The sequence below is a fragment of the Myxococcus sp. CA040A genome, from assembly GCF_013336725.1.
In the GTDB taxonomy this organism is placed as follows: Bacteria; Myxococcota; Myxococcia; order Myxococcales; family Myxococcaceae; genus Myxococcus; species Myxococcus llanfairpwllgwyngyllgogerychwyrndrobwllllantysiliogogogochensis.
In genome coordinates this window covers 1-224,347 of record NZ_JABUMR010000011.1, presented here as the reverse complement: position 1 = coordinate 224,347, position 224,347 = coordinate 1, and the positions used below count along the sequence as shown (strand labels likewise).

At 69.3% G+C, this 224,347-nt stretch carries 163 protein-coding genes and 1 pseudogene; 72 read left to right on the top strand and 92 right to left on the bottom strand.

Features of this window, described 5'->3' with window-relative positions:
* Positions 1–227 precede the first annotated feature (227 nt).
* Complete coding sequence (locus HUA75_RS39395; protein ID WP_174463332.1) at positions 228–755, bottom strand: DinB family protein; 528 nt, start codon at positions 753–755, stop codon at positions 228–230.
* A 174-nt stretch (positions 756–929) separates the two neighbouring features.
* On the opposite strand from HUA75_RS39395, the gene HUA75_RS39390 reads away from it, so the two are divergent.
* Both HUA75_RS39390 and HUA75_RS39385 read left to right on the top strand, forming a co-directional pair.
* Positions 930–3,368, top strand: a complete 2,439-nt coding sequence (locus HUA75_RS39390; protein ID WP_174489392.1) for a helicase-related protein — start codon at positions 930–932, stop codon at positions 3,366–3,368.
* Positions 3,369–3,671: 303 nt separating this feature from the next.
* Positions 3,672–4,106 (top strand): hypothetical protein, encoded by a 435-nt coding sequence (locus tag HUA75_RS39385; RefSeq protein ID WP_141648631.1) that lies wholly within the window; start codon positions 3,672–3,674, stop codon positions 4,104–4,106.
* 61 nt (positions 4,107–4,167) lie between these two features.
* Here HUA75_RS39385 and HUA75_RS39380 read toward each other — a convergent pair whose 3' ends face one another.
* Positions 4,168–5,130, bottom strand: a complete 963-nt coding sequence (locus HUA75_RS39380) for a TIGR03885 family FMN-dependent LLM class oxidoreductase (protein WP_174489391.1) — start codon at positions 5,128–5,130, stop codon at positions 4,168–4,170.
* A gap of 133 nt (positions 5,131–5,263) precedes the next feature.
* Here HUA75_RS39380 and HUA75_RS39375 point away from each other — a divergent pair, with 133 nt between their 5' ends.
* Both HUA75_RS39375 and HUA75_RS39370 read left to right on the top strand, forming a co-directional pair.
* Positions 5,264–6,913: an alpha-amylase family protein gene (locus HUA75_RS39375; RefSeq protein ID WP_174489390.1), complete on the top strand. Its 1,650-nt coding sequence runs from the start codon at positions 5,264–5,266 to the stop codon at positions 6,911–6,913.
* A 51-nt stretch (positions 6,914–6,964) separates the two neighbouring features.
* On the top strand, positions 6,965–7,645 hold the full coding sequence (locus tag HUA75_RS39370; protein ID WP_174489389.1) for a lysoplasmalogenase: 681 nt from the start codon (positions 6,965–6,967) through the stop codon (positions 7,643–7,645).
* A gap of 39 nt (positions 7,646–7,684) precedes the next feature.
* On the opposite strand, the gene HUA75_RS39365 is transcribed toward HUA75_RS39370, so the two are convergent.
* The 3 genes from HUA75_RS39365 to HUA75_RS39355 all read right to left on the bottom strand — a co-directional run bounded on the left by HUA75_RS39365 (position 7,685) and on the right by HUA75_RS39355 (position 11,911).
* Complete coding sequence (locus tag HUA75_RS39365) at positions 7,685–9,253, bottom strand: leucyl aminopeptidase (protein WP_254628009.1); 1,569 nt, start codon at positions 9,251–9,253, stop codon at positions 7,685–7,687.
* A gap of 138 nt (positions 9,254–9,391) precedes the next feature.
* Positions 9,392–10,378 (bottom strand): glutaminase A, encoded by a 987-nt coding sequence (gene glsA, locus HUA75_RS39360; protein WP_174489388.1) that lies wholly within the window; start codon positions 10,376–10,378, stop codon positions 9,392–9,394.
* A gap of 129 nt (positions 10,379–10,507) precedes the next feature.
* Positions 10,508–11,911 (bottom strand): hypothetical protein, encoded by a 1,404-nt coding sequence (locus HUA75_RS39355; RefSeq protein WP_174489387.1) that lies wholly within the window; start codon positions 11,909–11,911, stop codon positions 10,508–10,510.
* 306 nt (positions 11,912–12,217) lie between these two features.
* Between HUA75_RS39355 and HUA75_RS39350 the strand changes: the two genes are divergently transcribed.
* Both HUA75_RS39350 and HUA75_RS39345 read left to right on the top strand, forming a co-directional pair.
* Positions 12,218–13,132: a hypothetical protein gene (locus HUA75_RS39350; RefSeq protein ID WP_174489386.1), complete on the top strand. Its 915-nt coding sequence runs from the start codon at positions 12,218–12,220 to the stop codon at positions 13,130–13,132.
* Between the two features lie 118 nt (positions 13,133–13,250).
* Entirely contained in the window at positions 13,251–14,324 is a 1,074-nt protein-coding gene (locus tag HUA75_RS39345) for a type IV pilus twitching motility protein PilT (RefSeq protein ID WP_141646455.1), read from the top strand.
* A 51-nt stretch (positions 14,325–14,375) separates the two neighbouring features.
* Here the strand turns inward: HUA75_RS39345 and HUA75_RS39340 are convergent, their stop codons facing one another.
* Both HUA75_RS39340 and HUA75_RS39335 read right to left on the bottom strand, forming a co-directional pair.
* Positions 14,376–14,963: a hypothetical protein gene (locus HUA75_RS39340; RefSeq protein WP_174489385.1), complete on the bottom strand. Its 588-nt coding sequence runs from the start codon at positions 14,961–14,963 to the stop codon at positions 14,376–14,378.
* Positions 14,964–15,073: 110 nt separating this feature from the next.
* Positions 15,074–16,690, bottom strand: coding sequence for an NADP-dependent glyceraldehyde-3-phosphate dehydrogenase (locus HUA75_RS39335; RefSeq protein WP_174489384.1), 1,617 nt, complete (start codon positions 16,688–16,690; stop codon positions 15,074–15,076).
* A 94-nt stretch (positions 16,691–16,784) separates the two neighbouring features.
* Here HUA75_RS39335 and HUA75_RS39330 point away from each other — a divergent pair, with 94 nt between their 5' ends.
* The 3 genes from HUA75_RS39330 to HUA75_RS39320 all read left to right on the top strand — a co-directional run bounded on the left by HUA75_RS39330 (position 16,785) and on the right by HUA75_RS39320 (position 20,185).
* Positions 16,785–16,976, top strand: a complete 192-nt coding sequence (locus HUA75_RS39330) for a hypothetical protein (RefSeq protein ID WP_174489383.1) — start codon at positions 16,785–16,787, stop codon at positions 16,974–16,976.
* A gap of 264 nt (positions 16,977–17,240) precedes the next feature.
* Positions 17,241–19,304, top strand: coding sequence for an ATP-binding protein (locus tag HUA75_RS39325; protein ID WP_246137564.1), 2,064 nt, complete (start codon positions 17,241–17,243; stop codon positions 19,302–19,304).
* Positions 19,301–20,185: a hypothetical protein gene (locus HUA75_RS39320; protein ID WP_217446487.1), complete on the top strand. Its 885-nt coding sequence runs from the start codon at positions 19,301–19,303 to the stop codon at positions 20,183–20,185. The genes HUA75_RS39325 and HUA75_RS39320 overlap by 4 nt, the downstream gene beginning before the upstream one ends.
* Before the next feature lie 70 nt (positions 20,186–20,255).
* On the opposite strand, the gene HUA75_RS39315 is transcribed toward HUA75_RS39320, so the two are convergent.
* Positions 20,256–22,130 carry an EGF domain-containing protein gene (locus tag HUA75_RS39315; RefSeq protein ID WP_174489382.1) on the bottom strand — a complete coding sequence of 625 codons (1,875 nt, stop codon included), beginning with the start codon at positions 22,128–22,130 and terminating at the stop codon, positions 20,256–20,258.
* A gap of 253 nt (positions 22,131–22,383) precedes the next feature.
* Positions 22,384–23,211: a PPK2 family polyphosphate kinase gene (locus HUA75_RS39310; RefSeq protein ID WP_141646447.1), complete on the bottom strand. Its 828-nt coding sequence runs from the start codon at positions 23,209–23,211 to the stop codon at positions 22,384–22,386.
* Between the two features lie 267 nt (positions 23,212–23,478).
* On the opposite strand from HUA75_RS39310, the gene HUA75_RS39305 reads away from it, so the two are divergent.
* The gene (locus tag HUA75_RS39305) at positions 23,479–24,066 is read left to right on the top strand and encodes a 2OG-Fe(II) oxygenase (RefSeq protein WP_141646446.1); all 588 of its coding nucleotides are present in this window, start codon (positions 23,479–23,481) and stop codon (positions 24,064–24,066) included.
* 88 nt (positions 24,067–24,154) lie between these two features.
* On the opposite strand, the gene HUA75_RS39300 is transcribed toward HUA75_RS39305, so the two are convergent.
* The gene (locus tag HUA75_RS39300; RefSeq protein ID WP_254628008.1) at positions 24,155–26,230 is read right to left on the bottom strand and encodes a DUF4215 domain-containing protein; all 2,076 of its coding nucleotides are present in this window, start codon (positions 26,228–26,230) and stop codon (positions 24,155–24,157) included.
* Between the two features lie 325 nt (positions 26,231–26,555).
* Between HUA75_RS39300 and HUA75_RS39295 the strand changes: the two genes are divergently transcribed.
* On the top strand, positions 26,556–28,004 hold the full coding sequence (locus tag HUA75_RS39295) for a chondroitinase-B domain-containing protein (protein WP_174489380.1): 1,449 nt from the start codon (positions 26,556–26,558) through the stop codon (positions 28,002–28,004).
* A gap of 54 nt (positions 28,005–28,058) precedes the next feature.
* Here the strand turns inward: HUA75_RS39295 and HUA75_RS39290 are convergent, their stop codons facing one another.
* The 4 genes from HUA75_RS39290 to HUA75_RS39275 all read right to left on the bottom strand — a co-directional run bounded on the left by HUA75_RS39290 (position 28,059) and on the right by HUA75_RS39275 (position 33,374).
* Positions 28,059–29,642: an SDR family NAD(P)-dependent oxidoreductase gene (locus tag HUA75_RS39290; protein WP_141646443.1), complete on the bottom strand. Its 1,584-nt coding sequence runs from the start codon at positions 29,640–29,642 to the stop codon at positions 28,059–28,061.
* A gap of 138 nt (positions 29,643–29,780) precedes the next feature.
* The gene (locus tag HUA75_RS39285) at positions 29,781–30,623 is read right to left on the bottom strand and encodes a GIN domain-containing protein (protein WP_174478748.1); all 843 of its coding nucleotides are present in this window, start codon (positions 30,621–30,623) and stop codon (positions 29,781–29,783) included.
* 72 nt (positions 30,624–30,695) lie between these two features.
* On the bottom strand, positions 30,696–32,072 hold the full coding sequence (locus tag HUA75_RS39280; RefSeq protein ID WP_174489379.1) for a hypothetical protein: 1,377 nt from the start codon (positions 32,070–32,072) through the stop codon (positions 30,696–30,698).
* A 66-nt stretch (positions 32,073–32,138) separates the two neighbouring features.
* A complete protein-coding gene (locus HUA75_RS39275) occupies positions 32,139–33,374 on the bottom strand; it encodes a GAF domain-containing sensor histidine kinase (protein ID WP_174489378.1) in 1,236 nt (411 codons plus the stop codon).
* A gap of 289 nt (positions 33,375–33,663) precedes the next feature.
* Between HUA75_RS39275 and HUA75_RS39270 the strand changes: the two genes are divergently transcribed.
* From HUA75_RS39270 to HUA75_RS39260, 3 genes are all read left to right on the top strand, one after another.
* A complete protein-coding gene (locus tag HUA75_RS39270; protein ID WP_174489377.1) occupies positions 33,664–35,451 on the top strand; it encodes a HEAT repeat domain-containing protein in 1,788 nt (595 codons plus the stop codon).
* A 42-nt stretch (positions 35,452–35,493) separates the two neighbouring features.
* On the top strand, positions 35,494–36,213 hold the full coding sequence (locus HUA75_RS39265) for a hypothetical protein (RefSeq protein ID WP_174459145.1): 720 nt from the start codon (positions 35,494–35,496) through the stop codon (positions 36,211–36,213).
* A gap of 110 nt (positions 36,214–36,323) precedes the next feature.
* Positions 36,324–37,691: a tail fiber domain-containing protein gene (locus HUA75_RS39260; protein ID WP_174465899.1), complete on the top strand. Its 1,368-nt coding sequence runs from the start codon at positions 36,324–36,326 to the stop codon at positions 37,689–37,691.
* Positions 37,692–37,741: 50 nt separating this feature from the next.
* On the opposite strand, the gene HUA75_RS39255 is transcribed toward HUA75_RS39260, so the two are convergent.
* From HUA75_RS39255 to HUA75_RS39165, 19 genes are all read right to left on the bottom strand, one after another.
* A complete protein-coding gene (locus tag HUA75_RS39255; protein WP_141646209.1) occupies positions 37,742–38,728 on the bottom strand; it encodes a DUF2278 family protein in 987 nt (328 codons plus the stop codon).
* 123 nt (positions 38,729–38,851) lie between these two features.
* A complete protein-coding gene (locus tag HUA75_RS39250; RefSeq protein ID WP_174489376.1) occupies positions 38,852–42,928 on the bottom strand; it encodes a DUF6519 domain-containing protein in 4,077 nt (1,358 codons plus the stop codon).
* Positions 42,929–42,937: 9 nt separating this feature from the next.
* A complete protein-coding gene (locus HUA75_RS39245; RefSeq protein ID WP_174489375.1) occupies positions 42,938–45,130 on the bottom strand; it encodes a hypothetical protein in 2,193 nt (730 codons plus the stop codon).
* A complete protein-coding gene (locus tag HUA75_RS48110) occupies positions 45,127–47,709 on the bottom strand; it encodes a putative baseplate assembly protein (RefSeq protein WP_174489374.1) in 2,583 nt (860 codons plus the stop codon). The genes HUA75_RS39245 and HUA75_RS48110 overlap by 4 nt, the downstream gene beginning before the upstream one ends.
* Positions 47,706–50,306, bottom strand: coding sequence for a putative baseplate assembly protein (locus HUA75_RS39235; protein WP_174489373.1), 2,601 nt, complete (start codon positions 50,304–50,306; stop codon positions 47,706–47,708). The genes HUA75_RS48110 and HUA75_RS39235 overlap by 4 nt, the downstream gene beginning before the upstream one ends.
* Before the next feature lies 1 nt (position 50,307).
* Positions 50,308–50,664: a GPW/gp25 family protein gene (locus HUA75_RS39230; protein ID WP_141646214.1), complete on the bottom strand. Its 357-nt coding sequence runs from the start codon at positions 50,662–50,664 to the stop codon at positions 50,308–50,310.
* A 3-nt stretch (positions 50,665–50,667) separates the two neighbouring features.
* The gene (locus HUA75_RS39225) at positions 50,668–50,997 is read right to left on the bottom strand and encodes a hypothetical protein (RefSeq protein WP_174489372.1); all 330 of its coding nucleotides are present in this window, start codon (positions 50,995–50,997) and stop codon (positions 50,668–50,670) included.
* A gap of 2 nt (positions 50,998–50,999) precedes the next feature.
* Positions 51,000–51,548 carry a phage baseplate assembly protein V gene (locus HUA75_RS39220; protein WP_141646216.1) on the bottom strand — a complete coding sequence of 183 codons (549 nt, stop codon included), beginning with the start codon at positions 51,546–51,548 and terminating at the stop codon, positions 51,000–51,002.
* Entirely contained in the window at positions 51,545–52,687 is a 1,143-nt protein-coding gene (locus HUA75_RS39215; RefSeq protein WP_141646217.1) for a hypothetical protein, read from the bottom strand. Before HUA75_RS39215 ends, HUA75_RS39220 begins: the two co-directional genes overlap by 4 nt.
* 7 nt (positions 52,688–52,694) lie before the next feature.
* Positions 52,695–52,985 carry a hypothetical protein gene (locus tag HUA75_RS39210; protein WP_141646218.1) on the bottom strand — a complete coding sequence of 97 codons (291 nt, stop codon included), beginning with the start codon at positions 52,983–52,985 and terminating at the stop codon, positions 52,695–52,697.
* A gap of 24 nt (positions 52,986–53,009) precedes the next feature.
* Positions 53,010–53,654, bottom strand: a complete 645-nt coding sequence (locus tag HUA75_RS39205) for a hypothetical protein (protein WP_141646219.1) — start codon at positions 53,652–53,654, stop codon at positions 53,010–53,012.
* A 4-nt stretch (positions 53,655–53,658) separates the two neighbouring features.
* Entirely contained in the window at positions 53,659–53,922 is a 264-nt protein-coding gene (locus HUA75_RS39200) for a hypothetical protein (protein WP_174459151.1), read from the bottom strand.
* Positions 53,919–55,913, bottom strand: a complete 1,995-nt coding sequence (locus HUA75_RS39195; protein ID WP_174489371.1) for an ATP-binding protein — start codon at positions 55,911–55,913, stop codon at positions 53,919–53,921. The genes HUA75_RS39200 and HUA75_RS39195 overlap by 4 nt, the downstream gene beginning before the upstream one ends.
* Positions 55,910–57,112 (bottom strand): DUF4255 domain-containing protein, encoded by a 1,203-nt coding sequence (locus HUA75_RS39190; RefSeq protein ID WP_174489370.1) that lies wholly within the window; start codon positions 57,110–57,112, stop codon positions 55,910–55,912. The genes HUA75_RS39195 and HUA75_RS39190 overlap by 4 nt, the downstream gene beginning before the upstream one ends.
* Positions 57,109–58,248, bottom strand: coding sequence for a hypothetical protein (locus HUA75_RS39185; protein ID WP_174489369.1), 1,140 nt, complete (start codon positions 58,246–58,248; stop codon positions 57,109–57,111). The genes HUA75_RS39190 and HUA75_RS39185 overlap by 4 nt, the downstream gene beginning before the upstream one ends.
* On the bottom strand, positions 58,245–58,976 hold the full coding sequence (locus tag HUA75_RS39180) for a phage baseplate protein (protein ID WP_174489368.1): 732 nt from the start codon (positions 58,974–58,976) through the stop codon (positions 58,245–58,247). Before HUA75_RS39180 ends, HUA75_RS39185 begins: the two co-directional genes overlap by 4 nt.
* A gap of 14 nt (positions 58,977–58,990) precedes the next feature.
* Positions 58,991–59,518 carry a phage tail protein gene (locus tag HUA75_RS39175; RefSeq protein WP_174459156.1) on the bottom strand — a complete coding sequence of 176 codons (528 nt, stop codon included), beginning with the start codon at positions 59,516–59,518 and terminating at the stop codon, positions 58,991–58,993.
* Positions 59,519–59,532: 14 nt separating this feature from the next.
* Entirely contained in the window at positions 59,533–61,059 is a 1,527-nt protein-coding gene (locus tag HUA75_RS39170) for a phage tail sheath C-terminal domain-containing protein (protein ID WP_174465891.1), read from the bottom strand.
* 673 nt (positions 61,060–61,732) lie between these two features.
* A complete protein-coding gene (locus tag HUA75_RS39165; protein WP_174489367.1) occupies positions 61,733–64,141 on the bottom strand; it encodes an ABC transporter permease in 2,409 nt (802 codons plus the stop codon).
* 352 nt (positions 64,142–64,493) lie between these two features.
* Between HUA75_RS39165 and HUA75_RS39160 the strand changes: the two genes are divergently transcribed.
* A complete protein-coding gene (locus HUA75_RS39160; RefSeq protein WP_174489366.1) occupies positions 64,494–66,029 on the top strand; it encodes an ELWxxDGT repeat protein in 1,536 nt (511 codons plus the stop codon).
* An 85-nt stretch (positions 66,030–66,114) separates the two neighbouring features.
* On the opposite strand, the gene HUA75_RS39155 is transcribed toward HUA75_RS39160, so the two are convergent.
* Entirely contained in the window at positions 66,115–67,134 is a 1,020-nt protein-coding gene (locus tag HUA75_RS39155) for a hypothetical protein (protein WP_174489365.1), read from the bottom strand.
* Positions 67,135–67,476: 342 nt separating this feature from the next.
* Positions 67,477–68,667: an SMI1/KNR4 family protein gene (locus HUA75_RS39150; RefSeq protein WP_174489364.1), complete on the bottom strand. Its 1,191-nt coding sequence runs from the start codon at positions 68,665–68,667 to the stop codon at positions 67,477–67,479.
* 288 nt (positions 68,668–68,955) lie between these two features.
* On the opposite strand from HUA75_RS39150, the gene HUA75_RS39145 reads away from it, so the two are divergent.
* The 11 genes from HUA75_RS39145 (at position 68,956) to HUA75_RS39095 (ending at position 81,358) form a co-directional block, all read left to right on the top strand.
* Complete coding sequence (locus HUA75_RS39145; protein WP_174489363.1) at positions 68,956–70,302, top strand: hypothetical protein; 1,347 nt, start codon at positions 68,956–68,958, stop codon at positions 70,300–70,302.
* A gap of 135 nt (positions 70,303–70,437) precedes the next feature.
* The gene (locus HUA75_RS39140) at positions 70,438–70,674 is read left to right on the top strand and encodes a hypothetical protein (RefSeq protein ID WP_141647061.1); all 237 of its coding nucleotides are present in this window, start codon (positions 70,438–70,440) and stop codon (positions 70,672–70,674) included.
* Between the two features lie 147 nt (positions 70,675–70,821).
* On the top strand, positions 70,822–72,141 hold the full coding sequence (locus tag HUA75_RS39135) for a leucine-rich repeat domain-containing protein (RefSeq protein ID WP_174489362.1): 1,320 nt from the start codon (positions 70,822–70,824) through the stop codon (positions 72,139–72,141).
* A gap of 591 nt (positions 72,142–72,732) precedes the next feature.
* Complete coding sequence (locus tag HUA75_RS39130) at positions 72,733–73,344, top strand: DUF6310 domain-containing protein (RefSeq protein ID WP_371746304.1); 612 nt, start codon at positions 72,733–72,735, stop codon at positions 73,342–73,344.
* Positions 73,341–74,096, top strand: coding sequence for a DUF5953 family protein (locus tag HUA75_RS39125; RefSeq protein WP_174489361.1), 756 nt, complete (start codon positions 73,341–73,343; stop codon positions 74,094–74,096). The genes HUA75_RS39130 and HUA75_RS39125 overlap by 4 nt, the downstream gene beginning before the upstream one ends.
* A gap of 303 nt (positions 74,097–74,399) precedes the next feature.
* Entirely contained in the window at positions 74,400–76,490 is a 2,091-nt protein-coding gene (locus HUA75_RS39120) for an FUSC family protein (protein ID WP_174489360.1), read from the top strand.
* A gap of 101 nt (positions 76,491–76,591) precedes the next feature.
* Positions 76,592–77,764 (top strand): hypothetical protein, encoded by a 1,173-nt coding sequence (locus tag HUA75_RS39115; protein ID WP_174489359.1) that lies wholly within the window; start codon positions 76,592–76,594, stop codon positions 77,762–77,764.
* Positions 77,765–77,995: 231 nt separating this feature from the next.
* Positions 77,996–78,298 carry a hypothetical protein gene (locus HUA75_RS39110; RefSeq protein WP_141647065.1) on the top strand — a complete coding sequence of 101 codons (303 nt, stop codon included), beginning with the start codon at positions 77,996–77,998 and terminating at the stop codon, positions 78,296–78,298.
* The gene (locus HUA75_RS39105) at positions 78,298–78,555 is read left to right on the top strand and encodes a hypothetical protein (RefSeq protein WP_141647066.1); all 258 of its coding nucleotides are present in this window, start codon (positions 78,298–78,300) and stop codon (positions 78,553–78,555) included. Before HUA75_RS39110 ends, HUA75_RS39105 begins: the two co-directional genes overlap by 1 nt.
* Complete coding sequence (locus HUA75_RS39100) at positions 78,552–80,099, top strand: PepSY-associated TM helix domain-containing protein (protein ID WP_174489358.1); 1,548 nt, start codon at positions 78,552–78,554, stop codon at positions 80,097–80,099. The genes HUA75_RS39105 and HUA75_RS39100 overlap by 4 nt, the downstream gene beginning before the upstream one ends.
* Positions 80,100–80,134: 35 nt before the next feature.
* On the top strand, positions 80,135–81,358 hold the full coding sequence (locus HUA75_RS39095) for an MxcI (protein WP_174489357.1): 1,224 nt from the start codon (positions 80,135–80,137) through the stop codon (positions 81,356–81,358).
* A gap of 60 nt (positions 81,359–81,418) precedes the next feature.
* Here HUA75_RS39095 and mxcH read toward each other — a convergent pair whose 3' ends face one another.
* From mxcH to HUA75_RS39075, 4 genes are all read right to left on the bottom strand, one after another.
* Positions 81,419–83,941, bottom strand: a complete 2,523-nt coding sequence (gene mxcH, locus HUA75_RS39090; protein WP_174489356.1) for a TonB-dependent siderophore myxochelin receptor MxcH — start codon at positions 83,939–83,941, stop codon at positions 81,419–81,421.
* A gap of 169 nt (positions 83,942–84,110) precedes the next feature.
* Complete coding sequence (locus HUA75_RS39085) at positions 84,111–84,956, bottom strand: fatty acid desaturase (protein ID WP_174489355.1); 846 nt, start codon at positions 84,954–84,956, stop codon at positions 84,111–84,113.
* Complete coding sequence (locus HUA75_RS39080) at positions 84,953–86,389, bottom strand: cytochrome P450 (RefSeq protein ID WP_174489354.1); 1,437 nt, start codon at positions 86,387–86,389, stop codon at positions 84,953–84,955. Before HUA75_RS39080 ends, HUA75_RS39085 begins: the two co-directional genes overlap by 4 nt.
* 20 nt (positions 86,390–86,409) lie before the next feature.
* Positions 86,410–88,437 (bottom strand): lipoxygenase family protein, encoded by a 2,028-nt coding sequence (locus HUA75_RS39075; protein WP_174489353.1) that lies wholly within the window; start codon positions 88,435–88,437, stop codon positions 86,410–86,412.
* A 214-nt stretch (positions 88,438–88,651) separates the two neighbouring features.
* Here HUA75_RS39075 and HUA75_RS39070 point away from each other — a divergent pair, with 214 nt between their 5' ends.
* The gene (locus HUA75_RS39070; RefSeq protein ID WP_254628007.1) at positions 88,652–90,721 is read left to right on the top strand and encodes a lipoxygenase family protein; all 2,070 of its coding nucleotides are present in this window, start codon (positions 88,652–88,654) and stop codon (positions 90,719–90,721) included.
* A 30-nt stretch (positions 90,722–90,751) separates the two neighbouring features.
* Here HUA75_RS39070 and HUA75_RS39065 read toward each other — a convergent pair whose 3' ends face one another.
* From HUA75_RS39065 to HUA75_RS39050, 4 genes are all read right to left on the bottom strand, one after another.
* Positions 90,752–91,510: a DUF5953 family protein gene (locus HUA75_RS39065; RefSeq protein ID WP_141644664.1), complete on the bottom strand. Its 759-nt coding sequence runs from the start codon at positions 91,508–91,510 to the stop codon at positions 90,752–90,754.
* Position 91,511: 1 nt separating this feature from the next.
* On the bottom strand, positions 91,512–91,832 hold the full coding sequence (locus tag HUA75_RS47260) for a DUF6310 domain-containing protein (RefSeq protein WP_371746303.1): 321 nt from the start codon (positions 91,830–91,832) through the stop codon (positions 91,512–91,514).
* 731 nt (positions 91,833–92,563) lie between these two features.
* Positions 92,564–94,534, bottom strand: coding sequence for a 2,3-oxidosqualene cyclase (locus HUA75_RS39055; protein WP_174489352.1), 1,971 nt, complete (start codon positions 94,532–94,534; stop codon positions 92,564–92,566).
* Positions 94,531–95,577: a squalene/phytoene synthase family protein gene (locus tag HUA75_RS39050; protein WP_174489351.1), complete on the bottom strand. Its 1,047-nt coding sequence runs from the start codon at positions 95,575–95,577 to the stop codon at positions 94,531–94,533. The genes HUA75_RS39055 and HUA75_RS39050 overlap by 4 nt, the downstream gene beginning before the upstream one ends.
* A 47-nt stretch (positions 95,578–95,624) precedes the next feature.
* Here HUA75_RS39050 and HUA75_RS39045 point away from each other — a divergent pair, with 47 nt between their 5' ends.
* The gene (locus HUA75_RS39045; protein ID WP_217446486.1) at positions 95,625–97,046 is read left to right on the top strand and encodes an NAD(P)/FAD-dependent oxidoreductase; all 1,422 of its coding nucleotides are present in this window, start codon (positions 95,625–95,627) and stop codon (positions 97,044–97,046) included.
* Here HUA75_RS39045 and HUA75_RS39040 read toward each other — a convergent pair.
* The 4 genes from HUA75_RS39040 to HUA75_RS39025 all read right to left on the bottom strand — a co-directional run bounded on the left by HUA75_RS39040 (position 96,989) and on the right by HUA75_RS39025 (position 102,564).
* The gene (locus HUA75_RS39040; RefSeq protein ID WP_174459265.1) at positions 96,989–98,188 is read right to left on the bottom strand and encodes a glycosyltransferase; all 1,200 of its coding nucleotides are present in this window, start codon (positions 98,186–98,188) and stop codon (positions 96,989–96,991) included. The genes HUA75_RS39045 and HUA75_RS39040 overlap by 58 nt on opposite strands.
* Positions 98,185–100,440, bottom strand: a complete 2,256-nt coding sequence (locus HUA75_RS39035; protein ID WP_174489349.1) for an MMPL family transporter — start codon at positions 100,438–100,440, stop codon at positions 98,185–98,187. The genes HUA75_RS39040 and HUA75_RS39035 overlap by 4 nt, the downstream gene beginning before the upstream one ends.
* The gene (locus HUA75_RS39030) at positions 100,437–101,780 is read right to left on the bottom strand and encodes a hydroxymethylglutaryl-CoA reductase, degradative (protein WP_141644670.1); all 1,344 of its coding nucleotides are present in this window, start codon (positions 101,778–101,780) and stop codon (positions 100,437–100,439) included. Before HUA75_RS39030 ends, HUA75_RS39035 begins: the two co-directional genes overlap by 4 nt.
* Positions 101,781–101,964: 184 nt before the next feature.
* Positions 101,965–102,564: a DUF998 domain-containing protein gene (locus tag HUA75_RS39025; RefSeq protein WP_174489348.1), complete on the bottom strand. Its 600-nt coding sequence runs from the start codon at positions 102,562–102,564 to the stop codon at positions 101,965–101,967.
* 109 nt (positions 102,565–102,673) lie between these two features.
* Between HUA75_RS39025 and HUA75_RS39020 the strand changes: the two genes are divergently transcribed.
* Entirely contained in the window at positions 102,674–103,057 is a 384-nt protein-coding gene (locus tag HUA75_RS39020; protein WP_174463286.1) for a VOC family protein, read from the top strand.
* Positions 103,058–103,082: 25 nt separating this feature from the next.
* Here HUA75_RS39020 and HUA75_RS39015 read toward each other — a convergent pair whose 3' ends face one another.
* Positions 103,083–104,510, bottom strand: coding sequence for a PLP-dependent aminotransferase family protein (locus HUA75_RS39015; protein WP_174459260.1), 1,428 nt, complete (start codon positions 104,508–104,510; stop codon positions 103,083–103,085).
* A 110-nt stretch (positions 104,511–104,620) separates the two neighbouring features.
* On the opposite strand from HUA75_RS39015, the gene HUA75_RS39010 reads away from it, so the two are divergent.
* Positions 104,621–105,082, top strand: coding sequence for a 2,4'-dihydroxyacetophenone dioxygenase family protein (locus HUA75_RS39010; protein ID WP_174463284.1), 462 nt, complete (start codon positions 104,621–104,623; stop codon positions 105,080–105,082).
* A gap of 5 nt (positions 105,083–105,087) precedes the next feature.
* Here HUA75_RS39010 and poxB read toward each other — a convergent pair whose 3' ends face one another.
* The 3 genes from poxB to HUA75_RS38995 form a co-directional block, all read right to left on the bottom strand.
* Entirely contained in the window at positions 105,088–106,815 is a 1,728-nt protein-coding gene (gene poxB, locus HUA75_RS39005; protein ID WP_174489347.1) for a ubiquinone-dependent pyruvate dehydrogenase, read from the bottom strand.
* A 111-nt stretch (positions 106,816–106,926) separates the two neighbouring features.
* Positions 106,927–107,961, bottom strand: coding sequence for a hypothetical protein (locus HUA75_RS39000; protein ID WP_174489346.1), 1,035 nt, complete (start codon positions 107,959–107,961; stop codon positions 106,927–106,929).
* 290 nt (positions 107,962–108,251) lie between these two features.
* Positions 108,252–108,608, bottom strand: a complete 357-nt coding sequence (locus HUA75_RS38995) for a YciI family protein (RefSeq protein ID WP_141644677.1) — start codon at positions 108,606–108,608, stop codon at positions 108,252–108,254.
* 265 nt (positions 108,609–108,873) lie between these two features.
* On the opposite strand from HUA75_RS38995, the gene HUA75_RS38990 reads away from it, so the two are divergent.
* The gene (locus HUA75_RS38990) at positions 108,874–110,208 is read left to right on the top strand and encodes a replication-associated recombination protein A (protein WP_141644678.1); all 1,335 of its coding nucleotides are present in this window, start codon (positions 108,874–108,876) and stop codon (positions 110,206–110,208) included.
* Positions 110,209–110,216: 8 nt separating this feature from the next.
* Here the strand turns inward: HUA75_RS38990 and HUA75_RS38985 are convergent, their stop codons facing one another.
* Positions 110,217–111,866: a HEAT repeat domain-containing protein gene (locus HUA75_RS38985; protein WP_174489345.1), complete on the bottom strand. Its 1,650-nt coding sequence runs from the start codon at positions 111,864–111,866 to the stop codon at positions 110,217–110,219.
* A 253-nt stretch (positions 111,867–112,119) separates the two neighbouring features.
* On the opposite strand from HUA75_RS38985, the gene HUA75_RS38980 reads away from it, so the two are divergent.
* From HUA75_RS38980 to HUA75_RS38970, 3 genes are all read left to right on the top strand, one after another.
* Positions 112,120–113,391: an RNA polymerase sigma factor gene (locus tag HUA75_RS38980; protein ID WP_141644680.1), complete on the top strand. Its 1,272-nt coding sequence runs from the start codon at positions 112,120–112,122 to the stop codon at positions 113,389–113,391.
* 257 nt (positions 113,392–113,648) lie between these two features.
* Entirely contained in the window at positions 113,649–113,921 is a 273-nt protein-coding gene (locus HUA75_RS38975) for a DUF2277 domain-containing protein (protein ID WP_174489344.1), read from the top strand.
* A gap of 96 nt (positions 113,922–114,017) precedes the next feature.
* A complete protein-coding gene (locus tag HUA75_RS38970) occupies positions 114,018–115,454 on the top strand; it encodes a glycoside hydrolase family 43 protein (protein ID WP_174489343.1) in 1,437 nt (478 codons plus the stop codon).
* Between the two features lie 49 nt (positions 115,455–115,503).
* Here the strand turns inward: HUA75_RS38970 and HUA75_RS38965 are convergent, their stop codons facing one another.
* The 5 genes from HUA75_RS38965 to HUA75_RS38945 all read right to left on the bottom strand — a co-directional run bounded on the left by HUA75_RS38965 (position 115,504) and on the right by HUA75_RS38945 (position 120,039).
* Complete coding sequence (locus tag HUA75_RS38965) at positions 115,504–116,391, bottom strand: hypothetical protein (RefSeq protein WP_174489342.1); 888 nt, start codon at positions 116,389–116,391, stop codon at positions 115,504–115,506.
* Positions 116,388–116,606: a hypothetical protein gene (locus HUA75_RS38960; protein ID WP_141644684.1), complete on the bottom strand. Its 219-nt coding sequence runs from the start codon at positions 116,604–116,606 to the stop codon at positions 116,388–116,390. The genes HUA75_RS38965 and HUA75_RS38960 overlap by 4 nt, the downstream gene beginning before the upstream one ends.
* A gap of 266 nt (positions 116,607–116,872) precedes the next feature.
* Complete coding sequence (locus HUA75_RS38955; RefSeq protein ID WP_141644685.1) at positions 116,873–117,487, bottom strand: PH domain-containing protein; 615 nt, start codon at positions 117,485–117,487, stop codon at positions 116,873–116,875.
* 85 nt (positions 117,488–117,572) lie between these two features.
* A complete protein-coding gene (locus HUA75_RS38950) occupies positions 117,573–119,105 on the bottom strand; it encodes an aldehyde dehydrogenase family protein (RefSeq protein WP_174489341.1) in 1,533 nt (510 codons plus the stop codon).
* 10 nt (positions 119,106–119,115) lie between these two features.
* On the bottom strand, positions 119,116–120,039 hold the full coding sequence (locus HUA75_RS38945; RefSeq protein WP_174489340.1) for a LysR substrate-binding domain-containing protein: 924 nt from the start codon (positions 120,037–120,039) through the stop codon (positions 119,116–119,118).
* Positions 120,040–120,167: 128 nt separating this feature from the next.
* Here HUA75_RS38945 and HUA75_RS38940 point away from each other — a divergent pair, with 128 nt between their 5' ends.
* On the top strand, positions 120,168–121,064 hold the full coding sequence (locus HUA75_RS38940) for a DMT family transporter (RefSeq protein ID WP_141644688.1): 897 nt from the start codon (positions 120,168–120,170) through the stop codon (positions 121,062–121,064).
* Positions 121,065–121,097: 33 nt separating this feature from the next.
* On the opposite strand, the gene HUA75_RS38935 is transcribed toward HUA75_RS38940, so the two are convergent.
* Complete coding sequence (locus tag HUA75_RS38935; protein WP_141644689.1) at positions 121,098–121,979, bottom strand: hypothetical protein; 882 nt, start codon at positions 121,977–121,979, stop codon at positions 121,098–121,100.
* A gap of 254 nt (positions 121,980–122,233) precedes the next feature.
* Between HUA75_RS38935 and HUA75_RS38930 the strand changes: the two genes are divergently transcribed.
* Positions 122,234–123,211 (top strand): bifunctional 2-polyprenyl-6-hydroxyphenol methylase/3-demethylubiquinol 3-O-methyltransferase UbiG, encoded by a 978-nt coding sequence (locus tag HUA75_RS38930; protein WP_174489339.1) that lies wholly within the window; start codon positions 122,234–122,236, stop codon positions 123,209–123,211.
* On the opposite strand, the gene HUA75_RS38925 is transcribed toward HUA75_RS38930, so the two are convergent.
* The gene (locus HUA75_RS38925; RefSeq protein ID WP_141645216.1) at positions 123,196–123,960 is read right to left on the bottom strand and encodes an RNase H family protein; all 765 of its coding nucleotides are present in this window, start codon (positions 123,958–123,960) and stop codon (positions 123,196–123,198) included. The genes HUA75_RS38930 and HUA75_RS38925 overlap by 16 nt on opposite strands.
* 202 nt (positions 123,961–124,162) lie before the next feature.
* Between HUA75_RS38925 and HUA75_RS38920 the strand changes: the two genes are divergently transcribed.
* The 5 genes from HUA75_RS38920 to HUA75_RS38900 all read left to right on the top strand — a co-directional run bounded on the left by HUA75_RS38920 (position 124,163) and on the right by HUA75_RS38900 (position 128,930).
* On the top strand, positions 124,163–124,774 hold the full coding sequence (locus tag HUA75_RS38920; protein ID WP_174489338.1) for a hypothetical protein: 612 nt from the start codon (positions 124,163–124,165) through the stop codon (positions 124,772–124,774).
* Between the two features lie 3 nt (positions 124,775–124,777).
* On the top strand, positions 124,778–125,281 hold the full coding sequence (locus HUA75_RS38915) for a hypothetical protein (protein WP_371746302.1): 504 nt from the start codon (positions 124,778–124,780) through the stop codon (positions 125,279–125,281).
* 99 nt (positions 125,282–125,380) lie between these two features.
* A complete protein-coding gene (locus HUA75_RS38910; RefSeq protein WP_141645218.1) occupies positions 125,381–126,691 on the top strand; it encodes a hypothetical protein in 1,311 nt (436 codons plus the stop codon).
* A gap of 94 nt (positions 126,692–126,785) precedes the next feature.
* A complete protein-coding gene (locus HUA75_RS38905) occupies positions 126,786–127,823 on the top strand; it encodes a hypothetical protein (protein WP_174489337.1) in 1,038 nt (345 codons plus the stop codon).
* An 87-nt stretch (positions 127,824–127,910) separates the two neighbouring features.
* Positions 127,911–128,930: a hypothetical protein gene (locus HUA75_RS38900; RefSeq protein ID WP_174489336.1), complete on the top strand. Its 1,020-nt coding sequence runs from the start codon at positions 127,911–127,913 to the stop codon at positions 128,928–128,930.
* Between the two features lie 18 nt (positions 128,931–128,948).
* Here the strand turns inward: HUA75_RS38900 and HUA75_RS38895 are convergent, their stop codons facing one another.
* Positions 128,949–130,340: a di-heme oxidoredictase family protein gene (locus HUA75_RS38895; protein WP_174489335.1), complete on the bottom strand. Its 1,392-nt coding sequence runs from the start codon at positions 130,338–130,340 to the stop codon at positions 128,949–128,951.
* A 95-nt stretch (positions 130,341–130,435) separates the two neighbouring features.
* Positions 130,436–131,263, bottom strand: coding sequence for a hypothetical protein (locus HUA75_RS38890; protein ID WP_141645222.1), 828 nt, complete (start codon positions 131,261–131,263; stop codon positions 130,436–130,438).
* Between the two features lie 662 nt (positions 131,264–131,925).
* Between HUA75_RS38890 and HUA75_RS38885 the strand changes: the two genes are divergently transcribed.
* On the top strand, positions 131,926–133,515 hold the full coding sequence (locus HUA75_RS38885; protein WP_217446485.1) for a cytochrome-c peroxidase: 1,590 nt from the start codon (positions 131,926–131,928) through the stop codon (positions 133,513–133,515).
* A gap of 210 nt (positions 133,516–133,725) precedes the next feature.
* Entirely contained in the window at positions 133,726–135,525 is a 1,800-nt protein-coding gene (locus tag HUA75_RS38880) for a hypothetical protein (RefSeq protein WP_174489333.1), read from the top strand.
* Between the two features lie 592 nt (positions 135,526–136,117).
* Here the strand turns inward: HUA75_RS38880 and HUA75_RS38875 are convergent.
* The 3 genes from HUA75_RS38875 to HUA75_RS38865 are packed head-to-tail and all read right to left on the bottom strand — an operon-like array spanning position 136,118 to position 142,206.
* Positions 136,118–138,307: an ABC transporter ATP-binding protein gene (locus tag HUA75_RS38875; RefSeq protein WP_141645225.1), complete on the bottom strand. Its 2,190-nt coding sequence runs from the start codon at positions 138,305–138,307 to the stop codon at positions 136,118–136,120.
* On the bottom strand, positions 138,304–141,003 hold the full coding sequence (locus HUA75_RS38870) for an ATP-binding cassette domain-containing protein (RefSeq protein ID WP_174489332.1): 2,700 nt from the start codon (positions 141,001–141,003) through the stop codon (positions 138,304–138,306). The genes HUA75_RS38875 and HUA75_RS38870 overlap by 4 nt, the downstream gene beginning before the upstream one ends.
* Before the next feature lie 3 nt (positions 141,004–141,006).
* Positions 141,007–142,206 carry an HlyD family secretion protein gene (locus tag HUA75_RS38865; RefSeq protein ID WP_217446484.1) on the bottom strand — a complete coding sequence of 400 codons (1,200 nt, stop codon included), beginning with the start codon at positions 142,204–142,206 and terminating at the stop codon, positions 141,007–141,009.
* A 2,001-nt stretch (positions 142,207–144,207) separates the two neighbouring features.
* On the opposite strand from HUA75_RS38865, the gene HUA75_RS38860 reads away from it, so the two are divergent.
* Positions 144,208–145,149 carry a hypothetical protein gene (locus HUA75_RS38860; RefSeq protein ID WP_174489330.1) on the top strand — a complete coding sequence of 314 codons (942 nt, stop codon included), beginning with the start codon at positions 144,208–144,210 and terminating at the stop codon, positions 145,147–145,149.
* Positions 145,150–145,167: 18 nt separating this feature from the next.
* Here HUA75_RS38860 and HUA75_RS38855 read toward each other — a convergent pair whose 3' ends face one another.
* From HUA75_RS38855 to HUA75_RS38840, 4 genes are all read right to left on the bottom strand, one after another.
* The gene (locus HUA75_RS38855; protein WP_254628005.1) at positions 145,168–146,913 is read right to left on the bottom strand and encodes a DUF6311 domain-containing protein; all 1,746 of its coding nucleotides are present in this window, start codon (positions 146,911–146,913) and stop codon (positions 145,168–145,170) included.
* A gap of 298 nt (positions 146,914–147,211) precedes the next feature.
* Positions 147,212–148,468: a M12 family metallopeptidase gene (locus HUA75_RS38850; RefSeq protein ID WP_141645229.1), complete on the bottom strand. Its 1,257-nt coding sequence runs from the start codon at positions 148,466–148,468 to the stop codon at positions 147,212–147,214.
* 173 nt (positions 148,469–148,641) lie between these two features.
* Positions 148,642–149,463 carry a mechanosensitive ion channel family protein gene (locus tag HUA75_RS38845; RefSeq protein ID WP_141645230.1) on the bottom strand — a complete coding sequence of 274 codons (822 nt, stop codon included), beginning with the start codon at positions 149,461–149,463 and terminating at the stop codon, positions 148,642–148,644.
* 221 nt (positions 149,464–149,684) lie between these two features.
* Entirely contained in the window at positions 149,685–150,557 is an 873-nt protein-coding gene (locus tag HUA75_RS38840) for a TIGR02266 family protein (RefSeq protein ID WP_174489329.1), read from the bottom strand.
* A gap of 113 nt (positions 150,558–150,670) precedes the next feature.
* Between HUA75_RS38840 and HUA75_RS38835 the strand changes: the two genes are divergently transcribed.
* On the top strand, positions 150,671–151,420 hold the full coding sequence (locus tag HUA75_RS38835) for a 1-acyl-sn-glycerol-3-phosphate acyltransferase (protein WP_174489328.1): 750 nt from the start codon (positions 150,671–150,673) through the stop codon (positions 151,418–151,420).
* A 39-nt stretch (positions 151,421–151,459) separates the two neighbouring features.
* Positions 151,460–153,133, top strand: coding sequence for an amidase (locus HUA75_RS38830; RefSeq protein ID WP_174489327.1), 1,674 nt, complete (start codon positions 151,460–151,462; stop codon positions 153,131–153,133).
* Positions 153,134–153,157: 24 nt separating this feature from the next.
* On the opposite strand, the gene HUA75_RS38825 is transcribed toward HUA75_RS38830, so the two are convergent.
* Complete coding sequence (locus HUA75_RS38825; protein ID WP_174489326.1) at positions 153,158–154,921, bottom strand: HEAT repeat domain-containing protein; 1,764 nt, start codon at positions 154,919–154,921, stop codon at positions 153,158–153,160.
* 116 nt (positions 154,922–155,037) lie between these two features.
* Between HUA75_RS38825 and HUA75_RS38820 the strand changes: the two genes are divergently transcribed.
* Together HUA75_RS38820 and HUA75_RS47620 are read left to right on the top strand one after the other, a co-directional pair.
* Entirely contained in the window at positions 155,038–158,337 is a 3,300-nt protein-coding gene (locus tag HUA75_RS38820) for a serine/threonine-protein kinase (RefSeq protein WP_174489325.1), read from the top strand.
* Between the two features lie 17 nt (positions 158,338–158,354).
* Positions 158,355–158,669 carry a hypothetical protein gene (locus HUA75_RS47620; RefSeq protein WP_141643806.1) on the top strand — a complete coding sequence of 105 codons (315 nt, stop codon included), beginning with the start codon at positions 158,355–158,357 and terminating at the stop codon, positions 158,667–158,669.
* An 84-nt stretch (positions 158,670–158,753) separates the two neighbouring features.
* Here HUA75_RS47620 and HUA75_RS38810 read toward each other — a convergent pair.
* Positions 158,754–158,966, bottom strand: a pseudogene (locus HUA75_RS38810) (integrase core domain-containing protein); the annotation flags it as partial.
* 272 nt (positions 158,967–159,238) lie between these two features.
* Here HUA75_RS38810 and HUA75_RS38805 point away from each other — a divergent pair.
* Positions 159,239–159,907 (top strand): hypothetical protein, encoded by a 669-nt coding sequence (locus tag HUA75_RS38805; protein WP_174489324.1) that lies wholly within the window; start codon positions 159,239–159,241, stop codon positions 159,905–159,907.
* A 108-nt stretch (positions 159,908–160,015) separates the two neighbouring features.
* Here the strand turns inward: HUA75_RS38805 and HUA75_RS38800 are convergent, their stop codons facing one another.
* On the bottom strand, positions 160,016–161,359 hold the full coding sequence (locus HUA75_RS38800; protein ID WP_174489323.1) for an ADYC domain-containing protein: 1,344 nt from the start codon (positions 161,357–161,359) through the stop codon (positions 160,016–160,018).
* Between the two features lie 236 nt (positions 161,360–161,595).
* Here HUA75_RS38800 and HUA75_RS38795 point away from each other — a divergent pair, with 236 nt between their 5' ends.
* Positions 161,596–162,918 (top strand): sigma 54-interacting transcriptional regulator, encoded by a 1,323-nt coding sequence (locus tag HUA75_RS38795; protein WP_254628004.1) that lies wholly within the window; start codon positions 161,596–161,598, stop codon positions 162,916–162,918.
* Positions 162,919–163,224: 306 nt separating this feature from the next.
* A complete protein-coding gene (locus HUA75_RS38790) occupies positions 163,225–164,676 on the top strand; it encodes a glycoside hydrolase family 6 protein (protein ID WP_174489321.1) in 1,452 nt (483 codons plus the stop codon).
* A 29-nt stretch (positions 164,677–164,705) separates the two neighbouring features.
* On the opposite strand, the gene HUA75_RS38785 is transcribed toward HUA75_RS38790, so the two are convergent.
* On the bottom strand, positions 164,706–165,164 hold the full coding sequence (locus tag HUA75_RS38785) for a YaiI/YqxD family protein (RefSeq protein WP_141643811.1): 459 nt from the start codon (positions 165,162–165,164) through the stop codon (positions 164,706–164,708).
* Between the two features lie 170 nt (positions 165,165–165,334).
* Here HUA75_RS38785 and HUA75_RS38780 point away from each other — a divergent pair, with 170 nt between their 5' ends.
* On the top strand, positions 165,335–166,993 hold the full coding sequence (locus tag HUA75_RS38780) for a M14 family metallopeptidase (RefSeq protein WP_174489320.1): 1,659 nt from the start codon (positions 165,335–165,337) through the stop codon (positions 166,991–166,993).
* Positions 166,994–167,018: 25 nt separating this feature from the next.
* Here HUA75_RS38780 and HUA75_RS38775 read toward each other — a convergent pair whose 3' ends face one another.
* A complete protein-coding gene (locus tag HUA75_RS38775) occupies positions 167,019–167,285 on the bottom strand; it encodes a hypothetical protein (protein ID WP_174489319.1) in 267 nt (88 codons plus the stop codon).
* A 76-nt stretch (positions 167,286–167,361) separates the two neighbouring features.
* On the opposite strand from HUA75_RS38775, the gene HUA75_RS38770 reads away from it, so the two are divergent.
* The 4 genes from HUA75_RS38770 (at position 167,362) to HUA75_RS38755 (ending at position 171,857) form a co-directional block, all read left to right on the top strand.
* A complete protein-coding gene (locus tag HUA75_RS38770; RefSeq protein ID WP_174489318.1) occupies positions 167,362–168,756 on the top strand; it encodes a HEAT repeat domain-containing protein in 1,395 nt (464 codons plus the stop codon).
* Positions 168,757–168,880: 124 nt separating this feature from the next.
* Positions 168,881–169,972: a sensor histidine kinase gene (locus HUA75_RS38765; RefSeq protein ID WP_371746297.1), complete on the top strand. Its 1,092-nt coding sequence runs from the start codon at positions 168,881–168,883 to the stop codon at positions 169,970–169,972.
* Complete coding sequence (locus tag HUA75_RS38760) at positions 169,969–170,781, top strand: LytTR family DNA-binding domain-containing protein (protein ID WP_141643816.1); 813 nt, start codon at positions 169,969–169,971, stop codon at positions 170,779–170,781. The genes HUA75_RS38765 and HUA75_RS38760 overlap by 4 nt, the downstream gene beginning before the upstream one ends.
* A gap of 146 nt (positions 170,782–170,927) precedes the next feature.
* Positions 170,928–171,857, top strand: coding sequence for a PD40 domain-containing protein (locus HUA75_RS38755; RefSeq protein WP_174478006.1), 930 nt, complete (start codon positions 170,928–170,930; stop codon positions 171,855–171,857).
* A gap of 76 nt (positions 171,858–171,933) precedes the next feature.
* Here the strand turns inward: HUA75_RS38755 and HUA75_RS38750 are convergent, their stop codons facing one another.
* A complete protein-coding gene (locus HUA75_RS38750; protein WP_174489316.1) occupies positions 171,934–173,940 on the bottom strand; it encodes a hypothetical protein in 2,007 nt (668 codons plus the stop codon).
* 150 nt (positions 173,941–174,090) lie between these two features.
* On the opposite strand from HUA75_RS38750, the gene HUA75_RS38745 reads away from it, so the two are divergent.
* The 6 genes from HUA75_RS38745 (at position 174,091) to HUA75_RS38720 (ending at position 180,664) form a co-directional block, all read left to right on the top strand.
* A complete protein-coding gene (locus HUA75_RS38745; protein ID WP_174461662.1) occupies positions 174,091–174,261 on the top strand; it encodes a hypothetical protein in 171 nt (56 codons plus the stop codon).
* Positions 174,262–174,488: 227 nt separating this feature from the next.
* Entirely contained in the window at positions 174,489–175,223 is a 735-nt protein-coding gene (locus tag HUA75_RS38740) for a hypothetical protein (protein ID WP_141643819.1), read from the top strand.
* A 127-nt stretch (positions 175,224–175,350) separates the two neighbouring features.
* Positions 175,351–175,938 carry a hypothetical protein gene (locus HUA75_RS38735; RefSeq protein WP_174489315.1) on the top strand — a complete coding sequence of 196 codons (588 nt, stop codon included), beginning with the start codon at positions 175,351–175,353 and terminating at the stop codon, positions 175,936–175,938.
* A complete protein-coding gene (locus tag HUA75_RS38730) occupies positions 175,935–177,248 on the top strand; it encodes a nitrilase-related carbon-nitrogen hydrolase (protein WP_174489314.1) in 1,314 nt (437 codons plus the stop codon). The genes HUA75_RS38735 and HUA75_RS38730 overlap by 4 nt, the downstream gene beginning before the upstream one ends.
* Positions 177,249–177,733: 485 nt before the next feature.
* Entirely contained in the window at positions 177,734–179,239 is a 1,506-nt protein-coding gene (locus HUA75_RS38725; RefSeq protein WP_217446483.1) for a hypothetical protein, read from the top strand.
* Between the two features lie 63 nt (positions 179,240–179,302).
* Complete coding sequence (locus HUA75_RS38720) at positions 179,303–180,664, top strand: TAXI family TRAP transporter solute-binding subunit (protein WP_141643823.1); 1,362 nt, start codon at positions 179,303–179,305, stop codon at positions 180,662–180,664.
* Here HUA75_RS38720 and HUA75_RS38715 read toward each other — a convergent pair.
* A complete protein-coding gene (locus HUA75_RS38715; protein WP_174489312.1) occupies positions 180,600–181,280 on the bottom strand; it encodes an RNA polymerase sigma factor in 681 nt (226 codons plus the stop codon). The two genes, HUA75_RS38720 and HUA75_RS38715, sit on opposite strands and share 65 nt — an antisense overlap.
* A 233-nt stretch (positions 181,281–181,513) precedes the next feature.
* Between HUA75_RS38715 and HUA75_RS38710 the strand changes: the two genes are divergently transcribed.
* Both HUA75_RS38710 and HUA75_RS38705 read left to right on the top strand, forming a co-directional pair.
* Positions 181,514–183,100 carry a sigma 54-interacting transcriptional regulator gene (locus HUA75_RS38710; protein WP_174489311.1) on the top strand — a complete coding sequence of 529 codons (1,587 nt, stop codon included), beginning with the start codon at positions 181,514–181,516 and terminating at the stop codon, positions 183,098–183,100.
* A gap of 89 nt (positions 183,101–183,189) precedes the next feature.
* Positions 183,190–183,723, top strand: a complete 534-nt coding sequence (locus HUA75_RS38705) for a hypothetical protein (RefSeq protein WP_174489310.1) — start codon at positions 183,190–183,192, stop codon at positions 183,721–183,723.
* A gap of 12 nt (positions 183,724–183,735) precedes the next feature.
* Here HUA75_RS38705 and HUA75_RS38700 read toward each other — a convergent pair whose 3' ends face one another.
* On the bottom strand, positions 183,736–187,353 hold the full coding sequence (locus tag HUA75_RS38700) for a serine/threonine-protein kinase (RefSeq protein ID WP_174489309.1): 3,618 nt from the start codon (positions 187,351–187,353) through the stop codon (positions 183,736–183,738).
* Between the two features lie 336 nt (positions 187,354–187,689).
* Between HUA75_RS38700 and rsgA the strand changes: the two genes are divergently transcribed.
* Entirely contained in the window at positions 187,690–188,781 is a 1,092-nt protein-coding gene (gene rsgA / locus HUA75_RS38695) for a ribosome small subunit-dependent GTPase A (protein ID WP_141643828.1), read from the top strand.
* 407 nt (positions 188,782–189,188) lie between these two features.
* Here the strand turns inward: rsgA and HUA75_RS38690 are convergent, their stop codons facing one another.
* Both HUA75_RS38690 and HUA75_RS38685 read right to left on the bottom strand, forming a co-directional pair.
* On the bottom strand, positions 189,189–189,719 hold the full coding sequence (locus HUA75_RS38690) for a hypothetical protein (RefSeq protein ID WP_141643829.1): 531 nt from the start codon (positions 189,717–189,719) through the stop codon (positions 189,189–189,191).
* 38 nt (positions 189,720–189,757) lie between these two features.
* Complete coding sequence (locus HUA75_RS38685) at positions 189,758–191,407, bottom strand: hypothetical protein (protein WP_174489308.1); 1,650 nt, start codon at positions 191,405–191,407, stop codon at positions 189,758–189,760.
* 294 nt (positions 191,408–191,701) lie between these two features.
* On the opposite strand from HUA75_RS38685, the gene HUA75_RS38680 reads away from it, so the two are divergent.
* Positions 191,702–194,212, top strand: a complete 2,511-nt coding sequence (locus HUA75_RS38680; protein ID WP_174489307.1) for a PAS domain S-box protein — start codon at positions 191,702–191,704, stop codon at positions 194,210–194,212.
* Here HUA75_RS38680 and thrA read toward each other — a convergent pair.
* The 6 genes from thrA to HUA75_RS38650 form a co-directional block, all read right to left on the bottom strand.
* Positions 194,134–196,587, bottom strand: coding sequence for a bifunctional aspartate kinase/homoserine dehydrogenase I (gene thrA, locus HUA75_RS38675; protein ID WP_174489306.1), 2,454 nt, complete (start codon positions 196,585–196,587; stop codon positions 194,134–194,136). The genes HUA75_RS38680 and thrA overlap by 79 nt on opposite strands.
* Positions 196,588–196,965: 378 nt before the next feature.
* Positions 196,966–198,537, bottom strand: a complete 1,572-nt coding sequence (locus HUA75_RS38670) for an adenylate/guanylate cyclase domain-containing protein (protein ID WP_174489305.1) — start codon at positions 198,535–198,537, stop codon at positions 196,966–196,968.
* Positions 198,538–198,615: 78 nt separating this feature from the next.
* Positions 198,616–199,641, bottom strand: a complete 1,026-nt coding sequence (locus HUA75_RS38665; RefSeq protein WP_141643834.1) for an inorganic phosphate transporter — start codon at positions 199,639–199,641, stop codon at positions 198,616–198,618.
* 1 nt (position 199,642) lies between these two features.
* A complete protein-coding gene (locus HUA75_RS38660; protein ID WP_141643835.1) occupies positions 199,643–200,269 on the bottom strand; it encodes a DUF47 domain-containing protein in 627 nt (208 codons plus the stop codon).
* Between the two features lie 236 nt (positions 200,270–200,505).
* On the bottom strand, positions 200,506–200,832 hold the full coding sequence (gene trxA / locus HUA75_RS38655; protein WP_141643836.1) for a thioredoxin: 327 nt from the start codon (positions 200,830–200,832) through the stop codon (positions 200,506–200,508).
* Positions 200,833–200,955: 123 nt separating this feature from the next.
* A complete protein-coding gene (locus HUA75_RS38650) occupies positions 200,956–201,858 on the bottom strand; it encodes a LysR family transcriptional regulator (RefSeq protein ID WP_174489304.1) in 903 nt (300 codons plus the stop codon).
* 133 nt (positions 201,859–201,991) lie between these two features.
* Between HUA75_RS38650 and dusA the strand changes: the two genes are divergently transcribed.
* Entirely contained in the window at positions 201,992–202,987 is a 996-nt protein-coding gene (dusA, locus tag HUA75_RS38645; RefSeq protein ID WP_174489303.1) for a tRNA dihydrouridine(20/20a) synthase DusA, read from the top strand.
* Between the two features lie 32 nt (positions 202,988–203,019).
* Here the strand turns inward: dusA and HUA75_RS38640 are convergent, their stop codons facing one another.
* From HUA75_RS38640 to HUA75_RS38605, 8 genes are all read right to left on the bottom strand, one after another.
* Positions 203,020–203,925: a Virginiamycin B lyase gene (locus tag HUA75_RS38640; protein WP_174489302.1), complete on the bottom strand. Its 906-nt coding sequence runs from the start codon at positions 203,923–203,925 to the stop codon at positions 203,020–203,022.
* A 165-nt stretch (positions 203,926–204,090) separates the two neighbouring features.
* Complete coding sequence (locus tag HUA75_RS38635) at positions 204,091–206,043, bottom strand: hypothetical protein (protein ID WP_174489301.1); 1,953 nt, start codon at positions 206,041–206,043, stop codon at positions 204,091–204,093.
* A 196-nt stretch (positions 206,044–206,239) separates the two neighbouring features.
* Positions 206,240–206,794 (bottom strand): CGNR zinc finger domain-containing protein, encoded by a 555-nt coding sequence (locus tag HUA75_RS38630; protein ID WP_174489300.1) that lies wholly within the window; start codon positions 206,792–206,794, stop codon positions 206,240–206,242.
* Between the two features lie 9 nt (positions 206,795–206,803).
* On the bottom strand, positions 206,804–207,733 hold the full coding sequence (locus HUA75_RS38625; protein WP_174489299.1) for an arginase family protein: 930 nt from the start codon (positions 207,731–207,733) through the stop codon (positions 206,804–206,806).
* Between the two features lie 286 nt (positions 207,734–208,019).
* Complete coding sequence (locus tag HUA75_RS38620) at positions 208,020–210,635, bottom strand: hypothetical protein (protein ID WP_174489298.1); 2,616 nt, start codon at positions 210,633–210,635, stop codon at positions 208,020–208,022.
* A 297-nt stretch (positions 210,636–210,932) separates the two neighbouring features.
* On the bottom strand, positions 210,933–212,414 hold the full coding sequence (locus HUA75_RS38615; RefSeq protein ID WP_174489297.1) for a sensor histidine kinase KdpD: 1,482 nt from the start codon (positions 212,412–212,414) through the stop codon (positions 210,933–210,935).
* Complete coding sequence (locus HUA75_RS38610; RefSeq protein ID WP_174489296.1) at positions 212,414–214,579, bottom strand: ATPase domain-containing protein; 2,166 nt, start codon at positions 214,577–214,579, stop codon at positions 212,414–212,416. The genes HUA75_RS38615 and HUA75_RS38610 overlap by 1 nt, the downstream gene beginning before the upstream one ends.
* Positions 214,576–215,025, bottom strand: coding sequence for a hypothetical protein (locus HUA75_RS38605; protein ID WP_174489295.1), 450 nt, complete (start codon positions 215,023–215,025; stop codon positions 214,576–214,578). The genes HUA75_RS38610 and HUA75_RS38605 overlap by 4 nt, the downstream gene beginning before the upstream one ends.
* Before the next feature lie 572 nt (positions 215,026–215,597).
* On the opposite strand from HUA75_RS38605, the gene HUA75_RS38600 reads away from it, so the two are divergent.
* The 5 genes from HUA75_RS38600 to HUA75_RS38580 all read left to right on the top strand — a co-directional run bounded on the left by HUA75_RS38600 (position 215,598) and on the right by HUA75_RS38580 (position 224,137).
* A complete protein-coding gene (locus tag HUA75_RS38600) occupies positions 215,598–215,897 on the top strand; it encodes a hypothetical protein (RefSeq protein ID WP_174489294.1) in 300 nt (99 codons plus the stop codon).
* Between the two features lie 89 nt (positions 215,898–215,986).
* Positions 215,987–220,087, top strand: a complete 4,101-nt coding sequence (locus HUA75_RS38595; protein ID WP_174489293.1) for an IPT/TIG domain-containing protein — start codon at positions 215,987–215,989, stop codon at positions 220,085–220,087.
* A gap of 29 nt (positions 220,088–220,116) precedes the next feature.
* Positions 220,117–220,803 carry a response regulator transcription factor gene (locus HUA75_RS38590; RefSeq protein ID WP_174465432.1) on the top strand — a complete coding sequence of 229 codons (687 nt, stop codon included), beginning with the start codon at positions 220,117–220,119 and terminating at the stop codon, positions 220,801–220,803.
* Positions 220,804–220,805: 2 nt separating this feature from the next.
* The gene (locus tag HUA75_RS38585; protein WP_217446488.1) at positions 220,806–222,203 is read left to right on the top strand and encodes a cell wall metabolism sensor histidine kinase WalK; all 1,398 of its coding nucleotides are present in this window, start codon (positions 220,806–220,808) and stop codon (positions 222,201–222,203) included.
* A gap of 305 nt (positions 222,204–222,508) precedes the next feature.
* Entirely contained in the window at positions 222,509–224,137 is a 1,629-nt protein-coding gene (locus HUA75_RS38580) for a hypothetical protein (protein ID WP_174478025.1), read from the top strand.
* Positions 224,138–224,347: the final 210 nt, after the last annotated feature.

Genomic DNA, 224,347 nt, shown 5'->3' with positions numbered 1-224,347 from the left:
AAGGCGGTGACGGAGTACGTGGAGCTCAAGGGCCGCTCGCACTACACCGTGGCGCAGCCGGGCTGGGAGGCCGTCGCGGACCTCGCCCTCAACTGGGCCACCGAGCACGCCACCGTCCGGAGCTGAGCATGGCGCGGCCCCCAGCGCCCCGGTCCTCGCCGAGCAGAGGGCCGGGACGCGCGAGCGGCCCGCCAGGAGGAAGGCAGCAATGACAGACGGTGGCCTGGCTAGGGCGCCTTGGAGACCGCCAGGACGAATCGTGCATAGCCGAGTTCCGCCGCGTTCTTCATCAATTCGAGCGAGGCCCAGGCCACGATGTCTCCGAAGGGCTTGCCCTGCAGCGGCCAGCGCGTGCGCTCCGTCGAGCGCAGGTCTTCATCGCCGAGTCGTTCGATGTGGGCCCGCCATTCTCCGTGCAGTCGATGGACCCACTCGCGCACGCCGTCGGCGGTGCCGGGCCAGTACACGGCCTCTTTGGTCAGGGTCGCATCCGCGAACGAGTGGTTGAGCACCATCGACCACCAGAAGCCCAGATGCCACGTCAACCAGGCGACGCTCGCGGGCCCCAAGTCATAGCCCTCGTGTTCGGGCCAGTCCGCGCGCCAGTGTCCGTCCGCGCCTTGTTGAACGTGAAGGCCCACCCGGCCCGGGCGGCGCAGGCACTCCTCCGTGGTCAATCCCTCGAGATGGTACTGGGTGAGCGCCCAGGCGATGTCGAGCTGCCCGAGGAGGGTGTCTCTGACGGGATGGGTCATGGACCCCACGCTAGAGGGCGCCCCCAGGCGCCGTCCATGGCGCGTGGCGCGCGTCAAGTCACCCACGTTCCGGGACGTCACGTGCCCCTGCTCGTGGAGCCGAGCGCCCAGCCATGCCCGCGAAGCCCGCGCGGCCTGCGGCGCAGGGCCCCTCCCGCGGTTAGACTGCCGCCAATGAACTCCAGTCCATCCAGCCGCTCGGCCATCGTCGTGGCGGAGCTGGGGCCGACGAACACTGGAAAGACCCACCGGGCCATCGAGCGCATGCTCGAGCACGACACGGGGATGATGGGGTTGCCACTTCGCCTGCTCGCCCGCGAGGTCTACGACCGGGTGACCGCCCGGGTGGGCGAGGGGCGGGTGGCCCTGATGACAGGGGAGGAGAAGCGGCTGCCTCCGCGCCCCGACTACTGGATTTGCACCGTCGAGGCGATGCCTCTGGACCGCACGGTCGACTTCCTCGCGGTGGACGAAATCCAGCTCGCCGCCCACCGTGAGCGCGGGCACGTCTTCACGGACCGTCTGCTGCATGCGCGAGGGCGCAAGGAGACCTGGTTCCTGGGCGCGGACACGATGCGGCCGATGCTCCAGTCGCTCATCCCCCACGCCTCGGTGAAGCGCGCCACGCGCCTGTCCCAGTTGCGCTACTCCGGGCGGCGCTCCCTGAAGAGCCTGCCTCCGCGCTCGGCCGTGGTCGCGTTCTCCGCGGACCGGGTGTACGAGCTGGCCGAGTCGCTTCGGCGCCTGCGCGGCGGGGTCGCCGTGGTGCTGGGGGCGCTGTCGCCCCGGACGCGCAATGCCCAGGTGGCGATGTATCAGTCCGGCGAGGTTCAGTACCTCGTGGCCACGGATGCCATCGGCATGGGGTTGAACCTGGACCTCAACCACGTGGCCTTCGCGGCGCTGTCCAAGTACGACGGCGCCGAGCAGCGAGACCTCTTCTCGGATGAGCTGGCGCAGATCGCCGGCCGCGCGGGCCGTCACCTCAACGACGGCAGCTTTGGCACCCTGAACACGCTGTCCGAGCTGTCCCCCCGGGTGGTCTCCTCCATCGAGTCACACCAGTTCCCCGCCGTGCGCAGCCTCATCTGGCGCAACGCCGAGCTGGACTTCGCGAGCCCGGAGGCGCTGCTGGACTCGTTGACCCGGGCACCCCGCCACAACGCCTTCATCCGGGTGGAGCGCGCGGATGACTTCGATGCGCTGAAGGACCTCTCCCAGGTCCCCGCCGTCCGGGACGTGGTGACGGACCGCGCGGGCGTCGAGCTCTTGTGGCAGGTCTGCCAGATTCCCGACTTCCGCAAGGGCCTCTTCGGCCAGCACGTCGGGCTGCTGCGGGAGACGTTCCTCCAACTCGCCGAGGGCGATGGGACGTTGGACGCGACGTGGCTCGGCAAGCAGGTGTCACCGCTCGACGACGTCTCGGGGGACCTCCACACGTTGATGGACCGGCTCGCCGCCATCCGCATCTGGACGTACATCAGTCATCGCTCGTCATGGTTGCATGACGCCGAGCAGTGGCAGGAGCGCACGCGCCACATCGAGGATGCGCTGGGGGATGCCCTGCATGAGCGACTCGTCGAGCGCTTCGTGCAGCGGGCCGCGCGCAGGAGCGCACGGCGCTTCGTGAGGGCCACGGCGCCTGTCGCCGGGAGCGGCTCCGACAGTCCCTTCGCCAAGCTGGGGCTCCTCCTGGGCGAGGTGGCGGGGGCGGACGGCCCGGCGCTGACGGAGGAGCAGTTCGTCCAGCGCGTCGTTGATGCGACGCATGAGGCCTTCGAGGTGGATGCGTTGGGAAGCATCTCGTTCGAGGGGCAGCCGCTGGCGCGACTGGTGCGCGGCACGGACCGGCGCTCGCCGCAGTTGGCCCTGGCGGAGCCGGAGGTCTGGACGGGGGGCGCGCGGCGGCGGCTCGAGCGGCGGCTGAACGCCCTGGCGAGGGACCTGGTCACCGAGGCGATGGGAGGTTTTCCCGCCGAGTCCCTCACTGGCGCGGGGCGCTCCGCGGTGACGCGGGGACTCTCCTACCGCCTGGCGGAAGGGGTGGGAGTGATTACCCAGGGCGAGGCCCGGGAGCAGTGGGGGCTGATGGACGGGGAGTCGCGAGAGCGCTTGAGGACGCTGGGCGTTCGCGAGGGGCGACGCTATTTCTACGTGGCCAACGCCCTGTCGCCTCCGGCGATGGAGCGGCGCTGCATGCTGACGGCGCTGTTTCTCCAGAAGCCCGCACCCAAGGGGGTGCCGAGTGAAGTTTCGCTCGAGGCGTCTGTGTTCGGCGCGAGGGAGGCGCGAGCCTTCGGGTACGAGGTGCTGGGCTCCGTGGCGTTGCGAATCGATGTCGTCGAGCGGCTCGCCGAGGCGCTGCGTCATCCGTCCGGCGCGCGGCAGGCGCAGACGCTCATGCAGGAGCTGAGGCTGGAGGCCGGCGCGCGCGCGGTGGTGCTCCGGGAATTGGGGGGGCCGTCGGGGAGCGCCGCGATGAAGCGCCGCCGCCGTCGCCGTCGAGGGAGCCAGAACTCCCCCGCAGTGAAACAGGCTGCGGGCTTGCATCCCTCCTCCCGGGAGAGCGGCACGGGTGCGCGGGGAGCCCCGGGCGGACCCAAGCCGGAGTGAGGGCTGGCGACGGGTGCTGTTCATTGAGGCTGTTGGATTGAATTGAGCTGGGATTGCGGGACCTGTCCTCGGACGAAGGTACGATGCCCGTGTTGAGTCGTGCGGGTGGCGCTTGGGGGATGGGTTGAATCATCGCAATCACTTCCCGCAAATGCATATCGCTCGCATAAGTCAGACAAGTTCACCCGCGAGCGAGGGAGTCCCATGTCCAGCCAGATCAGTCGTCGTGCGCAGTCAATCCCTTGCTTCCTTGTTCTCACATTCGGAGTCGTCCTCTTCGCCAGTCCAGCGAGCGCGCAGCTCGTGGCCCTGGAGTGCCCTGGCACCATCGCGGCGACGTACAATCCAGGCATCAAGCTCGAAGCCCAGGCCATCTCCGCGACGGCGATGGGAAGCTTCGGGCCCTGCGTCGGTGTGCCGCTGACCTTGCCCTCCGGTACCTTCACCGCCACTGGCGGCGGCACCTTGAGCTGTGTGACGGGAGATTCAACCTTCGATGCGGTCATCAACTGGAATGACAACTCCACGAGCAACGCGTCCGTCACCGCCACCATCGACGTACGCCCCGGGGGCGCGGTCGTCGTCTATACGGGGACGCTGAGCAGTGGGAAGTTCAGCGGCGCGACCATTGTCATCACCGTGGCCCTCCTCACGACGGACCTCGACAACTGTCTCACCGCGCAAGGCGTGACATTCACCAGTGGCGCGGGCACCATCACCTTCGCCAAGGTCCTGTGACGGCTCGCCCCGGCACGGGTCCAAGCCCGTGCCGGGGCGGCATGCGCCTGACGTGAGGGGCTCAGCGCAGCGCTGGCAGCACCCGCGCGGCGAAGGCGTCGATGAACGGCTCCTGCCAGCGATTGACGTTGTGCAGGTAGAGGTGACTGAACCCGAGCGCCACGTCCTGGGAGAGCCAGTCCACGTGGCGCTGGAGGCTGGAGGCCACTCGCACGTGGCCCTCCAAATCCCTGGGCTGCACCGTGCGCGCAAGCTCCTCGAACTGGGAGGGGCGGCGCAGGTCCGTGAGCACGGAGCTGGCGAAGATGTTCGGAGCCCACTGCTCCATGGCGCCCTGGAGCGCGGCCTGCTCGTCCTCGGCCCACGACAGCTGCACCTTGAGGAACATGGGCTTGCCCTCGCCGCCTCCGCGATGAAAGGCCTCCACCATCTTCCGCAGCTCCTCGGGAGGCTTGCTCACGGTGATGAGGCCATCCGCCCAGCTCCCCACCCACTCCGCCGTCTGGGGAGTGATGGCCGCGCCCACCAGCAGGGGCGCCTGGGCCGGGCGTGAGTAGAGCTTCGCCTCCTCCACCCGGACGAGTCCTCGGTGCGTCACCGTCTCTCCCCGGAAGAGGGCGCGCATCACGTCCACGCACTCGCGCAGCCGGGCGTTGCGCACATCCTTCGGCGGCCAGGGCTCCCCCGTCACGCCTTCGTTGACGAGCTGCCCGCTGCCCAGCGCCGCCCAGGCGCGTCCTGGGAACATCTCCGTGAGCGTCCCCAGTGCCTGCGCGATGATGGCGGGGTGGTAGCGCTGTCCCGGTGCGTTCACCACGCCCAGGCTCGTCAGCTTCGTGGTGGCCAGGGCCGCGCCCATCCAGCTCCAGGCGAAGCCGCTGTGTCCTTGTGCCTCGCTCCATGGGTGGAAGTGGTCGGAGTTGAGCGCCGCCGTGAAGCCCGCCGCGTTCGCGCGCTGTACCAGTCGAAGCAGTTCGCTGGGAGGAATCTGCTCGTGGGAGGCGTGGTAGCCGAGCGTGAGCATGCGCGCGCACGTTGGTGTCGCCTTCTTGGTTTCGCGAGTCCACCTGATGACCAAGTGTGCGCTGTCGCACGCATGTGTCACGTCGTGGCGGCGCCTCTGCCTCGGCATCCCCACCCTGCACGCAGGGAGACGGATGATTCAGGACCTCTGGTACAAGAACGCGGTCATCTACTGCCTGGACGTCGAGACGTTCATGGACGGAAACGGCGACGGCGTGGGCGACTTCATCGGCCTCCAGCGTCGCCTGGACTATCTGGCCGGCCTGGGTGTCACCTGTCTGTGGTTGATGCCCTTCCACCCGACGCCCAACCGCGACAACGGCTACGACATCACCGACCACTATGGCGTGGACCCCCGGCTGGGGACCCCCGGTGACTTCGTGGAGTTCACGCACCAGGCGAAGCAGCGCGGGATGCGCGTCATCATCGACCTGGTCGTCAACCACACCAGCGACAGGCACCCGTGGTTCCTGGACGCGTGCAAGGGCCGCGACAGCCGCTTCCATGACTTCTACGTGTGGTCCGACAAGAAGCCCCGCGACGCGCATGAGGGCATGGTCTTCCCCGGCTCGCAGAGCACCACCTGGACGCAGGTCCCCGCGGTGAAGCGCTGGTACTTCCACCGCTTCTTTCCCTTCCAGCCGGAGCTCAACGTCGCCAACCCCGCCGTGCGCGAGGAGCTGCTCAAGGTGATGGGCTTCTGGCTGGAGCTGGGCGTGTCCGGCTTCCGCGTGGACGCGGTTCCCTTCCTCGTGGAGCTCAAGGGGACGAAGGACCACGGGAACAAGGACCCGTACGCGCTGCTCAGCCGGATGAGGGAGTTCCTCTCGTGGCGCAGCGGGGATGCCATTCTCCTGGCGGAAGCCAATGTCACCATGGACGAGGTGATGAACTTCTACGGCAAGGAGGGAGACCGGATGCAGATGGTCTTCAACTTCGCCGCCAACCAGAACTTCTTCCTCTCGCTGGTGACGGAGGACGCGACGCCGCTGGTGGAGGCGCTGCGCTCCGCGCCCCGGCTGCCCCACCTGGCGCAGTGGGCGAACTTCCTGCGCAACCACGACGAGCTGGACCTGGGGCGGCTGCCAGCGGCGGCGCGCAAGCGCGTCTTCGCGGAGCTGGGCCCGGAGCCGAGGATGCAGTTGTATGGGCGGGGACTGCGCAGGCGGCTTGCCCCCATGCTCGCGGCGGACCGTCGCCGGCTGGAGCTGTCGTTCAGCCTGATGCTCTCGCTGCCGGGCACTCCGGTGCTCTGGTACGGAGACGAGCTGGGCATGGGCGAGGACCTGTCCCTGCACGAGCGGCAGAGCGTGCGAACGCCCATGCAGTGGTCCAACGAGCCCCATGGGGGCTTCACCCGGGCGCCGGAGCCCTTCCGCCCGGTGGTGGCCAGGGCGCCCTTTGGTTTCCCCCAGGTGAATGTCGAGCAACAGCGCAGGGACCCGTCCTCGCTGCTCAACTGGATGGAGCGCATGGTGCGCATGCGCAAGGAGTGCCCGGAGTTGGGCTGGGGCGCGTGGAAGCTCCTGCGTGTGAGGCCTCCGCACGTCCTCGCGCTGCGCTACGACTGGAAGGGCGAGACGCTGGTGATGCTGCACAACCTGTCTGGCAAGGCGTGCGAGGTGGGCTTCTCGCCCGGTGGGCCTCCGGCGCGGCTGGTGCATCTCCTGTCGGAGGCGCACTCCGCGCCGGGCAAGGCAGGGCGGCATCGGGTGACGCTGGAGGGGTACGGCTACCGGTGGTTCCGGATGGAGCCCCGCGCCATGCCCGCCGCCACGGCTTGAGCGCTCGCGGCGCGTACCTGCCTGGGACGGCGCCGCGCTAGGCTGCCACCCATGCTGACGGGTGGTGGGTCGAGGATTCTCGCGGGAGTCGGAGTCGTGGGCGCGGTGGGCTTCCTCCTCGCGATGGACACGGGGCGCCCCGAGGTCCGGCTGATGACGAAGGCGGTGCCCATGCTCTGCCTGCTCCTGTGGCAGTGGCCCCCTCGGGAGCGTTATGCCCGCTGGGTCTTCGCGGGCCTGGGGCTGTCGCTGCTCGGCGACGTGTTGCTGGACCTGGGGCCGGAGTTCTTCCTGCCCGGCCTGGGCGCCTTCCTGTTGGCCCACGTGAGCTACACCGCCGCGTACCTCACCGTGACGCGCGGGCTCCAGTGGGTGAGGGCGCTGCCCTTCCTGCTCCTGGCCGTGAGCGCCAGCGTGTTCCTGTGGCCCGGCCTGGGGGACATGGCGCTCCCCGTGACAGTCTATGTCGCCGTCATCTGCACGATGACTTGGCGCGCGGCGGCGATGCTGGGCACGCCCGGCCTGTCACGCCTGGAGCAGCGGGCCGCGTTCGCCGGAGCGCTGCTGTTCGCCGTCAGTGACGGACTGCTCGCCATCAGGCTCTTCGTGCAGCCCGTGCCCGGCGCTGGTTACGCCATCATGTTGCTGTACTGGGCCGCGCAGCTCAGCATCGCCGTCTCCGCTCGCGGGCCGCGCGCCCACCCCGCGAGCGCCGGGCACTCCCTGGCTTGAGGGGGCCCGCGCGGTGGCGGGCGCCCCTTGCCGCACCTGTCAGTGGCGGGTTTCCTTGGGCGCGCTGAACGAGCGCAGGAACTCGATGAGCAGCCGCGCGCCGTAGCCCGTTGCCCCCTTGGAGCGCCACGCCTTGTCGCTGTCGATTCGCGACGTCCCCGCCATGTCGATGTGCGCCCAGGGAATGCCGTCGACGAACTCCTCCAGGAACAGGCCCGCGGTGATTTGACCCGCGTTCACCCCGCCGATGTTCTTGAGGTCCGCGACCTCTGAATCGAGCTCGCCCCGCAGGCGCTTGTCGAGCGGGAACTGCCACACCGTCTCGTCGGACTTCTCGGCCGCCGCGCGCACCTGGTCGACGATGCCCTGATGGTTGCCCATGACCCCGGCGTTGTCGTTGCCCAGGGCCCGCTCACAGGCTCCGGTGAGCGTGGCGATGTCGAGGATGGCATCGGGGGCCGGCTTCTCCTCCGTCGCGAGGACCAGGCCGTCCATCATCACCAGCCGGCCCTCGGCGTCGGTGTTCAGGACCTCGATGGTCTTCCCGCCCCGGGCCGTCAGGACGTCGCCGAGCCGCATTGCCTTGCCTCCCGGCATGTTGTCCGTGCACATGAGATACCCGGTGACGGAGGCCTTGACGCCGAGCGCGGACAAGGTGGACATGGCGGCAAGGATGGCCGCCGCGCCGGACATGTCTGTCTTCATCGCGGCGTGGACCAGATCGTTGGGCTTCAGGCCGAGTCCGCCCGAGTCATACATGATGCCCTTGCCAATCAACGACACGCGGCCGAGGGGCTCGAGGGCCTTGCCTCGCTCGTCTTTCGGCCGGTACGAGAGCTTGATGAGGCGCGGAGGCTCCGCGCTCCCGGCATTCACCCCGAGCATGCCGCCGCAGCCCATCTTCGCGAGGGCCTTCTCGTCGAAGACCTCGATGTCCAGCCCCGACGCGGCCGCCACCACGCGGGCAATCTCCTCCACGCGGCGCGCGGTGAGGAGCGTGGCCGGCGCGTTGGCGAGGTCTCGGGCCAGCTCGGTGGCCCGGGCCGTGATTCGGCCACGCTCGACGCCGCGCTTCACCTCTTCGAGGGGCAGCGACGACGTCAGCAGCGTAAGGGCCTCCAGGGGCGGCTCCTGCTGGGACGTGCGCTTGAGCGGGCGATAGCGATAGCGCGCCAGGAGGACTCCCTCGACGACCGCCTGCGCGGCGACGTCGGGCGCGATGCCGCCGAGGTCCGGCAGCGTGAAGCCGAGGTGGACGTAATGGCCCGCCGCCCGTGCGAAGGTCGCCGCGGCATCGCGCAGGGACGCGAGGTCACTGTCTGCCTTTTCTCCGATGCCGACGACGACGAGCGCCGAACCCTCCGCGCGTGGAATGACGAGGGACTGGCCGACCTTGCCCGTAAAGCCAGCCGCCTTGAGCTGGGCCCGGTTGAGCCCCAGCTCACGGGGGACCTCCCCATCGACTCCGACAGGGATGCCCAGGACGCCCGCCTCTTTGGGCAGGGCCCGTGAGACCTGGAGCGTGGTGGCCTCGAGCTCATCCACGGAAGGCGCGGGATGGAAGTCAGACACTGCTTCCGCATGGTACGTTGGAAACGTCATCGTCATGGCTCTGTCCTCGGGCGCTGTGCCAGCGCGGCGCTGACTGTCGAACTCGCGAAAATGTAGTCACGCGATATCCGGCGCGGTCATGCCCGCTGTCGAAGACAAGCCCCTCGTCGACTGGCCGCCAGAGAGCGGCCTGCCTCAGGCGTCGGGGCTCGACCTGAACAGGCTCAAGCCGAGCCGCTGTGACAGGAAGCGCGCGGCGAGCTGCCCCTGGACGCTGTTGCCCGCGGCGTCGAGCCGTGGGGCGAACGTGCCCAACCCACCCTTGCCCGGCGCGACGGTGACGATTCCGCCGCCAATGCCACTCTTGCCGGGAGTGCCCACGTCATAGAGCCAGTCTCCCGAGGTCTCATACATCCCCGCCGTGGCCATCACCGCGAGCGCGTGGTGGCAGACCTCCGCGTCGACCACCCGGGCCCGGGTCACCGGGTTGACGCCTCCGTCCGCGAGCGTGGCCCCCATCACCGCGAGGTCCCTGGCGGTCACCGCGAGCGAGCACTGACGCGTGTAGAGCTCCGTCGTGAGGGAGGGCTCTGTCTCCAGGCGGCCCAGGCCATGCAGCAGCCAGGCGAGCCCCTGGTTGCGGTGGTGTGTCTTCGTCGCGGAGACATACACCTCCTCGTCGAGCACGAGGGGCCTGCCGGCGAAGCGTGACAACCCCTCGTGGATGAACCGCCACCGGGCCTCGGGGCTGGTGCCCGGCACCAGGCTCGTCGTCGCGAGCGCTCCTGAGTTCACCATGGGGTTGGTGCGCCCGTCCGGGCTCTGGTCTATCGCCATGGCCGAGTTGAACGGCAGGCCGGTGGCATTGACCCCCAGCTTGCGCCGCGCCACCTCCGGGCCCAGCGCCTGGCAGACGAGGGCGAAGACGAACGGCTTGGACACACTCATGAGGGTGAACGGGTGGTCCACGTCGCCCGCTCCGTGGCTGCTGCCGTTGATGCCGGCGACGCACACGCCGAAGAGGCGGGGGTCCACCCTCGCCAGCGCGGGGTAGACCTGGGAGCACGCTCCCTCCGTGTTCTCTCGATGGCGTCGGTGCGCCTCGATGACCAGCTCCCCGACTCGCTCCGAAGAGGGGAGGTGTCCGGTGGAGATGAAGGCCGCCTCGTCTGCCGTGTCCATGCGTGGCGGCCCTCCTGCTCGGAGTGGAGAGGCGAGGCGTTGCTCGCCTCGTCGGTCATCGGTCCCCTGGCGTTGGCTTCGCTGGAAGGGTTCGGTCGCGAGGGGTGGTTGTCAATGCCGCGGGCAGGCCTACTGCGCCTCGAGCATCAGGAAGCTGAAGTCCGCCGTCCCACTGCCGCTCGCCTTGGGGGCGTTGGAGTGGCAGCCCATGCAGGACGCGGTCGGCTGGATGAAGGTCTCCATCGTCGTGTTGGCGAGCACTGGCGGCGTTCCCTGGGGCGCTCCACCCGTGGCCCACTGGGTGCTGATGAGCTGGTAGTTGGCCCAGACGGAACCCTTGAGCAGCCCCCGGTAATACGCATTCAGGCTGGGGTCGGCCTGGATGGGCGTGGTGCGAGTCACCTGCACCGGCGCGTTGAGCGGCCCGCCGTCCGGAGCGAGCTCCGTGTACGGCTGGGTCGCCGTCTGCTGGTTGGGCTGGCAGTTCGTCGTGCAGTGCGGGTTGAAGAAGGACGACGTCGTGTTGTCCACCTGCTCGAAGGTGGACCAGAACCACTTCGCCTGGCTGGCCGTCTTGTGGATGATGTGCAGTCCCACCAGTCCCACGGTGACGGGGTTGGCTCCGGGACTCGGGGCGCCCGACTCGTCGTTGAGGACCCACGCCTTGCGCATGTAGAAGCGCTTTCCGGCGACCTCCTGCGCGGACAACACCTTCCACGCCGCCTTGACCTCCATGGCGCCCACTGGACCGCAGGGTTTGCCATTGCAGGGCCCGGGGTTCTGGGTGGGACCGGTGGGGAAGGAGATGGTGGCGCTCGTCTGACCCGCCGCGTTCCAGAGGTTGTTGGTGATGAGGTAGTTGTACTCGTCCTGGTTCAGTCGCTTCTCGTAGCGCACGAACCGGCCGTTCTGGTCCGTCAGGGGTCCGCCGACGGCCTGCTTGATGTCGGGGAACCTCTCGATGACGATGGCGGACGCCTTGGAGTCACTCACGAGCAGCTTGTCCACGTTCGCGTTGACGGCCTCGAGTCGGCCGGCCTCGGTCAGCTTCGTCAGCCGCCGCAGCTTCGTCTCCAGGGCCGCCGGCGTGTTGAACGTGCACCAGGCGCCGGGCTTGCTCCCGGGTGGCACGAAGATGTCGGTGTCCTCCGGGTAGGTCTCCCAGACGGTCGGCCCCTGTCCCGTGAGGATGCTGACCTGGGTGTTGGGCGCGCACGCGGACGTCGTCGCCGGCCAGTTGAGCGCGATGAAGGTGTTCCACGAGTAGACGTCCACGTCGGACTGGAACTCGCCGAAGCGAGGGCACGCGTCCACTGGCACCACCGACTGCGCGGGGGTGATGGCCGTGGCGCACGTGGAGCCGGGACAGGTGGGGTCCGGGTTGCACCCCGGCGGGAGTGCCTGGGCGGACGGAGTGTCCGTCGAGCCCACCGGAGAGGATGAGGGCGAAGTGGTGGCACAGGCGACGATGACGGCTCCGGCGAGGACACCGCCCACCGTCAGCCGACGCAGGAAAGTGTGAGAGACGCTCATGGACGACCCAGGGGTAAGAGGGGACGACTGCGACGCTGCCCGTGCAAGGCGAGGGCCCCTGGCCAGGAGTGGCTGCAACCTCCCGGAAAGAGGAACGAGCCCCACCGGGCCCGCATCCACCCGCGTCGTGTGCGGACGCTGGTGCGTTGGTGCATCACGCAGCCAGGCGCGCCAGGGTGCCCGTGGGAAGCACCCCGCGCCAGCCAGGGGGAGGGGAGGGGTGCTCGATTCAAGACACCGTGCGGGTGCATGGGTTCAGCGCGGTGGGGCTTTCGCGCGGCGGGGTGGGCCCTTGATGATGTGGCCATGCCCCGCCGCCCCGCGCTTCCCGTCGTGCTGCTGCTCTCGTTGTCGTCCGCCCTCCTGCTGGGCGCGGCGCCTCCCGCCGCGACGGGGGCGGCGAGCTCCGCTCCGGTGACGCTCCGGTGGAAGGTGCCGCCGGAGTCGTTGGGCTACGCGTACACGACGGAGGACACGGACCCCCAGGGCGGCCGGATGCGCGTGGACCTCTCCAGCCTCAAGCTGCAGGGCGTCTCCGCGGGCAAGCGTCGGCAGCTCTTCACGATTCAGCAGCCCACGCAGTCAGAGATGGTGCTGGTGCTCACGCCAAAGCCCTCGGGCGACGTGGCCGCCAAGGTGGTGGTGACGCGGATGGACATGCCCAAGGCCAGGCGCCCGTCGAAGCAGGACCAGGCGATGGCGAAGGCGATGAAGTCCATGGAGGGCACGGTGCAGTTGCGTGGGAGTCTGATGCCCTCGGGGTTGGTGACCAGCGACCTCAAGCGAGAGCAGCGCAACCTGCTGGCGTTCATGGTGGAGCTGCCCACAAAGCCGGTCTCCGTGGGGGAGGTGTGGACCCACAGCGCGGACCTCCTGAAGATGGGCGGCCGGTGGCAGGGCGAGCATGAAGTCCTCAACCGCGTGGAGCTGGTGGCGCTGGAGCGCGAGGCGGAGGGGCGCACGGTGGCCGTCATCGACTTCACGCTCGCGGAGCGGCACGACGGCAAGTTCGAGCACCCCGACCCGTCGAAGTCGATGCCTGGGATGATGGAGATGTCCTATGTGGCGCGGGGCGAGTTCCTCGTCGAGGAAGGCCGCTGGAGGCGCATCGCCGGTCAGATGTCCACGCTCTCCAAGGGCCTGATGACAGGCAACACCGCGCAGCGGTTTGTCATGGTGCCGCTCGCGCCCATTCCCGCCGAGGTCCTCGCCGCCGAGTGACACGTGGGGGCCGGGGTTCTCCCAACCCAGGGGCCGCGAGGTCATTACCCACTCCGTGGGCAGGTGAGAGGCGTTGCCCTAGAATCCCGGGTTCTCCTCGTTGAAGTGAGGCTGTCTCCTGGACCTGGCAACGCTGAACAAGCTGCTCTCGGTGGGTGTGCAGAATGGCGCATCGGACATCCACTTCCGCCCGGGTGACCCGCCCATCTACCGGGTGAACGGCGCATTGCGCCCCCTGAAGATGGACAAGCTTCAGGCGGACCACACCAAGCAGGTGGCGTTCCACGTCATCACGGACCCCTCCATCAAGAAGCAATTGGACACGCTTCAGGAGTGCGACGCGTCCTACAGCCTGCCGGGGGTCGCGCGCTTCCGGGTGAACATCTACCGTCAGCGGGGCTCGCTGGCGTGCATCCTGCGCATCATCCCGGATGAAATCCCTACCATCGACGGGCTGGGCCTGCCGCAGGTGCTCAAGACGATTGCGAGCAACGAGCGAGGGTTGGTGTTGGTGACGGGCGCGACGGGCTCCGGGAAGAGTTCCACGCTGGCATCCATGATTGACCACATCAATCGCACGGAGAACCTGCACGTCCTCACCATCGAGGACCCCATCGAGTTCATCTACAAGAACATCAAGTCGTCCATCTCCCAGCGCGAGATTGGCTCGGACACGACGAGCTTCGCGGTGGCGCTGAGAGGGGCGCTGCGCCAGGACCCGGATGTCATCCTGGTGGGGGAGATGCGGGACACGGAGACCATCGACATCGCGCTCAAGGCGGCGGAGACGGGCCACCTGGTGCTCTCCACGGTGCACACGACGGATGCCTCGCGCACCATCAACCGATTGGTGTCCGTGTTCCCCGCCGAGGAGCAGACGATGGTGCGCATGCGGCTGGCGGACTGTCTGAAGGCGACGGTGTCCCAGCGGCTCCTGCCCCGGGCCAGCGGCAAGGGGCGCACGGTGGCGCTGGAAATCATGGTGCAGACGAAGACGGTGGAGCAGTACATCCGGGATGACCGCGCCAACGAGCTGAAGGACGTCATCGAGAAGGGCCGCGACATGTTCGGCATGCAGTCCTTCGACCAGCACCTGACACAGCTCTACCGCGAGGGGCTCATCACCCTCGAGACCGCCCAGGGCGCCGCCTCCAACCCGGCTGACTTCCAGCGCGCGCTCGAGTTCGATTGAGCCCTGGGCGCGGCCCGTCCCGTCCGAGCCGTCCGTTTCCGCTCGAGAGGGTCAGAGGGTGCAGTTCTGGTTGCCCGTCAGGGACTCGTTCGTCGCGCTGATACAGGAGCACGGACGACTCCCACGGCACTTGAACGAGTTGGACGCCTCGCACAGGTCGCTCACGCGCTTCCAGCGCCTGACGGACTGGTCGACATCGTCATACCGGGTGAAGAGCTCATCCCCACGGACCGCGAAGGTGAAGATGTCCTGGTTGGACTCCAGCGAGCTCTCGCCCGAGGCGTCGCAGGAGGTGGCCCTCGTCATCACCAGCTTTCCGTCCGCTACCTTCCAGGTCCCCAGCGTGTTGTCCCAGACCTGCTCCAGGTGGATGAAGGAGCTTCCCTTGATGAGCATGGCTTCGGTGGACCGAGCACCGAGGCCCTGCTCGAGGCGATAGAGGCCGTCCGGAAGGGTTCCTCCGGTGAGCGCCGGCGCGTTCGTCACCTCGGTGTCGTCCACGCTCATGTTCGAGCACCAGCTCACGGCATGGCACTGGAGCGCGCCCCCCTCCTCTTCCTTTTCATGGGAGTCGCCACATGCCGTGGCGAGGAGGGACAGCGAGAGGGACAGTGACAGGGCACGCAGCATCTTCTTCATCGGGTCCTCCTGCATCAAGTCGGTGGGGAACCAACCCCCGACAGGAGGAGACAGGCCGGAGCCCGCTGTTGCGGAAAATCGACGGGCCCCTTCTCGCCGTGGGTGGCTCGTCAGAAGAGGAAGTCCGTGGTGAGGAAGTCCGACTCCCGCCGGGTCAGGATGGATTGGACGAGCGTGGTGTTGGCGGGCGTCGTCTTCGTGGCGACGAGCGTGCGGATGGAGAACACGCGCAACGCATCCGCGACGGACAGCGTGCCCTCGGCCGAGTCCTTCCTCCCGTTGAAGGGGAAGGTGTCGGGGCCTCGCTGGCACTGGCAGTTGAGGTTGATGCGGCCGACCTGGTTGGAGAACGCGTCGATGAAGCGGCCGATGCGCGCCGAGTCCTTTCCGAACAGGCTCAGCTGCTGGCCGAACTGGGAGTTCACCACCAGCCGCACCACCTCCTCGTCCTCGTCGAACACCATCACCGGGACGACGGGGCCGAACTGCTCCTCGCTCGCCAGTCGCATGTCCTGCGTCACCGGGTACACCACCGTCGGCGCGTAGAAGGAATGGGCCGCCTGGCCTCCCGTCGCGTTCACCACGCGCGCACCCTTGGACACCGCGTCGTCCACGAGGCCCTGGAGGTAGTCCGCCTTGCCCGGCTCGGGCAGGGGCGTGACGGAGACGCCCGGCTCCCACGGCATGCCGGGCTTGAGCTGGTCCACCGCGGCGGTGAACTTCTTCAGGAAGGCATCGACGATGCTCCGGTGCACCACGAGCAGCTTGAGCGCCGTGCACCGCTGGCCGTTGAAGGACAACGTCCCGGTGATGCACTCCTTCACCGCCTCATCCAGGTTCGCGTCCTCCAGGATGATGGCCGGGTTCTTCGCGTCCAGCCCCAGCACGGACTTCAGACGGTGGGGCCGGGGGTGCATCTTCTTCAGCTCGCTGGCGCCCCGGTTGGTGCCGATGAAGGCGAAGAGGTCCACCTGGCCACTCTCCATCAGCGCGCCCACCGTCTCGCGGCCCTTGCCGTAGATGATGTTGATGACGCCCGGCGGGAAGCAGTCGCGGAACGACTCCAGCAAGGGGCGGATGAGCAGCACGCCGAACTTCGCCGGCTTGAACACCACCGTGTTGCCCATCAGCAGGGCGGGGAAGAGCGTGCTGAACGTCTCGTTGAGCGGGTAGTTGTAGGGCCCCATGCACAGCGCCACGCCCATGGGGGCCCGGCGAATCTGCGCCATGATTCCCTGCTCCTGCACGAAGCGGGACGAGGTGCGGTCCAGCTCCTTCAGCGCGCGGATGGTCTCCACGATGAGGTCGATGGTGCGGTCGAACTCCTTCTCGGAGTCCGGCTGCGTCTTGCCAATCTCCCACATCAGGAGATTCACCACCGCCGTGCGCTGGGCACGCATCGCCACCACGAAGCGCTCGACGGCTTCGATGCGCTCGGCGACCTTCATCGTCGGCCAGACCCCCCGGCCCAGGTCATACGCCTTCACGGCCGCAGCGAGCGCCTCCAGCGACTCGCGAGAGGTGAGCAGCGGCGTGGCGCCCATCACCTTCTGCTTCAGGCCCTCGGGCGTCTGCACGTAGACGGGGCTGCGCACGGGGCTGAGGTCTCCCGCCCACGTCCGGAGCTCGCCGCCGACCAGGTACTCGCGCTGCTCGAGATAGGCGGGGAGCCGCACACCCGGGGGAATCTGCTCGTCGGTCGGAAAGAGGTCAGCCAGTGCCGTCATGGGGGCCCTTTTTAACGGACCCCTCGCGGACTGGCACTCCTTCCAGCGTCCCTAGAAGGAGGTCTGGAGGCCCCCTCGCCGCCGGACATCCAGTGTGGCGCAGTGGAACGAGCCGCCGAAGGAGTTGAAGTTCCGGACGTCGCAGAGCAGTGGTTTGAAGCCCTACTTCTCCGACGCGGGGCCCGTGGAGCGGCGCACCGGGCTGTCGTGCTGCCCGTACCTCATGGGCGGCCGGCTCCGGGGGCTGGAGGCCTGGGTGGCGCACTTCATCCGGAGCGAGGGCTGAGCACGGGCGCGTGCCTTGGGGAATCGAGCGAGGCGACGACCTCCGGAAGGTGGGGGCAGGCGACCGGGGGCTGGCGGATTGCCTGGCCTGGGGGCTTCACGGTCGGCTGACCGCATGAGCCCCCGGGGCTCCCATGCGTAGATCTGGAGCGAGTCCCGCTTCCCCCTGGAAGGGACACGGGGGCGATGGGGTTCGTGAGGGAGGGCGCGCGAGGGTGTCCGTGAGGACGCGCCGCGCAGTCGTTTCAGGAAGGAGCCGCGCGTGATGCACGAGGGGGATGCCTCCGCCGCTCGGGTGGGGGACTTGCTGGCCGGTTGGGAGAGTGAGCTGAGGGCTCGCTACGTACGCCGGGTGGAGCGGGAGCGCGGTCCCCGGGGCCTCGCCGAAAGCAGGCTGGTGGAGCTGCTCCCGGTGCTCCTGGAAGCCCTCACCCGGGCGCTCTGGGAAGCGCGCGTTCCTCCGTCTCCCGCCATGCTCCATGCCCTGCGCGTCGGGCAGGCGGAGCGCTGGCAGGAACGCCCGGACGCGGACGTGGGCCTGCTGGCGCGAGAGTACGGCCTGTTCCACGACTGCCTGCTGGAGCTGCTCGAGGAGGTCGGGGCGAGAGCGTCCCTTCGTGAGCTGCGAATCGTGGAGGCGGTGCTGGCGGAGGCGACCGCGGACGCGGTGAGCCGTCACTCGGCGAACTCCCACATGCATGATGACGGCGCCTGGCTCCAGGCCATCATCGACCACGCCCCGCCCGTCATCTTCGCGAAGGACGCACAGGGGCGCTTCGTCCTCGTCAACCGGAGCTTCGAGGAGGCGCTGGGGATACCGCGCTCGCGCATCCTCGGGAGGACGGACTACGGCCTGTTCCCCTTCGATGTGGCGCACAGCAACCGTGAGCACGACGCGCGGGTGCGCGACACGCACGCGCCCCTGATGGCGGACGAGTACATCCCCGGTGTGAAGGGCGTGCGCACCTGGTTCGCCATGAAGTTCCCACTGCCCGGCGGGGCGCGACCGGACGGGCCCTTCGTCTGCGGCATCTCCACGGACATCACCGACATCCGCCGCACGAACGCGGCCCGGGACTTCCTGCTGGAGGCGGGGAGGGTGCTGTCAGGCTCGCTGGAGCTGGAGGCGACCCTCCGGAGCCTCGCGGGCCTGGTGGTGGCGCACCTGTCCGACTACTGCACGGTGGACCTGCTGGATGGGGAAGGGAAGCTCGTCCGGCTGGAGGCCGCCGCGAGGGAGCCTTCGCGCCAGGAGCTCATCCGCCGCATCATGCCCTACGCTCCCCGCGTGGACGTGGACACGCCGCTGAGCCGGGCGCTGGCGCGAGCCGAGGCCCTCGCCGTGCCCCAGGTGACGCCGGACTGGTTGGAGTCCGTGTCCACCAACGCGGCGCACCGCGCGCTGCTGGAGGCCCTGTCGCCCCGGTCCTCCGCGCTGGTGCCGCTGGTGTCTCGCGGGCGCGCCCTGGGGCTCATCCACCTGGTGTGGACGCGTCCGCATGCGCCCGCGGAGATGGAGGCGCTGGTGGAATTGGCGCGAGGCGCGGCCGACCGCGCGGCGGTGGCCATCGAGAACGCGCGGCTGTACCGGGAGGCGCGCGAGGCGGTGCGGGTCCGCGAGGACGTGGTGGCCATCGTGAGCCACGACCTGCGCAATCCCCTCAACGCCATCCACCTGACGGCCACCGCGCTGCTCCGGCGCGCCGGGCTGTCCGAGGAAGGGGTGAAGGGAATCGGACGCATTCGCGATGCGACGCAGCGGGCCACGCGCATGATTCGCGACCTGCTGGACTTCACCCAGGCGCGCGTGGGCGAGCGCATTCCCATCCGGCCGCGTCCCATGGACCTGCATGGACTGATACGGCAGGCCGTGGATGAGCTGTTGCTCGCGCATCCCCAGCGGCATGTCCACGTGGAGCTGCACGGAGACGGGCGGCTGGACGCGGACGAGGACCGGCTGGCGCAGGTGGTGACCAACCTGGTGGGCAACGCGCTCCAGCACAGCGAGCCGGGCTCGCTCGTGCGGGTGGTGCTCCGGCAGGAAGAGGAAGGCGTGTGCCTGGAGGTCCACAACGCGGGCGCTCCCATTCCTCCGGACCTGTTGCCCACCCTCTTCGAGCCGTACCGGCGAGGCCCCGAGGCACGCACGAATAAAGGCAGCATCGGCCTGGGGCTCTACATCTCCCGGCAGATTGTCCTGGGGCACGGTGGGCGCATCGACGTGGACTCCGCCGAGGAGGGCACCCGCTTCAGGGTGTGGCTGCCTCGCCCGGTCGAACCTGGGCTTCGCCCGGAGAGGTGGGGTATTCATCCGTCAGGTACCCCATGAAAAACCCCATCATCGCGACACGAGAACTCGGCCGAGGCGCCGCACGGTTTCATGACCTTGTCTACATCATCAGCAAGGGCAAGACGCTGCTCAGGGACGAGATTGCGCATACCAGCGTGGTGAGCGTCGACGGTGGGGACTGGGCCGACGGCGTGGACACGACCTGGAACTCGACGGCCATCGCGGTGGCGCGACAGCCCTCCGAGAAGATGGTCGTGGTGGGGGAGGATGGAGAGGTCGTCACCTACGTCGGTGGGAAGAGCAAGAACGAGGCGCTGAAGCCCGCGCCGGTGATGATTCGCAACGCGCGCGAAATCGCGGGGTGGGTCTACGCCTGTGGGATGAAGCGACAGGTCTACAAGCGCATCGGCGAGGCGAAGTGGGTGGCGATGAACGCGCCTGCCGCGGAGGCCACGAAGAAGGCGGGCTTCGAGGCCATGGACGGCACCTCGGAGACCGACCTCTATGCCGCGGGCTGGGGCGGAGAGGTGTGGCGCTATGACGGGAAGAGCTGGTCGCCCTGCGAGAGCCCCACGCGCGTCATCCTCAGCGCCGTCTGCTGCGCGTCGGATGGCACCGTCTATGTGGCGGGGCAGAAGGGCGTGCTGCTCAAGGGGCGCGGAAGCGCCTTCGCCGCGGTCCCCTGGGCGGAGGAAATGACGAGTGACTTGTGGGACCTGTGCTGGTTCCGCGGCAAGCTCTACGTCGCCACCCTGTCCGCGCTGTACACGTTGGAGGGCGACAGGCTCGTCGAGGTCGACTTCGGCGAGGCGGGAACACCCACGTGCTACGGGCTGGCGACCGCGGAGGACGTGCTGTGGTCGATTGGCCGCGACGACGTGGCCTCGTTCGACGGCACCACGTGGAAGCGCTACGAGTGACGCATCGCCGCGCCCGTGGCGCGCGGGGAAGACAGCTCCCCGCGCGTCAGGGACTCATCGGCTCAGGCCATCAAGGGTAGGAGATGGACTCGACGAAGGACGGGTGGCCTGGATGGCACGCGGCCTCCACGTCGGCACCGACGATGGTGCCGCGCAGGATGCGGCTCGGCTGGCCCGGCCGCTTCACCGTGAGGGTGTAGGGCAGCGGGCTGTCGTCGCCATGCGTCGTCTCGAAGCTCGTGGTCTTCAGACAGACGTCATAGATGCCTCGCGCAGGCGCGGCCTCCTCCCCGCCGGGCGCCCGTGCCTGCTCGCCGGTGATGCCAGCCTCGTAGGTGACGAGCTCGCCGGAGGGCGTCCGGATGATGAGCTGGGTGTCCAGCGCCTGCTCCCACGTCGCGGTGAGCTGGAACGGCGTCACGCTGGTTCCGCAGACTCCGGACGTGCAGGTCCTCCCGCTGGCGCAGGTGTTGCCGCAGCAGCCGCAGTTCGCCTCGTCCGTGTTCGCGTCCACGCACCGCCCCGAGCATTTGACCTGCGGCGCCGGGCAGCTGCCGGGCACGCAGTCAAAGCCGCCGGTCTGATTCACGCACCGCTGGCCCGGGGTGCAGGTGTGCGTCCCGAGCGTGCACTCGTTGATGTCATTGCAGGTGCGCCCGTTGCCCGAGTAACCCGCCTTGCACGTGCAGTTGTAGCTGCCCTGCGTGTTGCTGCAGGTGGCGTTGACGGAGCACTGCGAGGTGCCGTTGGTGCACTCGTTGATGTCGTTGCACGTCCTGCCGTTGCCCGTGTAGCCGCCCTTGCACGCGCAGGTGTAGCTGCCTTGCGTGTTGGAGCAGGTGGCGTTGACGGAGCACTGCGAGGTGCCGTTGGTGCACTCGTTGACGTCCGTGCACGTCCTGCCATCGCCCGTGTAGCCGCCCTTGCATGCGCAGGTGTAGCTGCCCGGCGTGTTGCTGCAGGTGGCGTTGGTGGAGCACTGAGAAGTGCCGTTGGTGCACTCGTTGACGTCCGTGCACGTCCTGCCGTTGCCCGTGTACCCGCCCTTGCACGCGCAGGTGTAGCTGCCTGGCGTGTTGGTGCAGGTGGCGTTGGCGGAGCACTGCGAGGTGCCGTTGGTGCACTCGTTGATGTCGTTGCACGTCCTGCCGTTGCCCGTGTAGCCACCCTTGCACGTACAGGTGTAGCTGCCCGGCGTGTTGGTGCAGGTGGCGTTGGTGGAGCACTGAGAAGTGCCGTTGGTGCACTCATTGACGTCCGTGCAGACGCTGGGCTGGCCCGAACAGGCGTACCCCGGCTCCACCTGGCAGGTGGCGCTACAGCCGTCGCCCCCCGTGCGGGCGCCGTCGTCACAGCCCTCGCCCGTCACCACCCTGCCATCGCCGCACAGCGGTCCCGTCGCCTCCACCGCGTCCACCTGGTAGAGGGCGGCCAGCCCGCCCCGCAGCTTCACGAAGCGATAGGGCGTGGCATTCGTATAGGGGACCAGCGCCGTATAGGTGCCGAGCCCCAGCTCGATGAGCCGCACCTGTCCGGTGGTGATGACCGTCATGTCGGCCCGCAGGAACTCCACCTGCGCCACCACCGCCACCGTCAGGCCCCGGTAGTGGATGCGCAGCGGGCCAGTGCCTTCCTCGCCTTCGCCCATGTCCAGGTTCAGTGAGCCGCCCAGGGCCGCGAGGAAGCTCGCCACCGTCCCATTCGGCGCGCCTATTGCGTTGTTCGGGTTGAGGACGGCGACGACACCGCCCGGTGCCACCGCGTCCGCGTAGGGGTCTATCGCGAACTCGGACACCTTGTCCGTCGAGTCCTCTTCCTCCTGCTTCGCGGACTCGTCGTTGGCGGGGGAATCCCCCTCTGAATTGACACCACAGGCGCCGAGAACGGTGAACATCAACACCGTGCTCAGCGTGTGCCACAGCGTGGCCCTTCGATTGAACTCCATGTTTTGCTCCATTCCACTCAACAGACCGACAGCTCCCGAGGTCAGTCAGTCCTTCGGGAAACCGCCGGAATCCATGAAATGCATGGAGTTCAGTTCGCGCCTGGAGACCTTGCGCTTGTCTGGCGAAGCACGTGTGCCAATCGACAGGCGCCGCGTTGAGTATCGCGGCGGTGCGCCGAACGCGACATCAGGGGGGACCTGCAAGGCACGCGCGGGTGCCTGGGCTGCGGGGTGTGTTGCGGGCGAGCTTCCGTTACGGCTTCTTGCGCCAGGCCTTGAGCTCCGCCTTCTTCTTCGCGCCCACTTCATCCAGCCTGTCCTGCCAGCGTTTGCGGTAGGGCCGCAGGGCGGCGGCCACGGTGCGCGCGACGACGAGGTTGCGGTACCACTTGGAGTCGGCGGGGACGATGGTCCACGGGGCGTTCTTGGTCGACGTGCGCGCGAACACGTCCTGGTAGGCCTGGGTGTAGTCCGCCCAGTGCCGGCGGTCCTCCCAGTCCCCGGCGCTGATCTTCCAGGCCTTGCGCGGCTCCTTCTCGCGGTCCAGCAGGCGCTGCTCCTGTTCCTTCTTGCTGATGTGGAGGAAGAACTTCAGGACGATGGTGCCGTTCTCGGAGAGCATCTCCTCGAAGTCGCGGATGTGCTCGTAGCGCTTCGTCCAGAGAGATTTGGGCGCCAGGTCATGGACGCGCACGGCGAGCACATCCTCGTAGTGGGAGCGGTTGAAGATGGAGAACTCGCCCTGGCGGGGCGTATGGCGGTGGATGCGCCAGAGGAAGTCGTGCTCGCGCTCCTCGGTGCTGGGGACGGCGAAGGAGGCGACGCTGACGCCTCGGGGATTGAGGCTGCCCACCACGTGTTTGATGGTGCCGTCCTTGCCCGCCGTGTCGCGGCCCTGGAGGACGATGAGCACGGAGTTCAGGCGCGCGCCCCACTGCAGGTCCTGGAGGTCGAACAGCTCCTCGCCGAGCGCGTCGAACTCCGCCTTGGCATCGGCCTTGAGGGCCTTCTTCGGCGGAGTCGTGTCGATGCTCTCCAACCGCACCCTGGCTCCCTGTCTCGCGCTGGTGATGAGTTGCATGGCTTCCTTTCCATCCGTTCCGGGGACTCGCGTGGGGGCTGGCGTCGTCGCTCCAGCCGTCCCCTGGTATCGCCCGGAACGGGCTGGGGCTGAACCATTCATGCCCCCGTCATGAAGACTCCGTGAAGATGTGAGCACAGTGGGCCGCGTACCTCGGAGGGGCCGCGGCGAGCCTGCTCCGTGCCTCCTCCTCGAGCCGCGTCTTCGCCGAGGCCGTGCCGGGGGAGGGGTGATTTACATTTCGAGGGGGCTGAATTATGGGGGCCCATGACGCCACTGCTCCCCGACCCCGATGGCGAGCTGGATGCTCGCAACCCGCTGGTCATCACCGTGGATGACCTGCTCACCGACGACGAGTGCCGGGCGCTGGTGGAGCGAATCGAGGAGGCGGGCCCGACGGCGGCGCCCATCACCACCTCCTCGGGCTTCGTGATGCGTCCCGACATCCGCAACAACACCCGGGTGATGTTCGACGACTACGAGCTGGCGGACCTGTTGTTCCAGCGCATCTCGCCGCACGTCCCGCGCCGGCTGGAGCGTCAGTGGGAGCTCTCTGGCACGAACGAGCGGCTTCGGTGCTACCGCTACGACGCGGGGCAGTACTTCGCCCCGCACTTCGACGGGGCCTTCGTGCGCGACCGTGACGAGCGAAGCCTGCTCACCTTCATGGTGTACCTGAACGACTGCACCCACGGTGGCGCGACGAACTTCCTCTCGCTCGACCGCTCCGTGACGCCGCGTACGGGCACCGCGCTGCTCTTCAACCACCACCTGCTCCATGAAGGGGCGGAGGTCACCGCGGGCCGCAAGTACGCGCTGCGGACGGACCTGATGTACCGGCGCATCCGCTCGTGAGCCGGCGCTGACCCGCGGTGCCTGGCCCTCCACGCGAGGTGCCACGGGCTCCGGAGCAAGAGGCCTCCGGAGCCCGTTCCTTCAGGGCTCAGTGAATCTCGATTTTACAGGTGGCACTGCAGCCGTCGTTGTTCTGGCCGTTGCCGTCGTCGCACTCCTCGCCGGAGGTGAATTGAACGACGTGGTCTCCGCAGCGAGGCCCCAGCACGCAGCCCGGCGCGCATTCGCCGTAGCCCCCATTGTTTGTGCCGTCGTCGCACTGCTCCCCTTCATCGACGATGAAGTTGCCGCAGAGCGCGCTGCACTCGGTGTGCCGGGTGGTGAAGTCGTGGAGGGTGAGTCGGTACGAGGACGCGGTGGTGTGGCGCTCCGCCTGGAACACCGCGACCTCGTAGATACCGCCTGGCGTGAGCCCGAGCCGCGTGGCCTGGTTCGACAGGCTGACGTTGCCACTCATCGCGCCGTGTACCCCGCCCATGTCGAGGGCGAGGATGCGATTGATGAACACCCAGACATCGTCATCGCCTCGGAAATCGAGGACCTCGGTGCCCTTGTATTCGAACCAGTAGCGCGTCTCGCTGGTGAAGCTGAAGTTGCGCGGCCGGGCGGGGTTGCCGTTGTCGCCGCGCGAGGGCTCCTGCCCGGAGGCGACCCAGCCCAGGTTGTCCAGTGGGAAGAAGCTCTGATTGTCGAAGAGGTACGAGCCATTCGGCTGCCGGTGGAGGATGAGCGTCCCGACCTCGGGCTTGTTGACGAACGCCGTGTCGCGGAACCACTGGGCGAAAGCCGCGGCTCCGTGCGTCGTGAGGGAGGACTGGCCCTCCTTCGCGTACGCGGGCTTGCCGTTCGCATCCAGGGTGTTCTTCACGATGCCGGTCTCCGCGCCGTTCTTGTTCTCGAAGTCGATGTGTCCCCTCGGCAGGGAACTGGAGGCCGGCAGGTCGTAGCCCCGGAAGTCGCGGTAGACGATGGGGAGGGCCACCTGGGCGGGAGGTGACTCGATGGTGATGACGCATTGGAAGCCGGGTTCGAGCTCACACGACGACGAGCAGCCATCATGGGCGCGCGTGTTGCCGTCGTCGCATTCCTCGGTCGTGTCGTTCGGCAGCAGCACTCCGTCGCCGCAAACGGACTCACAGACGCCGTTGGTGCAGAGAGGCTCCCTCATGCAGAGCGGGGAGCAACCGTCGCCGGTGTCGTTGTTGCCGTCGTCGCACTGCTCGGTCCCTTCGGTCACCTGGTCGCCGCAGGTGGTGCGGCTGCACGGCTGGCCGACAATGGGGCACTTGTAACCGGACTCCAGACGGCACGAGCCGTTACAGCCGTCCGCGGAGGCGGTGTTGCCGTCGTCGCACTCCTCGTGTCCGGCGCGGATGCCGTCGCCGCACGCCTCCGCGCTGCAGGCCCCGCCGTTCACCGGGCAGACCCAGCCGGGCTCCACGGCACAGCTCGTGTCGCAGCCGTCGTTGCTCGTCGTGTTTCCGTCGTCGCAGACTTCCTGGCCTTCCGGCTCGCCGTCGCCACACACGGGAAGCAGGACGCAAGGTTGGCCGGCCTGCTCGCACGCCCAGCCGGGTTCGACCTCGGCGCAGTTCGCGGAGCAGCCGTCGCCGCTCACCGTGTTGCCGTCGTCACAGGCCTCTGGGAGGTGGCGATTGCCATCGCCACAGATGCTCATTCCGGCGTCGGGTTCAGGGGCAGGTCCCCCGTCAAGCGGCCCCGCGTCCGGCTCTGGTGCCGGTCCCCCGTCGAGCGGCCCCGCATCCGGCTCCGGTGTCGGTCCCGCGTCGAGCGGCCCCGCGTCCGGCTCCGGTGTCGGTCCGGCGTCGGTCTCCGGTATCGGTCCGGCGTCGGTCTCCGGGGTCGGTCCGGCGTCGGTCTCCGGGGTCGGTCCGGCGTCGGTCCCTGGGGTCGGTCCCGCATCGGTCTCCGGGGTCGGTCCCGCGTCTTGCTCTGGCTGGGGGCCCGGCCCTCCGTCGGTACCCGTGTGGGTGCCTGAGTCCTCCTCGTTGCCGGGCGTGCCGGAGTCCTCTCCGCCGTCGGGCGGGCCCGCGTCGCCACCGCTGTCTGGGATGGACGCATCGGGGGGCTGGGTACCGGCATCCGTGTTGGGGGAGTCGTCTCCGCCGCACGCGGACAAGACGAGGAACAGGGTGGCGAGCAATGCGCTCAGCGACCGCGAATGAACACGAGGAATCGGCATAGGGATGAGAGAAGGAAGTGAGGGTTGAGGCGGAACTTGGAGGGTGACGGACTCCAGATGTTGTCGATCGGCGATGGCCCGCTGGGCGCAGCATGATGCCCGGAACCGCTGACATCATTGGGTGTTGTCCCCCGCGCTTCGGACGTTCAGGAATGCTTGAGATTTGTACCATGGTGACAGGTGCCACCCCATCGACAGACCATGGGCCGCCCGCCCCCGGGTGTAGCCCCGGACCCACGGAGGGAGATATCCGCTAGGGTCGCAGACCCCCGTGATTGGAGTCCCCATGCGACCCTCCTCCCTGGTCCTGCTCCTGCTGCCCCTGACTGGCGCCGCCGCCGTGAAGAACGTCTCCACCGTGGCGGAGCTGCAAGCCGCGCTCGCATCGGCGAAGGCCGGTGACGACATCGTGCTCGCGGACGGCACCTACACCGTGAACGCGAACCTGGACTGCAAGGCGGAGGGCACCGAGGCCCAGCCCATCACCGTACGCGCCGCGAATCGCCATGCGGCCCTCATCCGCTTCAACGCCGTGGAGGGCTTCAAGGTGTCGGGTCGCTCCTGGGTCTTCGACGGGCTCACCATCGAGGGCATCTGCGCGCGAGACCCAGACTGCGAGCACGCCTTCCACGTCACCGGCCACGCGGAGGGCTTCGTGTTGCGCCACAGCCGGGTGCGCGACTTCAACGCGCAGCTCAAGGCCAACGCGACGAAGAACACCGAGGGTGTCTTCGAGATGCCCCACCGAGGGCTCATCGAGCACAACGACATCTACGACACGCGCCCGCGCGCGACGTCGACTCCCGTCACCAAGCTCAACATCGACACGGGCGACGACTGGGTGGTCCGCGACAACGAACTGCACGACTTCTCCAAGCAGGGCGGCATCTCCTACGGCGCCTTCATGAAGAGCGGTGGCAAGCGCGGCCTCTTCGAGCGCAACCGCGTCGTCTGCGCCAGGGACCTGCCGGCCTCGGACACCCGGATTGGCCTGTCCTTCGGCGGCGGCGGAACGGGGGCAGCGTTCTGTGCGCCAGCCTTCGATGCGAACGTGCCGTGTGACCCCGAGCACTCGGATGGCGTCCTGCGAAACAACATCGTCGCGAACTGCTCGGATGTCGCCGTCTACCTGAACCGGGCCACGCGCACGAAGGTGCTGTTCAACACCTTCATCGGCACGACGGGCGTGGACTTCCGCTTCGCGTCCTCCACCGGCGAGGCCCACGGCAACGTGTTGTCGTCCGTCATCCGGGGCCGCGACACCGGCAGCTTCACGGCGGGCACGAACTTGATGAACGTGGCCACCGCCACCTGGACGTCCTGGTATGCCGCGCCCCTCCAGGGCGACTTGACGCTCAAGGGCTCCGTGTCCCAGCTCGTCGGCGCCGCCGCCCCCAATGCCCTCGTCAGCGAGGACTTCTGCGGGCGTCCTCGGCCCTCCACCGGGGCGCACACGCTGGGCGCGCTGGAGCATTCGCTGGGCAACTGCGAGCCGGGCACGGGTGAGCCCGACGCCGGTTCCGGAACTCCCGACGCGGGCTCGGGCCAGCCGGACTCGGGGAGCGGCAACCCGGACGCGGGGCCTTCGGATGCGGGCTCTTCGGACGCGGGTCCGGGGCCGGACAAGGACGCGACTGGGGACGACGGTGGATGCAGCGCCAGTCCGGGCCTGTGGCCCCTGCTCCTCGCGCTGCTGGTGCCGCTGAGCCTGCGCCGCCGCTTCCGCCGCGAGTGAACGCGGTGGGCCCCTGGCTTTCCCGTCAGGGGCCCGCGCGACGCGGGGACATGCTCACCACGCGGTGTGGCGGTAGTCCTTGAAGAAGTTGCCCCACGAGAACTGGCCGGTGTTCTCCGAGAAGATGACCGGGTCCACGATGCGGGCCGCGCCGTCGATGATGTCCAGGGGCGGCTGGAAGTCGAGGTCCACCACCTTGCGCTCCGAGAACAACACCGGGTCCTCGTCGGTGACCCAGCCCGTGTCCACCGCGTTCATGTAGATGCGGTCCTTGGCGTAGTCCGCCGCGGACGTCAGCGTCATCATGTTCAGCGCGGCCTTCGCCATGTTGGTGTGGGGGTGCCGGTCCGTCTTCGTCCCGCGCGAGAAGCTGCCCTCCATCGCCGACACGTTGACGATGTGGCCCGCCGAGGAGCGGTCGCGCATCATCAGCGGCTTGAGCTTGCCGCAGAGGATGAAGGGCGCCACCGCGTTGATCAGGTGGACCTCCAGCATCTCCGCCGTCGGCACGTCCGCCAGCTTCATCCGCCACGAGTTCATGTTGCGCAGGTCCACCTGCTGCTCATCCGCGTCCAGCCGGCCCTGGGGGAAGAGGGCGCGCGTGTCCCCCTCCTGCTCCATCGCGTAGGGCAGGAGCGACAGCGCGGCGGACGAGTGGATGCCCAGCGCCGGGTCGCTGCTGCGCCAGGTCGTCGTGAGCGAGGAGGCGTCCACCGTGCCGCCGCTGCCGAGCATGGGCGTCACGGTCTCGATGCAGGCCCGGTGGCCCGCGAGCAGCGGACGCGCGGCCTCCGGCAGTTGTTCCAGGCGGAGTTGCTCTCCCTCGAGCAGGTGCGCGTAGAAGCCCGGAGGACGGCGGACCGTCTGCGCCGCGTTGTTGATGATGATGTCCAGCCGCTGGTGCGTCTGCTCCACGTACGTGGCGAACAGCTCCACGCTGGGCGCGTGCCGCAAGTCCAGCCCGTGGATGTGCAGCCGGTGGGACCAGTCCGCGAAGTCAGGCTCCAGCACGTAGCGCCGCGCCGCGTCCTGGGGGAAGCGCGTGGTGGCGATGACGGTGGCGCCCGAGCGCAGCAGCATCAGCGAGGCCTGGAAGCCAATCTTCACGCGCGCGCCGGTGATGAGCGCGACCTTGCCATCCAGGGAGGCGCGCTGGGTCCGCTTGGCGTAGTTGAAGTGCGCGCACTCCAGGCACATGGAGTCGTAGAAGAAGTGCAGTTGACGGAACTCCGCCTTGCACACGTAGCACTTGCGCGGCGTCTCCAGCAGCTGCCCCGGGTTCTCCTCGGGCGGGGGCGGCAGCATGGGCACGTTGAAGACGGGCGCCCGGCGCATCAGCCGGATGCGGGTGGACGCCCGGACCTCACGGTCCTTGGTCTCCTTCTCCTGCCGGCGCTCACGCCGCAGGGCCTTCTCCAGCCGCGTCTTCGCCCCACGGTCCGGGTGCACGAGGCGGCCAGCGGCGACCAGGAGGGCGAGCTTGTCCTCCTCGGGGAGCCGAGTGAGCAGGATGCGGTCCTCCGCCGCGGCCTCGAGGAGGCGGGTGCATCGACGGACGTCCTCCAACGAGAGCGAGGAGGGCGACGTGAGGTCGGTATCAGCGGGGAGTGCGGGCGACGAGGTCTCTGCGTCCTTCATTCCCGCGGTGAATATCCCGGAGGCGCCCGCGAAGAAAGGCCGGCGGTGGCGGAGGGCTCGGTAGGAGGGGAGGCGGCCGTGCTGTCCGGGGGAGGAGGGCCCCCGCCCTGGGACGGCCCGCCCGCGACCCAACGTCGGTCAGTGCCAGTTGACCCTGCCGCTGCCATTCACGCGGATGGAGCGCACGGAGGCGTCGCCCCACAGGTCCACGTCGCCCGACGCGTCCAGCGAGACATTCACGGTGCCGCCCTCGACGGTGGCGCTCGCATCGCCGGAGCCCTCGGAGACCAGGTCCAGGTCCACCGCGCGCAGCTCGCGGGCCTCCAGGTCACCACTGCCTTCCATCCGCACGCTCAGCCGCGAACTGGTGCCCTTCAGTTTCACCCGGCCGGAGCCCTCGCTGGCGACATGCACGTCGCTCGCGGCGCCCGTCCAGCTCAGTTCTCCGGAACCGGACAGGGAGAAGTCCGCCCGCTCCACGAGCACCGAGTCCGGCATGCACATCACCACCCGGCCGGAGCCCTCCACCTTCGCCTCCACCGTGCGGGCTCCGCCGCAGTAGCGCAGGCCGCCCGAGCCCGTCGACTCCAACCGCACGTGCTCCTCGGTCTGGCCGATGAAGCCCTCCACCGTCATCGAGCCGGAGCCTTCCAGCGTCGCGCCCACCAGCCGAGGCACCGTGATTTCCACCCGCGCGGTGCCCTTGGGGTGAAGGTTGCCGTCCGTCACGATGAAGAGGGACGCATCCGGACCCTTGAAGGTGCGCACGTTGTCCTGGAGGTTCGAGTCCAGCGTCACCGTGAGGGTGGCTGTCTCCCCTTCGCGCACCACCACGTCCAGGTTCCCTTCATGGGTCACCGACTGGAACGCCTCCACCTGGCGCTCCTCCGTGACGGTGTCTCCGTTGCCGTGTACGTCGAAGTCACTGCAGCCCGCGAGCCACCACGCCGTGAGTACACCCGCCGCCACGCGCTTCCACATGTCCTGCCTCCAGTGAAGGGGGCGCGCAGTCCAGGCGCGCTGTCCCTGGAACACCGGGGGCTCCGGAAACTGTCACTCGACCCGGACCTCGGGTGAGGGCAGTCGTGCCGAGGCCACCGCCAGGCACAGCGCCGCCACGACGAAGTAGTAGTAGTTGCAGAACGCTTGTTTGTTGAAGGCGAAGAAGGTGGCGTAGGTGAGGGCCGTGGCGGCGGCGAAGCCCGACGGCGACCGGGGCGCACGCCACAGACTCAGGCCCAGCACCAGGGCCACCGCGACGAACGGTATCCAGATGGGCGGAGGCGCATGGCCCCGGGCGACCCACGCGGCCAGGTAGCTCAGCGACTCCGTGCGAAACGGCTGGTGGATGTGCAGCGCCACCACGCTGTGGAAGAACGCCTTCACGTCCGGCAGCGCGAACGGAAGGCTCACGGCCAGCGCGGTGGCTCCCGCGCGCCAGAGCAGGCCCCAGAGCCGCCGGGGCTCGGGAACGAGCAGGAAGGCCAGCGGCACGAGGAACACCGTGTGCTGCTTCACGGCGAGCGTCAGCCCGAAGACGTAGGGGAGGGCCCGAGGAAAGCGGAAGGCACAGAAGACGCTCGCCGACAGCAGCATCACGAGGAACGGCTCCGTCCAGGACTGCTCCAGCACGAAGAAGCCGCGCGGCGTGAGCAGGTAGAGCGCGGCGGCTCCCGCGCCCAGTCGCCCGCCACGCGCATACGCCATCAAGCCCGCCGCCACCGCCGTGGCCACCAGTTGCGCGTAGCGCGGGTCGCCCGCGAGCACGCGGCCGAGCGTGGCGAACACCAGACTCAAGGGAGGATAGGGAAAGCCGAACAGCAGACGCCCGTCCCTCGCCAGTCCCTCTCCGTACCAGAGCGTATGCCCGTAGATGTTGGGGAACGTCATCGCGAACGGATTGCCGCCGCGCAGCAGCTCGTCCGCGCCCTGGAGCTGGAACACGAAGACGTCGATGTTCGGCGACGGGGCATGCCGGAGAATCCATCCCCCAAGCAGCAGATACACCCCCAGCAGCACGGGCACGCCCACCTGCCGCAGTCGCTCCGGCCCCGCCAGGAGCGCTCCCGACACGAGCGCCGCGGTGGCCAGGTGCGCATGGAAGGGCGCGAAGGGCCAGGGGCCGTTGAGCCGCAGCGCGGACGAAGGGTAGTCCGAGAGCAGGGCCTGGAGCTGCCACAGCAGCGCCACTCCCAGGAGCAACGCGAGCACCGGCTCCGCCCACCGCCAGGGACGACGAAAGCCCGGGCCGACCACCGCCAGCAGGCTCAGGCCCAGGCACTTCGTGAGGCCTTGAATCGAGTCCTCGCGGAGCGTGCCATTGGTGAGCTGGAGCGTCAGCGCGAGCACCGAGGCCGCCGCCAGGCAGAAGACGGGGAGCCGCCAGGGGTCAGCGAGAGGGAGCTGGGGGAGCGACGGCGTGGACTCCATTGCGCGCCTTATACCCCACGCGCCTGGAGCCGAATCCCCTTTGCGTTCGCCGCGGGGGCGGGGCGGTCAGCCGCAACGCGGCAGGTGGATGCTGAAGGTCGTTCCGCCCGCCAGGGTGGAGGTCACCTCGATGCGGCCTCCGTGCGCCCGGGCAATCTGGTCCACGATGAAGAGGCCCAGGCCGACGCTGCGCCGCTCCACTCCGGCCTCCGTGCCGCGTCGCATGGGCTCGAAGAGGGTGGGAATCACGTCCATGGGAATGGGCGGTCCGGCGTTGTTCACCCGAAGCACCAGCTCCAGGGGGCTGCCCTCGCTCAGCACCTGGATGCGGGCGTTCGGCGGGCTGTACTGCACGGCGTTGGAGAGCAGGTTGTGAATCACCTGGGCGATGCGGTCCGAGTCCAGGGCGCCCTGCCCATCGCCGCGCGTCTCGACCTCCAGCACCCGCTCCGGCATGACGGCCCGCACCTCGTCCACCGCCTGCTGGGTCAGCTCATGCAGGTCCATGACCTGGCGCTTGACGGGCATCACCTGACCCATGCGCGCCTGGGTGAAGTCGAGCAGGTCCAGGATGAGTCGCTGCGCGCGGTCCGCCGAGTCCACGATGCGGCGGATGGCCTTGCGCGCCCGCTCGTCCAGGTCCGTGCGTCGCACCAGCGTGGACGCGGAGAGGAGGATGGCGTTGAGCGGATTGCGGAGGTCATGGCTGACGATGCCAATCAGTTGCTCGCGCAGGACGGCTGCTTCCTTCGCGCTGAAGAGCTGCGCGTCCCTGCGCTCCAACTCGTCCTGGTTCTCGAGCTGATGGCCGATGAGCTCCCCGAGGTGACGGAAGACCTCGAGCTTGTCTTCGGTGAGCAGGGCCGGGTTGGCGTCCAGCGCGCACATGACGCCGAAGAAGGAGCCATCCCTGCGGTACACGGGCACGGCGATGTAGCTCTCCACGCCGTAGAGCCTGGGCGCGGGGTGGTTGGCGAAGCGGGGGTCCTCGCTCGCGTGATTGACGAGCAGCGGCGTCGCGGAGACGCGGACCGTGTTGCAGAAGGTCGTCGTGATGGCCAGCGTGTCGCCCGGATTGAGGCCGAAGTTCATCTCGTCCAGCACGGCGCAACACCGCCACTCCTGGGCGGTGACGCGGGCGACGACGGCCAGCCGCAAACCCGTGGTCTGCAAGAGCACCCGGAGCACCGTCTTCACGGCGTCGATGCGCGCGATGGCCTGGACGTCCGCGGTGAAGCCGACGGGCAGGGCCGCGGAGTCGACCGGCGGCGGGCGGGCTGGTGCGCTTTCAAAGGCGGCCATGGGAGCTGGAACAGTGGCCTGGTCGCTCATCATTTCACCCCTTGATGCCCTTCTGATGGCCTCGGGGCCCTGAGCGCTCGCGTGCGGGCCACACGGCGCTTGCCGGGGTGCTGGCGCGGCGGAGGGGCTTGCGGGCGAAGTGTGGAGTTCCGTGCCCTGGGGGCGGATTTGGCGCGGGGTGGGGCAACCCCGGAGGCCCGCCCAGGGAGCGAGCGAGTAGAATCCGCGCTGTCGGCACGGAGCCAGGGGGGGCAGATGGCACGAGTGCGAACACCTCCAGGGGGCGGCCATGCGTGAGTCCCCGTCGACGTCGGAGCTGCTGCGCCAACTGGCCGGGACGACGAGCGAGGGCACTGGTGAAGGTGTCGCGCGGCTGCGTGCGCGGGCGGACCTGGTCGACGCGGCTCGGGAGGCCCTCGCGGGGGGACAGGAGCGGGAGAAGGTCCTGGCGCTGCTCGCGATGCAGGGACTGGATGCGCGCGGAGCGCAAGACCTCCTGCTCTCGGCGATGGGCGATGCCTCCGCGCGCGTCCGGGCGATGGCGGCGCGGGGACTGGCCCTGGCGCCACGACAGGTGGCCTGGAGTCACCTGGTCACCGCGCTGGCGGATGCGGACAGCGCGGTGCAACGACAGGCCATGGAGGCACTGGCGCGACTCGACGTCTCCGAAACGGGAGCGCTGCTGGGCGCGCGCTTCGGTTCCGCGACGGAGTCGGAGCGGCTGAACATGCTCGATGTCGCCAGGGAACAGGAGGCACACACCTGGCTGGCCCTGGCGCGGCAGGGGCTCGTGGACGCGGCGCCCTCCGTCCGAGCCGCGGCGGTCGCGGCGATGGCGACGGTGGAGGACCCGTCCGCGGACCGCGTGCTCGTGGAGGCGCTCCAGGACGTGGATGAGCAGGTGCGCCTGTCGGCCGTCGAGGCCCTCACCCCGCGCACCTCCCTTCCCACCACGCCGCTGCTGCCGCTGCTCGCGGATGCGTCGCCCACGGTGCGGATGCGGACGGTCCACGCGCTGCTTCGTCGAGGAACCTCGGAGGGCTGCGAGCAACTGGTGCGCCTGCTGGATGATCCGCTTCCCCCACTGCGCGAATTGGCCATTCTCGCGCTCGGCCAGCTCGGCTGCGGCGCGGCGACCTCCCGGCTGGTCGACGAAGCCCGCCGCGCATCCGACGCGGAGGAGCGTGCCGCGCTCGTCACCGCGCTCGGGCGTCTGGGCGGAGGCGAGGTGGAGCCCGTCATCCAGGAGGCACTCGGGGACACGTCCGCGCCCGTGCGTGCGGCGGCGGTGGTGGCGTGGCCTCGCGTCGTCGGACTGGCGCGGGCGCTCGCCCCGCTGCGGGGACTGTTGCGTGCCGACCCGGACTGGCAGGTGCGCTCCCAGGCCGTGCTCGCGCTCACGGGCGCGGCTTCCGAGGCGGACGAGGACCTGTCCCTGGCCCTCACCCGCGACGTGGACCCGAGGGTCCGCACGGCGGCGGCGCGGGTGCTCGCGGACAGGGAGGGAGAGGTCGCGGAGCGGGCCCTGGTGAAGGCGCTCTCGGACCCGGAGCCCGAGGTCCGGTTGAAGGCGGCGCGCTCGCTGGGGCGACGGCTGGCGGTGGAGGCCCATCCCGTGTTGTCCGCGCTGGAGGGCTCGGAGCCGCGCCGCGATGTCCGGGCGGAGGTCCGACTGGCGCTCTCACGTCTGGAGCGGGCGCGCACGGGTGGCGATGAAGAGTCACCTCCGGAGCGCGAGCTGTATGACCCGGCGGGGCAGGGGGTGGCCTTCGCCACGTGGCTGAGAGACCCTGACTGGTACCCCGTCTCGGACCGCCTGGTGTTCTACCGGGAAGGGGCGCTGGAGAGCATCGACCTGGATGAGCACGTCCAGGTCCATGACTACTCCGTCGATGTCGGCCACCTGCGACTGCGACGCGAGGGGGCGCCAGACTTGCTGACCGCGTTCCAGGTGGAGCGCACGACCTGGCCGACCCCGGAGCAAGGCGACCAGCCCTGCTACCGACTGGAGCTGCACACCGACGTGCTCACCAGCACCGGCCAACCCCGGGTCTTCTATTGCTTCGACGTCCGCTAGAGTCACCGCGTTGCCCGCCCCGTCCTTCGTCTCCGAGGCTTCATGCGCCACGCGACTCTCGTGCTCGTCCTCCTGCTGGCTTCCGCGTGCCGATGCACCGAATCCGTGCGCAGCGAAACCGTGGGCTCCGCGGTCGTCACCCACGTGCGGAGCTGCGAGGCACTCGACTGGGAGAACAACTCCTGCCGGACGGACTCCGTCATGGCGGTGGGGAAGGTGCGCATCACGGAGGTGAACTCCGTCTCCGCGAGTCCCTCCCAGACACGCGCGCTGGTGAGCCTGCGAAACGGCACGGCCGTCCTCGTCGACACCCGGTCCGGAGAGAGTCTCAGCCGCTTCCCCGTCTTCGCCTCGGCGCAGGAGTGGTGTGGTGACTCGGCGCTGATCGTCACGTATGCCCTGGCGAACTTTGGCGTGACGGAGGGCTACAAGGGCACCACCCTGGAGCTGGTGTGGTTCGAGAGCGACACGGAGGTCCGCCGTGCCGTGGTCCACAAGGGCCTGCGCCCCGTGCCCCGCGTCCTGTGCGGGCCCGCTCACACGCTGGCATTCGCGTTGGAGGGCGAGAAGCGGGAGGACCCGCCGGAGCTCTACCGCTGGAGCGAGCGCGAGGGACTCCAGCTCGTGGAGACCTGGCCCGGGCCCCTCGATGAGGGGGGACCGCCGGCCCTCGTCCTCTCCTGGGCCTCCTCGGGACGGCCCTCCTGGTGCGCGCTCCAGCCGCCGTATTCCCAGAACCGCTGCGTTCCGCCCGCGCGCTGACCCGCACGGTGCGCAGCGGGTCGCCCCCTGGTGGAAAAATGACCCCACCCCCGAAGACTTGAACGCGACCCCGTTCTCCCGCCGCAGGCCATCGGAAACCGGGAGACCGCATGAAGACCAGGTCGCTGTTCGCCGCGCTGGGGTGTCTGTCCTTGGGCACCGTGGGGTGTAGCTCCGAGGCGCCTCCTGCCCAGAGCTGGGAGGTGGGCTCGGGGCTTCGGCTGGATGACGACAGCGTCGTCAGCGTCGCGTACGGCTCGGGTCCTGGCACGGTGGTGGAGGGCAATGACCCCCGGCTCGCTGACGCGCGCGCGCCCCTGCCCGGCAATGGGAGCTACATCCAGAACGGGACGCAGGCCCAGGACGCGTCGCTGTCCCTGTCGGGCGTGGCCACCGCGAAGTCCGGCCTGTTCGTCGACGCGGCGGCGGGAGTCGGCGCGCCCGTGCCCCTGCTGCGCGTCGTGAACACGAGCACGGGCACGCCTGTCTGGGACGCGTTGCCCCTCTTCACAGTGGATTCGGGAGGTGGGTTGCTGGCGCGCGGAGAGCTGGGCTACGGCAAGGTCCCGATGAGCGGCGCGGGGATGCGGCTGATGTGGTCCCCCTTTCGCTCCGCGTTTCGCGCGGGTTATGCGGATGACGAATGGAATGAAGCCAACCTGGGGTTCTATTCCTGGGCGGGAGGGGTGAAGACCCGGGCGAGCGGCTTTGCCGGCTTCGCCTTCGGCGATGGGTGCCTGTCGAGCGGCACGGGGGCGGTGTGCTTCGGCTCGCAGAACCAGTCGACTGGCAGCGTGAGCTTCGCGAGTGGCGCGAACTCCATCGCGAGTGGCTTCGGCTCCGTGGCCATGGGCTACACCAACACCGCGACGGGCCAGGGCTCCATCGCGGTGGGATATCGCGTCACGGCCGACGCGGACTACAGCACGGCCCTGGGGCAGCGGGCGTCGTCGGGCGGCTTCTCGGGCTCGTTCATCTGGGGAGACCAGTCGACCACCGCCTTCGTCAGCAACACCGGGGCGAACCAGTTCATGGTGCGCGCGGCGGGCGGCGTCTTTCTGCGGACCAACGCCACGTTGACCACGGGCTGCAATCTTCCGGCGGGCTCCGGCGTGTTCAGCTGCACGTCGGACCGCCACCAGAAGGAGGACTTCCGCCGCATCGACGGAGAGCAGCTCCTGGCGAAGGTGGCGCGGCTCCCCGTGGAGAGCTGGCGCTACAAGGAGGAGGCCTCGGGCGTGCGTCACCTGGGGCCGGTGGCGCAGGACTTCCGGGCGGCCTTCGGACTGGGAGTCGATGACACCAGCATCGGCATGCTCGACATCGACGGCGTCAACATGGCCGCCATCCAGGCGCTGGAGCGACGCACCCGCGAGCTTCACGTGCGGGACGCCGAGGTCGACGCGCTGAAGGCGGAGCTGGCGGAGCTGAAGCGCGGCGTGGCCGAGTTGAAGGCCGCGATGTCTCGCGACCGCTGATGGGGCTGGAGCGGGCCCGCCGGCAACCCCCGCGTCACATGTCCGTCGTGTCAGAAGACGACGGTCCAACCGGGGCGACGGACCTGCTCCTTCACGTACGAGACGCCGTCCACCTTCAGCCCCTGGGCATCGAGCAGGTTGATGGAGCCGCCCTGGTTGGTGAGCTCCACGGGCTTCTGGACGCGCAGCACGCGGGTTGCGCCGGGGGCCAGGTCTCCACTCAAGGTCTGCTGGTGTTTCTTCCGGTCCGCGAGCACCCAGCCGGAGAGGGACACCGGTGCGGGTGACGTGTTGAGGAGGGTGACGGTCTCCTGCTCGGGCGCGTGGGTGTCGTTGACGAGCGCGGCGATGATGCGCACCAGGCCGTCATGCTGTTCGGGCACGGGCGTGGTGAGGGCATGTCCCGTGCGGTCGTCGGTGTGCCAGACCTGGGACTGGAACTTGAGGAAGATGCCCACCCACTGCTCGGGCTCCGCGAAGTGGAGGAGCACGCCGCCGTCCTGCCACACGCCATCCTGGCTCGCGAAGGAGGAGTGGTTGCCCTGGTTCATGTGGATGTCGTGGATGCCGCGTCCGGGGCTGAAGCCGAAGTACTTGTCCTTCGCGCTCTCCGGTCCCCACGTTTCGCCGAAGGCGTAGACGGTGGCCTGCTCGTCCGCCATGGCGCGCTGGAAGAAGTGGTCCAGCTTCTCGTTCAAGTCGTTGTCCGGCCCCGGCACGTTGGGCGACAGCGCCTTCATGAGCGAGCGGTCGAAGAAGTTGCCCCGGATGTAGTCGAGCGCGCGTCCGCCACCTCCTCCAGGCAGGGCCGTGAAGCCGAGCGGCAGGGCCTTGAGGGCGTCGGTGGATGGATGCCGGAAGTTCTCGTCGACCAGGTACTCCAGGTCCGACGGCGGCAGCTTGGAGCTGACGTTGATGGCGATGCGGTGGTCCGCGTCCTGGTCGACGAGGCGGACCTGATAGTGGGGGCTGGGACCGGAGCCCAGCCGTCGCGCGATGGCGGAGCCCTTCAGCACTCCGTAGTTCTTGAGCGGCATGCGTGATTCCTCCTCCCGGGGAAGAGGCGTCACGCGCCGGATGTCTCGCGGCCCGTGTCGAGGGCCGCCCGGAGCCCGTACCGACACGGGCCCGCCTGGACGCCGGGCTCCTCGCGGCGGGGGCTACGGCAGCACGGCGCGAGGCCCCTTGTGAGGCTTCGCGGGGGCCTCCACCGTGCGCAGCGGCGCCGCGTCGCCGTGGGCATCACGGCGATACACGGTGATGGTGCCCGAGCGGGCGTTGGCCACCCACAGCTCCTCGCCCGCCGCATCCAGGGAGACACCCGTCGGCTGGTCCAGCTCCGTGGCCTTGCCGTGAAGCAGCCGCAGCGGCTTCACGTTCTCCTTGCCCGCGAGCAGCGCCTCCACCGAGTACACGGCCACCGCGTCCGCCCCGTAGTCCGCGACGAAGAGCTCCTGGTGGGTGACATCGAGCGCCAGGCCCGAGGCGCGGTTGAGCTTGAGTTGCTCCCCCGTCCACCGGGCGAGCGGCGCCGTGTCGCCTTCCGCCGCCATGTCGAACAGGGAGAGGAAGGCTCCCCGGCCCGTCTTGCTCGCCGCCGTCAGCCCCGTCACCTGCGCCTTGCCGGAGCCCGCCACGAAGAGGCGGTGTTGCTTCACGTCCAGCGCCAGTCCCAGCGGGCCGGACAGCCCCGTCTTCCTTCCGGAGAGCACGCGCGCGGACTGGAACTCGCCCTTGTCATCGCGGCGGAAGACGGCCACCGAGTCCCCGCCGCCGTTGGCCACGTAGAGCTCGTCGCGGGCCGGGTCCAACACCAGCGCCGTGGGCTGCTCCACGCCCTCGCGCAGCGTTCCCACCGTGCGAGTCGCCTCCTGCTCCGCCAGACTGAAGCGCACCACGGCGCTGGCGCTCGTGTCCGCCACCAGCAGCTCCTGGTGCTTCGCGTCTCTCGCCAGTCCCCAGGGCTGCTCCAGGCCCGACGTGAAGCGGGACTCCAGGGTGGAGGCGGGCAGCACCTGACTTCCACCCTGGCCCGGGAAGGGGCTGGGCGGTGAGCCGGCGAAGCACTGAATCCAGAACCACAGCTCGAAGTCGCCGCCCTGTCTGCCGTCGCCCCGGTTGGGATAGCCGATGGCGAAGCGCCGCTGGAGCGACTGGGAAATCACCTCGCCATCCAGGACGCGGAAGCCGTCGCGCGAGTGGATGAAGCCCCCCTGGACCCGCAGCTTCGCGAGCATCCGGGCGTTGTTGAAGTTGTCGATGTTGTACGAGCGCAGCAGGTCCATCCACCGGTAGGACTCCAGGAGGGGGACCCAGACGATGTCCGTGCCGAAGATGCGCGCCTCGCCCCTCATGTGGAAGGTCTGGTGACCCACGAAGCCCGGAGCGCGGCCCATCTGCTGCGTCCAGTAGGTCACGTCCGGGGTCGTCAACGGATAGACGACATCCAGTGACAGGGTGACGACCGGCGGCGGCAGGGGCAGGGGCGCGCCCGAGGGAGCCAGAAAGGGCGCGAGCTCCTCCGTGCAGATGATGCGAATCCCCTGACGGAAGAGGCCGAAGGGGTCGAACCCGAGCAGCCCATCGTTCTCCAGCACGAACTGGGGATTGGCGGCCAGCTCCACCCGGGCCACGTGGACGGAGCCCTCTTCACCACTTTCCAGGCCGGGGCGTGCGCTGAACACGATGGGCGGAAGCCGGGTCGGCTGCTGAGCGTCCTCGACGAGCACCGCCGTCACCTGCTGGGCTTCCGCACGGGAGATGACCCAGCGCACCGCCGCGATGCCTTGCGCGTCGGTGCGGATGAGCAACGACGGACCCTCCAGCGCTCCGTCCAGGGAGCGCAGGCGGGCTCCGTCCTGGGGCTGGACCAGGCGGAAGTGGACGATGGCGTTGGCGACCGGGTTCTCTCCGGTCATCACCGCGACGATGAGCGGCGTGGGCAGCACATCCCCTGAGTGGGCCTGCTGACCATCTCCACCGAGGTACAGGAACGTGCGCTGTCGGCACAGCGTGTCCAGCGCCTCCTGCACCGTGTCCGCGCTGAACAGCGTCTGGCACCCTCCGGGCTGGTAGGCGACCCGGTCGGCGCGGCTCAGGCGCGCGGTGAAGACCAGGGGCAGGTGGACCTCGCGGAGGTTGCCGCCGCCGTCCGCCACGAGCAGCCGCGCCTCCACCTGTTGCGTGGCGTCGTTCTGGTTCGGCAGCCACTCCACCTGGGCGATGCCGTCCGCGTCGGTGGGGACGATGATGCTCTCCGTCCAGGGGTTGCCCGAGCCCGCGAGGCGCACGCCGTTGTACTCCCCCCGGGCGTCGCCCAGCACCCGGAAGCGCACCGTCTGGTTCGCCGCGCGGCGCTGGTGACGGGCCACGCCCACCCGCAGCGGGCGCGGGAGCACTTCACCGGGCATGGCCTCCTGCCCGTCGCCCCCTTCGTACGTGAGCACCAGCTGCCGGCTCAGCGTGTCGAGCGCCTCCTGGACGGTGTGCGTCTCGTTGAGGATTTCCTGGGCCGTGTCCGGGGCGTACGCCACCTTCGAGGCGACGCTGAGGCTGGCGCTGTAGCGCAGCGGCGCGTGGACCTCCTCGTTGCCATGGTCCAGCAGCCGCGCCTCCACCACCTGGCTGTGCCGGGGGTGGTCCACCGTCTGCCACCCGTCGATTTGCGGCGTCCACCAGGCCTCGGCGATGCCGCTGACGTCGGTGTAGACGACGATGGTGGTGCCGGTGTTCGCCGGCCTGCTCACGTCCTCCAGCGTGCCGTTGCCCTCGGACGTGACGACACTGAACTGGACGCGCGCGCCCTCCACGGGAATCCGCCCGTTGAACACTCCGGCGCGCAGCGGACGTGCGAGCCGTGCCGGAGGAGCGGGCGTCCTCGTGGGCATCACCTCCTGGCCATCGCCTCCGGCGTACACCAGCGTCTTGTGCTCGGTGAGCGGGGCGAACAGCTTGCGGCAGTCATGCACCGTCCAGCCGAGGTTCGTGCGCTCCATCACCGCGAGCGCGCAGTAGTGGTGCCGGATGCCGTGCGCGGACTCGAACGTCGGGACGCCCGCGCGCCGCGGCCAGAGCACGGTGCGCGTCACCGTGCGCGCGGGGATGAGCCAGTAGTCGCCCGTGCGGTAGTGGCCCGCGGTGAAGCGCACCTGCACGCCGCTCTCCAGCGGAATCCAGCCGCTGTCAGGGCTGGTCGGGTCGGCGGCCGGAATGACCTCCACCGTTCCCGTGGTGCCCACCGTGTCCCAGCCGCGCACCGTGAGCGCGCCGGAGGGCAGGGTGACAGGCCACGTCGCCGTGTCGATGGTGATGCGATTGCCCGTGACGGCCTCCACCCGGACCAGCTCTCCGGGTTCGCCGCGCAGCACGCGCGACTCGTTCGTCAGCTCCAGCCACTGGTTCGGCTGGAAGCGCCGGTAGCCGTCCTTGCCCGGCTCGGCCACCACGAGGAGGCGGTCGTCGACGTCCACCGACTCGACGCGGGTGTAGAGGATGCCGTTGTCGCGAGACCACTTGAAGGTGGCCCGGCCGCCGCTCGTGTTGGCCCGGTGGACCTCCACCCGATAGAGCTGGTTCTCCAAGCGGCGGTAGCCCGCCTCCGCCGCGACGATGCACGGGTTGTCGCTGACCTGCTCGGGCTCGCCGCGCGCCGCCAGCGTGCCGGTGCTCGTCAGCTCCGCCGGCGTCCACTCGGGGGTGCCGAAGGTGTGGCACGGCACCGCCTCCACCGGCCCGGAGGCCTGGTCGCCCGTCAGCGGATACAGCCGCGCCTGCCACACGGTGCGGGTGCGCGTGGCGGTGTCCGGTCCGCCCAGCGCCACCTCGCGCAGCTCCGTGTCCTCCAGCGCGGTGACGTGGCGCCGCCACACGTCCAGGAACGCCAGGTAGCGCCCGTTCACTTCGGGCAGCGGCACGCCGGGCAGGTCCGGCTGCGCGCCCAGGGCCTGCTCTTGCTCGTTCTCACAGAGGATGCCGTCCACGTAGTAGTGGCCGCGGCGGACCAGCAACTGCCCCTCTATCAGGACGACGGCGAACCCCGTCTGGTCCGCGGGCGTGCCCGGCTCCTGGGGCGTGCCGCTGGAGCCGATGATGTCCCGCCAGGTCGTCTCGTCCAGATACCGCTGGATGTCGACGTGCTCGTTCCAGTCGGCGTCGAGCTGGACGCGGCCCTGCTGCATCCGCACGCCGGAGTAGTGCTTCGCGGGCCGGAAGGTGTTCCGGCTGAAATCACCCTTCATGGCGTCTCCTCAGGTCACGAAGAAGAACCCGGCTTCGAGTCCGAAGCGCAGGTAGTCAGTCAAGCTGGCGCGGAGGTTGGCCTCGCGCTGCGGTTGTTGAAGGTGGTGGAACACGCCCATCTCCCCCTCGTCGCTCGCGCCCCGGCGGATGCCGGAGTCGGTGTCATCCCGGAGCTGGCAGTAGCCGGGGTCTCCATAACGGTCCGACGTGAAGACGGGCTTCACGCGCCGCTCCACTTCCAGGCGCACGTCGTCGGGCGCGTCCTCGGCGTAGGCGGGCTGGCACCGGAAGCGCTGGGGCACGCGCGAGCCCGGCGGCACGTACGAGAAGCGCACGCAGCCTTCCTGCCGCTGCACCACGTCGACCCGGCCGGTGAAGAGCGAGTCGCTGCCGAGCACCAGCACGGTGGCCTCCACGCCCCCCAGCACCGTGCTGGCCAGCACGTGCAGCGCGCCCGTCCTGCCGGCGCCCTCGTAGGACTCCACCGGCGGATCCTCCACCGGCCCCGGCAGGGGTGGCAGCGGCTGGAGCGCCAGGCCTCCCAGGCCGTCCACGATGCAGTCCTCCAGCCGGAGCGTGGAGGCGCGGCCCGTTTGAATCGGCCCGGTGATGCAGCGGCTCAAGAGGACGGTGCAGTCGCCGTCCTTCGCCCCTCGCACGACGAGGCTCGGCGCCTGGGTGCGCGGCTGTCCGTCGGGCATCAAGTCCCGCCCGGGGACCAGCGTGCAGTGCCGCAGGTCCAGGGTGGCATTGTCGGCGGCGTACACCTCCAGCACGCCACCGCGCACCAGCAGTCCGCTGAGCACCAGCGTGGCGCCCTTGCCCAGCCGCACCACGCACCGTCCGCCCTGGAGGTCGAGGACCGGGCGCTGGAGGTTGGCGGCCCGCAGCTCCAGGCGCGCGCTGGACGCGACGTTCAGCGTGGTCAGCGGATAGCGCTCGCTGTCGAGCACCTCCACCAGCGCGTCCGCGCTCGCGGCGCTCGTGTCCGTGGCCAGTTGCACGGAGGTGAAGGGACCGGCCCGCGTGTCCACGCGGTAGGCGTCACGCTGCTCCAGCGGGAGGAGCGTCTCCTGCCGGTCATAGAAGCCGCCGCCCACCTCGCTGCTGAAGCCGTTGGCATAGCTCACGTACAGCGTGTCCGGCACGGGCCGGCCCTGCGCGAAGGCCAGCCGGCCGAGGACCGGGTCCACCGCGACGAGGATGTCCCGATTCACCGGCGGGGCGTTCGGGTCGGTGCCGGGATAGGGGAGGGTGGCGGCGGGGCGGTGCCAGGTGGACAGGTCGCAGATGACGATTTCATCCGGGGACACTTCCTCGAGCGTGTCCGGCGCCGTCTCGCGGTGGAGCGAGAAGGGGGGCGCGGCGCCAAAGGCGAGCTGCTCCGGCGTCCGGTCCTGCGCGAGCGCGGCGCGGCGGGCCTCCAGCTCGTCATACAGCGGGCGGCGTCGCAGCGGGCCGGGCACGTTCAGCTCTCCGGCGAGCGAGCTGAGCGTGGTCTCCGACTGCGGCAGGTTGAACAGGTGGGTGTCGCTGCCCAGGACGTTGAAGCGGAAGAGGCCCGCTTCCGTGGCGCCGGGCTCCGAGCCGGGGAGCACGCGGAACGCCGGCGCGAGCACCACGGGGTACGCCTCCAGTCGCCACAGGAAGAGGCCGACGTTGGGGAGGTTGTGCTTGCCGCGCTGGTTGTCGATGTGGCGCACGTCCACCGTGCGCGTCGCGTCCTCGAAGGGCGAGCCCACCAGCTCCAGCGCGTTCGAATCTCTCAGGTCCGGGGTGCGCAGGCTCGTGGGGCGCGGGTGGTTGACGTGCTGGGTGGTGCCCACGCGCTGGAAGAACTCCACCGCGCGCGCGGGCCAGCCCGTCACGTCGCGCGCGAGCTGCTCCAGCATGGCCGCGGTGCCCTTGCGCCGCCGGTAGGCCAGTGAGTTGGCCACATAGGCGCGCTGGCTGAAGAGGCCGGGGTCCACCGGCACCAGATCGCGCACCTTGAGCAGGTCGCCGATGTACGGCACCACCCACTCCTGGCACGTCTCGATGAACCAGTTGTCGTGGAGCTGGCCGATGTCCTCCTCGAGCGCCAGGAACTCGCGCTCCATGACGGCCAGCAGCGCGCGCAGGGGCTCGCCCTGGAGCGTGTCCTTGGCGCGATGGATGGCCGGCAGCAGCTTGTACAGCCTGTCCTGCGGCGAGGGGCTCACGGGCTCACCTCCGATTCCACGACGAGCGTCACGCCCCGGTTTTCACCCTGGAGCGACGGGTCCAACAGGAGCAGCTGCGCGGGCCGGAGCGTCGTGCCCTCCCACCGCGCGCCCCGGGCCCTGAGCAGCGAGAACAGCTTCTGGGCCGGCACCGCGGGCGTCGTCGGGTGCAGCCGCTCCAGGTCCACCATCACCACGCCGGGCACGTCCTGGAGGACGCGGATGATTTCCGCGCCGCTCACCGCCTGGGCGAACTTCCGCCGCTCGAACGAGAAGGCGTCGCGCAGCGCGGCCTCCGCGCGGGCCAGCACGTCCTCGGGCAGGTAGCGCGCGTCCAGCCGCAGCCGGGCCTCCATCGCGAAGTAGAGCTGTTCGTACGAGGAGAGCGCGAACTGGCGGACCGGGTCGTGGTGCGTGCGCAACGCTTCCTTCAGGCTCTCGTAGAGCAGGGAGTCCTCGGCCACCGGCCCACCGCTCTTCGCCGCGACGGTGACGTGGACGAGGATGCGCTCGCCGTTGGTCAGGTCCGCCGCCTGGGCCTTGCCGATGCCGGCGAACGTCGCGGCGAAGTCCTCGTAGTCCTGCAGCGACACCACGCGGCGCAGCGTCAGCACGGAGGCCGGAGCATTGGCGCGCGCGTCGTCGCGAGACTCGGGCGCGGCGGCACCGGTGGCCGGGAGCGGGTTGGTGACCTCGCGGATGCCCAGCGGCCTCACCTTGAGCAGCGCCAGTTGTCCCCGGTCCACCTCGCCCTCCGGGCCGATGCCGGAGCGGTACACCGCCGTCACGTTCTCCTGGCCCGTGGGCAGCCGTGCGCCGGACACGCCGTCGCCGAAGGTCACCACCACGGAGCTGTCGTCCTGGATGCGCACCATGTAGACCTCGGCGCGCGCGTCCTGGCCGAAGAGGGTGGGCACCTCCTTCCAGAGCACGCCGTTGACCCGGACCTCCAGCGTGCTCTCCCCACCCGTATCGGTGGGCGCGGGCACGTGGGTGAGCGGCGGCTTGCGCAGCACGAAGCGCTGGAGCATGCGCGAGCCATCTCCGCCCCCGAGCACCTCGCGCACCGTCTCGCCATGCGTGGAGGGCAGCACGTTGCCGTAGATGCTGACGGTGGAGCGCACCAGCTGCGTGGACAACTCCTCCGTCAGCACCAGTCGCGTGCGTCCATTCGCCAGCGGCTCCGCGCGGTCCAGCACCACCACCTCGCGGACCCACTCCCCTGACTCGGGGGTCTCCCGGTAGGGGCGGCCCTCGACGAGCAGCACGTGACCCGGCTCCAGGCCCTCCACCGCGCGGTCCAGCTCGATGTCATTGCCGCCCACCGGGTCCGTCCGGGGCATCTCGCCAATGGGCAGCTCCTCGCTCTGCGCGAGGACGACGGTGCTGCGCAGCGGGAAGTAGGACAGGTGCTCGTTGGTGTCGAACGTGAGGCGCGACACCTTGGCGTTCATCGTGAAGTCCTCACGCGCCCAGGGCTGGATGTCGGTGATGCGATACAGCTCCACGTACTTGGACTTCCAGAGCGCCACCCAGCTGCCGAGCACGAGCGTGGGGTACTCGCGGTCCAGGTCGACGATGCCCTGGACGGCCGTCTGGTTCTCGAAGTGGGGCCACTGGGTGAAGCGATTGTCGCCGGGCCTGTAGTCCGGGTTGTAGAGCTTCTTGATGTCCTCCGGCATCGCCTTGAAGGACGGCGCGTTGTAGCCGAAGAGGTTGCCGCGCAGCCGCAGCACATAGGCGCGCGGATGGTCCGCCGGGTCCACGCGAGGCGTGTCGCTGCCCAGCCCCGGCTCCCACTGCACCACGGTGTGGTTGAGCGCCGGCTCCGTCGGGTTCGTCACCCGGGTGACGCGCGTCACCCAGCGCAAGTCCCACTGCTCGCTGCCGGGAACCGTCTCCCGCTCCTCGCCCACGAGCAGCAGGGCGTCTCCCGGTTGGATTCCGGGCTGGATGCCCTGGAGGTAGAGCGTGTCCTCGCCGCGCAGCAGCTCTTGCGGCTGCGTCCTGGGCACCTTGAGGACGTTCCACTCCGCGCGCGCCTCCATCGCCTCCGTCGTCTCGAAGGTCTGCGGCCTCGCGTCCTGGCCGGGGATGCTGAGCACCTGCACGCCCACGGGCACCGTCACCCGCGTGGGCGCGCCGGGCGCCGTCTCCACGGTGAAGACCAGGTACGTGCTGGCGGCGACGCCGGGCTTGAGCTCGTAGCCAAGCTGCCGCGCCAGCTCCAGCACCGAGCGCCGCTCCGTGGCGGTGCGCAGGAAGCCCTCGTTGGCGATGCGCTCCTGGTAGAAGGTCAGCACGTCCGCGGCCGTGGCCCACGCATCCAGCAGCGCGATGGACAGGTCCTCCGGACTGCGCGTGGACAGCGAGGCCAGGGGCCGGGTGCCCTGGAACTCTCCGTCCGGGAGGAACTCCGTCGGCAGCCGCGCCAGCATGCGCTGGAAGAAGCTGGAGTGCGTGCCGATGCGATACGCGAGCGCGGGTTGTCCCGGCCGGTTGTAGAGCGGCGTGGGCTCCGGCGGGCCCCGGTCCTCGCACGCCTCGCAGTCCCCCGAGCCCTTGGCTGAAGTGCTCACAGGCCCCCCTGCATGAAGAAGTCGAGCTGCCCGTTCTCGGGCTGGCTCGGGTCATTGTCGAGCCGGGCGATCTCCAGCCGCTCCATGGCGATGAGCCCGTCCTTCCACTCGTCGCGCGGCACCTGTCCGAAGCGGCGGAAGCGCTGCGGCTTGCCGGGTGCGTCCTCCGTCTCCACCCACGCCACCCCGGGGACCTTCATGGCCGTGGCGACGAGCTGGCTCAGGTACACGGGCTGGCCGAAGGAGAAGTTGTCCGGGTGGAAGAAGCCGCGCTGTCCGCCCGGCAGCTCCGCCGTGCTGAAGGCCTCCAGCAGCGCGGCCTTCACGTTGGCGGCGAGATATCCCGGCGACACGCAGACCGTCATGGCGATGTCCAACGGGACGAAGAGGGGCGCGTCGACGCGCAAGTCGTAGCCCGCGAGGCGGAAGCGCTCCAGGAACGCGGTGAGCCGCTCGGAGAAGTCCGCGTCCACGGGGAAGCCGCCGCGCCGGTCCACGGTGACGAACATGGTGTGCCAGCTCCCCGTCCACCGCAGGCTGCCCACCGCGCGCTGCACCTCGGGGTGGCGCTGGGCCACCTCCGCGTAGTCGTCCTCCGTCACCGCGCGCTGCTGGACGCGGAAGGCCTCTGGCGCGTTGACGCGCACCCGCTCCACGGACTCCGGTTCCACGCCGCCCCGCGCCGGCAGCGGGTTGCGCACGCGCAGGATGGCAGCGCGCCAGTCGCCGCCCACCAGCGAGTACAGGTGGGTGATGGACTCCGAGCCCACGTTCCCGGAGGTGCCGTTGCCGATGCGATATGTCGCCGACAACGCCACGTCGGGGCTGGGGCGCTCGCCGAGCACGTTGTCTCCGAAGCGCAGGCGGGCCCGGCCGTCGTCCTCGACCTCGGCGACGAACTCGCGACTGAACCGGCCGCTGTTGAGCAGCGTGCGACGGGGCGTCCACACCCGCCCGCTCTCCGCTTCTCGCAACCAGATGGCGGGCAGCGCCTCTTCGGCGGGCGTGCGCAGCGCCGCCGCCGCGGAGGCCGTGGGGTCCACCGCGCGGCGCCCGTCCACGCGGGACACCTGGGTGAGCGGCCCGCGCGCAAGCCTGGGACGGTAGCGGCCCTCGACGGACACGGTGGGCAGCGCGTCCGTCAGCGTGCGGCCGTGGTCCACCAGCACCACGTTGCCGCGCGCCACGCTCACCGGCGCGGCCTGTCCTGGTGGGTCCTCTGTCTCACCCGTGGAGTCCAGCGGAACGCCCACGCTCCACAGGCACAGCTCGAAGGGCAGCGCGTCCTCGGGGCCCCACGCCACCTCCACCACGTCCAGGTCCATCAGCGGGTCGCGGGTGAACTCCACCTGCGTCAGCCGCACGGCGTGGCGGCGCGACGGCTCGGCGTCCACCACGCGTCCGGTCTCCGGGCTGCGCACCTCTTCCAGCAGCAGCACCAGCCCGGGCGTGAAGTTCTTCGGAGTCATCACCCGCTGCGCCGGGTCGGAGTCGAAGGGAGGATTCAGGAGCGTGGCGGCGGTGGCGCCCTGGGGCAGACAGCACCGGTCCTCGCCCCAGGTGTGGAAGACGATGCGGCCATGGCCGGAATGGAGGGTGGCGGGGTGGAGCGACTCGAACACCTCCGCGCCCGCCGTCACGGCTGCCTGGAGCTGACGTGCATCGAGCACGCGCGGAGCGTCCACGGTGGTGACGAACATCGCGCCCGGCGTCACGTCGGTGGGCCCGGGCAGGGCCCAGCCTTCCGCGCCGGAAGCCACCTGCACCGTCACCCACGCGCGCGCGTTGCCGCCGTCGTGCATGGGGTAGTCCAGGAGCTTCGCGTGGCGACGCACGGAGGTGCGCTTCCGCGCGGTGCCCAGGTACGCCTCGGTGGCCACCGCGTCCTGGTAGTAGCTGAGGTAGTCGGCCGAGTAGGCCATCAGCTCCACCAGCGTCACGCCCAGGTCCGCGGGGTTGCGCTCCTTCCACTGCGGCGTCACCTCCGACAGCCTGTCCAACAGCAGGCGCCGGAAGCTGGCGTAGTCCCGCGTGAGGTAGTCGATGGGCGGGTCCTCGCCCGAGGGTGCGTCGGCGTGCTTCGGCGGGGCGCAGTCGAACTCGCTCGGACACTCCACCTTGAAGGTGAAGTCCACGCGGGACAGGGGCGCGTCGAAGTCCGCGGGCGGCACCGTGTCCAGGAAGCCCCGGAGCAGCGCCAGCGTGTACGTGGAGAAGTCGCCCGAGGAGGTGGTTCGCACCACCAGCGTCTGCTCCGTCTCGTGCGTGCCGTTGGCCTCGTCCAGCTCCTTGCGCCGCGTGTACTCGGCCCGCTCGGCGGCCGTGGTGAGAGGGTCCGGAGGCGCCAGGTCCATGCGGAAGGCCAGGGCCACGCCGATGTCCTTGAGCCGCACGCCTCCGGTGATGGAGACGTTGTCCGCGTTCAGGTTCGCGGGCAGCGGCTTGTAGCAGCGCACCCATAGCGTCCGCTGGCGCTCCAGGCCGAGCGCCTCCGCGTCCTCGTCGAGCACCTCCAGATAGTCGATGCCGTTGAAGGTGGCGTGGGCCTCCACCAGCCGGCGTCGCTGCTCGCTCTTGCAGACGTAGCGCGCGCCCATGTCAGAGCTCCCTCGTGAACCGGGCCGTCTGACGCTGCTGCGTGCGGCGCACCACGTACCGCACCGTCACCTGGAGGGTGGCCTCCACGCTGAGCGTCTCCACGGCCTCCACCTGGATGAGGTCTCCCAGCCACTGTTGGAGCGCGCCCTGCACCAGGAACTGCGTGGCGGTGGCCAGCTCCGAGCTGTTGGGCGCGAAGACGAGCTGCCCCAGTCCGGTGCCGAACGTGGGCCGGTTGACGCGCTCGCCCGGCGAGGTGAAGAGCACCTGCTCAATCAGGTGCCGCACGTGCGTGTCCAGGTCCGCGTCCGCCGTGCGGCCCCGTCCATCCAGTCGGTATGGGAAGGCGATGTGCATGGCTCAGGTTCCCTTCACCCGGACCTGCGTCATCACCACCTGGGGCGGTCCCAGGGGCGCGGCGCCAATGGACATCCCCACGCTGTTCTGCAGGATGACGAACTGGCCTCCCGCGCGCACGCGCACGGCGGGCACCAGCCACTTCACCTGCACGCAGGGGCCCATGTTGGCGGGCGGTGGTGGAAGGGGACAGCCCGTGACGAGGTACTGGTCCGCCATGGTGGCCACGGGCTGGCCGCCCACCTTGACGCGGGGATTGCCGGGCGTGGTCTGCATCTGGCCCCCGTGCGGACACATCACCGTGGCTCCGACGTGGAGGAAGAAGGCTCCCATGGCTAGATGACCTCCAGCGCGCCGTTGTTGACGTTGACACCCGTGGGACCGAGCTTGATGTTGGCGGCGCCGAACGACAGCTCGATGCCGGTGGCGCTGAGCACCACCTTGGCCGTCCCCCCGTGGTCGATTTCGATGCCGGCCGCGGTGAAGGTGGCCTTGAGCGGCATGGGCACGGCCGGAGGGCTCACCTCGATGGTCAGCCCGCCCGCGCCGGGCAGGTCGTCGAGCTTCAGGGTGATGGCGTCCGTCTTCCACACCTTGGTGGTGGGCAGGCCGGGGGTGGCCGGGGCCTCGCCCTCGCCCCAGAAGCAGCCGGCGACGATGGGGTAGTTGAGGTCTCCGCGCTCGAACTCCACCCAGACCTTGGCGCCCGTGGGCGGCACCGCGAAGAAGCCCTTGCCGCTGCCGCCATAGGGCATGCACGGCATGGCCCAGCCCAACTGGCTGTCGCCCAGCACGGTGGGGACCTTCACCTGAACGCGGCCCATCATCAGCGGGTCGATGTTGTTGACCACCTCACCGCGGTACTTCCCGAAGTACGTGCTCATGGCGGCACCACAGGGGTGAGCGCTCCGGTCCCCTCACGCGTGAGCGTGAAGCGCTGCTTGTATTCACCGGGGCGGATGGAGTGCGTGACGTTGCGCACGTAGAAGAAGCCGTCGTGTTCGAAGCCCGCGCCGCGCACACCCACCAGACCTCGCGGGCGCAGCATGTCGCCGTAGCGCGTGGCATCCAGCTCCCCGGAGCCCGTGAGCACCTGGTCCGTGGACGCATCCGTCTGGCCCTGCGCCTGGGCGAAGGCCGCGATGTAGCCCGCGCCGTCCGGCACGTCCTCGAGCAGCGAGGTGCGCACGCGGGACTGCGACAGCAACGCGGGCTGACTGGCCAGCGGGGGCACGCGCAGGCTCGCGAAGGTCTTCACCGGGAGCGCCCGGCCGAAGGCGATGGCCTGCCCGCTCACGGACGTGGACGCGAGCGCGTTGTACTGGAAGTTGATGGAGTCGACGTTCGTCTGCGCGCCCAGGTTCACCGACAGGGCCCGCTGGGGAATGCCCAGCCGGTTGGGCGGGCCCCAGTACGCGGTGTTCGTCAGCGGCGCGGGGCCGGGCGTCACCTGGAAGACGTAGCCGTAGCGGCTCGCCATCTCCTGGAGGTAGGCGTAGTCGGTGCCTCGGAAGACGGGCGTGCGGTAGATGGGCAGCGGCACGTCCAGCGAGGGCGGCGGGATGATGACGGGAATCAGGCCGTACTGCGCGTAGCTCAGGACGAGCTGCGCGATGATGATGGGCTCCACCTGGGCCGGGTGCTCGTGGACCTTCTGGTCCAGGTCCATGGCGGTGCTGATGTCCTCTCCTGTGATTGTGAGCGTGGAGGCGCCGGGCTGCTGTGACGGGGTGAGCGTGCGGTGGGTGATGAGCCCGTCGAAGAGCACCTGCGGAATCACGTTGAAGGTGACGAGCAGCACCACGCGGTTCATGGGCTTGAGCAGCGGGTGGCCCACCAGCCCGTAGTCCAGGAGGTGCATGGGGCCCGAGCGGCCCACGCCGAACGTGAGCTGGAAGCCCGAGCGGCCCTCGTCGTTGTGGGTGACCTCCACGTTCTGGAGGGACTCCATGAACGACGCGGGCGCGGGCACCGCCACGGTGGGGCCCAGCATCAGGGTGAGGTGGATTCCCAGCAGGCTCATCGCGCGCTCAGAATTCCGGCATGGCGATGCGCACCACGGAGCCCGTCTCGCGCATCAGGTCGAAGGGGTTGAGCGTGTCGTTGGCGTCGCAGACGCGCCAGAAGTGCTCCGGGTCTCCCAGCGTGCGGTGCGTGAGCAGGTCCAACCTGTCTCCCTCGGTGACGGTGACTTCGGCGAGGACCTTCAGGGCATTGCCCGCGGGGATGAAGCGGCGGCGCTTGTAGGCCGCCACGCGCCCGTCGGGGAGCGTGAGGGTGGCGGTTTCCAGGGAGGCGTAGCGGCTGGTGGGGTCGAGCATGAAAGCTCCCGTGAGGCGTGGCGCTCAGCGTGGCAGCGAGGCATTGGCGACGCCGGAGATGCTGCCGACGACGGCCATGGCCTCCTTGACGACCTGGTGCGTGAGGAAGAGGGCGTAGCCGGGGTGCAACAGGGGCAGGTCGTTGTAGGAGAGGACTCGCAGCCCCAGGGACACCTTGGCGCGGATGGGATTGAGGTTCGGGTCGAACGCTTCCTCGGTGATGGTGAACTCGGTGAGCTTCACGGGCAGCACCCGCTTGGGGCCCCAGATGAAGAGCGTCAACGGCGCGGTGGCGGGCACCACTTCCAGCGTGCCCACCTGCATCAGCACCGCGTTGAGGATGACCTGCGCCGACTTGGGATAGATGAGCATCTCCAGCGAGGACAGCTGGGGGTAGATGCCCAGGCTCCCCGCGATGGGGTCGCCATTGGCGAGCTGGTCCGTGGCGTCTATCTCCACGTCCACCCGGATGTTCTCCACCGGAGGACCCGCGAGCCGCAGGGCCTCCGTGCGGTCATTGCCGCCGTCGCCCGACATCTGGGGCGTCAGCGTGCGCGTCATCGTGTCCGGGTTGTATTGGAACACCACCAGGCTCGCGACGGGGTTGAACGGGTCCACCGCGACGATGGCGCCTCGCTGCGTGCGGGGTGTGCGTGGGAACGAACTCATGCCGTCACTTCCCCTGTCCCAGGCCCGAGTACACGGCCCGCGCCACCTGCGCGCCCAGCGACTGGGGCGCCGCGTGCGGCGTCACATGCACCGCGCCCGCGTCCAGCCGGGCCACCTCGCCGCCGGCAAGCCCCTGTGGCAGCCCCTCTGTCGCCAGCAGCCGCGTGAGCTCCTGTCGCACGGCCTCGCCCACCTGCTCGCGGTGGGCGGGGGCGATGCCGTGGAGCACCAGCTCGTCGATGTGCAGGCGGATGCGTCGTGGCGTCATGTCCACCCCGAGACCTCGGCTTCCGCCAAGGGCTTGTCGAGCTTGCTGAACTCCGAGCGCACCGCGCGCTGGAGGTGGCCCATCCGCACCGGCTCGTTGGCGTCGGCGGCCAGGAAGGCGGCGTTGAGGGCGATGGTGCGGATGTTTCCGCCGGTGACGCTGAGCCGGGCCAGCCGCGTCATGTCCAGGCCCTCGGTGGGCGTGGCGGCGGGGAACATGCGCCGCCAGATTTCCGCGCGCTGGGCGGCGTCCGGGAAGGGGAACTGCAACACGAAGCGCAGCCGGCGCAGGAAGGCCGTGTCCAGCGCGTCCTTCATGTTCGTGGTGAGGATGGCCAGCCCGCTGTAGGCCTCCATCTGCTGGAGCAGGTAGCTCACCTCGATGTTGGCGTAGCGGTCATGGCTGTCGCGCACCTCGGTGCGCTTGCCGAAGAGGGCGTCCGCCTCGTCGAACAGGAGGATGGCGCCACCTTCCTGGGCGGCGTCGAACACGCGGCGCAGGTTCTTCTCCGTCTCGCCGATGTACTTGCTGACCACCTGGCTGAGGTCGATGCGGTAGACGTCCAGCCCCAGCTCCAGCGCGAGCACCTCCGCCGCCATCGTCTTGCCCGTGCCGCTGGCGCCGGAGAACAGCGCGCTGATGCCCAGGCCCCGCATGCCGCGCGCGGCGAAGCCCCACGTCTCGTACACGCGCGTGCGCTGCCGCACGCTGGCGCAAATCTCCCGGAGGATGGCCTTCTTGTCCGGGGGCATCACCAGGTCGTCCCAGCCCGCCATGGGCTCCAGCCGCTGCGCCAGCTCCTCCAGGCGGGGACGCGACTGCACGCGACAGGCGGCCCACAGCGCGGCGCCCAGCGAGGCCTCCTCCTGGAAGGGGCCGCGCTCGTGGACCTCCAGGCTGGCGGCGCGGATGGAGCGCAGGGGCAGGTCGAACTGCGTGGTGACGCGCTCCAGTGCGCCATTGAGCGGCACGGCCGCCTCCGAGCCGAGCGCCTGCATCCAGAGCACCTGCTGCTCTCCGCGCGTGGGCCGCTTCACGTCCAACTGGAGCGAGGCCCGGTGGCGCGGTCGCAGGGGCTCCCGGGCGGAGATGAGCACCATGCCCTGGAGCCGCTCCGCGAAGGCCGTGGCCAGTCGGAGGGCTTCGGCTCCGGCGCTCTCGTCACACTCCAGCAGCAGGCCGCTCCCCAGGAGCAGCGCCTCGCGCTCCCACAGCCGGGCGAGCGTCGCCCGCTCCTCCGCGCCGGAGGGAAGCAGGCCCGCGCGGGCCACGTGGAGTTGGAGGCCCAGGTACGCGCACGCGGCGCTGGCGATGGCCTGGGCTCCTTCCGGCTCCACGCCACAGAGCTGGACCACGGGAGAGGGTGCGCCCGCTGGGGGCTCGCGCTCCCACAGCCGACGCAGGCGCTCCGCGAGCTCCTGGTGTGAGGGCGGCAGGGCTCCCGGCACGGGCACGGGCGTGAGGAACTCCTGCAGCCTCCGGTCCAGGTACGACAGGCCCGCGAGGTAGTGGAGGATGCGCTCGTCGATGCGCAGCGGGCTGGTGGTGAGCTGCTCGCCCGGGGCCAGGGACACCAGCTCCCAGCGCCGCAGCGCCGCCACGGGTGTCAGCGCGCTCCAGTGCGCTCCGGGCAGCGCGGCCAGGGCCAGTCCGAAGGTCGGCCACGTCCGACGCGGGTCCCCGTTCATCGCGGCGAACAGGGGACCGAAGCCCGTGCCCAGCTCCAGGCTGGCGCAGCACAGCAGGATGTCGCGCTCGAAAGCCGATAGCCGGAAGGCGTCGCACAGGCTCTCCAGCGCGGAGGGCGCCGGCATCGTCGACTCGGCCTCGGTGAGCGCGGCGAGGGCGGCTTCGACGTCCCGGACTTGCTCGGGCGGCCCCTCTTGCTGGACGAGCGCATGCTGGAGCAATCGCGCGCGCACCACGGCGAGCGCGGCGGCGAGCTGTCGCTGGTTGGCTGCCTGCCAGGAGTGGGGGAGCGGGAGGTTCATGTGACGGTCACCCGCTGGGACACGTCGAACACCGGGGGCGTCTGGGTCCGGTCGATGAGGAGCGAGTCCACGCCGTCCACCCGCAGTCGGACGAAGTGGTCACCGGCGGAGACGTCCCGCGCGGTGAAGCTGATGCTGTCCACCGGCACGGCGCGCTCCGGGGCGGGCACTTCCTTGCCGCCGAGGAGCAAAGAGACGCGCTGCTCCGGGCGGGCCCGAGGCTGGAAGGTGAGGGTGAGCGTCACCTCGTCGCCGGGTCCGCGCGGGGCGGGGTTGGGGGTGATGGAGGTGAGGCGGGGCGCGAGCGTCAGCGGCAGCGCGGAGGTGGTGTGCTCCACATTGTTCGCGTCGGTGATGACCACGGACACCCCATAGGTGCCCGAGGGCCAGCCGACAGCGTCGTTCGGAATGGCCACCGTCAGTCGCGAGGCCGTGACGTCCGTGGCGGGCCGGGTCACCGGCGCGGTCCAGAGCGGATGGGAGAAGCGCACCCCCACGGTGCCCCCGGCGAGGTACTGCCCGGTGAGGACCAGCACGTCCCCCAGCCGCGCGCTCGCCTGTTGCTGCGGCGGCGTGACGGCTTCGAGGAGTGGAAAGGGCGGCAGCGTGTCGGGCAGGACGGTCAGCACCGGACGCAGCACGGGCAGGGGCGCGCGGTGCGGGCGCGTGCTCTCGATGAGCACCACCGAGGCCTGGTAGACGACGGACACGCGGTACTGCGTCTGGAACATGGTCCAGAGCTTGGAGAGCTCCTCCAGCGAAAGCGGCTCCGAGGTGATGCGCACGCGTTCAACCTGTCGGTACAGGTCATTGCCGGGCACCGCGACGCGCAGCTCCTCGGACCCGAGCAGCGGATGGTCGTGGAGGACGTTCATCGCCTTGCCCAGCAGCTTGTGGCTCTCCACGTCGTCGTCGGACGGCGCGTAGGGCGTGAGCACGTAGGTCAAGCGCAGGGCGAGGGGCGGGAAGCCGGACTCGCCGGGCTTCGACTTCGGCGGGAACTCCATGTTGCGCAGCGAGACGTCGTGGCTCACCTGGAAGAGGAAGAGGTTGAGCTGGTGGTGGGTGGCGTCGCGGGCCCGCGCCTTGTCCGGAGGCAGCGTCGTCACCGCGACGTCCGGGGTGTCCACCTGGAGGTGGTTGAAGAGGAGCGTGCGGAGCGTCGCCGTCACCGTGGCGATGGAGAGGGAGTTGCTCACCGTCCACCTCCGTTGCGGCGCGCGAGGTACTCCTCGAGCGACGGCGACGGGGAGGGCCGCGTGGGCGCGCTCCTGGCGGGCGCGGCGGGCGTCACCGCGCGGACCTCGATGCGGCCGATGGTGACCTGGATGACCGGTTCCGCAGGGGCCAGCGACGTGTTCCTCGAAGCTGGACTCTCGGCCGACTCCTGCCGCGTCGCCCCCGTGGAGGACCGCGCGGACGGAGCGGGCGCCGACGTCTCCAGCGCCACGCTCAACGCCCGGGCACGCCCCACCGCCGACGTGACAGGTCGCGCGTCGAACGGACCCTGCTCCGAAGTCGTGAAGGTGCGCGAGCGCCCCTCCTCCACCAAGGACTCATGCGGTGCGCTGGAGTGCCGCGCGACAGCTCCCTGTCCGTGCTCCACCTGCACCGCGGTGAATGCGTCAGGGCTCCTCGTCGGAGCCACGGCCCCGGGTGTCGCCGCCGCCACGGGGCGAAGGTCCGTGCGCGGTGCCGCACCCGCAACGAGTCCCTCGGTGAGAGGCGACGCCTCGCGCGCGGGCGAGTCCCCATGAGCGATGCCGCTGCGCTGGATGACGGAGCTGGTGGGAGTCGCGAGCGAACTCGCGCGTGACTCGAACGGGAGAGAGGGGGCGCCCTTCGGTGCCGCCTGCCCCGTGCGGCCCGGTGCCTCGTCGACGCGCCCGTGGGGCGCCGCCGCGACTCTGGTGGGACTGGGGAAGCTCCTCTCGCGTGGGCCCATCCCCTCTGCCTGTGCCTCGTCGGGCCCTGAACCTGGCGCGCGGCGAGACGTGTCGAGCACCTGGCTCAATGCGCCCCGTGTCCCACCACGCGGGAAGCTTCCCGGCTCGACGGTGCCCGGAGTCTCGACGGGCCCCGGGCGGCCCGTGCTCCGCGGCTCCGAGAGAGTTTGCCCCACCACGCTCCAAGGTTCGCGTCGGGGCCGGACTGGACCGATGGGGGCGCGGGGCAGGGCGCCGGGTTGCTCGTGCTCCGTGTCAACGCGAACGAGGGACGCCTCGTCTCGCTCCACGGCCTGCGCCTCGGGTGCGAAGTACGAGGTGATGCGCGGCCGGACACCCTCGGTGGGGCGGTACTGACGTGCCACCAGATGGCTCAAGTAGTCGCTCATGTCCCCGCAAGCTCCAGGTAGCGCTGCCGCTTCCACGGGCTCATCCCCAGGATGTGCTCCTCGGACCAGCCGTACAGCCTTGCCAGCGTGTGCACGTCGCGCAGGGTGCGCTGGGCCCACGCCTCCACTTCCCTCCAGAAGAACTCGGCGATGTCGAACGCCGCGAACCAGTGGTGCCCGCAGGCGGGACACGTGGTGGACAGCTCCACCCGGGCCTGTGGGTCCGCGGCCTCCATCGCGTCGGCGATGGCGCGAATCACGTCCTCCGGCAGCGCCCTTGCGTCCACGTGTGCCCCCTCCCGATGTGCCTCCACCACACACCGCGCCAGCACGCCCTCTCGCCCCGCGCCGCCGCGTCCCGCCGCGAGCGCCGCCAGGTCCCGGCTGTCCGGCAGCCGGAACCGCACCGCGTGGCCCGCGTGCTCCACCTCCAGCACCTCCGGCGGAGGAGCGCCCTGCGGCACCTGGATGTCACCCACCTCGAAGGCCAGCTCCACCTGCTCGCCGCACGGCGGACACGACACCAGCCCCACGAGCGCGGAGCCGAAAGTGCCTTCCCGCGCCGCCAACAGCAGCGAGTCCCGGACGCCGACCGGGAGCCGCGCCAGCTCTCCCGGACTCCGCTCCGGCCATGCGGCGCACAGGAGCGCGAGCGCGCGTCCGGGCGCGGAGTGTGGGTGGCCCGCCTCCCATGCGCCCAGCAGCTCAGAAGCCGTCAGCGAGCGCATGGAGCCTCAGCGGGTCAGGGGTTGGGCTCGTTGAAGCTGGGCTCGGTGGGCTCGGTGATGTCGTAGTCGCGCTCCCAGCCCTCGTTCTCCAACTTGAGCGTCTGGATGGCCACCGCGTTGGCGTTGGCATCCAGGTCCGGCATCGCCTGGTACTCCGACACCCAGCAGCGGAAGAGTTTGTAGGAGATGGCGAGCTGTCCGGCCTCGTTGTAGACCTCCAGGATGATGTCCTTGCGGAAGTCCTTGAGGGACACCTCGGCGCCCAGGCCGGAGCCGTAGTTCCAGACCTTGTTGGCCCACCGCTCGAACTCGGTGTCGTGGGTGACGCCGCGCTCCAGGGTGAGGGCCTCGTACTCGCTGCGGCCCGGGGACTTGCGGCTGCTGCTGGGGTCGCCACCCTCGCGGTGCTTGACGACCTCCGTGGTGCGCTTGAGCGCGCCCACCTTGCTGACCCCCGCGACGTAGCGGCCATCCCACTTCACGCGGAACTTGAAGTTCTTGTACGGGTCGAACCGCAGAGCGTTGACGCTGAACTGAGCCATGGAATGGGTCTCCTTTACGCCGCGACCTGGCCGGCCATCTGCTGGAGCTTGAGGACGACGAACTCGGCCGGCTTGAGCGGCGCGAAGCCCACGACGATGTTGACCACGCCGAGGTTGATGTCGTTCTGCGTGGTGGTCTCCTTGTCGCACTTGACGAAGTACGCATCGCGGGGCGATTGGCCCTGGAAGGCCCCCTGCCGGAAGAGGTTCTGCATGAAGGCGCCCACGTTGAGGCGGATCTGCGACCAGAGCGGCTCGTCGTTGGGCTCGAAGACGACCCACTGGATGCCCCGGAAGAGGCTCTCCTCGATGTAGAGCGCCAGCCGGCGCACCGGCAGGTACTTCCACTCGTCGGCCAGCAGGTCATTGCCGCGCGTGGTGCGCGCGCCCCACACCACGCGGCCCGCGGCAGGCAGCGAGCGCAGGCAGTTGACGCCCAGCGGGTTGAGCTGGCCGTTCTCCTGGTCCGTGAGGGGCACGCTCAGCTTCGGCACGCCCGTCAGGAGCGAGTCCAGGCCCGCGGGAGCCTTCCACACGCCCCGCTGGGTGTCCGTGCGGGCGATGACCCCGGCCACCGCGCCGCAGGGGGCGAAGATCTCCAGCTGGTTCTCACGCAGCGGGTTGGCCTGGACCAGTCGCGGGAAGTAGAGGGCCGCGTTCTTGCTGCGCAGGCTGCTGCTGTTGAAGCCGGAGACCGCGTCCGCGACGCTGTCCCAGGCCACGGGCGGGTCCGCGATGAAGACGGCGCGCCGCTCCTCGCAGTAGGCCGCCGCGTCCGTCGCAAGCCCCGGCTCGATGTCTCCGTCCAGCGCGTGCGGGGAGATGCACAGCAGGTTGAAGACATCCACCTTCTCCAGCGCGTACAGCCCCTCCTTGTTGGTGCGCAGGTTCGGGCCGGTGGTGAACTGGGTGATGGTCAGCGTGGCGCCATCCGTGCCCTGGTCCGCGGGTGCGGGCGTCTTCGTGCCTTCCTCGGGGCGCACGGCGGGGTTGGGCAGCGTGCCCACGCGGACGAGGGCGGAGCCCTGCTCCAGCACGGTGGGGAAGTAGCGGGGACTGGCCGGGTCGATGGAGAGGTTGATGAACTTCTCCACCGCGCGGGTGCCCGTGTCGGTGATGGTGAGGTTGAAGAGCAGTGCGTCGACGGCCGGGTCGCCGGTCTTCTTCGTGTTGTGGTCCACCACCACGCTGAGCTTGCCGCCCCAGGCGCCCGGGTTCGCGGCCAGCAGCGTCGTGTTGCCGGAGTTGGTGAGGTTCAGCTCCGCCGTCTCACCGCCGTTGTCCAGCCGGACGATGACGGCCTGTCCGCCTCCATTGAGGAAGAAGTCGCGGACGGCGTAGCTCATCGAGCTGTCTTCCCACAGGCTTCCGAAGGAGCGCTCGAAGTCGCCGTATCCGTTGCAGATGACCGGCTCGTTCACCGGCCCGCGCTGCGCGCGTCCCACGAAGGCGGTAATCGATGTGGGAACCCCGGTGATGGTGCGGACCCCACTGGGAACTTCCTCGATATAGACGCCCGGATAACTGAGAGCTGCCGGCATGGACGACTCCTCCCTCTGCGGGTTCGTCAACTCCGCCCCTCACGTCGCGAGGCAAGAGCCCTTCCAACGCACGGCGCACTCCCGTGTTCACGGGGGCACCCCGTACGGCTGTGTCACATCCGTCTGTATGGGGAGGACGGCAACTGATGCCGTGGCGGCAAATCCATGCGCGTGAAACCGGTCGACCCCCCTCGCTACCGGAAGCCTGTTACGAGCTTCCTCAACGTCGTATTGAGACTGTGCCAGAAACCCGACGGAAAGTCATTCATTCCGGTCTAGTGGATCATACGTAGTTGGCTCGATGTGTCACGGGTTGGGTGGGTATTGCCAATCCAATACAGAGGTATGAGCCGTCGCACATGGCTCGTTCTTTGTCTGCTGGATGACAGGTTTCCTTCGTGGATACGCGGGGATGCGTGGTGTTAGCTTTGGCGTGCCGTTCCCATCGAAAGGCTTGTCATGCGCAAGGGATTCCAGAAGTGGGTCTTTGTCGTGGGAGTCGTGGCCGGAGGTGTGTTGGGCGTACTCCACCCGGCTCAGGCCGAGGCTGGCGCGGAGGCGTGTCAAAACCAGTGCGACGATGAGGGCTGTTCTTGTTTCTATCGATGTTTCCAGCTTGGCCCGCACTGCATCTGCGAGGAGTTTCCGACCTGCATGTAGCGCGTCGGGACTCCTACTCCGCGCGAAGCGCCTCGCTGGGAGAGACCTGGAGGGCGCGGCGCGCGGGCAACCAGCTCGCGAGCAATGCCACGACTCCCAGCAGGCCGGGAACGGCCAGGAACGTCACCGCGTCGAAGGCGCGCACGCCGTAGAGCATTCCAGACAGGCTTCGCGCGAGCAGGGCGGCGCCCACCAGTCCCACCGCCACGCCCGCCGTCGCCAGACGCGCGCCCTGGCCGACCACCAGCCGCAGGACCTGGGAGTCCGTTGCTCCCAGGGCCATGCGGATGCCCAGCTCCCGGGTCCGCTGGCTGACCGAATAGGCCACCACGCCATAGAGGCCCACGCCCGCCAGGGACAATCCCAGGCCCGCGAGCAGCGCCAGCAGTCCTCCCAGCACGCGCGTGGTGCCGAGGCTCGCCTCGACGACTTCCTCCATCTCCCGCACGGTGCCCAGTGGCACGTCCGGGTCCACCGCGCGGAACCGCTCGCGCAGGATGGGGACCAGCGCGTCCAGCCGCGTCGAAGAGCGCACGACGAGCACCATGTACAGCGACGCGAACTGGTTCATGGGGAGGTAGACCTCCGCCTGCGGTGTCTCACCGACGGAGCCGTGGCGGACATCCCGCACCACGCCCACCACCTCGCGGAAGTCCTCGCCGTCCATCGTCAACTTCACCTGCTTGCCCAGCGCGTGCCCGTCCAGGAAGTGGCGGCGCGCGAAGGTCTCGTTGACCACCATCACCCGGGGCGCGCTCGCGGTGTCCGTGTCCGCGAGAGGGCGTCCTTCCTTCAGGGCGATTCCCAGTGTTTCGAAGAGGCCCTCGCTCACGGTGCGGAACGTGGCCAGCTCGCGCGTGTCAGCCGCTGACGCGGACTCGCCGGGGAGCAGGAAGGAGCTGACGCCGTTGCGTCCCCACAAGGGCACGGTGCTGGCCAGCGCCGCCGAGGACACACCCGGAATCGCCCGGACGTTCTCCACCAGCGAGGAGAGGGCGAGTTGCTTCCTTGCGTCGTCCTCGTACTTGTCGCCGGGGAGCAGCACGTCCGTGGCGATGACGTCCCGAGGCTCGAAGCCCAGCGGTGCCTCATGCAGCGCGCGCAGCGTGCGCAGCATCAGCCCCGCGCCAACGAGGGGCACCAGGGCCAGCGCCACCTGGGCGACGACCAGGAGCGCGCGGAGTCGCCCGGAGCCCGTCAGTGTCCGACCGCCGCGCGCCATGCCCAGCGCCCCCTGGGCCTCCGCCCGCGCCGCGCGCATGGCCGGCACGAGCCCGAACAGCAGGCTGGTGGACAGCGAGACGCCGAACGCGATGGCGAGCACATGGGGCTCCAGCCGCAGGCTCTCGGGAGCAAGCACACCCTGGGGGATGAGCAGCCGCAGCAGGTCCAGGCCCCACAGCGCGAGCAGCAGTCCCGAGGCGCCTCCCGCCAGGGCCAGCAGGGCGCTCTCCACCAGGAACTGTCGCGCCAACTGCCACCGCCCCGCGCCCAGCGCCGCGCGCACGCAGACCTCGCGCTCGCGTGAGCTGGCCCGCGCGAGCAGCAGGTTGGCCACGTTGGCGCAGGCCACGAGCAGTACCAGCGCGACGATGCCGGACAGGAGCCACAGCCGCTCGTGGGCTCCCTCCACCACCAGCTCATGCAGGGGCACCAGTCGCACACCGGGCGGCTGGCCCGTCATCCCGGGCTCACGCGCCAGCCGTTCCGCCTCGGCCTCCAGCTCCTTGCGTGCGGTGTCCAGCGGCGTCCCCGTCTCCAGGCGGCCCACCACGCGCAGCGTGACGTCACCGGGGTGCTGGGCCTCCCAGCCGGGCTCCAGGACGAGCGGCTTCCACAGGTCCACATCGGGGGCGAAGCGGAAGGACGCGGGCATCACGCCCACCACGGTGTGGGGCCTGCCGTCGAGCATGAGGCTCTGCCCCAGCGCGGCTGGCAGTCCTCCGAAGCGGCGCTGCCAGAGGCCGTGGCCGAGCAGCACCACGTCATCCTGGCCCGCCGCCGCGTCGTCCTGCCCGAAGGCTCGGCCGAGCATCGGCTGCACACCGAGCATCGACAGGAGTCCCGCCGTCGCGCGGCCAGTGCGCACCCGCTCCGGCGCGGTGCCATCTCCCGTGAGGGTGCGGTCCCAGAGCGCCAGTCCCTCCACCTGCTGAAAGGCCCGGACGTGCTCGCGCCAGGCTTGCAGCATGAGGTGGCTGACGCCCAGTCGCTCCCGCTGCGCGCTCGACTGATAGAGGCGCACCAGTTGCTCGGGCTTGGCGTAGGGCAGCGGTCGCAGCATCACCTGATAGACGACGCTGAAGACGGCGGTGGTCGCACCGATGGCCAGTGCGAGCGTGGCCACCACCACCAGGGTGAAGGCGCGCTCGCGCAGCATTCGGCGCAGCGCAAGACGAACGTCCTGGAGGAGTGGGGGCATGCGGGGGGCAGCGCTGGTGCAACTCTAGCGCCACGGCGCTCGGTGGGAGGAGGGATGCGGGCTTGCCCGCTGAGTGTGTCGGGTCTCCACGCCAGGGTGTCCGGATGTGGCACAGGGGATTCCCAGGAGCGGCCACTCGCGAGGCATGGACCCGTTATTGTTGGGAGACAAGCTCGCGGGTCATGCGCCCCGGGTAGGGAGTGCACAGACTCCCTCCCGCCTGAAGCAATGGTGCAAGTCACACCGCACACGCTGTCACTCCAAGCAGGCGAGCAAGGTGGGTCTTGGGGCCACTTTGCACCGGGGACTTGGCGACACACCCTCCCTCCCAGTCTTTCCTGTAGGGGGCTGCATGTCGTGGCGCGGTGGGTGGGTGGTGTCGTTGCTGGTGGTGGGGGCGGGCTGTGGGGGAGCACTTCCGGGAGAGGATGCGACGGCCGCCTCCTCGGGGGAGGTGGAAGCGGCGCTGGACTCGTCGTACTGCCTCCCCACGGAGGCGGACACCCAGCGAGTGAAGGTCATCTTTCCACCCTCGGAATTTGGGAGTGGGCTCTTCGCGGCGGGCCCCGGTCCCTTCGAGGCTTTCCGGGGGACGCTCTTCTTCGGGGCGAACTTCGAGGATGGCCGCCGCGCCCTGTGGAAGAGCGACGGCACCGAAGCAGGCACCGTCCAGGTCAAGAGCCTCCCCGGTTCGACGGGGCTCTTCTGGCCCATCGTCACGGGTCTCAAGGCGACGCCCTCCCGGCTGTTCTTCCTGGCGGGGGACGCAGCACATGGGACGGAGCTGTGGGCGAGTGATGGCACTGGCGCCGGCACCCAATTCGTCAAGGACCTGACACCCGGCCCGGAGAGCTCGTCGCTGAGCCACCTGACGGCGGTGGACGACGCGCTGGTGTTCTTCAAGGAAATCTATGACGACACGACCCCGCGCACCCGCTACGAGCTGTGGCGGTCGGATGGCACGTCCTCGGGGACGGTGCGCCTGCGCGATTTCGGCACGGAGATGGACGTCAGCTACCTGGACGCGAAGGTGGATGGCGCGCTGCTCTTCTTCGTGCGCGAGCTGTCGGGCTCGGGCACCAGCCTGTGGAAGACGGATGGCACCACCCAGGGCACCGTCCGGCTCAAGAAGCTCACCTCCGGCGCGGACGCCTTCATCCGCTCCGTGAAGACCTCGGACTCACGCACCCTGTTCATCCTGGGCGAGAGCACCGGGCTGCAGGAACTGTGGAAGTCGGATGGCACCGCCTCGGGGACGGTGCGGCTGGCGTCTTTTGGCTCCACGCGGACCGTGGAGCTGCTGGGCTCGCTGGGCTCCTGGGCCTATGTCACCACGACGTCCAACACCACCCAGTACATGGTCATCTATCGCGTCCCGCTCGCGGGTGGGAATCCGACGTCCGTGGTCAGCCTGCCCAATGAGTTCGCCTCGCAAGGCGTGGCGTTTCCCTTCATCGACGCGGTGAGCAAGGCGCCCGGAGGCTCGAAGCTGTTCTTCACCGTCCACATCGGCACCGCGGGCCCGGGGCTCCGGGACACGCAACTGTGGGTGACGGATGGCACCGCGGCGGGAACCACCCTGCTGCGCAAGCCCCTGAGCCTCTCGGACGAGTACAGCTCTCCGCTGCTCGCCGTGTCGGATGACCTGGTCTTCTTCAGCTCGCTCGAGCTGGGTGGCATTGGCGTGGAGCCATGGGTGAGCAATGGCACGCCAGGTGGGACCCGGCGCCTGAAGAACATTTCCACCGGGGCGAGCTCGTCCTATCCGTACCCGTTCTTGAAGGTGGGCTCGCGCGTGTTCTTCGGCGCGTATGACGAGACGCTGGCGGGACAGCTCTGGTCCACCGCCTTGAGCAACACCTGCATGTCGCTCGACACGGCGCGGTAGGCATTGCCCGGCACCACGTCTTCCCAAAAAGAAAGCCCCAGGCTCCTTTTCGGAGCCTGGGGCTGACTTCAGGAGCGCGGGAGAATCACTCGCTCCAGTAGGTCCGCGTCATCAGGCTGAAGCCGGACACGGTGTCGACGAAGAACGCGACGTTGTTGCCGCTCCAGGGGTCGTTCGCGTAGCCGAAGTAGCAGCCCTTGAACGTGCGCCCGTCGGTGAGCGTGTTCAGGTTGTTGACGCCGTTGGTGACGACGGTGGGGTTGAGCTGGTTGTTGCGGTTGGCGAAGTTCAGCACGCCCGCGAAGTTGTTGCGAACCTCGTCGCCGTCCGCGGGGGTGGCGCGCAGGGGCGCGTCGAAGGGCGCCTCGCCCGGCTCGAAGCCGAAGCACTCGTCGATGCCGAAGTGGTAGTAGCGGTCACCCAGCACCTCGTACCAGTTGAAGTGACGGGCCATCTTCGCGCCGTGGTCCGGATGGGGCAGCGCGTTGACCGCGCCGATGAGGGCCTCCAGCGGCTTGCTGAGCGTGGCGGCGTTGCGGAGGTTGCGCAGGCTCACCGCGCCAATGCCGGGGGTGCCGCCAATGGCGTGGGCGGAGGTGAACGGGCGCTGGGTGAGCAGGTTCACCGCGCCGTTCCAGGCGTACGGCAGCACGTCGTGCAGCTCCGTGTCGCTGATGCTGTTCACCAGGGAGACCAGCTCCGCCTGGTCATCCGTGGAGACGGCGAGCTGGTCGATGATGCCGACGCAGGTGCTGGTGATGGCACCCTCGTAGCGCGCGCCGCTCTCGATCTGCGCAAGGCGGGCCTCGCCGACCAGCGGGACGGAGGACAGGTCCGCCAGGGATACGAAGTGGGACGTGGCGCGACGGGCAACGATGTTGCTCACCACGTTGCTCGGCAGGTACTCGTCGAGCTTCGCGAAGGTGGCGTTGTTGACGAAGGTGAGGATTCCCGCGCACTCCGGCGCCACGTCCACGTCGGCGATGGTGAGCGGCGCCTGCTGCTGCTCGTTCTCGACGGGCGCGGGGGACTGCGATTCGGTTTCGGCGGGAGCACAGCCGACGAAGAGACTCATGGACAGCAGGGCTGAACCGAGACGACGCATTCTGAAACTCCTCTTTGGGGGGACGACGCGAGACGGACGGCTCATACACCAATAACATGGGTTGCTGACAATCCTCGGGACAGAAGGATTTGTGTGCTCACGGAGAAGCCACGCACGCAGTGGCTTTCGTGAGACGTCCTTCCCTCAGGAAATCCAGCAAGTTGACGAATCTGTCACGTGTGGCGTTCTCTTGAATACACAGGCCGCCAGTGGCGCCTGTCGACACGTCTCGGGGGTGGGATTGATAACAGTCGAGACATGTTTCACGCCCGGTGCTGCGGGTGGCGCTTCGGGCGTGCGGGTGGACCGGCGCTGCGTGACGCCGCCGTGACACCGCCGGTGTCAGCGGACGGGGTTCACCAGGGTGAGGGTGACGGGAAGGACGTCGTGCCACGAGCCCCGGTCCTGGCGAGGGTGGAGCTGGCGGGTCCACTCCTCCGGCAGGAGGCGGATGCCGAGGGCGGCCTCGAGCGCGCGGTCGATGTCCTCCGGCGTCTCCACATACAGGTGGATGCTTCCGAGCTGGACGGGCCCCTCGAAGAGGAAGGCGCGCTCGCGACCGTGGTCCGCGTAGCGGGCCTCCCAGCGCACCTTCAGCTCCGCCCCGGTGCGGCTCAGCACCGTGAGCCGGTTGTGGACCAGGGCGGGGGCGTCGTTGCCGTACCAGGCCTCCCAGTCCCCTTCCGGGCCGACGACGAGTGATGACCACTCATCGAGCGTGGGATGTCGTCCGCCATTCGCATGGAGGACGGGGACGTCGCCGGCGACGGGGGCTGGCTGGCCGTCCTCGACGGTGGAGTGGGGCGGCTCCAGCTCCAGGATGTACCTCGCAGTGGAGCGCTCGGGCAGGTAGCGGTACTGGGAGGACCCCACATCCCGGGCCCAGGTGTCGATGCGGACGTCCAGCACGGCGGACGCCATCGCATGGCCGTGTCCGCCCAGGACGAGCGGCTTCTCTGGCGAGGGGGCGTCCGGCGGCACCTGGTCGGGCGCCTCGGGGTCGTTCCAGGGCGGCGCTTCCTCCGAAGCTGCTTCCGGTTCGGAGGGCGCGGGCGCTTCAGGGACGGGCGTGAGTCGTTCGAGGAACGCGCTGAAGGACGGCGCGTGGACACGGGCCACGAACAGGTCCGCTGTGTCCGTGTCCGCGTTGCTGTCGAAGAACCAGATGGTCCCGGCGGGCGAGTCCGGCCGGTCTCCGAGCTGGATGCCGAAGAGATTGATGGAGCCCCAGTGGCGGGCGAACGCCATCACGTCCGGCGGGAGGTGCTCGCCGCCGGGCTCGAGCCGCTCCCGTCCCTCCGCGCGAATGGCGAAGAGGGTGCCAAGGTGTACCTCGTCACCGAGCGCGTCCGTGGTACCGGTGGCGCAGCGGCCCAGCTCCAGTCCGTTGTGCAGGGTGAGCAGCTCCCGGTAGTCCGCGGGCAATGGATGCGGGAGGCCGCGCTCGAAGTGCTCCAGTTGCTCCGACGTGGGCGGGGACGGCTGGACGAGCGAAGCCAGGTGGGCCGAGAGGCTGGGGGGCAGGGGAGGCATGCAGGTGCGTTAGAGCATGCGCTCCCGGTGGCTTGAAGCGCTTCATCGATGCGCTGACTCCAGGGCGTTGCCCAGGCACCCCGTGAGCCACTGCGGGGGTGTTGATAGGGATTGCGCTCACGCCGCCAGGAGATTCTGGCATTGCGACGCGCATCTGGGACGGAGGTCCATCGAGACCTGGAATCAGGTGTGATTCTCTCAAGGCCACCGGAGTCCGGGTCGGGTAAGCCTCCGCGTGTCAGGCGTTCTTCGTTGTCTTTGTCGGGAGCCTGCTGTTGCCTTCCGCCCATGGACGAAAGCCTTCTCCCGGACATCCTCGATGCGCTCGGTCGTCAGCCTCGAGAGTTCGGCGCGGTACAGCTTCACGTGGACCCCATCCGCCGGTCCCCGGACGGCACGGAGGCGCGTGCCGTCATCTGGCTCCAGGCGGCCTTCACGCCCCTGCCACCCTCGACGAGCCTGCGCGTGGTCGACGTCACGACACGTCGAGAGGTGAGGAGTGGGAGCCTGCCCTCACTGGACGGCGGCAAGGTGCTGCGGTGGGTCCTTCCGCTGAGCCTTGCGGCCGACGTGAAGGAGCTGCTCTTCCTCCTCGCGGCCCCTGTCCCCGAGGACGCCACGCGGGTGCGTCCTCCCTGGCGCCTGTTCGACACGCTGGAGCAGGTGGAGGTCCAGCCGGTTGCCCGTCCCCTGTCGAGCACGCTCCTCAGGGCCGGAGTCTTTGCCTCCACCGGCGTGCTCGCCATCACCCTGCCCCCGTCCACGGGTCTGGGGCCTGGCGAGCCACGGACCCGGCGTCATGCGGCGCGCGCGATGCCGGAGGGCTTCGTCGCCGACGTCACGCCCGGCCCCTTCACACCGGACGCCGAGCCCGGCAGCACCGTCATCTGGGAGCCGGGTCAGACGTTGGACACCGCCCGCTGGGTCGAGGCCACGGGCGCGGCCGAAGGCTTGGAGCGCGTGCGATGTGCCTGTGGCGCCGTGGCGCCTCGCGACGCGGAGTTCTGCCCTCGGTGCCTGGCTTCCCTCGCGGGCGCCTCGCGCGAGGTGTCTCCTCCGGTGTCCGACTCCGACGCGCTCCCCGCCGTCATCGGAGCTCCGCCCGTCGAGGAACCGACGGAAGCCACGACGGCGCGATGCCCCCGGCACCCTCGGGTGGAAGAGGTCCAGACCTGTCCGCGCTGCGGAGGGTTCTTCTGTGAAGCCTGTCTTCCGGAGGCGCTCGCGTCCGAGCGAACGCACTGCGCTGACTGTCTGGCGAGAGAGAAGGAGCCCGCGGTGCTCCGCCGCGCGTTGTTCCGGGACCTGGCCTTCATTCAATGTGGCGTGGCGGTGCTGAATCTGGTGATGGGCCTGCTCGCCACGATGACCTCCTCCGAGGCCGAGCCCCTCGCGGGAGTGCTGGGCACCGTGTGCTTCGCGACCCCGTTCCTGGGACTCGCGGGCCTGCTGGTGCTCACCCGGAGCCCCATCGTCGGCTGGGTTGCCTTCGCGTTCGCTACCCTCTTTGGCCTGGCCGCCTTCTTCCTCGGCGTCCATCTGCTGGGTGGCGTCATTCTTGTTTCCGCCGTCATTTCCTATTTCCAGCTCTCCAAGCTGCGAACCCTGTCGAACCCACCCACGCCTACTGTGTGAAGACACACGGACAGCCGAATTTCCTGTCACCACGGCAAGCGCACTGCCTTTACGCAAAGGCAGTAACGAAAGTCTCGTAATCGCGATATTCGTGTAACGCCGTAAGCAGCAGGAACCCCAGTTCGAGGAGAGCACATGCGAAACATCGTGAGTGGACTGTTGGCGGCCGCGTTGTTGGTGGGCTGTGGTGGCAGCGAGCTGGACGCGCAGGAGCCGCTCCCCCAGGAGGACACCGTGAGCGCGATGGCGTCTCCGGAGTGTGACTCGTGCATCCCCGCGCGGAGCGAGTGTTACTCCACGGCGGAGACCTACCCGCAGAAGGTCATCTGCTCCTCGAACTACACGCTGTGCCGGCAGACGTACTGCAACTGACGACGTCTCCACGGCGCGCGCGTCCGTGAGCAAGCGGTCCGTTCCGGAGTATCGGAGCGGGCCGCTTGTCGTCGCGGGGTTGATGACCGCCGTCGTCCATGACCTGATGCCCGGCGCTGGATATCTCTGGCTGGGAGCTTCTGGAACATGGCGGCGAAGCAGGGTGCGGTGACGAGCTGGGGGCGTGAGGTTTCCTCGGGAGAGGCATGGGCGCGCGTGGAGTCGGCGGCGACGCCCGAGTGGAGGAAGCAGTTGTCCTCCTGGTGGAAGGGTGTCACCGACGAGGGGGTCCTGCTCCACGAAGGTGACCTGGAGGCGGACTCGCTGGTGGTCGGTCCAAGGCCGCTCGTCGTCTCCGGAAGTGTCCGACTGAAGGGGCTGCTCGAGGACGGACACGCGGCCGACCACACGCTGCTCGTCGTGCTGGGAGACCTGGAGGTGGAGAATGTGGCGACGGTCTCCGCCATGTTCATCGCGGGGAACGTCCGGATTCGAGGGCTCCTCTTCGGAGACTCGCTCGGCGACGACGTCTTCTCTGTCGCGGGTGGGTTGAAGGCGCGGGCGCTCGTCGAGGAGCACCACCACCTCCATGTCGCGGGCGCGCTCGACGTGGACGTCCTCGTGGGCAGCAAGCTCACCGCTCCGGGCAAGCCTCGCCAGAAACTGGAGCCGCACGAGGCGCTGCTGCGAGGGGCCTTCACGGTCGAAGAGGAGGACGAGGACGGCGTCGTCGACTCGACGCTGGACCGGAAGGGGCTCCTCGAGAAGCTGCGTAAGGGCAAGCCCGTGCTGGCGGACACGAGGCTTGGTCCGGTGGAGAAGGCGATTGTCGCCGCGAAGGAGAAGGTGACGAAGGGGGATAAGGCGCCTCGGCTCGGGCTCTCGCTCAAGAAGCTGAAGGCCATTCCCGAGGAGGTCTTCTCCCTCACGGGCTTGGAGGGCCTCACGTTGGACTCCAATCCCATCGAGGTGATTTCCCCCCGCATCGGTGAGCTGCGCGCGCTGCGCTCCCTCAGTGTGGAGCGCTTGCCGGTGAGCACGCTGCCCGACGAGCTGTGCCGGCTGCCCGCGCTCAAGAAGCTGAGCCTGCGCTACTGCGACAAGCTCACTCGCCTCCCGGAGGCGTTCGGCGAGCTGGAGTCCCTGGAGGAGCTGTACCTGGATGTCACGGGGCTGGACGGCTTCCCAGAGGTGCTGACGCGCCTGCCGAAGCTCAAGAAGCTCTGGTGGTGGCGCTTCTTCAAGACGCCTCCGAAGAAGCTTCAGGTGTTGGTGGACGGCCTGGGCCGGATGCCGAAGCTGACGCACTCTGGCTTCTTCCAGGGTGAGGTGACGGAGCTGCCCGCGAACCTCGCCCCGCTCGCGCGCCTCAAGCAGTTCAAGCTGGGCCTGGAAAAGATTCCCGCGACGGAGGTTCGGCGCCTGGAGGCGGCGCTGCCTCCAGGCCGACTGCACGTGGGTTATTGAGCCGCCCGCGCTGGGCCTGGATGAGAAAGCGAGGTGGTGGGCGTGAGCCTCTTCAGTGGACACCAAGGAAGAGGCAGGTACGGTGTCCGACATGTGGGAAGGAAAGAAGCCACACTGCCCCGACCTCTCTCCGCGCGGGAGGGCCGAGCGCCGGTGGCGCTGGTACGCTCCGGACCTGTCCTTCCGCACCCGGGCACGCTCAGAGCACCAGTGCCGTTAGCGCGTGCTGGCATACTCCAGAGCGGGAGCGCCTTGACCCCCAGCGCCCGTACTTGATTGAAGGACGTGACGATGCGACCGCGCGCCTGTGCCGCTCTTCTCCTCTTTCTCTCGGCGTGCGCTTCGTCGGCACCGAGCCCAAGAGAGCGTGTGACCCGAAACCCAAGGTTCGCCAACCTCCAACGGGCAGCTGAGCTGCCGTGGAAGGACCGGGGGCGGTGCGTCGTCCGTGAGTCTTCCCAGCCTTGGCCTGTACTCGCGGAGCGCTGCTTTCATGTCCTCGACCACGATCGGGTTCGGTTCAACGACCCGACGAGAAGATGTGCGGTCGCTTCGGCGGGCACGGTTGTCCTGGGATTCGGCCTCTGTGTCTTGGCTGCTCCCGAAATCGTCGTGGGCGCGGTGATCGTCGTGGGCGTCGTGGTGGTGGGAGTCGTCATCAAGGAAGCGCTGGAGGCATATGAGCTGAGGGGGAATGGCCGGGAAGAAGTCGAGCCCGAGCCCCAAACGAAGCCCGTCCCGCAGGAGCCCTCCGCGAAGGGAAAGCCCAAGCCAGAGCCATCAGGGCAGGATGGGTTCCCTCCGGTGCCGACCGAGCCCTTGGCACGAGATCGCCGCCCAGAATGCATACCCGTCCCGGTGCCGCACGCGGGCAACGATGCTCCGCATAACGAGTGCGCCGACAAGGTTCCGCCCAATCGTTATCCCGGAATGGACGTACTCATGGGCGGTGTGCGCTTCGATGCGCTGCAAGTCGGCGTGCGCGTGCTGTGGGAGATCAAGACCCATCAATTCGACACGTATCCTGACTTTGTCCAGGAGCGGGAGGTTGAGAAGGAGTTGGAGCAAATCGAGAAGGAGCGAAAAGCTGCTGCGGCGTGCGGATATGACTTCGTCATTGGGGTGAGCACTCAAGCGCACAAGGACGCGCTGCTCGCTGTTGTTCCCTCCCTCAGGATCGTTGTCACGGGATGCAAACGATGACGCCCCAGAATCGCCTCGTTCTGACCGTCTATGCGCCCGCGCTTGTGGGTGACGACAAACGCACACTCGCGGCCGTTCATGGGATGGAGAAGGCGCTCCCCGGCTTGCGTCTAGAGTGGAGGGTTACCGGGGGGCGACGACTTGCTGCATTGCCAGATCGCGACTCATGGCTCGTCGAAAAGATAAAGGACGGGGGCTTCCCTCTCGTGTGCAACGGGGACGAGAGCTACCCCGTGACGGTGATGGGGAGGGGAAGCTCAGGACTCTTCGGTCCTGGCGGTCAGGCCCTGTTTGAAGTCCATGCGAAGTTGCCGCTAGATGCGACGGTTATCGCGGCAGCGGCGGAGCTGCTGGAGCGCGTAGCGGAGGGTACACGTGCGTTCTGGGGGCGTGCGACGCCACACGATGCCGCAGTGGACATCGCGTATCAGACAGCACCCACGCTGGAAGGGCCGCCGTCCCCACGCCGGGGGCTGCCAGCCCTGAAGGTGTTCGAGCACATCCGCTCGCCCGAGATTCCCTATTACCTGGGATGGCTGAACTACTGGTCTGCCGCTGCCGCGCAGGTCATCGGATTCCCCGATTCTGCTCGCGATGCCGAGTTGCTCACGCGGGCGCGGCGCACGGCATCGGGAGGGTGGGTCGTGCAACTCACCGATGCGCCGCTCGACCTGGACAACCCTGCCCACCTGGACGCGCTCCTGCGCGCCTATGAGCGCTTCCCAGAGATCGGCGGGCGCTCCGCACGGTGACCCCTCGGTGCCGTGACGCGGGAGCACTGCCGAAATGGACTCGCGGATCGACGTGGAACACTCCGCACCGCCGAGCGTGCGAGCCACGCCCTGTCTGATGGCCGAGGCTCGTGCCATCCGAGGAACAGCCAGCCGAAGGAGCCGTGCGTCGCCTCGTCCTTCACGATGAGCCGCGGCGAGTCGGAGACGTGCGCCTTCCTGCTCGCGTTGCCCGGCGAGCGCCCCTGCGAGCGGGAAGAGCTTTCGGGCGACGCAGTGCGTGAGCACATGAGGACATTCATCGCTGACAGGGGAGGCTCGCGGATGCACCGTCTGTTGCGCCACATCCGGAGGTTCTTCCGACTCCAGCCAGGCAGGCCCGCGTGGGCGGCCGGCATCCGCGCGGCGCTGGCTGTCACCATTCCCTTCTCGCTCGCGACGCTGCTCGGCTTCAAGGACGCGGGCTGGACGGGACTCACCGGGCTGCTCGTGACGCTGGCGAATCCCGGAGGCGCGTACCGGGGCCGGGCGCGGGTGATGGGAGCGGTGACGCTGCTCGGTGCGCTCGTGGGGACCATCGCCGCGCTGGCGGGCGGGCGTCTGTTGCTGGATGCGACTCTGCTCCTGTTGGGGGTCTTCGTCCTGACGTTCGCCCGGTGTTACGGCGACACGGCGGGCTCGGTGGGCGAGAAGCTCGCGGTCATCTTCGTGGCGTCACTGGGGGCGCATGCCGTGGAGCTGGACGCGGCGCTGACGCGCGGAGGGGCGCTCCTGCTGGGCGGCGGGTGGGCGATGTTGCAGTCGTTGGTGCTCTGGCCGGTGCATCCCTATCGCCCGTCGCGTCGGTCCATCGCGCATGTCTACACGTCGCTCGCGGATGGGGCGAGAGACCTCGCGATGCTCTCGCGCGAGGGAGCCCCCGCCGAGGTCTGGACGGCGGCCACGACGCGGCATCTGCCGCTGCGCGCGAAGATTGAGCGAGCGCGGGAGACCCTGGCGTCCACGCGGGTGGGGCGCTCCGAGGAGTCGCGGCGAGGGGAGCACCTTCTCGTGCTCCTGGAGCTGAGCGAGCAACTGCTCGGGGTGTTGTTCGCGTTGGCACAGGCGATGGAGGTCGCCAGCCCCGAGCGCAGGCTGCGGCCCGTGCGGGAGCAGGTGGCGCGGGCGTGTGACTGGTACGCGGAGATTTCGCAGCGGGTGGCGACGGTGTCCCTGGCGCCGGAAACGGCGGCTGTCTACTGGCCGCGCTTTCCCACCCACCATGAGGAGCTGGGGCTCCGGGGGAAGTGGCTTCGGGTGGTTCCGGCCTCCGTGACGGAGCTGTTGACGCGGCTGAAGGGACACGCCGTCGCCGCGCAGCGGGCCGCCATGGCGATGCGGCGCGGAGACCCGGTGGAGGTGGGCAACGCCGAGTCCATGTTGCGAGCGAACCGGCGCCGTCCGCTGTTGGAGACGTTGCGCGCGAACCTGAACTCGCGGTCCGTGGTGCTCCGGCACGCGCTGCGAGCGGGCACCGTCGCCTGTCTGGCATTGGTGCTCACTCGAGTGTTGGGACTGGGCGAGGCGTACTGGGTGGTGCTCTCCGCCATCGGTATCCTCCAGCCATACTCGGCGAACACGGAGGAGCGCGCGCTCCAGCGCGTGACAGGAACGCTGCTGGGCGGGACGCTCGCGGCGGTGATTGCCACCGGGGTGGGCTCTCCGCTGGTGTTGATCGTGGTGATTGGGGTGCTGACCGCGGTCTCCGTGTCGCTGTTGCCGCTCAACTTCGGCGCGTTCCAGATTCTCCTCACGCCGGACTTCCTCCTGCTCGCGACGCTGAGCGCGGGGGACTGGTCCGTCGCGGAGAACCGGGCGCTGGGCGTGCTGCTGGCCTGCGTGCTGGCGCTCGCGGGGGTGTGGCTGTTGTGGCCGTATCCAGAGCGCAGGCGCTTCCCGGATGCGGCGGCGACGGTGCTGCGCGCGGATGGGAACTACTTCCGACAGGTGGCGGCGAGCCGCAGCGGTACCGAACCGGGTGTCAGCGCGGCGCGCAGGGACCTGGGGCTCGCGATGATTGACGCGGAGGCGTCCTTCGAGCGGCTCATGGCGGAGTACCGGGGGCCCGCTCACCGGCTGGAGCCGGCGATGGCGCTGCTCACGTACTCCCGGCGCCTCGCCGCGTCGGTGACGGCGCTGGGCGAGCAGAAGTCCGTGATTCCCTCCTCGGAGGTGCTGGACGTGGTGGCGCACAAGGCGAGCGGCACGCTGGATGCGCTCGCGGACTCGCTGAGGCAGGGACAGACGCCCCCGCCCATGCCGGAGCTCCCGCTGCGCCGCATCGCCAATGACCCGGTGTCGGGGCCGTTGGTGGAGCGGGTGCCCCGCCAGCTCGAAATCCTGCACGGCGCGGTGGAGAAGCTGGCGTGGACGTGAAGGGCGTGAGCTGACCTGGGAGGATTCCGACCCCAGACGCGCAACTGGAATTCGCGCTGAAGGCTCCCGCGAAGGCCGAGGAGGCCGCTCCAAAGCGCCTGTTGCGCGACGAGTCGCGGTTCGAGTCCAGGTCCCCGGCCAAGGCGCCCGTGGAGCCGAACCCGGGCAGCGGCTCGGGTGCCCCCGCCAAGGCGCCCACGCCCGGCAAGGTCGACATTGAAGGCATCTCCAACATGAAGGATCCGGTGGCCCGCAACCAGGCCATCACCCAGGGCTACTACGAGCTCTCCAACCAGATGGCGGGGCTGCTGGGGAAGGAGAACGCCAACTGGGCCACCTTTGGCGTCTGGGCCTCGAAGCAGGCGGGCGTGAGCATCCGGCAGGAGGACCTGCCGAAGGTGTTCATGGACCAGCTCAAGGGCGACAACAAGTGGCTCGGCGCCCTGACGAACATCGGCCTCGGCGCCATCAATCCGCTCGCCCCCGCGATGGCGGAGGCCCTGAAGGTCCCCATCAAGGACGCGCTGAATCGCGTCAGCGACGCCATCGCGGATGGCAACCAGAAGCTCTTCAAGGACATCGCGCCGGAGTTCCAGCGCTTCACGGAGACCTTCAAGGGCGACACGAAGTACGACGCCGCCAAGGTGGAGAAGTACCTGGAGGGTTTCCCGCCGGGGAAGGAGAACCTCAAGGCCGCCTTCGCCGACTACTCCAAGGCGATGTTCGAGAAGGACCCGAACAAGAAGGCGGAGCTGATGCTCTCCGCCAATGACCGGGTGGGCGTCCATGAGCAGAGCCTGATTCAGGGCGAGGTGGAGCGCGCCCTCAACGCCCCGCTCAAGGAGACCTTCGCCCCCATCGTCAAGGCCACCATCGACGCGGCTGGCAATGCGCTGCCTTTCCCGGCGAACCTCGCCTACAAGGGCGCAAAGGCAACCGGCCTCGTCGACAAGGCGGTGGACAGCGTCGTGAACGGCCTGACGGGCCAGTTCCGCAAGTTCGCCACCGAGCACATGATGAAGATTGGTCTGCCGGAGGGCATCCTGAGCCTGGGTGACGACGTGAAGCCCGGGGCGCAGGGCGCCTTCCCCGAGCACCTGCGCACCATCGAAAGCGGCGAGCTGAACCGGCTCCTGTCCCAGTACGACAAGTCGCCCAACTCGCTGAAGGGCTCGTCGGCCAATGACTGGTCCAAGTTCGACCAGCGCATGAACTACATCGTCGACCTGTTCCGCTCTCGCCAGGGCGACCCGCGCCTCTTCAACGCGCCCTGAGCCGCTTGCCAGAGGGCCTCCGGGCGCTCGCCCGTTCGCCCTCTTTCTCGAGCCTCGGATTTCAGGTGTCTGGGTTTGAATCCAGGCACTGAAAACCGGTGCTCCTCGTATTGAAGGTGACTCCCAGGGTGAGCCTCGTGGCTCGCCTTGACATCCCCTCATGGGTGCGGTTGAACTGCCCGCGATTCGCAATTGCGAATCATTATCAACTGGGCGACCCGTGAGGCGGACATGGCGACATCGACCCTGCTGATGGTGCTGGGCCTCGCCGTGCTTCGTGGCGTCGCGCTTCCTCCAGTGCTGGCCCGTCATCGATTCTGGGTGAGGGGGCTGGGGGGCTGCTGCCTCATCGCCGCCGTGGGCTTCGCGGTGAAGGCCCAGGGGCTCGCCGTGGGGCTGACCTGCGCGCTCGTGGTGGCGATGCTGGTGGCTCCGGTGCTCGCGCTGGCGGCCCCGCTGTGGCCTCGCGCCACGCGGTACGTGTGGCCGGTGGGGGCCCTGGGGCTCGCGTGGCTGTGGTCGGGGGCCGTCTGATGGCCCACCAGCATGGCCCCGGTCGCATCGCCGCCGCTGTCACGGGGGCTCCCGGGGCCGCGGTGCTCGCGAGCCTGGCCGTCCCCGCGGTGCTGCCCGTGTCCGCGGACGTCCGGTTGCTCATCGCGCTGCTCGCGGTGCTGCCCGCCGCCGCCACCGCCGCGTGTCTGGCCTTGCTCGCGCGCAGCGCCGTGCGCGCGTGGGTGGCCTCCGCGCTCGTGGCCGTCGTGGCGGCCGTCGTCCTGGTGCTCGCGTGAAGCTCTCTTCCCGCGCGTACGAGATTCTCTGGGATGCCCACGCGTGGGCCGGCGTGCTCTCGTCGCTGGTCCTCTTCGTGACGTTCTTCCTGGGGGCCTTCGCGCTCTTCGCGGAGGAGCTGTCGCCCTGGCAGGAGCCCACGTTCCGCGCGCCCATCGCCGTGCCGGAGGCTCAGGCCGTCGCGCTCGCGCAAAGGCTCGCGGACACGGAGGCCGCGTCGCGCCCGGTCTGGTTCGGCATCTCCCTGCCCACCGAAGAGGAGCCGTGGCTTCGCCTGTGGCGGATGACCGACGGCGCCATCCATCCGCTCTGGTTGGACCCTGTCTCCGGCCGTCAGCTCGGGGAGCGCAGCGACCTGGGGGAGTACCTCAACGCGATGCACTTCCTGGAGCCGCTGCCGGGAGGAAAGCATTTGTCGGGGCTCGCCTCGGCGGTGCTCGTCCTGCTGGTGGGCACGGGGCTGCTGCTCCAACTGGGCCGGATGCTGCGCGAGCTGGTCCAGTTCCGTCCGGGCTCGTCGCGGCGGGTGTTCTGGTCCGACACGCACAAGGTGATTGGCGTCATCAGCGCGCCGTTCCTGCTCGTCTTCGGACTCACGGGCGGGATTCTCTGGTTCGACGACTGGTTCGAGCCCGCCGTGGTGAAGACGTCGATGAAGGGCGACCTCCAGGTGAAGGAGCGCGCCGTGGACTGGCCCTCTCCTCCCGCCGCGTCAGGCAGGCCCGCGGGTGCGCCCGACCTGGCCCATGCGCTCGCGCTGGCGAAGCAGCGCTTCCCCGCGTCGTCGCATCACTGGTTCTTCTTCGACAACCTCGGTGACGAGCACGGCCTCGTCCACCTTCCGGGCGAGCGCGAGGGCACGCTCCACGCCTTCACCCACGTGCGTGTCTCGCGGACGGGGGAGCTGGTGTGGGCCCGCGACACGGGAGGCGGGACGCTCTACTCGCGGGTGATGGACCCGCTGTATGGGCTGCACTTCGCCACCTGGGCCAACCTCCCCGCCAAGGTGCTCTACGCCCTGCTGTCCTTCGTCTGCGCGTTCGGCATCCTCGCGGGCAACCTGCTCTGGTTGGAGCGGCGGCGCGCGAAGGCGTCCAGCCGGTTCGACCGGGTGCTCGCGAAGCTGACCTCCGGGGTCTGCGCGGGACTCCCGTTGGCGGTCGCGAGCCTGTTCCTGGCCAATCAGGTGCTCCCCTCGGAGCTGTCCGCGCGTCCGGGCTGGGAGCACGCCGCCTTCCTCTCTGCCTGGGCGCTCGGAGTCGTCGGCGCCTTCGTCGACAGCGAGCCCGCGCGGTATGCGCGCCGCCTGCTCCTGGGCGCCAGCGTGCTGCTCGTCGTCGTCCCGCTCATCGACGCGGCGAGGACGGGGCGGTGGCCGCTCGCCTCCGGCTCCGCGCACGTCCTGGTGACCGAGCTGGGCCTCGTGGCGCTGGCGCTCCTCCTCGCTGGCGCGGCGCGCGGCATCCGTCGCCTCCAGCGGCCCACGCCTGTCGCTTCCTCCGCTTCCGTCGAGCCGGAGGCCCCCGCCTCCGTGCCGACCTGACCCTCCACGCCTCATCCCCCTCAACGGAGTTCATCATGAGCACCCTCCGCCGTCTCGCCACGGCATCCGCCGCCACCTCGCTCTTGCTCACCACCGCCCTGGTGGGCTGCGGAGACGACGACGAGAAGACGCCGGGCCCGTCCGATACCAAGGAGCCCGTGTACAGCCTGGCCACGTCGGTCTTCTCCCAGGCCGGCAGCGCCACGTACGTGAGCGTCTTCAACTCGCTGGACGTCACCGCGTTGGATTTGACGAAGGCCCGCGAGCACTCTGGCTTCGCGACGATTGGCGCCGTCGACGGCATGCTCTTCGTCGGCGCCGGCGAGGCGCCCGAGGTGTCGCGCTACACGGTGAAGGATGACGGCACGCTGGAGGACGCGGGGCGCATCAGCTTCGCCAACTACGGCCTTGCCACCTCGCCGCTCTACTTCAACCAGTTCGTGGACTCGACCAGCGCGTACATGTCGCTGGAGGAGTCCCGGCGCATCCTCTGGAACCCCTCGACGATGGAGATCTCCGGTCCCGCCGAGGTGCCGGGCGTGGTCCGCGAGCGCGAGGACCTGGTGGTGAAGACGGGCTATGACCGCGCCCGCGTGGTGCGCGGTGAGTATGTGTTCCAGTCGTTCTACTGGACGGATGGCAGCTACTTCAACTTCCTGCCCACCTCGCAGATCGCCATCTACTCGAAGGCGGATGACAGTCTGGTGAAGCTGCTGGATGCGCCGTGCCCCGGGCTCGACGTGGCGACGCAGGACGAGGCCGGCAACATCTACTTCTCCAACTGGGTGTTCAGCTCCGCGGCGCCCGTCCTCAAGGAGACCGCGCCCGCCACCTGCATGGTGCGCATCAATGCCGGGGCGCAGGAGATTGACACCACCTTCACGCGCTCGCTCTCCTCGATGGTGGGCGGCCGCCAGACGGCGGCGTTCCGCTACCTGGGCAATGGCACCGGCGTCGTCGCCGTGTTCCACGACGAGAACCTGACCATCGACGAGAACACCAAGGCGACGGACATCACCAGCGGCCTGCACTGGAAGCTGTGGCGGGTGAACCTGGAGGCCGGCACGGCGTCGCCCATTGAAGAACTCGGCTTCATCGCGGGCGGTTACTACTCCTTCACGCTGGACGGCCGGACGTTCCTGCTGCTGCCCACGGCCGACTACAGCAAGACGGCCATCTGGGAGCTGGGCGTCAGCGGCGCGCCGGTGAAGCGCTTCGAGACGCTGGGCTGGGCGTACCAGTTCGTGAAGGTGCGCTGAGTCGTCGTGCCCGACGCGCCTGGCTTCTTTCGAGGCCGGGCGCGTCGTCCTTCACGTCCGTCAGTACTCGAGCGTGCCCTTGAGCCAGGCCGCGCGGCCGGGGCGCTCGACGCCGTAGAAGTCGAAGACGCGCGCGTCGGTGACGTTCTCCAGTTCGGCGGTGAGTCCCGCGGTGAGCTTGCCTCGCCGGACGCGGTAGCCGACTCCCGCCGCCTGCACGAACTGGGTGGCGATGGTCTCCTTCGACTCCACCGTGCCCAGCGTCTCCCAGTTGCGGAAGAAGCCCTTCACGTAGCGGGTGCTCCAGAACGGGGACAGCTCGTCTTCCGCCAGCGCCAGCCCTCGCAGGGACACGCGGGCCGTGGCGTTGGCGAAGAGCCACGGACGGTTCGGCAGGCGGCTTCCCTCGAAGGTGCCGAAGGTGCCCTGGCCGGAGACGTTGCGCGGGTTCTGCACGGTGGCGTTGGCGTCCAGGCTGAAGAGGCCGCCCGGTGAGCTCCACCCGGCCGAGCCCTCCACGCCGAGAATCCGGGCCGCGTACACGTTCTGATAGCTCCAGTCCCGGTCTCTCCCCGCGAGCAGGATGAGGTTGTCCGCGAAGCGGGCGAAGCCGTTGAGCTCACCCCGGAAGTTGCCCAGCTTCGTGCGCAGCGGCACGGAGGCGAGGCCCAGGTTCAGGTTGTGGCTGTGCTCCGGCTCCAGGTCCAGGTTCTCCTGGATGAGCACTCCGTTGCCGAAGACCTCGTCGGGGCGCGGCAGGCGCGTGGCGCGCTCGTAGCTGGCCTTGAGGTAGACGGGCGCGCCCAGCCGGAGCCGCAGCGCCGCGCCGCCTCCAAGCTGATGCAGCTCGCGGTCCTTGTTCCGCCAGCCCCCCGTCTCCATCGGCTGCTCGGCCTTGCCCTGGTAGACGTAGTCCTTGCCGAAGAGGATGACCTCCAGCGCGTCGTCGAACAGGTCGACTTCGTATTCGAGCCCGGTGACGAAGGTGAGCTGCGAGCGCTCCGGGGCGAGCCGGTCAGGGTCGCTGGGGCTGAGCCTGCGCCGCTCCTCACCGGTCCGCGCCGTCCTCGTCGGAGCGAAGGCGAGCCGCAGCGTCTGGTGCTTCGCCACGTCCCAGCCCACGTTGACGCGGCCATAGAGAGAGCGCTGCCAGACGGTCTGGTCGACGGGGGTCCCACCCATCTCTCCCGCCACGACGCGCTGACGGACGCGGTTGCCGAACCAGTCGTAGACCCACTCACCCACGTCCGTGAGCTTCGTGGCCTGCCACGCGTAGCCAGCCAGCACGTCCAGGCGGACGCTCGGCGACAGCGTCTTCGCGTAGAGCACCTGCGCGCCCAGCGTGTCGGAGTCGTAGCGGGCCTCGCCGTACGGCGTGCCCGACATCACCAGGTTGTGTTGCAACTCCTTGTCGTGCTGGGAGCCGAAGGCGCGCACGACGAGGCGGTCCGCCCAGGACAGGCCGGTGTAGCCCGCCTCGACGCCACCGCCGAGCGCCTCGTAGCCGTCGTGGAAGCGCTTGACGGTGACGGGACGGAGGCTGCCCCGGTCATCCACGGCCTCCACGTCGACGGAGTAGTCGTTGTTCGTGGTGTCGGCGAAGAAGTGGGCCCGCGCGTAGAAGCCCTCTTCCGTGGGCTTGTAGCCGCCGCCGAGCGTGAGGCGGAAGGTGCCGAAGGCTCCACCCTGGAGTGACACGGCGCCATGCGCGCCGACCTCCTGGGGCGAGGAGACGAGGTTGACGGCGCCACCGAGCGCGTCCGCGCCGTAGCGCACCGGCACCACGCCCCGGTAGAGCTGGATGGAGTCCACCAGGTTGACGGGCACGTTGGCGATGCCGAAGGGATAGCCCGAGAGGTCCAGCGGCACGCCGTCCAGGAAGAAGCGAATCTGGTCGTCGGTAAGGCCGTTGAGCGCGAACAGGGCGGTGCTGCCGAGCCCGCCCGTGCGCCGCACCTCCACGCCTTCCTGCGAGGCGAGCACCTGGCCCAGGTCTCCGGAGCGGGAGCGCGCGCGCTGGATGCTCACGACTCTCACGGCCTCGGCGGACTGGCGTCGCTCTTCCGAGTCCGAGCGCGCGGAGACGGTGGTCTCCAGCTTCTTCTCCTCGGGGACCGGTGGCGTGGCCTCGGTGATGGGGGCTGTCGCCGTGGGCTCGGAGCCGGGCTGCTGAGGGACGGGCGGCGGAGGCGCGTCGAGCTTGAAGGTGTGGGCCAGTTCAATCTGGCACGCCACGGCCTCACCCCGGACGCGCGCGGGCTCGAACTTGAAGGACAGGCTGGCGGTCCGCACCGCTTCGTCGAAGGCCGCGCCCGCGGAGCGGACGACCTCCGAGTCCGTCACGGTGCCCTGCTCGTCGAGCGTGAGTCGAAGGACGACCTCCCCCTCGCGCCCGGCCGCCTGCTCGGCCTCGGGATAGGGGACCGCGACGCTGTCGAGGCGCCGAGGCACCTGGACCTCATCGCTCGGAGGAGCCTCCGCCGTGGCTGTCGCCGGAGCCTGCTCCTGGGAGGGAGACAGCGTGGACGGGGCCGGGGAGGCCACCGAGAGGAGCAGCGCGAGGGAGGTGACCGGTGAGAACATCCGCAATCCCGGACTACTTGGTTTTGCGACGCAATATCAATTGCGCGCCCCGGGGGATATCGGGGATTGCGGTGGGGCGGTCAAGGCGCGCGGCCCTCCGCCTGTCCGGGGGCTGCTCCCTCGCCCGCGAGCCCGGGCCATATGGGCTCGCGGTGAGGGACGAAGCCGCTCACTGGACGATGGCGCCCAGCTCCGTCTCACCCGGTTCAATCTTCGCTTCCGGGTTGGACCACACGAAGGGGATGCCCGGCTGCCGGTAGAGGGTGGTGGGGATGTCCTTGGCCAGCTGCGCGTGCAGCTCCGGGAGCTGGGACCAGTGCACGCCATGCTTCGCGTGGTGGGCGGTGTGGAAGCCCAGGTTGCCGGTCATGAGGTTGTAGCCCCGGTGAACGATGTTGTACGAGGCCTGGGTGTGCTCCGCCGCCTCCAGCCCCACGTGGTGGAAGTAGGTGGCCCAGACGGTGACGTAGAGCGACGCCACCATGGGGAGCAGGAACACGAAGAGGGCGTTGTACCAGTTGTGCCAGAACAGCACGCCGAGCAGCGCCACCTGGAGCGCGGCCATGGCCAGGAAGATGCGCTGGGCCTTCGGCTGCGCGCGTCCCACGGCGTAGGCCCGGGGATAGGCCAGCAGCGTGTTGATGACAGAGAACTCGACCTCGCCCATGGTGGACCCGTCCGCGCGCTTCCAGCGGGCCTCGTCCTTCTCCTGGTCCAGGTAGTTGCGGTGGTGGCCGACCACGTGGTGCAGGAACCACGCGTGGGACGTCACGCCCGTCTGGAAGCCGAAGACGACCTCCAGCAGCCGGTTGGGCAGCGCGTGGCGGAACATGGGCACGTGCTGGTGGTGGTGGTTCCAGGCGCTGATCCACCCCTTGGGAATCACCCAGAGGGCGAGCCACAGGAGGGGGAGCCACCAGCTTCTCGCCGTGAAGTAGACCGTCAGGTCCAGGGCGAACACCGTGGCGAACAGCAGGACGGGGATGCGGTCTCTGGGATGTCGGAACAATGTCATGCGGTTTCCACAGCGGGGGTGGGACGGGCTCCCAGGGGAGGGTAGAGGGTTTGCCGCTCGCGCGGGACAAGCTTTCCGGTGACGCCCTTCGGAAGCACCACGCCGAAGAAGAACCCCTCCTCGAAGGGCTCCGTCGAATCGACGTGGACGCGCACCCGGGCGCTGATGGTCGCCAGCGCCGTGCGCAGGAACACCATCGCGAAGTCTCCGGCCACACAGGCACGAGGGCCCCGGCCGAACGGGAAGAAGTAGTCGCTGCCCAGCGGGTCGTTCGCCGCGCCGCCGTTCAGCCAGCGCTCCGGGTCGAACGTCTCCGGGCTCGTCCAGTGCGTCGCGTCCCGGTGCAGGTGCTGGTTGGAGATCATCAGCGTCGTCTCCGGCGGCAGCATGACGCCCGCCAGCCGCGTCTCGGTGGACGGTGAGCGGCGCATGAGGACGCGGACGGCGGGGAGGATGCGCAGGGCCTCGTAGGCGACGGCCTCGCCCCAGGGCGCCCCGCCGAGCCGCTCGTGGTTCAGCGGTTCTTCCGCCAGCAGCGCGGACTCGAGCGCCAGTCGCTCCTCGGCGGCGGGGTGCTTCTGGAGCTGGTGGAAGGCTCCGACGAGCGTGGTGCTGGAGGAGAAGACGCCGCCGAAGAAGAACGAGCCGAGCAGGTTGGCATGCACCTGGTCATCCAGCTCCGGCATCTCCCGCAGCGTCCACGACATCAAATCCACCCGGTGCGCGGCCGGTGCCTGTCGCGCCGCGCGGATTTTGTCCGCGAACAGCCCGTAGAAGCGCTCCTTCGCCGCGGCGAAGCCCTTGGGGACCGAGACGAACCTCAGGGGCAGCTTCGCCTGGATGCGCGCATCCGCCGCGGCGGCCAGCAGCATGAAGTCGTCATACGCGGACGTGGGGAGCTTCTCGCCCACCGTGGCCACGCAGAACGCATCGAACGTCAACTGGCGCAGCATGGGCGTCAGGTCGAGCGACGGCTGGTGGCGCACCGCCTCCACCGACTCGGCGATGGAAGCCCGCATCGGCTCCACCTGGGCCGCCTGCCACGCCGCGGTCCACGGCTGCGCCAGCGGGTCCATTCCGTGCTTGCGCTTCCAGTCCTCACCCTGCTGCGCGATGAACGGCGTGTCGTCGGTGACGGAGGCGCGGATCTGCTCGCCGATGTTGCCCTTCTCGAACTCCAGCCTGCGCGTCTCCAGCACCTCGCGGATGATGGCGGGGCCGTTGAGCACCAGCGCGGGGGAGGGCCCCAGCCACGCGACGGTGACGGGCCCATAGGCGCGCGCATAGCGAGCGCACGTCTCCCACGGCTGCACGCCCAGGAAGTCCCCCAGGTTGCCCAGCAGGCCCGGCGTTGGCCCCGGGAGGCTGGCGAGCGGCTTGCGCCGGGCGCCGAAGAACAGGTTGAACAGGCCGCGAGAGAGCAGGTTCGGCACGAGGGAGCCTCCGGTGCTGCTCAGACGGTGATGCCGCAGGGAATCTTGTCGGGCTGCAGGACGGTGTAGGGCACGGCGACGCGCGCGTTGCGCGCCTTCACCGCCGCCAGTTGCTCTCGCAGGCGCTGATGGAAGCGCTCGCGGATGGCCAACAGCTCGGGCTCGTGGAAGTACTCCTCGCGCCAGCCGAACTCGTGCAGCAGGTACTCCTCGTCTTCCCCGAAGCTGGAGAGCGCCCGGCCGATGGCGACCTGCCAGAGTGTCTGGGACTTGCTGGGAATCATGGCGGCGATGTCTTCCGCGCGCAGGACGCCTTTCTGACGGGGCGGCTCCTGACGCATGCACAGCGGCGCGTTGGGTACGAAGGCGTAGTGCTCGTATTGCAGGTAGTTGACCGCGGCGTGCTGGACGCTGACCGTGAAGATGACGGTGGTGAGCATGTCGACCAGGTCGTCCACGCGGCGCAGCTCCTGGCAGGGCAGCTTGTCCACGGGCAGTCCGTGCTCGGTGAGGTCCTTCCACCACTGTTGCATCTCGGTGTCGCCCTCGAGGTCGGCGTCGGTCCGGTAGAAGTGCCTGAGCACGCCGCCGACGTAATCCTCGAAAGCATCCCACAAGGGGAGGGCGTCGTCGCGGTAGGGGTAGCTGGGCAGGACGTCAGGGGACAGCACGCCTCGGCGCTCGAAGTCCTGCCGGGGCCTGTTGTCGGAGAGCTTCCAGCGCTGGTACCCCTTCTTGCCCAGCTGGAGGTGGCCCTTCTCCGGGCCGCCAGTGGCGATGAAGTCATCGAACACCCCACCCTCGGCGAGCAGGCCCTTGCGTGCTCCCTCGTTGATGGCGAGCGTGTACCGGAAGTGCCGGCGCAGCAGCTTGTAGACGGGGTGCGGGTCCGGCAGGTTGCGCATCGTCACCATGACGAAGGGCTCCGCCACGAAGTGGGTGCGCAGCGCGTGGCTCACCATCTGGTGCGTGTTGCCCTCGCTGCAGCGGACGTAGATTTTCGCCGCGAGCCAGTCGTACTCGCCGTCGTTGGGTGTGAAGACGGGGTCCTTCCGCGCGTCGCGGCCCAGTTGGATGGCGATGGGGCGCAGCTGGCGGGAGTCGTCCAGGTACAGCAGGCAGCGGGACGCCGGCGCCCACCTCCGCTCCTCGATGCCCTCCTCGTTGACCTTCCGGTACATGGGGATGTCGTCGAGGATTTCGAAGTCGAGCAGGAAGATGCGTCTGGCGTCGAGCGCGCGCGCCAGCGTGGTGCCGGGGGACAAGAGGCCGCGCAGGTCCTCGTCCGTCAGCGGCATGTCCTGGGGCACGTTGGGGACGAGGGTGATGTGCATCGGGTTGATGCCCTGGACGGCCTGCCGCGCGAACTCGTAGTCGTCCTTCCATCTGGGGGCGAGCTGGGGCACTTCCAGCCCCTTGAAGAAGTCGAAGATGTCCACCAGCCCGTTCCACGCGTTGGACAACATGGGCAGGTGCAGCTTGATGGACGCCAGCGTCTTGGCGATGACGACCTCGTAGCTTCCCTCCGTGAGTCCCCGGTACAGCTCGTCCTTGGGCAAGGGCCGCGTCTCGCTCAAGTCGAGCGCGCCAGGAAGTCCCGCGGTGGCCTCGGCGGAACGCCAGGGATACATCCGCCGACGGTGCTCGAGCAGCTCGTGCCGCGCGGTCGCTTCCCGTGCGTGGCTTGCCTGTCGCGCGAGCTTCGCGGTGCCTTCGAGCACGTCCACCGTGGCGCCACCCTGCACCCACCGGAAGAAGGGAAAGCGCCACTGCTTCCCCTCCGCGGTGACGAGGGCCTGGTCCAGCAGCCAGTCCGCCGCGACGCCTCCCGTGTTGGTGAAGCGCAGCAGCACCAGCTCGCCCAGGTCCGTGGCCTGCACGGAGTAGACCTCCTCCGCGCCCGCCTCGAAGTCATCGTGGAATCGCTTGTTCAGCGCGTGCGGCCCGCTCTCCCCATGCGTGCCCACCAGGGTGACGAAAATGTCTGCGTTCGTGCCCGCGCCGAGCTTCGCGCTCGTGCGAATCTTGAGCTTGTACTCGACAGTCATGGAACCCTCTACGGAACGGGGGCAGACCGTAGGACGGGGAAAGCGAGGGCTGCAAGCCATGCTACCCTCCCCACGGAATGAGGCAGGCGTCGCTCAGCGCACGGAATTCGCGAAGGTTCCAGTGGCCCTGTCATGAGTGAGGGACACCCGTGGAAGTGGGGCTGATGACAGACGGTGGCGCTGGTGGGCTCGCGGCCTGGGGCAGGGGACGGGGATGATGTTCGCGGCGCTGCGCCGGTGGGTGGGCTCTCTCGGGTTCAGGGGACGCGAGAGCGACCGGAATGAAGTGTTGGACGCGGAGGAGCTGGCGCGGTGGTACTCGGGGCTGAAGCTGGAGGAGCGGCTGGAGTTCAGTCGTCAGCTCGCACCTCGGGTCCGTGCGGGCCGCACCGTGCGGGACACCTCCACGTTGCCCGCGGTGGCGGTGGGACGTCTGGTTTTCGAGCAGGACGGGCCGGACGGCCCCATACCCTTGCATCACGTCAAGGTGGAGCTGTGGGACCGGGACTTCGGCGCGCCGGATGACTTTCTGGGGGAGGGCTTCACGGACCCGGACGGTGGGTTTTCGGTCCGCTACGACCCCGAGGACGCGGGCGTGGGAGACCTGCCCGATTTGGAGGTCCGCTTCTTCGAGCCGCAGCACACGTTCCGTCCGGATGGGCAGGTGGTGGAGACGTGGCGGCGCATCGGCTCCGAGCAGGGGCCGGATGACCACGGGGGACTCCACTTCGACTTCGGCACGTTGCGGCTGCCGTACTGGGAATACGATTCGACGACGCCGCTCGCCCGCCTGCTCGTGACGGAGGAGGGGACGGCGCCCACGGCCTATGCGCCGGGCCGTGCGATTGCGATGTTGAAGGCCGTGGCGCCCGTGGAGCTCATCAAGCGAGGGCACCTGCTCCAGGGGAAGCTGGGACAGGCCCCCGCGCTGGAGAAGATTCAGGCGGACTATCCGGAGGCGCTGACGGTGCGGATGGAGCGCGAGTCGCCGGGCTCCACGCGCACGGATGCGTTCTTTGGAGAGCGGCTGCTCAACGGCATGTTCTCCAGCATCCTCGACAGGGACCCGGAGGTGCCCGGAGACGCGAAGGCGTTCCGGCTCTACTACCCGTGGAACGCGTACGAGCAGGACGGCGTGCACTGTCTGCCGGACGTGGACGTGCGGCTGCGGTTGGTGGAGGAGCGGCTGTTGCCGGTGCGCATCATCCTGGGCATGCGCGAGCCGGGTGCGACGGCTCCGGGCTCACCGGTGACGCGGCGGAGCTACACGCCCGCGGACGGTGCGGGTTGGGAGGCGGCGAAGCGGATGGCGCGGGTGAGCGCGACGCTGGACACGGAGCTGGGCAATCACCTGGGGCAGTGTCACTTCAACGTGGAGCAGTACGCCATCGCCGCGCATCGCAACCTGCGGCGCAGCCCGCTGCGGTGGTTGCTCATGCCGCACCTGCGCGAAGTGGTGCTCATCAATCGCTCCGCCGACGGGTTTCTCGTCGGGTCCACGGGCTACATCACGCGTGCGAGCGCGCTGGTGGAGCGGGCGGTGGAGTCGCGCCTCTTGCACCTGATGGGCAGCTACGACTGGAAGGGCTTCGAGCCCGCGCCGCCCATTTGCGAGGGACACCGCTACGCGCGCGCGGCGGGGTTGTTCTGGAAGCTGTTGGGTGAGCACGTGGACGCGTTCTTCGCGGAGCACGGCGCGGCGGTGGAGGCCGAGTGGCGCGAGGTTCGGCGCTTCTCGGACGACCTGGTGGCGCACTCCGCGCCGGCCTTCGTGTGTCGCTATCTCCGAGCGACGGTGCCGGGCAAGGCCGCGCCGTGGTTCGTGCGCTCCGAGCGCATGGACCTGGACGCGAAGAGCGTGGAGCCCACGCCGAAGGCCGTCAGCGCCGTGACATGGACAGACGTTCCCCAGCCTGGGGAGGTTGAGGCGCTCAAGCGCCTGTGTCGCTATGTCATCTACTTCGCGACCTTCCGTCACGCGTGGGCCAACAATCTCCAGTGGGACGACGCGGGTGAGGTGTTGTACGCGTGTCTGGGATTGCGGTGGGGGAAGGGCGGGGTGCTGTCGACAGAGGCGGACCTGGACGTCGCGCCCTCGCCGGAGGAGGCCACGGAGATGCTGTGGATTTCGTGGATGTTGTCCAAGACGAACTACGGCTTCCTCCTGGCGAACGAGGAGTCCGACGTGCACCCCCGGTTCGTGGAGTTGTTGCGCGCACACGCCGCCGAGTTCGCCGCGCTGGGTCTGGATGTCCGCACGGTCAGCTCGCGCATCAACATCTGATCGGCACGTGCGCACTGCGGAACGGATGTGTCAGGGAGATGAGCGACCGCCGATTTCAGGGAAGCGCTCATAACCCCGTAGGAGCGCGGCCAGGTGGTCGGGGTTGTCGAGGTCGAGCGGCGCGTCCGTGAGCCGCACGACCCACCCGCCCGTCGCCGTGTGTCGTGCGCGGAGAAGCAGGTCCGCATCCCGGGCCGGGTCGGGAAACCCGATGGCTCGGGCGGTAGCGGCCGACCAGTAGTTCAGCCATCCGAGACGGTGCGGAATCTCAGGCGAGCGAATCATGTCGGGGAGCTTGAGCGCGGGCAGTCCCCGGGGAGGGCGTGGTGACCCCTCCTGCGTGGGGCTTGTCTGCTCGGCGATCTCCACCCCGGCGTTGAACGGTGTTGCGTGCCCCCACAGCGCACGTGCGCCCTCTGCAACAGCCTCCAGGACGTCGGTGGCGGCAACGGGACCAGCAGTGTCGAGTGTAAGGTCTACATGGACTTCGAAGTGTGGCGGGCCTTCCGCCGCAAGCCCGTTCGGGTTTTCCCACCCGGCGATCGTGACCGGGTGCTTGTCGTTGTCGTTGCGCAGGAACAGAAAGCCGCCATCCGTTCTGTTGGCCATGATCCACTCGTCGCGGTTGGGCAATGCGATGAGGTCCTCCTTTTCAGAGGTTGTCCATTCCAAGTGAAGACCGGGAAGCGCACGCTCCATTCCATGGATGATGGCCAGCGCACGGCCTTCGTCGCCCAGGAGGGACGGTGCGTAGACGATGAGGGCCAGGTCATTCTGCCTGGATGCCATTTCAACACCAATCCATGACGACGACAGTGAGAGAAGGATCCGCCAGCCGCAGTTCGGCCTTGTGAGCCTCGCTGCGAACTCCAACGAGGAAGTGAAAGCCGCACTCCTTTGCAAGTCGCGCCTCTCGCTGCATCTCGGCCAGTTTCATCTTGACGAAGAACCTCCGGGAGTGAGGTGAGTGGCGTTCGAAATCATCCGTCTTGACCTCCCACAGCGTGCGGGTGGTGAGGACGAGTGCATCGAAGTGCTTGCCGTTGATGAGTACGTTCAAGCCAGGGAAGCTGTTGCCTGGAATCTTGTTGGCGCAAACATCATGTGGCACGTTGCCTCCACGAGGTAGCCCTGGAATCGGCCTGCACTCAGGGCGGCGCTGTCGCTCCCGTGGATCGGTCGGCACAGGGGAAACCAATCCTGTCCAGATGTCTCAGGCTTGGGCGTTCGATTCGCGGAGGGGTCCTGTAGCGTGGGCTTCGTTTGGAGAACAGACTCTGGCTCTTCGGAGTTGCTCCCCCGCGGTTCATAGGCATCCAGCGCTTCCTTGATGGCGAAGCCCACCACCACGACACCAACGACGACTACCGTGCCCACGACAATCTCGGGAGCCGCCAAGATACAGAGGCCGACTCCCAAGGTAACCGTGCCAGCCGAGGCAACGGTGCATCTTCCAGCCCGGTCGTTGAAACGGATCCGGTCATGGTCGAGGGCTGGATAGCACCGCTCCGCCAGCACGGGCCAAGGCTGGGAGGCCTCACCGACGACGCACCGGCCCTCGTCACGCCACGGCAGTTGTGCTGCTCGCCGCAGGTTGGCGATCCGCGGGTTCGAGGGCTCGCGCTCTCTGGAACCTGGCGCCGATGCGGCGCACGCCGACAAGAAGAGCAGAAGTGCGGTGCCGGCGATGAGACGCATGGCTACGTCCTTTCAGGCTGGCCCGGGTACCGCAGGTCAACAAGGTCCCTTGGAGTATGCCAGCACTTGATAAGGACGAGAGGCCTCTGTCGCCCTGGGATGGGCGATGAGGTTCTCGAGAGCGCCATCGGCGGAGTGGGTGGCCTACGGAGTCAGGCTGCTGGTCTCCGGGTAGAGGCGCGCGGCGCCCTGGAAGGGCGCGAGAACACGGTGCTCCTCGCGTCCCGCCACGGCCAGCGCCCACAGCGGGAAGACGCGCAGATAGGCGTCGTAGTGGATGGCGCAGGTGCGATTGAAGACGCCCGCCCGTGGCTCTGGTGGCCATCGGCCGTCACCGTCCTGTCGCGCGCGCAGCCACGACACTCCCCGGCGAGTGGCCTCCGATTCGCCCTCTCCGGCGGCCATGAGTGACAGCAGTGCCCACGAGGTCGTCACCGCGTGTCCCGTCGGCCCGTCCACCCAGCGACGCTCGCGACAGCTCTGGACGGTCTCACTCCAGGAGCCGTCCTCGCGCTGATGGTCTTCGAGGAAGCGGACCGCCCGGCGCAGCGCGGGGTCTCCAGCCCGGACGCCACCGGCCACGAGGCCCGTCACCGCGAACCACGTGCCATAGCTGAAGCACACTCCCCAAGCGCCCTCCCAGCTTCCGTCCGGCCGCTGCGTGCGACGAAGGAAGTCCACGCCTCGTGTGATGGCTCGACCCACAGGCGCCGAGGGGTGTGCCCGGCGCCACGCGATAAGGGCCTGGACACAGGCGGAGGTGCACTCCACGTAGCTTGCGTCCACCATGATGCCGGCGAACACGTCCGAGGGATTGAGCCGCTCCAGCCAGCGAGGGCCTCGCATGCGTTCATAGGTGGCCCAGCCTCCGTCGCGATTCTGGAGCGAGAGGATGAACTCCACGGCCTGCGCCAGTCGCTCGCGAGGCACGCGGTTGAGCCCCAGCGGCTCCAGCAGCAGACACGCCTTCAGCGCCTCCGCGGTGCAGTCACTGATGGGCCAGCCGTGGGCGCGCGTGCTGAAGGGCCAGCCCCCCCGGCTCGGGTGTCGGTAGTTGGGCGCGGCGCGAGGCGAGTCTTCCAGCACCTGCTCGGACTCGAGGAAGCGCGCGGCTCGCGAGAGGGTGTCCCGTGCTTGCGCGTCGCCCGACGCCACCAGCGCCTGGACCGCGAACGCGGTGTCCCAGAGCTGCGAGGAGTTGTAGCCATTGAACGTCACGCCTTCAGTCGTGCGCTGGAGGTAGTCCGGCAGTTGCTCCAGGTGGGCGCGCACCTCGGGGCCATCGGGTCGGGCGATGTGCCAGACCACGGCGTTGAGCACCTTGTTGATGGGCCCGATGCAGATGGAGTGCGTGGCCTCGTCCTCACCGCGAATCAGCTCCAGTGACTCCTCCAGCGCGCGGGCGCGGAGCCGCCTGGAATGAAACCGCTCATGAATCCCGAGCACGCGGTTCACCGCGCGCAGCCACGCACTGCGCGGAGTGTAGGCATCGGTGGCGGCCACCCTGTTTCGCGCCGCCTTCCAGTCCACGTCCTCATAGGGCAGGGGATACAGCTCGCGACGCAGCGCGGCCAGCAGGGGCGTCTCCGTGGCGCGCGCCCGGCGGCCATAGAGCCAGCCCATGGGCAGGTACACCATGCGGCAGTGGCACCACAGCCGCGATGGATGGAACGGCAGCGCGCGCGGCAACAACCACAGCTCCGGCGGCGTGGGGGCAAGCCCGTCGTATTCGTAGAGGCCCAACAGCGCGAGGATGAACTTGCCCCAGGAGCCGCTGCCCAGCGGCCCACCGCGTGGGAGGAACCAGGCCCGCGCGCGCAAGAGGCCCGGGTCATCGGCGTCGATGCCCAACAGCCGCAGCGTCACGTAGTTGAGCACCGTCGTGAAGACGAGGCTCGGTGACTCCACGTCCAGTCCCCAGCCTCCGTCCGCGTTCTGGTGATGGCGAAGGTAGGCGAGCAAACCCTCGCGGGTGCGCGTGTCCGGAGCACGTCCCATCACATACAGCCCGGCCACATACACCGGGCTCAAGAAGAGAGGCCCGCTGTAGTCTCCCTTCCAGGAGCCATCCGCCTCCTGGGTCCGGGCAAGCACGTCGCGGGCCCGCTGAATCATCTCACCGCCTCCACCCCCTGAGCGGCTTGCGAGCAGTCCACGTAGAGCGCTCGCAGCGCGGAATCCGACGCCACTCGCTCCTGCGTGAGCAGCATCAGCGTGCGCACCGCATCCCGACCGAGCTTCACCGGCGTGGGGTCGAACACCGCGGGATTCCCCTCCACCACGTTGAGCGTCAGCACCGCGAAGAAGAGGGGATACAGACAGAACAGCCGGAGGCCGGGCTCCTCGGGCGGAATCGCCAGGGAGTACTCGAGCGCTTCATCCAGCTCGCGGCGCGCCACCTCCACCAGCTCCGAGTGCAGCGCCATCGCTCGCGCGCGGTGGCTCGGCAGCGCGAGCGTGGCGGGCTCCAGGCCGTAGGCGGCCATCCGGTCCAGCGGCAGCCAGCACCTTCCGTGGTCAAGGTCCTCGCGCACGTCCTTCAAGATGTTGGTGAGCTGCAGGGCCCTGCCGAACGCGGTGGCCCTCGGTTCGAGCAGGGCCTGACGTGGCGGCGTGACGAGCGGCGAGTAAGCGATGAAGAGTCCGGTCAGCATCTCGCCCACGACCCCCGCCACGCAGTAGCAATAAGCGAAGCTCGCCTGGAGGTCGGGCAACCCCACGACGGGCCCGTCGCCTCCGTACCTCCGCTGAATCTGGTTCATCCCGTCGGTCATGATGCGCACACACCGCGCGACGTGGGGATGGACCCAGGAGGGGAGCGAGGCCAGGGTCTTCAGCACCGTGGACGTCCCCGCGACCAATTCGACTTCCGCCTCGGGGGCGGACGCTCGCAGTGCGGCACCTGCCCGACGAGCAAAGGCCTGAGCGCGGCCTTCCCAACCCGGCTTCAGCTCCACGAGGCTCGCCAGCTCCTCGAACAGCGCCTCCTGGAACGGCAGGCGGGCTTCATCCTCCAGCGTGTCCGCGATGCGGCACAGCAGGTAGGCCACCGTGACGGCGAGGTCCAGGGGCTCGGGCAGCAAGGGGATGTTCAGCGCGAACGTCCGGGAGACCCGGGGTAGCACCGTTCGGCAGAACGACTCTTCCAGAGCAACCATGGCTTCCTCCACTGCGTCATGTCGTGTCCATGACTAGTTGTTGCGTCATGGGGGTGGCCTGCGTGCGGGATGTCGACGTGGTGATTGCGGGGGGCGGCCCCGCGGGGTGCGCGGTGGCGGCGGCGCTCGCCGAGCTGGGGCTGTCCGTCCTGCTGGTCGACGCGGGCGTGGACCGCCACAAGCAACTCTCCGGCGAGCTGCTCCACCCCACCGGGGTGCGTGACTTGCGCAGTCTCGGCTTCGGTGACGTCGTGGACGCGTGGACCTCGCAACCCGTGCGAGGCTTCGCGGTCCTCTTCTCCGCCCCCGAGCGCACCGTCGTCCTTCCCTATGGACACGGCGCCACCGGGGTGTCGCTGGAGCACGCCACGCTCACCGTTCCCCTGTTGGAGGCGGTGGCCCGGCGTCCTGGCGTCACCCTTCAGGCCCACTCTCGCGTGACGGCCGTGGAGCAGAACGACGCGCACGGCGTCCGTCTTCGCTTCTCCCACGACGGCGTCGAGCACACGGTGCGCGCCCGACTGCTGGTGGCCGCGGACGGACGCGCGTCGCCCGTCCGGAGGATGCTGGGCATCGTCGAGCGCTTCACGCGCATCTCCACCATGCTGGGCGTCACCGTGAACAGCGCCTGTCTGCCCCACCCCGACCATGGACATCAGTTCGTTGGCGGCTCCGTCTACGCGCTGGCCTACGCCATCCAGCCCGGTGTGGCGCGGGTGATGGTCGACCTTCCCTTGGGCAGCACCGCGGCGACGTTGAAGGCCCGGCCGGAGCTGCTGCGCACGCTGCCCCCCGCGCTGCGCTCGGAGATTCTCCAGTCGCTGAAGGGGCCACTGGCTCCGCGCATGGCGTCCAACGACGACCGGCTCGCGGAGACCGTGCGGAGGGGGAGCGCAGTGCTGGTGGGCGACGCCGCTTCGTGTTGCCATCCCCTCACCGGCAGCGGCATGGCCTCGTGCTTCCACGATGCGCGCGCGCTCCAGGAGGCGATGCGCCGCCACCCGGAGGACCTCCCTCGCGCGCTCGAACGCTACGCACGGGAGCGGCGGCCGGCCCAGCGCACCCGTGTCGCGCTGGCCTCCGCGCTCTACGACGCTTGCGCCGGTCAGGACGAAGGCATGCGCGCGTTGCGCCTGGGATTGCTGCACTACTGGGAGCACAGCCCGAGGGGCGCCAGCGCCTCCATGGCCCTGCTCGCCTCCGAGGAGTCGCGCATGCGGGTGATGGCGCGCGAGTACCTGTGCGTCGTCGGCCATGGCCTGGTGGCGATGCGCTCGTCGCGCCGTCAGGAAGGTCGCCTCCGAGCCACCGTGCCGTTGCTGCGCTCGGTCGGACCGCCCCTGAGGGATGCCGTGGCGAGCACGGTGGAGCAGGTGGGGAGCTGGTGGCATCGCCGCGTCCGCCGTCCCGTCTACACGCTGGCCCGCTCGGGCTGGGTGTCACCCAGGCGCGCCTTCGCATCCAACTGATAGCTCCGGCCTCGCCAGTCCACCTCGCGCGACAGCCGCGCGGACAGCGCCACGCCCGCGCCCAGCAACGGCAGCACCGCGGGCACCCAGTAGTGCCGAGGGGCGATTCGCGGCCCGTTGAAGGCCCGCTGGAGTCGCAGCTGGCTCCACACGGAGAAGCCAATCGGCAGTGACGCCAGGGCCGCATGTCCCCAGGCCCGTCGCGTGACGGCCGCCGCCAGCCCTCCCCACGCAAGCCAGCCCATCACCCCGCGTATCCAGTTGGGGCGCGCGAAGTTCCAGGGCAGGCCCGCCTCCGAGAAGAGGACCCAGCGCCGGAAGATGCGCAGGAACTCGCGCAGCTCCAGTTGTCCCGTGACGATGCGCAGGGGCGCATGGATGACGCGGTTCTTCCACCCGACCTCGTGCAGCTTGCGCCCCAGGTACATGTCATCCACGAACTGACCGGCGGCACACCCCACGCCGCCGATGGCCTCGAGCGCTTCGCGGCGGAACACCATCAACTGCCCCATGATGAAGGGCAGCGCGCCGTCAGGCCCCGCCGCGCGCGCGACCGACGAGCCGTACCAGGCATTCACCAGGAGCCCATAACCCACGTCACCCGCGAGGGGCTCCTCCGCCGCCGCGTAGATGGGAGCGAACGTCGCGCCCGTCAGTGCATCCTCCAGCAGCGCGCCCACCAGCGCAGTGAGCACGCCGGGCGCGGGCCGCGTATCCGAATCACTGAAGGCCAGCAGCGTGCCCCGCGCGCGCGCCACGCCCATCTGCATGGCGTTGAGTTTTCCCGTCAGTCCCGGGGGCGGCTCGCCCGCCACGAGCAGCTCCACCCGCTTCGCGCCCGTCGGGTAGGTGGCGAGCTCCTCCCGGGTGACGGCGAACGCCGGGTCCTCCTCGCTGTCGAAGACGAAGAGCACCTCCCACTCACCGGGGTAGTCCAAATCCAGCAGCGCGCGGACGTTCTGCCGCGCCTCCACATCCAGTCCCCGGATGGGACGAATGATTGTCACCGAGGGCGGCTCGAACTTCCTCGGGGACGGGGCTGGACGCCGTCGCAGGCCGGCCATCAATCCCCGATGCCCGTGGACCAGCACACCCAGCGCCGCCGCTCCCGCCGCGACCCACGCCATGTCTCGCGTGTTCATGGCCTCACCTCCGTCCCCTCGCTCCGCGCATGCGGATGCCCATGGTGGCCAGGCCCCCACCAGTTCAGGTCCCCCATCAGTCGCATCATCGCGGGGACGATGAGCACCCGGACCAGCGTCGCATCCAGCGCCACCGCGATGGCCATGCCCAGCCCCATCGCCTTCACCACCACCACCGACGCCAACGCGAAGGCCGCGAAGACAGCCACCATGATGGCCGCCGCGCTGGTGATGAGCCCGCCGGTCTGCTCCAGCCCCTCCGCGACCGCGTGGGTGTTGTCACCCGTGCGCAGCCACTCCTCTCGGATGCGGCTGAGCAAAAGCACCTCGTAGTCCATGGACAGACCGAACAAGGCGCAGAATAACAGGATGGGCAGGGACGGCTCGATGGGCCCGGGCTCGAAGCGCAAGAGCTGGTGCAGGTGCCCCTCCTGGAAGATCCAGACCAGGGCCCCGAACGAGCCCGCCAGCGAGAGCAGGTTCATCAACAGGGCCTTCAGGGGCAGCACCACCGAGCGCAGGAGCACGAAGAGGACGATGCACGTCATCCCCATTACGAAGCCCACGGCCGCGGGCGTGTGATGCCGCACGAAGGCCGTCGCATCCACGTCGGTGGCGGTCTGCCCGCCCACGAGCAGTCGTCCCTCTCCCACCGAGCGGTCCGCGCGCAGCGCCTTGACCAGCTCCCGCGCCTCACGACTGCTGGGGGGCGCGGACGTCAGCACCTGCAGCACCGCCACGTTGCCCGTGAGGTACGCATCCCGCGCGACGCGCAACTCCGGGGGCAACATCTCCGCGGGCGCGGCGGCCAGTTGTTGATAGGCGGCCTTGTCCATGCCGGGCGACAGGTCCACCGCGCTCTCCACGCCCACGACTCCGGGCAGCGACGCGAACCGTCGGCTCGCGTCGTAGAGGGCGGAGGCCCGCTGCGGTGTGAACGGGTCACCCGACGGAAACTCCACCGCCACCAGCACCCGTGTCGCGGCCTCGCGTGGGAATAGCCGGGCCAGCGTCTCCGCGCCCTGGCGGGCTTCCGTGTCGGGAGGCAGCGCGGTGATGTCCGTGGCCGCCAGCTCCAGGCGCCGGAACGGCAGCCCCATGGCCAACAGGAGCGCGAGCGTGGGCAGCAGCACGAGCCAGGGATGTTTCATCACCCACGTGGCCAGCGCATGCCACATGCCACCGCGCCCCGTGGAACGGCCGAAGGGCAGCCGTCCCTTGTCCACCCTCGGCCCCAGCCAGGAGAGCAGCGCGGGCAGGACCGTGAGCGCGAAGAGCACCGCGAAGGCCACGACGAGCGCGCCGCCCAGTCCCATGGCGCTCAGGTACGAGCCACGAAAGAAGAGCAGTCCCGCCAGTCCCACCGTGACGGCCAGTCCGGAGAACGCCACCGCGCGCCCCGCGGTGTCCAGGGTGCGCGTCAGCGCCTGCTCCGTCGTCAGTCCTTGCGCGAGCTCGCCTCGGAAGCGGCTCACGATGAAGAGCGAATAGTCGATGGCCACGCCCAAGCCGATGAGCGAGACGACGTTGAGCGTGTACTGCGCCATGTTGGTGACGCGCGAGAGCAACAGCACGCCCGCCACGCCACAGAGGACAGCGAGCCCGCCCACCACCAGCGGCAGCATGGCGGCCACCACCGTCCGGAACACCCACAGCAACACCAGCAGCGCCAGCGGGAAGGAGATGAGCTCCGCGCGCAGCAGGTCATGCTCCAACAACTGGTTGAGCGCGGCGAGGAAGGCCACCTTGCCGGTCAGCGTCGTGTCGAGGCGCGGGTCCTCCACGGCGGCGCGCACGGCGGGGAACGCGGCGGTGGCCTCGCGCTCACCGCCCTTGAGCCGCACCAGGGCCAGCAGGTCGTGGCCGGTGCGAGACACGAAGCGTGCGCGCAGCGCTGGCGGGGCGCCCACCGGTGACACCACCGATTCGACCTCGGGCAGGCGCTGTACTCGCGCGAGGACGTCCGCCACGGCTTTCGTGAAGCGTGGCTCGTCCACCGTCCAGGCGTCGTGGTGGAAGATGACCGCCAGCGTCTGGTCCGTCGAACCCGCGGCGGCGGGCCGGGCCAGCGCCTCCGCCTTCGCGGCTTCGATGCCGTCGATGGTGCCGGTGGTGAGGTGCCCTCCCTGGAGCAGCACCCAGATGGCCAGGACCAGGAACACGACGGCGCCCCCCAACACTCCGCTCCGGTGCCGGTGCACACCCCTGGCGAGCCGGGCGAACAGGGTGGGTGACGCTGTCGCGTCGCTCATGGCGCGGGGACTTCCTGGAACGATGCGAGGATTTCGCGCGCCGTATCCACCTTGACGCTGCCGCGCTCCACCAGCAGCAGTGCCACCTTCTCCACGTCCACGCCGCGCGCGCCCGCCGTCACCGCGACGCACCGGGCATGCAGCGCCATGTGCCCCTTCTGGATTCCCACCGAGCCCAGCGCGCGCACCGCCGCGAAGTTCTGCGCCAGCCCCACCGCCGCGAACACCATGGCCAGCTCTCGCACATTGGTGACGCGCAGGAGCTTGAGCCCGAGCTGCGCGCCGGGGTGCACCTTGATGGGCCCGCCCACCATGCCCAGCGCGAGCGGCAGCTCGATGCGGCCCACCAGGTGGCCCTGCTCCAGCGTCCAGCGGGACAGCGGCCCGTAGCGGCCCCCTCGGCACGCATAGGCATGCGCGCCCGCTTCGATGGCCCGCCAGTCCTGGCCCGTGGCGATGGCCACCGCATCAATCCCGTTCATCACGCCCTTGTTGTGTGTCGCCGCGCGGTAGGGGTCCGCCTCCGCGAAGCGGCTCGCCTGGAGGATGCCCTCGGCGATGTCCTCACCCGGCAGGCCGAAGTCCGCCAGCGCCGCCAGCGGGATGCGACAGGAGGCCCGCGCCAGTCGCTGGTCGGCGAGGTTGGACAGGATGCGCACGAAGACGCGGCCGCCGGTGAGTTGCTCGATGAGCGGCGCGACACCCTCCGCCATGGTGTTGATGAGGTTGGCACCCATGGCCTCCTTCGTGTCGACCAGCAGGTGGACGATGAAGAGCGGCTCGCCCTGGGGCCCTTCGGGCGCGGGGAGGATGCGCACCTGCACGTCGCGCGCTCCACCGCCTCGCCGCTCGAGCGCGGGGTGGAAGCTGTTGGCGAGGGCGAGCAGGTGCTCCCGCCCCGCCAGCAGCCGCGAGCGAGCGACCTCGGGCGTGCCGTAGCGGGTGAGCTGCACCTGGCCAATCATCATCGAGGCATCCGCGTCGGCGGTGAATCCGCCCGCCTCGCGCACCACCTTCGCGGCGAAGGACACCGCGGCGACGACGGACGGCTCCTCCACGGCCATGGGCACCAGGTGGTCGCGCCCGTTGACGGTGAGGTTCAGCCCCAGGCCCAGCGGCAGGGCGAACACGCCCACCGCGTTTTCGATCATCTGGTTGACGACGTCGAAGGTCGGCGCGCCCAGCGCCCTGAGCACCTGCAGCTCCTCCGGTGAGACATCTCCGCGCAATGCCAGTTCCCGCCAGCGCTCATCCACGGTGCGGCGGTGGAAACCTGGCAGGCGAGAGGACAGTGTGCCCGGTTGGACTTGCGGCAATCCCTCGTCCACCACTTCCGACATAGACGCCCCCCATTGCTCTGCCCGTCAATCACCATGGGAACTGGTGATGACCGACGGCGTTGGGCAGGGGCCCTGGGGCTTTCGGACGTCGCGAGGTCCAGGAGCGGACGGCGTGGCCCGCGTCTGTGGACACCTGGGCCTTTGCGTCGCGTGCCTGCCCCTCCCTCGGGTGCGAGCGTCGTGCTCAGTGGGCGAGCATCAGCCACGCGCCCACGAGCAGCATCCATCCGAACACGAGCGACTCCACCGTTCGCTGGATGAGTCCGCGCACGGGTGACTCGAAGGACAGCGCGACCATGCCGAGCAGGACGAGCTTGCCCACCGCGCCCGTCAGCGTGGAGAGCGACGCCAGCGCGGGCAGGTCCTCGAACACGCGCTGCAGTTCGATGAGCCCGCCGCCCGCGCCGAAGTAGCCCAGCCCGGCGACCAGGTTGTGCATCTGGTTCTTCCAGGTGCCCCAGAACGGCGCGCCCTCGTCGCAGGGGAACACCGCCGCGCCCACGTAGCTGACTCCCAGCAGCGACAGCAGCGCGAGCCCGGTGATGACGTCTCCATTCGGCGCGAGCTGTGTGTTGAGCACGGCGGAGAAGCCCATGACGGCGAGCCCCGCGGGCGCGAAGCCGAGCCACGCCACCCGCTTCGCCTCGGGAGCCCCCGACGCGCCCAGCTCGCTGATGGTGTGGCGCAGGTGGCTGTAGCCGGGACGCCGTCGCGCGAACCACCACGGCGGCAGGGCGGTAAGCGTCGTGGCGAGCAGGGCTGCGAGGAAGACCCCAGGGTTCATGCGCTTATTCCAAGGGGGCAGGGGGCCCGGAGAAAGGGGATTCGATGGGGGTAGCCCCACGCCCGGGGCGTCGTCAGATTGCAGGGGCTTACGCCATGAGGAGGGCGTCATGTCGCATCGCAGCCGACTCTCGGGCTTCATCATCGATTGTGAGACCGGGGACATGCGGTCCGCCGCCACCTTCTGGGGCCAGGCGCTGGGCCTCCGGGTGGGCGAGCACGAAGTCGAGGGTGGCGCCGAATACGTGGGCCTCCAGGACACTCCAATGGGGCTGCACGCCGCGCTGCAGAAGGTCTCCCACCCTTCGCGCATCCACCTGGACATCGAGGCGGACGACCAGGACGCGGAGGCTGCGCGCCTGGAGGCGCTGGGCGCCCGGCGCATCGGCTGGGTGAAGCGCTGGTGGGTGATGGAGGCGCCCACGGGCCATCGCTTCTGCATCGTGAAGATGAACAACCCGGACCAGGGGCCGCCACCCACCGTCTGGGGCTGAGTCCCGTCGCGGTGAGCCTCGGGGATCAGAGCGCTCCGGCCACACTGGCGCGCAGGCGGCGGAGCCCCTCGTCGATGCCGTCCGCTGTGAGCGCGCCGTAGCCCAGCACCCAGCCATGGCGCGTTGGCGCGCCGGCGAAGTACGGGGAGAGTGCCTCCACTCCGACACCCGCGGCGCGTGCCTGCCCCGTGAGCGCCTTCTCCAGCCGAGCGCCACCCCGCGCGAAGGTCGCGCACAGGTGCAGGCCCGCGACGGAGGGCAGCAGGCGGAGCCCGGAGCCAAAGTGGCGCGTGAGCCCTTCGGTGAGTCGCGCGTGCCGGTGCTCGTACTCGCGCCGCGTCTTGCGCAGGTGACGGGCCAGCAGGCCGGTGTCGATGAAGCGCGCGAGGACCGCCTGAGCGGGGAGCTGGCTGTGGCTGTCCGCCACCTGCTTCGCCAGCCGCAGCTCCCGCCGGAGTGACGGCGGCGCGACGAGGAATCCCAGGCGCAGCCCGGGCAGCAGCACCTTGGAGAACGAGCCGACGTAGAGGACGCGCCCGGAACGGTCCAGGCCATGGAGCGTCTCGAGCGGCCTGCCGCCGAAGCGGAACTCGCTGTCGTAGTCGTCCTCGATGACCACCGCGTCGCGCTGGCGGGCCCAGTCGAGCAGCGCGAGTCTTCGCGCCGGTGACATCACGATGCCGAGCGGAAACTGGTGGGACGGCGTGACGTAGACGAGGCGCGCGTCGTCCGGCAGTGCGCTCACGTCGAGTCCTTCCGCGTCGACGGGAACGGGCACGACGCGCGCTCCCAGCGACTGGAACAGGAGGCGCGCGGGTGGGTAGCCCGGCTCCTCGACGGCGACGCAGTCTCCGGGCTCCAGCAGGACGCGCCCGATGAGGTCGAGCGCCTGCTGGGCACCGTGGGTGATGAGCACGTCCGTGGCGTCGGCGCGCACGCCGCGCGACACGCCGATGTGGCGCGCCACGGCCTCCCGCAGCTCGGGCTGTCCGGACGGGTCCATGTAGGCCGCCGTCATCGCCGAGGCGCGCAACTGCCTCGCCATCAATCGGCGCCAGGTCTCGAACGGAAACAGCGCGGCGTCCGGGATGCCGACGCGGAAGTCATGGCGCGCGGGGGGCTCGGGCGGGCGAGGGGTGGGCAGCTCGCTCCAGATGGCCCGAGGGCGCAGCTTCACTCCGGCGGAGGCCCTGCCTCGCGGGGCGTGCTCCCGAGGCGGCTCCTGGACGATGCTGCCCGCACGGCTGCGCCCCGCGAGCAGCCCCTCCGCGCCCAGCCACTCGTAGGCGACGCTCACCGTGTTGCGTGACACGCCCAGCCGCCGGGCCAGCTCGCGCGTGGGCGGTACCCGCTCTCCGCCGCGCAGGCGACCGTCGAGAATCTGCGCCCGCAGGCCCCGATAAATCTGCCCCGCCAGGTCCCTGCGGTCCTTGAGGTCGACGTGAAGGTCCATGACAGGGACCTCCATAGATTGGCCCAGTGAGATTCGTCAAACCTGGACCTGTCGGCGGGCCATGGGAGGAGCACCCTGCCGGCACTTCTCAACCGAACCCTGGAGCCCCCATGAGCCCCGCTGCCCAGTCCCTCACGTCACACCCCGTCGACCCCGCGCGCATGCCCTGGATTCCCATGGGCCCGCCGGGCCTCTCCTTCAAGCCGCTGCGCTTCTTCCGGGACGGCTCGGGCTGGATGTACATCTTCCGGCTGGAGCCCGGCACCCTGATTCCCCGTCACCGACACACGGGCGAGGTGCATGCCGTCAACCTCTCCGGGACGCGCAAGCTGCTCGACACCGGCGACGTGGTGGGACCCGGTGGCTACGTCTACGAGCCGGCGGGCAACACCGACAGCTGGATGGCCATCGGTGACGAGCCGGTCGTCATCCTCATCACCGTGCGCGGCGCCATCGAGTACCTGGACGCCGAGGGCCGGGTCACCAAGAGCGTCGGCTCCGCCGAACGGCTGGAGACCTACCGGCGCTGGTGCGAGGCGAACGGCGCGGAGTTCCTGGCCACCCTCGAGTGACGCCGTCAGTGGTGGAGCTGCGCCTCCACCGTGTCCAGCACCTCGCCGCCCTCGCCGGTGAAGACGAGCTTCGTCATCGCGAGGGCGAAGCCCGCCACCTGCTTCGCGGTGACCCGGGGAGGCATGGAGAGCGCGTGCGGGTCCGTGACGACGTCGACGAGGGCGGGCCCCGGGTGTGAGAGGGCTCGCTCGAAGGCGCCGCGCACGTCCCCGGGGGCCTCCACGCGCTGCCCCATGACGCCTACGGCCTCCGCCAGCTTCGCGAAGTCCGGATTCACCAGGTCCGTCTCCGTGTCCGGGTAGCCAGACACCTGCATCTCCAGCTTCACCATGCCGAGCGAGCTGTTGTTGAAGATGACGACCTTCACGGGCAGGTCGTACTGCGCCAGCGTGAGGAAGTCGCCCATCAGCATGGCGAAGCCGCCGTCCCCGGACATGGAGATGACCTGCCGGTCCGGGTACAGCAGCTGCGCGCCAATGGCCTGCGGCAGCGCGTTGGCCATGGAGCCGTGCGTGAAGGAGCCGATGATGCGCCGCTCGGCGGTGGCGCGCAGGTAGCGGGCGGACCACACGTTGCACATGCCCGTGTCCACGGTGAAGACGGCGTTGTCGGCCGCCACCTCGTCGAGCAGGGCGGCCACGTACTCCGGATGCAGGGGGCGGTGCGAGCCGACGTTGCGCACGTGGGTGTCCAGCTTGTGCCGCGCCTTGGCCAGCTCCTCCAGTGCATTCTCCAGATGGCGCCGGTCTTCCTTCTGCTCCAGCCGGGGAAGGAGGGCGCCCAAGGTCTCCCGGATGTCGCCGCAGACGCCCAGGTCCAGGCGCGAGCGGCGTCCCAGGTGCTCTGGCCGCACGTCCACCTGGGCGATGTGGGGCTTCACGGGCATGAACACGTCGTAGGGGAAGTCGGTGCCCAGCAGCAGGAGGACATCACACGCGTGCATGGCTTCGTACGCCGCGCCGTAGCCCAGCAGGCCCGTCATGCCCACGTCGTAGGGGTTGTCGTACGCCACCCACTCCTTGCCGCGGTACGCGTGGCCCACGGGAGACTGGAGCGCCTTGGCCAGCGCGAGCACCTCCGCGTGGGCACCCTTGCAGCCGCTGCCGCAGAACACCGTCACCCGTGAGGCGGAGTTGAGCAGCGCGGCCAGCCGGTCCAACTCCGCGTCGGCCGGGCGGACCACGGGGAGCGCGGTGGAGAAGCTGGAGGGGACGTCCTCGCCCGCGTCGAGCGCGGCGATGTCTCCGGGAAGCACCACGGCGGATACGCCGCCTTTCGCCAGCGCCGTCCGCGCGGCGAGCCGGAACAGGCGCGGGGCCTGCTTGGGGTTGGACACCATCTCGCAGAAGTGGCTGCACTCGCGGAACAGCAGCTCCGGGTGCGTCTCCTGGAAGTACGAGGTGCCAATCTGCTCGCTGGGGATGTGAGAGACGAGCGCGAGCACCGGGGCGTAGCTGCGATGGGCGTCATAGAGCCCGTTGATGAGGTGCAGGTGGCCCGGTCCGCAGCTCCCCGCGCACACCGCGAGCTTGCCGCTGAGCTGGGCCTCGGCGGAGGCGGCGAAGGCGCCGGCCTCTTCGTGCCGGACGTGGACCCACCGCAGCTTCCCCTGGCTGCGGCGCACGGCGTCGGTGATGGGATTGAGGCTGTCGCCGACGACGCCGTAGATGCGCTCGGCACCCGCGTCGATGAGCGTCTGGACGAGCGCATCCGCCACACTGGAGTGACTCATGCGAGTGAAGCTGGGGGGCGCCCGGCTTCCGGGCAACCCGAGTCAGCAGGTGAGCAGGCACTCCGCTGGCCGCCCTGGACGCGGGAGGGCATCCCGCGTCAGGCGTCGCGATTACTTCTTCGGCGCTTCCACGCCGTTGGCGGTCCAGACGTAGTGCTGCTGCCAGTTCCCACCGATGCCCACCCCTTCACCCCGGTCGTGATTGGGGACGAGGTACTCCGGCAGGCCCGCCTTCTGGAAGCTGTCCGGCACGCGGGTCCCCGACTGGAAGTGGGCCTTGTTCGACACCGTGTACTCCAGGTTCGGCTTGCCCGTCTTCTCGTCGATGCCGGTGCACTTCACCTGCGTGTGGTACGAGCCCATGAACCACTCCAGCGACGTATAGGCCCCCTGCTTGTCGTCCTTCGCGGACTCGCTGCCTTCCTCGGCCGTCCCCGGGCCCGTGAACTTGTAGAGCCCCGCGTTGTAGTCCGGGTGGTTCACGTCGTTCGGCGAGAACGTGTCGCCCACTTTCGGGTTCGGGAACTTCTCGAAGAACGCGTCCGTCACGGCCTGCTGGTGCGGGCGGCCGGCGAGGTCCTCCGTGTACGCGTTGTCGCGCACGGTGACGACGTCGACGCCGCCCTCCTTGGTCCAGGTGCCCAGGTCCTTGGGCTTCTCCTCCAGCAGCCACGTGCTCCACAGGCCCGGCCAGTCCGCCTTGAGCTCCTGGCCCGTCACGGGGTCCTTGGTCCGGTTGATGCCGTTGAGGTCCACGTCCGCCAGCTTCTGGAGCTTGTCCGTCACGCCGGAGTCCTTGCCCAGCACCACCTCGGAGCCCTTGGCGAGCACGTCCATGCCCTTCTCGGTGCCACTCAGCAGCAGGTCCGTCGCGCCGCTCGGCAGCAGCTTGTCCGCGCCTTGGTAGGCCACCCGCAGGCCCGTCTGGAGCGCGTCGCGCGCCAGGTCCTTCGGGTCCGGGAGCACCTGCTTCAGCTTGTCCGTCACCGGATTGTGCTTCACCACCTCGAACACGTCCTTCGAGGTGTCGACGACCGTGTTCTTCGCGTCCTTCGCCTTGTCGACGACCGCGTCCTTCGCGTCCTTCGCCTTGTCGACGACCGCGTCCTTCGCGTCCTTCGCCTTGTCGACGACCGTTCTCTTCACATCGCTGAAGCTCGGGACTCTAAAATTCATGACAGGCCTCTGGGGGGTGTGGGGGCCGGCAGCAAATGACCTACAAAAGAGTTATCGGTCCCTCCCTTCCGCGGTTTCTTGGGGGCTGAGATATCCCTGACTCACCCTCGGTGAGGGATAGAACGGCCAGCCCCTAACGGGGTGCGTCAGCGACAAAGGTCGGTTCGAGGGGCTGGGCGTACGTGAGCCTCCAGCGTGGAGCGGGGCGGCACACTGGGGGACTCACGGGACGGGACGACGGACCTGGACGGTGCTCCAGCTCACTCGTAACAGCTGCTGGCGACTTCCCGCAGCTCGACGATGCCCCACTCACTGGCGGGACACGCGTGGGCATATTCCAGGGCCTCATCGCGCGTCTTGCAGTTGAGGAGGAAGAAGCCGCCGATGATTTCCTTCGACTCGGTGAACGGGCCGTCGCTCACCGTGCGCTTGCCCCCGTAGTTCTCGATGCGCACCGCGTGGTCATCGGACTTGAGCGCCTCGCCCGTCACGAGCACGCCATTGGTCCGGAGCTTCTCCTGGAAGGCCATCATCCGAGCGTAGGCGGCCTGGCCTTCATCGAGTGGCCGAGCCTGGCGCTTCCCCGGGGCCTCCATCATCAGCAGCATGAATGACATCGCGCTCCCTCCTTTTGAGAGCCGCGACTCTACGCCAGCCCCGTGACACGCCGTCGAGCCACCGAAGGTGCGTTGCTCGCTCTCCATCGCTTGCCCGCCAGTCGCACGGTGCGTTTTTCATTCGGGCGGACCGCGCCGCTTTCCCCTGTCCGGTATCCGACGGGAGTGGACCGCCGCCGCACCATGGGTGAGAGAGGACCGCGCGCCACTCTGGGTGTGCCTCGGTGGTTGACCCCGCGCGTCGGAGAGGGGAGCGTGCAGTGCGATGAGTGCCGGCCCCGACCTGTTCTCTGCTTCCGTCGATGTGAATCGCTTCGCTCCCCTCGCGGAGCGGATGCGTCCACGCACGCCCGATGAGTTCATCGGACAGTCCCATCTGCTCGGCCCGGGAGGTCCGCTGCGCCGGTTGATGGAGCGCAAGCAGATTGTCTCCTCGCTGTTCTGGGGCCCGCCTGGCGTGGGCAAGACGACGCTGGCGCGCATGCTGGCCTCCAGCGTCGACGCGGAGTTGGTCATCCTGTCGGCCGTGTCGGATGGCATTCCCCGCATCCGCGAAGTCGTCGCGGAGGCCGAACGCGCGCGCAACCAGTACTCGCGCCGGACGGTGCTCTTCGTGGACGAAATCCACCGCTGGGCGAAGAACGTCCAGGAGCAGGCGCTGCCGCACGTGGAGAGCGGCCTGCTCGTCCTGCTGGGCGCGACGACGGAGAACGTCAGCTTCGAGGTGCGCCCCGCGCTCGTCAGCCGGTGCCGCGTCTTCCAGCTCCAGGACCTCACGCTCGCGGACATCCAGGGCGCGCTCCAGCGAGCACTCACCGACGAGAAGCGCGGCCTGGGCAAGCGCAAGCTGACCGTGGGAGAAGACGCACTCGCGCTGCTGGCGAGGGGCGGGGCAGGGGACGTGCGCAAGGCGCTGGGCGCGCTGGAGATGGCCGCGGGGCTGACGGCGGACGGTGGCGAAATCAACGTGGACACGGCGCGCGAGGCGGTGGGCACGGGGCTCGCGCGGCACGACAAGGATGGAGACCAGCACTACGACCTGCTGAGCGCGCTCCAGAAGTCCTGCCGGGGTTCCAACGCGCAGGGCGCCATCTTCTGGGCCGCGAAGCTGCTGCAGACAGGGGACGTGGTGTCGCTGTGGCGCAGGCTCAAGGTCATCGCCGTGGAGGATGTGGGCATGGCGATGCCGGAGGCCATCACCATCGTCCGCGCGTGCGAGGAGAGTTTCCACTCCACGGGCATGCCGGAGGGGCGGCTGTTCGTCGCGCATGCCGTCGTCACGCTGGCCACGGCGCGCAAGAGCAATCGCGCCTATGCGGCGATGAACGCCGCGCTCGCCGCGCTGGAGGAGCACCCCAACGCGGCGCCGCCGCTGCCGCTGCGCAACGCGCCCACGGACTTGATGAAGGAGCTGGGGCACGGCAAGGGCTACACCCCGCCCTGGGACTTCAAGGACCACTACGCCCCGGGGCAGACCTACCTGCCCCCGCCGCTGGAGCGCTCCGTCTTCTACCGCCCGAGCAAGGAAGGCTACGAGGCGGAGATCCACGAGCGCATGAGTCACTGGTGGCGCGAGGACAAGGCCAGCCGGGGCGAGTAGGGCCCGGGCTACTCCTCCCTGTCGCGCGCGGCTTGCGCGAACTCCAGGAGGTCCCCGCGCTCCCAGTAGGAGGGCGGCGGGGGCCGCGAGCGGCCTTCCTGCCGGAGCACGTGGTTCTCCAGCTCGTCATCGAAATACCAACCGCACTGCCCTCTCACCCGGGCGTCCAGGAGCCTCGCGAGATCTTCCGGGGTCCCCAGACGATTGAGGGCCCAGGCCGCCTCGTTCGCTTCGTCCGAAGCCGGAGGCGCGCCGAACCCGCCGATGTCCCCAGGGCCCGGTGGAGTCTCGAGCGCCCGGTACAGCAGCGAGCGGCTGGCCTCGGCATCCAACACACCCAGCCATCGAATCGCCTCGGAACGCAGGGTCGCCCCGGGAGACTCGTCGACGGCCACCAGGCGCAGCGGCTCGAGCCACTCATGCAGTCCCTCTCTCACCAGCCCCGCGGCCGCGTTCAGCCTCACCCTCGGGGAATCGGAGCGCGCGAGGAACGTGAGCCGGTCCCTCCAGCCCGCTCCGGATTCTCCCAGGCCCATCAGCCCTTCCATGGCGAGGAGCTGCCCGTGCACGTCCTCGTCGCGCAGCCATCTCAGGAACAGGGGCCTGTCCTCGGGCCGGGGGTGTCTGGCCGCGAGTTGGTGGGCTCTCATCACGAGCGGCAGATTGTCCGGGTAGGAGACCGCGGCGAATGTCCAGCGGAGCGCGGCGGCCCGGTCCCGCGCGAAGAGCTCCATGAGCAGCGCTCCGCGTGCCTCGACATCCACGTCGAACGAGCAGAGCAGCTCATACAGGAGCGGCCGTGCCGCGCCCCATTCACCCAGCACCTTCACTGCGCGCCCGAAGGGCTCCGGGCGCTCGACGATGTTCGCGCGGTTCACGACCAGCGCCAGGCTCTCCGCGAGGACCACCTTGCGCAGGGCGCGCGACAGTCCCTCCGTGCCGAGCGCCGCGTGCAGCTCCCGCAAGGGGAGCAGGAATTCGGCCACGGCCCGTTGGTGGAGCTCCGGATGGGAGGTCAGCAGTCGCACCTGCTCGGCGGGCGACAACCTGGGAAGGACATGCCACTTCAGGTGGTCGGTCGGCCAGTTGCGGGCCCATTGCGTGAGCAGGTCCCACATGCCGGGGCGGTTCCGGCATTCGAGGGCGACGAATCCATTGAGCTCGTGTCCTCGGTCGCCTTGCTTGTCGAGGTGATGGCGGTCCTCTTCCCACCACTTCAGGAACAGCCATTCCATGAGAGAGGGGGTGAGCGCGCCCGGTCGTTGGTCGTGGAGGATTCTCGCGCGCGTGTCTGGCGTCGCCGCGCTCAGGACGTCCCTTGCGAGCTCCTCGGAGTCCTCGTCGAGCCCCGCTTCGCAGAGCACGCTGGACAGGGTGAAGGTCGGGCCCGGTTGCCTGCTCAAGAGGTCGTCGCCCTCGTATGAAGGGGTCCGCCCCGCGAGCCGGGAGAACTCCTCTCGTGACAGCTTCAGCCATGGGGGACGCCAGTGCGCGAGGCGCATCACCGCGTCTCTCACGTCGTAGGTCTCTCGCGGGTCCAACAGCACCGAGCGAAGCAGGGACTGATGCTGTCCGGCTGTATCGAGCCGTCCGATGAGCCGGACGAGTCGCTGGCGGACCCACTTGTCGTGAAGGGGAGTGCTTCGCAGCAGGGACACGAGTTGCGCGCAGAGATTCTCGCGCGAGGACCACACCACTCTCGGACTGGAAACCACGGTGGACGCCGCGTTGGGACCGGGGGGCGAGGCCGGCTGCGTGGTTGCAGAAGTCAACGAAAAGCTAGCCCGTGTGGGCGCCCCTCGCAACCCACGGCACACTGTGGCCGTTGGACACCTGTCGGCCTTGAGAGGCTTTCGCGCTCGGGCGCGGGCCGTCCTTGCATCGGCGGACGAGGGTGCTCTATTCCGCCGCGTGACGGTCTCCGAGAATCATCGTGCCATCGAAGCGGTCTGGAGGATTGAGTCCGCTCGGCTCATCGCCGGCCTGACGCGCATGGTGCGCGACGTCGGGCTCGCCGAGGAACTCGCCCAGGACGCGCTGGTCGCCGCGCTGGAGCGCTGGCCCACGGCCGGCATTCCGGACAACCCGGGCGCGTGGTTGATGGCCACCGCCAAGCGACGCGCCATCGACGAGCTTCGTCGGGGCAAGCGCCTGGAGCGCAAGCACGAGGAGCTGGGCCACGAGTTGGAGTCGGACCAGGCGCACGGCGCCCCGGACCTGGACGCGGCGCTCGACAACGACGTGGGCGACGACCTCTTGCGCCTCATGTTCATCGCCTGCCATCCCATCCTCTCGACGGAGGCGCGCGTCGCGCTCACCTTGAGGTTGCTCGGGGGCCTGACGACGGACGAAATCGCGCGCGCCTTCCTGGTGCCATCCCCCACCGTCGCCCAGCGCATCGTCCGGGCCAAGCGCACGCTCTCCGAGGAGAAGGTGCCTTTCGAGCTGCCCCGGGGCGAGGAGCTCGCGGTCCGTCTGTCGTCGGTGCTGGAGGTCATCTACCTCGTCTTCAACGAGGGGTATTCAGCGACGGGGGGAGACGACTGGATGCGGCCGGAGCTGTGCGCGGACGCGCTGCGGCTGGGACGCATCCTCGCGGAGCTGGCCCCCCAGGAGCCGGAGGTCCACGGCTTGGTCGCGCTGATGGAAATCCAGGCGTCGCGCTCGCGGGCCCGCGTGGGGCCCAACGGTCAACCCGTGCTGCTGCTCGAGCAGAACCGCGCGCAGTGGGACCAGCTCCTCATCCGCCGTGGGCTCGCGGCGCTGGAGCGCGCGGAGAAGCTGGGCGGGGCGCAGGGGCCGTATGCGCTGCAGGCCGCGCTCGCCGCCTGTCATGCTCGGGCGCGGCAACCGGAGGACACGGACTGGGCGCGCATCGCGTCGCTGTACGCGGTGCTGGTGCGGCTCACGCCGTCGCCCGTCATCGAGCTGAACCGCGCGGTGGCTCTGTCGATGGCGTACGGCCCCGCCGCCGGGTTGGCGGTCGTCGACACGCTGACCGCGGAGCCTTCGCTCGCCAGCTACCACCTGCTGCCCAGCGTGCGCGGAGACCTGCTGCGGAAGCTGGGTCGCTTCGACGAGGCACGCAAGGAGTTCGAGCGCGCCGCCTCGCTCACTCGCAACGCACGCGAACAGACGCTGCTCCTCGACCGCGCCGCGGCCTGCGCTCGCAAGGAGGCATAGTCGCGCCAGGCTCGCTCGCACCTGCGTGACGCGGGACCTCCGCCTGAGGCTCGAAGTAGCGGGACGCGAGCACGTGCTCCGCGCGAGGGTGACGCAAGGGGGGCCGTCGGCGGCACACGTACTCTCGTGGAAATCTTTCACGGCCCCTGGAGCCGAAGCGTTGACGGGCATGCTCAAGCCCTCGCTTCGTCCCTCGCCAGGCGTGGGTGAGGGTCCGCCGGGGGTTGTCGCCGTGGGAGTTGGACTACCCTGCGCGCATGTGCCGGAACATCAAGCCCCTGTTCAACTTCTCGCCTCCCGCCACGGATGACGACATTCGCGCGGCGGCCCTGCAGTTCGTCCGGAAGATCGCCGGGACGCGCAAGCCGTCGAAGCAGAACGCGGATGCGTTCGAGGTGGCCGTCGAGGAAATCTTCCGAAGCTCGAAGCTGATGCTGGACGGGTTGGTGGCGACGACGCCCCCGAGAGACAGGGTGCGGTTCGAGGCCCTGAAGAAGCTTCGCTACAAGAAGGCCGACGCCGCCGGCTGAGTCCCGCCCGCGAGTCCTGGCCGCTGACCGACTGTTTCCACGCAGTGCACACGGCGCATGGGGCCGAGGCCGGCCCTTGCGCTCGGAGGTCGTCCGATGAAGCGGTCCTCGTGGTGGTCTGTCGTTGCCGTTGCCTCGCTGCTCGCAGTGGGCTGTGGAAGTGAGAGTCCGGAGACCTCGCTGGGAGAGGAGCCCGCGAATACCGCCACCGGGGCGCTCGCATGCAGCACGCGCATCACCTACGGAGACCGCTGGATTCATCCCTCGGGCCACCCCGGGAATGAAGACGTCGCGGCGGACCTGGTGACGTGGGATGGCGTCTGCGTCAACGAGGGCACCAACTCCTACGCCGTGCTCTCCAACGGCTGGAAGCCGTACTTCACGGGCAACAACGCCTGTGTGCTCGCGCTCGACACCACCTGTCCTGGCGCGGGGGCTTGTGCCACGCGAGTGACCTACGGCGCCGCGTGGATGCACCCGGCGAATCACCCCGCGCAATACGACGACGTAGGCGGGCGTGTGTTCTGGGACAGGGCTTGTGTGAATGCGGCCCCCAACTCCTACGCCGTGCTGTCGAACGGCTGGGGGCCCTACTTCAGCGGAGCGAATGCCTGCGGCATGTCCATGCGCTACACGGGCTGCGGCGGCCTGTACCAGAACCCCGTCGTCGCCTCGGACTGCGCGGACCCGGGCGTCATTCATGACGGCACTCGCTACGTGGCCGCGTGCACCTCGGGGGGCGCCGCGAGCGCCTTCCCGCTGCGCGTCTCCACGGACCTGGTGACGTGGACGGGCGCGGGCTCCATCTTCCCAGCCGGGAGTCGGCCGTCATGGGCGACCGGTGACTTCTGGGCGCCGGAAATCCACCGGGTGGGCGGACGCTTCATCGCGTACTTCACCGCGCGGCACTCGAACGGAAAGCTGTCCATTGGCGCGGCCACGTCCACCAGCGCCACCGGGCCGTTCACGGACCTGGGCCGGCCCCTCATCCACGACGCGGGCATGGGGATGATTGACGCGACATTCTTCACGGACACCGCCGGGACGGGGTACCTCGTGTGGAAGGCGGATGGGAACGCGGTGGGCCAGCCGACGCCCCTCTACGGCCAGGCGCTCTCCGCGGACGGACTGTCGCTGGTGGGAACCCGGCGCACGCTCATGACCAACAACCTCGCCTGGGAAGGCGGCGTGGTGGAGGCGCCGTGGGTCGTCGCGCGCGGCGGCTACTACTATCTCTTTTACAGTGGTAACGCGTACTACAACAGCACCTACGCCGTGGGAGTCGCCCGGGCCACCAGTCCGCTGGGGCCGTACACCAAGGCGGGCGCGCCCATCCTCACGACGGGAGGCGGCTGGGTGGGACCGGGCCACAACTCCGTGGTGAACGGACCGGGCGGCGACACGTACATGGTCTACCACGCGTGGAACAGCGCTCACACCGCGCGGGTCATGCTCGTGGACGCCATCACCTGGCCCAACGGTTGGCCCGCGGTGCCGGAGGCGCCCTCGGCGGGTTCGCGTCCCCGGCCGTAGCCTTGGGAGAGCTCGAGGGGGGCACGGTGCGCCGTGCCCCCTTCCGGCGTCAGGACATCCCGGCGGAGGTGTTGAGCGAGGCCTCGGGGGCCTCGACCTTCTGGGGCCCCAGGGCGGAGCGCTGCAGCCAGCCCGCGAGCCCGAGCAGCACGAGTCCGGATGTCCGCAGCGTGCGCAGCAGCTCCGCGCCATGCGCCGCGTCGCCGGGGAGCAGCGGGGCCAGCCACACGCGCGCGTCGTACAGCAGCCACGTGGCGCCGGACAGGCCCATGGCCCACCACACCCAGGCGAGCCGTCCACCGCGCAGCATGTACGCGACGCTCAGGATGGGGGCGACCAGGAAGATGGTCGTCATGTCCGCCAGCGTCGACGCCAGGCTGATGACCGCCGAGGGCGCGGAGTTGACGCCAGAGGCGAGGTTGCGCACCTCCGTGACGAGCGAGGGGATGCCCACCGCCAGCGCGGCGATGGCCGTCACCGCCCACAGCGCCTTCGTGCGAGGGCTGGAGGGAGGCTGGAGGCCCGACTGCCGGTAGGTCATCGCCAGGAGGACCAGCGCGTAGGTGGTGGCGATGTTGGCCAACACCACGGCGACCATGCGGTAGGGCAGCAGCGGCGAGGCCGTGAAGGCGACGTCCGGCACCGTGTGCAGCCAGTAGCTGCGCAGCGCCGCGCTGACCAGGGACAGGGCTGCCCCCGCCGTGAGTCCGCCCCACACCTTGCGCAGGTAGTCCCCGGAGACGAACGCGCTCGCCGCGGCGAACGTGCCGGCGACGGCGAGCAGTCCGCTCACCCATCCCGCGACGTCATGCACCAACGCCAGCCGCTCGGGCGCCGCCGTCGCGACGGCGAAGAGGTGGGCGAACTGGAGCACCACCACGGCGCCGAACCACGGTGCGACGGAGGTGGAGCGACTGGAAGCGGAAGCGGGGCTCATCGCGCCTTCTCCAGCGAGGTGGCGATTTCCGCGAGGATGACCTTGGCGTGCAGCGCGCCAATGAAGGTGTTGAGCATCGGCTTGAGGCCTTCGAGCAGTTGCGGGAGTTCCTGGAGCGTGACCTGCTCCGGCGGGCGCTTCAGCGCGCGCAACGCCGCCGTGTGGATGGCCATCTTGGCGGTGAAGCCTCCGAGCAGGGGTTCGAGGTGACGCACGAGAATGTCGTGCCAGCCAGCGGGGGCGGTCTGGGAGGACGAGGTGATAATCGCGAACGCTCCTGGTGAGGACTTCCAGGGTAGAGCGAATCCCGAAGACATACGAGCGGCCCGTCCGCGCCTCCCGTCGATTGAGTCCAGTTGCACCTGGATTACAGGGAGAGCCCGTCTTGAGAGCGACAACAGGTGTAGCGGGTGAGGACCGCGCGTGCTGAGCCCGGCCGCCGGATGCACGAGCAGGCATCCGGCGATGGATGTGGGAGGGTTCAGGCCTTGATGTATCGCTCGAAGACGAAGCCGAAGTCCTTCACCCAGTACTTCTGCTGCGCTCCGGCGAGCCAGGCGAAGGCGGCCTGGTTGAGCTCCTTGAAGGACTCGACGATGGGCGTGGCGCCCGCCTGGCCGCGGCCGAGCGTGGTGGAGGCGACCTCCAGGCTCGTCTTCGCGTGGCTCAGGGAGACTTCGTTCTCGTGCATCAGCTCGGAGATGCGGAACAGGGCCTTGTAGAGGTCCTTCACCTGCTCCAGGTGCTTCTTGTGCACGTCGATGGAGAAGTCGCGCGCGCCCAGGCGGAACTTGATTTCGACGTCCATGTCGATGTTGCCCGCCGTCTCGAGCATGACGTGGGAGACGGGATTGGCGCTGTACGTATAGCGGCGCAGCATGCGCTTCTTGCTCGCGGCGCTGGTGCCGTCGAGGTGGACGAGCGCCTTGTTGGTGAAACAGTACTCGTCGGACTTGGACTTGATGAGGAAGAAGATCTTCTCCTGGTCCTCGTGCATCACATAGTCGTCGGAGTCCACCTTGTCGTAGTCCGCCGAGGTGATGACGGAGCCGATGTCACTGAGGCCGAGCGCGTCTGCGGCGAGCTTCCCGAACATGTCAAATCTCCCTGTGTGCCAACTGCATCGAGGTGGAACCGCGTGGGCCGTGTCGAGCCCCGCGCGAGCATAGGAGACGACCCCGTCACAGGTCGAAGCGAATGCCCTGCGCCAGGGGCAGCGCGTCGGAGTAGTTCAGCGTGTTGGTCTGCCGCCGCATGTACGCCTTCCACGCGTCGGAGCCGGACTCGCGGCCTCCGCCGGTGTCCTTCTCGCCTCCGAAGGCGCCGCCAATCTCCGCGCCGGAGGTGCCGATGTTGACGTTGGCGATGCCGCAGTCGGAGCCGGCGGCGGACAGGAACTTCTCCGCGCTCTGGAAGTCCCGGGTGAACACCGACGACGAGAGGCCCTGGGGCACGCCGTTCTGGAAGGTGATGGCCTCGTCCAGCGTCCGGAACGGCATGACGTAGAGGATGGGCGCGAAGGTCTCCGTCTGGACCCACGCATCCGTGGGCTTCACGCCGGTGATGAGCGTGGGCTGCACGAAGTGGCCGTCGCGCTCCAGCGCCTTGCCCCCGCTGACGATGCGGGCCCCGGCCGCGCGGGCCTGGGCGACGGTGGCCTCGAAGCGTTGCACGGCGGCCCGGTCGATGAGGGGACCCATCAGCGTGCCCGGCTCCAGCGGGTCGCCGATGCGCTTCTCCACCTGGGCGTAGGCGGCGGCGAGTCGGCCCACCACGTCGTCGAGGATGGACTCGTGGACGAAGAGCCTCCGGGTGGTGGTGCAGCGCTGGCCCGCGGTGCCCACCGCGCCGAAGACGATGGCGGGAATCGCCAGCTTCAGGTCCGCGGTGGCGTCCACGATGATGGCGTTGTTGCCGCCCAGCTCCAGCAGGCTCCGCCCCAGTCGCTGCGCCACGCGCACGCCCACCTGCCGCCCGACGGCGGACGAGCCGGTGAAGCTCACCAGCGCCACGCGCGGGTCCTCCACCAGTCGCTCGGCGCGCCCGGTGCCCGAGGCGTTGAGCAGGAAGAAGACCTCCGGGAAGCCGCCGGCCTTCAGCGCGGCGTTGCAGATGCGCGTCGCCGCGATGGCCGTCAACGGCGTCTTGGGCGAGGGCTTCCAGATGGACACGTCGCCGCACACGGCGGCGATGAACGCGTTCCATGCCCAGACGGCCACGGGGAAGTTGAAGGCGCTGATGATGCCGACCAGGCCCAGGGGATGCCATTGCTCATACATCCGATGGCCCGGGCGCTCGGAGTGCATCGTCAGGCCATAGAGCATGCGCGACTGGCCCACCGCGAAGTCGGCGATGTCGATCATCTCCTGCACCTCGCCGTCGCCCTCGGCCTTCACCTTGCCCATCTCCAGCGCGACGAGCGAGCCGAGCGCGTCCTTGTTCCGGCGCAGGGCCTCGCCACACAGCCGGATGGCCTCACCCCGACGGGGAGCGGGCAGCGCGCGCCACGCCACGAAGGACTGGGCGGCGGCGTGCATCAGCTTCTCGTGGTCCTCCGCGCTCGCGGACGACACGGTCGCCAGGCGCTGGCCATTGGAGGGATTGAAGACCTCCAGGGCCGGCTCGGAGGAGGAGCCGGTCCACTCGCCGTGACCGAGATAGCTGCCAGGGTTGTGCTCGGTCAGGCCGAGCGCGTCGAGGATGGGGTGGAGCATGGGCGTCTTCCTACAACGTCGGTGGCTTCCTGGCGACCGGCGGCGGAGGCGCGCGGCCCGGCTGCGTGAGGACCCAGTCGACGAAGGTCCGCGCCGCTGCCCGGAGCCGGCGGTGGGAGGGATACACCACGAAGTAGGAGTAGCGCGTGGGCAGCGAGGGACCGGGCAGTCGGACGAGGCTTCCGTTGGAGAGAAAGGGCTCGGAGACCTTGTCCCGCGCGAGCGCCGCGCCCAGCCCGCGCGCCGCGGCGAGCAGCGCGTTGGTGGTGTCGCTGAACGAGTAACGGACGTCGATGCTCGCGCCATGCACCTCGGCGGCGCGGAACCAGTCCTGCCAGGACTGCCGCGCGTGGTCCCCGACGAGCGGCAGCTTCTGGATGTCCGCCGGAGTTGACACGTGCTCGACGCCGGGCAGGTCCGGGGAGGCCACCGGGAACATGGTGTCTGGCATCAGGTGGTGGGCCGTCATCCCCGGCCAATGACCCAGGCCATAGCGGATGCCCAGGTCGGGGCCTCCCTCGTCGAAGCTCGTCAGCGCCATCTCCGTGTCGATGCGCACCCGCACGTGCGGGTGGGCCGAGGTGAAGTCTGGCAGGCGCGGCAGCAGCCAGGTGTGGGCCAGCGAGAGCATGGTGGTGATGCGCACGCGGTGGCGCTCTTCCCGGGTGTCGCCCAGGTCTCGCATCACGTCGTCGATGTCCGCCAGCGCGCTCTGCGCGGCGTCGGAGAGCTGACGTCCCTCTATCGTCAAGGACACGCCGCGCGCATGCCGCTGGAAGAGGGTGACGCCGAGCAGTCCCTCCAGCTTGCGCACATGGTGGCTGACCGCGCTGGCCGTCAGGTGGAGCTCCTCCGCCGCATGGGCGAAGTTCTGGTGGCGCGCGGCCGCCTCGAAGGCCGCCAGGGCCGGCAGCCAGGCCGTGGGAAGGGGCATGCGAGCCTCAAATCACACTTGTGGCTGCCCTCAAAACCATGAGGTTGCAGGTAGAGTGGCGCGGGCGCAGAAAGAGGGTGACCGGAGCCAGATTCGTGCCTCGCAGTCACCCTCCTATGGAACGCCCCATGAATTCTTCCACGCTTGCCCGTCCCGCCGTTCCCGCCCTGTCAGGTGCCTGGCTCACCCCGTTGGAGCTGGGGTTGCTGGGGGCCATCTGGGGCTCCTCCTTCATGTTCATGCGCATCGCCGCGCCGGACTTCGGGGCGCTTCCGCTCGTCTCGGTGCGACTGGTGCTGGGCTCGCTGGTGCTGATGCCGTTCCTCGTGCGCCACCGAGCGGTCTTCACCCGCTCGCACTGGCCGAAGCTGGCGCTGGTGGGCGCGCTCAACGCGGCGGTGCCCTTCGCGCTCTTCGCCTGGGCCGCCCAGCGCGCGCCGGCGGGCATCAGCGCCATCGCCAACAGCATGACGGTGCTCTTCACCGCGCTGGTGGCCTTCCTCTTCTACGGAGAGCGCATCGGCGGGCGGCGGGCGGTGGCGCTCGTCATCGGCTTTACGGGCGTGGTGGTGCTGGCCAGCGGGAAGATCGCCGGAGCCAGTCCCGGCCTCGCGGTGGCGGCGGGCGTGTCCGCGGCCTTCCTGTACGGCGTCGCGGCGAACCTGGTGCGCCGTCACCTCACGGGCCTGCCGGCGGGCGCTGTCGCGGCGGCCACGCTGGGTTTCGCGGCGCTCCTGACGTTGCCTTTCGCGGTGGCCTCCTGGCCCACCCAGCCCATCCGGGGCGTGTCCTGGCTGTCGGCGGTCACGCTCGGAGTGCTCTGCACGGGGATGGGTTATGCGCTGTACTACCGCCTCATCCAGCGTGTCGGCGCGCCTCGCGCCGTCACCGTCACGTACCTGCTGCCGCTGTTCGGCGTGGCCTGGGCGTGGCTGCTGCTGGACGAGCCGGTGACGCTCACCATGGTCGCCGCGGGCGCGCTCATCCTGGGCAGCGTCGCGCTGAGCCAGCGACAGTCTTCCTGACGGAAGCCCGCCGCCGGCCCGGCTGGCAGTGGCTCAAGGACAGCCGGAGCTGACCTGGAGCGAGTCATAGGCCATCCACCCGTTGCGCTTGGTCCCGGTGGTGGCCGCGATGACATAGCCATACAGGAACTTCATCTCCCCGGACTGCTGGCGATAGCGGCCCGCGCTGTCCTGGACCCAGAGGGGGATGTCGATGGAGGGAATGCCAGACTCCGTGGGCACGTCCAGGCGCTGGAACTTCGTGCCCGCGGGGAAGTGGTCCACGGCCGGTCCGCCCAGCGCCATGCCCGGGACGTTGAAGATGAGGTTGACCGAGCGCAGCCCGTTGGCGCGAACCAGCGGCAGGTAGTCTCCGGCGCGCTCGTGCGTCGCCTCGCTGTCGTAGACGACCTTCTTGAGCTCCAGCACCGGGTCATGCGAGTTGCGCACGGCGTAGCAGCCCAGCTTGTTCAGCCCCGCGCCAAGCGCCGAGACATGGCCGACCTTCTGCTCGAAGGACGTGCGCCCCAGGATGCTGGAGATGGGCAGCCACCCGGCGCTGGAGTTGGACGTGGAGACCGCGAACGCATACAGCTCTCCCGCGAACGTGCGCGTCTGCCCATAATTGAAGGCGGCGCTGGTGCGCGTGTTCGTCCCCACCACGGTGCCGTTGCCGTCCCGGATGGGGACCCCCGTCGAAAGCCCCCAGTTGTCGTCCGCCGGGTCATTGGTGGGGACGCGGTTGCCACCGTTCACCTGCAGCTTGCAGTTGTAGGGGCTCACCAGGCAGTAGTCGCCGTTCACCCCGGCGAAGGCCGCCTGCTCCCGCGTCGACAGGTCTCCCTCCGCCTCGATGCCCTCCGCAGGGGATGCGCCTCCGCAGGCGGTGGTCGTCGACAGGAGGAAGGTCAGACTCGTCAAAAGCAGTTTTCGCATATTTACAGGAACTAGTTGAAATACCTTGTCGTCGTCAATGCGCGCTTCGTCGAGCACAGGCAGTGCGTGTGGCGGCGCGGAGAAGTCAGACAGTGGACAGGCCCCGAGGTGTTTCGACGGCCCGGGACTCGACACGGCTCGTTGTGAGGGATTGCGGCGAGAGCGCCGTGCGTCGGCCTGTCATTGGCCCGGCGGTGGCGACTCCCACGGAGTCCACCTGGGGTCTGGGGCTTGGGGGTAGTCTGCGCGGCGCGATGGCCCGCCCCACTGACGTCTCCGTTCCTCCGCGCCGCTTCCATGACGAGCCGCTCGTCCTCATCCTCCGCCACCTGAAGTCGACGCTCGATGGAGCAGGCGCGGTGCGCATCGAGGTGCCGGACCCGGACCTGGGCCGGGGCTGCTATCCGGGAGAGCGGGTGGGGCCGGGGGGCGGGCTGGTGCATCGGCCGCTGCGCAGTTGGTGTGATTTGGCGGAGGGACTGGCCTGTCGCCTGCTCACGCCGCGCGGCGTGGACGACACGCACGTCTCGCTCACCTTCGAGCCCCTGGGCCCCGAGGCGCCCTGGCACGCGGGCGGCTCGGGGCCGGACGACGCGACGTCGCCCCAGGAGCGCTACGGCGCGGACTCCGCCTTCTCCCGCGTGCGCAAGCTGGAGGACGCGGGCTTCCTGTGTCCCTGGCTGGAGGCGCTCGGCCGGGTTCGCCTGCCCGAAGGGGCGCGGGTGCTGGACCTGGGCGTCAATCGGGGAGACGAGCTCGCCGCCTTCGCCTGGCTGGAGGGGGCGCCGGACGTCACCTTCGTGGGTGTGGACCACAGCGCCAGTGCGCTCGCGGAGGCGCGGGCCCGCTTTCCAGACGCGCGTCACTCCTTCCTCGTCGCCGACCTCAACGCCCTGCCGGAAGGGCTGGGCCGCTTCCACCTCGTGGTCTCCGTGGGCACGCTGCAGAGCCCCGGTGTGGATGACCACGCGCTCCTGCGCACGCTGGTGCAGGAGCACCTGGAGCCCGAGGCCACGCTCGTGCTCGGCTTTCCCAACTCCCGCTTCCGCGACGGGGAGGTCGTCTACGGCGCCCGGGTGCGAAACCTGCGCGAGCCCGACCTCTCCCTGCTCGTGAAGGACCTGTCCTTCTACCGCCGCTACCTGCACCAGCACGGCTTCCGCACGTTCCTCGGTGGCAAGTATGACCTGCTGCTCACGGCGGTGCGCGGCCCGGGTCAGTCCTCGGCCTGAACGTCCTCGGGCTTGACGCCCCAGTCCGCCAGCACCTGCGCTTCGTCCTCTTCGCTCTTCGTCTTCTTGAAGCGGGCATCGGACACGCCCTTCACCCGTCGCTCGCACGCGGCCCACGTCGAGTGGCGCTTCACGCTGCGGCCCACCTGGCTCAGGTAGGAGTGCGCCTTGGTCTTGCCCTTCTCCTCGCGGGGCTTCTCTGGCGGCAGGGACGTGTCCTCGGGCACGTCGTACACGTCCACGTCGTAGCCCACGAGCGAGCCGGTGTAGAGCCGCATGCCCTTGCCGCGTGAGAACGAGACGGCGATGGCGTCCACCCGCTCGTTGCCCGGCACGCCCACGTGCCCGCGGACGTAGTGCCACTCCACGGCGGCTGCCTCGCCCGAATGCGTCTGCTTGCGCTGGGCCAGGAGCGCCATCAACCGCTTCCAGTAGAGCGTGTTGGCCACCTCCTTGCCATCCGCCGTCTTCCAGCCGCGCTTGCTCCAGCCGAACGCCCAGCGGGTGGCGCCCTGAATCACATAGGTGGAGTCCGTGTGGATGTGCAGCGGCCCCGGCGTCGCCTCCAGGTGGCGCAGCGCCTTGCCCACCGCCGTCAGCTCCATCCGGTTGTTGGTCGTCTCCGGCTCGTGGCCGCCCAGCTCCGTCACCTGCCCGTCGGGCGTGGCGATGAGGGTGCCCCAGCCTCCCGGGCCGGGGTTGCCGGAGCAGGCTCCGTCGGCGAAGACGAACGTGGCGTGGCTCTTCATGCCGCAACCCTAGGCGGCCCCGGGTTCGCCCTGCCAGGAAGACTCGCGCCGCGGGCGTCCTCGGGCTGACACGGAAGTCGTGATTCCATGCACAGCCGGAAGACTCCCTCCCTGGAGCCTCCTTCTGGTACGTGGCTTGCTCTCGGCCTCCCACGCTCGGGCCCATGGGTCGCGGGTGTCCGAGGGAAAGCCAGTCATCGACATGCAGACCGAGCATCCCGCCGCTCCACGCCCCCTGAGTCCCTCCCGGCCCCATCCCTCGCGTGCCCGCGCCTGGGCCGCGCGCGTGGCCCTGCTGGTGGCGAGCGTCGCCTCGGTGGCCACCTCCATGTCGGGCCCGCCGCCCGTCATCGTCGAGTCCGAGCCGGGGATGCTGTCGCTGTCGCCGACGTCTCCCACCGCCCGCGTGGCCCTGCCGGTGAGGATGTTCGTCCCCAATGGCTCCAAGCAGACGGTCTGGGCGACGATGCGCGCGCCGCTCTTCGTGAAGTGGACGCCGGATGCGCCGGGCGACGAGGCGCAACCCATCGTCAAGGCGAAGCTGGTCTTCGGTCCTCGCCCGGTCAAGGAGATCTCCTCCGCGCCCGTGACGGCGGGAGACGCCGGCGCGGTGCGCTTCGAGGCCTTGTCGGATGGCGATGTCTGCCAGCTCGAGCAGCCGTGTGAGTGGGAGGCGGCGCTCGAGCTGTCGCTTCAGGACGCGACCCTCCAGGGCACCGTGGACGTGGAGTGGCGCATGGTGGTGGAGGTGAGCATCGACGACACGGAGGACTCGGCGCCGGACGGGCTCGAGGTCCTGGTGGGGCCTCGCTGAGACGTGCGTGCCTCCGTCCCCACGGCCCAGGTGAGCCCCACGCCGGGCGACACGCTCCTGCACCCGCTCGTGTTCGGCGCGGTGCTGGTGCTGGTGCTCAATGACCATGTGTTGAAGGCCCGCTGGCCGTCGTGGTGGACGGGGAAGCTGTCGGACGTCGCGGGGCTGGCCATGTTCCCGCTCCTGCTTCAGGGGCTCTGGGAGCAGTCGTGCGAGCGCGGGGCCCGCGCCTTCCAGCCCTCTCGCGCGGTGCTGACCACGTGCCTGGTGCTGACGGCGCTGGTCTTCACCGCCATCAAGGTGTTCGAGCCCGCCGGTGACTGCTGGCGCTGGGGGCTTGGCACCTTGCAGTGGCCCGTGCGCGCCGCGTGGGCGTGGCTGTCGGGACGCCCGATTCCAGGCGTGGCGCCGGTGGCCCATACGATGGATGTCACGGACCTGCTGGCGCTGCCCGCGCTGGCGGTCTCGCTGTGGCTGGGGTCGCGGCGCGTGAATCACACGCGCTGAGCGCGGCTCGTCTCAGGGATGCGGGCACGACGGGCATGACGCTCGTCACCCGCGAACGCACGGCTTCGCTTCAGGAGCCGTCTCCCCGAGGGAGCAGTCGTGAACGAGAACCTCTTCAGTCAGTCGTACAACCAAATCATCAACGGTGCGCTGGGCGGCGACGCGCCGAACTTCCAGATGCTCGGGACGCCCATGGCGTTCAACTGGGCGCCGGCGCCCCAGGGTGAGCTCAACTCGCACGCGTACCAGGTCATCAGCGGCATGCCGCGGTGGTCCCCGCTCGGCGCGTACAGCACCCTGGACGCCTCCTTCGCGGACTCCTACCGGCAGGCGCTCCACCACATCTCCTTCAAGGTCAGCCCGGAGCGCCAGAAGGACCTGAACGCGCTGCGCATCCAGGTCACCCTGCGCGAGAACGAGATGTCGCAGGCCATCACCAACCTGAACCAGGCGTACCTGAGCCAGCGGCAGAACGGTGGCGCCTACTTCGAGCGCAAGTACCCGGACGTGGATACCTGGGTGGACCTGGGGCCGGGGAAGACCTACGCGCAGATCTGCGACAACGCGAACCTGGCCTTCCGGCGCGCGTCCCAGTTGGTGTTCGAGCTGGAGATGGCGGGCATGCCCGCGTCGCTCCAGTCGTCCATCGACGCCATCAAGCTGCCCTCCGGGAACCCGGGCAGCGGGCCGGCTCCGCGCGGCTGGACGAAGGTGCAGGACGGCTCGGGCGTGCTGCGCTATCAGCCCGACTACATCGTCGGGAAGGACGGCGACACGTGGCGCGAGGAGCTCAAGAAGGGCTCCATCGGCTCCTTCTCCGTGACGCTCAAGGCGTCGGACCAGACGGTGGACTACTCGCGCAGTTGGGCCCAGGCCACCGCCAGCTACGACAAGCCCTTCTGGGGTGTGTCGGCCAGCGGCAGTTGGGAGAAGATGGACCTCACCGCGACGGACAAGAACGTCACGGCCACCATCGCCGTCAAGTCGTCCACCATCGTCCCCGTCACGCCGGGTGCCTGGTACGACGGTGGCTTCATGGCGGACGTCGCGCGCGGCAAGGGCGGCGGCTACGAAATCCTCAACCCCTGGGTGGCGAAGGGCGGAGAGGGCAGCTCGTCGCTGTTCGGTCAGCATGGCCTCCTGGCCTCGCGCATCAGCGGGCTCGTGGTGGCGTACCAGCCGCGCTTCTCCATCGAGATGAGCGAGGCGACGTACGAGCGGCACTACGAGAAGTTCGAGGCGAGCCTGTCGCTGCGAATCGGGCCCTTCTCCTTCGGTGGCAGCGGCGGGCACGAGAGCAACTACGAGCACAGCACCGATGGCAAGACGACCTTCGAGGGCGGCTCCACCTCCGAGGACCCCATCATCATCGGCGTGTTGGTGTCCTTCCCTGGCCTCAACCAGGCGTAGTCGCGCCCCCGTCCGGTTCCTCGTTCATTCACGCATTCATTCCGGCCCTCTCCGCTCCTGGTGGAGGGGGCCGTTTTCTTTCCGGGTGATTTCCATGAAGACGACTGTCGAAGATGCCTTGCGCGCGGAGCTCCGTCAGGTGCTGGCCGACCAGACCGCGAACCCCGAGTCCTCTCTTGCGTCAGCCAACGTCGGGGCCTCGCCCCTGCAATGGCTGGAGCCCGCGCTGCGCTGGGACTGGGTGCCCACGGTGGACGGGACGATGGGGGACGTGGCCCACCACTTCTATGACGGGGTGCCCGCGTCCATCGAGGATGGCGCCCCGTTCGTCTCCACGAGCGCGAGCTTCAGTGGCCGCTACCTCACCTTCCTCCGCGTGCTGTCGCCGTCCTTCGAGCCGGTGGAGGAGCTGAAGGAGTCCCTGGAGCGCGCGACGCCGCCCTCCACGCCTCCGGCCAGCTCCAGCAATCCTCCTGGTTGGACGAAGGTCCAGAACAAGGCGAGCCTCCTCCAGTGGGGCGCCGACTACACGCCGGCGAAGTCGCCCTATGAGTGGCTTGCGGGCATGGCCGCGCGGGGGCTCACCACGGGGCCGGTCCGCGTCGATGTCCAGGCCTCGACGCGGGAGGGTCGCATGGATGCGCAGCCCTCGTTGCTCAAGGTCCGCGCGAAGCAGGGGGCGCTGAAGCCGTTGGAGCTGAAGGACGGAGAGCTCCTGTCCCTGACGGTGTCCATGGAGGGGCTGGGCCGGGTGCCGCTCTACACGGGACACTGGTTCAACGGCTCCATGCCCATCCTCGGGCGCAAGGGCCCCTTCAAGGGCGGCTACACGCCGGAGCAGGTCTTCGGCGCCAAGGGCCTGTTGAGCGGCCGTGTGGCGGAGATGATGGTCGCCTATCAGCCGAGCTTCGAGCTGACGGTGGCGTCCTCCTTCTTCGAGCGCCACGCGGAGGACCTGGCCTCGGCCGAGGAAGTCCAGGTCGCGGGCTTCTCGTTCCGTGGCACCCGCGAGGCGCCAGGTCCGGTGCGGGTGTCGCCGGGCTTCGCTGGAGGGAGCGTGGGCCTCTCGGGCGCCTCGGCGTCGTTCGAGCCGCCGTTCATCGTCGCCGTGCTCCTGGAGACCTTCGACTGAAGGCGCGTCGGAATCACACCCGCGTGGCGCCGCCGTCTTCCGGGTACCACGCGGGGGCCTTCCCCTCGCTCAACGAGGAGACGGCGCATGCGTTATTCCAACGTGCAGTTCATCGCCTGGTGCATCCACACCGGGCCCCGGAAGCTGGGTGATGGCGTGGAGGAGTACGCGGGGCTCTCCACCGAGAGCGCCGATATCGCGGCCCGCGTCGAGCTGGTGGCCCGCGCGCTCGACGCGGCCCGCGACTGTCCGGAGACGACGCGCGACGACCCGGAGACGCTGAAGGTGTTCATGCTGCCCGAGTTCTTCTTCCGAGGGAGCACGGGCGCCTATTCGATGGACGGCGTGCAGGCGCTGGTGGCCGCGCTCCAGTCGCGTGTGAAGGACGAGGCGCGCTGGGCGCATTGGCTCTTCGTCTTCGGCAGCACCGTGGGCAAGTCGTTCCAGACGCGGCCCGCCAGCTTCTTCGAGCGCCTCTTCGGACCGAAGTACGTCATCGACACGTCCAAGCCCATCGAGGCGTACAACTACGTGCTGGTGCAGAAGGGCGGCTTCACGTACGCCTCCGCGGGCCCCGAGTTCGCGGAGGCCGTCCTGAAGAGGCGCCAGTCGGGGATGGACTTCATCCTGGTGTCGGGTGGCGGGGGCGGCATCGCCGGAGCGCGGGTCCACTACCTGCCTCCCACGCGGGAGTACGGCACGACGTCCGAGGTGCAGGTGGCCAGCTACGACGGCAACTCCGTGTTCGTCCGCGACCAGCTGACGCTCGGCGTGGAAATCTGCCTGGACCACGCCGCGCAGCGGCTGAAGAAGGCCTCGGGCCTTCCTCCCATCGACCTCCAACTCGTGCCGTCGTGCGGGATGACGTTGAAGGCCGACTCCCTCGTCGCGCGGAGCGGAGGCTATGCCTTCAACTGCGATGGCTACGCGAACTACGACACCGGCGTGCTGGGAGCGAACAGCCAGGTGCAGGGCGTGGACTCCGGTGACGTCGCCGTGGTGGCGAAGGCCTCGCTGGACGTCACCGGCGTGAACGTCGCCGCGCTCTTCGCGCGAGGGGCTGGCGAGGTGCGCGTGTATCCGGCCCTCCCGCTTCCGAAGGACTGAGGCGCGGCCCTCCGCAGGTCAGAGCGAGCCGAGAAACGCCAGCAGGGCCTGCCGGTCCTCGAGGACGAGCCGCGTGTAGCGCTCCTGCGCGGGCGCGGCCTCTCCGCCATGCCACAGCACGGCCTCCTCGAGGTTCCGGGCCCGCCCGTCGTGCAGGAAGCGCGTGTGGCCGCTCACCGTCGCCGTCAGGCCGATTCCCCATAGGGGCGGGGTTCGCCACTCCTGGCCGGTGGCGAGCCCGTCCGGACGTCCATCCGCCAGCGCCTCGCCCATGTCGTGCAGCAGCAGGTCCGAGTACGGGAAGATGCGCTGGCGCGACAGCTCGGGGAAGCCCGCGACCTCCTCTGTCTCCATCGGCCGGTCCACATGGCAGGAGGCGCAGCCGATGGCGCGGAACACCGCCTTGCCACGCAGCACGCCGGGCGCGTCCCAGTCCCGCCGCTTCGGCACCGCCAGCAGCCGCGTGTAGAAGACGAGCCGCTCCAGGTCGTAGTCCTTCACGTCGGGCGTGGCGGCGGGGACGCCCTCGGGCTCCTGGGCGCGCGGGTACAGCTCGTTCGTCAGCCCCATGTCCGCGACCAGCGCGTGCGTCACCTGCTGCAACAGGGTGGGCTGGTTGGCCTTCCACCCGAAGCGGCCCATCCGGGTGCGGCGCTCCTTCACGTCCTCCACCTGGTTGGGGCGTCCGGAGATGCCGTCGCCATCCCGGTCCTCCGGGTCCGCCAGCGCCAGCAGTGTCTCTTCGGGAATGGCCTCCAGCAGTCCGAGGCCGAAGTTGGCCGGCGACACGCGAGGCGAGAAGGGCGTGCCGTCCTCCAGCGGTCCGCGCGTCAGGTCCTTGAAGCGGTAGGCGGGGCGCAGCAGGGAGTAGGGCTCGCCCGTGGCGAACGTGCCGGTGAGCTCTTCATGGCCCACCTCGACGCTGCCCTCACCGCGGGCCTGGCCGAGGTGGTGGAGGTCCAACTGCTCGCCATACACGGGATGGGGTCCGGGGCCGGTGGGGGAGCCGAGCTGGAAGGCCAGCGACACCAGGGGCTCGGAGGGCGAGAGGGGAGGGCGCCCGCGCCCATCCTTCACGTGGCACCCCATGCAGGAGTTGGAGCTGAAGAGGGGGCCCAGTCCGGGGCCATGGCCGGGGTCGCTCCAGTCGCGGTCGAAGACGCGCTTGCCCAGGTGGAACTCCGGCCAGCGCGCGCGGTCCATGTTCGGCGGAGAGCGACCGAAGGCATTGCGCCCCGCCTCCGTCACGGTGGCGGCGCCACCCGGCAGCTCCTCGCCCGGCTCCAGCGCGAGGGCCAACTGTCCCAGCACCAGGGGCGGGGGCAGGGGACGACGCCCCGCCTGCGCCCACACGGCGGTGAGCACCAGCGCTCCAAGAGGGATGCCCAACAGATACAGCCGCCGGCTCATCGAGGTGCCTCCGGGAACGCGGGAAACGACACGCCGGGCGGGATGCACGACTCCCGCCCGGCGTGGGGCCCGTGCGCGGGGCACGGGCGGGACGACTACTTCGCCGCCGGCTTGAAGGACTCGCTCAGGATGTTCATCCCCTGCGCGGTCGCCTTCACGTCGATGCCCGTGAAGCCGTTGTACGGGTAGTGCCCGTCCTCGATCTCCTCGATGAACTCCACGGAGTCACCGGTGAGCACCTTGCCGTCATCCAGCGCCACCGAGAAGGTGGAGCCGTTGGTGCGCAGGCGCCAGCCGCACGCGCCCACGTTGGCCGGAGCGGTGGGCTGCTCGCCGTTCTTCCCCCAGATGATGTCCAGCTCGAAGAAGTCGGCGTAGTACATCAGGAAGCGGATGAAGTCCCGCCAGTTGTTGAAGATGATCATCCGGTTGGCGGTGTTGGTGGACGAGCCCTGGAGCACGCCCTCGCGGTAGACGTTCATCCGGTAGTTGGAGCCGCCCGGCGCGCCGCTGAACGTCGGGGTGATGAACGCGCTGTTCGCCTCACGGCCCGGCGTCACGCGCAGCGTGCTGACCACCTGGTCGCCCGAGCGCGCGTCCAGCTGCAGCACGCCCGAGGTGCTGCCGAACTTGATTTCCGTCGCCTGCGTCCAGCTGGCCGCCCGAGCGAAGCTGCTGGCGACACCGTCCGTCTTCACGCTGCGCAGACCGGTGACGGCCAGGCCCTGCTCCGTCGACGCCAGCTGCGCGTTACCCAGCGCGCAGCTGTTGATGCCGTCGAACCGCTGCGTGCACTTCGACTCCGCGCCGGCTTCCTGCGTGGCCACATCGCCGTCCGCCGCCGTGGGCTCTTCGCCCTGACAACCCGACATGACGCTCAGGAGCGCCGCTGCGAACAAACGGCCCATCATCTTCAGCTGCATGGAATTACCTACCTCTTCAATAGGGGGAGGATCTGCACCGCCAGGAGAGTGCTGCATCCGGTGCCGGCCCAGCCCGAATGCTCCATGTGGCGGCGAGCCATCCCCTTGCACCCCGCAGGCCAGCGCTCACCGGCATGTTTCACCTCCTCTGTATCAGTGAGGAATTGAGCCTCCAGGGCGTCGTGGCTGTAGCGTGTGTTGTTACAGCCTCGCGTTGAATGTATCGCGCCCTGCCACACGCCATTCGCCGAGCGTGACATTGACCCGTTCCATGCGTGTGGTGCGCGCAGACGCTGTCTGGGTATGGGGGCGATTCCGATTCCAAGAATCATTGTCAGAATGTTGGAAACCGCGAATCTGGACAGGTTGCGTCATCCTGTTTAGCGAGTCCTTCCTGTCAGGTCATTTATACGAGCGAAGCAGGAGCAACTCTGCTTTTACGCTGAGACTGGAAGGTGCGCCCTGGGTCGAGGCCGCCTGGACAGGAATAATGCGGAACCGGTATAAAACCATTCGTCAGACTGGTGACACTGGTGATTCCGCCAACCTCATACAAGTCATGACGCTCTGAGAAGGGGGCATTCCCTATGGCTCGTTCGTCGTTGTCCCGCGGTGTGCGTCTTTTCAATCGCGGCCTTTTCTCGTCGGCTCTGGCGGTATCGTTGTCGGCATGTGAGCCGGCGGCTCAGGTCGAGCCTCTCAATCCCACTCCCGCGGAGACGGAGGAGCTGGGGGTGGACCCGAAGGCGCTGCTGGACAGCATGGCGGTGTTCTCGCTGCGTCCATTGGCCCATGAGCCGGTGCCGCAGCCGGTGGGCAGCCGCATCATCAACAAGGCCGCCGCCATCCGTCTGGGCAAGGTCTTCTTCTGGGATATCCAGACGAGCGGCGACGGCCAGACGGCCTGTGCGAGCTGCCATTTCGCCGGTGGCGCGGATGACCGTCGCATCAACACCGTGCACCCCGGCTTCGACAACGTCTTCGACAGCATCGCAGGCCCCGGCGAGACGTTCACGCTCGCGAAGATCACCAGCGATGACCGCATCGGCTCGCAGGGCCCGCTGCGCGCGCTGTTCCTGAATCTGGACCCGGACCCCACCGTCGCCGCGGACTCCTGTCTGGTGCTGCCCGCCGCGCCGTTCAACGAGCACCGGCTGGTGGGCCCGCGTCACAGCCCGTCGGTCCTCGGCTCGGGCTTCTACCGCAACCAGTTCTGGGGCGGCGAAGCCAACGCGACCTTCAACGGCGTGAACATCTGGGGCTTCACCGAAAACAACACCCAGGGCTTCCTCCTGCGCATCGAGAACGCGTCGCTCGCGTCCCAGGCCACCGGCCCCGTGACGAACTTCTCCGAGCAGTCGTGCTCTGGTCGCCAGCTGCTCGGTCCGGGCAGCCTGGGCGCCAAGCTGGCCGTGCGCCAGCCGCTGCGGCACCAGCGCGTCTCCACCTCCGACAGCGTGCTGGGCGCGCTGGCCAACCCCACGGGCCCGGGCCTCATCTGCAACGGCGCGCCGTGCACCTATGACCAGCTCATCCGCGAGGCCTTCGGCGACGCGCTGGCCAACATCTCCGTCAACGTCTTCTCGCTCATCTGGGGCGAGGCGCTCCAGGCCTACCAGGCCACGCTCATCCCGGACCAGACGCCCTTCGACAGCTTCCTGTCGGGCAACCTGAACGCGCTCACCCCCAAGCAGCTCAAGGGCCTCAACGTCTTCGTGGGCAAGGGCGAGTGCATCAACTGCCACACCGGCGCCATGCTGTCCGACGCGACCATGAGCTGGTACGAAATCGCCGGCCCCCTCAACCGCGACGGCGGCGACACGGGCTTCCACAACATCGGCGTGCGTCCCACGGACGACGACCTGGCTCGCGGTGACCTGGGCATCTTCGGCGGCGAGCCCAACTCCGTCAGCCTGTCTCCGTTCGACATGGGCGCGTTCAAGACGCCCACCCTGCGCAACGTCGGCCTGACGGCGCCGTACTTCCACAACGGCGGCTACCCCACGCTCGACGACGTGGTCGACTTCTATGCCCGAGGCGGTGACTTCAACAACCCGGAGAAGTCGCTCGACATCAAGCCGCGCACCTTCAGCGCGAGCGACCGCTCCGCGCTGGTGGACTTCCTCTCCAACGCGCTGACCGACTGCCGCGTGTACACGTACCGCGCGCCGTTCGACCACCCGGAGCTGCCGTTCCCGAACCGCGAGACGCTGCCCGTCACGGGCCGCGGCGGTCGGGGCGCCTGCCGCTAGGCTCGGTTTCGCTTGCGATGAGAGTGAGCCACCCAGGGGTGCTTCAGGCCCCTGGGTGGCTTTGCCCTTTTTGCGCGGGATGTCAGGGCCAGCGCGAGAATGGGCGGAGTCTCGGCTCCCGGGGCTTGCTTGATGCTCCGGGGACCTCGTGGAAGAGTTCCTGACCTTCGCGTCAGGTCTGAACAACAGGTTTCTCCCAGGAGTTGTCGCATGAGTCAGGAAGCCGTGCCCATCGACCCGCATGAGACGCTGTATCTGCCCATGCGGCGCCGCTTCATGAGTGAGTACGTCCAGACACCCGAGGGCACGAACGAGCTGCGCATCTACTACGGGCTCAAGGAGATCTCCATCGAGGAGGCGGACCTGCACTCCTTCGGGGAGAACCTGCTCAAGCAAGACCAGTTCATGGCGGCGATGGCCACGCGCTGGAGCAACGGCGAACCCTATGCCTGGGAGCGCGTGAAGGAGCTGCTTGAGCAGCTCCTCGCGGAGAACATCCTGTCGCGCGAGGCGCCGAAGCTTTCGCCGGAGACGGACTACCACAAGATGGTGATGGCGTCGGAGGCGCGGCGGCCCGCGCCCTCGGAGCCCATGTGGTGGAACCCCGACACGGAAGGGGTGCTGCAGAAGCTGGTGGGCCGGCCGATGGAGTTCGGCTTCCTGGAGGCGATGCTGCCCGTGCACCGCGCGGCGCACGCGGCGCTGGATGCCGAGGGGCGGCACATCGGCGAGAACAACGTCTTCCCGGACTCCATGCGCATGCGGATGGAGACCGAGTGGCGGATGTGTCCGTACCCGGGCAGCCGCTTCAAGGACGACGCGCTGATGAACGTGACGGCGCTGAAGTCCATGTCCAAGCACTGGAAGCCCACGCTCCAGGCGCTGCTCATCCTGCGCGAGGCGTTCCTGAAGCGCTATCCGCTGCTGGCGGATGGACAGTGGCGCCTCGGTGACCTGCATGCATTCAGCTGCGCGGTGCTGGCGGTGCCGTCGCTGATGCTCCTGCGCGGCAAGGACCCCATCCCCAACGGGACGTTGGACCCGGTGCTGTCGTCGGTGTTCCGCGTCACCGACGGCGTGCGCATGGTGAGCATCTACCTGATGTTCCTGCCCGAGCAGCCCATGCCGTACGAGACGCCCATCAACCCGGCGTCGCTGCTGCACCTGACGGAGCGCGACAACCACTTCCTGTCCACCCGTGGCGTGTGCGCGGGCCCTCCGCACATGGTCGACGAGTTCTTCGCGACGATGCTGGATGGCAAGCCCATGGCGGGTGAGCCCCTGCCGGAGCCGTCGTGGCTCGCGGAGATTCCCGCCGCCATCGACTACGGCCTGCGCGGCCTGCAGCTCTACTCGCTCCAGTTCACCCTGTGGGCCCACATGTGCCACACCTACGAGCGCATTCGTGACGCGGTGCTGCAGGCCGAAGCGCCGGTGGACAGCGGCTGGGGCCGGCTGCGTCAACGCATCGAGAAGGACTGGAAGGTCATCCTGCCAACCCGACAGAACACGTCGGTCCAGCGCGAGTGGGCCAAGGCCCGCTACGTGGAGATGTATGACCGCGCGCAGCGCGGCCTGCGCGGCTTCAGCGAGGAGAAGCTCCAGAACATCAGCGACGTCTTCTCCCCGCCGAAGGACGCCGTGCACGCCCAGGCGGCGGAGGAGCTGCGCAAGCTGTTCCGCGAGCGAGCCCCCGTGCCCGAGGGCGCGCGCCCCGAGCTCATCGACGCGGTGGCCGAGGCGCTGGCCGACTACCTCACCATCGAACGCTCCGCGCTGGGCACGCTGGAGACCGTGCAGCGCGAGGTGAACGCGCTGCTGCAACGCCAGCACCCGGACCGGCCCTTCACCAACCTGGACCTGTCCATCCACCACCGGCTGCGGTTCGCCACCATCGGCGTGCTGCCCTACCTGCTGGATGTCTTCCGCGAAGAGCTGGGCGTGGGCATCGAAAGCCACGTGGCGGACGTCAAAATCACGCCGGGAGCGCCCTCCGCCGCTGCTGCTTGAATTGACGCAATGTTTCACTCCCAGGCCTGGATGCATCAGCCTGTGTTGCAGGCCTGGGAAGCTTGACTGACCTGTTTCACCGACTTATATCGGTGAGCGCCAATTGCGGCGGTTGTCAGGACTGTCGTGGATGGTGTCGCTGTCCCGAAAACCAGGAGCGAGCACATGCAGATCAAGACCAAGGTTCGTGGCGGTCCCCGTGGCTGTGGTGGCACCGTCGTCGTCAAGGCTGTCTGAGTCGTGCCGTAGTCCGAAGTCGGAACCTCTGACCAGGAGCAAGACCATGCAGATCAAGACCAAGGTTCGTGGCGGTCCCCGTGCCTGCGGCGGCGTCATCACCGTCTGAGTCGTGCCTGTCGTCTGCAGTCGGAACCTCTCACCCAGGAGTTCACCATGCAGATCAAGACCAAGGTTCGTGGCGGTCCCCGCGCCTGTGGCGGCGTCATTGCGGTCTGAGTCGTGTTGTCGCTGAAGCGGTAGCAGTCACGGCACGCGTTTGACTCACGTTTGATGGCTTGTCCTTCGGTCGTCGGCAGGCGGAGCTTCCGCCTGCTGGCGACCGTTGTTGTTTTTCAGGGGCGCGGCCTTCCCGTCACGGGTGGGCGATGACGATGAGCGTGGGCGCGCGAGCGTTGACGCAGTTCATCACCTTGCGCATCGTCACCGGGTCCAGCGCGCCGAACGCCTCGTCCAACACGACGACCTGGACGCGCTGAAGCAGGGCGCGCGCGACGAAGATGCGGCTCTGCTCGCCGTGGGAGAGCTGCCAGCCGCGCTCGCCCACCATCTGCAGGATTCCCGCGGGCATGCGCTGCAGCAGGTCGCCCAGCCCCAGCTCCTCGCACAGCTCCCGCGCCAGCTTCATGTCGTCCTGCGTATGCGGCCAGGCGCGGCCCAGCAGCAGGTTCATGGCCAGCGTGCCGGAGACGACGTGGTTCTCATGGAACTGGGGTGCGCCGGCGATCTGCGCGCCCCAGCCGTCCGACGTCCACGTCGACATGTCCAGGCCGCGCAGCAGCACCACGCCGGAGCCCTGGCGCCGCAGGCCCGTGAGGATGGAGGCGAGGGTGGACTTGCCCGAGCCGGAAGGCCCTTCCAGGAGCACGCGCTCACCGGGGCGGATGGACAGCGAGGCCCCCTCCAGCACCGCGCGCGGCGAGGCCGGGTGCTTGAAGTACACGTCGCGCACCTCGAGCAGCGCCTGGTTCCTGGACGGCGCCTCGCTGGAGGTGAGCGGCGCCACCTGGGGCACGCCATCGTCATCCTCCTTCGTCGCGCCCACGGCGCGGGCGAGCCGGGCCGCTTCCAGCATGGGGCGCACGCCGTCGAACAGCACGCGCGAGCCGATGAGCGCCAGCGCGCCCACCGTCATGGACGTCACCGCGCGGGCGCCCAGCAGCGCCGCGCCCACGCCCACCGCGATGGTCGCCGTGGAGCTTCCCGCCAGCACGCCCGGGAGCGTGGCGATGATGGCCACCGGAAGGATGCCCCGGCGCGCGAGCGTCATGATGCGCGCGGTGCCCGCGTCCCAGCGCTCGGCGGCGTCCGAGTAGCGCGCCAGCTCCTGGTCCTCCTCCTCGTGCCAGCGCGACGGCTGCTCCTGCGCCAGCCGGGTGCGGTGGCCGAGCATCCGCTCGATGAGCGCGTGCGTCATCACCACGCGCGCCTCCGTCCAGCCCCGGAAGAGCATGGCCTGCCGGGCGACGAGCACCCCCAGCACCGCGCAGCAGGCCGCCAAAGCCCCCAGCCCGAGCCAGCCCGCCGGACCCGACAGCGTCACGCTGGCCGCCAGCGTCAGGTCCACCACCGCGAGCATGCTGGTGAAGCTGCCCGCGAGCACCATCTGCTCCATGCCCGCGCTTTCGAACGTCCGCCCCACGTACTCGCCAATGCCTCCGCGGCGCGCCTCGTCCACGGGCAGCGAGAGCGCTCCCGCCAGCAGCCGTCGGCGCAGCAGCGCGGAGAGGTCCAGCGCCAGCGTGCCTTGCGTCCACGCCAGCGCGGCCTGCAGCGGCACCGCCGTCAGGCCCATCAGCGCCCAGGCCCAGAGCCAGCCCTGGTCCAGCTGGCCCTCGAAGGCGCCCCGGCCAATCAGCCACCAGGCCGCGAGCACGCAGACCTGGATGAGCACCGCCAGCAGCAGCACCAGCATCAGCCGGGGGGCCGCCGACAGCGCCTTCAGGTGGTGGATGAGCCGGGCGCCGGGGGGCAGGCGCAGGGTGCGCGCGGCGACCAGGTGGGTGTTGGCCAGCTGCGCGCCCATCAGCGCGCGGCGGGCCAGGGTTCGTTGCGGCTCGCGCAGCGCGGTCCCCGCGAGCACCCGGTCCACGGTGTCCACCTGCTGGAACTCGACGAGCGCCTGTACGGCGGCGGTCAGCTCGGATACGGGCACGTCGCGGACCGTCTCGTCGGGGGCGAGCACGCGCGCCGTCCTCCCGGACGGGGACACGCGCAGGAGCGCGACGACCTGCACGCCTCCGTCACCGACGACGTCCAGCAGGGCAGGGGCGGCGCGCTGGATGGCCTTCTCCACCTCGCCGTGGCGCGTGTAGAGCAGGTCCAGCTCCAGCCCCTGGGACTGGGCCACCGCGTCCAGCCACTCGCCCAGCCGGTTCGGGTCTTCCGGCAATCCACCCACCACCCGTCCGGAGGTGCGCGGCAGCGGCAGCCCCGCCCGGAGCGCCAGCGCCTCCAGCGCCTCCGCGGCCCGCCTCGGCTGCCACGCCAGGCCCGAAAGCGGCCCGGCCGCCCTCGGCTTCAGCTCGTTCGCCAGGGTCGTCACGCCGCCCCCTCCCGCATCGGCTTCGTGTCTTCCGCGGGATGCTCGCTGAGCAGCCCGTGGTCCAGCACCATCCGCCGCCAGCCCCCGTGACCCGTCAGGTCACGGCGCATCTGCTCCTCCTCGTCGAGCAGCGAGCGGTACACGGAGTCCTCGCGCTGGGCGAGCCGCTTCGGGTTGTCGTCCTCCACCAGTTGGCCGCCCTTGATGACGAGGACGCGGTCGAACGTCAGCGTCTCCGCGATGTCATGCATGATGCACAGCAGCGTGGCGCCGGAGAGCTCGGCGCGTGAGCGCTCCAGCAGCGCCGCGCGCCTGTCCCGCTCCAGTCCCCGGAACGGCTCGTCGAAGATGGCCAGCCGCACCCCGGGACGCAGCAGCGCCCGCCCCAGGCGCACCCGCTGCCCCTGACCGCCGGACAGCAGGCTGCCTCCCTCGCCCAGCCGCGTCTGCAGGCCGAGGGGGAGCTTGTCGAGGAACTCGATGAGGTCCGCCGAGCGCAGCGCCTGACCCACGCGGGGCAACACGTCCGTCGCCTCCACGCCGTAGGCCAGGTTGTCGACGAGGGACTTGTTCCACAGCGTCACCTCCGGCTCCACCCAGGCCGTCTGCCGCCTCAGCCGGGCGAGCACCTGTCCCGCCAGCGGCGCGCCATCCACCTCCACGCTCCCGGACGACGGCCGGTGCCAGCCCAGCAGGATGCCCACGAGCGAGGACTTGCCGGCGCCCGAGGGGCCGACGATGGCCACGTGCTCTCCGGGGCGCACCGTCATGTCGATGCCCTGCAGCACGGTGAAGCCCGCGGCCTTGACCTCCACCTGCTTGAGCGTGAAGCCCACGCCACCCGTCTCGGGCCGCGCGTCCACGTCGGCGGCCGTCTCCAGCCCCGCGCCCACCTCGTCGGGCGTGAGGAGCGGCTCCATCATCCGCGCGGTGAGCGACGAGGCGGCCGGGTACTGGCGCAGCGCGTCCGCCAGCTGCTTGCCCAGGGTGGCCAGGGCGAGCGCCCAGTAGACGAGCAGCAGCACGGCGCCGGGCTGAATCCCCTGGGACACGGCATGCAGGACGATGGCCACCGAGCCGCCCGTGGCGACCATGGTGGCGAGCGTGTCGGTGAGGATGCCGCGGCTGAGCAGCGTGCGCGCGGCGCGGACGAACTCGTGCAGCGGCTCCTCATGGGCACGCCGCAGCGTCAGCTCCGCGCGGTGGGCCCGCAGCGCCACCGCCCCGCGCATGGCATCCAGGTAGAAGCGCGACAGCACGCCGTCGAAGTCGCGCATCCGCCGGTCCGCCTCCAGCAGCGAGCGCTGGGCGAGCAGGGGGACTGCGAGCGCCAGTCCTCCGCCGATGATGATGAGCGGGGCGCTGCCGGGGGCCAGCCACGTCAGGCCGGCCAGCGTGACGAGCATCTCCGCGGAGGCGCGCAGCACGCCCACCGCCATGGTCGGCACGGAGCGCACCTGGTGGATGCCGTGGCAGCGCTGCGCCATGTCGGAGACCAGCCGGCTCTTGAAGTAGCGGTCTCCCAGGCGGGGTATCTTGTCGAGGAACGCCAGCCGCAGGCGCAGCTCCAGCCGCCGGCCCAGCCGCAGGGTCCCCAGCGACAGGGGGAACTCCAGCGAGAAGATCATGCCCATCAGCGCCAGCAGCGTCACGATGCCCGCCAGTCGCTGCTCCTGGGTGGTGAGGTAGCGCCCCGCGTCGATGATGCCGCGCAGGAGCAGGGCCTCCAGGAAGCCGCCCACCGCGGCCGTCAGGGCGATGGCCGCGAGGACCGAGGGCGCCAGCACGCCGTCCCGGCGCATCAGCGCCACCAGCTCCCGCAGGGGCCGGGTGGGAGGCTCCTTCAGGGCCGCCAGGAGCTCCGCGGACAGCGGCGGCTCTCCCTCGGCGCGCTCCGTGCGCAGCCCCCGGGCCAGGATGCCCACCACGCCGCGCAGCGTGACTTCCTCCGCGTCGGGAGGGCCCACCGCCGTCCAGTAGGAGGCGGGGATGACCTGCTCGGCCCGCCCCTCCGCGAGCGCGGCGCGCACCTCGCGCAGCAGCTGCTCCAGGAAGCGCTCGGAGGACTCGCCCCGCTCGACGCCGCCCCCGTCCACCAGCGTCTGCACCAGCCGCGTCGCCGCGTCCAGGCAGGCCACGCTCTTCCACGTCTCGTCCGCGAGCGCCTCCGCGAGCAGCCGCTCCGCGAGCGGCTTGTCGGCCAGCGCGCCCAGCCGCAGGCGCATGCCCGCGAGGAACTCCTCCGTGCTGGCCCACGCGCGGAAGCCCTCGGCGGGGACGGGCAGGGCGTGGACGTAGAGCCGCTCCATCAGCTCCGTCACGGACACCCAGCGCCGTCCCAGCGCGGGGTCCATGATCTGCACCATGTTGCCCCACCGCCGCCAGATGACGATGAAGTGCAGGTTGCTGTCCGCCAGGCGCACCACCGCGAGCGCGGGCAGCGCCTTCGTCTCCGGCATGAGCACCTGGTCCAGGGGCAGGACGACCTGGACGGCGTCCATGCCCAGCTTGCCGGCCAGCTCCTCCAGCACGTCGATGGACGTCCCGTCGATGTCCGTCTGGCAGGCCTCGCGCAGACGGCCGTAGCTGACGGGGAGGTTGAAGCCGTCGAAGAGGGCCTTGAGGGCCGCCGGACCGCAGTCCATGGCGGACGTCTGGATGACTTCGGGAATGAGCAGTCGTCGTGTGCCCGCCATGACTCAGCCTCCCCCCCGCGACATCTCCAGCTCCCGGGGCGTGCGCGGCGGCAGCGGCCGTGCCCGCGCGGGCGCCTCCATGCCCCGTCCCAGCGCCCGCAGCACCAGCCGCAGGGGCGTGGCCTCCTCCACGGCGATGTCCACGGTGCCCGGCAGGCCATGCTCCAGGGGAATGCCCACCGGTATCTCGTCCACGGACAGCTCCGCGCGCACCATCCCGTCGCGTGCCTCGCTCGCCACCGCGACCACCGTGGCCTGCACCATGCCGAACTCCGTCCAGGAGAAGCCCTCCAGCTTCATCCGGGCCCGCTGTCCGGCGCGCACGCGGCCCAGGGCCGTGGCGGGGGACAGCTGCGCGACGATGCGCACGTCACCGCCCGCGACGACCGTGGCGATGCGGTCTCCGGCTCGCACCTGCGCGCCCACTCGCACCGAACTCGTCTCCCCGAGGATGCCGTCCGCGGGCGCCTTCACCACCCGGCGCTCCAGCTCGTCGCGCAGCCGCTCCACGGAGGCGCGCGCCACGTTCTCCCCGGACTCGAGCTCCGCGATTTCCCGCCGCAGCGCCGCGACGCGGATGCGCCGCTCGGTGGTCTGCATGGTGCCGTCCATCTTCACGCGCGCGAGCCCCGCGCGAGAGGCCTGCTCCACCGCCTGCGCCCGCTCCAGCTCCGTGCGCACCCGGTTCCACTCCGACTCGCTCACCAGTTGCCGCGTCCAGAGCTGCTCGGTGCTCGTCTTCTCCTCCAGTGCCCGGCGGGCCAGCGCCTCGGCCTCGGCGAGCCGGGCGCGGGCCTCGTCCACGCCCGCCGCGCCGCGCTCCTGCTGGGCCACCAGCGCGCTCTGCTCCGCGTCCAGCTCCGCGCGCGCCGCCACCAGCTGCGGCCCCACGCCCTGCAGCAGGGCCTCCGCCTCCGCGAGCAGCCGCGCCTCCTGCTCATGCGCCAGCTCGAAGAGCACCTCGCCCGCGGTCACCTGACGGTGCAGCTCCACCCGCGTCTTCACCAGCCGCCCCTCCACCGGGGCGTCGACGGCGTAGACCTCCCGGTGGACCTCCAGCCGCGCCTGCACGCTGGGCTCGTACACGGTGATGCGCGCCCGGACGAACCAGCCGCCCCACACGGCGAACAGCCCCACCGGCAACAACCAGAGCGCCGAGCGCCCTCGTCCCCGCACCAGCGCGCGCATGGTGCGCGGGAACATTCCTTCACCAACTCGCATGGATGAAGCCTACCTCATCGCCGTTGTCCGACCGACTCCCCGCATTCTCGCCCAATGGACTGACGCCGCACCGGCCCCATGGACGCGGGGGACTGGCTCCGGGGGCGCGGGATGCGGTGTCTTCACGCCGCGCATGCGCTGCCTGTCCGGCTCGGGGGGCCACGGCCGTGATGCACGGGCATCCCCAGTCAAGGGTTGTCCAAGCGAATCCTATTTATTGGAGCGGGCGCGCTTGTGCGTGAAAACATGTTTTAAAGGTATTGCGACGCATGGCGCGATGCGGTCTCCACGTAGATGGAACCGTGAGCAGGGCTTCGCGCGTCTCACGCCGCGGCGCGCGCCAGCATGGATGCGAGAGGCAGACCTGGTGGATTTCAGGACCCTGGGTCATTCTCGCGTTTTGGTAAATTGGGCGAAATATCCAAGTCTGCGGATTTAAAAGGGATGACGGGTTTTTCTGTTGAAGGCTTGACTCCCATTTTCCATCGATTTTTAATGATTCTACTCAGGGTGTGTATGGGCTCGCCCCTCGCCACCCGGAACTTCGCTGTCCTCCATCAGGGAGTAGACATCATGAAGATCAAGACCAAGGTTCGTGGCGGCCCCCGGAGCTGCGGCGCCAATGGCACCGACCACTGGTTGCGTACGACGCGCTGACGCGGGTCCCGTGGTCTCCACCTGGGCTGTATTTGCCCGGAGGTGGCTCGGATTCGTCAGCGGGAAGCGCATCGTCCGCCAACGATTTCCACTGCAGCGCCACGCGTCATGTATTTTCGTGTTTCGCGAAGTTTGAGATTGGGTGTAGCGCCAGAAGTTACAATGACTTTCTCCGCAATCTTTACGGCATGGCTTGACTGACCGATTACGCCCGTCTTTAATGATTCCAGTTCCGGCGCGAATCTGGTGTCTCGAAGCGAAGGCAATGGCGAGCGAGGCACGGCGTAGGTTCCAGGTGGTCTGGGAATAGCGAGACGGGCGGCAGGTTGAGGGGATGGTCGAGCCCGCGAGCGCGACGAGAATCAGGTGGCGGCGTTTAGACAGCGAGTGTCTCAATGGCTCGGATGTCAGAGGGGTGTGCTTGATTGTTCTGCTCGCTGGAAGGAGCAAGCACATGCAGATCAAGACCAAGGTTCGTGGCGGTCCCCGTGGTTGTGGTGGCGGCACGGTCGTTCTCCCGACTCGTCCCGGCACCCAGATTCCGTAGTTGTCTCTGCCTTTCCCACTCTCCAGGTTGTCTGGAGCAACGCAGTACTCTCACCAGGAGCACACATCATGCAGATCAAGACCAAGGTTCGTGGCGGTCCCCGTGGTTGCGGCGGTTCCCTGCCCGTTGTGACCGGCACGGTTCGTACGCAGATCCCGTAGTCGTCGCTGGCGGTCGCCAGACGATTCCGGCTGTACCTTCCTCAAGATCTCTCACCAGGAGCACACATCATGCAGATCAAGACCAAGGTTCGTGGCGGTCCCCGTGGTTGCGGCGGTGGCGGTCAGATCCCCGTGCTGAGCACCGACGTGCTGGCGTAGTCGTTCATTCCACCCGTTTCACCCGGAGAATATCCATGCAGATCAAGACCAAGGTTCGTGGCGGTCCCCGTGGTTGCGGTGGTGGCGGAACGATTCCCGGCCCCGTGCTCAGCACGGACGTGCTGGCGTAGTTCCTGGAGTCGACTGGCTTTGCCGGTTGACCTCGGCGGTATCTGTTCCTTCAACTCAGTCCTCACCAGGAGTTCATCATGCAGATCAAGACCAAGGTTCGTGGCGGTCCCCGTGGCTGTGGCGGTTCTCTTCCCTTCCCCACGCCTGTGTTGACCACGACGGACGTGCTGACGCAGGTTCCGTAGTTTTTCGTCGGGCGCCTCGGTGCCCGTATAAGACGTAAGTCGCCAGCGGGTGGTGGACCACCCGCTGGCGACTGTCATTGCGGGCAAAGACAGCCTCCCGGGCGCCGCCTCTCCGGCCGTGAAATCGCGCTAGGCTGGAGGGATGTCACTCCATGTCCAGAGCTATGCCTGGCAGGCCGCGATTGTCGGCAACGCCCGTCTCGGAGGCCTGGAGCTCCGGGCGCTGATGCTCGAGGACCCGTACGCCGGGGTCTTCCGCGGGGCGCCGGACAAACCCTTCCGAGGTTTCCAGGTGGAGGGAGGCTTCGAGCCGTCCTTCTATGCCTGGTTGGACTCGATGAAGGCGCGGGGGCTCGTCGCCATCCGCTCGGTCGAGGCCCTGGACCCGGCCGACTGGGTCCTCACCACGCCTCCGCCTCCGCTTCCCAGGATGCCGGAGTTGGTGCTCGTGTTTCCGGACCGGGACGTCTGGTACCAGCACGTCTTCCCGTGGCCAGGGCCCGACGGCAAGGCGAAGAATCCCGACGAGTGCTTCAGGGAGGTTCCGGAGTCGCGCTCCTCGGCCGTCCCGTCCGTGGAGGACGCGGAGCGGGAGCTGCTCGCGGCCACCCGGGCCTATGTCGACTTCGTCGGGGCGCGGGCCCGGGCGGATGACACGACGGACGTGTTCCATGCGGAGATGGGGCGCACCGCGCTGGCGCGACTCCTGGATACGGAAGCCCAGTTCCGCGAGCGGCTGGTGGCGCTGCGGGACGAGCGGCTGCGGGAGTACCGGCGCCGCGCCAAGGACTGGTACCCGGTGAAGCCGGTGACGAAGGCGATGCGCCCGCTCATCCTGGAGAACGCGGCGAAGAACCTCCAGCTCGACGACTACCTGCGCATCATGGAAGCAGCGGGGCTGTCCTGGCGGGCCGTCCGGCTGGCCTGCGCGGCCGAAAACCTGCACCCCCTCAACATGCGCCACGAGCGCACGTCCGAGGAGCAGCTGCCGCCCTTCGTCAATGCGCCGGGCTATGTGGCCGTCGGCGAGCGGTTCGACCGGGCGGCGAGGGACGCGCGCAATGCCGCGGTGAACGCGCGGTAGCTTCCGGGCCGGGGTGTCTCAGCGGGGCGTGTCCACCGAGGTGCCCGTGGAGGAGGGCGCGGAGCGGGAGAGGGCTTCGCGCAAGCGCCCCTCACGCTGGGCCACGCAGACCTGGAAGCCCTCCACGGTGCCGCAGGTGACGGCGTCACCCAGTCGCAGGAAGGACTCCAGCCGGGCCGGGTCGACGATGTAGAGCGTGTCCGGAGAGAGTCGCCCCGCCGAGACGTCGGTTAGGAGCGCCTCGCAGACCTCGGAGACGCGTGCCTCGCTGAGCCGGGCTGGATAGCCGCTGTTGGTCGTCAGGCCCTGCCTGTACGCCAGGTCCCCGAAGCTCACGTAGTCGCGCTCCACGAAGGCGCTCTTGATGCAGGGCGTCTCCGAGAGGTGGACGTACGGGGGGACGAGGACGAGGTGTCGGTAGGACGCGTCCACCAGGGCCCACTCGGGGGCCTTGAGGCGGGGCCAGGGCGTGACGGCGAAGTGGTTGCGCGTCCAGAGCTCGGCCGTGTCCAGGGACTGGAGCAGCACCGCGCCCAGCAGCAGGCCCGTGGCCACCGCGGGCCGCTGGCGCCAGCGCCACAGCGTGAGCGCGAGCAGCCCCGTCAGCACCGCGTAGTGCAAGGGCCAGATGAAGCGGCCGGAGGCCCGGAAGGGGCTGAGCAGCGGCAGCAGCGGGGACACCGCCTTGCGCAGCGACAGCACCGTCACGCCCGCCACCGTCAGCACCGACGAGAGCGCCAGCACCGCGAGCAGCAGCAGCACGACGACGAGCGGAGCGTGGGTGCGCAGGCGCTCGCGCACCTGGGCGCCCACGCCCTGGGGCTTCCAGAGGGCCGCCGCCGCGAGGGCGAGCACGCCGGTGCCCAGGTAGCCGAACCCCTCATACTGTCCACGGCCGGTGGGCAGGCCCGGCAGCACGAGGGACCAGTCCATGGGGTTGACCAGGGTGAGCAGGTCGGAGCTGAAGTAGCCGAAGCCGGCCGAGCCCGAGCGCACGCCCTGGCCCACGTAGCCAAAGGCGACGAACAGCGCCGCCGGCACCAGGCAGAGCCCGGCCAGCGCCAGGGCCGCCGCGCGCCGCGACAGGTGGTGCTCGCGCCACGTCACGGTGGCCAGCAGGGACAGGGTGAGGGCGAAGACCATCACCTCCAGGTACGGATGGATGCCCGAAGCGAGCGTGTTGAGCAGCAGCGCCCACCCCAGCGCCTTCCACGCGTCGCGAGTGCTCGCGCGCGGGCGCAGGTGCACCCAGAGCATGCCGGTGAGCAGCCATTGCGCGCACAGCGTGTCGTGCCCCGTCCGGTACAGCAGCACGGGCGCGAGGACGAACAGGGCGCCCCCGAGGACGCGCTGGACGGGGCTCGGCGTGAAGAGGCCCGTCAACCGCGCGCCCAGCCAGCCCTGGAGCATGAAGCACAGGGCGAGCCACGGGCCGATGAACTGGAAGTCCCGGGGCAGCCAGTGCGCGAAGGGCTTGAGCGCGAGCGACACCCAGGGATTCGAGTCGGAGAAGGCCACCGACATGGGCAGCGGGCGCAGGAGGCCCGGCGTGCTGCCCAGGGGAAAGCCCCAGGGCGCGTCGCGGAAGTGCATCCAGCCGAGCGCGTGCTGCGCGAAGTCGCCCCCCAGCCAGTCCAGGTCGGTGGGGTCCAGCGTGGGCCCACCGCCCACCGCCAGGTACCAGAGCAGACCGAACACCGCCGCGAGGAGCGGAGCCACCCAGGTCCAGCGGCCCTCCACGCCCGAGCCCAGGTCCGCGCTCAAGCGAGGGCTCCACTCGGGAGGAGGGGAGGCGGGGCCGTCGTGTCGAGGGACGTCGAGGCCGGGCTGCGAGTCGCGGTCATCACCACCTGCGGGGCTCCTGGACTGTCCTGGTGTCGCGCTCCCCGGCAACCCGGGGGACAGGGGGGCGAGCCATATCGTCAGTCGAGCGTCGTCGCCAGCCCCGGAGGCTTCAGGCCTCGTCAGCCCCGGGGGGAGGGCCGCGCCTCGCCCCCGTGGACCGCGAGCACGGGAGCGAGCGCTGGCTCCGCGCGCTTCCGCGGAAGCGCGGGCGGGGGGCTCACCACAGCATGATGGCGGACTCGCCCGCGCGCTCCTCGTAGTAGAGCCGCAGGCGGACCACGTACTCGCGTCCCCGGAACAGCTTCAGCTTGAGGGCCGCGTTGGTGCCCAGGCCGCTGTCGTCGTCACCGGCGAGGAAGCGCAGCCCCGTGCCGCTCTTCTCGAAGAGCACCATGACGGTGTCGGAGACGCCGAACGTGCGCAGCTCGTACGTGCGGGTCTCCTGGGGCGTGAAGGTGAAGTTGCGCTGCTGTCCGGGCTTGAGCTGCAGGCGCACGGACTGGAACGGTTGCAGCGCGGTGTAGTCCTGCTCGGTGAGGGGCGGGTACATCGTCCGGGCCCAGGCCTTGTCCTGGTCCGACAGCCCGCCCTTCGGGGTGAGGCCGTTGCGGAAGTACTCGATGGGCTCCTTGATGAGCCCGGGCTGGAAGGGGTACTCCATGACGGAGTCCGGGTCCCAGGTGGAGCCCTCCACCGAGCTCGCGACCAGCTTGCGGATGATGTTGTGGAACGTCGTCTCACGGCTCCAACTGTTGGGGGGCCGGGCCAGCGCGGCGTAGACGGCCTCCTCGTCCCAGATGATGCCCGCGTGGGGGTTCTGGTGCTCGTGAGGGAAGCCGAGCGTGTGGCCGATTTCGTGGATGGCCGTGTCGATTTCGCGCGGGTGCTCCGTGAGGTCCCAGCCGAAGTTCATCGTCCGCTCGTCCTGCCCCTGGGCGAGGATGTCCCTGCCCACGTAGGACCAGGCGCCGTCGTCACGCATGAAGCCGATGCGCACCTCGGCCTCGTCGCGCGAGGCCACCTCCTGGAACTTCAGGCCGAGGCCCACCTGCGTCCACCGCTCGAAGGCAGCGCGCACGACGTCCTTCTCGGTGTCCGTGGTCGTCCATGGCACGAAGCGCGTGGTGCCGTTGGCCAGCCGCACCTCCTCGCCATCCGTGGCCTTGTCGAAGAAGTAGTAGTGGAGGACCGTGCCGTTGGCCCACTTCTGCTCGTTCATGCGGATGAGGCGAAGTCGGCGCGCGTTCAGGTCCGGAGGCAGTGGCCGCTCCGGGACTTGCGGCAGTGCGCAGTAGGCATAGCCGAGCGCCTTCGTGGTTTCGCTCGTCGTGGCGCGGCCTGTCTTCCCCGCCGTCCTCGCGCGAGGCGCCGCCTTGCGGCCCCGGCGAATCGTGGGCTCGGGTGCCGCCGCGCGGGGTTTCGAGCGCCCCCTGCCTCGCGCCCCGCCCGCGTTCTGTTTGAGTTTGTCCGTCATGGTGACTCTCCCCTGGCGATGGATGCTCCGCCCGTCAGAGAGAGTCCCGAGGTGCTTCGTGTGACGGCGCGAGGACTGGGAGGGACGCGGCCGGCGCTCGGCGCCGGCCTCGCCCGGGCAGGGAGCGACCGGCGACGTGAAGCGGCCCGGGAGGCGTGCTCCCGGGCAGTCTCTCAGCTCGCCTTGGCGAGCACCTGGTTGGCGGTCTGCGGCGGAACGACATAGCCCGCGGCCATGAGAATCTCCGAGGCGGCCATCGCGACGCCGGCCTGCACGGCGGTGGCCTGGGGCGGCTTGCAGTACACGCCGATGCCCAACACGGGACCCAGCACGCTGAACTCCGCCACCTCGACGCTGGGCGCGGGTTTGGCCTGGACTTCCGGCACCAGCGCCACGCGCTCCGCGAGGGCCCGCATCAGCGCGTGGACGTCACCACCGTGCATCATCGGAACCTTCACGACAATCTTGCGGTGGGGGTGGTGGCTGTAGTTGACGATGTTGTCGCCGAAGAGCCGGTTGTTGCCGACGGAGATGCGCAGGTTGTCGGACGTGTCGATGGTGGTGGCGAACAGGCCAATCTCCTGCACCAAGCCTGTCGCCCCCGCGGCGGAGATTTCGTCTCCCACGCGGAACGGACGCAGCACGAGCAGGAAGATGCCCGCCGCGAAGTTGGAGAGCAGGCCGGACCAGGCCGTGCCGATGGCGATGCCCGCGGCGGCCAGCAGCGCGGCGAACGACGTGGTCTCGAACCCCATCATCCCCAGGATGCCGAGCAGCAGCAGGATGGTGAGGGAGCCTGCGAACAGCGATTCGATGTACCGGATGAGCGTGGCGTCGAACTGACGCTTCTGCAGGGTGATGTTCAGCACGCGCCGGAAGGTGTTGATGACGGCGCGACCCACGAACCACAGCACCAGGGCCCCGACTGCCTTGAGCAGGAAGGGGAAGGCCTCTGCGAGTGCCAGGGTTTTCAACTGCTCGATAATGGCGTCCATGACGTTCCTGAAGCGGCGGAGAGTCCACGTCCGTGGCGCGCCAGCTTCGAGGGTGCGCATGTGCAGGGGACGGGCCAGCAGTGGGGCTGCTGGTAAGCCCCCGGATGCAAAGCATTTTCACGCCCGCGGAGGCAATCGCCCCTCGGTCTGAGCCGCCCATGGACGCGTCAGCCTCCCCTCGTTGACGTGTCAGCGGGGGCCCTCCGTCAGGGGTGGGGCCCTCAAGAGGGCTTCGTGGCCGTGAGCAGCTTCTCCACCGCGAGCAGCACCGAAGCGGCGGTGGCGGGGTGCTTCACGAAGGCGGCGGGGCTGAGGTTCGACAGCCGGCCCATCAACGAGTCGGGCCCGCTCACGTTGACCATGATGGTGCGTGAGCCCGGCCGGCCCGCGGTGCTGAGCACGTCGAGCGCGGAGCCGGTGTCGACGACGATGATGGGCGCGGGCCTGTCGCTGTCCGTCACGACGCGCAGGCCCTTCTGGTGGAACAGCTCGGTGACGAGCGTCATCAGCCGCGCGTCCGACAGGCGCACCAGGATGGGGACTCGCGTGTCCAGCTCCACGGCGGTGGCCGCCTGGGGCGCGGGGCCCTTGCCCAGCTCCCGCACGTCCGTCTTCAGCACGCTGCGCACGCGCTGGAGCAGCGAGGCATCCTGCGTGAGGAAGGACTTCAGCCGGCGCTCGGCTTCGGGCGGCAGTTGGGTGAAGGCCACGCCCATGCCGTCCTCGCGGGACCAGACCACCTGTCCCTCGGCGCGCAGGGTCTGGGAGGCGTCGGGCAGGGTGATGCGCAGCTCCAGGGTGCTGCCCACCGGCAGCGCGCGCGGGGTGCGGATGGCCAGCCCTCCGGTGCCGATGTTCTTGCTGTACGCGCGCACCACGTCGTCCTGCGTGGCGAACGTCAGCTCCAGCACCGCATCCGCTCGCGCGGGGCGCGGGGGAAGGGGACTGCCCTCGGGCGGCAGCGCGCCCAGCTCCAGGAGCACGTCGCGCAAGAGCTCCAATCGTTGCTCGTCGTCGGGGCCGAGCGGTCGGGTTCGTTGTCGCTCGAGCAGCGCCTTGTACTCCTCGAGCGCGTTGACGCGTGGACTTCCCATGGAGCCCCCCTGCCTGCCTGGACTTCCGTGCAGCCTGCCATGTCCCCGCGGAGGCGCGCGAGAGGTCCGCTTCCACCCTGTCGTGATGGATACACCCTGGTATAGCGGGCCGCATGGACGTTCCCTGTGCGCTCCCTCCCCGCCCGGGTCTGCTGTCGAGCCTGCTGCGCTGGAGCGCGGCCTGCGCGGCGATACCTCCGCTGCTGACGCCCGCGCTGTTGCTGGGCCCGGTGAGCCAGGGGGTGTCCGACGCACTCATGCGCGCCTGGTGCCTCTGGGCGCGGCGGGTCTTCGGCGTGGACGTGGAGGTGGTGGACCACAACGCGGGCCGGTACGACGCCGCCGCGTACGTCTTCCTGCAGTTGAATCAGACGAGCCTGAGCGAGACGTTCGTGACCCCCCCGGCGCTGCCGCGACCCGCGCTCATCTTCATGAACCTGGGGTTCGCGGTGCTGCCCTTCGCGGGGTGGGTGCCGCTGTCGCAGGGCTCCACGGTGGTGGTGCGGCAGTGGCATGCGCAGGCGCGGCGCGCGGTGGACCGGGCCACGGAGGCGCTGCGGCGGGGGGCCAGCTACTACATGTCCATCGAGGGACTGCGCAGCCCCGACGGTGCGCTGGGGCCCTACAAGAAGGGCGCGGCGGTGCTCGCGATTCGCTCCGGGGCGACCATCGTCCCCATGGTGTTCCATGGGGCGCGCGCGGTGCTTCCCGTCGGCGAATGGCGGGTGCGCCCGGGCCGGGTGCGCGTCGAATTGCTGCCCGCGCTGGAGACGCGGGGCCTGCGTTACGAGGACCGGGATGCGCTCCTCCAACGGCTGCGTGAGCTCGCGGAGGCTCACGGGCTGGGGCGGCCGCCGGGGTGAAGTCCCACGCCGGGGCCCGCCCCGAGTAGGCTCGGCGTCATGTCCTACCAACGCAACCCGGTGAAGGCGCCCCGCGTGTCGGGGTTCGCGCTCAAGGCGTTCGTCAACACCCTGGAGAGTGGGGTCGGCGCTCCCGTGCTGGAGAAGCTGGTGAGGGACAGTGGCATCACCCAGTGGCGCGAGCTGCCCGCGGGTGACGCACCTCCGCTCCAGTTCCCGCTGCCGCCCGGCGCGCCCGCGACGGAAGTCCAGTCCCCGCAGGAGCAGGCCGCGCGTGCCATCGCCGCGCAGGCCGTGACGCCGGAGCGCGAGACGGTGGGCTCGTACGCGCGCGCCTACCGGGAGGGGGGCGCGGACCCTGTCGCCGTGGCGCGGCGGTTGAACGAGGCCATCGACCGGCTGGAGCGGGGCGAGGCGCGGATGGGCTTGTTCATCGCGCGCAAGCCCGACGAGGTGCTCCGCGCCGCCGAGGCGTCCGCCGAGCGCCTGCGCGCTGGACGTCCGCTGAGCGTGCTGGACGGTGTGCCCGTGGTGCTCAAGGACGAAGTGGACCTGGCGGGTTTCCCCACGACGTTGGGGACGCGGTTCCGCAACCAGGTGGCCTCGGCGGACTCGACGGTGGCCGCGCGCCTGCGGGCCGCGGGCGCGCTCATCCTGGGCAAGGCCAACATGAATGAGATTGGCATCAACCCCATCGGGTTGAATCCGCACCACGGTGCCGCGCGCAACCCGTGGAACCGGGCGCACATCACCGGGGGCAGCTCCAGTGGCTCGGCCGCCGTCGTGGCCGCGGGCCTGTGTCCGCTGAGCATTGGCGCGGATGGCGGTGGCTCCATCCGGATTCCGGCGGCCCTGTGCGGCATCGTCGGGCTCAAGGCGACCTGGGGCCGCATCCCGGAGACGGGCGTGCCGCCGCTGTGCTGGAACGTGGGCCACGTCGGGCCCATGGGACTCACCGTCGACGACGTCGCCGCGATGTATTCGCTGCTGGCGGGGCCGGATGGCAAGGACCTGGTCTCGCAGACGCAGCCGCCGCATCACCTGTCTGGTTACGAGCGCACGGATTTGATGGGGGTGCGGTTGGGCATCTGCTGGCCCTACTTCGAGGATGCCTCACCGGACGTGGTGGCGCGCTGCAAGGACGCGGTGCGCGCCCTCACCGACGCGGGCGCGACGGTGGTCGAGATTCCCGCGCCTGACTTGAACACGGTGCTGTGGACGCACAGCTGCATCATCCTAAGCGAGATGGCGGAGTCGATGCTTCCGCACTCGCGCGCCAATGCCGCGGACTTCGGGCTCGACTCCCGCACCAACCTGGCCATCGGCCGGCACTTCCGCGCCACGGATCTGATTCATGCGCTGCGCCACCGCCACCGGCTGACTCGCGACTTGTTGGCCGTCATGGCGGACGTGGACGTCATCGTCACTCCGTCGACGGCCACCACCGCGCCGCTCATTCCGGAGGCGACGTTGCCGGATGGCGAGTCGAACCTTCCCGTGGTGGATGCGCTGATGCGCTTCGTGCGCGAGGGCAACCTGACGGGCTTCCCCGCGCTGTCAGTCCCGGCGGGCTTCGACCGCGCGGGCCTGCCGGTGGGTGTCCAGCTCATGGGGCGCCCGTATGAGGAGCACCTGCTCCTGCGCCTGGGCCGAGTGGTGGAGCGAGCTACGGCGGCGCGGACTCCCGCCATCCACGTCACGGCCTTGCGCTGACCTGGCGCGCGGTGTGCGCGCGTGTCACGGCGCGGAGGGCTTCACGGGCCTGGCGCGCCGACTCTCCCGGGTGGACATCTCCAGGGTGCCGTCGGGTGTGACGATGACGTCGCCGCCCGCACAGGAGATGAACAGCCGGCCGTCTTCCATCGTCCCTGCGACCTTGGGCGAGCCGGGCAGCGCCCTCCAGGGCTCGGCGACGTAGGAGTCACCCTTGGGGACGATCCGGTACAGCATTCCGCGATGGCTGGAGAGGTGGGCCAGTCCCGTGACGGCGACGAGGGTTTCACCGATGCGGTGGATGGACCGCGTGTTCTCCTTCAGCAGCACCGAGGTGGCGCGCTTCGCGCTCCGGTGGACCAGCTCGCCTCCCCACTCTCCCCGGTTGGTGCCCAAGAGGTGCCCGTTCGCGACGCGCAAGCCACAGCCCGGCTCCGCCTGGAAGTTCTGGACGCGCCAACCCTTCTCGGCCCGGGTGCGCACCTGCATGGGGTACTTCAGCGGCTTGAGGTCCTTCTCGGAGAGCTCGTCGCTCCCCGGGACGAAGGGCGGCTCGACCGGGTTGGGCGTGTCGTCGACCGAGAACCGGTAGTGGAGGAACTCCGAGGGAAAGTGCGGATCCTCGGTGTACGTGGCCTCGCCTCGGATGACCTTGATGGCCTGGAGCGCTCCCTTGCGTACGAAGGGATACCAGTGCTCCTTCGCGACGCGCTCGAGCGGCCCCACGGCTTTCTGGGCCTTGAACTTTCCGAGGGCCTCGACCGAGACGATGACCATCCGCCAGTCCTTCTCGTCGTTGAGCTGGGCGATGAGCAGGTCGGTTGCGTCCGTGTACTGGAGGTAGCCCATGGCATGGACCGCCGCGACGCGTATCTCCCAGTTCTCGTGGGTCAGCAGCTCGACGAGTGCACCGCCGGCTCCGCGCCCGTCCTGACGCAGCTTCGCGAGGTCTCGCAGCAACGGGATGGTGGGCTCGACGCGCAGTTGTTGGGCGAAGAGCGCCGCGGTCAGCTCGGGGCGGATGCTGATGAGCGCCAGGTCGATGTCACGCTTCAACCGGGGCGTCTTCTCACGAAACTGCTCGAGCCTGTCGGCAGCGGGCTGGGCGAGAAAGCCGATGCATCCCAGCAGTCGTATCGCGTGGACCTGGTTCTTGGGATGAGTCTTCTCCTCCGCCATCACCGCGAGGAGCGGCTCGATGGCGGGGCTCGCCTTGTCCTTCATTTCACGCAGCAGCTCGCAGGCGACGTCGACGTACGCGGGTTTCCGAGGCTTGGGAGCGCGCAGTGACTCCGTGAGTGCGAGGGCCCCTTTGCCTCCCGCCGTTTCCAGGGCGCCGGTGATCTGGTTGTGTCTCGAGGGGTATTCATCGAGGGCCTCCGTGAGGAATGCCAGGGCTCGAGGCGTTCCGATGTGGCCGATGGCCCGCTCGACCCACGGCGTGCCCTGACGCTGCGCCTCGATGAGCGGCTCCAGGTGCTGCTCGGTGAGCCCCTCGATGTCGCCCAGGGTGTAGCCCGCGAGCACGCGCACGCCCACCTTGTCGCTGTCGAGCATGGCGAGCAGCGGGGGAATGGCGGCCGCGCCATGGGCCTGAATGGCCGTCGCCATGGCTTGTCGTTCCTTCTGGATTCCCGAATCTTCTACTTCGTCGTCCGTTTTCGAATCGTCATGCGCGACGTCCTGGAAGCGATCCAGGAGGTCCGTGAGCGGCTCGCGAGCGTCGGGCGGCGGCGCGGAGCCCAGCGCCAGGGTGGTGGTGAAGGCGATGATGAAGGCGAAGCTCAATTCCAGGCCTCCGGGACGCGCGGATGGGTGGACAGCCTACACCTGTGCCGTGACACACGAATCGGGAACGGGGCGGGGCTGGTCCGGGGACCTCGTGGGGCGGCTAGCATGGCGCCATGTCGGAACGGGGAGACGCGGGGCGCCGGGAAGGGGACGACGGGCCCACGATGGATGGCAGCGAGGCGCCGGAGGACGCGCGCGCTCCAGACCTGGGCGTGGCGGAGGTGGCGATGGGCGAGCGCTTCGACTCGCTGGAGCTGCTGGGGCGCGGGGGGATGGGGGAGGTCTACAAGGCGAGGGACCGGAGGTTGGGTCGCTTCGTGGCGCTCAAGTTCGTGCGGGAGGCGGACCCGGACCGCGTCATGCGCTTCCTCCAGGAAGCCCGCGCGCAGGCGCGCATCGTCCATCCTCACGTCTGCCGCGTGTACGAGGTGGGCCGTGTCGGCGCGCGGGACTTCATCGCGATGCAGCTCGTGGACGGCACCCGGCTGGACCGCGTGGCGCCCGACATGTCGCTGGGCGAGAAGGTCCAGGTGATGCGGGAGGTCGCCTCGGCGATGCACGAGGCGCATCGGCTGGGCGTCATCCACCGCGACCTCAAGCCCTCCAACATCCTGGTGGAACGGCAGGAGGAGCGGCGCTGGTACCCGGTGGTGACGGACTTCGGGCTGGCCCACGATGCGGACCTGGAGCAGGGGCTCACGAAGACAGGGGCGGTGCTGGGCACGCCGTCGTACATGGCTCCCGAGCAGGCGCGCGGAGACCGCGCCAGCGTGGACCGGCGCACGGATGTCTATGGCCTGGGCGCCACGCTGTACGAGCTGCTGACGGGGGTGCCGCCGTTCCGCGACACCACCTCCGTGGGCACGCTGCATCAGGTGTTGCACGAGGACGTGGTTGCTCCTCGACTGCGCGTGCCGGAGGTGGCGGGCGACCTGGAGACCATCGTCCTGACGTGTCTGAACAAGGACCCGGCGCGACGGTATGCCTCGGCGCGCGCGCTGGCGGAGGACCTGGACCGGTACAGGGACGGTGAGCCCATCCTCGCGCGAAGACCGGGGCTCGTCGCACGAGGACGGCGGTGGGCGGGCAAGCACCGCGCGCTCGTCGTCGTCTCCGCCGTCTCCCTGCTGAGTGTGCTGGTCGTCTCCGTCCTGGGTGTGCGCTCGTGGAGTCAGGCCGAGGGACGCGCCCGTCTGGCGGAGCACCTGGGGCAGCAGGTGAAGGACGTGGAGTGGCTGATGCGCGCGGCCTTGATGGCGCCGCTGCATGACACGCGTCCGGAAGAGCGGCTCGTGCGGGAGCGGATGGTCCAGCTCACCTCGACACCGCACGCGCTGGGGGCGCATGGCGAGTCGCTGGTGCATTACGCACGAGGCCGTGGCCATCTGGCGATGGGCGAGCTGGAACAGGCCCGCGAGGAGCTGACTCGCGCGGCGGGGCTGGGGCTGGATTCTCCCGAGCTGAATCTGGCGTTGGGGAAGACGCTGGGCGGCTTGTACCTCCTGGCGATGGAGACGGCGCGACGCCGGGGCGGGCCCGAGTGGGTGGCCGAGCACGCGCGGACCCTGGAAGTGGACCTCCTCGCTCCCGCCCTGCGCGCGCTGGAGCGAGGGCAGGGCGCGGCGGGGGAGTCGCCACGGCTGCTGGCGGGATGGATGGCGTTCTATCGCCAGGACCTGGCTGGGGCGGAGGCCGCCGCGTCGGGGGCGGCGGCCGAGACTCCGTGGATGTTGGAGCCTCGGATGCTCGCGGCGGACGTGGCTCATGCGCGGGCCATGGAGCGGCTGGGGCGTGGGGATTACGAAGCCGCGCGCGCGGACTTCCTGGATGCAGCGCGTCGCTATGAGCGGGCGCTGGAGTTGGGGCGCAGCGATGCACGGGGGCACGAATCGCTCGCGGAGGTCTGGCTCCAGCAGGCGGACCTGGACCGGAAGCAGGGCCGCTCGCGCAAGGACTCGTTGTCGCTGGCGCTGGAGGCGAGTGAGCGGGCGCTCGTCGCATCGCCCATGCGCGCGTCCGCGCACACGAAGCGGGCGCTGGTCTTGATGAATGCCTATCGCGCGGCGAATCCCCTGGATGGGAACGAGGAGCCGAAGCGGCTCCTGGGAGAAGCCATTGCGTCCGCCTCGCGAGCCATCGAGCTCGAACCCCGGGAGGTCCTGGCGTACGACACGCTGGGCTTCAGTCTCTTCCTGCGGGGGCTTCAAGTCGCGCGCGAGGGCGGAGACCCCGGGGCGTCGTGGGACGAGTCCATGGCCCAGCTCACCCGGGCACTGGAGCTGGAGCCGGCCTACCCCTGGGGACACAATGACCTGGCGCTCGTGCACCGGTGGAAGGGCAATCATCAGCGCGAGCACGGCCTGGATCCGCGCCCCGAATATGAGGCTGCGGGGAAGCACCTGCGGCTCGCGCTGCGCACGGACCCCCGGTACCTCTTCGCGCACTCGAATCTGGCGGAGCTGCACAACGCGCTGGCGACGTATGCGCTGTCGCGAGGCGAGGACCCGGGACCGGACGTGGAGCGGGCCCTGGAGGCGGGGCAGGGCGCGCTCGCGCTGGATGGACGCTTCTACTCCGCGCTGAACGAGGTGGCGCTGGCGGAGCTGACCCGCGCCTCGCACCTCATCGACGTGGGAGGTGACGCGAGTCCCACGTTGACCCGGGCGCTCGATGCACTCGCCCGCTCGCTGAGCATCAATGCGACGGCGGGACGCACCCACTTCCATGTCGCGTCGGCGCACTTGTTGTTGGCGACCCAGGCGGTGCGTGACGGGAAGTCTCCCGAGACTCCGCTGGCGGATGGGCGCCGGGCGCTGGAAGAGGCGTTGCGTGTGGACGCGCGCTGCGCGGATTGTCGCGTCGTGGGCTCGAGTCTGGAGTTGATGGGCGCGGAGTGGGCCCGGCGGCAGGGGAGGCGCGCGGTGGAGACGCTCCTGCGAGCCCGTGCCGAGGCCCGTCGCGCCGTGGCGCTCTATCCGTATCTCGAGGCCCATGTGTCGCTCGCGCGGGCTTCGTGGAAGCTGGCTGAGGCGCAGCCCCTCGCGGAGGCGAGAGTCGCGCTGTCCGAGGGCTTGAGACAGGTGGAGCTGGCGATGCGGCTCGACCCGGATCAGGCGCAGGCACATGCGCTGCGTGCCGGATTGTTGTTCATGGAGGCGCGGGTGGGCTCCACGCAGGAGGAAGGTGTCCGTCAGGCGAAAGCCGCGCTCGCGCGAGCCCTGGAACACAACCCCTTGCTTCGTCGTGAGTACATCGAACTGATCCGAGGCCTGGACGCCATGGTCCACGTCCCCGTCGCAGGACCTGCAAAGTGGCCGGCCCCCGTAGAACATCCAGGAGTCATCCACCTCCAGGCACCCGGCGGTGAACGGTTGCTCGACACCCAGCGAGGCGTGAAGCCCCGTCAGCGGTGACCCTGACATCATTGCACATGGATATGGGTAACGGAATGAAAGACAAAACAGGGCGACGGTTCCGAAGGCCAGCAGCGCTCTGGCTGGGATTGTTTCCATGGGTCGGCTGTGGACAGCCCACCGGCGCGCCAGGAGCGCAGGTTTCGACAGTCGCTGCTCTGTCGGGGGCTCAGGCTCAAGCCCGTATCGCCGCTGGCGATTCCCATTCGCTGGCGCTGCGCTCGGACGGCACTGCGTGGGGCTGGGGCTACAACGCATTCGGCGAGGTGGGGGATGGCATCACGAGCAAGCGCTCCACCCCGGTGCCGGTGCCAGGGCTGATCGGGATATAGCCGCATCCTCCTGGTGAGCGAGCGCAACGCGGACACGGTGGACCTGTACCGCACCGGATTGTCGAGACACCCAGGCGGTCGTAATCAGGCCGCTTGTTTCAGCTGCGGCAGCGCTCGCCGGGCCTGACTCGGCGAGAGGAAGTTGTGGCGCTCCAGCAGCCGGTGCTCGTTGTATCGGTGGGCCCACTCCAGCAGGGCCGTCCGGAGGTACTCCACGGGGGAGAAGATGCGCACCCAGAGCAGGCGCTCCTTGAGGGTGCGAATGAAGCGCTCGGCGCAGCCGCTGCCCTCGGGGCTTTCGAACAGAAGCAGTACCCGGGTGTGAGCAGCAACCAGAGAACCAGGATGACCCGCGCCATTGCAGTTATCGATGAGAGGAGGCTCCTCTTCCGTCTGGCTCACCTGGATGCTAGGTATCAAATATTCAGCTCTTTCTACCGTCACCAAATCCTCATGAACGCCTCCGCCGTCAATGCGTCCCCAGCCTTTGACAGTCGTCCACTACCGCAGCCGCCTGCAGCCGTGACGCCCTTTCTGTCGGATGTCGCCACGAAGAGAGGAGGGGGCTGGTGAAGGGCTTCGGCTGTCTAGCGGTGCTGTTTGGGGGTGCACTCAAGCTCTGGTCAGCCTGTTGGGTAATCGCCCTGCTCGTCGCCCACGCGCACGGGAAAATACAGGAGCCGGCCAAAATGGTTGCCGCCCTGTGGGGGGTGATGGTCGTACTCCCCTTCCTGCTCGGCCAATTTCTGTGGAAGAAGGGGCGTTCGTCCCAAGAAGAGCGCGAGCCCGCTCACTGGGTAACGCCGACCGTGGAGCGCCGTGACCCCATGGCTGAGCTGGCTGACTTCATCCGCAACAAGGGGGATGTCACCGTCAAGGACGTGGCCATCTTCTGTCAGGTGTCGGAAGAGAAGGCTGAACAATTCATCCTGAAGCTCATCGCCGCCGGTGAAATCAACCGAGTCTTCGAACCCCAGAAGGGGGCTTACGTTGTTTCCTCCTTCACCCCGGGGCGGACTTCCGCCGGCCTCCTGTCGAGCGCTGTTTCCCTCGGCAACGTGAGCGCAGATGCATCCGCTTCATCAGAAAACGTCACTGTCTCAACTCGGCGCCTCGAGCACCGCTGCCCTTCGTGCAACGCTCCACAGGACCTCGGCGAATCAAGTCCCGGAGACAAGCGCGTCTGTCCCTATTGCGATATCGCCTTCCTGGTGGTCGCCGCGTCGCCCGGCCCCTGAACAAAGAGCCCGCCTGCTGCTGGAGGAGGAGATTCGAGGCCTGCTGACGTCCTTGGGGCACCTGGACGTGGTTACACTCCGCCTTGGCCCTGACCTGCTGGGCACGCCCTAGTGTCGCGGTGGGAGGCCCGTCGCGAGCTTGCCGTTGTCCCGCCACAGGATGCGCTGCCCCGACGGTGCCTCGCAGCGCTCGATTCGGGGGCCATGCTCCGGATGCAGGGGAATCTCCGGGTGACGCCGGTGCTCGGGATTGAGGCAGACCGCGCCCTCGGGACTCCAGAGGGCCTCCAGGAAGTCGGTGCGCTCGATGCCACCCTCCGCGTCTCGCCCAAACCCATACTCATCCCGTTTGACGATGCGAGTGCCCGTCAGCGTGTAGCTCTTGAGGTCGCCCTTGCCCACGAAGTACGCCGCGCGCTTCGCCTGGAGACAGGAGCCATAGACATATTCCCGATTCGGGTCCGACACCCCTGTCTGGGGATTCCAGGGGCTGTAACCCCAATCCAGGCACGTGACGATGGCGCCGGACTCGCAACCAAGCGTCGTGACGTTGGCGTCGGCGGTGACGGCGGCATTCATGTCATCCACCACCCGCCCCGGGAGGATGCCCACCCGGCCCCGCGCGGACCCGCCGCACGGATTCGTCCAGGCCGGATGATTGCCATTGGGGTCTCTCAACCGGTGTCGCACCTCATACTTCTGAAGCTGGAACGGCGGGAGGAGTTGGTCGGTTCCCAGCGGGACGAGCTGGAGCTCGAAGAACGTCTCCTCATCCGGCACGTTCCGGAAGAGCACGTCGAACGTGAAGCCCGCGAGCGCCGACCCCTGGAGCGTCTGGATGTCCTCTGGCTTGCTGCACTTCATGCGCGACTGACAGTAATTGACGACGAGCTGGTCCCCGTTGCCCTGCACGCTGTGAATCGCAACGAAGCTCGCGGGAGCGCCCTGCGGCGTGCGACCGAGCTGGCCCGGCAATACCCCCCGGAGCGTCGCGGTGTAGAAGAGCGTGCCCATGAGGCGGTCCCTCCCCTTGAGCACCACGTCCCCGGGCGCGCGGTTGACGAAGGCCTCCGGGCAGAACCGGAACTCCGTCCCCTGGGTGAAGCAGAAGTCGCTGCCCTCGACGATGTAGATGCCCTGGCCGTTCGAGTTGTCCGGGATGCACTGCCCCGTCGGACACTCCAGCGGCGCCAGCGGTTGGGCCGTGGGCTCCAGGGGCGGGCAGTCCTTTCCCTTGCAAGGTGTGACGGGCAACTGCGTCTCCGAGTCCGTCACGTACTTGTCGCCCACGTCGGGCTGCCGGGGGTTCGGGTCCGAAGGTGACGGCGGGAGCTGGAGGGGCTTGAGGCAGGCGCTCGCGCCGAGGAGCGCCAGTGTCGCCAGCAGGATGGGGCTGGTGGTCCGGTGGGCTCCCCGCACGGGCGCCGCGATGTCGTCAGTCATGTTCCTCATGGTGGTGTCCCCTGGTGCCTCGTGATGCGTGCGCCCCATAGCGAGCGCCGTGCCACGGTTGAACGCGCCCCTGACATTCCCGTCGCCGTCGGGAGCACGTCCTCGCCAGGCGCCCGAGTCGCTCCGGAAATGGCACAAGCGCCGGCACCGTGCCGTGTGCCACCGCCCGGCGCGTATGATGACCCGGCATGGAACACGATGGGTCGACGCTCCGGCCGAGTGGTGATGGACGAGGGATGGAGGTCTCGGACGCGGCGCGCGTTCCCGGGCTGGTGCGCCTGTTCGGCGGAGGGGCGGCGCTGGCGGTGGCGCTCCGGCTCCCGCTGGAGGGGCTGGAGCTGGGGCGAGGTCCCCAACTCGGCGACGTCCAGGACCCGAGGATGTCGCGGCGCCATGCCCAGGTCCGCTTCGACGGGAAGCACTTCTGGGCCGTCGACCTGGGAAGCCAGAACGGAACCTGGGTGGATGGAGAGCCGCTCGCGCCCGGCGCGCCTCGCGAGGTGCGCGCCGTGCTCCGGATGGGAGACTCCCTCTTCGTGCCGAGCGTCGACGTGCGGCCCCTGGAAGAACACGGCGTCGGACTGGTGGACGGCTTCGTGCGGGGGCCCGGTGGCCAGAGGCTGCTCGCGGAGGTGACTCGCGCCGCGGAGCTGGGCTTTTCGCTCCACATCCATGGAGAGAGCGGCTCCGGCAAGGAAGGCATGGCGCGCGCCTTCCACCAACACGGTCCCCGGCGCGAGGGCCCCTTCGTCGCCGTCAACTGCGCGGCCATTCCCGAGGGCATCGCGGAGCGGCTCCTCTTCGGTGTCCGGCGCGGCGCGTACTCCGGCGCGGAGGCAGACGCCCAGGGATACCTGCAGGCCGCGGATGGCGGCACGCTGTTCCTCGATGAAGTGGTGGAGCTGGACCTGGCCGTCCAGGCCAAGCTGCTGCGCGCGCTGGAAACACGCGAGGTGCTGCCCCTGGGCGCCTCCCGGCCGAAGACGGTGGACCTGCACCTGTGCTCCGCGAGCAACAAGGACCTGCGCGCCCTGGTGGCCCGGGGCGGGCTGCGCGAGGACCTGTACTTCCGCATGGGCCGGCCCGAGGTGGTGGTGCCTCCGCTGCGCCAGCGCCCCGAGGAACTGCCCCTGCTGCTCCAACGCCAAGCGGAGCGGGTGGCGCCGGGGCTTGGGCTCCACGTCTCCCTGGTGGAGCAGTGTCTCCTGCGGCCCTGGCCGGGAAACATCCGCGAACTCCTGGTGGAGCTGCGCAGCGCCGTCCAGGCCGCGCTGCTTCAGGGCGCCACCCGGGTGGAGGCTCGACACCTGAGCCCGAGCGCGGGAACAGCCTTTGGCCCCGGAAGCGTCACCGTGCGCGCCAGCCCGGAGCCTCGCGCGGATGCGACGGAGCGCGCCCAGGGGGATGTCCAGGAACGGGCCCGGATTGAAGAGGCCCTGCGCCAGCAGGGAGGCAATGTCTCCGCGACGGCGCGCGCTCTCGGTCTGCACCGCACCCAGCTTCGACGGCTGCTGCGCCGGCATGGCCTCGACGGCGCGGAGTCCTCCGAGCCCGAGTGAGCCGCGTTCTCCCGGATGCGCGCGCCCCGTGTGTGAGCCCGCATGACGGAGTGTCCGGTATCTCCTGGCGTCGCCGCCGGGCGTGGATGTCTACAATCCGGATGGACGACGCTGTTTCAAGCTCCTTTTCAATTTTGCCATTGCAGTCGTCCGCCAGGGCTTGTGTGTATTTGAGCTGGTAAAACAGGGAAAACCTGCCAGTATGCCGCGACGCGGCGAAGAAGGACTTTCACCGTCGCGCCAAGGTCCCGCGCCAGGCCGGACGTCATTCCCTGTCATCCGGAAGCGGGCAGGAGGAATCGTTTCGTGCAACTGCGTCGACATGTGGGTTGGGTAGCCGTCGTGTTGGGTGCATCCCTGGTGGCCGCGTGTGGCCCCGCCGCGCCGTCAGCTCCCGCGCCCGAGCCGGAGTCGGAGGGCCAGGTGTCCTCGCCGCTCACGGAGCTGGTCGTCAATGGAACCTTCAGTGGCGGGACGGTGGCGCCGTGGTGGAGCGGTGCCAACTCCCAGTCGGTGGTGGAGAACGGGAAGCTGCGCATCAACGTCACGGGGACCCCCGCCAATCCCTGGGATGCACCCTCGGGACAGGACAACATCGTCCTGGTGAATGGCCGGGCGTACACCCTGTCCTTCACGGCGTCCGCGTCGGCGACCGTGCGGGTGCGGGTGACGGTGCAGTTGGGGGCCGCGCCGTACACCGCGCCGCTGGACCAATACATCACCCTGGATGGCACCACGCGCACCTTCACATTCCCCTTCACCTCGAACCTGGCCACGACGGCGGGGCAGGTGACGTTCCAACTGGGCGGCGTGGGCGCCTTCTCGGCCTTCCTGGACAACATCTCCCTCACCACGGAGGACGGCGGGGGTGGCACCGGGCCGGTGGAGATGACGAGCGGCTTCTACGTCGACCCCAACTCCAACTCCGCCGTCTGGGTGCGCAACAACGGTGGGGACTCCCGCGCGGCGCGCATCCAGTCGTCCATCGCGAGCAAGGCGGGGGCGCGCTGGTTCGGCAACTGGAGTGGAGACATCGCCTCGGCGGTGTCCAGCTTCGTCGCCGCCGCGGACACGGCGGACAAGCTCCCGGTGCTGGTGGCCTACAACATTCCCGGACGCGACTGCGGCAGTCACTCCGGCGGAGGCGCGGGCAGTCCCGAGGCCTACCGCACGTGGATCTCCGCCTTCGCCACCGGCCTGGGCAACCGCCCGGCCATCGTCATCATCGAGCCGGACGCGGTCGCCCAGCTCGACTGTCTGCCCAATGATGCGGAGCGACAGACGCGGCTCGGCCTCCTGCGCTACGCGACGGAGCAGCTGAGAGACCGTGCGCCGAACACGTGGGCCTACTTGGACGGTGGCAACGCCAACTGGATTGCCGCCGACACGATGGCGCAGCGGCTGGAGTCCGCCGGCGTCCGCAACATCCGGGGCTTCGCGCTGAACGTGTCGAACTTCTACACCACGGCCCAGTCGACCACGTACGGGGCGGCGGTGAACGGCGCGCTCAATACGCGCTACGGCTACACGAAGCCCTTCGTGGTGGACACCAGCCGCAACGGCAATGGCCACAATGGCGAGTGGTGCAACCCGGCGGGCCGCAAGCTGGGCGTGCTGTCACAGGTGGGCGGGGGCGCGGAGATGCTCCTGTGGGTGAAGGTCCCTGGAGACTCCGACGGCAACTGCGGCATCGCCCCCACGACTCCAGCGGGCCAGTTCAGCCCCGACATCGCCATCCGCCTCATCGACGGGACCTGAGCCCAGGGGCTCCCGGAGCGCGCGACGAATCAGCCGCGCTTCGGGAGCAGCCGGGCCAGCTCGCGGTCCAGCGCCGCGGCGAAGCGCTGGCGGTCCTGGGCGTTGAAGCCGCTCGGGCCGCCTGTCACGACGCCGCTCTCCCGCAGCTCCTGCATGAAATTCCGCACGGAGAGTCGCTCGGCGATGTTCTCCTCGGAGAACAGCTCCCCACGAGGGTCCAACGTCACCACGCCTCGCGGCACCAGCAGCGCCGCGAGCGGGATGTCCTGGGTGACGGCCAGGTCCCCGCGCTGGGCCGACGTGGCGATGTGCTGGTCCGCCACGTCGAGCCCCGCACCCACCTGCACGGTGGAGACGAACTCCGCGCGGGGCAGGTTCATCGCCCGGTTGGCCACGAACACCAGGGGCACCTTGAGGCGCTGTGAGGCGCGCAAGAGGATTTCCCGGACGGGGCCCGGACAGGCATCGGCATCGACCCAGATTTTCATGCGGCCCGCATCCTCGCGTGGATTCACGGCGCGGTGCTCCGGAATATTCGGCGTGGACCGTGCAGTGCGTCGACGAGCGCTCACTGGATGACGGCGACCCGGAGTGAACGGTGCCGCGTTGTGGACGAAGTGCTTGACGACGCGGGAGCGCGGCGCTCGGATGCGCGCCCATGTCCGAGCTGCTCACCCGTGCTGAAGCCTCGAATTACGCCGAAACCTCGCGTCATTCCGACGTGCTCGCCTTCATCGACGAACTCTGCCGCCGCACGAAGCTCGCCCGACGGGTGGACTTCGGGACCAGCGGCGAGGGTCAGCCGCTGGTGGCGATGGTCGTGAGCGACCGCAACTGCTTCACGCCAGAGCTGGCGCGCAAGCAGAAGAAGGTCGTCGTGCTGGTGGAGGCCAACATCCACGCCGGCGAGGTGGAGGGCAAGGAGGCGCTGCTCGCGCTCGCGCGGGATTTGACGCTGACGAAGCTGGGCGCGAAGTTGCTCGACAAGCTGTGCCTGGTCCTGGTCCCCAACTTCAACCCGGACGGCAATGACCGCATCAGCCCCAACAACCGCAAGCTCAACCTCAAGAGCCTGGAGGGGCAGGTCAACCCCGAGGGCGGCGTGGGCACGCGCTACACGGGCGAGGGGTGGAATCTCAACCGTGACAGCACGAAGCAGGAGGCGCCGGAGACGCGCGCCATGGCGAAGCTGCACCAGACGTGGTGGCCCGAGCTGTTCATCGACTGCCACACCACGGACGGCAGCATCCACGCCTTCGACCTGACGTTCGACACGTCTCACTCGAACGAGCCGCTGTTCCAGGAGCTGCGCGACTACAACCGGGCGATGCTGGAGCGCGTCTCCGAATCGGTGAGCAAGCGCCACGGGTTCGACAGCTTCTGGTACGGCAACTACCGCGAGGAGGACGTGCCCGCCTCGGGTTGGCACACGTACCCGGCGCTGCCGCGCTTCGGCAGTCACTACCGGGGGCTGCTCGGCCGGCTCGACGTGTTGCTGGAGACGTACAGCTACATCGACTTCCCGCGCCGCTGCGCCGTGACGCGCGCGTGGCTGTTGGAGCTGTTCCGCGAGGCGGCCCGGAGCTCGAAGGCGTTCCTTTCCGTCACGGAGGCCCAGCAGGCGGCCATCATCGCGCGCGGCAAGACGCCGGACCTCCAGTCGCTGGTGGGCATCAACTACGGCGTCGCCACCCGGGACGCGCAGGGCGCGCTGACGTTCGACTACCCGGCCTATGCGAAGGACGGGGACCTGGCGCGCATCCAGGCGTTCGACGAGAAGAGCATCGCGGAGCATCGCTTCCCCGGGAAGAAGCGCCGCGTCTACCGCGTGCCGCACTACCGCACGTTCATCCCGACGCAGGCGGTGAGCACGCCGGAGGCGTACCTGGTGCCCGCGGAGCTGGCGCCCCGGCTGGAGGGGCAGGGCATCCGGTTCGAGGTGCTCCCGAAGCCGCGCCACTTCCTGGTGGACAGCTACCGGATTGCCCGGCGGGAGGAGACCTTCAGCCCCGACGTCGCGGCGAACGTGCCCGCGCCCGGCGAGGCCGAGGTGCCGCTGAGCCTGAAGCCCAAGCCGGTGCGCTTCGAGACGGTGCTGACGGTGTCCCCCGAGCGGACGAAGCGCGAGTTCGCCCAGGGGACGCTCTACGTGCCCACGGCGCAGCGCGCGGGCACGCTGGCCGTGTACCTGCTGGAGCCGCACTCGGACGATGGCTTCTGCCGGTGGCAGTTCCTGGACACGCTGCTGGAGGTGGGCGGGCTCTACCCCGTGCACCGCGTGGTGAGCCCCGCCCCGGCTCCGAAGAAGGCGGAGTGAACGAGCGCGCGCTGGGGCCCCGTGCTCAGTTGGGGCTCCAGCAGAACTGACCGGTCTCCGCGGGCGCGGAGGTGACGCCCGTCGCATCCGTCACGCGGAACCGGACGTGCTTGCTGTAGTAGGTACCGGTGGTGGAGAGCTTGAAGACGCACGTCTCCTCGCGCGACGTCGTCCCGACGCTCCAGTAGGGGCTGTTGGGGCCGTGTGGCTGGATATGTCCCTGGTGCCTCCAGATGACAGGCGCTGTTGAGTTGCAACTGTTTGCGGTATGTCGGCAGGGGTTGGGGCTCAAGACAGGGCGTTCCGTGAGACATTGAACCCGGGGCCACTGTCGCGCCACAGTGCGGGGTTTCGAAGGGGAGGCGCTCATGAGGAAGTCCGTCGGACTGAGTCTGTGGTTGATGTTGGGCCTGGGCTGCGCGCATTCGTCCGGGAAGCCCCAGGACGTGGTGTCCACCGTGGGCGCGATGACCTCGCAGGAGTTGTCCCTGCGCGCGGAAAAGGCCTACGACGCCGAGGACTTCGCCACCTGCGCCGATTTGCGGCGCCAGTCCGCGGAGGCCCTGACGGACCCTGGCCTGCGCGCGGAGGAGTACTACTCCGCCGCTGGCTGCGCTTCTCTCGGAGGGCGCACTGAGGACGCGATGGCCTTCCTGAAGCGCGCGGCCGACAGTGGTTTCCTCTCCGTGGATCAGCTCCAGTTCGACCCCGAGCTGGCCTCGCTCCACGCGCTGCCGGGCTGGGCGGAGGTGGTGGCGGGTGTCCAGGCCAACCTGGACAAGGCGGGCACCCCACCCATGCCCATCCCCGTGCTCGCGACCATCGACGTGTCGCGCTCGCGTCGCGCCACCGCGGCCGAGGTCATCAAGATGCTCGGCCTGGAGGTGGGCAAGCCCATCGTCCGCAGCCGCCATCTCATGAAGAAGCGGGAGGAGGCGCTGCGTCAGCGCTTCAACCTCGCCTACACCCACGTGGGCGTCATCGCGTTCTTCGCGGAGGAATTGAAGGGGCAGGCCTTCGCCAGCGTGGACCTGGTGGATGCCGAGGATTCGCACCGCCTGAGCTTCCTCCCCGCACCCACCGGACACGTGGAGGACCCGGAGGGGCTCATCGCGCACTGGCTGGAGTACGAAGACAAGGTGGTGCGCCTTATGCGCGCCGGCGCGCTGAACACCGACCAGCCTCCGTCCTGTCGCGTCGCCCACTGCTCGTTCGGGTTCGGTCACCCTGAGCTCGCCCCCTACGAGCCGCGCTTCGTCGAGAAGGCCCCCGCCGCTCGGGAGGCGCTGCTGCGCATGCTGCGCGAGGACGCCGATGCGAACCGTCGCTCGGCGGTCCCCTATGTGCTGGGTTATGCCGGCACGCCGGAGCAGGTCATCGGGTGGCTCCTGCCCTTCTTCAAGGACCCGGACTCCGGCGTGCGCAACAACGTCGTCCGCTCGGTGCTGGCCTTCCAGCAGGGCCTGGACCGGCCCGTCGTCGACCTGTCCAAGGTCTTCGAGGCGATGACGATGCCGGACGTGTCGGACCGGAACAAGGGCACCTACCTGCTGGAGATGGTGCTCCAGAAGCTCTCGCCCGACGAGCTGAAGGCCCGCCGCGCGGAGGTGCTCCAGAAGGTCGGCACGCTGCTCGTGGACATGTCGGCCTACCAGCAGCCCATCAATCGCGAGCCCGCGGTGCTGGTGCTCCAACTGCTCTCCGGTGAGAAGTTCGAGCGTCCCGAGCAGTGGCGGCAGTGGCTGTCGAGCCAGGGCGGCTGAGCGACGCTCCGTTCGTCCCTGTCCGCGAGCGGTTTGTCCCAGGCCTCGTGGAAGCCATCCCCGGGGCCCGCTACCCTTGCCCGTCATGCGCGAAGAGGAGACGGCGAGACCCCGGGCTGGTGAGGTGGCGCCCCTGCCATCCTGGGCCGTGTGGCCAGGCGCCCTGGGTTGGTGGCTCGCGGACGCGCTCATCTCCGTGAGCCAGGTCCAGCTCCTCCAGCGCATCGGCGAGGCGGAGGTCGCCGGGGGCGCGCTGTGGCGCATGTCCCTGGCCAGCTCCCTGTTGTGGGTGCCCATCACCGTGATGTGTCTGCGCCTGTCGGAGCGAGTCCCCCTGGCGCGCGGGCGCCTGCCTTCCGCCCTGGGCTTCCATCTGGTGGCCCTGCTGCTGGTGGTGTTCGGCAGGGCGACCTTCGTCGTGCTCACCCAGGACCTCATCGGCTGGTACGAGCGCGAGCCCCGCGTGCTCGACGTGCTGGCCCAGAGCGTCGTCAACAACCTGCTGCCCTTCGTGCTGCTGACGGCGGGCGCCCACGCCCTGGGCCTCGCGCGCCGGGCGCATGTGCGTCAGCGTCGCGCGGACCAGCTCCAGGCCCAACTGGCGGAGGCTCGGCTCCAGGCGCTCGCCTCGCAGCTCCGGCCACACTTCCTGTTCAACGCGCTCAACGCCGTGGCCTCGCTGGTCCACGCGGACCCGGATGCCGCGGAGCGCATGCTGGCGCGACTGGGCGACCTGCTGCGCCAGAGCCTGGAGTCCCATGCGCGACAGGAGGTGACGCTGCGTGAGGAGCAGGCGGCGCTGGCTCCCTATCTGGACATCGAACAGATTCGCTTCGGGCCCCGCCTGGAGGTGTCGTGGCGGCTGGCTCCGGACGTCCTGGATGCACGGGTGCCCTACCTGGCGTTGCAGCCCCTGGTGGAGAACGCCATCCGTCACGGACTGGCGCCGCGCGCGGAGCCGGGGCGGATTGAAATCTCCGCCGAGCGGGAGGGGGATGTGCTGCGGCTGTTCGTGCGGGACGACGGCATGGGGCCGCCCGTGGGAGGCCCGCCTCGCGGTGGAGGCGTGGGCCTGTCCAACCTGCGAGCGCGACTGGCGACCCTCTACGGGGGCAGGGCGGGGCTGGAGCTGCGGCAGGGGACGCCCCGGGGCGCGGTGGTGGAATTGCGCGTGCCGCTCGACGCGGGGCCCGAGGGGGCTCGGGTGGCGGCATGAGCGTGGAACCGGTGGAGTCGACGCTGCTTCGCGTGGCGCTCGCGGACGATGAGCCGCTGGCGCGCTCCCGGCTGCGCGCACTGCTGGCGGCGGAGCAGAACGTCGAAGTGGTGGCCGAGGCGACCAGCGGCGCGGAGGCGGTGCGCGCGGTGCTCCACACGTCGCCGGACGTGCTGCTGCTGGATGTCGAGATGCCCGCGGGTGACGGCTTCGAGGTCCTCCGCGCGCTGCCTCCGGAGTCGCTCCCCGTGGTCGTCTTCGTCACCGCGTGGCAGCAGCACGCCGTGCGTGCGTTCGAGGCGCAGGCGTTGGACTTCCTGCTCAAGCCCTATGACAAGGAGCGCTTTCGGGCCGCGCTGGTCCGGGCACGCGAGCAGGTGCGCCTCGTGCGGCGCAGCGAGGCCGTGGCGCGCCAGGAGGCCCTGCTGTCGGGCCTCGCGATGGCGGAGGCCCCTCTGCGCAGGCTGCCCATCAAGGTCGACGGGCGCATCCGCTTCGTCGACTGCTCCACCATCACCCACGTGGAGTCCGAGGCCAACTACGTCCGCGTCCACGTCGGGGGCGAGCAGCACGTCCTGCGAGAGACGCTGACGCATCTGGAGGAGCGGCTGGACCCACGTCGCTTCCTCCGCGTGCATCGCTCCGTGCTCGTCAATCTGGACCAGGTGCGGGAGATGGAGCCCCTGTCCCAGGGCGAATACCTGTTGGTGCTGGGCCCTGGCGGCACCGCCGTGCGCACCGGGCGCAGCCATCGCGCTCGCGTGGAGTCCGCGCTCGGACTGGGTCCAGGTTCGGACGGAGCGCGCTGAGGCGCGTCCCCGAGGGGCTCCCGTCCGTCCCGCGTCCCTCTCGCTTCATCCCCGCTTCCCGGACAGCGGCGGGCAACGCGCGTACCTCTTGGGCCATGGCGGGAACGACGTCACTTCCTCCCGCCACATCTCGAGAGGAATCCGTCATGTCATCGTCATTCCGTCGCATCCCCGTGGTGCTCGCGGCGCTGGTGCTGTGCGCCGCCATGTCCGCTTCGGCCTCCGCGCCTCGCGCTCCCGAGGTGTTCGCCCCGGGGTTCGTCTCCCTTCCGGGCCAGGAGGAGTGGCGCATCGCCTTCACTCCGGACGGGCGCACGGCCTTCTGGGGCGTGAGCCCCGGCTTCTTCCCCGAGACGCGCCAGGCCACCATCGTCTTCTCCGAGCTGCGCCACGGCCGATGGACGGAGCCCCGCCCCGCGTCGTTCTCGGGCGTGTATTCGGACATCGACCCGTTCGTCTCGCCGGATGGACGTCGGCTGTTCTTCTCCTCCATCCGTCCCGTCAACGGCGCGCCGCGCGAGGATGTGGAGATGTGGGTCGTCGAGCGACGCAGGGACGGCGGCTGGAGCGAGCCGAGTCACCTGGGGGCCGCGGTGCACAGCCTCGGTGACGAGCTGTACCCCAGCGTGGACGAGGACGGCACGCTGTACTTCGGCTCGGACCGTGAGGGCGGCTTCGGCGGCTGGGACGTGTGGCGCTCGAAGCTCCGCGCGGATGGCAGCTACGGGCCCGCGGAGAATGTGGGCCCCGCCGTCAACACCGAGCTGTGGGAGTTCAACCCGAACGTCCTGCCGGACGGCGACACGCTGTTGTTCGCCTCCATCGGTCGTCCGGAGGGTTACGGCTACGGCGACCTCTACGTGGCCACGCGCACGTGGCGCGGCTGGCAGCCGGCCCGCAACCTGGGGCCGACGGTGAACACCGCGCTGGACGAGTACCATCCGACGCTCTCGCCGGACCACCGCACGCTCTACTTCGTGCGGCACCAGTATGAGCCGTTCCTCCCCAGCGACCTCTTCCACGTCCAGGTCGGCCGGCTCCTCTCCGATGCCGGCTCGTGCGACGTGCGCGACTGAGCGCCCAACGCGGCTTCCACCCGGAGCCAGGGGTCTGACTCCGGGCGGAGGCGCGATGTGGCTTCCGGCTCGCCGCTCAGCGGGTCACAAGGCGGAGGTTGTCCAGGATGAGGTCGGGCTGTCCGGCCGGCAGGTCGACGAAGAAGGCCACGGGCTGTGCCGCGCCGAGCTGGAAGTGGGTGCGGACGCGTCCACGCACCGCGTTGCAGCGCGTGCGCAGCTCCCGCCCGTCAGCGGTGATGAAGCCGCAGGACACTCCCACCGTGTCGCGTGACGTGTCGAATTCGACCGTCCATGCGCGGCCCGACACGAAAGCCTGTCGTGTCACGACGAACCGCTGGCCCCCACGCAGGAGGGCCGCGAAGCGCGAGGGAGGGAGTCGCGTCCAGGTCGCCGGGACGGGCGTGCGAGCGCCAGGCTCGAGGATGCCCATGCCCACGCGCCGCGAGCGATACTCGAAGCCGTTGGCCAGCGGGTCCGCGACGACGACGACCTCCGTCACGGCGAAGGCCCCCGAGTCCTCGCCTGGGGCGAGCCGCAAGGGCTGCGCCGCGCCGGACAGCGGCACGAAGGTGGTGGCGATGAGCCCCGCGGCCTCGCCCGGGAGCGCGACGGGACTCGCGTTGCTCAGGAGGGACTGAGTCCCGAGCGAGAGCGTGACAGTCGCCGGAGTGCTCTCCAGGGCCCGGACGCGCACCGACACGCGATAGGTCATTCCCGCGATGACCTCCGTCGAGGGCAGCGTGAGGGACTCTCCCCGCGCCAGGGGCACCAGGGGCTCATTGGGAAAGCGCAATCGCTCCCAGGCGGAGCACGAGGAGGCGGTGCACGGCCAGGGCTTGGGAAAGGGTTGTGTGCCCAGCGCGCCCCGGCGCAGGAGCCACACGTCGTGCGTCAACCAGAGCAGGGGATTGGGAAACAGGCCCGGCACCAGGGTGTCGCAGACATCGTCCGGGCTCCTCGACTCGACGAGCTTCCGGGTGAAGGCCAGCCGGGCATAGCCCAGCCCGGCGTCGCCCGGGAGCCGCGCGGTGCGCGCGGGGTCTTCACAGAGGAAGTCGTAGTCGTGCGCGGGGAACACCCAGTGGGCCCAGACCGCGACGGGCCCGAGCAGCTCCTGGGTGCCCAGGTGCTCGTTGAGCTGCGTGATTCCGGAGCCGGACGAGCCATGGCAGCCATGCAGCTCCGTGAGCCGCGCGTCGGTGCCGAAGCCGGAGAGGCCCAGGGAGACGCGGGGCCGGGACGGATTGCTCCAGGGACTGGAGAGCAGGGGCAGCAGCTGATTCACCCCGTAGTAGTGGTAGTTCTGCGCGGGCTCGTAGTCGATGTAGCGCGTGTAGCGCTGCCAGAGCTCGGTGCTCCGGTCCTCCGGAATCGAGTAGACCTCGTGGGCCCACGCCATGGACACGGGGACGCCCAGGCCCTCCGACTCGGCGACGTCCAGGTAGTCGTAACGACAGCCGGGGCTCTCGGCGCCGCAGTCGAGCAACGCGGTGTCGGCCCGGGGGAACGATGCGGGGCACTGGTAGTTGCCGAACGAGTCGCCGCAGCGGGCAATCACCCGACACGAATAGGACGACGTGCTGTAGCCCCCGCCGAGCGGCGTCCGGTGGAAGCCGGGAAAGGTGCCCGACAGGCTCTCCGCCGTGGCCTCCCAGTTCACCTCCGCGTCAATCATCGGGTCATACATGCGGACCTCGAGCGCCTGGTTCGCGGGGTCCCAGACGCTGACGTCGTCCAGGCAGTGCGCGGCGGTGATGGCCCTGCGTGGGGAGATGAACGTGACGCCGCACGTGTAGCGAAGAGGCGTGCCATCCAGACCCAGGAGCGGCGCATGGGTGACGGGCTGGAGGATGGGGACGAAGACGGTGCCCCGGCTGAGCTGACTGCTGCCCGTGGGACCGCCCGGCGCGAGGGCCACGCTGTAATAGTCCTGGTACGCACGCTGGACGGCCTGGGGGGCCATTGTCCGCGGCTCCTGGGGTGGCGACTCACCGGGTCCATCGCAGGCCGCGAGGACTGCTCCCAGGATGACGAGGTGGATGCTCGTGCCGACGAACGCGGCGCGAAGAGACGTCTTCATTGAATGACCCCCCAACTCCAGAGACAGACGTGGCGAGTCCTTCCGCCGCGAGGGGCCGGTGTCCTCGGCGCCCTGGGCACATCCTGCCTTCCGAGTCGTGGGTGTGGCCCCTGACGTCCGTCTCCGATGTCGAGGAGTAACACTCGCCACATGTCACACGTCGTGGACGGGACGGCGCGCGAGGGCAGGGCCTTCGTTCAGCTTCGCACCCAGGACTGGTGGAGCAGGGCGGACCTGCCCAACGAGCGAGAAACGGAAGCAGCATCTGCCCCCTTCATCGAGGGCGACGCGCACGGCTTCCTCCACTGCGACGAGGACTGAGGCGGCCGCCGCTGCGCGCACTGGATGAGCAGTGGGGGTTGTAGCGCCGGGTGTCACGGAGAGTGAAGGTTTGTTGCGGCGGACGCAACAACGGCACCGGCGTAGCGACACGGATTTCGAGGGAAGCCTGAGATGGCCTACTTCCTGCCTTCACGGGGAGTGCAGTAACCATCGCACCGGGCCTTGGGCCGGGTGCGAGTTCCCCACAGCAAGAGGAGTGTCCCCACATGTTTCATCCGGCTGAGTCACACCGTGGTTCTTCCAACGGCATGCGCGCGGCAACGCTCGCGATGCTCGCGGTCTTCACCGTTCAGATCGGCTGCAGCCGTGCTCCCGAAGCCAACCCGATGACCAAGGCGCGCGAGGCCCTGGCCGAGAACATCGTCTTCAGCGCCGTGGAGCCCGCGCAAGTCGTTGACGGGAGTCTGGAGCGGTTTGGCCGGCTGGGCATCGCGATGCATGACGAGGTGCCCCGTTTCATGAACTTCGTCCTGCGGCAGACGCTCGTCCGCGGCACGGAGGACGCCGTCCTCGAGGTGTATGACGAGAAGACCGGGGAGCGCACCATCTACACGGTGAACAACGAGACGGGCGACGCCTGGGTCCACCATGAAGGCGGCAAGCTGCACATGGTCTTCAACGCGGACAAGACCATCCTGGTGGGTGACAAGCTGGCCGCCAACGAGCAGGAAGCGGCCAGTATCCTCCTCGAGACCGGGGCGCTGGAAGCCGTCTCCGAGTACTCCCTGTTCACGATGATTGAAGTCATCAGCAAGTACCTTCCCGAGGACAATAATGGGAAGGGCGGCGCCGCGGCGGTGGTCGTCCTCATCGCGGTGGGCGTCTGGTACGTGGGCTCCACCGTCGGCTGCTCCCAGCAGTACCGGCGCAACGGCTGCAGGCTCACCGGGTTGAGCAACTACTGCCGCTCGTGGTGCGCCTCGTATTGGTGCCGCTGCTAGCAGGCCTCCCGGTGTTTCGAGCCAGGAACTGGAACCGTCCATGACTGTGTTGGTAAGGCACTGGCTCCTGGCCCTGCTTCTGGGGGCCTGCGCGTGTCGGCAGGCCCCCGGAGTGCAGGAGCGCGTCGTGGCGATCTACTCACGAGTGGATGTCGCCGAGTTGCAGCAGTCGCCGTGCTCGGATGCCCGCTGCCCGCATGTGGCCCTCGAGGACTTCTCCTGTCCCTCTGGAGTGAGGGCCGAGGTGCTCGTGCTCAGCGGACACAGCCTGCCGCCGAGCTATCTCAACGCGACCCCGGAGGACCTCGCGCGGGTGGTTCGGTGCTACCGCCCGGACCTCATCGTCCTGGATACCTGCTACGGCTTCTCCACGCCGCTGCTCACGGCGCTCGCGGAAGAGGCGCCGGGGGCCTGGGTGCTGGGCTCCACGTACAAGCTGCCCCTCGATGGGTTGCTCTATGACGAGGGCTTCTTCCAGGCCGGGAGCCCCGAGCAGCGCGCTCGATTCGTCCGGACGCGCTCTGGCAAGGCGCTGGAGTTGTGGCGGTTGGATGCGAAGGCCATGGACACGGCGCTCGAAGAGGTGTCGCGCTGGGAGCCCGCGGTGCTGGAGGCCCGGTTGGCGCGCAAGCACCCCAACCTCGTGAAGGTGGAGCTCCCGGGGGAGGCCACGGCGCTGGTCCCCGTTGCGCCCGAGAGGTTCCGGAAGCGATGATCCTGCTCCTGGCCCTGGGCTCGGGTGTCGCGCTGGGCGTCGCCTTCCTGTGGACGTGGGCGCAGCCCTTGGCCTGGGTGGGCATCGCGCTGTTGGGGTGGGCGCTCCACCGCGCCAACGGCTGGCGCCAGGCCGCCGCGGCGCTGCTGCTGTCCGCGCTGGTGCGCCAGGGCGTGGCCCTGCACTGGTGGGTGGGGACGGCGGAGTTCTACACGGCCCCCTGGCTTCCTCCTCCGTTCATCGTGGCGTTTCTGGGCTGGACGGCCACGGGGGTGCTGTCCCAGGTGCCGCTGCTGGCGCTGGCGGCGCTGCCCGTGAAGCGGGTGCCACCAAGGTACTGGTTGCCTTTGGGATGGGTGCTGGGCGAGGCGGGGCTGGAGGCGTGGAGCGGCTTCTCCATGACGCACGTGCTGCATTCCCAATGGATGCAGCCGCCCATCCTGAGGGCCGTGGGCTTCGTGGGGTGGGTGCCCACCCTGGTGCTCTGCCTGCTCGCCGCCGTGTGCGTTGGAGAGGCCGTGGCCCTGCGCTCGCGCCGCCTGTTGCTGCCGGCCGTGGGCGTCATGCTGGCCCTGGCCGCACTGCCCCGGCTGCCCGTGGCGGACGATGCGCTCCAGGGGACGGGCGTGGTCCACATGGCCTCTTCCGTGCGGGTGCCGGAGTCGGTGCCCGAGGCCACGGAGCGGCTCATCTGGCCAGAGTCCACGGTCCGGGGGCTCCAGCGGGGGACCGAGGGGCGTGTGTCACGGCCGGAGGTCCTCGAGGCCTTCGATGCGCGCCTGCCGGTCCCCGCCATCGCGGGGCTGATGCTCCGAACGCCCGAGGGTTTTTTCAATGCCGCCGCCGCCTTTGATGCGGACGGGCGTCTGCGGGAGACCCGAGGCAAGTCCATCCTCGTCCCCATCGGCGAGCGCTCCATCTTCGGGCTTCAGGGAAGAGGGGAGCCGCTGCTCGCAAGCCAGGCGCGACCGCTGCTGTCCCTCGCGGGGCGGAAGGTGATTCCGCTCATCTGCTACGAGGCCTTCAGTCGCGCCACCGCCTTGCGTGGACGGGAGGCGGGAGGAGAGCTGCTCGCGGTCCTGGCCAGTGATCTGCCCCTGGCTGGAAGTCGCTTCGCCGTGGACCAGGCCATCGGCGGTGTGGTGATGCGGGCGGTGGAGTTGCGCATGCCCGCGGTAAGAGCCTCGCTGGGAGGCATCGCGGTGGTGGTGTCTTCCGACGGCCGCGTGCTGGCGCGGAGCGCACCGGGGGCGAGCAGCATCCTCATGCTGTCCCCGCCGCCGCGGATGGTGGAGGCGATGCAGGAGTAGGCACGGTCCTCGTGGGCATGCGCCAGTCCTCGGGATGTCGATGTTCACGGGCTCAGCCGGCTGTGCGCGTGAGCTGACGCTCCTGCTGGTCGCCACCCTGATTGCCCTCCCAACTCCAGAGACAGACGTGGCGAGTCCTCCCGCCGCGTGGGGCCGGTGTCCTCGGTGCCCCGGGCACATCCTGCCTTCCAGGTCGCGTGCATCGCCCTCGATGTCCACCCTCCGACGTCGGGGAGTAACACTCGCCACCCGTCACACGTCTTGGATGGGACGGCGCGCAAGGGTGTGTCGAGACCCAAGCCCTGTCGCCGGCACTCGCAAGCCCATGTTTGCGTTTGACTCATCCTCTTTGTGGATTTTGTGTCAGTGAACAATGTATAAACTCGAAATCATGGGATTTCTTGCCGACCCGTGAATCCGGCGACGTGCCGGAGTGCTCATCCCTGGCAGGGGGCGCGGCCGTCCGCGCGGGTGTGAGACCTCGAATGCAACGCATGGTTGAGAAGAGCCAGCTGGACTGGCGCGGGATGCTCGTGTGCGCGGTGGTGGCCCTGGCGGCCGGCTGTGACAACGCGGCGCCGGAGGCGGAGCCGACCGGGATGGACCCGGCGGAGGAAGTGACGGTGGACCCGACGAGGCACCCGGAGCGCCGCGGCATTGGTGCCATGGCGCTGCCACCCATGGGGCCGTCGGCGATGGTCGTCACGGTGGACCCGCGCTCGTCGCTCATCATCACCGACGACGCCATCGTGAGGAACTTCCCGCTCGTGCGGGTGATGAGTCAGCTGGTGACGCAGTCCGGTGTCGCGGGGCTGACGCCGCTGGCGCTCTTCCAGGACTGGTGGAACACGGCGAACCCGCCCAACTGCGGCCCGCTCTTCAACGGCTTCCAGTATCAGTGTCCTCGCATCGAGGGGAACCAGGCCTTCGTCAATCCCTTCCTCAGCCCGGGCACCAACCCCGACGAGTATGTCCCGCTGGCGCTCGTCAACCGCTTCGACCTGGCGCCGGCGTCGGGCGTGGACTGCGGTGAGTACCGCATCGTCTATGGCAAGCGCTCCGGCATCCCCGGCGGTGGCAATCGCAACCTGCTCATCTTCGAGGCGGTGCTGCCCAACCCCAATCCGACCGCCGGCCTCAATGGCTGTGCGCCGGTGGCCAACTTCTGGGCCTCGCTGACGGGTGCGGCGCTGGCCACCCGCATCGGCGGGCTGCAGAACTTCTACTTCACGGGCCTGCCGGGCTTCATGCCGGTGGTCCACATCGACAACTACGGCAACCGGACGACGGGGAGCGTGCCGACCGGGCAGGTGCGCACCAACCAGTTCATCCAGCCGCCGTGGACGCTGCGGGAGTTCAGCGTGCGGCGCACGATGTGCGGCAGCGTGCCCTGCCAGCTGAACTTCCGGCCGGTGACGGTGAAGGTCAACCCGGGCGGCACGTTGTTCGACCCCGTCTCCGGGCACCCGCTGGCGCCGTCCTTCCAGAACGTCCTGTTCCCCTCGCAGGTGCCGGCGCTGGCCGTCACCGACATCAACCTGTTCAACAACACCATTCCGGACATGTTCAACAGCGGCCAGAGCAACGCGCAGGGCCCGGAGAACGACTACCGCTTCCAGTTCGGCCCCAACCCCAGCCCCTTCCGCACCAACATCCAGAACGAGCTGCTGCTGCTGGGCAGCCCGCTGCTGCCCCAGCACATCGTGGAGCGCTCGATGGCGCTGTCATGCGGCGGCTGTCACGAGTTGAGCAACGGGGCGAACCTGGGCGGCGGCCTCGTCTGGCCTCCGTCGGGCGGCTTCGTCCATGTGGGTGAGCAGTTCGACCCGGCCCCCGGCCCGTTCGGCCCGCGCTTCCGCATCTCCCCCGCGCTCAACGCCGTCTTCCTGCCGCACCGCCGGGCCGTGCTGGAGACGTTCCTCAACTCCTCGTGCGGGGATGCCGTGTGCCAGCCTTGGGAGTCGCCCGCCGCGTGCCCGGCTGACTGCTAGCCCTCCTTCGCGCAGGCAGGCATGGGAGTGGGCGCGGAGAGGTGCGTATACTCCGCGCCCACCATGACGGCGGACTCCCTCAAGCAACAGCTGCGGCGCACGCTGCGGCGCGACCTGTGGTTCACCCTCGCGCCCGCGGTGCTCCTCATCGGCATCGCCTTCGCCGCCGCGTTCCATTTCATCGAGCCCGCGCCCCCAAAGAAACTCGTGCTGGCCATGTCGCCCGACGAGGGCGGCTTCCGCTACTACGCGCGCAAGTACCAGGACTTCCTCTCCAAGCACGGCGTCACCCTGGAGCTGCGCTCGACGAAGGGCTCCATCGAGAATGTCGCGCTGCTGTCGGACGAGAACTCCGACGTCGACGTCGCCTTCGTGCAGAGCGGCACCGCGGGCGGCGAGAAGGCCGCGAGCGTCGTGTCCCTGGGCAGCCTCTCCTACGTGCCCCTCTGGGTCTTCTACCGGGGCGAGCCCCTGGAGGACGTGCGCCAGCTGAAGGGCCGCCGCATCGCGGTGGGGCCGGAGGGCAGTGGCACGCGCGCGCTCGCCGTCACGCTGCTGAAGGCCAATGGCATCGACCAGGCGCCCACGGAGCTGCTGCCGCTGGAGCGCGAGGCCGCCATCGAGCAGCTCAAGCAGGGCCACCTCGACGCCATCTTCCTCATCTCGCCCGCGGAGTCGCCCCCCATCCAGAAGCTGGCGGCGGTGCCCGGTGTGAATCTGCTCAGCTTCGCGCGGGGCGAGGCGTACGCGCGCCGCTTCCCGTACCTGACCCGGCTGGTGCTGCCGCGCGGCGTGTTCAACCTCGCCTCGGATATCCCCGCGCGGGACGTGGTGGTGCTCGCGCCGACGGCGAACCTCGTCGCGCGCGACTCCCTGCACCCCGCGCTCTCCTACCTCCTCATGCGCGCGGCCAGCCAAATCCACGGCAGCGCGGGCCTGCTCGATGGCGCCAGCGAGTTCCCCGCGCCGCGTGAGACGGGCTTCGCCCTCAGCAGCGAGGCCCGACGCTATTACGAGGCGGGAATCCCGCTGCTCCAGCGCTACCTGCCGTTCTGGGCGGCGAACCTGGTGGACCGGTTGTGGGTGATGCTGGTGCCCATCATCGCAGTGGTGGTGCCGCTGTTCCGCGCCGTCCCCGCGCTGTACCAGTGGCGCATCCGCTCGCGCATCGTCCGTTGGTACGCGCGGTTGAAGGAGATTGAAATCCAGCTCGATGAGAACCCCGGGCGGGACATGCTCGAGGACATGCTCAAGCGGCTGGAAGAGGCCGAGCGCGAGGTCAACCGCATCCCCATGCCGCTCGCCTACGCGGAGAACCTCTACTTCTTCCGCGAGCACATCGAGGTCGTCCGCCGCCGCCTCATCCGCCGACTCGACGGTGCGCGGGACGGGGTGGGCGCGCTCGTCCGCTCCGCCAACGCGTAGTCGGCCCCCGCCTGGCGCGCGGCGCCCGGCTCGGAGGCAGGGACTGCTCCGCGCCGCCGCGCACGGGAGGCTCCAGGTCCGTGCCGCGCGCCGAGGTGCCGAGCGCCAGGCGCAGCACCTGATAGGCCCGAAGCAGCCGGCGGCGGGTATTCACATGGGTGATGCCCAGCTCCACGGCCATGCTGCGGCCATCCAGCTCCCGCTCGAAGCGCAGCAGGCACGCCCGCCGCAACGGCTCCGGCAGCCGGTGGACGTGGCGCCACAGCAACTGGGATTGCTCCTGCTCCAGGATGAGCTGCTCCGGCGATGGGGCATACGCCGGCTGCACTGCCTCGGACGGGGCCTCGTCGTCCTGCTCGGGCGGCTCCTCCGCGCGTCGGGCCCGCCTGCGATGCAGGTCCACGCAGGCGTTGTGGAGGATGCGCGTCAGCCACGCCTCGGGGTTTCGCAGCCGCTGGACTTCCCGGGGCCAGGCCTCGGCGGCTCGCAGCATCGCGGTGCTCAATGCGTCCTCCGCGTCGGCCTGGTGGCCACCCAGGTGGCGCAGGCTCTTCGCGAGGAGCTTCGGGTGGTGGCACAGCCACAGCTCCCAGAATCCAGTCGTCTTCGCTTCCATGAGGGTTCTCACCGTTGGCAACCCCTCCGAGCGCCTCCTAGAGCAACCGCTGTGCCGGGGCGTGCTCCCTCGGAGAAGGGCGCAGGGGCGGGCGGCGCGGTGCTCGGCTGGCATGTCAGCGGCGTCGGCTGACATGTCAGCGTGTGCCAGCCCGGGGGCTCCCACGGTCCGTCGCGCTTCGGGCTCGTGTAGCCTGAGGGAGAACGCGGGCCCTGGCTCCGAGCGTCCCCCTCATGAAGCAGAGACTCCTCGACGACGTCTCCACCGCGAGTCCTCAGCGGCAAGGCGGTGATTCGCAGGCCACCGCGCACCTGCCGGCGCTGACGCTGGTCTCCCATCCGCTCGCCTCGCGGGTGGGGGAGCGGTTCGTGTTGGAGTCCCTGGCGCGCGGCAAGGAGGTGGCCCTGTCGCGCAACGAGCCGCTCTTCACGCGCGTGGGGGAAGTCATCGGCAGGCCGCTGGCGGACCCCTTCGTGAGCCGCCGTCCCCTGCGCTTCCTCCCGCGTCCGGAGGGCGGCGTCCGGCTGGAAGGGGATGCCGAGGGGACCCAGGTGATGGTGGGCGGGGTGCCAGGGGTGAGCTGGGACTTCCGACCGGAGGCGCTCGCGGCGGGAGTGACGCTGGAGCTGGCCGGGCGCGTGGTGCTGCTGTTGCACCGGGTGGCGGTGGACGAGGAGCGGTCCGCGGACACGTTGGGCATGGTGGGGCAGAGCTCCGCGCTGGGCCGGGTGCGCACGCGAGTCCGCCAGGTGGCGGACCTGGACGTGCCGGTGCTCATCCGGGGCGAGACGGGCTCGGGCAAGGAGCTGGTCGCGCGCGCGCTCCACCAGCGCGGCCCCCGTCGCAAGGGGCCCTTCGTCAGCGTCAACCTGGGCACGCTGGCCCGCGAGCTCGCCGCGGCGGAGCTGTTCGGCGCGCAGCGGGGCGCCTACACCGGCGCGTCCCAGAGCCGCGAGGGCTTCTTCCGCGCCGCGCATGGCGGCACGCTGTTCCTGGATGAGGTGGGCGAGGCTCCCGCCGAGGTGCAGGTGGCGCTATTGCGCGTGCTGGAGACGGGGGAGGTGTACCCGGTGGGCGCGCACACCCCCATCGCCACGGACGTGCGACTGGTGGCGGCGACGGACGCGCCCCTGGAGGACCTCATCGAACAGGGCCGCTTCCGGGCGCCCCTGCTGCACCGGCTCTCCGGCTACTCCATCCAGATGCCCCCGCTGCGCGAGCGACGGGAGGACATCTCGCTGCTCTTCCACCACTTCGCGCGGGTGGAGCTGGAGGGGCTGGGGGAGGCCTGGCGCCTGGAGCCCACGGACCCCTATGCGGAGCCGTGGCTGCCGGCCGCCCTGGCGTCACGGCTGCTGCGGCACGACTGGCCCGGCAACGTCCGCCAGCTTCGCAACGTGGCCCGCCAGCTCGTCATCAGTGGCCGGGGGCAGGCTCGCCTCCAGGTGGACGCCGCGCTGGAGGCGGAGCTGGCACCGAAGCCCTCGGGCGAGGAGGCGCCAATCCATGAGCCCACGCCCGTTGCCCGTCGCAAGCCCTCGGACGTGACGGAGCCCGAGCTGCTGGAGGCGCTGCGCGAGTGCTCCTGGGACTTGAAGAACACGGCCGAGAAGCTCGGCATCACCCGGGCGTCGCTCTACAACCTCGTCGACCGCAGTCCCCACATCCGCACGGTGAAGGACCTGGGCGCGGAGGAAATCACCCGCTGCTTCCAGGCCTGCGGTGGCGACCTGGACGCCATGGTGCGGAAGCTGGAGGTGTCCCGTCGCGCCCTCCAGCGGCGGGTCAGGGAGCTGGGCCTCGAGCCTCCCGAGTCATGAAGCCGTGGGGCGTGGCAAGCTCCACGGGCCACCGTCCGGGTCGGGCCAGTCCCGCGCATCCCAAGCGACGTGGCGGGGAGGCTTGCACCATGGATGGGCACTGGAAGCATTGGCTGGGCGTCGTCATGTTGTCGCTGGGGTGGAGCTGCGCGCCCGACACGTCGGGGCCCGCGGAGGTCGATGCGCGGGGCGTGCAGTCCCAGGCGGAATACGACGCCTCCGCCTGCGCCAAGCTCCATGCCGTGCCCTGTCCCATGGTGGACGGGGGGTGCCCCAAGCCCGCGGAGGGGACGCTGTGTTTCATCACCATCTCCCTGGGGGCCGACCCCGTGACGCCTCCCCGAAGCTGCGTCTGGCAGCGACACCTGCTCAAGTTTCAGCTCGCCCCGGGTGTCCCCTGGGCGTTGCTCAAGTTCCATGGAGAGGGCGCCGACGCCATCTTCGAGAACTACAACAAGGACGACATCAAGCTGGTGGCGGGGCCCATGTCGAGCTGGTGCCGCAGGGTCCGTCGCAATGCGGTCTGGAAGGACTACCCCTTCGTCGTCTCGACCGACACGGGCGAGGGCCAGCCCGGGGACCTGGAAGTGGTCAGGGATCCCAACGAGCCCGAGGAGGAGTGACGCTCCAGCTCTTCACGGAGGCGTCGCGCGGGAGCGGCCCGGCTCCGTGAGCAGGGGCGCCCAGGTCCGAGCGAGCAGGGGGCGCGTGGCGAGCGCGCTCGACAGGGCTTCCCGCGCGCGTGCCTGCTGACCGGGATGCTCGGCCGGGAAGGCCCGGGCCTGGGTGAGCTCCAGCGCCGCATGCAGCGCGCGCGCCTCTTCATCGTGGGGGCGCGCCTTCAGCACCGGGGCCACCCATGACAGGCCGCGCTCCAGCACCTCGCGAGGGTCCTTGTCCGCGAGCCGCCGCGCCAGCGCCCAGTCCAGGTGGAGCCGCGCCAGTGCGCGCCGGTCATCGTGGGGACGGGAGCTGACGGCGAGGGCCGCCTCGTGGGCCTGCTCGGCGCGAGTGAAGGCGGCCTCCCAGTTCTTCGAGTAGGGGACGCTCCAGGCCGCGCTCAGGCCGCGAGCCTCCGCGGCGTAGCGCAGTGCTTCCTCGTCCCGGGGGTTGCGTCGCAGGGCCTCACCCAGGGCCTGCTCGGCGGCGTCGAGCTCGGGCCTGGCGTCTGTGCCTTGCTCCAGCGCGAAGGCGGCGAGCACCCGGTGGGCCTGTCCCAGGTTGGCCCAGGCCGTCGAAAGGTCTGGCTGGAGCGCGAGCGCGGCGCGGGCCTCGCGTTGCGCGGCGCGGGCGTCGTCTCGCGGGTCTTCTCCCCGGGCCAGGCGATAGGCCGCGCGGGTGGCGTGGGCTTCCGACAGGTTGCTGTGCGGCAGGCCCTGCTTCGGGGCCAGTGCCAGGGCGCGGCTGAAGGATGCATGCGCTTCGTCCAGGGCGGGGAAGGGGGCCTCGCCGCGAAGCCACGCGGCCCGCGCGCGCTCCAGGTGCACCAGCCCCACTCCTCCATGGAGCTGGGGCACGTCCGCGTTGAGGGCCAGCGCGCTCCGGTACGACGCGAGCGCGGTGTCCAGGGAAGGACCCGCGTCGCCTCCACCGTCGCGCAGTCGCGTGGCGCGCAGCGCGTGGACCTGGGCCTCGTAGAAGTGGCTGACGAGGTTGCGGGGATTGAGCGTCCGCGCCTTCTCCAGCGCCTGTCGCGCGCGCTCCAGGTCCGCGTCCGCGTCGGGGTTGCGCGGGTTCGACGCGCGCTTGAACCAGGCGCTGCCCAGGTTGATCCACGCGTCGGGAAGCGCCTCGTCGATGCGGATGGCGGTGAGGTACGCGTCGATGGCGCGCTTGCGATGGCCGAGCGAGTCCTCGCCCACCGCGTCCTCGTGGTCCGCCCACACCTTGAAGATGAGGCCCAGGTTGGAGTGGTAGTCGTAGCCGCGCTCCTGGAGCGCCACGCCGTCGAAGGCCTCGATGGCCTGCTTCAGCGATTCCCGGGGGTCCTCGCTGCGCGCCTGTTGAATCCGGGCGCGCTGCCAGAGCACCAGCCCCAGCGCGTGGCGGACCTCGCTGCTCACGGGGTCCACGTCGAGCGCGGCCCGGGCCGCCTTCAGCGCCGCCTGGAGCGCGGCTTCCGCGTCGCCACCCTGTCGGCTCCGGAACTCGGCGAGCCTGCGATGGAGGTGGGCCTTGCGCACCAGGGACGGCAGGTGTCGGGGCGACGCGGTGAGCGCGCGCTCCAGGGCTTCGAGCGCCCGCTCGATGTGCGGTGTCACGTCACCCTGGCCATACAGGCCCATGCGCAGGGCCACCTGCTCGACGCCGGCCAGGGCCAGGTGTGACTCCGGCAGGCTCTCCGCCAGGGACGCGGCGCGGACATGGGCCTTCCTCGCCGCCTCCAGGTCTTCTTGCGCGCGCTCGCGACGTCCCGCGTCCCAGTGCCCGGTGGCGCGCGCCACCAGCACGTCACCCCTCAGGAGCGGGGCCTCGAAGAACCAGGGCAGCCGGTCTCCCAGCGCATCCAGCCGCTCCAGCGCGTCCTCGTACCGCTCCTCGTGGTACGCGAGCAGGGCCGCGACGTACTCGGCCGGTGGCAGGTCGGCGCCGCTGCCCTGTCGCAACCACGCCAGCGCGGGCTCCCGGTAGAGCGTCTCCAGCTCGCGCCGCCGCGCCTGTCGCTCCGAGGCGGGCAGGTGCTCGTAGGCGCGCAGCCGCTCCTGGTAGAGCTGCCCGAGCGCGAGCGCCAGCGCGCACGCGACGCGAGGCGTGCGGGTGCCATGCTCCCACGCCGCCTCCAGGTGCTCCCGGGCCCGCGCCGGTTCTCCGAGCGCCAGCCAGCCCCGGCCCAGCGCCTCGTTGCCCGGCCCGAGCGCGTGCTCGCCGCCCTCGCGCATCTCCCCCGCGATATCCTGGAGGCGCGTCTCCAGCACGTGCCGCTCATTCCGGGTGTCGTGCAGTCGCGCCAATGCGGTGTAGCGCGCGCGGGACTCCACGTGCTCGGCCAGCTCGGAGAAGCGCCGCGCCAGGTGTTCGCGCACGTCCGCGTCCCGGCGGGCCAGCACGGCCTGCACCCCGGCCAGCAACATCAGCAGGCCCGCCACCGCCGCGAGCAGCAACCCACGCCAGTGTCTGCGCGTCAGCCGCGCCAGCCTCCAGGCCGTCCCCACCGAGCGCGCGAGCACCGGCTCCCCGTCGAGGAAGCGCTGCAGGTCCTCCGCGAGCGCGCGCGCCGAGTCGTAGCGGCCCGCGCGCTCCTTCTCCAGACACTTGAGGACGATGGCCTCCAGGTCCGCGGGAACCTCGGGCGCGAGCACGCGAGGCGGTGTGGGGTCCTCGGTGGGGATGCGGCTGAGCACCTCCAGCGCGTTGCCCCCGGGGATGGGCGGCTGGCCCACCAGGAGCGCGTAGAGCGTGGCGCCCAGGGCATAGACGTCCGCGCGGCGGTCCAGGCGGTTCACCTCTCCGCGCGCCTGCTCCGGCGCCATGTAGTGCGGCGTGCCGAGGATGGAGCCCGTGGCGGTGGCCCCCTCTCCCGGGTCCCTGGCGAGGCCGAAGTCCATGACGTACGGCTTCCACTGCCCGTCGGCCGTGCGCTCCACCAGGATGTTGGACGGCTTGAGGTCCCGGTGGATGAGGCCCGCGCGGTGGGCGGCGTGCACGCCCTCGGCGGCCTGGGCCAGGATGAGCGCCTTCTGCTCCAGGCTGAGCACGCCCGCGAGCTGGTGGAGGGGCTGGCCGTCCACGTACTGCATGGCGATGTACGCGCGGCCCTGGACCTGGCCCACTTCGTACACCTTGCACACCCGCTCGTGGTCCACCCGTGCCTGGGCCTGCGCCTCGGCGACGAAGTGCCGCGCCCGGTCCGAGTCGTCGTCCCTCACGAACTTGAGCGCCACGGGGCGACGCAGCACCGGGTCCTGGACCAGGAAGACGCGCCCCATGCCGCCCTGTCCCAGGAAGCGGATGGGCGCGTAGCGCTCCCAGCCCGGCACGGGGAAGCCAGGCTCCGGCTCCGGCTCCAGCGCCTTGGGGGGCCCCACATGGCCGGTGGCGGTGGGGGCGCCCACCAGCGCGCCCTGGAGGGCCGCGCGCGACGCGCTCCTCAGCGAGGCGAGCGTGTGCTCGGACAGTCGCCCCCGCTCCCGCAACAGCTCCAGGGGCGCGGCCTCGCGTCGCAGGGCCTCCGCCCGCAGCGCCTCCACTTCGCTGTCCGAGAGCAGGCCCTCGAAGAGCACCGCCCGCAGCTCCGCCTCGTAGTCCTCGCGCATCGGCGTTCCCAGGCTCGTGTGTCCGCGGCCTTCTCTACCGAGACGACGGGCGGGACGTTTTGTACCACCCGCCCCCCACGACATCCCCCGTGCACGGGGCGGGCCTCGTTGATATGCAGGGGGCGCCGGACGGCGGTCGTCGTCGTCTCGCGTGTCCCCTGGAGGCCCCATGCACGCCGACATTCATCTTGCCGCGGTGGGAGTCCTGTTCACCCGGAGGACGCGGGCCTGGTAAGGCCGGCGTGAAGGCCCGTCACAGCGCGGTCCACGTCCCCCCGGGTGCCCCTGAAGAACCGAGGTGCGCCGCAGGCACCGCTCTGTCCGGAGTCTTTCCACGTGTCACTTGAAACCTTTGGTTGGGGGCCCGAGCTGGCCCAGGCTTTCTCCGTCGTCGTCGCGTCGTCCCCTCTGCCCCTCGTCCCCGGCCGCGTGGTGCGCCAGCACCGAGGGCTCGTCTCCGTGCAGACCGCCGAGCGCACCCTGTGGGCGCGCACCGCGGGAAAGCTGCTCCACCAGGCCCCCGGCGCCGAGTCGCTGCCCACCGTGGGCGACTGGGTCGCGATGCTCATGCCTCCCGGAAAAGGGGAGGGAATGCTGCACGCCGTCCTGCCGCGCAAAAGCCTGCTCGTGCGCCGGGAGGTCGGCCGCGAGCAGGGCGGCGGCCAGCTCATCGCCGCCAACCTGGACGTCGTGCTGCTCGTCGCCGGGCTGGATTCGAACTTCAACCCCCGCCGCATCGAGCGCGCGCTCACCCTGGCCTGGAGCAGCGGCGCCACCCCCGCGGTGCTGCTCACCAAGGTGGACCTCCACGACGACGCGACGTCGCTCGTCCAGGCCGTGGAGGCACTGGCCCCCGGGGTCCCCGTGCTCGCGCTGAGCTCATGGACTGGCGAGGGGCTCGACGCGGTGCGGGCGCTGCTGCCCTCCGGCAAGACGGGCGCGCTTTTGGGCTCCTCCGGCGTGGGCAAGTCCACCCTCGTCAACCGGCTGCTGGGCGAAGAGCGCCTGGCCACCCAGTCGGTTCGCGTGGAGGATGACAAGGGGCGTCACACGACGACGCACCGCGAGCTGTTCCTCCTGCCCCACGGCGCACTGCTCATCGACGGCCCCGGGATGCGCGAGCTGGGGCTGATGGGGGATGAGGAGGAAGGCATCGAGCAGACCTTCGCCGACATCCTCGAGCTGGCGGAAGGGTGCCGTTTCAACGACTGCACCCACCAGGGCGAGCCGGGGTGCGCCGTGCGCGCCGCCGTCAAGGCCGGAACACTTCCCGAGGAGCGGCTCTCGAGCTTCGAGAAGCTCCAGAAGGAGAAGGCGTTCCAGTCGCGCCAGACGAGCCCCGCCGCGCAGCGTGAGCAGCGCAAGTTCGAAAAGGGCCGCACGGTGATGGGGTGGGAGAGCTCTCGCGCCAAGCGCCGCAAGGACTGAACCCCGGGCCGAAAATCGCCGCGGAAATCCCGCGCTCAAGGATTTGGACCCGTCGCGTTTGGATATTTCGAAAGGTGGGGACATCCGGGCAGAGCCGGGGTGTCCAAGGGGTTCAGACGCAGAGCGTCTGAAGGGCGGTTGGGGGGAGTGTCCGGGCGGTTTGCCGGCACTCGAGTTTTCGAACGCACTGCGTTCGAGGGGGGACGAGGCGCGCCGGGGGGCTCGCCTCTGACCTTGTGAGGGGGCGCCCCTGGGGAGGGGCGTGGCTTCCGGAGGGCATGCCGAGGGGCGTGCCCGACGTTGGACCGGAAGTTCGAATTCGAGCAGTCCATACGGCGGGGAGCGCGTCGAGGGGGCGCGCTCCCCGCGGTTCTTTTCAGGGCCCGTCCAGGCCCGCCGCGCGTGAGCTACCGCGCGGAGTCGGACGAGGGCATCAGCTTGATGGGCTGACCGTCGTCCCCCGTCACCACGTCACCCTGGGTCTTCTGCTGCTGCACGCTGGGCTCTCCCACGGAGAAGGTGGCCACCTTCGTCATCGGAGCGCCTCGGAAGGTGCCGCTGATGGCGACGACGAGGAGCGAACGCCCGTCGCCCGGGGTGAAGTCCACGTCCAGGGTGGTGGTGGTGGCCTGCTCGAAGCGGGCGCCCCGCAGGGGCGTGGTTTCGCTCGTCACGCGCAGCCCGTCCAGGCCGGAGATGTCCACCTGGACGTCGTCCGCGGGGCCCTGGAAGCGCAGGGTGACGGTGGCCTTGTCGCTGGCCAGCGTGGCGCCCACCTCCACGGGCGCGCTGATCTTGCCGGTGGTGGCCCCGTCCGCCTGCGACGAGGTGTCCGCCGTACCGCTCCCGGCGGGGCTGCTCTTCGCCGGAGACGTGCAGGCCACCGGCGCCACGAGCGCGAGGAGGCCGGAGAGGAGCGCGGGTGCGATGCGATTCATGAGAACTCCTGGGGGAGACTGAAAGAGGCGAGGTCCGTTCATGGGCTGGTGATGGAGACGGAGTAGTTGTAGGTGCCCGTGCTGTCCTTGAAGCCCGTCACGATCAGCACGTATTGACGGTCCGCCTGGCTGGAGAAGCGGAAGGACTCCGTGCCTCTGAGGAAATCGTCGGCGAAGCCCGCTCGGGTGCCCTGCTGGAGGGCCTGGATGCCCACGTCCTCGGTCGAGTTGGCGGAGATGATCACCGTCCTGCCCGTGCCGTTGAAGACGTAGTACCGGTTCTGCTGTTGCTGGTTGGAGGGCTTGCCGCCCGTGAGGGTGCCGTTGGCGTTGTACGGCAGCGACGACACCGTGGTGTACATGGCCGCCAGTTGGGTGTCGCCTTCGCCGAAGGCGGAGCGAATCGAGCCGATCTGGTAGTGGGCCGCGAGCGTGTCCAGGGCCGCCGCGTTGACGCCCGGCTGCGCCTTGAGCCCGTGGATGAAGGAGCCGATGGTCGTCAGCGCGGGCGTCGTCTTCTGCGGTCCCACCAGCACGTCGTACAGCGTGCCCAGGCCGATGTTCACCTGGTCATACGAAGCCTCGGCCGCGCTCGAGGCGTCGAAGATGTCATAGAGCAGCCGCATGACGCTGAACTCGGAGAAGACGCTTGGCGTCGGGTCGTCCGCGGCCGCCGTCTCCATGTCGAAGCCGAAGGCGGTCTGCCGGCCTGCTCCCCAGGAGGTGTCGACGTAGAGGGGGTCCGGCAGGAGGATGGCGGAGAGCGCGTTGCCGTAGCCCTCTCCGAAGGCGATGCGCGGATCCAACACGTCGCCGCCGATATGCTGGCCGCCCGGGTTGTCCGAGCGGGAGAGGTTGGACTCGAAGTAGTGCCCCCACTCGTGGACGATGACGTGGTTGTCGAACTCGTCGGTGTCCGCGCCCTCCTTGCCGAGCACGTAGACTTCGTTCTCCGAGGGCGAGAAGTGCGAGGTGCCAATCTGCCCGGTGGAGGTGTCGCCGCTGTTGTTGCGCTCCGCGATGTTGTTCGGGCTCCAGTTCACCTTGAGCGGTGGAAAGGGGACCGTGCGCACGGCGAGGAAGGCCCGTGACGCGGTGTACATGCTGTCCAGGATGGCGAAGGGCGCGGCGACCCGCTGGCTCGGGTTGTAGGAGGAGCCCGTCCAACCGTGGCCCGCGTGCAAATCCCTGCTCGTGGTGCCGCCGGTGATGGTGGCGGACACGGCCCAGATGGCGTTGCGCGCCGTGTTGTCCTCCACCTGGATGGCGGGCGTGGTCGTCTTGGCCAGGGTCGCGAGCGTCAGGTTGGCGCCGGTGCCGGCGGTGTAGGTGAGCTGGTAGCGGCCGTCCTCGTCCGTCGTCGCCGTGCCGAGCACGGTGGTGCCCCGCATCACCTGGACGGCGGCGTTGCGCACGGGCCGCACGCTCGTCTGTGCGAAGGCCAGCATGCCGCCACGGATGGGCGTGGTCGTGAGGATGGCCGGAACAAAGTCGTACGTCACCCTGCCGGTGAGGGTGGCGGTGATCGGCGGGCCCGCATCGGGCTCGGGCACCCCCGCATCGGGATTGCCTCCGCCGTCGGGCTCGTCGTCATTGCCGTTGTCGGTACAGCCGAACATGGTGAGACTGAGCGCGAGCGCCAGCATCGCGCTGGTGCGGCCCCAGACCGATTTGCGAGACACGTACATTCCGTCCTCCCCCTTCCTTTCGCTTTCGATGGGTGGCGGGCATTCTCGGCGGGTCCTCCTGGAACTTCAAACGTTGGAGGGCGGATGCGGCCCGTGAGCCGCGAATTGTCGGGGAAGGGTGTGCACTCTGGCCGGGAGCGTCCGGGCGTGCGGGCCCGTCCTCGAGGCTCGGCAGGCAGGCCGGCCTCGCCTCGGACCCAGGTGTGGGTTGGCGTTGGAGCAGGGCGCACGCATCGTTCACGCAGGCGTCGCGCGCGGGGGGCGAGCGACCCCCTGGCCCATCGTCTCCTCGCCATGCCCTCTTCGACCGACAGTCCGAGCCTGCCTCGCCCCACCGGGAGGGATGCGCCTGTCGAGGGCGGCGAGGGCTTCTTCCAGTCCGTCGTCACCAGCATGGCGGAGGGCGTGGTGGTGGCGGACGAGCAGGGGAGGTTCGTCTTCATCAACCCCACCGCGGAGCAGTTGATGGGGGTGGACGCCTCGGGCACGGCGCTCTCCGAGTGGTCATCGCACTTTGGCCTCTTCCTGCCGGACCAGGTCACGCCGTATCCCCCGGAGGACCTGCCGCTGGCGCGCGCCATCCGGGGCGAGTCGATGAGTCAGGTGGAGATCTTCCTGCGCAACCCCGAGAAGCCCTCGGGCGTCTGGCTGCTGGTGAGCTGCCGACCCGTGCGGGACGCGAGCGGAGCACCGCGCGGCGGGGTCGCCGTCTTCACCGACATCACCGAGTTCAAGCGGGCCGAGCAGGCCCTGCTCGAGAGTGAGCAGAAGCACCGGATGCTCTACAACAACACGCCGGTGATGATGCACTCCATCGACCGCGAGGGCCGGCTGATCAGTGTCAGCGACTGCTGGCTGTCCACGCTGGGCTACCGGCGCGAGGAGGTGCTGGGCCACGACTCGGTGGAGTTCCTGTCCGAGGAGTCCACGCGGCTTGCCCGGGAGAAGGTGCTGCCCGCCTTCTTCGCGACGGGCTTCTGCAAGGACGTCCCGTACCGGCTTCGCAAGAAGAACGGCGAGTACCTCGACGTGTTGCTGTCCGCCATCGCCGAGCGCGACTCGAGCGGCGCGTGGGTCCGCTCGCTCGCGGTGCTGCTCGACGTGACGGAGCGCAAGCGCGCGGAGGAGGCCCTCCTGCAGAGTGAGCAGCAGCTGCGGGCCATCCTGGACAACGCCACCTCCATCTTCTTCCTGCTCGACACCCAGGGTCGCTACGTCTTCGTCAACCGGCAGTGGGAGTTGATGTTCCGCCGCACCCGCGAGGACGTCATCGGCAAACAGGTCCACGACCTCTTCCCGCCGGAGGTCGCGGACGGCTTCCAGCGGATGACCGGCGCGGTGCTCCAGCGCCGGATGCCGCTGGCCCAGGAGGAGCGCATCCCCCAGGAGGACGGCCTCCACACGTACATCACCCAGAAGTTCCCGCTCATGGACGCCCTGGGCGTGCCCTATGCCGTCTGCGGCATCTCCACGGACATCACCGAGCGCAAGCGCCTGGAGGAAGCGCAGCGGTTTCTCGCCGAGGCGAGTCGCGAACTGGGCACGTCGCTCGACTACGAGACGACGCTCCAGCGCGTCGCGGAGCTGACGGTGCCCCGGCTCGCGGACGTGTGTGTCGTCTTCATCCCGGGGGAAGGCGGGCGACTGCGTCCGGTGGCGGTGTCGGCCCGAGAGCCCGGGCAGGCCGAGGATGTGCGAGCGCTGCTCTCGGCCCACCCGCTGCTTCCAGATGTCCACCGGGGCCCGGTGGCGGTGATGGCGACGGGGCGCTCGGAGTGCTCGCGATTGCCTGGGGGCATCCTGGACAAGGATGGGCTGGATGCGAGGCAGTGGCGCCGCGTGCGCGCGCTGGGCGGTCGACCCTCCCTCAGCGTGCCGCTCCAGGCGCGCGGCCGGAGCCTGGGCGTGCTGACCCTCCTGTCGACGTCGCGGTCCGCGCGAAGCTTCGGCGCGGACCAGGTGGCGCTGGCGGAGGAGCTGGGGCGCCGCGCGGCCTTCGCCATCGACAATGCGCAGCTGTACCGCAAGTCCCAGGAGGCCATTCGCGTCCGCGACGAGTTCCTCTCCATCGCCTCCCATGAGCTGAAGACGCCGCTGACGTCCATGAAGCTGCGCATGCAGCAGATGGCGGCCCTGCTGTCGCGGCCCCGGCCCGACTCGACGCTCGCCGCCAGGCTGTCCAGCATGCTCTTCGTCTGCGAAAGCCAGCTGTCGCGGCTGTCGCGACTGGTGGAGCACCTGCTCGACGTCTCCCGCATCCACGAGTCGCGGCTCGCCCTGCGCCCGGAGGAGATGGACCTGTCGGTGGTGGCGCGCGACGTGGCGGCCCACCTCCGGGAGCAACTGGAGAAGGCAGGCTGCGAGCTGGTGCTGGAGGCGCCACCGTCGCTGCCGGGCCGCTGGGACAGGCTTCGCGTGGAGCAGGTGATGATGAATCTGCTGACGAACGCGGTGAAGTATGGGGCGGGCCAGCCCATCTGGATGCGGCTGGCCTCCCACGACGAGCGGGTGTGGCTGAGCGTGGAGGACCGGGGGATGGGCATCCCCCGCGAGGCCCAGGCGCGCATCTTCGAGCGCTTCGAGCGCGCCGCCTCACCCAACTATGGAGGGCTGGGACTGGGCCTCTTCATCACCCGACAAATCGTGGAGGCCCACGGTGGCCGGGTGTGGGTGGAGAGCGAGCCGGGGCGGGGCGCCCGCTTTGTCGTCGAGCTGCCCCAGTGGACTCACGTCAGCGGGCCTTCCACCAGCCGCAGCACGTCCGCCAACACGCCGGACGCCGTCACCGCCGCGCCCGCGCCGTAGCCCCGGATGACGAGCGGCGTGGGGCTGTAGCGCTCGGAGAGGAAGCTGAGCGCGTTCTCTCCGCCCTTCACCGCCGCCAGCGGGTTCTCCAGGGGCACGGCCTTCAGGCCCACCGCGCAGCCCTCCTGTCCGACGCTGCCCACGTACCGCAGCACCTTCCCCTCGTCGCGCAGGCGCTCCACGCGGCGCTGGAAGGCGGCGTCGATGCTCGGCAGCCGTTCCAGGAACGCGTCGAGCGGGCCGTCCGCGTCGAAGTCCGCGGGCAGGAGCGACTCCAGCGCCACCTGCTCCAGCTCCACCTCGCGTCCCAGCTCCCGGGCGAGGATGAGCACCTTGCGCGCCACGTCGGTGCCCTGCAGGTCATCGCGAGGGTCCGGTTCGGTGAAGCGCTTCTCCATGGCGGTGCCCACCGCCTGTGACAGCGGCACGCCCTGTTCGGTGAGGCCGAGGATGAAGGACAGCGAGCCGGAGAGGATGCCTTCGATGCGGTGCACCTGGTCTCCGGTGCGCAGCATGTTCTTCAGCGTGTCGATGACGGGCAGGGCCGCGCCCACGTTCGTCTCGTACAGGAAGCGGCGCTGGTGGCGCGAGGCCGTCTCGCGGATGGCGCGCCAGTGGGCCATGCGTCCCGCGTTGGCCTTCTTGTTGGCGGTGACGACGTGGAGCCCCGAGGCCAGGAGGGACGGGTAGGCGAGCGCCACGTCCTCGCTGCTGGTGCAGTCCACGAAGATGGGACGGCCCGGGCGCTTCTCGCGCGCCTGCTCGCGGAAGGAGTCCAGCGACGCGGACGCGGTGCCCGCCTCCAGCTTCTCCTTCCACTGCCCCAGGGGGATGCCCGCGGGCTCGATGACGCCCTTGCGGCTGTTGGCGATGGCGCACACCCGCAGGTCCACGCCCTGGGCGCGCAGGTGGGGGGCCTGCTGACGAATCTGCCGCATCAGCTCCCCGCCCACGCTGCCCACGCCGGCCACCAGCAGCTCCACCACCTCCGTGGTGCCGAAGTAGCGGTGGTGGACGTGGGCCATGGCGCGCGGGCCGTCCGCCTCGGTGATGACGGCGGAGATGCTGCGCTCACTGGAGCCCTGGGCGATGGCGGCGATGCTGCAACCCACGTCGGCCAGGCCACTGAAGAACGTGCCGGCCACGCCCACGCGGTGGCGCATGCCGTCGCCGACGATGCTGAGCACCGCCAGCTGGCCCTGGCGCTCAATCGTGTCCACCTTGCCGGCCTCGCGCTCCACCTCGAACTCGGTCTCCAGCGCGCGCACGGCGGCGTCGGACTCCGACTGCTGCACGCAGAAGCTGATGGAGCACTCGCTGGAGCCCTGGGTGATGAGGACCACGGAGATGCCGGTGCGGGCCATGGACGCGAAGACGCGCGCGGCGGTGCCCGGCACGCCCTTGAGGCCCGCGCCGGCGATGTTGATGAGCGCCACGTCGCGCAGGAAGGACAGGCCGCGCACGGGGTGGTCCGGCGGCGCGGCGGAGTCCGTCACCAGGGTGCCGGGGTGCTCGGGCCGGAAGCTGTTGCACACGCGCACGGGGATGCCGCGCTCGCGGGCCGGGGCAATCGTCTTGGGGTGGAGCACCTTGGCGCCGAAGTACGCCAGCTCCATCGCCTCCTCGAAGCTCACCTCCGCCAGGGGGAAGGCCTCGGGGACCAGCCTCGGGTCGGCGCTGAAGATGCCGTCCACGTCCGTCCAGATTTCGAGGAGCCGGGCATCTAGCGCGGCCGCGGCCAGCGCCGCCGAATAGTCCGAGCCTCCGCGTCCCAGTGACAGCGTCTTGCCGCGCTCGTCACCGCCGAAGAAGCCCGGCATCAGCATCAGCCCGGGGCCGCTCGCGTCGCGCAGCGGGGCGAAGCGTGCGCGAATCTCGTCCATGCGCGGCGTGGCCTGGAGTGGGTCTCCCGTGCAGATGAGCACGTGGCGCGGCTCCACCGCGTGCGGGGACAGCTTGCGCGCCGACATCAGCGCCTCCAGCAGCAGACAGGAGGCGCGCTCGCCCAGGCCGGACAGGTGGGCGAGCACGGAAGGGGAGCACTCGCGCAGGAGGCCCACGCCCTGGAGCAGGCCGCGCAGCTCGGTGGAGATGGCCGCGAGCCCCAGCTCCAGCGGCGCGAGCGCCTCCAACTCGCTGCCCATCTCCCGGGCGATGGAGAGGTGGGTCTGCTCGAAGCGGGAGAGCGCGGCGTCCACCGCGCCGCCCTCCTGTGCGAGCCGCGCCGTGTCCACCAGGAGGTTGGTGATGCCGGTGACGGCCGAGGCCACCACCATCACCCGTGTCTCCTTGCGGGCCTGCTCCACCAGGTCCACCACGCGCCGAATCTGCGCGGTGCCGCCCACGCTCGTCCCGCCGAATTTCATCACGCGCATGACGGCACCTCGTGGAGGGCGGGGCGGCGCGAGACTGCGGACTGGCGGGGCGTCGTCGAGGTCTGGGTCTGCATGGCGTTCCAGGTGGGTGGAGGAAAACGAAAAAGGCCCCGCGCCGGGGAGCGCGGGGCCAGGTCGGAAGCACTGCCGATTCCGAGCTAGACCTCCCGCGCTCCGCGAGGAGTCGTGGTGGTAGTGGTCGTCGTCGTCGTGCGAGTGGAGGGAGCGGTCGCCGCGCGCGCGAAGGACGGGGACGTCTGTCCCCGGGTCCACGCGAAGTCCTGGCGCATGCCGTTCACGAAGTGGAACGCTGACCGATGACCCCGGTGCGAGTCAAGCCACCCTCCCGAACGAGCGGGCGAGGGCCGTGTCGCTCCATCAGTCCCACGCCACCCGGTGGAGCGTCAGGGCGTCCTGCTTGCCCTTGACCCGGGTGGGCGGCAGCGTCGTCAGGCGCCAGGTCGACTCGCGCAGTCGGGCGCGCGTGGCCTCCGAGAGGACGACCTCTCCCGCCTTCGCCACGCCGCACACGCGACTGGCCACGTTGGTGACGTCACCCAGGGTGGCGTACTGCAGATAGTGCCCGGAGCCGATGTTGCCCGCGGCGGCGGGGCCGCTGTTGAGGCCTACGTGGATGCGCAGCTCCGGGTGGCCCTTCGCGCGGAAGCGCGCGTTGAGCGCCACCAGCGCGCGCTGCATGTCCACCGCCGCGCGCACGGCCCGGTCCGCGTCGTCGTCCCGGGAGAAGGGCGCGCCCCAGACGGCCATCAGCGCATCGCCGATGTACTTCTCCAGCGTCCCCTCGTGACGGAAGACCGCGTCCGCCATCACCGGGAAGTACTCATTGAGCATGTCCACGACTTCCCGGGGACGCAGCGACGCCGACAGCGGCGTGAAGTCGGAGATGTCCGCGAAGAGCACCGTCACCTCCGTCTCCACCACCTCCAGCGACGCGCCCGGTGACGCGTTGAGCCTGCGGACCACGGCGGGAGGGAAGAAGCGCAGGTACGTGTTGCGCAGCACGGCCTCCTCTTCCAACCGTCGCGCCAGCCGCGCGTTGTCGATGGCGACCGCGGCCTGGTTGGCGAAGGCGGTGAGGAACTCCAGGTCCTGCTCCGTGAAGAGCCCGCCCTGCGAGCGGTTGTCCACGTAGAGCACGCCCAGCCAGGTGTCGCGCGGACGCAGCGGCACGCACATGGCGGAGAGGATGGCCTGCGAGCGGATGGAGGCGGAGCTGTCCAGGCGCACGTCTCGCTGGGCGTTGGCGAAGAGGGACGCCAGGCCGTGGGTGCGCACGAAGTCGACGATGCGCTGGCTGAAGAAGCGCTCCGGGAGCGTCTCTCCGCTCGCCGCGCGCGCCACGCGAGGGCGCAACTCTCCGGTGGCTTCGTCCACCAGCAACAGCGCCGCGCGGTCCACGCCGAGGATGCGGAAGACGAGCTGGAGGATGCGCTCCAGCAGCGTGTCCAGCGAGCCGGGCGAGGCGAGCAGTTGCGCCACGGCGAGCAGCACCTGGAGCCGCTCCCGCGTCGTGTCGCCCTCGGGCTCCGGTCGCACCCGCAGCCGGGGCGCGTCCGCGTCCAGCAGGGTCTCCAGGGGAGACAGGGTGAAGCGCGTGTCCAGCGTGCGCGTGTGCAGCGGACTCAGCTCCTCCTCGCGCTCGGGGTCGCCCGCGAGCAGTTGGAACCACACCTCGCCGCAGCGGAAGGCCTCGCCTTCCTGGAGCACGTGCCGCTCGACGCGGACCTCCCCCATGAACGTGCCGTTCTTGCTGCCCTGGTCCACCAGCACCACGCGCGAGCCCTGGCGCTCCAGCCGCGCATGGCGCCGCGAGATGCTCTTGTGGAGCACGCAGACGGAGCTCTCGTCCGTCCTGCCGATGGTGGTGGTGCCCTCGGAGAGCAGGAGCTCCTGCTCTCCCTCCCGCCCGGGGTTGAGGATGAGACGCATGGAGTGGGGAATGCTAGCACCCGCCCGCGGGCCTCCCGAAGGAAGTGGCCGGCGCGGGCGGGCAGGGGGAGGCCGGACTCAACCCACCAGCCGGACGACCACCTGGGTAAGCCCGTAGACGAGCAGCGCCATGAGCGCGGCGGCGGGGATGGTGAACACCCAGGCCCAGATGATGCGGCCGGCAACACCCCACTTCACCGCGCGCCAGCCGCGCGTGGAACCCACGCCGACGATGGCACCGGTGATGGTGTGGGTGGTGGACACGGGGATGCCCAGCTCCGCCAGCGCGATGATGGTGACGCCGCCACCTGTCTCCGCGCTGAAGCCGCCGATGGGCGCCAGCTTCGTGAGGCTGTGGCCCATGGTGCGGATGATGCGCCAGCCGCCGAAGAACGTGCCCAGGGCGATGGCCGCGTGACAGGAGATGATCATCCACCAGTCGATGTGGAACGGGCGGTCCTTCCAGATGGTGCCGAAGAGGACCACCGCGATGATGCCCATCACCTTCTGCGCGTCGTTGGTGCCGTGGCTGTACGAGAAGATGGCGGAGGACACGAGCTGGAGGCGGCGGAACCACCGGTCCACGTAGGTGGGCGTCTGCTTGTGCACCACCCAGGTGCTGATGAGCATCAGCGTCATGCCCAGGAACGTGCCGATGAGGGGCGAGAGCACGATGAAGGCGGCGATCTTCGCGATGCCCGCGCCCATCAGTCCCTTGAAGCCCAGCACCGGCACCGTCGCGCCAATCATTCCTCCGGCGAGCGCGTGTGACGAGGAGGAGGGCAGGCCCCACCACCACGTCAGGAGGTTCCAGGCGATGGCGCCCATCAGCGCGGCGAAGATGACCGACAGCACGGCCGAGGGGCCCGCGCCGCGCAGCATGTCGAAGTTGATGATGCCCTTGCCCATGGTGTTGGCGACATGGACACCCCCGCTGAAGGCGGCGATGAAGTTGAAGAAGGCGGCCCACGCCACGGCCAGGTTCGGTGACAACACCCGGGTGGACACCACGGTGGCGATGGAGTTCGCCGCGTCGTGGAAGCCGTTGATGAAGTCGAAGATGAGGGCGACTCCGACGATCAGGATGACGGCGGCGAGTAGCATCTCAGGAGTGCTCCAGCACCACACCCTCGATGACGTTCGCCACACCCTGACACTTGTCCGTGGCGGTCTCGATGAGGTCGTAGATCTCCTTCCACTTGATGATGGTCAGAGTGTCGACCCCGCTCTTGAAGAGCCGGCCCAGCCCGGAGCGCAGCACCTCGTCCGCCTGCGTCTCCAGCCGCTTGATTTCCTTGCAGCCGGCCAGAATCTGCTCGGGCTTCTTGATGAGCCGCAGCGCCGCCACCACCTCCTGCACCTTCTCCGAGGACAGGACCAGCAGGCGCGCCAGCTCCGTCGCATCCGGCAGGCTGCTCTGGATTTCGTAGTAGTGCAGCCGGGACGCGGCCGCGTTCGCCAGGTCCAGCACGTCGTCGATGCGCGACAGCAGCGAGTGAATCTGCGTCCGGTCGAACGGGGTGATGAACTGTTTGTGCAGACGGTTGAAGGCGGTGTGGGTGACTTCGTCGCCCTGGTGCTCCACGTCCTTGAGCGCGCGGACCCGTGCGGGCACATCGCGATAGTCGCTCAACAGTTCGTACAGCATCTTCGCGCCCTGGACTGTCGCGGCGCACTGCTTGTCGAAGTCGTCGAAGAACTCGTCCGACTTGGGCATCAGCCTTTCGAGCATGGCTACCTCCCGGTTGGGCATGCCCGGGGTGTCACCTGGTCGTGACGCTCCCGTGGCGCGCCCGTGACTACCTCACCTGGGGATAATCGCCAGCCTTCCTTTTTGACTTGCAACTGAAAGCCAGTCACCACAGAGGGCGGCCGTACTCCCGGCCGGTGCTACAGGCCGGGCGCGCCAGGGGTGGGCTGCTGTCGTCCTGGCGCCCCTCTGTCTCCAGCCATTAGCCGGGGCCTGTCTCAGAGCCAGGCGAGCAGCTCCTGCTCCAGCCTCGCCCGGGGCATCGCGCCCACGAGCTGGCGGACCACCTTGCCCTCCTTGAACACGAGCAGGCAGGGCAAGGCGCGGATGCCGTAGCGCTGCGCCGCCTCCTGGTGGGCGTCCACGTCGATTTTCGTCACCTTGAGCCGGCCCCGGTACTCGACCGCCAGCGCATCGAGGATGGGGGAGATGAACCTGCATGGGGGACACCACGCGGCGGTGAAGTCCACCAACACGGGCCCCTTCGCTTCCAGTACTTCCCGGTCGAACTCCGCGTCTCCCAGCTCGATGACGTCCGCCGCCATGTCCTGTCCTCCTCGTGGGGCACGGCCCGCGGGGCCGCGCCTTTCGTGTGGAGGGAAGGTGTAGTGGCCCCAGGGCGCCGGAACGAGAGCCCCTGGCGGAACGCTTCGTTGCGGGAAGTGCTCCTAACGGGCGCGGCCCGGCGCGGTGGCTTCTTCCCAGGGAAGCGCGGCGCCGCGCTCACCCAGGAGCGTCAGGAAGGCGCGCACCTTGGGGGGAAGCTGCCGGCTGCTGGGGTAGACGGCGAAGATGGGGATGCCCGGTGGCGTCTCTGTCTCCAGCACGGGGACGAGCAGCCCGTTCCTCACGTCGTCGACGACGAGCGACGCGGGCAGCCGCACCACGCCCAGCCCCGCGCGAGCCGCCGCCTGTCCCGCGCGCACACTGGGCACCCGCAGCCTTCCGGTGACGGGGATGCTCTTCGCGGTGCGGCCCTCTCCGAAGAACCAGACCTCGTCGGTGCCGGGCTCGGCCAGCACGACGCAGGCGTGGCCCTGGAGCTCCGCCGGGCTTTTTGGAGTGCCCTGCCGGGAGAGGTAGGCGGCGCTGGCGTAGTAGCCGGTGCGCAGGCGCCCCAGCTTGCGCGCCACCAGCGACGAGTCCGCCAGCGGGCCCGTGCGCAGGGCCAGGTCGTACTCCTCCGCGATGAGGTCCACGTGGGCCTCGGCGAGGGAGACCTCCACGCGCAGGAGCGGGTGGCGCAGGAGCAGCTCGGCGATGACGGGCGTGAGCAGCTCGCCCAGCAGGGAGAGGGTGGCGATGCGCAGGGTGCCCTGGGGCGTGGTGCGGGACTCGCCCAGCGCGCGGTTCACCTCGCGGGCCTCGGCGACCAGCCGCGCGCAGTGGGCGTGGTAGTCGCGCCCGGCCTCGGTGAGCCTCAAATGTCGGGCGTTGCGCTCCAGGAGGCGCACCCCCAGGCGCTCCTCCAGGGCGGAGAGCCGGCGGCTGACGGTGGACTTGCGCAGCCCCAGTCGCGTGGAGGCGGCGGTGATGCCGCCCGCGGTCACCACCTCCGAGAAGAGGAGCATGTCATCCAGAAGGGGCGGGCTCGGCGGCACGCGGACAGCCTAACCGGGACGGTTGTCCGGCTCCTCTCCCTTCGGGCCCCCGGGCGTCACTGGGGGGTGGGCAGGGGAGGGAAAGCCGGGTAGAGGAGGTCCGATGCCTTCCCGACCCATGCCGTTGTGTGTCGCGCCGATGATGGACTGGACGGACCGCAACTGCCGGTACTTCCACCGTCAAATCAGCCAGCACACGCTGCTGTACACGGAGATGCTGACCACGGGCGCCGTGCTCCATGGCGACCGCGAGCGGCTGCTGGGCTACGAAGCGGCCGAGCATCCGGTGGCCATCCAGCTCGGTGGCTCGGAGCCGGAGGCCCTGGCCGAGTCCGCGCGCATCGCCGAGTCGTGGGGCTACGCCGAGGTGAACCTCAACGTGGGCTGCCCCAGCGACAGGGTGCAGTCCGGCCGGTTCGGCGCGTGTCTCATGGCGGAGCCGGAGCTGGTGGCGCGGCTGGTGGGCGCCATGCGCGCGGCGGTGAAAATCCCGGTGACGGTGAAGTCGCGCATCGCCATCGACGAGATGGAGGAGTGGTCCACGTTGGAGCGCTTCGTGCGCCTGGTGGCCGCCGAGGGCTGCACGCGGTTCATCGTCCATGCGCGCAAGGCGTGGCTCCAGGGCTTGAGTCCCAAGGAGAACCGGGACGTGCCGCCCTTGCGCTACGACCTGGTCCACCGGCTCAAGCAGGAACTGCCCCACCTGGACATCAGCATCAACGGGGGCATCAAGACGCTGGATGCCGCCGCCGAGCACCTCGCGCACGTGGACGGGGTGATGATTGGCCGCGCCGTCTACGAAAACCCCTACCTGCTCGCGGACGCGGACCGTCGCTTCTTCGGCGGGCAGGAGGCTCCGCGTGAGCGGCACGAAGTCGTGGAGGCCATGCTCCCGTACATCGAGCGCAGCCGTCAGCGGGGCGCGCCGCTCAGCGCCGTCACTCGGCACATGCTCGGCTTGTTCCAGGGGCTACCCGGTGCGCGCGCGTGGCGCAGGCACCTGAGCGAGAACGCGCACAAGCCGGGTGCGGGTCCGGAGGTCGTCGTGGCCGCGCTCGCGAAGGTGCGTCGCGAGCCGGACGCGGTCGTCGCGGCCTGAGCGTCGCGCTGTCGCCGCGGGCGTGGCGGTCCTCAAGGGAGCGAGAAGCGCCCGATGCGTCCTGCTTCCTCGGCGAACCACAGGGCTCCATCCGGGCCGACGGTGATTCCGTGTGGCTCCGCCTTCCGCGTGGGGATGGCGTACTCCGTGACGACCCCGGAGGTCGTCATCCGCCCGAGGTGATTGCTGCCCCACTGCGTGAACCACAGGGCCCCGTCGGCCCCCGTGACGATGGCGTGGGGACGTGCTCCCGAGCGGAGCAACGGGTACTCGGTGATGGTCCCCTCCGTCGTGATTCGTCCAAGCTGGTCCGCGAGAATCTCGACGAACCAGAGCGCGCCGTCGGGGCCCCACGTGATTCCCACGGGCCCCGCCTTGGCCGTGGGCAGGTCGTAGCCGGTGACCTGTCCATCCACGGTGATGCGCCCGATGCGGTTGCCCTGATTCTCCGTGAACCAGAGCGCGCCATCCGGCCCGGAGGTGATGAACGAGGGATAACAACCGGCCTGGAGTGGGAACTCCGTGACGCCACCGTCCGGTGTGAGCCGCCCAATCCGATGCACGGTCATCTCCGTGAACCAGAGCGCACCGTCGGGTCCGGCGCAGATGCCGAACGGACCGGCTTGCGGCGTCGGCAACGTGAACTCGGTCACCTCTCCGCTCATCGTCACGCGGCCCACGCGGTTCGCCTTCTGCTCGGTGAACCAGAGCGCGCCGTCGGGCCCGGCGGTGATGATGGACGGCCCGGCTTCAGATGTCGGCAGCGGGAAGCTCGTCACCCTGCCCTGGACGTCGACGCGTCCGACTCGGCCCGAGTGAACCTCGGTGAACCACAGCGCCCCGTCCGCTCCCTTGACGATTCCATAGGGGCCCGTGGACGCGGACGCCAGGGGGTACTCGACGAACTGACCGTGCTCGGAACCAGGGGCCTGCGCCATCGGGCGTGTCTCCAGGAGGAACGTGAAGTGCCCGCCGGACCCTCTCCCGCGAAGGTCACCCACGTCCAGTGCGCGGAGCGCCCTGTCGCGCGCGTGTTCCACTCAAGACACAACAAAGCCCGGGCCTCCTCTCGGGGACCCGGGCCTTGGGCGAAGCAGTCCGACTCAGCCGATGACCAGCTCGCCGGGCAGCGGCTTCTTGTCACCGTCCTGGAACAGCCCGAAGTAGCTCTCCGCCAGCTTGTACTCGTTGTACGCCGGCGAGCAGGCCATGTTGCGCACCGCCATCAGCGGGTCGTTCGGCTTGCCGTCGTAGTCGGTGAGCAGGACGTTGATGCCCATGTGCCCGCCGTTCTCCGCCTGGATGCCGGAGCGCCGCTGCATCTCCTGGATGTCGCTGGCGGTGAGGTTGAGCGTGATGGGCTTGTCGTTCTCACGGGCCGCCTTCGCCTTCGCCGAGTCACCCGTGTACGAGTACACGAGCAGCTCGCGCGCGTTGTCGTCCTTGGTGTCGAACTTCATCGCGAACTTCTCGGAGCCGGGGATGAGCTTGCCGTCCGTGCCGTACTTCTGCTCGATGGTGACGTCCGGGTGGTCGCCACCGTAGGTGATGTCGGACGTCATCGACTTCGTCCCATCCGGGTGGTGGGTGATGAGGTACTCGCCCGTGTTCGTCGTGCCGTCCGACTCGATGCTGAAGGGACCCACGTCGATGCCGACCTTGCCGCCCGTCGACTCGTAGTTGATCTTGTCGAAGCGCAGCGTGTTGGCCACGCCCGGGCCTTCCTTCTCCGGCATCCGGCCGTCCTTCGCGAAGGCGTCGTACGCCTTCTTCCCGTCCGGGTTGGACAGGTCGAACTCGGCGGTGCGCAGCTTGTACTCCTTCAGCGTGTCGGAGCGGCCCATGCTCACCGACACCGGGCCCACGCCCAGGCTCACCTTGCCGTTGTTCTCGATGAACTCCGTGGGGCCCGCCGTCATCGACAGCTTGTCGCCATCGCGGCTCACCTCAATGGACATGCCCTTGCCGGACTTCACGTCGCCGGAGATGCCCAGCTCGGCCGCGTGGTAGGACAGGCCCACGTCCAGGCCGTAGCCGGCGAACTGGCCCTGCTCCATCTTCACGGAGGTGCCGTCCGGAATCGTCTCGGCGTTGAGCGGATGCGGAGGCGCGATTTCGCCACGCTTCAGCTTCTCGTAGTCGGCCTCCTTCATCTTCACTTCGTACGTCATCGTCTTGCCGGCCTCGACGCTCCCCTCCACGGAGGCGCCCACGCCGACCTTGGCCTTGGTGAACTCCACCGTCCCGGACGCGGACACGGACGTCTCGGCGTTGATGGAGACGGTGACGTACCCGTCCTCCTTCTTCACGTCCTTCTCGAGCGTGTCGCTGAACTCGACGGACACCGGACCCGCCTGCCCCGGAATCTTCGTCTCGTAGGGCTCGGTGGTGACGGGGTTGGGCGCGCCGCCGATGTCCGCCGGGTAGTCGGCGACCATCATCTTCTGCAGCTCGGGCGACACGTTCGCGTCGGCCAGGGCCTGGGTGCGCTCGGGCGAGCCCGCCTCGGTGGAGAAGATCTTCGCGGCGGACGTGCCGGGGATGGTGCCCGCCTCGCTGTAGTGAGGCTGCTCCTTCAGGTACGCCGGCATGTCCTCGTAGCTCTTGCCGTTGCTCGGGTCCAACACGCGCTCGCCCTGGCGGACGACGACGTGGCCCGACTGGCCCTCGGCACCCGGGCGCGAGTCCTTGAGGAACACCAGGTCCGAGCGGCCCTGCAGCTCCGGCGAGGACTTGCTGACGAAGTCCGCGGCCTTGTCGAGGCAGTTGACCTTGCCGTCCTTGCTGTTCTCCGAGAACAGCGACGTGGAGGGCGCGCTCTTGCCGTCCAGGTTCAGCTTGTTCTTCGCGCCAGCGGGCTCGAAGGTCGACTTGTTCTTCTGCGCCTCCGCCGCCTTGCGAGCGGCCTCGGCGGCCTGCTTCGCGGCGGCCTCCGCCGCCTTACGAGCGGCTTCCGCTGCCCGACGCGCCGCCTCTTCCGCGGCCCTGCGAGCCGCTTCCGCCGCACGTCGTGCCGCCTCTGCTGCCCCACCGTCACCAATGCGCTCGGTACCCATGGTGTCTCTCCTCGAAGTCGTACGAATTTCCCAATTCTCGGGAGAAGGAGCGAGAGGTTGCGTACGGGCTGGAAGTTCGTGGGGTTTTGCGGGCCGAGCCCTGTCACGGAGTGAGAAATCGGGGCGGAACCCATACGTGGAGCGAAGGTGGGCACCGGATGTGTGCCTGGTGCTCACGCCGTGTCGTGGCGGTGGATCAGCGCTTGGGGGGGCTGGTGCGGAAGCGCTGGAGCTTGGTGCGGTTGCCGCAGACGGCCATGGAGCACCAGCGTCCGGAGCGGTTCTTGGACGTGTCGTAGAAGGCTTCCTGGCAGGCGCCCGCCGCGCAGACCTTCATCCGGGGCCAGTGGCCGTCGCGTTGGGTGGAGACGACGGCGGCGAACAGTCCGCCCAGGGCCTTCCATCCGCCCGTGCCGGCGGGACGCAGCCGTACGCCGTCGGGGCCGAAGCCGACGGTGAGCGGACTGGAGGCGGCCACGCGGTCCAACACGCGCGGCTCGGAGGCGGGCAGGGGCTCTCCGGTATGGGAGAGCAGCACGGCGCGCAGGGCCTCACGGGCCTCGATGGCGGCCTTGAAGGACTCGGGGGAGAAGGTCTCCGCTGAAGACAGGAGGCCGCGCGCGCGGCACCAGGTGGTGAGTGCGTCCGAGGTGGGCACCGCGTCGACGAGCTTCTCCACGTCCAGCGTGTTGACGAAGTCGAGCAGCAGCACGACATCCGTCGGGAGCCCGGGGCTGTGCGCATCGGCCATGGCCGGGGCCTATCGCGTCCTGGGCGTGGGCACCAGGGCCCCCAGCCCCGTGGCCAGGCTGTCCACCAGCGCGCGGGCCGCGTGGCGTTCGGGGTCCAGGCTCGGGTCGTAGATGGTGACGTCCATTCCCACCGCGAGCCCGGAGGCGACGAGGTGGGCGACCAGCTCGCCCAGCTCCTCCACGCTCAGTCCGTCGGGTTGGCGGGAGTCGACGGCGGGCATGACGTCGTCATCCATGACGTCCGCGTCCAGGTGCATCCAGAAGCCGCTCACGCCGGACGCGCGGAACCTCGCGAGGGCCTGCTCCACGCTGGCGGCGATGCCGTCCTGGCGCAACGTGTTCAGGTCCATCCAGCCCATGGCGGTGTCGCGCACATGTTCGGCGGAGACCTGTGCGCCCCAGTGCTCCAAATCCCTGACGCCGAGCACCGCCACGTCCGTATCCCGCACCAGGGGCCCGCGTCCCTCCAGGTTGGACAGCACCGCGGGGCCACGCCCGGAGGAGAACCAGAGGTCCATGCCGGCCACGCCGCCCAGCTCGGAGGCCTCGGGGGGCCAGAAGTCGGTGTGCCCGTCCATGAAGGCGAGGCCGTGGTGGGCGCACGTGCGCTTCAGGCCGAGGAGGCAGCCAAGCAGGATGCTGCAATCGCCTCCGAGCACCAGCGGGAAGCGCCTGTCGCGTACGACTCCTTCCACCACGTCGGCGAGCCTCGAGCTGAACTCCGCGATTCCTCGTGGGTTGATGACCCGGGTCTCCTTGTCGCGCTGGGGCTCATAGGGACCGGGCTTCACGGTGTGCTCGACCTGGGCCTTGAGCCGGTGTCCCAGGCCCGCTTCCAGCAGGGCCTCCGGAAGCAGGTCCACCCGAGGCGTCCGCCTGTCGGGGCGACTGAGTCCAAGGCCAGAGGGCGCGGCGATGAGGGCGATGGGCGGTGGCATGGGCACTCCGCGGACGGATGGATAACCGTCGTATTTGTTTAAGTGGTTTCGATGAAGGTAGCCCCGGTGCTGGGCGGATGCAACCATCCAAATTGAATGGGTGGTTACGCGGGGCACCCGAAGGGGAGGGTGGTCACCGAGCCTCAAGCGCACGACGTGCCGCGAGCTGCTGGAGCATCTCCGTGGCGCCACCCCGACGATGAAGTGGTGAAGCAAGGGCCCCGGAACGCCTGAGTGCGCCCGGGGCCCCTCGAATTCATGACAAAGGGGTCAGCCCGCTGGTCCGCTACGGGAGGCGAACGAAGCGCAGGCCGTACCAGGAGCCGCCGATGCGGGTGCGACCGTAGAAGCTACCGGCCTTCATCGAGTACTTGTAGTTGACCTGGGTCGGCGGGGTGCCCGGCGGCCCGGCGACGCCGCCATTCTGGACGTAGCGGATGCCCGCGTTCGCGTCGAACCACCAGGTGTTCTGGTGGCTGTAGCACTGAGGCTTCTCACCCTGGCCGGAGACCCACCGGAGCTTGTGTGCCTCGTTGATGTCGCTCACCATCTTGGTGTGCGCCGCGTACCGCGTGTTGTAGGTCCAGTCGATGGCATCCATGACGTTCCGCTCGATGGCCTTCCAGACGTTGGTGTAGACGCTTCCGATGAGCGTGTTGATGGCCCCGCTGATCCAGTCCGCGACGTTCTGGGTGGTGATGGGGCCCCCAGGGCCGGGAGGATTGAAGTTCACGGCGATGTTGGCCGCCTTCACCACCCAGTTGCCAATCTTGTAGTCAGCCAGGCTGCTGAGCTTCGGCTTGACGAGGGTGTTGAAGTACTGGGGATAGGGAACGATGTAGCTGGTATCGAGCTTCATGTTGTCCATGCCGACGACAATCTCATCGCCGTAGGACGGTCCCCAGTAGCCGATGCCCAGGAAGCGCTTCTTGCGCTGCAGCTTGGCCTTGATGTCGATTTTGTGGAACCCGACCTCGACGCCGAAGAGCTTGAACTGGAAGCCGGGTGACTGGGCCTTGAAGACGAAGCGCCTGTTGCCGGGCATGCCGACCGACTCGGAGCGACTGAAGTTCGAGCCGACCGTATAGGCAGGCATGTTGAACGCGGGCGGCGTCAGGTTGCAGCTGGGCGGAGGCGTGGAGGCGCCATCGCAGATCCACTCCTGGAGGCCGTTGCCGGAGTACGTCTGACCGCAGCCCGCGACGTTCCACAGGTTGGGGGGCTTGGCGGTGACGGACACCGCGGTGACCGAACTCGTCCCCGGGAAGAACTTCCGACAATACGTGAGCGGCGCGATGCTGGCGCCCGAGGTGCAATCCGAGTCCTTGAGCCAGGCTCCGCCCGCGGCCTTGTGCGCGTTGACCTTGCCGGACCAGTACGAGATTCGACCGAGTTCCGTGCCGCCCAGCGCCCGGACCCGCGAGTCACCCTCTGCCTGGGGCGCGCCCCGCTGCCGGCCGAGGAAGTCCGCGACTTGTGTGGCCCCACTCGCGGCGGAGGGCTCGTCGGCGAAGTCCGCCATGGCCAGCGTGGTGCCTCCGCCGCCGCCACCCTCGGCGTCGAAGCCGAGCAGCTTCACCGACGGCGTGCCGAAGTTCCCAACCTTGCGGATGACGCCCGGCAGGACCTGATACGCGCCGTTGGGGAGGGCGACCTCTCCCGGAATCGACTGGAAATTGGGGTCGGTGTTCATCGCATAGGCATGGGTGTTGAGCCAGGCGCGATATGCGGGGATGGACGCCGCGTCGACCTGGAACACGCCCAGGTTGGTGAGCTGGTAGAGCTGGCCTTCGACCATCACCTGGAGCTCCTGGTCGACGAGGCGGCGCAGGGTGTCATCCTCGGCGAGGAAGGCCTTGAGGTCGTCGACGAACTCGGCGTAGTCGACGTCGACGATGGCGTCACCCGGCTGCTCTCCCGGGCGGGCATTGTCCAGATACGTCTTCGCGCTCACGAACCCGGCGGGCAGCATCTGGTCCTGACTGGGAGCCGCGGTGATGTTGTAGACCACCGTTCCCTGGCAGGTGCCCGTCGAGAAGCAGCCGAGCCGCACCTCGAACGTACCCGTGCGGTCCGCGGTGTAGGTGATGCGACTGCCGTGGTCGCTGCAGGCGTCGTCACTGCCGAAGATGTCGACATTGCCGTCGGCGTCGATGAGCTTCAGGTACGTATCACCCACCAGACCGGAGCCCGCGAGGCCGCAGGTGCCAACGTCGAGCACCTGCCCCTGCGTCAGGTGGAGGACCAGGGTGGAGTAGTTGGTGCTGGCGTTGTTCGTGTTCGAGCCCGTGAAGGTCCGTGCGCCGATGAGCGCCCCGTTCGCTTCGGGCGACAGGACCGAGTAGCTGACGGTGCCGCTGCAGGCGCCGTCCGAATAGCAGCCCATCCGGACTTCGTAGACCCCGTCGCTGGGGGCCGTGTAGGAGATGCGGCTGCCCGTGCCGCCACACGCGTCGTCGCCGGACGCGACCTCGGCGCCCCCGACGAGTGCCAGGCGAAGGAGGGTGTCTCCGGTGAAGGAGGCGCCGTCCAGGTCGCAGGTGCCGACCTCGAGCATCTGTCCGGCGTACAGTCTCACCTGGAAGCTCGGGGAGTTGGTGGTGGTGCTCGTCGTGGCGGAGGCGCTGAAGGGAGTGAGGCCGCTGCTGCCGGTGCTCCCGCCGGTGACTGAGTCCATCGCGGCATAGAAGGCGATGAAGTTGCTGGCCGTCCCGAAGTTCAGGACGCCATTCGGGAAGTTGCTGTCCACGAGCAGCGCTGGCGCCGTCCACGGGCGCGGTGGATAGACGCCATCCAGGTCGGTGGAGCCGCTGACGGCCTGGAGTTGGGAGGACGGCTCCTGTGGAACAACCGCCTCTTCGCCGCCACAGGCCAGAAGCCCGAGCGTACATGCTGCAATCAATAACGTTCTCATCCGAGTTGTCTCCGCTGGAAACCGGCGCGAGCCACGGTACGGCCGTAACTGATGCAACCGTGGAACCGCTGGTTGAGCGCCAATACCCTGTTTCAGGAGACACGCCAGGGTGTCACAGGGGACGTCGCGACGGGCATGCCAGGTGTGGTGACTGTTTTGACATTCCGAATCGCCCGATATAGCGCGCGAGCCCGCGAGGCCCCGGGGATGACACTGCTTTCGCGAGACATGGCTCAGTCGATGCGCTTCGCCAGGACTGCCCCCAGGGAGTCCCTGGGCGTGACGTCACGGCGTGGCGGCCACGCCGACGTCCTCGGCGAAAGGCACCGTGAAGCGGAACGTCGCGCCGTGTCCCCACTCACTCTCCACCCAGATGCGGCCACCGTGTGCTTCGACGATTCCACTCGCGATGGCGAGCCCCAGGCCCGTCCCCTCGTACCGGGTCTCGCCGCTGCGCCAGTACCGGTCGAACAGGTGCTTGAGGTCCTCCCTCCGAATCCCCGGACCATCGTCCGCGACCGCGAACACGCACTCGTGCAGACGCGCCGCGACCCTGAGGGTGATGCTCCCGCCCTCCGCGGTGACCTTGGTGGCATTGCCGACCAGGTTGGACAGAACCTGGAGGATGCGAACGCTGTCGCAAAGAATGGGTGGGAGGCGCGGCTCGACCTCCGCGGTCATCGTCAGCCGATGTTCCTGCGCGACGCGCTCGAAGCTCGCCAGCGTCTCGTTGACCATCGCGCCCGCGTCATTCGGCTGACGCTTGATGGAGAGGTGCCCGCGCTCGATGTTCACGAAGTCGAGCAGGTCGTCGATGAGCCGCATCATGCGCTCGGCCGCGCGTTGGATCCGCTCGACCCCCAGGGGAACAGGAAGCTCGGTCCGCCGCCTCGCGGTGGCTCCCTGCTGTGTGAGCGCGCCGGCGGTCATGATGATGGTCGAGAGGGGGTTCTTCAGGTCGTGAGACACCACCCCGAGGATCTGCTCACGCTCTCTCACCGCGACCTGCGCCTGTTTGTAGAGTTGGGCATTCTCCCTGGCGAGCGCCTCGTATTTGTCACTCGAACTCTCGGCGACGAGGCGGTCTCGGTCGGCCGCGGCGCCTCGCGTCTCCGCCTGGGAACGCTCCTCCTCGGCGTTCTCGCGTCGGGTGATGTCGCGCCGCCACGCGCGGTCGCGCTCGAGCGCGATCGCGAGCTGATTGGCGATGGCATTGACGAAGATCAGGTCCTTCTTGTCGAGGGACATGGCCCCTTCGAGCTGAAGGGCACCGAAGAGTGAGTGCTGGGCCACCACGAGCGGGATGACGATGAACCGCTTCTCTTCGTTCCCTTCAAGCTTCTCCTGCCAGGGCAGCAGGGTCTCACCCGGCTGCTCACTCAGTCCGAGGGACTCGGTCGACTTCGCGCCGACGAGGTAGGCGTAGGCTGCCTCCGCGTGTTCCTTGACCGCTCGCAGCCGTTCGGAATCCTGAAGTTCGGACGGCCAGATGATCATCTTCGACCGGCCGTTCTCTGTCTCGATGAGGACCGCGCTGCGCAAGGGCAGCGATTTCGCGAGGATGCCAAGCGCCGGGTCGAAGGACTTCGAGACGCTCTCGAAGCTCGCGAAGAGCTTGCTGATTTCATACAGGTGCTCGAGCCGCCGATAGGCCTGCTCCAGGCTCGCGAATGAAGGGTCGGCGGGGGGCGGGTCCCGTGTGCGCTGCCCGCCTGTCTCTTCTCGCGAATCAGGGTGGGGCCCCTTGTTTCGCCGACCAGAGCTCATCAGCGCCTCGTGTCTTCGGGGGCGGACCAGGAAGGCGTCGGGAGCTCACTCACGGACGAACCGATTCGCAGCCCTCCCCGCGAGACCGTCATGAAATACGTGCGTCGATCATGCTCACTGCCACGAGTCTTCACGACCGTCAGCGTAGGCGCCAGGCGGCCCGCTGCTTCCTCGTAGCGCAGCATGAGCAGGTTGTCGGCGATGGGGGAGAGCCCCTGGTCGGTGACTCGCTCCATGGAGAAGAGCGAGGCCGACTCGAGCGTGAGGACGCTGGTGATGCCGAGGGTCTTGAAGCGGACCACCAGTTTGTAGAGCACGTGACGGAACTCGTCGATGGGCGTGTGTGCGGTCAGCAGCTGCGTCGCGGCGTCGAGCACGACGCGTGAGGCCTTCAGCGCCATGATCCGGTCCGACAGCACGGTCAGGAACTGCCCCGCGCGCAGGTGCTCCCGGGAGACGTAGAGCACCTGGATGAGGCCCGCGTCGAGCTGCGCGCGCAGCGGCAATCCCAGGGCCTCGGCGCTGGCGAGCAGTTGCTCGGGCCCCTCTTCCATCGAGACATAGAGGCCCGGCTCCCCAGCCCTGGCGCCCTCCAGGAGGAACTGGATTCCGAAGGTGCTCTTGCCGACGCCCGCGCTGCCAGAGACGAGGGTGGCGCTTCGCCTGAGCAACCCGCCGCCCATCAGCCCGTCGAGCCCGGGGGTGCCAGAGCGCAGCCGGGAGGAAGCCTCCAGCGCGGGGGGAGGGGCCTCCACGCGGAGCTCTTCTCCGTAACGAGGGAAGATGGAGACCCCCCCGGCGCCAATGGCCATGGCGTGTCGGCCCTTGAGGTGAGCGGTGTTGCGAAGCTTGTACACCTCGACGTAGCGCTCGCGCTCCAGGCCCTCCTCCGTGGAGCTGAGGATGATGACGCCGTCCACCACGGTCTCCTCGACGCCCCTTCGGCTGACCTGATGGGAGCCGTAGGGGATGTCGGTGGGAAAGAAGCCGACGGCCTGGGCGTTCTGGACGATGCTGCAGAGGCGGAAGACCTTCTCGCGGCTGAGCTGCGGGTCCGTCACCTTGTCCAGGAACACCGAGACGGAGTCGATGACCACGCGCCGGGCCTTCAGGGCCTTGATGCGCTCGCGAATCATCAAGAGGTGGGCCTCCACCATGATGTCGGGCTGGGGGATGAAGACGATCTCCACCATGCCGCGCTCAATCTCCCTGTCGAGCTCCCAGCCGAGGCCCTTCGCGGCGGCGCGGAGGCGCTCCTCGCTCTCCTCGAAAGAGAAGAGGATGCCTTTCTCTCCCGCGAGCGCGCCCCGGTAGATGAACTCGAGAGAGAGGACGGTCTTTCCAGTGCCCGCGACGCCGCTGAGGAGGAGGCTGGACCCCCAGGGGATGCCGGGCCCGAGAATCTCGTCGAGCTTGGTGATGTGAGTCCTGCAGCGCTCCTGCGAGTTCTCCGGAATCGACTCGCGTTTGATGGCCTCGCGGGGAGCGAACATCTCCAGTCCGCTGGAGGTGATGAGGAAGGGATGCTCGTCCCGGCTGTGGTCCGTCCCCCGCATCTTGACGATCCTGAAGAAGCGCTGTTGCTCGCCCTGGGACACGCGCTGGGAGAGGACGAGGAGGCCGTCGACGATGGAGAAGAGGGGATTGCTCTCGTAGTCGGCGGGCCCGTATTCGCCGAGGAGCAGCGCGGTGGTCTCCCAAGCCATCAGGTTCACGGCGATTTCATAGCCGAACATCCGGAGCTCCTCCTTGGAGGTCGCCAGGTCGTCAAAGGCCTTGAAGCTGTCGATGACGACGATGTCTGGCTTGACCTGCTTGAGGTTGTCCATGATGAGCGCGAGCGCCGCATCGAAGCTCCTCAGCCGCAGCATGGCGCCGAGGTCCACGAACTGAACGCCCTCCTCGAACTTCTTCGGGTCGAAGAACGAGAACTGCTGGAGGTGCCGCAGCGTCTTCGCGGTCGGCTCGGAGAGGGTGTTGAAGGCGAGGACGCGGTGGGCGGCCGAGGCGTTGTGGAAGCAGATCTGCTGGGTGAGGGTTGTCTTGCCAGACCCGGGCGGGCCGCACACGGCGGTGACGGAGCCCTTGGGCAGGCCGCCCTTGAAGAGTTCATCGAGGTTGGGGACGCCCGTCTGAAGGCGCGGGATTTCGAATCTCTTCGTCATGACGTTGTGTCCTCGCCCGCGGCGACGCGTGGGCGAACCGCCTCCGGAAGTGCGACTTTGGAGAGCTCCGCATGCAGCTCCGGCGTTAAGATTTCAGCGGTCAGGTTGCCGAGCACGGTGAGGAACTCCACGAGCACGAATCGACTGCCCTCCCTCAAACCGGAGTCGCGCCCGGCGCGGACCTGTGCCCGGAGCTCTTCGAACTGGAGCCCCCTCTGCCGTTCGACCTTGAGGGACGAGAAGAGCGGGAACTGCTCGGAGGCATTGTGCAGAACGCGTCCAGCGATGGCGCTCAGAGTCACTTCTCCCAGCGTGGTCAACGTCTGTTTCCACAGCACGGTGAGGGCCGCTTCGAAGAGCTGGAGAAAGGCCTCCGTCGACAGATTCCTGTCGGCTCGGTCGAGCCAGGCGTCGACGCAGGTCGCGTGTCGACTTTCGTCAAGCACGGTTGCCCTCACCCGCCTGAGCGCCCCGTATCTCTGCTGGAAGGGCGTCGTCCCCGTGCTGAAGGAGCAACGTGCTCAGCGTGGCGGTGGAGCGGCCCACGTGCTCACCGGTGCCAAGCGGAAGCCGGGACGCCAGGGCTGACGTGGCTTGGGTGATGCACGCCCGAAGTGCTCTGACTGCCCATCGCATTCTTTCCCGCTCTCGTCGTTTTGGACGCCCCGTCGAGATGGACGGGGCCGTACGGGCTGCACACAGGCGGACGAACAGATGCGTCAGACCGACTCAGTCGCAGGGCTGGTACTTCGAGGAAATATAGGGTCGATTGTTCAATCGAGGAGCGGCTGACAGGCGGGATGTGCGCCAGTTCGTACGCCAGTCAATACCACAAGGTGGCTCGCAAGGGCTCTGCCACCCCACCTTCAGGAATATTCCGCTGCTGAGCGCCGCCGGGTCGGCAAGACGGCTGGGAGTACGGGAGCGGTCCGCCGCGACACCTTTCAATTACCCAGCCTCGCGGCGACAAACTCGCTGGGAGATTCGTCGACCCCATGACGCGCCCGACCGCGATGGCATGTCGCAGCGTATCCCTGCGAGCGCCGCCTCGCCGCCAGGGCGCGGGGACTCCCGGCGCATTTCGCGAGCGCTCATCTACGTCGGCTACAGGTTGAAGGCGGGCGGCATGCAACTCGTCCGCCGGGACGCGAGGACCGGGGTCGCCACCTGGGATGTCCCCATTCCCTGCTCCAAGGACGGCTTGCTCCCCTCCAGCATCCGGAAACAGGGCGACCGGCTCTATGTGTCACACTGGATGTGGCTGGATGTCTTTGACGCGAAGACAGGCAACCTGCTGGGCACCCTCGGCACCGGGTAGTCCCGGCCCTCCACACTTCCTCCATACCCTCCACGCATCCTCCTCCCACCTTGCCTGGCGCTTGGGGCGCCACAGAGGGGGAGACAGTCATGACGGATGTGAATCAAGGGTGGGATGCGGCGGTCAACCTGGACGCGTCGCTGCTGACGACGATGGCGAAGAACTTCAGCGCGGGGGCGGAGGACCCGACCATTCCCCTGAAGAATGGCTCGGTGACGCTGGGGTTGACGGAGCTGGCGCTGACGTTGGACCCGAAGGCGGGCGAGGTCGTCTTCAGTGCCCCCTGCACGGGGACGGTGGCGCGCCAGGACGTCGACGGGACGCTGAGCATCGGCATCAAGCTGGCGAGCCTTGCCATGGGCTGCGTCTATCCGGCGTCGTACCTCGCCACGAACGGCGCGGCCGACTGCCGTGCGCTCGCGGGCGGGACGTGGACCCTGGACAGTCAGGCGCTCACGCTCGAGGCCTGGGTGCGCGGCCTCTCCACCGCGCCATGGACGCTGGTATCGCTGCCCGCGGAGGGCTTCGTGCTGAGCGTGGAGGACGGCCTGCCCGTGGTGACGTGGGGCGGGCAGCGCTATCCGGCTCCGGGGACGGCGGCGGTGCTGGATGACGGCCTCTGGCACTTCGTGGCGGTGTCGGTTGCCGCGCAGGTCATCACCTTCTACGTGGACGGCCAGTCCAAGGGCACCGCGACGCTGTCCTCGCGGCAGAAGACCTCCGGCAAGGACCTGAGCTTCGGCCAGGGCTCTCAAGGAGACCTGACCCAGGTGCGGCTGTGGAACGTCGCGCGCACCGCCGCGCAGCTCCAGCAGGCCATGAACGTCACGCTGCCCTTGCCCCAGCCAGGTCTCCTGGGCGTGTGGACGTTCGAGTCGAGCCAGGTGGTCAACGCCGTCAACAAGACGCAGGGCTCGCTCCAGGGAGGTGCCATGTCCGTCACCGCCTCGAAGTCGACGTCCGAGGACGACGCGAACGCCCACAACTTCCTCTGGTTCCTCGACCCGGAGAACACCTTCACCGTCACGATGAGCCCCCCGTCGAGCGTCTCGTCCCTCATCGAGTCGGCGACGCTCTCGCTCCTCCAGTCGTCCGTCACCCAGGGCAAGTCCCTCTCCGTGACGGCGGCGCCGCCGCGCCTGCCCACCACCGCGGTGTTCTCCGTGACGGACAGCAACGACCCGGACTGCATCCTCCTCCTGATGAACGGCCACACGCCGCCGCCGAGCTGGCCCGCGCCGGTGCCTTTCCCTACCGCGCCCGCGTTCACCACCTCCGCGCAGCAGAACGCCGCCATCCTCATCGATGACGCCTATCTCCTGGAGCAGATGCTGCCGAACATCGCCGACAAGATGGACATCCCCGAGTCGGACCTGCACGTCACGGGGAGCCCGCCGGTGCTCTCGCTCATCAAGCCCACTGACGCCAGCCTCAACGGCTCCACGTTGCACCTGACCTCGCTCACGTTCAGCGTCACGAACCGCGGCATCGCCATGTCGATGAAGGGCACCGCGCATCACATGAAGGTCTCGGTGTCCGGCACCCTCACCCTCACCGTCAAGGCGAACAAGGAAGGCGTGCAGGAGCCGTACTACGACATCGCCAACCCGAAGGTGAGCATCACCCCGGACACGAGCGACCCGGTGGTGCAGACGTTCGAGGCACTGATGGGCAGCGGCCTGCCCATCATCGCGATGCTCGCGGGCGTCATCGCGGGCATCTACATGGCCGTGATGTATTTCATCCAGAACAAGGCGCAGTCGACGCTCGCCGACCTGCAAGACTTCATCGACCTGAAGGGCACGGGGCAGACGTTCGCGCTCCAGAAAATCCTGTTCGACAGCGGCGTGTACTTCTACGGGCAGCTCACGCCCGGCGGCTCCGGCGCCCAGCGGGGTGCGTCCAGTTCGGTGAAGAGGGCCGCCGCCCCCGTGGTGACGGACTTCAACCCCAAGGGGGGCGCGCCCGGCACCATGGTCACCATCACCGGTACGGGGCTGGCGGGCGCGAGTTCGGTGAGCTTCAACCAGACGCCCGCCGACTACTTCCGCACCTGGAGCGACAAGCAGCTCGTCGCCCGCGTCGCGGAAGGAACCACCAGCGGCCCCATCCAGGTGTCCACGGCCGCGGGCAGCGCGGTGAGCACCCAGTCCTTCTCCGTGGCCCAGGCTCCGAACCTCACCGACGTCTACCCGCCCAGCGCCCAGCTCGGTGAGGACGTGAAGCTGTCGGGCACGGGGTTGCTCTCCACGCAGGCGATCTACTTCAGCGAGGACATCCTCGCGTCGTTCTCCCCCGTGTCGGACGTGCTGCTCATCGTCACCGTGCCCGGCGGCGCCATCTCCGGACCCATCACCGTGGTGACACCGAGCGGTACGGCCACCCAGGAGGGCTTCACCGTGCAGGGCAGTCAGGTGCCCTCCATCTCCGCCTTCACGCCCACCTCCGGCGCGGAGGGGACGGAAGTCACCGTGACGGGCTCGGGCTTCACCGGCGCCACGGCGGTGACATTCGGCGGGGTGCCCGCCTCCGGCTTCAACGTGCTGGATGACGGGCAGCTCACCGCGGAACTCGGACTGAGAACCCCCTCCGGCCCCGTGCGCGTCACCAACAGCCGGGGCACCGGCATCTCGAACGCGGCCTTCAACGTGCTCCCCGCGCCGCGCATCGACGGCGTCTCGCCTTCGCATGGAAAGCCGGGCACGGAGGTGACCATCACCGGCTCGGGGCTGTCGGGCACCACGGTGGTGCTCATCGGCACTCCCTCGGTGGAGGTGCCCTTCACCGTCGTGGGCGACACGAAGCTCACCGCCACGTCACCCTCGGGGACCACCAGTGGCCCCGTGTCCGTGCAGTCGCCCTCCGGCATGGCCCACTCCTCCGAGGACTTCACGGTGCTGAGCGTCACCGCGCCCGCCGTCACCGACGTGTCGCCCCTCACCGGAGGGCGGGGCACCGCCGTCACCCTCACGGGCACGGGCTTCACCGGGACGACGGGCGTCAAGTTCGGCGGAGTGTCCGCGGGCGTCTTCGAGGTGACGAGCGACACGCAGCTCCTCGCCTACGTGCCCAACAGCGCCAGGAGTGGCACCGTCAGCGTCACCAACACGGTGGACACCCGCGACTCGTCGCAGACCTTCACCTGCGTGGCGGCGCCCACGGTGACCCAGCTGTCGCCCACGACGGGCAAGGCGGGCACGCAAGTCACGCTGTCGGGGACGAACCTCACCGGTGCCACGAGCGTGCGCTTCGGCACCCACTCCACCGCGGAGGCCCTCATCACCCTCCAGGGCAGCACCCGGCTCACCACCACCGTGCCGCCTGGTGCGGTCAGCGGCAACATCCTCGTCACCACCCCCGGGGGCACCACGGCCAGCCGCTCGGCCTTCACGGTGAGCACGAGCACGAAGCCCACCGTCGCCAGCTTCTCTCCGGACTCCGGTGGAGCGGGCACGCAGGTGACGGTGACGGGCAAGGGTTTCACCGGGACGACGGGGGTGAGCTTCGGCGCCACGCCGGCGCGGACCTACGAGGTGCACAGCGACACGGAGCTGGTGGCGGTGGTGGACACCGGCACGAAGACGGGGCCGCTGTCCGTCACCAACGACGCGGGCACGGGCTCGTCCTCGATGGCCTTCACCGTCCCGCACGCGGTGTGGATCGACAGCTTCTCGCCCGCGCGCGGCGGGGTGGGCACGCAGGTGTGCATCCGGGGTGGCGGCTTCACGGACGCGCAGCGCGTCAGCTTCGGCGACTCGGCCATGCCCGCGAGCTACACGGTGCAGAGCGACACGCAGCTGACGGCGGAGGTGCCCTCGGGCGCCATCCAGGGTCCCCTCCAGGTCGTCACCGCGCAGGGAGGCGCGCGGTCGACGCAGCGCTTCTCGGTGGACTCCAGTGTGCAGCCCACCGTCACGCGCATCACCCCGATGTCCGGCCCCACCGGCACGCAGGTCACGGTGGAGGGCTCGGGCTTCACCGGGACGACGGGCGTATTCATGTATGGCGGCACGCCGGTCGACCGCTACCAGGTGGTGAGCGACACGCAGCTTGGCTTCCACGTCCCTCAGGACGCGCAGTCGGGGCCCATCACCGTCGCGAACAGCCTGGGGACGACTCCCCCCGACCCGAACTCCACGTTCGAGGTGACGCCCGCCGCGAACTCCACGCCCCAGGCCGTCGCCAGCTAGGCTGAACCCCGCATCGGAGGTCGTCCGCCATGGACTCGCAAGGCCCCATCCTGGTCGTGGAGGACGACGCTCCCATCGCCGCGGGCATTGTCCGCGGGCTCAAGCTCGCGGGCTTTCAGGTGTCGCTCGCCACTGACGGGCACCTGGCGCTGGAGGCCGCCCAGAAGGAGCCTCCCGCGCTGGTGGTGCTGGACCTGAACCTGCCGGGCCCGGACGGCTTCGCGCTGCTCGAGGCCTGGCACCACCGGCTCCATGTCCCCATCATCGTCCTCACCGCGAGGCAGGAGCTGGAGGCGCGGCTGCGCTCCTTCGGGCTGGGCGCGGCGGACTACCTGGCCAAGCCCTTCTGGATGGAGGAACTCATCGCCCGCATCCGCGCCAGGCTCCGCCTGCCGGACACGCCCGCCCGCCGGGTGCTGCGCTGGGCGGACGTGAGCATCGACCTGGATGCGCGCACCGTCACTCGCGAGGGACAGGGCCTCGTGTCCTTCACCCGCACCGAGCTGGACGTGCTGCTGTACCTCGCCGAGCGCCCTGGCCGCGCCCTCACGCGAGAGCAGATCGCGGACCAGGTCCTGCCGACCAACGAGGAGCGGGACGCGCGGACGGTGGACTCCCACGTGGCCCGCATCCGCAAGAAGCTGGGCTCCGCGGGCGCGCACGTGCGCACGGCCTGGGGCATCGGCTACCGCTTCGACCTGGAGGGTGGCGCGTGAGGATGTGGCATGGACTGGTGTGGCGCACCGCCATCGCCTCGTTGCTCCTGGGCCTGCTGGCCACGATGTCGGCCGCGTATGTCGCGTTCCACAAGGCCGCGGAGCTGTCCGCGCGGAGCAGCGCGCGCCTGTTCACCGAGGCGATGCTGGAGACCCACGGCGACGCCTGCCGCGCCGCGCCCGAGGGCTGGAGCCACACCTCGCCCCAGGGCCTCCAGGTCCGCGCCTTCGACGTGGCCCGCGTCCTCTCTCGTGCTCCGCTCCCTTCGGGCGAAGGGCCGGACCCCGCGTTGGCGGAGCAGCTCGCCGCGGGTGACGCGCAGCCCATGTCGATTCACTTCCCGCGCTTCGACGGGAGCGCGTGGGGCGGAAGCCTCCTGATGCGCGTGGCCGAAGCGGGGCCGTGCAGCCTGCTGGAGTACCGGTGGCCTCCCCTGGTCAGCCGCATGAGCGAGGCGCGCTGGCTCATGCTCGCGGCCTTCACCTTCACCGCCTTCCTGGCGGCGGCGTCCACCATCTCCGTCATCACCCCGCTGCTCAAGCGCTTGAGGCGGCTGCACGGCGCGGCCAGCGGCCTGGGTAGCGCGGCCTATGTCTCCACGCGCGACGCGGCGCACGACGAGCTGGCGGACCTGTCGCGCGTCCTGGATGCCGCCCAGGCGAGAGTCCAGTCGGATGCCGCGCGCATCCTCGCGCAACAGCAGGCCCTGGAGCGCTTCCTGTCCAACGTGGCGCATGACCTCAAGACGCCCATCGCCTCGCTCCAGCTCTCCCTGGAGCTCGCCACGTCCGCCCCCGCCGAGGAACTCTCCGAGCTGCTGGTGCGCGGCATCGAGGACACCGTCTACCTCACCGCCCTGGTGGACAACCTTCGCCTGGCCTGCCAGCTCGGAGAGGGCGTGGACCCGCTGGACGGCGAGCCGCGCGCCGCGCTGGGGATGCTGGTGGAGCGCGTGGTGCGCCGGCTGTCATTGCTGGCGCGCCGCAAGCAGCTCACGCTGGACGTGGCCCGCCCGGACCTCGAGCTGTGGACGCGGTGCAATCCGACGATGCTGGAGCAGGCGGTGAGCAACCTCATCCACAACGCCATCACCCATGGAACCCCGGGCGGCAACGTGGTGGCCGTGCTCGAGGAGGCGGGCCCCGAACGCTTCCGGCTCACCGTCCTGGATGACGGCCCCGGCGTGCCCGCCGAGGACCTGGGACGGCTCGGCGAGCGCCTGTTCCGCGCCAGCGGCGCCCGGGAGAGAGACCCGCGAGGCAGTGGCCTGGGGGTCGCCATCGCTCGCGAGCTGTGTCAGCGCGCCCACCTGTCATTGACCTTCAGCCGCAACGAGCCGCGCGGCCTGAAGGTCGTCCTCGAAGGCGCCCGCGCTCAAGCCCGGTCCACTCCCGACTGAGCCTCGTCGACAGGGACAGGACAGAGGTGTGCGTCCTGATGGAACGCCCCGGTCACTCACTGCGTCCTCCTCATACGCGGCCTCGAACTCCCGCCCGCGCGACGCATGACTGAAGGTCGCGTGGTGCATCGCTTGCAGTGGGCCTCGGCTCCCCCGAGAAGGCGCTGACTGGCTGATGCTCCTGAGACACCGCGACGACGGCCCCATCCGCCGCACAAGGCTCGCCCGAGCAGGGGCCTGCCTCGCGCGGTCGCAGCGAAGCCACGGAGGCGGGGGAACTCATTTATCAGGGAACGAGGTCTATCATGGCAGAGGTGTGGGATCCGTCGAAGCTTGACGCGAAGATCGAGGAGAACCCGACGCTTTGGTCTTCCCTCGATGAGGAGTGGCGGGAGTTGGTTGCCCGCGCCGTGCTGTCCGACAAGGGCATGCGCAAGCTGAACCGCATCAGCGGTCGCCTCAAGCGTGGCGCGGTGGGCCAGTTCCAGAACGCCACCGCCACCGCCGCGTCGCTCGATCAAACGATTCTGGGTTGCTATTCGCTGTTGAAGTATTGGTGCGCCGAGCGCAAGCCCAACGAACAACAATTCTATCTCAACAATCAGATTTCCACCGCGCTGAGCGCTGTTTGCCCGGGAACTGAAATCACCCGGAGGCTCGCTGAACGTCTCGACGCGCAGTGGAAGGAGCGCAACATGCGCTCCAAGGTCGTCGTCATCGCGCATCGCGGGGACGGGGCCACCTTCGAGAAGGTCCGCAAGGTGTATGAGCGACAGGTGTTCGACAGTCTCTTCACCTATACGCACGAACATGAAAACAGCGAAGGCGCCGTGATCAAGGCGCTCGAAGCCTGGAGGAAGAAGAAGCTGAGCGGCGTCGAATGCGATGTCTGGTTCAGCCAGGACGCGGTCCCGATTGTCACCCACACGCAGCATATCGAGGCCCTGTTCAATCAAGAGAACAACAGGGGGCTCGTGCCTCCGCTGACGGGCGCGAAGGTCAAGGACGTGCCCTCGGGCGACCTGCCACCCAGATTCCTGACCCTCGACCGCTGGCTCCAGATCATTGAGGCCTACCTCCAAGAACATTCGATGGACCTCGACGGAAACCGACAGGTCCGCCTGGAGATCGAGATGAAGGACACGAACCTCGCCTTCGGTCCCAACACCGTCCAGAACGAAAAGGAGCAGGTGCTGGCCAGATGGCGGTCCGTCGAGCGGATCGTCAGCCGGTTCCTGAAGTCGTGCAACAGGCCCAGCATCTACCAGATTGCCCTCTTCAATGGCTCGGCGGCACCCAAGGGGGCGTACGACAAGTCCTCGAACGAGCACAAGACCCTGCTTTCGAGCGTCGTTTATGGAGGGAGTCCCGACTCCCCCGGCACCTCCGAACTGCAGGAGGTCAGGTATGGCCTGCACTCCTCGGGGCTCCTGGAGCTGATGTACAGCGGGCAGTTCGCGGGGAAGATCCTGACGCTCGCGCCGGGTGTCGAGGCCGTCCCCCTGGATCAACCCGTCCAGCTTGATACGCTCGGAGAATGGATTGAGAACAAGCAGTCCTTGACGGTCGAGCAAGCCATCCAGTGCGCGAGGCTGCGCAAGATCCTGTGGATGTTTGATGAGATGACTGCCGGCAGATTGCCCAGGGAGCGCAAGCCGCTCCGCATCCAGGTGCTGACCGATTTTTGCGAAATCGGCGCGAAATTCATCGTCAAGAACAAGGCCACACCCATTGGGCCGCGCGGCCTGTTCGATCAGGCTTTCGATGAACAAATCCTGAGGTGTGTCTGGCGGAAGTACAACCTCGAGGGGGCGCCTCAAGAGACGAAAAGGCAGGTCTGCCAGGTCTTGAATTCGTGCGGCAACGACCAGAACAAGCTGATTGAATTCGGGATGGAATTCCTCAGGTCGACGGGCGACTGGTACCAGGCATGAATGGGTTGAGCCAGGGCCGCCACGAAACACGTATTCGTTGGAGGGCAGGGTGGGCTAAAGCGGGAGGTCGCTGCTCCACACCCCTAAACCAACGATCTCGATTCTCGCACGATGTCAGGAGGCACGCCTGAGGTCGGCTCGGCGCAGGGATGGACAGGCAGAGCGCTGTGCATTCCGCGCGCTGAGGTAGGCATGTACCCGCACCATGAG

Excerpts from the sequence above, each read along its gene's own strand:
- HUA75_RS39125 (WP_174489361.1), top strand. The coding sequence starts at position 73,341 with ATGACGCCCCAGAATCGCCTCGTTCTGACCGTCTATGCGCCCGCGCTT.
- HUA75_RS39270 (WP_174489377.1), top strand. The coding sequence starts at position 33,664 with ATGCGTGAGTCCCCGTCGACGTCGGAGCTGCTGCGCCAACTGGCCGGG.
- HUA75_RS39250 (WP_174489376.1), bottom strand. The coding sequence starts at position 42,928 with ATGAAGGGTGATTTCAGCCGGAACACCTTCCGGCCCGCGAAGCACTAC.
- HUA75_RS39145 (WP_174489363.1), top strand. The coding sequence starts at position 68,956 with ATGGACGAAAGCCTTCTCCCGGACATCCTCGATGCGCTCGGTCGTCAG.
- HUA75_RS39325 (WP_246137564.1), top strand. The coding sequence starts at position 17,241 with ATGCACGAGGGGGATGCCTCCGCCGCTCGGGTGGGGGACTTGCTGGCC.
- HUA75_RS39285 (WP_174478748.1), bottom strand. The coding sequence starts at position 30,623 with ATGTGGAAGCGCGTGGCGGCGGGTGTACTCACGGCGTGGTGGCTCGCG.
- HUA75_RS39375 (WP_174489390.1), top strand. The coding sequence starts at position 5,264 with ATGATTCAGGACCTCTGGTACAAGAACGCGGTCATCTACTGCCTGGAC.
- HUA75_RS39150 (WP_174489364.1), bottom strand. The coding sequence starts at position 68,667 with ATGCCTCCCCTGCCCCCCAGCCTCTCGGCCCACCTGGCTTCGCTCGTC.
- HUA75_RS38900 (WP_174489336.1), top strand. The coding sequence starts at position 127,911 with ATGCGTTATTCCAACGTGCAGTTCATCGCCTGGTGCATCCACACCGGG.
- HUA75_RS38895 (WP_174489335.1), bottom strand. The coding sequence starts at position 130,340 with ATGAGCCGGCGGCTGTATCTGTTGGGCATCCCTCTTGGAGCGCTGGTG.
- HUA75_RS38705 (WP_174489310.1), top strand. The coding sequence starts at position 183,190 with ATGGATGGGCACTGGAAGCATTGGCTGGGCGTCGTCATGTTGTCGCTG.
- HUA75_RS39160 (WP_174489366.1), top strand. The coding sequence starts at position 64,494 with ATGTCGTGGCGCGGTGGGTGGGTGGTGTCGTTGCTGGTGGTGGGGGCG.
- glsA (WP_174489388.1), bottom strand. The coding sequence starts at position 10,378 with ATGGACACGGCAGACGAGGCGGCCTTCATCTCCACCGGACACCTCCCC.
- HUA75_RS38650 (WP_174489304.1), bottom strand. The coding sequence starts at position 201,858 with ATGCTCCTCTTCTCGGAGGTGGTGACCGCGGGCGGCATCACCGCCGCC.
- HUA75_RS38990 (WP_141644678.1), top strand. The coding sequence starts at position 108,874 with ATGAGTGCCGGCCCCGACCTGTTCTCTGCTTCCGTCGATGTGAATCGC.
- HUA75_RS39045 (WP_217446486.1), top strand. The coding sequence starts at position 95,625 with ATGGGGGTGGCCTGCGTGCGGGATGTCGACGTGGTGATTGCGGGGGGC.
- HUA75_RS39055 (WP_174489352.1), bottom strand. The coding sequence starts at position 94,534 with ATGATTCAGCGGGCCCGCGACGTGCTTGCCCGGACCCAGGAGGCGGAT.
- HUA75_RS38595 (WP_174489293.1), top strand. The coding sequence starts at position 215,987 with ATGACGGATGTGAATCAAGGGTGGGATGCGGCGGTCAACCTGGACGCG.
- HUA75_RS38840 (WP_174489329.1), bottom strand. The coding sequence starts at position 150,557 with ATGGGAAGTCCACGCGTCAACGCGCTCGAGGAGTACAAGGCGCTGCTC.
- HUA75_RS39040 (WP_174459265.1), bottom strand. The coding sequence starts at position 98,188 with ATGAACACGCGAGACATGGCGTGGGTCGCGGCGGGAGCGGCGGCGCTG.
- HUA75_RS39255 (WP_141646209.1), bottom strand. The coding sequence starts at position 38,728 with ATGCCGCTCAAGAACTACGGAGTGCTGAAGGGCTCCGCCATCGCGCGA.
- HUA75_RS39310 (WP_141646447.1), bottom strand. The coding sequence starts at position 23,211 with ATGCAACTCATCACCAGCGCGAGACAGGGAGCCAGGGTGCGGTTGGAG.
- HUA75_RS39135 (WP_174489362.1), top strand. The coding sequence starts at position 70,822 with ATGGCGGCGAAGCAGGGTGCGGTGACGAGCTGGGGGCGTGAGGTTTCC.
- HUA75_RS38800 (WP_174489323.1), bottom strand. The coding sequence starts at position 161,359 with ATGAGGAACATGACTGACGACATCGCGGCGCCCGTGCGGGGAGCCCAC.
- HUA75_RS39165 (WP_174489367.1), bottom strand. The coding sequence starts at position 64,141 with ATGCCCCCACTCCTCCAGGACGTTCGTCTTGCGCTGCGCCGAATGCTG.
- HUA75_RS39110 (WP_141647065.1), top strand. The coding sequence starts at position 77,996 with ATGGCGACATCGACCCTGCTGATGGTGCTGGGCCTCGCCGTGCTTCGT.
- HUA75_RS38950 (WP_174489341.1), bottom strand. The coding sequence starts at position 119,105 with ATGCTCCACCCCATCCTCGACGCGCTCGGCCTGACCGAGCACAACCCT.
- HUA75_RS39070 (WP_254628007.1), top strand. The coding sequence starts at position 88,652 with ATGATGTTCGCGGCGCTGCGCCGGTGGGTGGGCTCTCTCGGGTTCAGG.
- HUA75_RS39185 (WP_174489369.1), bottom strand. The coding sequence starts at position 58,248 with ATGAGCGACTACTTGAGCCATCTGGTGGCACGTCAGTACCGCCCCACC.
- poxB (WP_174489347.1), bottom strand. The coding sequence starts at position 106,815 with ATGAGTCACTCCAGTGTGGCGGATGCGCTCGTCCAGACGCTCATCGAC.
- HUA75_RS38945 (WP_174489340.1), bottom strand. The coding sequence starts at position 120,039 with ATGCCCCTTCCCACGGCCTGGCTGCCGGCCCTGGCGGCCTTCGAGGCG.
- HUA75_RS39370 (WP_174489389.1), top strand. The coding sequence starts at position 6,965 with ATGCTGACGGGTGGTGGGTCGAGGATTCTCGCGGGAGTCGGAGTCGTG.
- HUA75_RS39205 (WP_141646219.1), bottom strand. The coding sequence starts at position 53,654 with ATGAGTTCGTTCCCACGCACACCCCGCACGCAGCGAGGCGCCATCGTC.
- HUA75_RS38870 (WP_174489332.1), bottom strand. The coding sequence starts at position 141,003 with ATGGCGGGCACACGACGACTGCTCATTCCCGAAGTCATCCAGACGTCC.
- HUA75_RS39215 (WP_141646217.1), bottom strand. The coding sequence starts at position 52,687 with ATGAGCCTGCTGGGAATCCACCTCACCCTGATGCTGGGCCCCACCGTG.
- HUA75_RS38795 (WP_254628004.1), top strand. The coding sequence starts at position 161,596 with ATGGAGGTCTCGGACGCGGCGCGCGTTCCCGGGCTGGTGCGCCTGTTC.
- HUA75_RS39380 (WP_174489391.1), bottom strand. The coding sequence starts at position 5,130 with ATGCTCACGCTCGGCTACCACGCCTCCCACGAGCAGATTCCTCCCAGC.
- HUA75_RS38770 (WP_174489318.1), top strand. The coding sequence starts at position 167,362 with ATGAGGAAGTCCGTCGGACTGAGTCTGTGGTTGATGTTGGGCCTGGGC.
- HUA75_RS38935 (WP_141644689.1), bottom strand. The coding sequence starts at position 121,979 with ATGCGAAAACTGCTTTTGACGAGTCTGACCTTCCTCCTGTCGACGACC.
- HUA75_RS38710 (WP_174489311.1), top strand. The coding sequence starts at position 181,514 with ATGAAGCAGAGACTCCTCGACGACGTCTCCACCGCGAGTCCTCAGCGG.
- HUA75_RS39295 (WP_174489380.1), top strand. The coding sequence starts at position 26,556 with ATGCGACCCTCCTCCCTGGTCCTGCTCCTGCTGCCCCTGACTGGCGCC.
- HUA75_RS38640 (WP_174489302.1), bottom strand. The coding sequence starts at position 203,925 with ATGGCGCAGGCCCCTGGTTCCGAGCACGGTCAGTTCGTCGAGTACCCC.
- HUA75_RS38925 (WP_141645216.1), bottom strand. The coding sequence starts at position 123,960 with ATGAAGAGCCACGCCACGTTCGTCTTCGCCGACGGAGCCTGCTCCGGC.
- HUA75_RS39265 (WP_174459145.1), top strand. The coding sequence starts at position 35,494 with ATGCGCCACGCGACTCTCGTGCTCGTCCTCCTGCTGGCTTCCGCGTGC.
- HUA75_RS39395 (WP_174463332.1), bottom strand. The coding sequence starts at position 755 with ATGACCCATCCCGTCAGAGACACCCTCCTCGGGCAGCTCGACATCGCC.
- HUA75_RS38905 (WP_174489337.1), top strand. The coding sequence starts at position 126,786 with ATGAAGACGACTGTCGAAGATGCCTTGCGCGCGGAGCTCCGTCAGGTG.
- HUA75_RS38955 (WP_141644685.1), bottom strand. The coding sequence starts at position 117,487 with ATGTTCGGGAAGCTCGCCGCAGACGCGCTCGGCCTCAGTGACATCGGC.
- HUA75_RS39015 (WP_174459260.1), bottom strand. The coding sequence starts at position 104,510 with ATGGACCTTCACGTCGACCTCAAGGACCGCAGGGACCTGGCGGGGCAG.
- HUA75_RS38755 (WP_174478006.1), top strand. The coding sequence starts at position 170,928 with ATGTCATCGTCATTCCGTCGCATCCCCGTGGTGCTCGCGGCGCTGGTG.
- HUA75_RS39140 (WP_141647061.1), top strand. The coding sequence starts at position 70,438 with ATGCGAAACATCGTGAGTGGACTGTTGGCGGCCGCGTTGTTGGTGGGC.
- HUA75_RS47620 (WP_141643806.1), top strand. The coding sequence starts at position 158,355 with ATGGATATGGGTAACGGAATGAAAGACAAAACAGGGCGACGGTTCCGA.
- HUA75_RS39365 (WP_254628009.1), bottom strand. The coding sequence starts at position 9,253 with ATGACGATGACGTTTCCAACGTACCATGCGGAAGCAGTGTCTGACTTC.
- HUA75_RS39155 (WP_174489365.1), bottom strand. The coding sequence starts at position 67,134 with ATGCGTCGTCTCGGTTCAGCCCTGCTGTCCATGAGTCTCTTCGTCGGC.
- HUA75_RS39350 (WP_174489386.1), top strand. The coding sequence starts at position 12,218 with ATGCCCCGCCGCCCCGCGCTTCCCGTCGTGCTGCTGCTCTCGTTGTCG.
- HUA75_RS38730 (WP_174489314.1), top strand. The coding sequence starts at position 175,935 with ATGATCCTGCTCCTGGCCCTGGGCTCGGGTGTCGCGCTGGGCGTCGCC.
- dusA (WP_174489303.1), top strand. The coding sequence starts at position 201,992 with ATGCCTTCCCGACCCATGCCGTTGTGTGTCGCGCCGATGATGGACTGG.
- HUA75_RS38845 (WP_141645230.1), bottom strand. The coding sequence starts at position 149,463 with ATGGACGCCATTATCGAGCAGTTGAAAACCCTGGCACTCGCAGAGGCC.
- HUA75_RS38580 (WP_174478025.1), top strand. The coding sequence starts at position 222,509 with ATGGCAGAGGTGTGGGATCCGTCGAAGCTTGACGCGAAGATCGAGGAG.
- HUA75_RS39335 (WP_174489384.1), bottom strand. The coding sequence starts at position 16,690 with ATGACGGCACTGGCTGACCTCTTTCCGACCGACGAGCAGATTCCCCCG.
- HUA75_RS39280 (WP_174489379.1), bottom strand. The coding sequence starts at position 32,072 with ATGGAGTCCACGCCGTCGCTCCCCCAGCTCCCTCTCGCTGACCCCTGG.
- HUA75_RS39390 (WP_174489392.1), top strand. The coding sequence starts at position 930 with ATGAACTCCAGTCCATCCAGCCGCTCGGCCATCGTCGTGGCGGAGCTG.
- HUA75_RS39305 (WP_141646446.1), top strand. The coding sequence starts at position 23,479 with ATGACGCCACTGCTCCCCGACCCCGATGGCGAGCTGGATGCTCGCAAC.
- HUA75_RS38965 (WP_174489342.1), bottom strand. The coding sequence starts at position 116,391 with ATGAGCCCCGCTTCCGCTTCCAGTCGCTCCACCTCCGTCGCACCGTGG.
- HUA75_RS38720 (WP_141643823.1), top strand. The coding sequence starts at position 179,303 with ATGACGGCGGACTCCCTCAAGCAACAGCTGCGGCGCACGCTGCGGCGC.
- HUA75_RS38970 (WP_174489343.1), top strand. The coding sequence starts at position 114,018 with ATGAAGCGGTCCTCGTGGTGGTCTGTCGTTGCCGTTGCCTCGCTGCTC.
- HUA75_RS39120 (WP_174489360.1), top strand. The coding sequence starts at position 74,400 with ATGCACCGTCTGTTGCGCCACATCCGGAGGTTCTTCCGACTCCAGCCA.
- HUA75_RS38995 (WP_141644677.1), bottom strand. The coding sequence starts at position 108,608 with ATGTCATTCATGCTGCTGATGATGGAGGCCCCGGGGAAGCGCCAGGCT.
- HUA75_RS38750 (WP_174489316.1), bottom strand. The coding sequence starts at position 173,940 with ATGAAGACGTCTCTTCGCGCCGCGTTCGTCGGCACGAGCATCCACCTC.
- HUA75_RS39200 (WP_174459151.1), bottom strand. The coding sequence starts at position 53,922 with ATGACGCCACGACGCATCCGCCTGCACATCGACGAGCTGGTGCTCCAC.
- HUA75_RS38665 (WP_141643834.1), bottom strand. The coding sequence starts at position 199,641 with ATGCTACTCGCCGCCGTCATCCTGATCGTCGGAGTCGCCCTCATCTTC.
- HUA75_RS39230 (WP_141646214.1), bottom strand. The coding sequence starts at position 50,664 with ATGCACATCGCCTTCCCATACCGACTGGATGGACGGGGCCGCACGGCG.
- HUA75_RS39195 (WP_174489371.1), bottom strand. The coding sequence starts at position 55,913 with ATGAACCTCCCGCTCCCCCACTCCTGGCAGGCAGCCAACCAGCGACAG.
- HUA75_RS38590 (WP_174465432.1), top strand. The coding sequence starts at position 220,117 with ATGGACTCGCAAGGCCCCATCCTGGTCGTGGAGGACGACGCTCCCATC.
- HUA75_RS39025 (WP_174489348.1), bottom strand. The coding sequence starts at position 102,564 with ATGAACCCTGGGGTCTTCCTCGCAGCCCTGCTCGCCACGACGCTTACC.
- HUA75_RS39320 (WP_217446487.1), top strand. The coding sequence starts at position 19,301 with ATGAAAAACCCCATCATCGCGACACGAGAACTCGGCCGAGGCGCCGCA.
- HUA75_RS38625 (WP_174489299.1), bottom strand. The coding sequence starts at position 207,733 with ATGCCACCGCCCATCGCCCTCATCGCCGCGCCCTCTGGCCTTGGACTC.
- thrA (WP_174489306.1), bottom strand. The coding sequence starts at position 196,587 with ATGCGCGTGATGAAATTCGGCGGGACGAGCGTGGGCGGCACCGCGCAG.
- HUA75_RS39175 (WP_174459156.1), bottom strand. The coding sequence starts at position 59,518 with ATGGCTCAGTTCAGCGTCAACGCTCTGCGGTTCGACCCGTACAAGAAC.
- HUA75_RS38740 (WP_141643819.1), top strand. The coding sequence starts at position 174,489 with ATGTTTCATCCGGCTGAGTCACACCGTGGTTCTTCCAACGGCATGCGC.
- HUA75_RS39290 (WP_141646443.1), bottom strand. The coding sequence starts at position 29,642 with ATGAAGGACGCAGAGACCTCGTCGCCCGCACTCCCCGCTGATACCGAC.
- HUA75_RS39035 (WP_174489349.1), bottom strand. The coding sequence starts at position 100,440 with ATGAGCGACGCGACAGCGTCACCCACCCTGTTCGCCCGGCTCGCCAGG.
- HUA75_RS38865 (WP_217446484.1), bottom strand. The coding sequence starts at position 142,206 with ATGTTCCCGCGCACCATGCGCGCGCTGGTGCGGGGACGAGGGCGCTCG.
- HUA75_RS38830 (WP_174489327.1), top strand. The coding sequence starts at position 151,460 with ATGTCCTACCAACGCAACCCGGTGAAGGCGCCCCGCGTGTCGGGGTTC.
- HUA75_RS39075 (WP_174489353.1), bottom strand. The coding sequence starts at position 88,437 with ATGACTGTCGAGTACAAGCTCAAGATTCGCACGAGCGCGAAGCTCGGC.
- HUA75_RS39180 (WP_174489368.1), bottom strand. The coding sequence starts at position 58,976 with ATGCGCTCGCTGACGGCTTCTGAGCTGCTGGGCGCATGGGAGGCGGGC.
- HUA75_RS38745 (WP_174461662.1), top strand. The coding sequence starts at position 174,091 with ATGTCACACGTCGTGGACGGGACGGCGCGCGAGGGCAGGGCCTTCGTT.
- HUA75_RS38820 (WP_174489325.1), top strand. The coding sequence starts at position 155,038 with ATGTCGGAACGGGGAGACGCGGGGCGCCGGGAAGGGGACGACGGGCCC.
- HUA75_RS38920 (WP_174489338.1), top strand. The coding sequence starts at position 124,163 with ATGCAGACCGAGCATCCCGCCGCTCCACGCCCCCTGAGTCCCTCCCGG.
- HUA75_RS38835 (WP_174489328.1), top strand. The coding sequence starts at position 150,671 with ATGGACGTTCCCTGTGCGCTCCCTCCCCGCCCGGGTCTGCTGTCGAGC.
- HUA75_RS39225 (WP_174489372.1), bottom strand. The coding sequence starts at position 50,997 with ATGGGAGCCTTCTTCCTCCACGTCGGAGCCACGGTGATGTGTCCGCAC.
- HUA75_RS38715 (WP_174489312.1), bottom strand. The coding sequence starts at position 181,280 with ATGGAAGCGAAGACGACTGGATTCTGGGAGCTGTGGCTGTGCCACCAC.
- HUA75_RS38680 (WP_174489307.1), top strand. The coding sequence starts at position 191,702 with ATGCCCTCTTCGACCGACAGTCCGAGCCTGCCTCGCCCCACCGGGAGG.
- HUA75_RS38860 (WP_174489330.1), top strand. The coding sequence starts at position 144,208 with ATGTCACTCCATGTCCAGAGCTATGCCTGGCAGGCCGCGATTGTCGGC.
- HUA75_RS38785 (WP_141643811.1), bottom strand. The coding sequence starts at position 165,164 with ATGAAAATCTGGGTCGATGCCGATGCCTGTCCGGGCCCCGTCCGGGAA.
- HUA75_RS38585 (WP_217446488.1), top strand. The coding sequence starts at position 220,806 with ATGTGGCATGGACTGGTGTGGCGCACCGCCATCGCCTCGTTGCTCCTG.
- HUA75_RS38630 (WP_174489300.1), bottom strand. The coding sequence starts at position 206,794 with ATGGCCGATGCGCACAGCCCCGGGCTCCCGACGGATGTCGTGCTGCTG.
- HUA75_RS39095 (WP_174489357.1), top strand. The coding sequence starts at position 80,135 with ATGAGCACCCTCCGCCGTCTCGCCACGGCATCCGCCGCCACCTCGCTC.
- HUA75_RS38780 (WP_174489320.1), top strand. The coding sequence starts at position 165,335 with ATGTCCGAGCTGCTCACCCGTGCTGAAGCCTCGAATTACGCCGAAACC.
- HUA75_RS39020 (WP_174463286.1), top strand. The coding sequence starts at position 102,674 with ATGTCGCATCGCAGCCGACTCTCGGGCTTCATCATCGATTGTGAGACC.
- HUA75_RS38660 (WP_141643835.1), bottom strand. The coding sequence starts at position 200,269 with ATGCTCGAAAGGCTGATGCCCAAGTCGGACGAGTTCTTCGACGACTTC.
- HUA75_RS39105 (WP_141647066.1), top strand. The coding sequence starts at position 78,298 with ATGGCCCACCAGCATGGCCCCGGTCGCATCGCCGCCGCTGTCACGGGG.
- HUA75_RS39355 (WP_174489387.1), bottom strand. The coding sequence starts at position 11,911 with ATGAGCGTCTCTCACACTTTCCTGCGTCGGCTGACGGTGGGCGGTGTC.
- HUA75_RS38615 (WP_174489297.1), bottom strand. The coding sequence starts at position 212,414 with ATGAGCTCTGGTCGGCGAAACAAGGGGCCCCACCCTGATTCGCGAGAA.
- HUA75_RS38880 (WP_174489333.1), top strand. The coding sequence starts at position 133,726 with ATGAGTCAGGAAGCCGTGCCCATCGACCCGCATGAGACGCTGTATCTG.
- HUA75_RS38760 (WP_141643816.1), top strand. The coding sequence starts at position 169,969 with ATGAGCGTGGAACCGGTGGAGTCGACGCTGCTTCGCGTGGCGCTCGCG.
- HUA75_RS39170 (WP_174465891.1), bottom strand. The coding sequence starts at position 61,059 with ATGCCGGCAGCTCTCAGTTATCCGGGCGTCTATATCGAGGAAGTTCCC.
- HUA75_RS39220 (WP_141646216.1), bottom strand. The coding sequence starts at position 51,548 with ATGAGCACGTACTTCGGGAAGTACCGCGGTGAGGTGGTCAACAACATC.
- HUA75_RS38890 (WP_141645222.1), bottom strand. The coding sequence starts at position 131,263 with ATGCAGCTGAAGATGATGGGCCGTTTGTTCGCAGCGGCGCTCCTGAGC.
- HUA75_RS39340 (WP_174489385.1), bottom strand. The coding sequence starts at position 14,963 with ATGAAGAAGATGCTGCGTGCCCTGTCACTGTCCCTCTCGCTGTCCCTC.
- HUA75_RS38600 (WP_174489294.1), top strand. The coding sequence starts at position 215,598 with ATGTCGCAGCGTATCCCTGCGAGCGCCGCCTCGCCGCCAGGGCGCGGG.
- HUA75_RS39235 (WP_174489373.1), bottom strand. The coding sequence starts at position 50,306 with ATGGGCGCGCGCTACGTCTGCAAGAGCGAGCAGCGACGCCGGCTGGTG.
- HUA75_RS38635 (WP_174489301.1), bottom strand. The coding sequence starts at position 206,043 with ATGGGTACCGAGCGCATTGGTGACGGTGGGGCAGCAGAGGCGGCACGA.
- HUA75_RS39030 (WP_141644670.1), bottom strand. The coding sequence starts at position 101,780 with ATGTCGGAAGTGGTGGACGAGGGATTGCCGCAAGTCCAACCGGGCACA.
- HUA75_RS38975 (WP_174489344.1), top strand. The coding sequence starts at position 113,649 with ATGTGCCGGAACATCAAGCCCCTGTTCAACTTCTCGCCTCCCGCCACG.
- trxA (WP_141643836.1), bottom strand. The coding sequence starts at position 200,832 with ATGGCGGCGGACGTCATCGAGCTGGGAGACGCGGAGTTCGACCGGGAA.
- HUA75_RS38690 (WP_141643829.1), bottom strand. The coding sequence starts at position 189,719 with ATGAATCGCATCGCACCCGCGCTCCTCTCCGGCCTCCTCGCGCTCGTG.
- HUA75_RS39210 (WP_141646218.1), bottom strand. The coding sequence starts at position 52,985 with ATGCTCGACCCCACCAGCCGCTACGCCTCCCTGGAAACCGCCACCCTC.
- HUA75_RS39065 (WP_141644664.1), bottom strand. The coding sequence starts at position 91,510 with ATGGCATCCAGGCAGAATGACCTGGCCCTCATCGTCTACGCACCGTCC.
- HUA75_RS39010 (WP_174463284.1), top strand. The coding sequence starts at position 104,621 with ATGAGCCCCGCTGCCCAGTCCCTCACGTCACACCCCGTCGACCCCGCG.
- HUA75_RS38930 (WP_174489339.1), top strand. The coding sequence starts at position 122,234 with ATGGCCCGCCCCACTGACGTCTCCGTTCCTCCGCGCCGCTTCCATGAC.
- HUA75_RS39275 (WP_174489378.1), bottom strand. The coding sequence starts at position 33,374 with ATGGCCGCCTTTGAAAGCGCACCAGCCCGCCCGCCGCCGGTCGACTCC.
- mxcH (WP_174489356.1), bottom strand. The coding sequence starts at position 83,941 with ATGTTCTCACCGGTCACCTCCCTCGCGCTGCTCCTCTCGGTGGCCTCC.
- HUA75_RS38685 (WP_174489308.1), bottom strand. The coding sequence starts at position 191,407 with ATGTACGTGTCTCGCAAATCGGTCTGGGGCCGCACCAGCGCGATGCTG.
- HUA75_RS38670 (WP_174489305.1), bottom strand. The coding sequence starts at position 198,537 with ATGCGTCTCATCCTCAACCCCGGGCGGGAGGGAGAGCAGGAGCTCCTG.
- HUA75_RS38610 (WP_174489296.1), bottom strand. The coding sequence starts at position 214,579 with ATGACGAAGAGATTCGAAATCCCGCGCCTTCAGACGGGCGTCCCCAAC.
- HUA75_RS38850 (WP_141645229.1), bottom strand. The coding sequence starts at position 148,468 with ATGACGGACAAACTCAAACAGAACGCGGGCGGGGCGCGAGGCAGGGGG.
- HUA75_RS38725 (WP_217446483.1), top strand. The coding sequence starts at position 177,734 with ATGCAACGCATGGTTGAGAAGAGCCAGCTGGACTGGCGCGGGATGCTC.
- HUA75_RS39315 (WP_174489382.1), bottom strand. The coding sequence starts at position 22,130 with ATGGAGTTCAATCGAAGGGCCACGCTGTGGCACACGCTGAGCACGGTG.
- HUA75_RS38940 (WP_141644688.1), top strand. The coding sequence starts at position 120,168 with ATGAATTCTTCCACGCTTGCCCGTCCCGCCGTTCCCGCCCTGTCAGGT.
- HUA75_RS39260 (WP_174465899.1), top strand. The coding sequence starts at position 36,324 with ATGAAGACCAGGTCGCTGTTCGCCGCGCTGGGGTGTCTGTCCTTGGGC.
- HUA75_RS38700 (WP_174489309.1), bottom strand. The coding sequence starts at position 187,353 with ATGCGCGAGGACTACGAGGCGGAGCTGCGGGCGGTGCTCTTCGAGGGC.
- HUA75_RS39050 (WP_174489351.1), bottom strand. The coding sequence starts at position 95,577 with ATGGTTGCTCTGGAAGAGTCGTTCTGCCGAACGGTGCTACCCCGGGTC.
- HUA75_RS39085 (WP_174489355.1), bottom strand. The coding sequence starts at position 84,956 with ATGACATTGTTCCGACATCCCAGAGACCGCATCCCCGTCCTGCTGTTC.